140 protein-coding genes, 3 tRNA genes, 2 rRNA genes, 1 other RNA gene and 7 pseudogenes (1 of these 153 running past the window's edge) are annotated in these 182,903 nt (G+C 41.3%); 74 read left to right on the plus strand and 79 right to left on the minus strand.

The genetic code is table 11. The features are described from left to right. Positions 1-49 precede the first annotated feature (49 nt). Entirely contained in the window at positions 50-2,845 is a 2,796-nt protein-coding gene (locus ACFG4S_RS30365; RefSeq protein WP_392532599.1) for a COR domain-containing protein, read from the plus strand. A 235-nt stretch (positions 2,846-3,080) separates the two neighbouring features. On the opposite strand, the gene ACFG4S_RS30370 is transcribed toward ACFG4S_RS30365, so the two are convergent. The 4 genes from ACFG4S_RS30370 to holA form a co-directional block, all read right to left on the minus strand. Then, positions 3,081-3,650, minus strand: coding sequence for a Uma2 family endonuclease (locus ACFG4S_RS30370; RefSeq protein WP_392532600.1), 570 nt, complete (start codon positions 3,648-3,650; stop codon positions 3,081-3,083). A 49-nt stretch (positions 3,651-3,699) separates the two neighbouring features. Next, positions 3,700-4,743 carry an agmatinase SpeB gene (gene speB / locus ACFG4S_RS30375; protein ID WP_392532601.1) on the minus strand — a complete coding sequence of 348 codons (1,044 nt, stop codon included), beginning with the start codon at positions 4,741-4,743 and terminating at the stop codon, positions 3,700-3,702. A 266-nt stretch (positions 4,744-5,009) separates the two neighbouring features. Next, complete coding sequence (locus ACFG4S_RS30380) at positions 5,010-5,483, minus strand: DUF4168 domain-containing protein (protein ID WP_392532602.1); 474 nt, start codon at positions 5,481-5,483, stop codon at positions 5,010-5,012. Positions 5,484-5,585: 102 nt separating this feature from the next. Beyond that, the gene (gene holA, locus ACFG4S_RS30385) at positions 5,586-6,581 is read right to left on the minus strand and encodes a DNA polymerase III subunit delta (RefSeq protein ID WP_392532603.1); all 996 of its coding nucleotides are present in this window, start codon (positions 6,579-6,581) and stop codon (positions 5,586-5,588) included. Between the two features lie 351 nt (positions 6,582-6,932). Here holA and ACFG4S_RS30390 point away from each other — a divergent pair, with 351 nt between their 5' ends. The 7 genes from ACFG4S_RS30390 to ACFG4S_RS30420 all read left to right on the plus strand — a co-directional run bounded on the left by ACFG4S_RS30390 (position 6,933) and on the right by ACFG4S_RS30420 (position 16,770). After that, positions 6,933-7,718, plus strand: a complete 786-nt coding sequence (locus ACFG4S_RS30390) for a DUF1868 domain-containing protein (protein WP_392532604.1) — start codon at positions 6,933-6,935, stop codon at positions 7,716-7,718. A gap of 518 nt (positions 7,719-8,236) precedes the next feature. Beyond that, the gene (locus ACFG4S_RS30395; protein ID WP_392532605.1) at positions 8,237-8,959 is read left to right on the plus strand and encodes a cyclase family protein; all 723 of its coding nucleotides are present in this window, start codon (positions 8,237-8,239) and stop codon (positions 8,957-8,959) included. Positions 8,960-9,047: 88 nt separating this feature from the next. Continuing rightward, a complete protein-coding gene (locus ACFG4S_RS30400; protein WP_392532606.1) occupies positions 9,048-10,550 on the plus strand; it encodes an aldehyde dehydrogenase family protein in 1,503 nt (500 codons plus the stop codon). Between the two features lie 187 nt (positions 10,551-10,737). After that, a complete protein-coding gene (locus ACFG4S_RS30405) occupies positions 10,738-12,051 on the plus strand; it encodes an acetyl ornithine aminotransferase family protein (RefSeq protein WP_392532607.1) in 1,314 nt (437 codons plus the stop codon). 44 nt (positions 12,052-12,095) lie between these two features. After that, the gene (locus ACFG4S_RS30410) at positions 12,096-13,013 is read left to right on the plus strand and encodes a DUF1338 domain-containing protein (RefSeq protein WP_392532608.1); all 918 of its coding nucleotides are present in this window, start codon (positions 12,096-12,098) and stop codon (positions 13,011-13,013) included. 511 nt (positions 13,014-13,524) lie between these two features. Then, a complete protein-coding gene (locus ACFG4S_RS30415) occupies positions 13,525-15,837 on the plus strand; it encodes an NACHT domain-containing protein (RefSeq protein WP_392532609.1) in 2,313 nt (770 codons plus the stop codon). 489 nt (positions 15,838-16,326) lie between these two features. Continuing rightward, the gene (locus ACFG4S_RS30420) at positions 16,327-16,770 is read left to right on the plus strand and encodes a two-component system response regulator (protein ID WP_392532610.1); all 444 of its coding nucleotides are present in this window, start codon (positions 16,327-16,329) and stop codon (positions 16,768-16,770) included. A 414-nt stretch (positions 16,771-17,184) separates the two neighbouring features. Here the strand turns inward: ACFG4S_RS30420 and ACFG4S_RS30425 are convergent, their stop codons facing one another. Continuing rightward, positions 17,185-18,450, minus strand: a complete 1,266-nt coding sequence (locus ACFG4S_RS30425) for an HhoA/HhoB/HtrA family serine endopeptidase (RefSeq protein WP_392532611.1) — start codon at positions 18,448-18,450, stop codon at positions 17,185-17,187. 193 nt (positions 18,451-18,643) lie between these two features. On the opposite strand from ACFG4S_RS30425, the gene ACFG4S_RS30430 reads away from it, so the two are divergent. Then, positions 18,644-19,540 carry a phosphorylase gene (locus ACFG4S_RS30430; protein ID WP_392536114.1) on the plus strand — a complete coding sequence of 299 codons (897 nt, stop codon included), beginning with the start codon at positions 18,644-18,646 and terminating at the stop codon, positions 19,538-19,540. Between the two features lie 44 nt (positions 19,541-19,584). Here the strand turns inward: ACFG4S_RS30430 and ACFG4S_RS30435 are convergent, their stop codons facing one another. After that, positions 19,585-22,161 (minus strand): GAF domain-containing protein, encoded by a 2,577-nt coding sequence (locus ACFG4S_RS30435; protein ID WP_392532612.1) that lies wholly within the window; start codon positions 22,159-22,161, stop codon positions 19,585-19,587. Positions 22,162-22,624: 463 nt separating this feature from the next. Here ACFG4S_RS30435 and ACFG4S_RS30440 point away from each other — a divergent pair, with 463 nt between their 5' ends. Further along, positions 22,625-23,674 carry a universal stress protein gene (locus ACFG4S_RS30440; protein ID WP_392536115.1) on the plus strand — a complete coding sequence of 350 codons (1,050 nt, stop codon included), beginning with the start codon at positions 22,625-22,627 and terminating at the stop codon, positions 23,672-23,674. A 244-nt stretch (positions 23,675-23,918) separates the two neighbouring features. On the opposite strand, the gene ACFG4S_RS30445 is transcribed toward ACFG4S_RS30440, so the two are convergent. From ACFG4S_RS30445 to ACFG4S_RS30455, 3 genes are all read right to left on the minus strand, one after another. After that, positions 23,919-24,641: a 2OG-Fe(II) oxygenase gene (locus ACFG4S_RS30445; protein WP_392532613.1), complete on the minus strand. Its 723-nt coding sequence runs from the start codon at positions 24,639-24,641 to the stop codon at positions 23,919-23,921. Between the two features lie 362 nt (positions 24,642-25,003). Further along, entirely contained in the window at positions 25,004-25,630 is a 627-nt protein-coding gene (locus tag ACFG4S_RS30450) for a CDP-alcohol phosphatidyltransferase family protein (RefSeq protein ID WP_392532614.1), read from the minus strand. A 77-nt stretch (positions 25,631-25,707) separates the two neighbouring features. After that, positions 25,708-27,363, minus strand: coding sequence for a B12-binding domain-containing radical SAM protein (locus tag ACFG4S_RS30455; protein WP_392532615.1), 1,656 nt, complete (start codon positions 27,361-27,363; stop codon positions 25,708-25,710). A gap of 228 nt (positions 27,364-27,591) precedes the next feature. Here ACFG4S_RS30455 and ACFG4S_RS30460 point away from each other — a divergent pair, with 228 nt between their 5' ends. The 8 genes from ACFG4S_RS30460 to ACFG4S_RS30495 all read left to right on the plus strand — a co-directional run bounded on the left by ACFG4S_RS30460 (position 27,592) and on the right by ACFG4S_RS30495 (position 40,878). Continuing rightward, the gene (locus ACFG4S_RS30460; protein ID WP_392532616.1) at positions 27,592-29,211 is read left to right on the plus strand and encodes a cyclic peptide export ABC transporter; all 1,620 of its coding nucleotides are present in this window, start codon (positions 27,592-27,594) and stop codon (positions 29,209-29,211) included. Between the two features lie 275 nt (positions 29,212-29,486). Continuing rightward, positions 29,487-31,964, plus strand: a complete 2,478-nt coding sequence (gene ppsA, locus ACFG4S_RS30465; RefSeq protein ID WP_392532617.1) for a phosphoenolpyruvate synthase — start codon at positions 29,487-29,489, stop codon at positions 31,962-31,964. 331 nt (positions 31,965-32,295) lie between these two features. Next, positions 32,296-32,874, plus strand: a complete 579-nt coding sequence (locus ACFG4S_RS30470; RefSeq protein ID WP_392532618.1) for a GNAT family N-acetyltransferase — start codon at positions 32,296-32,298, stop codon at positions 32,872-32,874. Positions 32,875-32,947: 73 nt separating this feature from the next. Further along, a complete protein-coding gene (locus ACFG4S_RS30475; RefSeq protein ID WP_392532619.1) occupies positions 32,948-34,546 on the plus strand; it encodes a dolichyl-phosphate-mannose--protein mannosyltransferase in 1,599 nt (532 codons plus the stop codon). Between the two features lie 524 nt (positions 34,547-35,070). After that, the gene (locus ACFG4S_RS30480; RefSeq protein ID WP_392532620.1) at positions 35,071-35,796 is read left to right on the plus strand and encodes a transposase; all 726 of its coding nucleotides are present in this window, start codon (positions 35,071-35,073) and stop codon (positions 35,794-35,796) included. Beyond that, on the plus strand, positions 35,690-38,419 hold the full coding sequence (locus ACFG4S_RS30485; protein WP_392532621.1) for a peptidase domain-containing ABC transporter: 2,730 nt from the start codon (positions 35,690-35,692) through the stop codon (positions 38,417-38,419). The genes ACFG4S_RS30480 and ACFG4S_RS30485 overlap by 107 nt, the downstream gene beginning before the upstream one ends. Before the next feature lie 77 nt (positions 38,420-38,496). Further along, positions 38,497-40,023, plus strand: coding sequence for an HlyD family efflux transporter periplasmic adaptor subunit (locus tag ACFG4S_RS30490; RefSeq protein ID WP_392532622.1), 1,527 nt, complete (start codon positions 38,497-38,499; stop codon positions 40,021-40,023). 117 nt (positions 40,024-40,140) lie between these two features. Then, complete coding sequence (locus ACFG4S_RS30495; RefSeq protein WP_392532623.1) at positions 40,141-40,878, plus strand: peptidylprolyl isomerase; 738 nt, start codon at positions 40,141-40,143, stop codon at positions 40,876-40,878. A gap of 168 nt (positions 40,879-41,046) precedes the next feature. Here the strand turns inward: ACFG4S_RS30495 and ACFG4S_RS30500 are convergent, their stop codons facing one another. Then, positions 41,047-41,205, minus strand: a complete 159-nt coding sequence (locus tag ACFG4S_RS30500; protein ID WP_392532624.1) for a hypothetical protein — start codon at positions 41,203-41,205, stop codon at positions 41,047-41,049. Positions 41,206-41,798: 593 nt separating this feature from the next. Further along, positions 41,799-42,221, minus strand: coding sequence for a hypothetical protein (locus ACFG4S_RS30505; RefSeq protein WP_392532625.1), 423 nt, complete (start codon positions 42,219-42,221; stop codon positions 41,799-41,801). Between the two features lie 822 nt (positions 42,222-43,043). Here ACFG4S_RS30505 and ACFG4S_RS30510 point away from each other — a divergent pair. From ACFG4S_RS30510 to ACFG4S_RS30525, 4 genes are all read left to right on the plus strand, one after another. Then, positions 43,044-43,478 (plus strand): hypothetical protein, encoded by a 435-nt coding sequence (locus tag ACFG4S_RS30510; RefSeq protein WP_392532626.1) that lies wholly within the window; start codon positions 43,044-43,046, stop codon positions 43,476-43,478. Positions 43,479-43,739: 261 nt separating this feature from the next. Continuing rightward, positions 43,740-45,011 carry a sulfite exporter TauE/SafE family protein gene (locus tag ACFG4S_RS30515; RefSeq protein WP_392532627.1) on the plus strand — a complete coding sequence of 424 codons (1,272 nt, stop codon included), beginning with the start codon at positions 43,740-43,742 and terminating at the stop codon, positions 45,009-45,011. Continuing rightward, positions 44,986-45,666, plus strand: coding sequence for a hypothetical protein (locus tag ACFG4S_RS30520; protein ID WP_392532628.1), 681 nt, complete (start codon positions 44,986-44,988; stop codon positions 45,664-45,666). Before ACFG4S_RS30515 ends, ACFG4S_RS30520 begins: the two co-directional genes overlap by 26 nt. A 157-nt stretch (positions 45,667-45,823) precedes the next feature. Next, on the plus strand, positions 45,824-46,396 hold the full coding sequence (locus tag ACFG4S_RS30525) for a Uma2 family endonuclease (protein WP_392532629.1): 573 nt from the start codon (positions 45,824-45,826) through the stop codon (positions 46,394-46,396). Between the two features lie 72 nt (positions 46,397-46,468). Here the strand turns inward: ACFG4S_RS30525 and galE are convergent, their stop codons facing one another. Continuing rightward, on the minus strand, positions 46,469-47,467 hold the full coding sequence (galE, locus tag ACFG4S_RS30530; protein ID WP_392532630.1) for a UDP-glucose 4-epimerase GalE: 999 nt from the start codon (positions 47,465-47,467) through the stop codon (positions 46,469-46,471). Between the two features lie 247 nt (positions 47,468-47,714). Between galE and ACFG4S_RS30535 the strand changes: the two genes are divergently transcribed. The 3 genes from ACFG4S_RS30535 (at position 47,715) to ACFG4S_RS30545 (ending at position 51,540) form a co-directional block, all read left to right on the plus strand. Continuing rightward, the gene (locus tag ACFG4S_RS30535) at positions 47,715-48,371 is read left to right on the plus strand and encodes a hypothetical protein (RefSeq protein WP_392532631.1); all 657 of its coding nucleotides are present in this window, start codon (positions 47,715-47,717) and stop codon (positions 48,369-48,371) included. A gap of 454 nt (positions 48,372-48,825) precedes the next feature. Then, a complete protein-coding gene (locus ACFG4S_RS30540; RefSeq protein ID WP_392532632.1) occupies positions 48,826-50,577 on the plus strand; it encodes an ABC transporter ATP-binding protein in 1,752 nt (583 codons plus the stop codon). 210 nt (positions 50,578-50,787) lie between these two features. After that, positions 50,788-51,540, plus strand: a complete 753-nt coding sequence (locus ACFG4S_RS30545) for a DUF4886 domain-containing protein (RefSeq protein ID WP_392532633.1) — start codon at positions 50,788-50,790, stop codon at positions 51,538-51,540. On the opposite strand, the gene ACFG4S_RS30550 is transcribed toward ACFG4S_RS30545, so the two are convergent. Both ACFG4S_RS30550 and ACFG4S_RS30555 read right to left on the minus strand, forming a co-directional pair. After that, entirely contained in the window at positions 51,504-52,235 is a 732-nt protein-coding gene (locus tag ACFG4S_RS30550; protein ID WP_392532634.1) for an A/G-specific adenine glycosylase, read from the minus strand. The two genes, ACFG4S_RS30545 and ACFG4S_RS30550, sit on opposite strands and share 37 nt — an antisense overlap. Positions 52,236-52,245: 10 nt before the next feature. Further along, on the minus strand, positions 52,246-53,022 hold the full coding sequence (locus tag ACFG4S_RS30555) for a DUF416 family protein (RefSeq protein ID WP_392532635.1): 777 nt from the start codon (positions 53,020-53,022) through the stop codon (positions 52,246-52,248). 233 nt (positions 53,023-53,255) lie between these two features. Between ACFG4S_RS30555 and ACFG4S_RS30560 the strand changes: the two genes are divergently transcribed. Beyond that, on the plus strand, positions 53,256-53,930 hold the full coding sequence (locus ACFG4S_RS30560; RefSeq protein WP_392532636.1) for a HupE/UreJ family protein: 675 nt from the start codon (positions 53,256-53,258) through the stop codon (positions 53,928-53,930). A 683-nt stretch (positions 53,931-54,613) separates the two neighbouring features. Continuing rightward, on the plus strand, positions 54,614-54,913 hold the full coding sequence (locus ACFG4S_RS30565) for a hypothetical protein (RefSeq protein ID WP_392532637.1): 300 nt from the start codon (positions 54,614-54,616) through the stop codon (positions 54,911-54,913). Between the two features lie 135 nt (positions 54,914-55,048). Here the strand turns inward: ACFG4S_RS30565 and surE are convergent, their stop codons facing one another. Then, a complete protein-coding gene (gene surE / locus ACFG4S_RS30570) occupies positions 55,049-55,729 on the minus strand; it encodes a 5'/3'-nucleotidase SurE (RefSeq protein ID WP_392532638.1) in 681 nt (226 codons plus the stop codon). A gap of 434 nt (positions 55,730-56,163) precedes the next feature. Between surE and psb32 the strand changes: the two genes are divergently transcribed. Next, complete coding sequence (gene psb32, locus ACFG4S_RS30575; RefSeq protein WP_392532639.1) at positions 56,164-56,901, plus strand: photosystem II repair protein Psb32; 738 nt, start codon at positions 56,164-56,166, stop codon at positions 56,899-56,901. Positions 56,902-57,358: 457 nt separating this feature from the next. Here the strand turns inward: psb32 and ACFG4S_RS30580 are convergent, their stop codons facing one another. The 4 genes from ACFG4S_RS30580 to ACFG4S_RS30595 all read right to left on the minus strand — a co-directional run bounded on the left by ACFG4S_RS30580 (position 57,359) and on the right by ACFG4S_RS30595 (position 60,540). Further along, complete coding sequence (locus ACFG4S_RS30580; RefSeq protein WP_392536116.1) at positions 57,359-57,742, minus strand: DUF4346 domain-containing protein; 384 nt, start codon at positions 57,740-57,742, stop codon at positions 57,359-57,361. A 139-nt stretch (positions 57,743-57,881) separates the two neighbouring features. Next, positions 57,882-58,361 carry a pentapeptide repeat-containing protein gene (locus tag ACFG4S_RS30585; RefSeq protein ID WP_392532640.1) on the minus strand — a complete coding sequence of 160 codons (480 nt, stop codon included), beginning with the start codon at positions 58,359-58,361 and terminating at the stop codon, positions 57,882-57,884. A gap of 64 nt (positions 58,362-58,425) precedes the next feature. Beyond that, positions 58,426-59,607: a GNAT family N-acetyltransferase gene (locus ACFG4S_RS30590; RefSeq protein ID WP_392532641.1), complete on the minus strand. Its 1,182-nt coding sequence runs from the start codon at positions 59,605-59,607 to the stop codon at positions 58,426-58,428. Positions 59,608-59,694: 87 nt separating this feature from the next. After that, positions 59,695-60,540 (minus strand): RibD family protein, encoded by an 846-nt coding sequence (locus ACFG4S_RS30595; RefSeq protein ID WP_392532642.1) that lies wholly within the window; start codon positions 60,538-60,540, stop codon positions 59,695-59,697. A 293-nt stretch (positions 60,541-60,833) separates the two neighbouring features. Between ACFG4S_RS30595 and ACFG4S_RS30600 the strand changes: the two genes are divergently transcribed. Beyond that, complete coding sequence (locus ACFG4S_RS30600; RefSeq protein WP_392532643.1) at positions 60,834-62,963, plus strand: ATP-binding protein; 2,130 nt, start codon at positions 60,834-60,836, stop codon at positions 62,961-62,963. An 85-nt stretch (positions 62,964-63,048) separates the two neighbouring features. Here the strand turns inward: ACFG4S_RS30600 and ACFG4S_RS30605 are convergent, their stop codons facing one another. From ACFG4S_RS30605 to groL, 6 genes are all read right to left on the minus strand, one after another. Beyond that, positions 63,049-64,143, minus strand: a complete 1,095-nt coding sequence (locus ACFG4S_RS30605; protein ID WP_392532644.1) for a Gfo/Idh/MocA family protein — start codon at positions 64,141-64,143, stop codon at positions 63,049-63,051. A 115-nt stretch (positions 64,144-64,258) separates the two neighbouring features. Then, on the minus strand, positions 64,259-64,978 hold the full coding sequence (rnc, locus tag ACFG4S_RS30610; RefSeq protein WP_392532645.1) for a ribonuclease III: 720 nt from the start codon (positions 64,976-64,978) through the stop codon (positions 64,259-64,261). 433 nt (positions 64,979-65,411) lie between these two features. Continuing rightward, positions 65,412-65,840: RNase P RNA component class A (rnpB, locus tag ACFG4S_RS30615), an RNA gene on the minus strand. A 264-nt stretch (positions 65,841-66,104) separates the two neighbouring features. Continuing rightward, positions 66,105-66,800 carry a hypothetical protein gene (locus ACFG4S_RS30620; RefSeq protein ID WP_392532646.1) on the minus strand — a complete coding sequence of 232 codons (696 nt, stop codon included), beginning with the start codon at positions 66,798-66,800 and terminating at the stop codon, positions 66,105-66,107. Between the two features lie 77 nt (positions 66,801-66,877). Continuing rightward, positions 66,878-68,020 (minus strand): magnesium/cobalt transporter CorA, encoded by a 1,143-nt coding sequence (gene corA / locus ACFG4S_RS30625; RefSeq protein ID WP_392532647.1) that lies wholly within the window; start codon positions 68,018-68,020, stop codon positions 66,878-66,880. Between the two features lie 503 nt (positions 68,021-68,523). Continuing rightward, on the minus strand, positions 68,524-70,203 hold the full coding sequence (groL, locus tag ACFG4S_RS30630) for a chaperonin GroEL (RefSeq protein WP_392532648.1): 1,680 nt from the start codon (positions 70,201-70,203) through the stop codon (positions 68,524-68,526). Between the two features lie 156 nt (positions 70,204-70,359). Between groL and ACFG4S_RS30635 the strand changes: the two genes are divergently transcribed. From ACFG4S_RS30635 to ACFG4S_RS30645, 3 genes are all read left to right on the plus strand, one after another. After that, positions 70,360-71,442 carry an MraY family glycosyltransferase gene (locus tag ACFG4S_RS30635; RefSeq protein WP_392532649.1) on the plus strand — a complete coding sequence of 361 codons (1,083 nt, stop codon included), beginning with the start codon at positions 70,360-70,362 and terminating at the stop codon, positions 71,440-71,442. Positions 71,443-71,639: 197 nt separating this feature from the next. Next, complete coding sequence (locus ACFG4S_RS30640; RefSeq protein WP_392536117.1) at positions 71,640-72,605, plus strand: acetamidase/formamidase family protein; 966 nt, start codon at positions 71,640-71,642, stop codon at positions 72,603-72,605. A 396-nt stretch (positions 72,606-73,001) separates the two neighbouring features. Continuing rightward, positions 73,002-73,193, plus strand: a complete 192-nt coding sequence (locus ACFG4S_RS30645; protein ID WP_392532650.1) for a hypothetical protein — start codon at positions 73,002-73,004, stop codon at positions 73,191-73,193. A 48-nt stretch (positions 73,194-73,241) separates the two neighbouring features. Here ACFG4S_RS30645 and ACFG4S_RS30650 read toward each other — a convergent pair whose 3' ends face one another. The 13 genes and pseudogenes from ACFG4S_RS30650 to ACFG4S_RS30710 all read right to left on the minus strand — a co-directional run bounded on the left by ACFG4S_RS30650 (position 73,242) and on the right by ACFG4S_RS30710 (position 92,367). Next, a complete protein-coding gene (locus ACFG4S_RS30650) occupies positions 73,242-75,926 on the minus strand; it encodes a chloride channel protein (RefSeq protein ID WP_392532651.1) in 2,685 nt (894 codons plus the stop codon). A 1,012-nt stretch (positions 75,927-76,938) separates the two neighbouring features. Beyond that, positions 76,939-78,252: a TldD/PmbA family protein gene (locus ACFG4S_RS30655; protein ID WP_392532652.1), complete on the minus strand. Its 1,314-nt coding sequence runs from the start codon at positions 78,250-78,252 to the stop codon at positions 76,939-76,941. A 270-nt stretch (positions 78,253-78,522) separates the two neighbouring features. Next, a complete protein-coding gene (locus tag ACFG4S_RS30660; protein WP_392532653.1) occupies positions 78,523-79,383 on the minus strand; it encodes a Tab2/Atab2 family RNA-binding protein in 861 nt (286 codons plus the stop codon). Between the two features lie 224 nt (positions 79,384-79,607). Beyond that, on the minus strand, positions 79,608-80,753 hold the full coding sequence (locus ACFG4S_RS30665) for an alkaline phosphatase family protein (RefSeq protein WP_392532654.1): 1,146 nt from the start codon (positions 80,751-80,753) through the stop codon (positions 79,608-79,610). Positions 80,754-80,875: 122 nt separating this feature from the next. Continuing rightward, positions 80,876-81,523 (minus strand): HAD-IA family hydrolase, encoded by a 648-nt coding sequence (locus ACFG4S_RS30670; RefSeq protein ID WP_392532655.1) that lies wholly within the window; start codon positions 81,521-81,523, stop codon positions 80,876-80,878. A gap of 47 nt (positions 81,524-81,570) precedes the next feature. Continuing rightward, positions 81,571-81,678: pseudogene (locus tag ACFG4S_RS30675) on the minus strand (IS5/IS1182 family transposase); the annotation flags it as partial. A 202-nt stretch (positions 81,679-81,880) separates the two neighbouring features. Further along, on the minus strand, positions 81,881-83,074 hold the full coding sequence (locus tag ACFG4S_RS30680; RefSeq protein WP_392532656.1) for an NAD(P)/FAD-dependent oxidoreductase: 1,194 nt from the start codon (positions 83,072-83,074) through the stop codon (positions 81,881-81,883). A gap of 432 nt (positions 83,075-83,506) precedes the next feature. Then, entirely contained in the window at positions 83,507-84,688 is a 1,182-nt protein-coding gene (locus ACFG4S_RS30685; protein ID WP_392532657.1) for an aldo/keto reductase, read from the minus strand. Between the two features lie 303 nt (positions 84,689-84,991). Next, positions 84,992-86,068 carry a PstS family phosphate ABC transporter substrate-binding protein gene (locus ACFG4S_RS30690; protein WP_392532658.1) on the minus strand — a complete coding sequence of 359 codons (1,077 nt, stop codon included), beginning with the start codon at positions 86,066-86,068 and terminating at the stop codon, positions 84,992-84,994. Between the two features lie 321 nt (positions 86,069-86,389). Beyond that, positions 86,390-87,559 (minus strand): protein kinase, encoded by a 1,170-nt coding sequence (locus ACFG4S_RS30695; protein WP_392532659.1) that lies wholly within the window; start codon positions 87,557-87,559, stop codon positions 86,390-86,392. 1,032 nt (positions 87,560-88,591) lie between these two features. Then, entirely contained in the window at positions 88,592-89,218 is a 627-nt protein-coding gene (locus ACFG4S_RS30700; protein WP_392532660.1) for a heme-copper oxidase subunit III, read from the minus strand. A gap of 156 nt (positions 89,219-89,374) precedes the next feature. Beyond that, positions 89,375-91,111, minus strand: coding sequence for a cytochrome c oxidase subunit I (gene ctaD / locus ACFG4S_RS30705; RefSeq protein ID WP_392532661.1), 1,737 nt, complete (start codon positions 91,109-91,111; stop codon positions 89,375-89,377). A 167-nt stretch (positions 91,112-91,278) separates the two neighbouring features. Further along, a complete protein-coding gene (locus ACFG4S_RS30710; RefSeq protein WP_392532662.1) occupies positions 91,279-92,367 on the minus strand; it encodes a cytochrome c oxidase subunit II in 1,089 nt (362 codons plus the stop codon). Positions 92,368-92,859: 492 nt separating this feature from the next. Here ACFG4S_RS30710 and ACFG4S_RS30715 point away from each other — a divergent pair, with 492 nt between their 5' ends. The 4 genes from ACFG4S_RS30715 to ACFG4S_RS30730 all read left to right on the plus strand — a co-directional run bounded on the left by ACFG4S_RS30715 (position 92,860) and on the right by ACFG4S_RS30730 (position 95,638). Beyond that, positions 92,860-93,798, plus strand: a complete 939-nt coding sequence (locus ACFG4S_RS30715) for a heme A synthase (RefSeq protein WP_392532663.1) — start codon at positions 92,860-92,862, stop codon at positions 93,796-93,798. Between the two features lie 239 nt (positions 93,799-94,037). Further along, positions 94,038-94,991: a heme o synthase gene (locus ACFG4S_RS30720; protein WP_392532664.1), complete on the plus strand. Its 954-nt coding sequence runs from the start codon at positions 94,038-94,040 to the stop codon at positions 94,989-94,991. Positions 94,992-95,177: 186 nt separating this feature from the next. Next, on the plus strand, positions 95,178-95,420 hold the full coding sequence (locus ACFG4S_RS30725; RefSeq protein WP_392532665.1) for a type II toxin-antitoxin system HicB family antitoxin: 243 nt from the start codon (positions 95,178-95,180) through the stop codon (positions 95,418-95,420). Beyond that, positions 95,420-95,638 (plus strand): type II toxin-antitoxin system HicA family toxin, encoded by a 219-nt coding sequence (locus ACFG4S_RS30730; protein ID WP_392532666.1) that lies wholly within the window; start codon positions 95,420-95,422, stop codon positions 95,636-95,638. The genes ACFG4S_RS30725 and ACFG4S_RS30730 overlap by 1 nt, the downstream gene beginning before the upstream one ends. 16 nt (positions 95,639-95,654) lie before the next feature. Here ACFG4S_RS30730 and ACFG4S_RS30735 read toward each other — a convergent pair whose 3' ends face one another. Together ACFG4S_RS30735 and ACFG4S_RS30740 are read right to left on the minus strand one after the other, a co-directional pair. Beyond that, positions 95,655-95,789: a hypothetical protein gene (locus tag ACFG4S_RS30735; RefSeq protein ID WP_392532667.1), complete on the minus strand. Its 135-nt coding sequence runs from the start codon at positions 95,787-95,789 to the stop codon at positions 95,655-95,657. Positions 95,790-95,865: 76 nt separating this feature from the next. Then, positions 95,866-97,335, minus strand: coding sequence for a GUN4 domain-containing protein (locus tag ACFG4S_RS30740; RefSeq protein ID WP_392532668.1), 1,470 nt, complete (start codon positions 97,333-97,335; stop codon positions 95,866-95,868). Positions 97,336-97,478: 143 nt separating this feature from the next. On the opposite strand from ACFG4S_RS30740, the gene ACFG4S_RS30745 reads away from it, so the two are divergent. Further along, entirely contained in the window at positions 97,479-98,354 is an 876-nt protein-coding gene (locus ACFG4S_RS30745; RefSeq protein WP_392532669.1) for an MBL fold metallo-hydrolase, read from the plus strand. A 292-nt stretch (positions 98,355-98,646) separates the two neighbouring features. On the opposite strand, the gene ACFG4S_RS30750 is transcribed toward ACFG4S_RS30745, so the two are convergent. After that, positions 98,647-98,719, minus strand: a tRNA-Ala gene (locus ACFG4S_RS30750). A gap of 71 nt (positions 98,720-98,790) precedes the next feature. Between ACFG4S_RS30750 and ACFG4S_RS30755 the strand changes: the two genes are divergently transcribed. Further along, the gene (locus ACFG4S_RS30755) at positions 98,791-99,708 is read left to right on the plus strand and encodes a rhodanese-related sulfurtransferase (RefSeq protein ID WP_392532670.1); all 918 of its coding nucleotides are present in this window, start codon (positions 98,791-98,793) and stop codon (positions 99,706-99,708) included. A 15-nt stretch (positions 99,709-99,723) separates the two neighbouring features. Here the strand turns inward: ACFG4S_RS30755 and ACFG4S_RS30760 are convergent, their stop codons facing one another. From ACFG4S_RS30760 to ACFG4S_RS30770, 3 genes are all read right to left on the minus strand, one after another. After that, entirely contained in the window at positions 99,724-100,008 is a 285-nt protein-coding gene (locus tag ACFG4S_RS30760) for a hypothetical protein (protein ID WP_392532671.1), read from the minus strand. 219 nt (positions 100,009-100,227) lie between these two features. After that, on the minus strand, positions 100,228-100,740 hold the full coding sequence (locus ACFG4S_RS30765) for an outer membrane beta-barrel protein (protein ID WP_392532672.1): 513 nt from the start codon (positions 100,738-100,740) through the stop codon (positions 100,228-100,230). Positions 100,741-100,909: 169 nt separating this feature from the next. Further along, a complete protein-coding gene (locus tag ACFG4S_RS30770) occupies positions 100,910-101,944 on the minus strand; it encodes a 1-acyl-sn-glycerol-3-phosphate acyltransferase (protein ID WP_392532673.1) in 1,035 nt (344 codons plus the stop codon). A gap of 691 nt (positions 101,945-102,635) precedes the next feature. Here ACFG4S_RS30770 and ACFG4S_RS30775 point away from each other — a divergent pair. From ACFG4S_RS30775 to ACFG4S_RS30795, 5 genes and pseudogenes are all read left to right on the plus strand, one after another. Beyond that, entirely contained in the window at positions 102,636-102,890 is a 255-nt protein-coding gene (locus tag ACFG4S_RS30775; RefSeq protein WP_392532674.1) for a helix-turn-helix domain-containing protein, read from the plus strand. 1 nt (position 102,891) lies between these two features. After that, a complete protein-coding gene (locus ACFG4S_RS30780) occupies positions 102,892-107,478 on the plus strand; it encodes a PAS domain S-box protein (protein WP_392532675.1) in 4,587 nt (1,528 codons plus the stop codon). A gap of 79 nt (positions 107,479-107,557) precedes the next feature. Continuing rightward, positions 107,558-108,047 (plus strand): annotated as a pseudogene (locus tag ACFG4S_RS30785) (DEAD/DEAH box helicase family protein); the annotation flags it as partial. Positions 108,048-108,402: 355 nt separating this feature from the next. Continuing rightward, complete coding sequence (locus ACFG4S_RS30790; protein ID WP_392532676.1) at positions 108,403-108,564, plus strand: hypothetical protein; 162 nt, start codon at positions 108,403-108,405, stop codon at positions 108,562-108,564. A 334-nt stretch (positions 108,565-108,898) separates the two neighbouring features. Then, positions 108,899-109,651: a PEP-CTERM sorting domain-containing protein gene (locus ACFG4S_RS30795; protein WP_392532677.1), complete on the plus strand. Its 753-nt coding sequence runs from the start codon at positions 108,899-108,901 to the stop codon at positions 109,649-109,651. 266 nt (positions 109,652-109,917) lie between these two features. Here the strand turns inward: ACFG4S_RS30795 and ACFG4S_RS30800 are convergent, their stop codons facing one another. The 3 genes from ACFG4S_RS30800 to ACFG4S_RS30810 form a co-directional block, all read right to left on the minus strand. Beyond that, positions 109,918-110,937: an aldo/keto reductase gene (locus tag ACFG4S_RS30800; protein WP_392532678.1), complete on the minus strand. Its 1,020-nt coding sequence runs from the start codon at positions 110,935-110,937 to the stop codon at positions 109,918-109,920. 152 nt (positions 110,938-111,089) lie between these two features. Further along, positions 111,090-111,425 carry a cytochrome c6 PetJ gene (petJ, locus tag ACFG4S_RS30805; RefSeq protein ID WP_392532679.1) on the minus strand — a complete coding sequence of 112 codons (336 nt, stop codon included), beginning with the start codon at positions 111,423-111,425 and terminating at the stop codon, positions 111,090-111,092. A 55-nt stretch (positions 111,426-111,480) separates the two neighbouring features. Beyond that, positions 111,481-111,705, minus strand: coding sequence for a hypothetical protein (locus ACFG4S_RS30810; protein WP_392532680.1), 225 nt, complete (start codon positions 111,703-111,705; stop codon positions 111,481-111,483). A 193-nt stretch (positions 111,706-111,898) separates the two neighbouring features. Between ACFG4S_RS30810 and ACFG4S_RS30815 the strand changes: the two genes are divergently transcribed. After that, a complete protein-coding gene (locus ACFG4S_RS30815) occupies positions 111,899-112,699 on the plus strand; it encodes a histidine kinase (RefSeq protein WP_392532681.1) in 801 nt (266 codons plus the stop codon). A 374-nt stretch (positions 112,700-113,073) separates the two neighbouring features. Here ACFG4S_RS30815 and ACFG4S_RS30820 read toward each other — a convergent pair whose 3' ends face one another. From ACFG4S_RS30820 to ACFG4S_RS30835, 4 genes are all read right to left on the minus strand, one after another. After that, the gene (locus ACFG4S_RS30820) at positions 113,074-113,265 is read right to left on the minus strand and encodes a YqaE/Pmp3 family membrane protein (protein ID WP_392532682.1); all 192 of its coding nucleotides are present in this window, start codon (positions 113,263-113,265) and stop codon (positions 113,074-113,076) included. A gap of 122 nt (positions 113,266-113,387) precedes the next feature. Beyond that, positions 113,388-113,786, minus strand: coding sequence for a phage holin family protein (locus tag ACFG4S_RS30825; RefSeq protein ID WP_392532683.1), 399 nt, complete (start codon positions 113,784-113,786; stop codon positions 113,388-113,390). A gap of 248 nt (positions 113,787-114,034) precedes the next feature. Beyond that, positions 114,035-114,376: a 2Fe-2S iron-sulfur cluster-binding protein gene (locus ACFG4S_RS30830; protein WP_392532684.1), complete on the minus strand. Its 342-nt coding sequence runs from the start codon at positions 114,374-114,376 to the stop codon at positions 114,035-114,037. A 13-nt stretch (positions 114,377-114,389) separates the two neighbouring features. Beyond that, entirely contained in the window at positions 114,390-116,549 is a 2,160-nt protein-coding gene (locus ACFG4S_RS30835) for a Tex family protein (RefSeq protein ID WP_392532685.1), read from the minus strand. A gap of 529 nt (positions 116,550-117,078) precedes the next feature. Between ACFG4S_RS30835 and ACFG4S_RS30840 the strand changes: the two genes are divergently transcribed. From ACFG4S_RS30840 to ACFG4S_RS30870, 7 genes are all read left to right on the plus strand, one after another. Further along, on the plus strand, positions 117,079-117,333 hold the full coding sequence (locus ACFG4S_RS30840) for a hypothetical protein (RefSeq protein ID WP_392532686.1): 255 nt from the start codon (positions 117,079-117,081) through the stop codon (positions 117,331-117,333). Between the two features lie 1,526 nt (positions 117,334-118,859). Continuing rightward, positions 118,860-119,243 carry an EamA family transporter gene (locus ACFG4S_RS30845; protein ID WP_392532687.1) on the plus strand — a complete coding sequence of 128 codons (384 nt, stop codon included), beginning with the start codon at positions 118,860-118,862 and terminating at the stop codon, positions 119,241-119,243. 42 nt (positions 119,244-119,285) lie between these two features. After that, positions 119,286-119,642, plus strand: a complete 357-nt coding sequence (locus ACFG4S_RS30850; RefSeq protein ID WP_392532688.1) for an EamA family transporter — start codon at positions 119,286-119,288, stop codon at positions 119,640-119,642. A gap of 89 nt (positions 119,643-119,731) precedes the next feature. Further along, on the plus strand, positions 119,732-121,036 hold the full coding sequence (locus ACFG4S_RS30855; RefSeq protein ID WP_392532689.1) for an NAD(P)/FAD-dependent oxidoreductase: 1,305 nt from the start codon (positions 119,732-119,734) through the stop codon (positions 121,034-121,036). Between the two features lie 40 nt (positions 121,037-121,076). Beyond that, positions 121,077-121,901, plus strand: a complete 825-nt coding sequence (locus ACFG4S_RS30860; RefSeq protein ID WP_392532690.1) for a glycosyltransferase family 2 protein — start codon at positions 121,077-121,079, stop codon at positions 121,899-121,901. A 736-nt stretch (positions 121,902-122,637) separates the two neighbouring features. Further along, a complete protein-coding gene (rlmN, locus tag ACFG4S_RS30865; RefSeq protein WP_392532691.1) occupies positions 122,638-123,732 on the plus strand; it encodes a 23S rRNA (adenine(2503)-C(2))-methyltransferase RlmN in 1,095 nt (364 codons plus the stop codon). Positions 123,733-123,775: 43 nt separating this feature from the next. Next, positions 123,776-124,231 carry a hypothetical protein gene (locus ACFG4S_RS30870; RefSeq protein WP_392532692.1) on the plus strand — a complete coding sequence of 152 codons (456 nt, stop codon included), beginning with the start codon at positions 123,776-123,778 and terminating at the stop codon, positions 124,229-124,231. A gap of 82 nt (positions 124,232-124,313) precedes the next feature. Here ACFG4S_RS30870 and ACFG4S_RS30875 read toward each other — a convergent pair whose 3' ends face one another. Next, positions 124,314-124,493, minus strand: a complete 180-nt coding sequence (locus tag ACFG4S_RS30875) for a replication restart DNA helicase PriA (protein ID WP_392532693.1) — start codon at positions 124,491-124,493, stop codon at positions 124,314-124,316. Positions 124,494-125,147: 654 nt separating this feature from the next. Here ACFG4S_RS30875 and ACFG4S_RS30880 point away from each other — a divergent pair. Then, positions 125,148-126,166: pseudogene (locus ACFG4S_RS30880) on the plus strand (IS630 family transposase). A gap of 172 nt (positions 126,167-126,338) precedes the next feature. On the opposite strand, the gene ACFG4S_RS30885 reads toward ACFG4S_RS30880, so the two are convergent. After that, complete coding sequence (locus tag ACFG4S_RS30885) at positions 126,339-127,172, minus strand: CPBP family intramembrane glutamic endopeptidase (RefSeq protein WP_392532694.1); 834 nt, start codon at positions 127,170-127,172, stop codon at positions 126,339-126,341. 58 nt (positions 127,173-127,230) lie between these two features. Continuing rightward, positions 127,231-127,497, minus strand: coding sequence for an ATP-dependent Clp protease adapter ClpS (clpS, locus tag ACFG4S_RS30890; RefSeq protein WP_392536118.1), 267 nt, complete (start codon positions 127,495-127,497; stop codon positions 127,231-127,233). Between clpS and ACFG4S_RS30895 the strand changes: the two genes are divergently transcribed. Both ACFG4S_RS30895 and ACFG4S_RS30900 read left to right on the plus strand, forming a co-directional pair. After that, complete coding sequence (locus ACFG4S_RS30895) at positions 127,401-127,619, plus strand: hypothetical protein (protein ID WP_392536154.1); 219 nt, start codon at positions 127,401-127,403, stop codon at positions 127,617-127,619. The genes clpS and ACFG4S_RS30895 overlap by 97 nt on opposite strands. A 188-nt stretch (positions 127,620-127,807) precedes the next feature. Next, positions 127,808-128,203, plus strand: coding sequence for a hypothetical protein (locus ACFG4S_RS30900; RefSeq protein ID WP_392536119.1), 396 nt, complete (start codon positions 127,808-127,810; stop codon positions 128,201-128,203). A 38-nt stretch (positions 128,204-128,241) separates the two neighbouring features. Here ACFG4S_RS30900 and ACFG4S_RS30905 read toward each other — a convergent pair. Further along, positions 128,242-128,637: pseudogene (locus ACFG4S_RS30905) on the minus strand (aminotransferase class I/II-fold pyridoxal phosphate-dependent enzyme); the annotation flags it as partial. Between the two features lie 315 nt (positions 128,638-128,952). After that, positions 128,953-129,153, minus strand: a complete 201-nt coding sequence (locus ACFG4S_RS30910; protein WP_392532695.1) for a hypothetical protein — start codon at positions 129,151-129,153, stop codon at positions 128,953-128,955. Between the two features lie 467 nt (positions 129,154-129,620). On the opposite strand from ACFG4S_RS30910, the gene ACFG4S_RS30915 reads away from it, so the two are divergent. The 4 genes from ACFG4S_RS30915 (at position 129,621) to ACFG4S_RS30930 (ending at position 137,248) form a co-directional block, all read left to right on the plus strand. Next, positions 129,621-129,950: an STAS domain-containing protein gene (locus ACFG4S_RS30915; protein ID WP_392532696.1), complete on the plus strand. Its 330-nt coding sequence runs from the start codon at positions 129,621-129,623 to the stop codon at positions 129,948-129,950. Between the two features lie 157 nt (positions 129,951-130,107). Then, entirely contained in the window at positions 130,108-132,837 is a 2,730-nt protein-coding gene (locus ACFG4S_RS30920) for a TIGR03936 family radical SAM-associated protein (protein WP_392532697.1), read from the plus strand. A 1,640-nt stretch (positions 132,838-134,477) separates the two neighbouring features. Beyond that, entirely contained in the window at positions 134,478-136,577 is a 2,100-nt protein-coding gene (locus ACFG4S_RS30925) for an Rne/Rng family ribonuclease (RefSeq protein ID WP_392532698.1), read from the plus strand. A gap of 8 nt (positions 136,578-136,585) precedes the next feature. Beyond that, positions 136,586-137,248, plus strand: coding sequence for a ribonuclease HII (locus tag ACFG4S_RS30930; RefSeq protein ID WP_392532699.1), 663 nt, complete (start codon positions 136,586-136,588; stop codon positions 137,246-137,248). A gap of 27 nt (positions 137,249-137,275) precedes the next feature. On the opposite strand, the gene ACFG4S_RS30935 is transcribed toward ACFG4S_RS30930, so the two are convergent. After that, positions 137,276-137,863: a DUF1997 domain-containing protein gene (locus ACFG4S_RS30935; protein WP_392532700.1), complete on the minus strand. Its 588-nt coding sequence runs from the start codon at positions 137,861-137,863 to the stop codon at positions 137,276-137,278. Positions 137,864-138,312: 449 nt separating this feature from the next. Between ACFG4S_RS30935 and pheA the strand changes: the two genes are divergently transcribed. Beyond that, a complete protein-coding gene (gene pheA, locus ACFG4S_RS30940; RefSeq protein ID WP_392532701.1) occupies positions 138,313-139,188 on the plus strand; it encodes a prephenate dehydratase in 876 nt (291 codons plus the stop codon). 81 nt (positions 139,189-139,269) lie between these two features. On the opposite strand, the gene ACFG4S_RS30945 is transcribed toward pheA, so the two are convergent. The 9 genes from ACFG4S_RS30945 to ACFG4S_RS30985 all read right to left on the minus strand — a co-directional run bounded on the left by ACFG4S_RS30945 (position 139,270) and on the right by ACFG4S_RS30985 (position 149,100). Beyond that, positions 139,270-139,917, minus strand: a complete 648-nt coding sequence (locus ACFG4S_RS30945) for an LON peptidase substrate-binding domain-containing protein (RefSeq protein WP_392532702.1) — start codon at positions 139,915-139,917, stop codon at positions 139,270-139,272. A 191-nt stretch (positions 139,918-140,108) separates the two neighbouring features. Beyond that, positions 140,109-140,426, minus strand: coding sequence for a 30S ribosomal protein S10 (gene rpsJ, locus ACFG4S_RS30950; RefSeq protein WP_008232935.1), 318 nt, complete (start codon positions 140,424-140,426; stop codon positions 140,109-140,111). A 229-nt stretch (positions 140,427-140,655) separates the two neighbouring features. Continuing rightward, positions 140,656-141,885 carry an elongation factor Tu gene (gene tuf, locus ACFG4S_RS30955; protein WP_392532703.1) on the minus strand — a complete coding sequence of 410 codons (1,230 nt, stop codon included), beginning with the start codon at positions 141,883-141,885 and terminating at the stop codon, positions 140,656-140,658. Between the two features lie 22 nt (positions 141,886-141,907). Continuing rightward, complete coding sequence (gene fusA, locus ACFG4S_RS30960) at positions 141,908-143,986, minus strand: elongation factor G (RefSeq protein WP_392532704.1); 2,079 nt, start codon at positions 143,984-143,986, stop codon at positions 141,908-141,910. A 137-nt stretch (positions 143,987-144,123) separates the two neighbouring features. Beyond that, complete coding sequence (gene rpsG / locus ACFG4S_RS30965; protein WP_012410237.1) at positions 144,124-144,594, minus strand: 30S ribosomal protein S7; 471 nt, start codon at positions 144,592-144,594, stop codon at positions 144,124-144,126. Positions 144,595-144,996: 402 nt separating this feature from the next. Then, entirely contained in the window at positions 144,997-145,380 is a 384-nt protein-coding gene (rpsL, locus tag ACFG4S_RS30970; RefSeq protein ID WP_012410236.1) for a 30S ribosomal protein S12, read from the minus strand. A gap of 125 nt (positions 145,381-145,505) precedes the next feature. Next, positions 145,506-145,832, minus strand: a complete 327-nt coding sequence (locus ACFG4S_RS30975) for a HesB/IscA family protein (RefSeq protein ID WP_392532705.1) — start codon at positions 145,830-145,832, stop codon at positions 145,506-145,508. A 535-nt stretch (positions 145,833-146,367) separates the two neighbouring features. After that, positions 146,368-146,787, minus strand: a complete 420-nt coding sequence (locus tag ACFG4S_RS30980; protein ID WP_392536120.1) for a phosphomannose isomerase type II C-terminal cupin domain — start codon at positions 146,785-146,787, stop codon at positions 146,368-146,370. A 270-nt stretch (positions 146,788-147,057) separates the two neighbouring features. Beyond that, the gene (locus ACFG4S_RS30985; protein WP_392532706.1) at positions 147,058-149,100 is read right to left on the minus strand and encodes a phosphodiester glycosidase family protein; all 2,043 of its coding nucleotides are present in this window, start codon (positions 149,098-149,100) and stop codon (positions 147,058-147,060) included. A 762-nt stretch (positions 149,101-149,862) separates the two neighbouring features. Here ACFG4S_RS30985 and gltB point away from each other — a divergent pair. Then, positions 149,863-154,545, plus strand: a complete 4,683-nt coding sequence (gene gltB / locus ACFG4S_RS30990; RefSeq protein WP_392532707.1) for a glutamate synthase large subunit — start codon at positions 149,863-149,865, stop codon at positions 154,543-154,545. A 376-nt stretch (positions 154,546-154,921) separates the two neighbouring features. On the opposite strand, the gene ACFG4S_RS30995 is transcribed toward gltB, so the two are convergent. Continuing rightward, complete coding sequence (locus ACFG4S_RS30995; protein WP_392532708.1) at positions 154,922-155,833, minus strand: polysaccharide deacetylase family protein; 912 nt, start codon at positions 155,831-155,833, stop codon at positions 154,922-154,924. A gap of 1,371 nt (positions 155,834-157,204) precedes the next feature. Between ACFG4S_RS30995 and lepB the strand changes: the two genes are divergently transcribed. Next, positions 157,205-157,777 (plus strand): signal peptidase I, encoded by a 573-nt coding sequence (gene lepB, locus ACFG4S_RS31000; RefSeq protein WP_392532709.1) that lies wholly within the window; start codon positions 157,205-157,207, stop codon positions 157,775-157,777. A 91-nt stretch (positions 157,778-157,868) separates the two neighbouring features. On the opposite strand, the gene ACFG4S_RS31005 is transcribed toward lepB, so the two are convergent. Both ACFG4S_RS31005 and ACFG4S_RS31010 read right to left on the minus strand, forming a co-directional pair. Further along, positions 157,869-158,402, minus strand: coding sequence for a helix-hairpin-helix domain-containing protein (locus ACFG4S_RS31005; RefSeq protein ID WP_392532710.1), 534 nt, complete (start codon positions 158,400-158,402; stop codon positions 157,869-157,871). A gap of 14 nt (positions 158,403-158,416) precedes the next feature. After that, positions 158,417-158,791 carry an NINE protein gene (locus ACFG4S_RS31010; RefSeq protein ID WP_392532711.1) on the minus strand — a complete coding sequence of 125 codons (375 nt, stop codon included), beginning with the start codon at positions 158,789-158,791 and terminating at the stop codon, positions 158,417-158,419. A gap of 394 nt (positions 158,792-159,185) precedes the next feature. On the opposite strand from ACFG4S_RS31010, the gene ACFG4S_RS31015 reads away from it, so the two are divergent. Next, positions 159,186-160,118, plus strand: a complete 933-nt coding sequence (locus ACFG4S_RS31015; RefSeq protein ID WP_392532712.1) for a DnaJ domain-containing protein — start codon at positions 159,186-159,188, stop codon at positions 160,116-160,118. A 126-nt stretch (positions 160,119-160,244) separates the two neighbouring features. Further along, a complete protein-coding gene (locus ACFG4S_RS31020; protein ID WP_392532713.1) occupies positions 160,245-160,568 on the plus strand; it encodes a DUF1825 family protein in 324 nt (107 codons plus the stop codon). Between the two features lie 73 nt (positions 160,569-160,641). On the opposite strand, the gene ACFG4S_RS31025 is transcribed toward ACFG4S_RS31020, so the two are convergent. Further along, positions 160,642-162,567 carry a transglycosylase domain-containing protein gene (locus ACFG4S_RS31025; RefSeq protein WP_392532714.1) on the minus strand — a complete coding sequence of 642 codons (1,926 nt, stop codon included), beginning with the start codon at positions 162,565-162,567 and terminating at the stop codon, positions 160,642-160,644. A gap of 173 nt (positions 162,568-162,740) precedes the next feature. Here ACFG4S_RS31025 and tyrS point away from each other — a divergent pair, with 173 nt between their 5' ends. The 5 genes from tyrS (at position 162,741) to ACFG4S_RS31050 (ending at position 165,958) form a co-directional block, all read left to right on the plus strand. Next, on the plus strand, positions 162,741-163,931 hold the full coding sequence (gene tyrS, locus ACFG4S_RS31030; protein ID WP_392536121.1) for a tyrosine--tRNA ligase: 1,191 nt from the start codon (positions 162,741-162,743) through the stop codon (positions 163,929-163,931). A 21-nt stretch (positions 163,932-163,952) separates the two neighbouring features. Then, on the plus strand, positions 163,953-164,684 hold the full coding sequence (gene pyrF / locus ACFG4S_RS31035) for an orotidine-5'-phosphate decarboxylase (RefSeq protein ID WP_392532715.1): 732 nt from the start codon (positions 163,953-163,955) through the stop codon (positions 164,682-164,684). Next, a complete protein-coding gene (locus ACFG4S_RS31040; protein ID WP_392532716.1) occupies positions 164,681-165,346 on the plus strand; it encodes a hypothetical protein in 666 nt (221 codons plus the stop codon). The genes pyrF and ACFG4S_RS31040 overlap by 4 nt, the downstream gene beginning before the upstream one ends. 23 nt (positions 165,347-165,369) lie before the next feature. After that, a complete protein-coding gene (locus tag ACFG4S_RS31045; protein ID WP_392532717.1) occupies positions 165,370-165,711 on the plus strand; it encodes a DUF29 domain-containing protein in 342 nt (113 codons plus the stop codon). A 106-nt stretch (positions 165,712-165,817) separates the two neighbouring features. After that, entirely contained in the window at positions 165,818-165,958 is a 141-nt protein-coding gene (locus ACFG4S_RS31050; RefSeq protein ID WP_392532718.1) for a DUF29 family protein, read from the plus strand. A gap of 483 nt (positions 165,959-166,441) precedes the next feature. On the opposite strand, the gene ACFG4S_RS31055 is transcribed toward ACFG4S_RS31050, so the two are convergent. Together ACFG4S_RS31055 and ACFG4S_RS31060 are read right to left on the minus strand one after the other, a co-directional pair. Beyond that, complete coding sequence (locus ACFG4S_RS31055; RefSeq protein WP_392532719.1) at positions 166,442-170,647, minus strand: AAA-like domain-containing protein; 4,206 nt, start codon at positions 170,645-170,647, stop codon at positions 166,442-166,444. Further along, positions 170,644-170,991, minus strand: coding sequence for a CU044_2847 family protein (locus ACFG4S_RS31060; RefSeq protein ID WP_392532720.1), 348 nt, complete (start codon positions 170,989-170,991; stop codon positions 170,644-170,646). The genes ACFG4S_RS31055 and ACFG4S_RS31060 overlap by 4 nt, the downstream gene beginning before the upstream one ends. Before the next feature lie 537 nt (positions 170,992-171,528). On the opposite strand from ACFG4S_RS31060, the gene ACFG4S_RS31065 reads away from it, so the two are divergent. Next, positions 171,529-171,828 carry a hypothetical protein gene (locus ACFG4S_RS31065; protein WP_392532721.1) on the plus strand — a complete coding sequence of 100 codons (300 nt, stop codon included), beginning with the start codon at positions 171,529-171,531 and terminating at the stop codon, positions 171,826-171,828. Between the two features lie 117 nt (positions 171,829-171,945). On the opposite strand, the pseudogene ACFG4S_RS31070 reads toward ACFG4S_RS31065, so the two are convergent. From ACFG4S_RS31070 to ACFG4S_RS31080, 3 pseudogenes are all read right to left on the minus strand, one after another. Further along, a pseudogene (locus ACFG4S_RS31070) lies at positions 171,946-172,347 on the minus strand (uracil-DNA glycosylase family protein); the annotation flags it as partial. 282 nt (positions 172,348-172,629) lie between these two features. Continuing rightward, positions 172,630-173,259, minus strand: a pseudogene (locus ACFG4S_RS31075) (hypothetical protein); the annotation flags it as partial. A 48-nt stretch (positions 173,260-173,307) separates the two neighbouring features. Continuing rightward, positions 173,308-173,697 (minus strand): annotated as a pseudogene (locus ACFG4S_RS31080) (uracil-DNA glycosylase family protein); the annotation flags it as partial. Positions 173,698-173,899: 202 nt separating this feature from the next. On the opposite strand from ACFG4S_RS31080, the gene ACFG4S_RS31085 reads away from it, so the two are divergent. Continuing rightward, positions 173,900-174,598, plus strand: coding sequence for a phosphoribosyltransferase (locus ACFG4S_RS31085; RefSeq protein ID WP_392532722.1), 699 nt, complete (start codon positions 173,900-173,902; stop codon positions 174,596-174,598). Positions 174,599-174,653: 55 nt separating this feature from the next. Here ACFG4S_RS31085 and ACFG4S_RS31090 read toward each other — a convergent pair whose 3' ends face one another. The 4 genes from ACFG4S_RS31090 to glyQ all read right to left on the minus strand — a co-directional run bounded on the left by ACFG4S_RS31090 (position 174,654) and on the right by glyQ (position 180,075). Then, positions 174,654-175,733 carry a tetratricopeptide repeat protein gene (locus tag ACFG4S_RS31090; protein ID WP_392532723.1) on the minus strand — a complete coding sequence of 360 codons (1,080 nt, stop codon included), beginning with the start codon at positions 175,731-175,733 and terminating at the stop codon, positions 174,654-174,656. 199 nt (positions 175,734-175,932) lie between these two features. Continuing rightward, positions 175,933-176,403 carry an NADAR family protein gene (locus ACFG4S_RS31095; RefSeq protein WP_392532724.1) on the minus strand — a complete coding sequence of 157 codons (471 nt, stop codon included), beginning with the start codon at positions 176,401-176,403 and terminating at the stop codon, positions 175,933-175,935. A 27-nt stretch (positions 176,404-176,430) separates the two neighbouring features. Beyond that, complete coding sequence (locus tag ACFG4S_RS31100; RefSeq protein WP_392532725.1) at positions 176,431-178,791, minus strand: ComEC/Rec2 family competence protein; 2,361 nt, start codon at positions 178,789-178,791, stop codon at positions 176,431-176,433. A gap of 390 nt (positions 178,792-179,181) precedes the next feature. After that, complete coding sequence (gene glyQ / locus ACFG4S_RS31105) at positions 179,182-180,075, minus strand: glycine--tRNA ligase subunit alpha (RefSeq protein WP_392532726.1); 894 nt, start codon at positions 180,073-180,075, stop codon at positions 179,182-179,184. 311 nt (positions 180,076-180,386) lie between these two features. Between glyQ and ACFG4S_RS31110 the strand changes: the two genes are divergently transcribed. The 4 genes from ACFG4S_RS31110 to ACFG4S_RS31125 all read left to right on the plus strand — a co-directional run. Further along, positions 180,387-181,876 (plus strand): 16S ribosomal RNA (locus ACFG4S_RS31110). Between the two features lie 122 nt (positions 181,877-181,998). Continuing rightward, positions 181,999-182,072 (plus strand) — tRNA-Ile (locus ACFG4S_RS31115). An 80-nt stretch (positions 182,073-182,152) separates the two neighbouring features. Next, positions 182,153-182,225 (plus strand) — tRNA-Ala (locus tag ACFG4S_RS31120). Positions 182,226-182,413: 188 nt separating this feature from the next. Then, positions 182,414-182,903 (plus strand): 23S ribosomal RNA (locus ACFG4S_RS31125) (it continues 2,336 nt past the right edge of the window). The 16S and 23S rRNA genes sit together here with 2 tRNA genes alongside, the layout of an rRNA operon.

Here is a 182,903-nt window from a genome sequence, read left to right on the forward strand (position 1 = left end):
GCGTCCAAGCAGCAACTCGTCGTCAGGCATCACCTCTGTAAAACCCGAAATGACTAACGAAGAACTGCTGCAAATTATTGAAAAAGCTGTCAGAAATAAGGTGACAACATTAGACCTTTTTAACGAAGGCTTAACAAGTCTGCCACCAGAATTTGGACAACTCACCAGGTTGCAAACCCTCGACCTCGGCAACAATCAACTGAGTAATCTGCCACCAGAATTTGGACAACTCACCAGGCTGCAAATCCTCAACCTCTTCAACAATCAATTGAGTAATCTGCCACCGGAATTTGGACAACTCACCAATCTGCAAACACTCTACCTCGGCAATAATCAACTGACTAATCTACCACCGGAATTTGGACAACTCACCAATCTGCAATCCCTCCACCTTGATTTTAATCAACTGAGTACTCTGCCGTCGAAATTTGGACAACTCACCAACCTGCAATCCCTCGACCTCTACAGTAATCAACTGAGCAGTCTGCCACCGGAAATTGTCCAACTCACCAACCTGCAAAAGCTCTACCTCGAAAACAATCAACTGAGCAGTCTGCCATCGGAAATCAGGCAACTATTAAACCTCGAAAAACTGGATCTTCGTAGAAATCCACTTCCTATTCCACCAGAGATTTTGGGGTCGAAGGATTTAAGTCAAGATCCGGGTGATGTGAATGAAATTCTCGATTTCTATTTCGGAGTTCAAGATCCAACCGAAACAGAACCCTTCTACGAAGCAAAATTCTTAATTATTGGCGAAGGAGGAGCTGGTAAAACCTCTTTAGCCAAGAAAATTAAAAACGAAAACTATAAACTCCAGCCAGAAGAAAAATCAACGGAAGGCATTGAAGTCATCCGGTGGGACTTTACACAGCCCAATGGCAAAGATTTTCGCGTCAACATCTGGGACTTTGGCGGTCAGGAAATCTACCATCAAACACATCAATTTTTCCTCAGCAAACGTTCCCTATATGTCTTAGTTGCCGACACTCGCAAAGAAAACACTGATTTTTACTGGTGGCTAAAGGTTGTCGAACTCTTGAGCGACAAAAGCCCAGTTTTCATCATCAAAAACGAAAAACAAGACCGTAAGTGCGAAGTCAATGAGGGGCAGTTACGAGGAGAATTTGACAACCTCAAAGAAATTCTGGCAACTAATTTAGATACTAATCGCGGTTTGGCAGAGATTAAAAAGGCTATTCAACTTTGCATCAGCAATCTTGACCACGTGGGTACACCTCTACCAAAACTCTGGGTAAGAGTTAGAGCCGCTCTAGAAAACAATTCCCGAAATTACATAAGCGTTGAAGAATACTTTACTCTTTGTCGAATCAATAATTTAACAGACCGTAAAGATATGCTGCGCTTAAGCAACTATCTACATGATCTCGGTGTTTGTCTCCACTTTCAAGAAGATTCTACACTCAAACACTACGTTATCCTCAAACCGGAATGGGGTACAGATGCCGTCTACAGAGTTTTAGATAGTCAAACTGTCAAACAAAATGTCGGTTGTTTTACCAAAGATGACCTCAAAAACATTTGGGAAAGCGGCGAATATGCTGATATGCGAGATGAACTCCTGCAATTAATGATGCGGTTCAAGCTTTGCTACGAAATTCCCGATCGCTGTAACATTTATATAGCCCCTCAATTGCTTTCCATTGAAAAAGCTGTTTATACCTGGAGCGACACCAATAACCTCATCCTCCGCTACACCTATACATTCATGCCCAAAGGCATCCTCACCCGCTTTATTGTCGAGACGCACCCTTGGATTGAACAGCAAAAACTCGTTTGGAAAAATGGTGTTGTTCTCAACAAAGACGAAACTCGTGCAGAAGTCATTGAAAACTACAATCAACGGGAAATTAAAATCCGTGTAGCCGGAAACCGCAAAAAAGAATTGATGGCAGTCATCACCCATGAACTCGAAAAAATCCACAACTCTTACGAACGTTTGCAATATCAAACTTTAGTTCCTTGTAACTGCGAGACTTGCAAAAATCTGCTCACACCTTATTCCTATTCTCTGGAAAAACTCAACAAACGTCTGAGCGATCGCCGTTACCAAATTGAGTGCGAAAATAGCTATGACATGGTAGATGTCCGCAAGTTAATTGATGATGTTATATTTCAAGCAATTAAAGCAGATGGTGAATTCAACCCCCAAGTTACAGAGTTGCAAAACGAACTAGAGCAAGAGAGAAATGAATCATTAACACATCGCTCACGAGATAGCAAACAAGAACAAAAACCCATCATGAATACTCAATCTGCGATGGAATTCGAGAAGGAAATTTTCATCTCTTATGCTTGGGGTGGAGAAAGTGAGCAATTTGTCAATCAACTGGATGAGACTTTACAGGCCAAAGGAATCAAAATCATCCGCGATAAACGCGATTTGGGCTACAAAGGACTGATTAAAGCCTTCATGGAACGGATTGGACGCGGTAAATGTGCGATCGCCATTATTAGTGATAAGTATTTAAAGTCGCTCAATTGCATGTTTGAGTTAGTCCAAATTGCAAAAAATGGTGAATTTTATCATCGAATTTTCCCCATTGTGTTAGCAGATGCCCAAATTTATAAACCTGTTGCCAGACTTAAATATATTAAGCATTGGGAAGAAGAAATTAAAGAATTAGATGAAGGGATGAAAGGGGTTAGTGCAGCTAATTTACAGGGATTTAGAGAAGAAATTGACCAATACACCGAGATTCGCAACACGATCGCCGAACTCACCAATTTGCTAAAAGACATGAACACGCTGACTGCTGATATTCACAGCGAATCAGGCTTTGAGGAGTTGTTAAAGGCGATCGCACAGCGTTTAGATGAGTAAAAATAGCCTACTGGTAACGCTTTGAGGGAGAGCAATATCTTGGAGGCGATCCTAATGACAGTAAATATTTTTGTCCGACTATTTAAAAGACGCAAGTTAGAGGATTAAAGGCTCAACTTTGAGGATTAAAGGTGCAACTTCGAGGATTAAAGGTCAAGCGATCGCCTTTTGAACTCGACAATTCGAGTAAAAAGGTACAACTTCCGAGTTGAGAACTCGACAGTTCGTCTTCTAATTACGAATTACGAATTGGTCTTAGCCACCCAAAAACCTGCTCAACAGTCAAATCTAGTTCTAAAAATTTTGGTGTGGGAAGGCGATTATTACCTATTAACTCAACAGGTTCCTGTCCGGGAATAAATGCTAAAATTAGTCGCTCCTCCGGGTCAATTAGCCACCCTAGCTGAGTACCATATTTAAGACAGTGCAAAATATTACTGATAACTTTAGTAGCTCTCTGTTCAGGTGAAAGAATTTCTATAGTCCAATCAGGATAAATTGCAAAAGCATTGGGTACTTCGCCATCAGCCTCAAAAGGAATTCGTTCCCAAATAAAGACAGCAGCATCAGGAACAATAGAACGTCCACCAAATGTGCAGCGCAATTCTGGAAAGGCGAGGGCAATTTGTGATGTTTCTGCAACTTGATTTACAGCATCACAAAACTTGAGTTGTAGGCGGGAATGTTTGCCAGCAGGCATAGGTTTTTGGTAAATTCGACCGTCAATAAACTCACTAGCAGGTTTAGTTTCTGGTAGTTTGAGAAATTCTTTGAGGGTTAGAGATGGAGGAATTGCTGTTGTCACTGCCTTAAGTTCCGTATCATTGCCACTCTGCCAACCAAAATTTTATCGTTTATGTTTTCTGCCCAGATAAATCCATCAAATTCGCTAGCTTATAAACAACCCGCGCTCCAACATTACCATCCCACTCAGCATCACCGACTTCGGAAATATCAAAGCCAATAATTTTTCTCCCACTATTTACCAATTCTCGAAATAGACAAAAAGTTTGCTCTAATTCTAACCCACCTGGAACAGGAGTACCTGTACTCGGACAAAGTTTTGGATCTAAACCATCGACATCAAAGCTAATATAAACATACTCAGGTAGATGATTGACAATTTCTCGACATAAATCAATCCAAGTTGTGCCAGAGTAAAGTTTTTGTTTAATAGCAGGATCGTAATAAGCAATAATCCGACTATTAGATTCATCAATCATTCGCACTTCATCATGAGAAATATCACGCAAACCCACTTGTACTAACTTGGAAATTTGCGGTATTTTCATCGCATTAAACATGATCGAAGCATGGGAAAATTCAAATCCCTCATAAGCGTCGCGTAAATCTGCATGTGCGTCAATATGCAAAATGCCATAGTTTGAGTATTTAGCCGCTAATGCTTGGAAATAACCTAAAGGTGAACTGTGATCTCCACCAATGACTGCGACTCGCTTACCATTATTAATTGCTTGCTGACAATTCTCAAATAGCCATTGATTAACTTGTTCACAAGCCTGATTAATTTCTGTCAGCACCGGTGTTAAATCTGGTGTATCTGAAAGTTCTCTACCTTCGGCTAACCTTTCAATAATTTTTGCTGCTAAGGCACGATAATATTTGTTCTTTTCTAAAATATCTTGGGGAATTTTGACCATAAAAATTCCCTGCTTCCAACCATCAGGGCGATCGAAATCGAACAAATCTATTTGGGTAGAAGCATCTAGAATTCTCTGTGGTGCGTTAGCCGTACCTGCACCATAAGAAACAGTGACTTCCCACGGTACACCAAAGACAATTAAGTTTGCAGAATCGTAAGCGAATGGTAAACCGAAAAGGTTGCCATTTATTTCACCTACGCCGCTGGGGTTGTAGTCTTGTAGTTGATTACTCATTGATTATTTACTGAATTTAGGTAGACAGGAGGGCGCTTAGTAAACATCTGCATTGTAATCCAAAAAACAATAGCAAAAATCCTCAACCCAAGCGTATTGATACTAATTTTAGATTAGACTTCTAGTATTTTCTGATGTAGGGTAAATTAATAAATTGCCCCTACAAGTATCATTGAGAGGTTAAAGCAAAAATAGTTTTTTCAACAGTGATTTTATTTGACGATATCTAATTTTTATCGAACTAAAGTTATGACATTGGTATGCCTTTACTTGTCAGGAGTTTGTTGTAGACGTAATAAAGTATTGTAAACCTCCCGTTTTAAATTAGTGTCATTTTGTAGTTCTATAGTAATTTTGTTGAAGCGATCGATGCCTAGACCATTATCTTGGACAATTTTTTGAGACTGGGTACAGTAATTGACTGCAATATCTTGAGCCTTGCGGGGAAGACCATTTATGCTGTTAGAGTCATTACAAACAATCTTGGGAATTTCTCCATTGCCAATAAGTTTTTTAATTTCTTCAAAGGCTTTTTGACGTGCTGGTTCCATTGCTAGCACGGCTTGAGCATAATTTTTAATTTCAGTATTATTAACTGGTGGAGCTTGAGCGTAAGTTTTTGAACTCGATGAAAAACTGTTGGAAATCAAACCCACAGTAGCTATTACACCGAAAAAGAATGATTGTGAAAGGATTCGCTTTCGGTTAGGTAGAGAAAAGAAATCGGAAACTTTCTTCATATGGTGTGTGACACAGAACTACATTCGGGATTTTATAATAACTTTGAATTATTTTCGGAGTTGGAAGTTCCAGTAAACGTTCAATACATCAAGCTTTTATATTTATTGTGAACTTCCTCTACATACTTGACAAAGTTGGATTACTTTAGTTTGGAGTGTTGACATTTCTGACGCTCCTTGTTTGAGACTCACTTCTAACTCTAGTAGTAGGGGTAAGCAAGAAATTAACTGCTGCACAGAAAGTAGCTTGATTTCTTGCTGTAAGAAGTAGATACGTTTGGGATTACCAATATCAGCAGCTTGAGCGATCGCCTGTTGATTTCGCTCACCACTTTCCATCATAATCTTTACCCATAGCCAGGTGCGAAATTGTCCAATTAGTGTGGCCACTATACGTAATCCCGGCTCGGAAGCATCGATCAGATCGGCTACGGTAATCAAAGCTTTTGCTGTGTCTCCTGTTCTAATTGCTGCTGCTAATTGTAAACTATTTTGGGTAGTATTTCTTACTAACTTTGTAACTGTATCTACGTCTAAAGGACGGTTACTACCTTGGGCATATAGACGCAATTTTTCCATCTCATTGTACAGTAACCGTGTATCATTTCCTACGGATTCAGCTAATAGCTCCGCAGTTTTGGCAGTCAATTTTACACCGATAATCTGAGCTGCTTGGTTAACAGATTGCACCAATAATTCTGTTTTCCAAGGGGGAATGAGTGGAAATTCTCGGAACTCGGTAGCAAATTGTTTTAACAATTTTGTGGATTTGAGGCGTTCATCTGGTTTGTTACGGCTGGTGAGCAATAAAAATGAATTTTCAGGAATCACTGATAGCGATCGCCCTAATTCCGCCAAAACATTCTCTGGACAGTGCTGACAAAGAGTTGTATTTATCAGCCATACCAAGCGCCCACCAGCGCCAAAAGTGGGCGTCATCACTTGATTTAACCCCTGAATCGCAGCATCAGCTTGATCTGGGGGAAATGAAGTGTAATTAAAACTAATCCATTGGGGATCAAGGACGCGATCGCGCAAAACAGCGATCGCTTTTTCCATCGCAAAATCATCTTCACCCCAGTAAACATAGACTGGCATAGGTTAACCTCTTAAATGGTCATGGGGCATTGGGCGTTACGAGTGCTGTTAGCGATAGCGGGGCGTTTAGCCCGTACTGAGTACTGAGTGCTAAGTTAGGAGTTAGGAGTTAAGAATTTTCTTTACCCCCTTGTCTCCCTTGTCCCCCTTGTCCCCTTGTCTCCCTTGTCCCCCTTGTCCCCTTGTCTCCCTTGTCCCCCTTGTCCCCTTGTCTCCCTTGTCCCCCTTGTCCCCCTTGTCCCCCCATCTCCCCATTCCCAATCATAAAAAACTAAATACTTTTAAAATCATTTTCTTAAACGGGATAATTTTCCCTAAAATCTATCAAGTGAGAGCGTGAGGCTATGAAGATTGGACGACAACTATCAAACTTACTTAAATCGTTTGGCACGGCTGACGCTGCCAGAAGCCTACAGATCCCAAGTCCAGCATATCCAGGAATCTTCTAAATTTCAGCCCAATTCTGGGTTGAGACAAGCGGCGTCCTTTCCTGGCTATACGTTAATTACTCCACCTGCTGAAGAATCAGAAAACTCTGCTTTCTATGCCCAATTACAGAGTTACCAACAGGAACTGTTGCAGCTACCTGTAAATGGTGATTTGATTGTATCTGTACCTCCTACTAGCTTCCATCTGACGTTAGCGGATTTAATTTGGGATAGTGCTTACCTTGACGCTTGCGAAAAAAATCCCAAATTTGACGAGGAGTTACACTCTTGTGTAGCGGAAATATTCCAGCAATATCAACAATTGATGACAAATAGGAATCATCCGATTCAATGGCAAATGCTGGGATTGATACTGATGCCAAGAGCTATAGCTGTTTGTTTAGTACCCCAGGATGAACGCTGTTATGAGGAAATTATTCAATTTCGCCGAACAATTTATCAAAACCCCAAGTTAATTGCTTTAGGTATTGAGCAGCATTATCACTTTACAGCGCATGTTACATTAGCGTATTTTGGGGAGATTTCATCTGACTTAGACCGCACAAATTTCGGTTCGATGCTTTCTGAATTGAATCAAGAATGGCGATTGAATCTGCCAGAATTTTTAATTCGTCGCGTCGAATTGCGGAAGTTTGAGGATATGACACGCTATTATCGTGAACCAAACTGGCCTATTTTAGAATTTTGACCTGAGACAAGTATTTTCCCAAAAAATCAACCTGTCTTAAAAATAGGGCATCGGGCATCGGACATTGGGTATTACAACAGAGACATTGTGAGTTTTTTAGCAGGTGCATTAGCCTTTGGCTAATGCACCGTTTTTTAACTTCTAGTAGTCTGCCAACCCAAAATTGCTAGGTTTAGACTGCGAAAAGGGGACTGGGGTTGGGGGAAGGAATTAAAACCTTTACCCTTTACCCTTTACCCTTTACCCTTTACCCTTTACCCCGCCAAATTTCCTTGGCAAACTACTAGTATTCAATGGTGGTGAACGAAGGCTAGCACTTTGACTGATTGAGAATTGCATCAACGTAGCTCGCATAGTGGGCGATCGCTAAATCATCTGCGGCGATCGCACTCGGCAATGCGATACTGTTTTAGTACTGACTTTATTGAAAAAAAGAATCCCATCTCAACTTGTAAAAAATCTAGACTAAACATTGCACTTTTGAGAGAAATCCTTTAAAAATCAAGTAAAAAGCTGGGATGGTACAACCAGAACGTCAAAATACTATCACCTACACACGTGTTATTCACTTAAGTCATGTCATTGATTTGGACATTCCCCAATGGCCTGGCGATCCCCCGGTAGAATTTGAAACTGTGGCTGAATTGAATAACGATGGTTATTACCTGCGGCGTTTTTCTTTAGGGGAACATAGTGCCACCCATATGAACGCCCCTAATAGTTTTTATAGTCATAGTATCGGAATTGACCAATACCCAGCCCAATCTTTAATCGTACCTGCGATAGTCATAGATATCCGTGAAGCTGTAAAAGTTAATTCTGATTATGCCCTGACAATTGCTGATGTTCTGGCTTGGGAACAAGAATACGGTGAAATTTCCGCTGGTTGTGTAGTTATTTTGAATACTGGTTGGCAAAAGAAGTGGTTTAATAAAAATGCATTCCTCAATTACGATCCTGAAGGAATTAGCCACTTTCCGGGGTTTGGTAGTGATGCTACCCAATTTCTACTTGAGCAACGGCAAATTGCTGGGGTAGGAATTGATACTCATGGTGTAGATCCAGGAAACGATAACAGTTTTGCTACTAACTACCTAGTATTAGAAAAACCGCGCATTGTCTTAGAGAATCTTACCAATTTGGATCAGTTACCACCAAAAGGTACTACTCTAGCGATCGCAGTTTTGAGATTGCGTGGTGGTTCTGGTTCCCCTGTGGGGGTTTTGGCATTCGTGCCTTAAGGCAAAGAATTCTGACTTGACGATAACGTAGAAAGCAAGCAAACTTAGTACACAAATTCCACTAGATTATCAGACGGAGATTTTCAAGATGATAACTCCGCTATCTTGCCGCAATTTCATCGAAGGTGAATGGTTGAGTGCTGTAGGGGAAGCAATTTTAGAAAGCCGTAACCCTGCTGACAAAACCGAACTCGTTGCGACATTTCCGCGTTCCCAAACTAAGGATGTAGATACAGCGGTAGCCTCTGCTCGCAAAGCCTACCAAAGTTGGCGCAAAGTCCCCGCCCCAGCTAGGGCAGAATACATCTTTCGCGTCGGTGAAATATTACTCCAGCACAAAGAAGAACTTGCTCAGTTAATCAGTCGAGAAATGGGTAAACCCCTGACAGAAGCTAGGGGAGATGTGCAAGAAGGTATTGACTGCGCCTTTTATACTGCTGGTGAAGGGCGGCGACTTTTTGGGCAAACCACACCCTCGGAAATGCCCAATAAATTTGCTATGACGGTGCGAATGCCCGTAGGTGTATGTGCCTTGATTACCCCGTGGAATTTTCCAGTGGCAATTCCTTGCTGGAAAGCAATGCCGGCATTGGTGTGTGGCAATACAGTTATCCTCAAACCTGCCGAAGATACTTCCGCCTGTGCCACTAAATTGATTGAAATTTTTCAACAAGCAGGTTTACCGCCAGGAGTAATTAACTTAGTGCATGGTGTCGGAGAAGAGGCGGGGAAAGCTTTAGTTGAACATCCCCATGTTGATTTAGTGTCCTTTACTGGTTCTTCCCAAACAGGCGCTTTTGTTGGTGCCACTTGCGGACGCACTCACAAGCGTGTCTGTTTGGAAATGGGTGGCAAAAACGCTCAAGTGGTAATGGAAGATGCCGATTTGGAACTAGCATTAGATGGCGCTGTGTGGGGTGCTTTTGGCACAACTGGTCAACGGTGTACGGCTACGAGTCGCCTGATTTTGCATCGTGACATCAAGGAAAAATTTACGGCGATGCTTTATGAGCGTGCCAGTAAGTTACGCTTGGGTGCTGGCTATGAAACTGATACAGATATCGGTCCGATAATCAATGAAAAGCAACTCCAGCAAGTAAGCAAGTATTTAGATATTGCCCGTGAAGAAGGAGCAAAGGTTTTAATTGGTGGGGAAATCGCCAGTGAAGGTAAACTCAAAAACGGTTACTTCTTTCAACCGACTATTTTGGATGAAGTAACTCCCAATATGCGCGTTGCCCGTGAAGAGATATTTGGGCCTGTAGTGGCATTAATTGAGGTTAGTTCTTTTGAAGAAGCGATCGCCATTCTCAATGATACCAATTACGGTCTTTCCTCTTCAGTTTACACCCGCGATATCAACCGCGCTTTTACTGCTATGCGCGACATCGAAGCCGGTATCACCTATATTAATGGTCCGACAATTGGCGCAGAAGTACATTTGCCTTTTGGTGGTGTGAAACAAACAGGTAACGGACACCGGGAAGCCGGAACCACTGCTTTAGATGTTTTCACCGAATGGAAAAGCGTTTATGTTGACTTTTCGGGAAATTTGCAACGCGCCCAAATAGATAACCGAAATAATTCGTAATTCGTAATGACGGTCGCGGACTCGCTACCGCTACGCTAACGTAATTCGTAATTAAGGAACAAAGCAATTGAATTCGTTTGTTATTTTCAGATACCCGATTGCTGGGTGGAGTAATAATTACGAGTTACGAATTAGTGTAAATAATTAGACTTGATAATTTAATCAGCAGTAGTAATCCTAAAAAACTATGTTAAGTATTCCTATTAACCTAAATTTACCTCGGACACCGCGCCTAATAACTTCGTTACCAGGGGTTTGCGCTCAAGCAATCATACAACGCGATCGCGCTGTAACTTCTCCTTCTTACACCCGCGATTATCCTTTGGTCGTGGCTCGTGGCGAAGGTTGTATGCTGGAAGATGTGGATGGCAATGTATTTCTCGATATGACCGCAGGTATCGCTGTTACCGCCACCGGACACGCCCACCCAGAAGTCGTTAAGGCAATTCAAGAACAGTCGGCGCGTTTGTTGCACATGTCAGGGACAGATTTTTATTATGAGCCGATGGTGGAATTAGCGGAAAAATTGGCGGTTCGCGCTCCTTTTCCCCAGCCAGAGAGTAACAACGGGTTTCCCGCCAAAGTATTTTTTACCAATTCTGGGGCAGAATCTAACGAAGGAGCGATTAAATTAGCTCGATATTACACCAAGCGATCGCTAATCGTGGCATTCCTCGGCGCATTTCACGGACGCACCTATGGAGCCATGTCTCTGACTGGTTCTAAAGCAGTGCAACGAGCCAATTTTGGCCCTTTACTTCCTGGGGTAACTCATATCCCTTACGGAACTCACGCTAGCTTAGATTACTTAGAAAAGCAGCTATTTAGCACAATTTTACCACCGCAAGAAGTAGCGGCGATCGTTGTTGAAGCGATTCAGGGAGAAGGCGGGTATATCGTACCAGAGGATGGTTTCTTAAACCGGATTCGCCAGATATGCGATCGCCACGGTATCTTGATGGTAGTGGATGAAGTACAAGCGGGAATGGGGCGGACAGGACGGCTATTTGCGATCGAGCATTGGGGTGTGATGCCTGATATAGTTACCACCGCTAAAGGCATCGCCAGTGGTTTGCCCTTAGGAGCAATACTTGCTAAACCAGAATTAATGACTTGGCCTCCTGGTTCACACGCCACCACATTCGGCGGTAATCCCGTAGCTTGTGCTGCTGGTATTGCGACTTTGCGACTGCTAGAAAGTGGTTTAATGACCAACGCTACCCAAATGGGAGAATTATTACAAACTGGGCTTACCCAGTTGCATCAAAAATTTCCCAGAGTATCGTTGCCACGGGGTAAAGGCTTAATGGTTGCGGTAGACTTATTAGATGAAGAAGGTAATCTGGATTATAAATTGCGCGATCGCATTATCCAAGAATCCTTCTTAAAAGGTTTATTATTACTAGGTTGTGGTAAAGCCGCAATTCGTTTTTGCCCACCTCTAGTTATCGACAGCGACCAAATTCAAATCGCTCTTCAAATTCTCTCAGAAATATTGTAACCCCACTCCAAAACTCTCTGCGCCTCTCTTGTCTCTGCGTGAAAATGAAACCTGAAATACCCCTGCATCTATGGAAATTACTTTGGCAAGAATACAGCGCCAGAGTAAATCACGCCCGCACCTACCAGCAAATGATTATTGCTGCGGGTGGAAATGTCGCCAACGATCACATCGCCTTTCGTTCCTTACGTCTATTAGTAGATAGCCCAGAGGGTCAAATTAACCTGGGGATTGATTACCTGGGACAAATTGCCGAAGCTTTGGGTTATGTAGTGGCTGGAGAGTATACTTTTGCTCAAACTCATCTCTATGCCCGTCATTATCGTCATCCTCAGCAAGAGGAGTTTAACTTACCTAAATTATTTATCAGCGAGTTGATTGTTGATGAATTGCCTAGCAATATTGCTCAAATAATTTCTGAAACAGTATCTTCAATTCAATACGAACTCACCTCACCTGTTACTTCTCTTCTAGAAAAAGAAGAGAACATTGAAACCATCGCCAAACAACTCCAGCAAATATTCACCCGTCCTTGGCTACCTCCCCAGCGTTCTGTTGTCGAAGAAGTGAATCAGGTTACTCAGTATGGGGCTTGGGTTTTACTGCACGGATATGCCGTCAACCACTTTACAGGCTACGTCAACGGCCAGAACACCTCAGAATATCCAGATGTAGACACTACCGCTAGTGGTTTAGCTGACCTGGGTGTACCAATGAAAGCAGAGATAGAGGGAAATGTTGCTTGTGGTTTACGGCAAACAGCAACTCAAGCAGTAACAGAAATGGTAACAGTGTTAGATGATAGCAGTGGCGCAGAAATTCAGATTCCTTGGACTTACGCCTATTATGAAATTGCCCAGCGCTATCTAGTGGAAATAGAACCTGGAAAGCAGGTACTTTTTGATGCTTTTTTAGGAACTAATGCCCAGCAATTGTTTGAAATGACTCGGTTATCTAAGTAGGAATGGCGCATTGGGCATTGGGCATTAGAGGTGTGGGGAGATGGGGTGGTGGGGTGAAATTCTCTTTTCATACTTCGGCTTTGCGGTAGTTGAATCTCGACTCACTTCGACGCCGCTCAGTGCAAGTCGCTCGATTTTTGCGTAGTCGAAACTCAGTACAAGTCTCCCCAGTCCCTTACCTCTACGAGTGATTCAGAAATCCAAGCAGAGTCTTATTATGTTATGCAACTATACTTACTTTTAGAGCAAGTAATTAACAACCAAGTAACCATTGAATATAAATTAAGCATTACAGATAATCGTTTGAATTTAGGTCTTACCAAAAGATAAAAATGTATAACATAATGTATAACGTTTGAATATGTTACAAGAGTTTAAAAATGTTCTAGCAGATTCTGTAGTTTTGTATAAGTTTAAATGAGTAGAATAGTGCTACAAGAGGAAAAACTATAGAATCGCAGATATTAATAAAATCTAAAGTTCGTAATTTCAGGAGCAAAGTTTTTGCCTTATGGTTAAGCGATCGCTCCAAGCATCACTCAATGGGATTCAACAGGCTAAAACAGCTTTTGCTCGCAAGGGGTGGACACAAGACAATCTAGCAACAGAAGTCAACCTCAAGACTAGACAACCAATTTGGCGCTTTTTCAGTGGTCGTCCGGTTGAGCGTCATACCTTTATTGAAATTTGTTTGATTTTAGAACTGAATTGGCGGGAGATTGCTGCTAATCCTCCAGCAGAATTTTTGGAACGAGAAGAATACATGTATTTTCCTGTCCAGGATATTGATGCATTGATACAAAAAGTGCGATCGCTGCGATTCGATAAAATTCAAGACCAGTGTGGTATTTTGCAGTTATTGGATATCAGTCGTCCAGTTGCGATCGATCACATATATATAGATGTGAACATTTTGGAGTCAATTGCCAGTCTTCAGTACTTAGAAATCACTGAACTGCAAAACATTGATCCCAAAGAATTTGACCGTTTTGGCTTAGGTGATATTGATGATAAACAGATACCTGGTACACAAGCTGTCGGAACATACTCCAAGCTCAGGGTGCTAGGCAAACCAGGAGTAGGTAAAACCACATTTTTACAACATCTCGCAATTCAGTGTAACCAAGGTGCATTTGCTGCAAATCAGATACCAATCTTTATCACACTGAGAAATTTTGCCCAAGAGTCTAAAATTACCAACGAATTCAGTCTATTAAACTACATTCGCCAGGAGTTTCTAACATCGGGAATTTCCGATCCCTCAGTCATCGAAACTTTACTGAACGCAGGTAGAGTGTTACTATTGCTTGATGGCATGGATGAAGTTCTTAACCAACAAAGCAATGCTGTCTTAGGTGAAATTCGCAGATTTTCCGATAAGTATTACAAAAATCAGTTCGTGGTCACCTGTAGAACAGCAGCTCAAAGACATAAACTCCGAGGCTTTACCGATGTTGAAATTGCCCCATTTACCTCAGAACAAATCATTGCCTTTGCTCAAAAATGGTTTGTGGTCTTTAGCAAAACCAACGCTGAAGATGGTCAAGCGCAGTCAGTTGAGTTTATTCAAAAGCTGGACTTAGCTGAAAACTGGCAATTTCGCCAACTCGTCGTCACACCTCTATTTCTACATCTTGCTTGCTGGGTATTTCACGGCCAAGAAAAATTCCCGACTAAGCGGACTGACTTTTATAAACAAGGTTTAGACCTTCTATTAGGCAAATGGGATGAAGCCAGAGGCATAGAACGGGATCAAGTTTACCGAGGATTTTTATTACCACAAAAACTCAAATTATTGAGTCAAATTGCCGCAGCGACATTTGAAGATGGTCAGTACTTTTTTGAGCAACGCATTGTCGAGCAATACATTGGTGACTATATTCAAAATCTAAATAACGTGCCAATGGATACAGAAGAACTGCAAATAGAAAGCGAAGCAGCTCTGAAGTCAATGGAGGCTCAACATGGATTATTGGCAGAACGGGCGCGGGGGATTTTTTCCTTCTCCTATTTAGCCTTTCAAGAATATTTTACAGCGAGGAAAATTGTTGCCAGCCATAACCTAGAGGCATTTGGGCAAGCGCTCGGAGGTCTTGTCAGTCATATCACCGACCCGCACTGGCGCGAAATCTTCTTGTTGACAGCTACTATGCTCAAGAGTGCAGACTCTTTGGTACAGTTGATGAAACAACAGATTGATGCACTGGTTGCCCAAGACGATTATTTACAAGAGTTTTTGACCTGGGCTAGCCAAAAATCTCGCGGTATTCCCACTCAATCAAAAGATGCCACAGTTCGAGCATTTTACCTAGCTTTGAGTCGGACTCCTCACATAGCTGCTCACTTTGCTTTAGCTAGCAGCCTCGACCAGGGAATGTTTCTGGATGCCGCATTAGATGACCTGTTGATGGAGTGTGCAATTGATGGGAGCCAGGACTTTGCCCACATCCATGCTTGCGGAGATGCGATGAGCAACATTTTGGGTATTGTTCTAGATGTTGGACTCTATAAATCTTTGAAACAACTCTCTGAGCAATTGCCAACTTCTCATCAAAGTCAAGAAAGGTTTGAGTTATGGTCGCAGACGAACTATTCAGCTTGGGCTGAACAGTTAAAGAAGACGGTGATTAGTTATCGCAATATTAACCACGAGTGGGAGTTTAGCTCTGAGCAACAGCAAGTACTGCAACGCTACTACGATGCTAATCAGTTACTACTCGATTGTCTGCATAGCAATTGTGAAGTAACAGCTGCTATCAGGCAGGAAATTGAAGCCACCTTATTATTGCCTCAGAAAGAACTTGAAGATAGGGAATGGCAATAGTTCCGTTCATTAATTCTTCAAATAAGTTTCTCTTTTAAAAATGATTTTGACTACATTTTGTGTCGTAGTTAATCAACTCATTTAGCAAATCAAACAACACCCGCTCATAATATAAGAATAGAAGCGAGTAATTGTAAACATCTAGTACAGCACGGCGTAAATAAACCTGACTTTTCACGTCATGTGGAAAAGCTAACGATTGACCTAACCCCCTAGCCCCCTTCCCGAAACAGGAAGGGGGAAAATTCAAAGTCTCTCTCCTTGTAGGAGAGGGATTTAGAGAGAGGTTTTCCACATACCGTGAAAAGTCAGGTAAATAAACCACCCATTCCAAATCAATGAAATACTTACGCTGTATTCATTTTGAATTCACGGCAGTACTAGTTGTTGTCTGCACTTTTTATTTGACCTATTCGGTTGTCTCGCCTCTTTAAGGCTACAGATTTTTTAGCCCACTTTGCACTTAAAGTCCTAATCGCAGGTCTGATTATGAATTTCGTTAATGGCTTTTGCTTGGGAGTTGGGATACTCAAAGGTGTACAAGTACTCGTTGTAGACAACGATCGCGATAGTAGAGATTTATACGCATTTTTACTCAAAGACCTAAGCGCAAATGTGGTCACTGCTGGTTCCGTAAACGAAGCATTAGAAATACTGAATTGCTTTACGCCGAACATTATAGTCTGTGAAATTAGATTCTTCGGTGAAACTATTTATACATTGCTAAATACATTGAGTGCTATGGAAGCCGATAGTGGCAATCATATTCCAATCATTGTGACTTCAACATCTACCACAGGTACTCATGACCAAATTCCAGACGTGGAGTTTGAACAATATTTACTTAAACCATTTGACCTTGACAAATTTGTTTGCATAATTAGGAATTTAGTACAGGAAGAACGGCGGAAAATCTTTGCCACAATGTATTAGTTGTACAGTAAGTAGTGGTCTGTACCATTAATTTTGATGGGTTTGTAGTAAGCGATTTATCGCTCAATTTTAAGCACTGAAGTGCTTACTACAAACTTTTATAACCCTTCAAAACTTTTGCGACAGACCAGTAGTAGTCTGTCAATAAATAATTGATGGATAAATTGCCTGTAGAGACGGCGATTTATCGCGTCTCTCTAACCGTCAAAATGAATTTGACAGACCAGTAGAGCAGCGTGAATCATTCAAGGTTTGTAGTGAACGCGAACAGCATCTCGTAGAGATGCTACATCAGGGTTTTGGGCTGAACTGAACTGTATTGTATATTGTGAAACTTGATTACCTGAAAAAAAAGGACGGGTATCGTACCCATCCTTTGCAGATTCGTCTTGACTTAAGGGACTAGCAAAACTTTTACTGTACTTGCGTCGTGGGGAAAGCACCAGGCTGAACAGCTACGGTAATATTCTGGCCATTGCGGCGTAACTCTAGGCGTAAATCTCCGCCAACTTGGCTATTTTCTACAACCTTTTGAACGCTATTGGCATCTGTAACTGTTTGACCACCGAGCTTTTGAATAACATCACCAGCACGTATCCCAGCTTTAGCAGCTGGGGAATTTGGCATAACTTTTACAACTAATACACCTTTATCTTCATTTACACTCAAACCGCTATTGGGATCTGAGTTAATATTTTGTTTTAGCTGAGGTGTTAACCCCACCATCTGAATTCCTAAATAAGGATGTTGAACTTTACCTGTAGCTATTAATTGACTAGAAATGCGTTGTGCTGTGTTGATGGGAATAGCAAAGCCTAATCCTTGCGCTCCTTGAATAATGGCTGTATTCATAGCAATTACCTCGCCACGGTAATTTAACAGGGGACCGCCAGAGTTACCAGGATTAATTGCGGCGTCGGTTTGAATATACTCTACTCGCTTATCGGGAGCGCCAATTTGATTGCTAGTGCGTCCAGTGGCACTAATGATTCCGGTAGTTACTGTATTATCTAGTCCAAGAGGGTTACCGATCGCGATCGCCCATTCTCCTGGTTGCAGTTTATCTGAGTTGCCCAAGGATACTGTAGGTAGATTATCTGCCTGAATCTTGACCACAGCAACATCGGTTAACTCATCTTTACCTAACACCTTACCTACCAAGGTGCGGCCATCCTTGAGCGTCACTGTCACCGTATCAGCCCCATCTACCACGTGAGCGTTTGTAAGAATCCGACCATCAGCACTGATGATAAAACCGGAACCAGTACCCCGTTCTACCCTTTCTTGTGATTCTGGTACTTGCGAACCAAAAAAGCGTTGAAACAAAGGATCGTTGAATTCATCTGGTATCTGGGTTTTTACGGTTCGGGAAGAATTAATTCGCACTACTGCTGGTCCGACCTTTTGCACCACCTGTATAACAAAGTTAGGATCTGTAGTGGCTAGTAATGGAGGAGCAGCATTCACTGGACTAACGGCCAGATTCGATGCAGTCTGAGACACCTGCTGAGAATGTCCAGCTAGATAGCCACCTGCTAATGTCATACCCGATCCCAGTATTACCAGCGATAGAGAGGCCGCAGCCTTTTTCCAGGGTGCTGGATGATGGTATTTGTTATCAGCAGTGTTGGATAAAATGCTATTTGATGAGTGTTCTCCATCCCGAGATTGGTTTTGCATTGCCGTTTGGAAGCATATTTAGATGTATTACTAATGTAGATATTATTTATGACAGTTTTGTTGCAGAGGTATTGCGTTGTTATGAAAGGTTTGGTATTTTACCTACTGCATCGCAGTTTAACTGAGGGAAGTGGGTATGGGGGGTAGCACAAAGGTGCTGCTACGTGTTCTATTTATGCCTAAAACAATAAAAATGGTACCAGGGAAAATATTACTTAAGTCGGGGACTTTATGCACAAGTGTCAAAGAGCGAACTAAATATGCTTTAGAATGTGGGGCGTTGCTATCGATACCGACGGAATTTGAGTTTGTAGAACAGGATGGCGTGCGCTTTTTAGTGCGGATTTTGACTAACTTAAATCGCAAAAAAGTAGCCAAGGAAAAACAAGAAAAACAATCTGCTACTTCTGGTCAAGAGTTTAATCCTTTCTTACCCTATGAACAAGATTTGTTTGTGGCGGATATCTCTGATACCCATGTATGTATTTTAAATAAATTCAATGTTGTTGACAATCATTTACTAATCATCACCCGTAGCTTCGAGGAACAGGAAAGTTTACTTACCTTGGAAGACTTTACGGCTACATGGGCATGTTTGGCTGATTTTGATGGTTTAGTATTCTATAACAGTGGTAAAACCGCAGGTGCCAGTCAGCGACACAAACACTTGCAATTAGTACCGCTACCACTTACACCTTCAGGGACGCAGATACCTATTGAACCTTTACTGAGTCCAGAAAAATTTCCGGGCTGCATCGCAACTTTATCAAAACTGCCTTTTTTACACGCTTTCGCACCTTTAGATCCCCATTGGGTGCAGTCTCCATTAACAGCAGGTGAAGTAACACTAGAACTTTATCGTAGTTTGTTAGAGGCTGTTGGTTTAGATGCAAAGCAATTGGGTGCTTATAATCTGCTGATGACGCGAGAGTGGATGTTAATTGTACCGCGATCGCAAGAGCATTTCCAAACCATCTCTGTGAATTCATTGGGTTTCGCTGGGGCGCTGCTAGTAAGGAATGCAGCAGAAATGCAGCTTCTCAAAGACCAAGGACCGATGACTATCTTGAAGAATGTTGCTGTATCCTAACAATAAGGGCGCACAACTATGTGCCCATACTCTCAACAAAGCGATTAAGCAGAAGCTTCAGCAGTTTCATAGGCTTGTAGGAGCCTAGCATGATCGAGAGTAAATCCTACCTGCATCGCTATCTGAGTAAATAAATCAATTTCGGGCTGTTGCCAATCACGGGGACTAGAACACTGATGTGCAATTAACAAACCAAATAGCTGGTCATCTTTGATAATAGGTGCTACTAAATTTGCCTTCACAGCGAAGGATTCGAGCAAACTAATGTGACAATCAGCTAAACCGGCTTTGTAAATATTATTTATAGCCACAACTCTACCAGATTGGTACTTTTCTACATAGCCTTCAGTGAAACATGGATCTTGGATTTTAGACCGCAAAACTTTGGGATAACCTGAAACCACTGATTCGGCAATGATAATTCCAAACCAATTAGCGTAAAAGCTATAAACTAGTACTCGGTCAGTACTCAGTGCTTTACGAACCTCTTCTACGGTGGTTTTAATGACATCCTCTTCGTTAAGTGATTCACGAATCTTGCGGATAATATCCACCATTAATTTACTTCGCATACTTTCAGCTTCGATTCGTTGCAGCAGCCTAGCATGGTCTAGAGCAAATCCTACTTGCATCGCTATTTGACCAAATAAATCAATTTCAGACTGTTGCCAATCACGCGGTCTAGAACACTGATGTGCAATTAACAAGCCAAATAATTGTTCATCTTTGAGAATGGGAGCTACTAAATTTGCTTTGACACCAAAGGATTCGAGTAGGCTAATGTGACAATCAGCTAAACCGACTTCATAAATGTTGTTTATAGCTAAAATGCGACCACACTGATACTGTTCTACATAGCCTTGACCAAAACATGGGTCCTGGATTTCAGACTGCAAAACTTTTGGGTAGGTGAGAACAACTGATTCGGCAATGATAATTCCAGACCAATTAGCGTCAAAGCTATAAACCATCACTCGATCGGTACTGAGTACTTTCCGAACCTCTTCTACAGTTGTTTTGAGGACATCCTCTTCGTTGAGCGATTGGCGAATGCTAGCGATAATATCCACCAGCAACCGATTTTGCAGACCTTCCGCATCGATTCGTTGCACGAGTCTAGCGTGGTCGAGAGCAAATCCCACTTGCATTGCTATTTGGGCAAATAAATCAATCTCAGGTTGTTGCCAATCACGGGGTCTAGAGCAGTGATGTGCAATTAATAAGCCAAATAGCTGTTCATCTTTGAGAATGGGGGCGACCAGATTGGCTTTGACAGCAAAAGATTCTAGCAGGTTAATGTGACAATCAGCCAAACTGGATTCATAAATGTTGTTTGTGGCGACAACGCGACCAGACTGATATTTTTCTACATAACCCTGACCGAAACACACATCTTGGATTTCCGACCGTAAAACTTTGGGATAACCTGGAACCACTGATTCGGCAATAATAATTCCAGACCAATTAGCGTCAAAGCTATAAACCAGCACTCGGTCAGTACCCAGTACTTTCCGAACCTCTTCCACAGTGGTTTTGAGGACATCCTCTTCGTTGAGCGATTGGCGAATGCTACGGGTAGTTTCTATAAATACCTGAGCTTTATCTGCCTTTGTATCTACCTGTTTTAGAAGTTTGGCGTAGTCGAGGGCAAATCCTACTTGTATGGCTATCTGAGCGAACAAATCAATTTCAGACTGTTGCCAAAAGCGAACTCTAGAACACTGATGTCCAATCAATAAACCGAATAGCTCTTTGCCTTTGAGAATCGGTGCTACTAAATTAGATTTAACAGCAAATTGTTGGAGCAATTCAATATCAGCATCACTGAGATCGGCTTGATGAATATCATCAATAGCACGGATAGAACCATTTTGGTATTTTTCCAGATATCCTGCCTCAAATCCTGGGTCAGAGACTGTAACCCCAAATATTTTTGGTAAACCTGGTGCTACTGATTCGGTGATAAAGGTTCCATTGGAGTTGGAGTTGAAGCAAAAGATGGTTACGCGATCGATGCTTAAAGCTTTACGAATTTCTTCTGAGGTAGTTTTGAGAACATCTTCTTCATTAAATGATTCTCGGACCCAGCGGGTAATTTTCATCAATAGCTGGGAATAATCGGCTTCAGCTTCTTTCTCCTGCATTAAAACCGAAAGTAACTCTGTAAATAAGCTGATGTTTCTTTCTAACATCACTAATTCATCTTTGCTACCGATGAAAACTTCAGTAAACTCACTGTCTGGACGTAGCTTATTTTTGATAATATTAGAAATTTTTGCAGCGTTGCTGACTCGACTCATAACTCGATTCGCCAACAAAACAGCGATCGCACCTGCCAAAATTGCTGTTATCCCAGTACCAGTTAACAAGAGGGACAATTGTCTTTGTAGAGCAAGTTCAGTTTCTGTTGAACTTCTAGCATTATCTTGTCTGATTTGTGGAATTTCTTTAGTAATTAAATTAGTGACACTGTAGTAAGTAGCTGTTCCAATTGCCACCACTGGAAAGACACTAATGCTTAGTGCCCAAACTATTGCTTTAGTCTTTAAACTCCATTTTTGTTGCCCCAGCTTTTGTTGACGATTTCGTCTTGCTTGGTTTTGAGAAAAAGACTGACTCATAGATGAAACATGGATGTGCTACAATCGGAAGTCAAGTAAATAACCCCACTATAAAATTCTACACAAACGTTATCCAATTAAAGACTAATTTTCAAGCACTAATTTTTTCTGTCATCTCCTATGCGGATATAAGGGTGCGGGGTATATTTTCTTTGTGCCTCTGGGTGAGAAATATCATTCCGCAAATATCTAAGGCCACTAAACTTAGGAATAAGAATTAAATAACATACAATTTATGTCCCTGACTTACCTCACCGTCAATCCTTGTCCTTATAAAGGAGAGGGAGGCTAGAGAGAAGATGAGGTTTTGCATTTTATTTAATCCACGTTCCTTAATATAATTAGTAAAACTGAAATATTAAATCATACTAATACTAGTTTGGTAAGCAATACATCTTCAATATCTGCAAATTACTCGCTTTATCCAGCACGACGGCGAGGCAAGCATAAAATCTTTATTGGTATGGCTCCTGGTGTAGGTAAAACCTACCGAATGCTAGAAGAAGGACACGCACTCAAACACGAAGGAATTGATGTCGTTGTTGGGCTTTTGGAAACCCACGGACGCAAAGATACAGCAGAAAAAGCAGAGGGACTGGAGATTATCGCCCGTAAGCAATATCCTCGCGGTGAATTGACGCTAACGGATATGGATACAGATGAAATTATCAGGCGATCGCCTCAATTAGTTTTAATCGATGAACTTGCCCATACCAATGTCCCTGGTTCGCCGCGGGAGAAACGCTACGAAGATGTAGAAATAGTTTTGGCCGCAGGTATCGATGTCTACTCAACAATGAATGTCCAACACTTAGAAAGTCTCAATGACTTAGTAGCCAGAATTACCGGAGTTGTAGTACGCGAGCGTGTTCCCGATCGAATTTTGGATGAAGCAGATGAAGTTGTGCTTGTGGATGTAACACCAGAAACACTGCAAGAAAGATTAGTAGAAGGCAAGATTTATGCACCGCAAAAAATCCAACAATCTCTCGATAACTTTTTCCAACGTCGCAACCTGATTGCTTTGCGGGAGTTGGCTTTACGCGAAGTAGCAGACAACGTAGAAGAAAACGCGATCGCCACTACTCCCAACGGTCAATTTTGTAATATTCACGAACGGGTTTTAGTATGTATATCTACTTATCCCAACTCAGTGCAACTGTTACGTCGGGGTGCAAGACTGGCTAACTACATGAATGCCCCACTGTATACTCTGTTTGTTGCCAATCCAGAACGTTTTTTGACCAAAGAAGAAAGTTTACATATTCATACTTGCGAGAAACTCTGCAAAGAATTTGAAGGTACTTTTCTTCGTGTTACCAACGGTAACGTAGCCAATGCAATCGCCGAAACAGCTGAGAAATATCGAATTACGCAAATTGTAATTGGTGAGAGTCAGCGATCGCGCTGGCAAATACTCCTCAAAGGATCTTTAACCCAAAAATTGGTGCGCTTACTGAAAAACATCGATTTGCATATTATTGCTAGCGAAAAAATGGTTTCACCTAAATAAGCTAATTGACTGATGACTGTTAACGGTTCAATACTTTTCGGTTAAACCCAATAATGTCTCTTTTGGTCTGGGGAAAGGTTAAAGGGTAATGGGGAAAGGGAAATTCAAACCCTTTCCCTTTCCCCTTTCCCCCAAAACCCGAAAAGTATTGGTTAACGGTTAACAGTCATCAGTCAACGATCATCAAGAGTGTTTATATACTTTAGACACGCATCAGCTTACTTCAATTCAGCAACGCCGATATTTATTTACCCCAAGGGCGAAAGACTTGGCGAAAACCAAAATAGGCGATCGCATCTTTCATATTTGAGACAAAACGTTTTAACATACCCATACGGATATCGGTGACATACTCCAAGGTCAAAACAATCCGCTGTTCATTCTCGCCTAAAGGAGTAACCCTGTGATAAAGTTTGTCACCGTTAAATAATACTAGAGTCCCAGGGGTTAAGGATAGCGATCGCATTTGTGTCTCCCGATTAGGAATATCCCTGTAGAGTTGATATTCCAACTTACTTGACGATGTATCAACCAAACCGAGTAGCACTGTGTAGCGTTTCCCGTGATAGTAAGATGTATCGTAGTGATATTGGATATGATCTCCAGGCTCAGTATAGTAATACAAAGCGTAAGTGTGGGGATCGGTGTCAGGACAGGGAAGGAGTTTTTCTGCCGTAATTTCGTTGAGAAACTCAAAAAAGGTACTTAAATGATAAAATTCTCCGAAAATTGGAGCCACGCTATCTAAGCTATAGCGGCTAATACTACCACCTTTTTTATGATTGGGAATATAGTTGCGATTGATCGCAGGTTGCAGGGATGGTAACAAACTCAAAAAGCGATCGAGGATGGAATTAGGAAGAAAGTTTTCTAGCACCAACAATTCATTCTGTGCTTGAAATTCAGCTTGAAGTTTGTGATAATCAACAGCTGCTATTGCTTGATAAATTTCAGTTTTAAGCTTCATCGATCGGCAAGTAAAAAGTCAAAACAATACAATTGAGTGCTAGTAAAAAACCTACTTATATTACAATACGATTCAGTTAGGAATGTGGATTAAATAAAATGCAAAACTTCATCCTGTCTCTAGCTTCCCTCTCCTTTATAGGCTACGGTGTACACATAAGTTACCAGTTTTACTCCAATACGCTTGGGAACAGCCAGAAAGCCCTCATGTAGAGACGCGATAAATCGCGTCTAAAAAACTGTGACGTTAGAGAGACGCGATAAATTGCTGTCTCTACAAGACGCGATAAATCGCCGTCTCTACAAGTGTTTTGGTCTGATCTGAACTGTATTGACTTATAGCAACCCTAATGTCCAATACCCTTAATTTACTTCCGACTCTGGGAGTGTGAAAAATTGCCAAATTACCCATAATGCAAAGATTGGCGCACCAATTGTAGCTGCAATTAGTAATGGCTCGAATCCATTCAGTAAGGTGACTATAGGAAACAAATACAGCACGTCTTCAATGTCGAAGCCGGCAAAATTTGGTTGATGGCTGGCGTCTTTACCTAAACGTTGTTCTATTTGGTTTCGCAAATGAAAGATACAAGCAACAGATACGCCAGATACTATTCCCATCAGCAACGCCCACCAACCAAATTTTCCTTCTCTAAGACCATATCCAATACAGACAAACAATAGAATGTGAATAATAGCGTCACTAACAAGGTCATATTGATGTCCCCATTTGCTGGTTTTCCCACTCAAACGGGCTAATTCCCCATCTGTGTGATCCAAAAAATTGGATAAAGCAAATAGCCATGTTCCAATGTTAGCCCAAATTGCATTGCCAACGGCGTAGGTGTTGCCCGTCGTAGACATCGCCACGACAGCCACTAACCCAGTCACAAGTCTGACTGTGGTGAGGTGATTGGGGTTTACCCAACTGTCTTTTAGAGGTCTAACTAGCCAGTAAGCAAGTTGAGCATCCCAAGGCTTTGTGGTCATAGATGAACTTGAATACATATTTTATTGATATCGCCGATGGTGAAGCGATCGCTCTACCTCCTCAAAAGTCTTGGCTGTTAGCTACGAACTTTGGTAAGGATTTTTTGGGAATAAAACGAAGCTGATTCTTGATTTTTGGCACAATCTTGGGCAAACTTAATCAAATGGTGTCCCACAAGTCCAGCGTGAATCAAGTTTTCAATCTTACCTGCTTTTAGTGCTGGCTTGGCCATTTTCCAGAAAGTTTGACGATAGTTACTAAATAGGCCTACTCGCAGCAAAATATTGGCTAAATAAGTTAAACCTTTGCGAATATTAGCCCCAGAAGTGCGAGATGGGCTGTTAGGAACTTCGATACGGTTTGGGTAGGTGTGTTCCATGTTGTAGGCGAATCGCTGATATAAAAATTCTGGCTCATAAGCTGTGGTAATGCAGCGCCGCCACATTTCCACAACTTGGTCGTAAGGCATCAAAAACTCAACATTTGATTCGCGGTTTTCATCAAATACAAGTCTCCCTTCTGTTTCTAACCTCCGCCATAAAGGAGTTCTCGGTAATGCATGAAGTAGGTTAATTGTCAACATAGGAATTTGAGACGCCCGAATAAATTCGATAATTCGGTCTGCTGTTTCTGGTGTATCTGTATCTAAACCGATGATGATTCCTGATACTACTTCCATGCCATAGCTATTTAAAACCTGAATTGCTTTTAAGATTGGCATACTCAGATTTTGGTCTTTGGAAATAGCATGGAGAGCGTTTGGTTCTGGTGTTTCGATGCCGCAAAAAATTGTGCAGAAATAGGCTTCGCGCATCATTTCCAGCAGCTTGGGACTTTGAGCGAGGTTGAGGGTTGCTTCACAAGCAAATTGGATCGGGTAGCCATTGCGTTTTTGCCAATCAATCAGGTGTGGAAGTAACTTCATAGCGGCGCGGCGATCGCCCACAAAGTTATCATCGACAAAATATACTGCTCCCAAATTGCCCGATCGCCTCATTGCATCTAACTCAGCGACAACTTGCTCTGGTGTTTTCATTCTGGGACTGTTGCCATAGAGTTCTGGGATATCACAAAACTCGCAACGATAAGGGCAACCACTAGAAAACTGCACGTTTGCCAGAAAATAATCGTTGATATTTAATAAATGATAGGCTGGGATGGGGAACTCAGTTAGAGGCAAACGTTCTTTAGTTTCAAAGCGAATTTGCGCTCGGGGGCGTTGTGAGTTTTGGTCTAGATACTCGATTGTGCGATCGGTTGCATCTCCCAATTCACCCAAATGTAAAATATCAAATTCTGGGTAATACTCTGGACAACCAGAGACAGAAGGACCGCCAATAACTGTGATTTTGCCCGCTTGATGGGCAAGTTGATTAATTTGATTAATCTGTGGTTTTTGGATATGCATTCCACTCACAATTACCACATCAGCCCATTGGTAATCAGCCCTAGTTGCTGATTTGACATTCTCATCAATAAACCGGACTTCCCATTCTTTTGGTAAGTAAGCAGCCACAATCAAAATACCTTGGGGTGGCATAAAAGCCCGGACATTACCCATGAGTGGGTAGGCGTAATGAAATGTACCAAATGAACGGCTGTACTTGGGAAAAATACAAAGGATACGTCGATGGTGCAAGGGAATGTAGCGGTTTTTTTGTGCGCTAGCAGCTGTTTTTGCGTCCGCCGCTAGATGAATTGTTTTCTCTAAAGAGTTCAGATTAACAGTCATCGCAAATTTCACCTGGAAAAACTGAGCAGCTAATTTGGCAATCTACGGGCACAATCAGCTGTAATTTCAACTAGCTTACCGCGATCTTTTCAAAGTTTTTAACTGTAAGATAAAAAACTTACCGTAAAAATGCAACCTAAATTGGTCTGCAAACAACTATCTTGAAAATAGGGATTGGGGATTGGGCATGGGCTATGGGGCATGGGGTATTGGGGATAGCAGTCTGTTATGAATTTGATTTATTTTCTTTTGCGTTCTTCTTGGGGTATGGTGGCGATCGCGATCGCTACTGGATTTTTGAGTGGTGGTAGTAGTGCTGGCTTGATTGCCTTAATTAGCCGTGCTGCTAGTAGCAGTGCGCCTTCGCGTCTAACATCCATAACTTGGGGTTTTGCGGGGTTAGCAATAGTTGCATTGATTACCAGTATTATTTCCCAAGTGATGCTGATTAGGCTTTCTCAGAATGCTGTTTTGCAATTACGAATGCGTTTGAGTCGTCAAATTCTCGCTTCTGAGTTGAGTCATTTAGAACGTTTGGGAAACCCACGATTATTGGCAACTTTAACAGAGGATATTCAGGCTGTTGCTAATGCTGTTTATCAGATGCCTTTCATTTTTATTAATTTAGCGATCGTCTTGGGTTGTATCGCATATATAACCTGGCTTTCTTGGTTGGTATTGCTAATAGTTTGTGTAATTTCTATAGTAGCGATCGCTAGTTGTCAGTGGCTATTGACCAAAGGCGGAAAATTGTTAGCCCTAGCTCGTGACGATGAAGATCATCTGTTCAAACATTTTCGCACGATTACCGAAGGAGTCAAAGAACTCAAGTTGAACTATGGGCGGCGTCAAGTTTTTTTAGAAGAAAAACTGCAATCAACTGCTAATGAATTCCGTCATCATAACGTTAACGGTTTAACCCTTTTTGCCACAACTTCTAGTTGGGGTCAACTCGTATTCTTTTTTGCCATTGGTTTTGTCTTGTTCGCCCTGCCTAATTTACTGACTATTGATGCCGAAACTCTCTCTGGCTACATTTTGACTTTTACTTACTTAGTGTTACCAATGGATAACATCATTAGTAAACTACCTCTATTAAGCCAAGCCAGTATTGCTTTACAAAAAATTGATTCTTTGGGTTTATCTTTAGCTAGCCGTTCTGAAGTATTGACGGTTCCACCTGCCATTAAATCTTCATGGCATAGCTTAAAATTTAAAAGTTTGATCCACACTTACTATACAAATCAAGAAGACAATAGTTTTATTTTTGGTCCCATAGAATTAACACTATATCCTCAAGAATTAGTCTTTATTGTTGGCGGTAATGGTAGCGGCAAATCTACCTTAGCCAAACTCATTACTGGACTTTATATACCGGAAGATGGGGAAATTTGGTTTGATAATGAATTAATTAACGAACAAAATCGAGAATGGTATCGCCAACATTTTTCCGTAGTATTCTCTGATTTTTATTTATTCGACGAACTTTTAGGATTAAAAAATTTAAACTTGGATGCTCAAGCGACAAAATATCTCAAAGAACTGCAACTAGACCATAAAGTAAAAGTTGAAAATGGACAACTTTCTACCACAGCTCTTTCTCAAGGACAACGTAAACGACTAGCTTTACTCACAGCCTACTTGGAAGATAGACCAATTTATCTATTCGATGAGTGGGCAGCGGATCAAGATCCAGTGTTCAAAGGAATATTCTACACTCAACTATTACCTGAACTGCGATCGCGTGGTAAAACAATCCTAGTAATTAGCCACGACGATCGCTATTTTCATTTAGCAGACCGAATTATCAAACTTGATTATGGACAAATAGAATATGACAAAACTTAACAATCTAACACTAAAGCTACAGAGCAACTATTTTGAAATATGGAAAAAGATTATATTTCGAGATATGTAGTACAAGTCCCTAAATTGTCCTCTTTTCAATCGTCTCATTTGCCTCTCTAGTAGTACTCAGCAGGGGTTAAACGCCGTGATGAAACTTAACAGCACCACTAAAGTCACTGCGATGGAACTGATAGAAAATATCAAATTGAATATGGGAAAAATATACTAGTAATTATGCACTGATAACCCGAACATCAACTTAAGAGGTAACACAGATGACGATAGTATCTACAAGCACTTTATCTCAATCTTCTAAAGAGCGATCGCTCATCCTCTGGTTTGATGAAGTTGGTATTAATGATATTTCCTTAGTTGGTGGCAAAAATGCATCATTAGGGGAAATGATTCAACAACTGACACCCAAAGGCATTAATGTGCCTACAGGATTTGCTACCACTGCTTATGCATATCGTTATTTCATCCAATCAGCAGGATTAGAACCAAAGCTACGCCATTTATTTGCTGACTTGGATGTTGAGGATGTAAAAAATTTACGAGAGCGGGGAAAAAAAGCGCGATCGCTATTAATACACACCCCATTTCCGATAGAATTGCGAGAGGCGATCGCCACAGCTTATCAAAGTCTCTCTGAACGATACAATACAGAGACAGATGTAGCAGTCCGTTCTAGCGCCACCGCCGAAGACCTTCCCGATGCGAGTTTTGCCGGACAGCAAGAAACTTACCTCAACGTTGTCGGTGCTGAAGGAGTTTTAGCAGCTTGTCATAAATGCTTTGCTTCTATATTTACCGATCGCGCCATTTCTTATCGCCACACCAAGGGATTTGACCACTTTAGCATTGCTCTTGCCGTTGGCGTGCAAAAAATGGTGCGCTCTGACTTGGCAACCTCTGGGGTGATGTTTTCCATTGACACAGAAACCGGCTTTAAAGATGCTGCGCTGATTACAGCCGCCTACGGTTTAGGTGAAAACGTTGTTCAAGGGTCAGTCAATCCAGATGAATATTATGTTTTTAAACCAACTTTAAAAGCAGGTTTTCGCCCAATCATCGATAAAAAATTGGGCAGCAAAGAACTGAAAATGATTTATGATGATGGCTCTAAATTTACCAAAAATGTCTCTGTTCCTTTCAGAGAAAGAGGTAAATTTGCCCTCACCGATGCAGAAATTTTACAACTAGCAACTTGGGCATGTTTAATTGAAGACCATTATTCCCAAGTTCACGACATTTATACACCAATGGATATAGAGTGGGCAAAAGATGGAATTACTAACCAACTTTTTATTGTCCAAGCGCGTCCCGAAACTGTGCAATCGCAGAAAAAAGGAAATGTATTGCGGAGTTATCGCTTGTTATTAGAGACTGGGGACTGGGGACTAGGAACTGGGGAAAAATCTTCTCAATCCCTACTTCCCATTGTTACAGGAAGCGCTATTGGAGAAGCAATTAGTCAAGGGAAAGTACGTCTAATTTTAGATGTTCAAAAACTCGAACAGTTTCAACCTGGGGAAGTTTTGGTGACAGAAAGAACTGACCCCGATTGGGAACCAATTATGAAACGCGCCAGTGCAATTGTGACTAACTCTGGTGGTCGAACATGCCATGCAGCAATCATTGCGCGAGAACTGGGTGTACCTGCCATCGTCGGATGTGGCAATGCCACGAATATCTTAAAAAATGGTCAAGAAGTGACGATTTCTTGTGCTGAAGGTGAAGAAGGAAAAGTTTACTCAGGATTATTACCTTTTGAAGTTGAAGAAGTCGCCCTAGAGAACTTACCCCGCACCCGTACCCAAATTTTAATGAATGTCGGTAATCCCCAAGAAGCATTAAGTTTATCATCAATTCCTAACGATGGAGTAGGTTTAGCACGGACAGAATTTATTATTGCTAACCAAATCCAAATTCATCCAATGGCATTGATTTATTATGATTTGTTAAAAGATGAATTTGTCAAATCTAAAATTGCTGATATCACCTCACTTTATGACGATAAAACTCAATATTTTGTCGATAAATTAGCCCAAGGTATTGGGAGAATTGCCGCAGCATTTTATCCCAAACCAGTGATTGTGCGAACGTCAGATTTTAAAAGTAATGAATATGCAAATCTGTTAGGCGGTCAACAATTTGAACCCGAAGAAGAAAACCCTATGCTGGGTTGGCGGGGGGCAGCACGTTACTATGATGAAGGCTACAGAGAAGCATTCGCCTTAGAATGTCATGCCCTGAAGCGGGTACGAGAAGAAATGGGTTTGACCAATGTTATCCCAATGATTCCTTTTTGCCGCACTCCCGATGAAGGGCGGTTGGTATTAGCAGAGATGGCAAAAAATGGTTTAAAGCAAGGTGTTAACGACTTACAAGTTTATGTGATGTGTGAATTGCCTAGTAATGTGATTATGGCTGAAGAGTTTGCTGAGGTATTTGATGGCTTTTCCATTGGTTCCAATGACCTAACTCAGTTAACACTAGGGTTAGATAGAGATTCAGCCTTAGTGGCGCGGTTGTTTGATGAGCGCAGTGAGGGTGTGAAGCGAATGGTCAAAATGGCCATACAAGCTGCGAAAAAATGCGATCGCAAAATCGGCATTTGTGGGCAAGCACCCAGCGATTATCCAGAATTTGCCCAGTTTTTGGTGGAACAGGGAATTGATTCTATTAGTTTAAATCCAGATTCTGTGTTAAAGACAATGCTGGAAGTGGCAAAAGTTGAAGGCACTTGCTAATTCGTAATTCGTAACCATGCTCCGCCCCGCTGCGCTAACAGAATTCAGAATACTAGACCTCTTGCAAAAGTCCCTAACACCCCACCCCCAACCCCTCCCCGATGCTTTGGGGAGGGGAGCGTTTGCTTTACTCAAATGCGGGGTGGGGTTTAAAGAGCTTTCTACAAAAGTGAGATGGTTGCGTGCGATCGCACTTATCCTCATCCAATGCTCAAACCCCAACCAGCAACTCGTATCCATGTGCCAAAATGACCGAAAATAACTTTTGACTACTCAACCATAATTATTTTAGGATCTTGCAGAATGGAAAGTTTGTTTAGTCAAAGATAAGATGACAACCCTGTTGGAAAGCGATCGCTTAATAATTCGCAATTGGATACCCGAACGCGATGCCGAACAAGCGTTTGCTATTTATAGTGACCCCGAAGTGACCTATTTTCTTGGTAATGGTTCTCGCGTTACCAGCATTGAGTCACAGCGTCAACGCTTGATTGAAAACATTGAGCGATCGCGCCGACGCAATAATGGTACTGGATCTTGGGCAATTGTAGAAAAGGAAACTACAACAATTGTGGGAACCATCCTGTTGAAGCAATTGCCCGACAAAGATGGCTTACCCACTGAAGATTATGAAGTAGGCTGGCATTTGCGGCGAGCTTATTGGGGTAAAGGGTATGCAACCGAAGCAGCACGAATTATCCTCAACTACGGATTTAGTGTCTTGAACTTGCCAGTGATTTATGCAGTAGTGAAGGCAGAAAATCATGCCTCAATCCGTGTTACCCAAAGACTAGAGATGAAGCGAGTAGGGCGGACAAACAAGTATTACGGTATCGAACTACTCCTGTTCCAACAAGATGCACCTGTAAGAATAGAGAGGGGCACAGGGGCAGAGGGGAATGACAAATGACCAATGACCAATGACAAATGACCAATGACCAATGACCAATGACAAATGACCAATGACAAATGACAAATGACCAATGACAAAAAAATGGTTCCGAATTGGACTAGCGGGTATATTTCTACTATCACTCGCCTTAAGGTTTTGGGGACTGGAGCGATTCAACACTCTAGTATTTGATGAAGTTTATTTTGCCAAATTTGGTAATAATTATCTCACGCATACTCCATTTTTTAATGCTCATCCGCCACTGAGTCAATATCTTATTGGTATCGGCATTTGGATTGGCAGTCACATTCCTTTTGGGCATGAGATAGTAAATGGGCTGACAGGTTCATTGCGATCGCCTTGGACTTATCGTTGGTTAAATGCCCTGACTGGCTCATTCGTTCCTTTAGTTGTGGCAGCGATCGCTTATCAATTAAGTCATCGTCGTAGTTTTGCAATCCTAGCAGGTTTATTTACGGCTTGTGATGGAATATTTCTCGTTGAATCTCGCTATGCCTTAAGTAATATTTATATTGTTATTTTTGGTCTCTTAGGGCAGTGGTTTTTATTATTGGCATTGGATAATCAAAATCAACAACGTTCTTTTTGGTTAGTTCTTGCTGGCATTAATTTTGGTGCCTCAGTCGGTACTAAGTGGAACGGTTTATGGTTTCTTTTAGGTGCTTATCTCATTTGGGTAACAGCATGGATAATTCAGGGAATGCATTCTTTTCCTAACTCCAAACTTCATTTTAGATCCTCGACAGAAGGCAGAAGGCAGGATAGCGCAGCGGTAGCGAGTCCGCGAGCGTCGGCAGAAAACAGGAGGGAAGAGGCAGAAAACAGGAGGGAAGAGGCAGGAGTTACTATTTATTCTCCCCCATTGCCAATTCCCGATTACCCATTCCCCTTATCTCAGACACCACTACAAAACCTGACTCAAGTAAATGTTTTCCAGATGTTATTTTATCTAGGAATAATTCCAGCTTTTATTTACAGTATTATCTGGATTCCCCATCTTCAACTAGATAAAAGGTACGGATTTATTGCAGTACATCAGGAAATTTTGAAGTTTCATTTGCATTTAGGTGGTAATAGTTCGGATGTGCATCCTTATTGTGCAGCCTGGTACAAATGGCCTTTGATGACTCGACCAATGGCATATTATTATCAAACGGCTGAAACTATCACCGAACCGCTACCTGTTATGGGGCCGCCTTTGCCTCCTGGTGCGGTGAAAATTATTTATGATGTTCATGCAATGGGCAATCCGTTTCTGTGGTGGTTTGGCCTTGCTGCCATATTATTTTTAGTTGGGATGCTGGTGGCGCAAGTCCTGATTCCTTTGGTGAAAGAAAAGCGTTTCTCTGTACCTGCAACTCTTAGTGTTGATACTTGGATTGGATTGTACTTAGTTTTAAATTACGCTGCTAACTTATTGCCTTGGGTAAAGGTGACGAGGTGCGTTTTTATCTACCATTATATGTGTGCATTGGTATTTGTATTTTTAGCGATCGCTTGGTTTGTCGATCAATGTCTTCGCAGCTATTATCAACAAATGCGAGCGGTAGGCGTCACCATTACTTTTATCATTGTGGTTGCTTTTATTTTCTGGATGCCGGTGTATTTAGGTTTACCCCTCTCCCCTGAAGATTATAAACTACGAATGTGGTTCAATTCTTGGATTTAGCTCTTCCCCTGCTTGCCTCAACCAAGAAATTTCAAAACTTAGGCAGTATTGACCGTCGCCCTTCCTTTACTAGAAGTTTAAGCGCTTACAGTAATTTTTACAGGCGGGGAATACACTTCATTGTTGGGGCACAGTATTTTGTGCCCTCGTTGCCAAAGAAATTTTCATCCGTGTTAACAGCGTTTTGCGATCGCTTCTTTTTTCTCTGTTCGTCATAAATTCATTTATCTTTACAAAAAGTTTATGAAAATAGAGTAACTATTTTCGGAATTGATAAATAGGATTTGTAGCCTAATCTATACCAATAAAAGCAACAGATAAGTCCTTAATGTAATAAATATTACTTATCGTAATTAACTTTCTTGCATAAAATAAATAATCAAAAGTGATAAGTATTACAGATATAAGGAAACACTAGCTTTTGTAAAATCTCTACTTATTTATACCTAAAGTAGAGAAATATCCTAAATTATGCATTCAGCATAAGACATTCGTGTGTCTATACATCGAGTAATTATACGTATATGTCCGACTGCGAAACGACAATTCAAACAAAATATACTAGTATAAATACTAGTAAGTATTTAACATCATTTCAGCGTAAATTACTGATAGTAAGTTTAGAAAAAAGTTTACCTGAATCTTACCGACAGCGCATTGAAATCATGTTGTTAGCAGATGAGGGAAAAACTCAAAGGTCAATTTGTCAAATTTTGGGGTGTTGTCCAGCAACAGCACGCCATTGGATGCACATAGCCCGGACGGGGATGGCGCATCAATGGCAAGATTGCCCCATTGGTCGCCCGAAGGCAGTAAATGACGAGTATTTAGAACGTTTGAAAGAGTTGATTGGGAGTAGTCCCCGCGATCATGGCTATTCTTTTCGCCGATGGACAGCAAACTGGCTGGGGAAACATCTAGCAAAAGAATTTGGGATTGAAGTAAGCGATCGCCATCTCAAACGACTACTCAAACAGATGGGATTATCCACACGCCCAAAAGCTAACAATCCTGAAGCCAACAGTATTAAACAGGCTACGAGTTCCAAAATCTTGATTAGTGACCTCAAATCGCCAACTATTCCCGATAATTCCGAAATATTACCTATTAACTTCGCCAAATTAGCAAAAAATTCAGAGATTCATGGTACACCATCTATCGAATCAGTTGGTTTCTCTACAACAACTCAACAATATTCTGGGGTATTCTATTCCAACAGAGGAATATCAACAATGTCTTCAAAAATTTAAAGAGAGCAATCCCAAAGTCGGTAAGTTTTGGGTTGCAAGTGATGCCGAACCAGGAATATATATTGCGATCGCTGGCAAGGTCAGATTGCTCGATAGCACCGATGAGTTAATCGCTACTTTAGAGACAGGAGACTCATTTGGGGAATGTACCTTGTTCCCAGATGCCCAATTTCAGCCTTATACTGCCAGAGCTTCAGTAAATTTGCAACTATGCTTTATTTCCAGTGAGGTGTTGTCATCATTGATGGCTAAATATCCTCAAATTCGGGAAAATTTGTGGGCTAGGGCGCTATCTCTCAATCCCCAACAGCTGGACTCAGATAACTCTGCTGTGAAGGAACTTGAGTCAAATACCTATTATGAAACAGATATTTCATCACAGCCAGCAGATTTGCCCCAGGGGAAGAAGATTAGCAAAGCTTATTTTCCCAATCCTACCCAGCAAGTTGGGCATTTATGGCAGCGAGTAACGCGGCGCTATCCGTTTTTTGCTCAACAGAGTGCATCCGATTGCGGTGCAGCTTGTTTAGTTATGGTATCTCGCTATTGGGGGAAACGCTTTAGTGTCAATCGCTTGCGGGATATCGCCAACGTTGACCGCAATGGTGCATCTTTGCGGGGATTATTGGTAGCGGCAGAAAGTCTCGGCTTTGCCACACGACCTGTAAAAGCTGGACTTATGCAGTTAGCCAAGCAAAGCTTACCAGCGATCGTGCATTGGGAAGGCAAGCATTACATTGTTGTCTACGAAATTACCCCTAAACACGTGATTGTAGCCGACCCAGCGATCGGTCAACGCACCCTCAGTCACGCCGAATTTAAAGCCAACTGGACTGGTTACACCTTGCTGTTGCAACCGACAGCCATGCTTAAAGAGACTCAAGAGAGTTCTACACCCTTTTGGCAGTTTTTTGAGTTGATGAAGCCTCACGCTTTGGTGATGGTGGAGGTGTTTATTGCGTCGGTATTTATCCAGATATTTGGGCTTGTAACTCCTTTATTCACCCAGTTAATTTTAGATCGGGTGGTAGTGCAGCGATCGGAACTCACCTTAACAGCTGTTGGCATCGGATTGCTAATGTTTAACCTGTTTCGGGTAGCCATGACAGGGTTGCGCCAATATCTCCTAGACCACACAGCCAATCGAATAGACCTAGCATTAATTATTGGGTTTATTCGCCATACCTTGCGGTTACCCTTGAGTTTCTTCGAGTCTCGTTATGTCGGCGATATTATCTCTCGCGTCCAAGAGAACCGGAAAATTCAACGCTTCCTTTCTGGCGAAGCATTATCAATTCTCCTAGATTTACTCACCGTCTTTATCTATGTGGGATTAATGTTTTGGTACAGCTGGAAAATGGCGTTGCTGGCATTGTTAATTATTCCACCTTTTGCTTTACTGGCATTGATTGCCACACCTTTTTTACAAAAAATTTCCAGAGAAATATTTAATGCTGTTTCCCAAGAAGGTAGTTACCTAATTGAAGCCCTAAGCGGTGTGCGGACAGTGAAAGCCACAGCAGTTGAACAAACAGTGCGTTGGCATTGGGAGGAATTACTAAATAAAGAAGTAAAAACTAATTTTGCTGGACAAGTTATTAGCAATCGTCTGCAAATATTCAGTAACACAATTCAAGCTCTCATGACTACTGCTTTGTTGTGGTTTGGGGCTTATCAAGTGATTCACGATCAATTAACTATTGGGCAACTAGTAGCATTTAATATGCTACTGGGTAATATTATTACCCCCTTTCAAAGGTTAAGTGTATTGTGGAATCAGTTGCAAGAAGTCGTGATTGCTATGGAACGTATCAATGATGTCTTAGATGCAAAACCAGAAGAAGATTTACACCACCAACCACGGCAAAACTTACCAGCAATTCAGGGTAATATTCGCTTTCAAAAAGTGACATTTCGCTATCATCCAGAAAGCGATATGAATATCTTAGAGAATCTGAGCTTTGAAGTAAAAGCAGGGCAAATGGTCGCTTTAGTTGGGCGTAGTGGTTCGGGAAAAACTACTATTTCTAAGTTAGTTTTAGGGTTGTATCCTGCCACAGATGGCAAAATTTTAATTGATGGACAAGATATTACTAGCATTTCCTTAAGTTCTTTACGTCAACAAGTCGGGGTAGTCGATCAAGATACTTTTTTGTTTGGCGGAACAATTCGAGATAATATTAGCTTAGGGCATCCTGGAGCAGCTTTAGAAGAGGTGATGCAGGCAGCAAAACTAGCAGGTGCTGATGAATTTATTAAAAAATTACCGATGGGGTATGAAACCCAAATTGGTGAAGGTGGGGGATTGTTATCTGGGGGACAAAGACAGAGGATAGCTATTGCCAGAGCTTTATTAGGTAATCCTCAGTTATTGGTTTTAGATGAAGCAACTTCCCATTTAGATACCGAATCAGAAAGAATTATCCAGCAGAATTTCAACACAATTCTTCGAGGAAGAACTACTTTGGTAATCGCCCATCGTCTTTCTACAATCCGAAGTGCTGATTTGATTTTGGTACTAGACAGAGGTGTATTAATTGAAAGTGGAAATCATGAAGAATTAATGGCGAAACGGGGACATTATTTCTATCTCAATCAACAGCAGTTACAGGTTACAGCATAAATTATGAAAACAGAAAAGTTATTCATCATTAATGATTAATAAAATATCCACCTTTAAAAATCTGTATCCAGAGAATTATGCCAAATACTGTAATAAATGGAAAGGTAACCAATCCACTATCAGAAGAAACATTTATCCAAGAAATGTTACCTTCGCCAATTCTCGCCAAATCCACTGATGATTGGTCTCAGATTACCAAAGAATCACTTGACAGTTTTCCTCAGGTTTGGACAAGAGGATTACTATATTTCCTAGTTGTATTTGTATCTATAATCTTACCTTGGGCAATGTTATCTAAGGTAGATGAAACTGGTACAGCGAGAGGTCGAACTGAGCCTAAAGAAAAAACAATTAAACTCGATTCTGCTGTGGCGGGAACTGTTGCCCAAATTCGAGTCAAAGAAGGTGATTATGTAAAAGCTGGGCAGACTTTATTGGTTTTAGAATCAGAATTAGTCAAGGCAGATTTTCAGCAGGCACAGGATAAATTAGAGGGACAATTAAATCGACTTGCTCAGTTAAATGCATCTAAAAATCAATTATTTGTATCTTTAGCGACTCAACAGCAACAAAATCAATCTCAACAATTAGAAAAGCAAACCCAAATCGATCAAGCACGCCAAAATTTAGATGCTCTGAAGAATGCTTATCAATTGCAAAAAGAAGAAAAATTAGCTCAAGTTAATCAAGCACAGCAAACTCTTGAACATAGTAAAACTACTAGTAAGTTAGCCGAAAGTAGTTTGATAAGTACTCAGCGAGAGGTTCAACGCTATAGCAAGCTAAATAAAGAAGGAGTAGTTCCAGAAATAAATGTTGTTGAAAAAGAAGATATAGCTAAAGAAAAACAAAAAGTATATGAGCAAACTCAATCTGATATTGAGCAAGCTAAATTAACTTTGTCAGAGCAAAAAAGTAGTTATGAGAGAAGTATTCAGCAAATTAATACTGATATTGAACAAGCTAGATTGCGACTAAAAGAACAAGAAAGAGGTTATGAAGCTTTGACTCGTTCTAATCAGCTAGCGGTGCTAAAAATTGCCGAGCAGCAGAAAAGTTTAGATACTGATATTACTTCATTACAATCAGAAATAGCTCAAAATAAAAGGCAAATTTTATCATTGAGGTTTCAGTTAGGACAACGAGAAATCAGAGCTACCAGTAGTGGTACATTATTTCACCTACCAATTGAAAAAGCTGGTTCTGTTGTCCAGCCAGGGACAATGGTGGCAGAGATTGCATCGCTGAATTCACCTTTAATAATTCGGGCACAAATGGCAACTACAGAAAGTGGTTCTTTGCGGACAGGACTACCAGTAAAAATAAAATTTGATGCTTATCCTTTTCAAGATTATGGGGTTGTAGCAGGTGAATTAATTAAAATTTCTCCTACTACTACAGAGATAGATACGCCTAATGGAAAAATGGCGGCTTATAACTTAGATATTTCGCTAAAACAGAGTTGCATTCCCTCTGCAAATAAGTGTATTCCCTTCCGTCCTGGGGATACAGCATCAGCTGAGGTGATTATACGCCAACGGCGAATTATTGATTTTCTACTCGATCCGTTTAAGAAGTTGCAGCAAGGAGGTGTGAAATTGTAAATATTTCCCGGTAATTGTACATTTTTCAACCTCCTAATCTATTCTTCTTTCCTTTCATTAACGGAAAAAAGGGTTATTCCGCTTTTAATTTGTTTACCTAATTACCAAAGTAAAATTATGTTAGAATCTATCACTATTACCAACGAAGATATTCTTAATCAAATCAAGCTATCCTGCAAAATTCCTGAGATAATCGAAGACATTATTAACCATAAGATGATTGAAAATGCCGCAGCTACAGTAGGCATCAAAGTAGAAACTGAAGAACTTCAGCAAGCCGCAGATAAATTCAGATTAATGTATCAACTGGAGAGTGCTGAAGATACCTGGGCATGGCTAAAAAAACATGGTTTATCTTTAGATGGTTTTGAAATAGTTGTCTACAACAGGCTTCTATCAACTAAGTTACTAGCTCATTTGTTTTTAGATAAAATTGAACCTTACTTTTTTGAAAATCAACTGGATTATATTGGTGTGGTAATGTATGAAGTTATCCTCGATGATGAAGACTTGGCAATAGAACTTTTTTATGCCATTCAGGAAGGTGAGATGAGTTTTTATGATGTTGCTCACAAATACATCCAGGATAAAGAATTACGCCGAAAAGGCGGATATCGGGGAATACTGTACCGCAAAGAATTAAAGCCGGAGATTTCTGCTGCTGTTTTTGCTGCTAAACCACCACAGCTTCTTAAACCCATAGTGACTTCTAAAGGAATACATTTGATTTTAGTTGAAGAAATTATTCAACCCCAACTGGATAACGTACTGCGCCATAAAATTGGCTTAGATTTATTTCAGCAATGGCTAAATCCACAAATTGCTCAAGTTGAAATTACAACAGTTTTGAATTGATTAGACTACAGTAGATAGTTTTTCCTTTGTAGGGTGAGCATTGCAATGCTTGCCCTATTGTTGTAAATAAACTCGTCAAAAATAAAAAACAGCCCAAGATTTATAACCTTGGGCTGCTATTTTCAAATAACTCTAATTATTAGAAGTTATAGAAAAATCAGGTATTTACTACCACTCTACGCATAATCCTGTCCATAAAAATTCAAATTTGAAACCACCTAAAACACCTGCAATTTCCTGCTCTGTCAACTCATGTAAAAAGGTTTCAGAATCTTGGAACAGATCAGAACCAGTAGGACGCAGATTAGAGATTGCAATGTTAGCCATAGTAAGTTTACTCCTAAGTCAATTTGTTTGAGTTTTTTGGAGGAGTTGTATTTCCTCTCTACATTTATATCATCGATGATTTTATTGATTATTTCAATACTTGATTCATTCTAATATGTGCCAAAAGTAATTCATTTAAATGTTAAAAATATAATAATTTGATTAGTGCTTATATAGATATTTTTCTGAAAAACAATAAATAATTTTGCCAATTTACTTTTTTATCTGGGATACTATTTATAGTAGAGATAAATCATTTGTCAGACTTTGAGTTTGTTGTGAAACCCTTCTAGTCTGCCCTTGGGAAGGTGGGAATAGAGGGGGGTGATTTTTTTGATAAATCATTTAGGAGTGCTATACATTCTATCTGCTAACATAGAATTTAGAAAAATCTAAAAACATTGAGATATTCCTGATTTTTATCTAGATAAATAAAACATTTAAGTCACTTTTGTTTGAATTTTGAATTTTGTTAGCGCAGCGTAAAGCCTTTGGCACAGCTTCGCTTAGAGTGAGTCCACGTACCCTTACAGGAAAACCGAATTTCTCACAACTGAGAAATTCGGGCTATTTATATATTTACCTTGAGAGTTTTAACGTTTAAAGCTGTCGATGGAAGAATAGTTTTGCCGTCCACTATTATCTGTAAATTCTGTGAAGTTCTGTAAAGAAAGTGCATTTCTGCCTTTGAGATCCAAAGTCAGAAGAGTTTGAGCAAATCCTGGATTGTAGCTAGCAGTCCCATAACGGGTGTTTGGGTTTTGTACATTACTGCTATAGGTTATGAGCCTGGTTTTCCCCCATTTACAATCAGTAGGATGGCATTTACCAAATGCTTCGATGTTTAATTTGTTGCCACCGGCTGATGTGATCACCAAACGAGTAATACCACTTGTATTTGAATTAGTATTCACCCAAGTACCAATAAAGTCAGCAGGTGCAGCTAGAGCCGGACTAACTAAAGCAGCAGCTAAAGATGCACTAGAAATAGCAAGCACCAAAGAATTTTTCAACATTTAATTAACAGTTTAAATTTGGTATTGGAACTATGTTCCTAAATTCAGCTACAGTGGTTTAGAGAGAAGTTACGGAAATTTTTAGTGGGATTTATTATTAAGTTTTTCTATTAATTGATTTTCAGCTAGGCTAAAAAATTTCCCGCTAACTGTTTGATTGCTTGATACTGATTTTCATACAGCAGTTTTCTTTTCGATGAAGTACAAAGCTATGGGTTTTGAGCCAGGATAGCCCAGCAGTAGCGAGTTCGCTTACTCATCCAAAGAAGCAAGCTAAAAGCTACGGGCAGCGTCTTGTAGAGAGCGTCAGTTCTCCAGCCATTTCATAACTGATTGAATTTGCTCTGGCTCTAGGCCGCGGCTTTGTTGTCCGTAGCATAGAATAATTGGCTGGGCCGGTTTGGGTTTGAGGAAGTTTAAGAATTTTATGAGACAGGTAAACGCAACTATATAACAGGGTTTCCATTTGATGAGGTACGTTGCTTCCTTATTTCCTGGTTTGTATTTTGCATCAGATGGCAGGGCGCGATCGCATCCCTTCTTAGAGTAAATATTTTATTCAGATAGAAGCTAGATTTATGCCATACTTTACTCAGTATATTATCGGTGAGTAATTAAACTATACTTACTACTTTTTATACATTAAAAAGACTTGTGTAAGTTGCGAGTACTTTGGCATAATTTTGATTTTAATAGCTGAAAAATTTATAATGTCTGCTTTTAGCAAATACCAAAGGCGGAATTTGGCTTGTATGACATTTGCTGGAATTTAAGGAACTATCTGTTCTAGACCAAATTATTTCTTAGTTTTAAATTTATCACATGAAATACATATATCTACTTGTGCTATTTTTTCCGTTGTTACTCGTCGGTTGCGATAAGTCAGGAAGAGAAAAAATTGAGTCTGTAGCATCTCCTAGTTTGCTTAAGTCTGAACTTGGGGATGAAGGGACGACATCTAAAAACCCAGTGTTAATAAGTGAACTGACAACTCCAGAAGCGACAGGATTTAGCGGTGCGATCGCCACAAATCCAGAAGTGACAGGGTTTAATGGTGCGATCGCGCCTCCAGTTGTCGCAACAAATGAAGTTATGGGGAGTGCTGGCTTGATAGTGTACACTTATATACAACCACCACTCGTCGTATTGCAACCGACTCCTGCAACAGTATCAATACCTGAACCGACTCCTGGGGGATTTACAGGGATAGGAAGTGGTTTAATCATGCTGTTAATAGTACGGAGACGATTCACCTGAAAAATCCCCCAGATGAAAAGCGTTGGGGATTTCCAACAAATAAATTATCCAATCTTGTGGATTGGGCAACATGAGCGCCTTTCACTACTAATAGATCGCTTACTTAAACATCAAGTTTGACAGATTGTCTTTTGACAGCGATCGCAACTTCACTTACAGTTCCGCACTAGAGGAGTGCTGAGTAAAGAAGAAAAGAATTTCTTATTACTTCTTCAAAATCTTTATTCTGACACTCAGGACTTATGGCTCAGAAGTTTGTTTATGGTAGATTTGTTGCTGATCGCAATCCTGGGGTTCCTGGGGAGTTTTGGACATTGCTTTGGGATGTGTGGTCCTCTAACAGTGGCGTTTTCCCTGTCTTATCAACCAAAAATTCCACACACACGTTCCTTAGGACAGACATCAACCTTAGAAAAGTGCGATACTTGGCAACAGCAATTAAAATTTCATATTCTGCTAAACCTGGGGCGGATGTTGAGCTATGCTCTAGTCGGTGCTGGCATTGGGGCGCTGGGTTCGGTATTGCTACAAGGTGGACAGCTGGCGGGTGTTGGCAGCGACTTCCGGCGCTGGATGGCAATTCTAACTGGTGTAATGCTTATTTGGTTTGCCTTAGGACAATTAAAACCCGATTTACTACCGCGCATTCCTGTGTTACATCCCTTACTACAAGGTAGTTTACACGATCGCCTCAGCAGCGGAATGGTTAAGCTTTCCTTAAAAACCAAATGGTGGACGCCCATGCTTTTGGGGATGACTTGGGGTTTAATGCCCTGTGGTTTCCTCTATGCTGCCCAAATTAAAGCGGCTGAAACTGGCAATTTATGGATGGGTGCAGCAACTATGCTGGCTTTTGGCTTGGGAACTCTGCCCACGATGTTAGGTGTAGGCGTCTCTACATCATTGGTGAGTAAAGACAGGCGCAGTCAGTTGTTTCGATTAGGCGGCTGGGTGACACTGACTATTGGCATCATCACCTTACTGCGGACTGGTGACACAATGGTAGATTACACCGGACACGCCGCCTTAATCTGTTTAATCTTGGCGCTGATTGCGCGTCCTCTTAGTGGCTTGTGGGCGTCACCACTGCGTTACCGCCGGGGTTTGGGAGTGGGAGCTTTTGTGCTTTCTGTGGTTCATACCGCCCACATGATAGAACACTCATTGGGATGGAATTTTGCCGCCTTTTCCTTCCTACCGCTAGAATTTCAGTGGGGTATGGCTGCGGGTGCTGTAGCATTGGTATTAATGTCCCCTGCCGCATTAACGAGTTGGGAATCATTGCAGAAATCTTGGGGTAAGCGCTGGCGACAGATTCATCTATTGGGTGTGCCAGCTTTGCTCTTGAGTGCCATTCATACTGTGTTGATTGGTTCCCATTACCTGGGTTCCTTACAATCAACTTGGGCAAATAAATTAGCGGCAGTACTGATGGGAATTATTACCCTCGGTGTTTTGATGGTGCGTTCTCGCTTTTTTTGGTCAAAGTTAGCCGTAGAAAAGTTTTATGTCCCTCCAACCAAATCGCGGTAAATCATTGTTATTTTCTGGCTCCATCCCAACAAGTCAAAAACAAAGACATTACCTAAACAAAGGAACAATCAAGTATTTATTATTCCTGAGTACTTTAGTTATCTCAATAACTAATCTTTACCCTGCGTCTGCTCATAAAGTGGAAGTAGCTGGAGATGTCGGCGGTACTCTCCACATTGAACCCGATGATACTCCTCGTGCAGGAGAACCCTCCCAAGCCTGGTTTGCTCTCACCCGCAGAGGTGGAAAAGTGATTCCCTTGGCACAGTGTAATTGTCAATTGGCTGTTTATGCCGAACCCCATGCAGAGGGAGAGCCACCACTCCTAGAACCACAATTAGAAGCTGTGGCGGCTGAACGCTATCAAGGCATCCCAGGTGCGGAAGTTGTCTTTCCCAAGCCAGGTATCTATGAGTTGGAACTCAATGGTAAGCCAGTTTCAGGGGCAAGATTCAAACCCTTTGAGTTAAAATTTGAAGTTACTGTGGCAGGTGGTTCTACCGAAAGTACACGAAACCGGCGAAATATCAATGGTGATGTAACACAGGATGAAAATAAGAGTTTACCACTTTGGGCGATCGCTCTGCCAATCTTCGGATTTATCGCTATCTTATTTGTTGCACTACGAGGAATGAGAGGGGGGAATGGGGAGTAGGGAGTAAGGGAGTAGGGGCTGAGTGCTGAGTGTTGAGTAAAAATCTCAGTCCCCAGTCCCCAGTCCCCAATCCCTAATCATTGACTTATGATACAGAGCAACTAAATTTATTTATAGTGATTGTTAATTTTGAATTTTGAATTCGGAGTGAAGCAACATGACCACTACAACACAAAAGCTCAACCTCGAGCAGTATCTAGCGTATGATGACGGCACAGATACCCGCTATGAGATGGTAGATGGAGAACTTGTGGCAATGTCTCCAGAAACGGATAGAAATAATTTAATTTCTTTGTATTTACTCTCAGAATTTTTGAAATTTGTGCCAATTCGCCTCATTCGTCACAAAGATACAGAAATTATAGTCACGGGAAATCGAGTGCGACTACCAGACTTGATAATATTGACTGAGGAGTTATTTACGGCAATCGGGGGTAAGCGAGCAACAATTACTGTAGATATGCCACCTCCGGCGCTAGTGGTTGAGGTTGTCTCCCCTGGTAAAGCGAATGAAGACCGAGACTACCGCTACAAGCGCTCTGAGTATGCAGCTAGGGGAATTCCTGAATACTGGATTGTTGATTTTGCTAAGCAACAGGTTATTGTACTGACCCTGATAGATGGACTATATGAAGAAGTTGTATTTCAGAATAGCGATCGCATTACATCATTATATTTTCCTGAGTTAGCACTGACAGGCGGGGAAGTCTTGACAGGCGGGGAAGTTTGATCGTACTTCCCCAGCAGCCATTAGCTGCTATATTCAGCGCCATTGAGGCATCTCGGCTCAATGTCATCAAATCTAATTGTGTCGCTTTTGATGCCACTGCCACGCATGAGCAACAATATCTTGGATCGATGTGTACTGAGGTTTCCAGCCTAAGATCGTTCTGGCTTGTTCGCTAGTGCCAATGAGAATAGGGGGATCGCCAGGACGGCGATCGCGTTCTTCAACTGGTATGCTAATTCCTGTTACCGCCTCGGCTGCTGCAATCACTTCTCTGACAGAAAAGCCGCTACCATTGCCCAAATTGAAAACTTCGCTATCGCCACCTTTTAATAAATATTCCAATCCCAAAATATGAGCATCTGCTAAGTCATTAACGTGAATGTAATCACGAATACAAGTACCATCGGGTGTGGGGTAATCAGTGCCGAAAATTGAAATAGATTCTCGTTTGCCTAAAGCAGTCATTAGCACCAAGGGAATCAAATGGGTTTCTGGGTTGTGATCTTCCCCAAGTAAGCCACTAGGATTAGCGCCAGCAGCATTAAAATACCGAAAACGCACCGATTGCAAACCGTAAGCCACATCAAAATCAGTCAGAATCCGCTCTACCATCAGCTTGGTAGCACCATAGGGATTAATCGGATTTTGGGGATGGGTTTCGGGAATTGGTACAAATTCAGGTACACCATAAGTAGCACAAGTGGAAGAAAAGACAAATTTCTTTACAGAAGCCGTCAGCATCGCTTCTAACAAAGTCAGAGTGCCAACGACGTTATTGCGGTAATATTTGGCTGGGTCGGTTACTGATTCTCCCACGTAGGCATAGGCGGAAAAGTGCATTACAGCAGTGATATCGTGGGTTTTGAATAGCTGATCGAGTAGAGGGCGATCGCCTGTGTCGCCGACTATCAGTTCTACTTCTAAAACCTTTTCTACTAGGTCACGATGCCCATAGACCAGATTATCAAGGATGACAACGTTATAACCCGCTTGCTTGAGAGCAAGCACCGTATGAGAACCAATATATCCAGCTCCCCCTGTTACCAAGATCGTAGGCTTTGCAGACGACATAGTTTTTCCTTTGAAGTTAACAACTACTCAATCAATTTAATTTACTGGTGCCACATTACTCTTCTGGAAAATTATAAATAATAGACACAGTGTCAAAAAATTGCACTAAAATCACTACGACGGTAGTCTTTGGGTGTGAGGTGTGAGCTATTTGAAGTTGAACGGTGCTATTACAATTTAACGAGCAAATAAATCCACTTTCCGAAACCTCTAGGCTGGCGGCATCAGAAAATTTGAGAGTTAATCTATGTTTCTATTGCTAAGCCGGGTACTGCTGTGGCTGTTGATTGGCACTATCGTATATTCTCTGTTCCAGCGATTTTATCCTTCAGGAAGTTTTGTCGGGCGATTAATTTTAGTCGTCATCTTGGTAATCGTAGCCCTATCGTTTCTCAACCCCACTGAACCAGCTGTGGCGTCGTTGTGGAAGATGCTGTCTTTTCCCCTTAAGCCTTTAGGAGCTTCTGTTTTATTGATGATTCTTGCAGCTCAGAAAATTAAAGGAGGCGGGATAGACAAACCAGGAGGATACTTAGTCGGTTGGGCAATAACGATTTTGCTGTTGGCAAGTACCCCAGCAGTGGCCTATTTTCTTTATAGAGCGCCTTTAGGAGCGATGGCAGGTGAAACCTATGTAGCAACTGCTGTCCCAACATCTGGGACATTAGTAGCATTAGGGCAACAAACCACCGGAGCAAACATTTCAGATGTGACTGGGGATAACATTCTTTCTTATAATCTGAGAGTTCCTCCGTACCTATTACAAGGAAGTCCTCAAGATATTCGCACACGCGGTTTACGACTTGAAGACTTTGTACCAAATGCGGAAACCTTGCAACTGACAACGAGAACTTGGGAAAGTTATCTTGCTGAAATTTACAGGTTTTTGCGTGTTCAGCGCTAAGAAAGCAAAAAACAAATCCTCAAAAGTCTTGACGCCCTAGTATTGCTAACCTCTAGGCAAGGCAGTACTAGTGGCTGAATTAATTTAGGCTGTGATTACCGCCATAGCATTACAAAGTTTGAGTACATACTAGGAGAAGGGTTTGAGCCAAAGGCAAAGCAAGAACTCAATTCAAAATTGAAAATTGTTCGCGCAGCGTCTCGTAAAAATGAAAGTTACATCAAGGAACTGTTACCCTGACTGTAACTTGCTTCCCGTAAGGTAACTGAACCGACTCAGAGCCACCCAGCCTTTAAGCTAAGTGTTAACGTTCGCAAACAGCGTATCTAAAAGTTGAGGTCTTAAACCCTTTAATCTAGGATAAAAGCTTAATTGATAAGCAATATTTGCTCTACATAGCTGACTTCTGGGACTAGCAGTTAATCTAGGATGATAAAGTTGCAAAATTGCTTTAATGGCAAAATCTCGACGACTCGCTAAACTTAGTGCTTACCTTCGACCCCATTGGCGGGAGGCGTCTTTAGGCATTCTCGCCTTGTTGTCTGTCAACGCATTAGGCGTTTATATCCCTTGGTTGATTCGTGCTGCTGTTAACAAACTATCAACAACCTTCAGTTGGAATCAAATACTACGTTATGTAGTTGTTATTGTCTTACTTAGTTCAGCAATGTGGCTAATGCGTATGGCGTCACGCATCTGGCTATTTGGGGTAGGGCGTCAGGTAGAATTTGACTTGAAGCAACGGATTTTTGAACACTTACTCAGCCTGGAGCCGTCTTATTTCGCTAGTAATACTGCTGGCGATTTAATTAATCGGGCTACCAGTGATGTGGATAATGTCAAGCGGTTGTTGGGTTTTGCCGTCTTGAGTTTGGCAAATATTATATTTGCCTACGCTCTAACACTGCCAGTCATGCTGGCCATTAGTGTGGATCTCACACTAGCTTCTCTGGCAGTGTATCCTTTTATGTTCTTGTTGGTGAGTTTGTTTAGCGATCGCTTACGCAAACAACAAGCAGTAGTCCAAGAGCAACTCTCTGACATCAGCGAACTCATCCAAGAAGATATCAGTGGCATTGCCTTGATTAAAATCTATGCCCAAGAAGCAAATGAGCTTCGAGCTTTCGCTAAGAAAAATCAGCAGTTATTGACTGCTAACTTGGATCTGGCAAAAAGCCGAAATATCCTGTTTCCTTTAATTGGTGGCCTAGCCAATGTCAGTTTGCTGGTAATTTTCTGGCTAGGGGCATCGCGGATGTCTTCTGGGACGCTTAATGTTGGCGACTTTTTAGTACTGTTGATTTATGTAGAGCGTCTCGTTTTCCCTACTGCCCTTTTAGGATTCACAATTAGCACCTATCAACGGGGCGAAGTTAGTATCGATCGCCTTGAGTCGATTCTCTCTGTCACACCAAAAATTAAAGACACCGCCGATGCCATACATTTACCAGTGGGCGAACTCAAAGGAGAACTAACAGCGAAAAATTTCAACTTCACTTATCCTGGTTCTAATACTCCAACTTTAGTAAATCTGAACTTTACCATTGCTCCCGGAGAAACCGTGGCAATTGTTGGGGCAATTGGCTCTGGGAAATCTACTTTGGCTAATGCTTTGCCGCGTTTGTTAGATATTGAACCAGAACAATTATTTTTAGATGGGCTGGATATTACTAAAATAGCGCTGGCAGATTTACGAGGGGCGATCGCCTACGTTCCTCAAGATAGTTTTCTATTCAGCACCACAATCAAAAATAATATCCGCTATGGTGACCCAGTTAGCGAACAAGAACAAGTAGAATATTTCGCTAAACTTGCTCAGATTGATTCCGAAATTCACAATTTTCCCCAGCAATACGAAACTCTTGTTGGTGAACGGGGTATTACTCTTTCTGGTGGCCAACGCCAACGCACTGCCCTAGCTAGAGCTATGCTGGTCAATGCGCCAGTATTAATTTTGGATGATGCCCTTTCTAGTGTAGATAATCAAACAGCTACACAAATTCTCAAAAATCTCTCCGGCGGCACTGAACGAAAAACAGTACTTTTTATCACCCATCAATTATCTGCTGCTGCTGGTGCTGACCGAATTTTTGTCATGGAAAAAGGAAGAATTGTCCAAATAGGAAATCATTTAGAACTTGTCCAGCAACAAGGTCTTTATAGAACTTTGTGGAGTCAGCATCAAGTTGAAGAATTATTGCATTAACATTTTGACATAGGAGGATAATTTATTGGCTGGAAATATTCAACTCAAAAATCAAACTTTTATCCGGAAAACTCCGTTTCATAATTAATAAATTATGGGCTAAAATTGACTGTTACAATGATTAATGCAAGGATAGTATATACATGTTTATTCCTATTTTTGATGATTGCCTTATTTACGATGACAGGTAGGCAATTTGAGAAAAATTCTGTGCAAGTGGCCGATCAAAAGTCAATGAGAGTTTTATTTATTGGCAACAGCTATACCTATTATAATGACCTCCCTTGGTTGATAAAACAGTTGGCTGAGTCGGCACAAGAAACCAGAACCCTCGAAACTGAAATGGTTGTGGTAGGTGGAGCTACGCTTAAAAATCACTGGAAACGTGGTGAAGCACTCAAGCTTTTAAAAGCGAAACCCTGGGATTACGTAGTACTGCAAGAACAGAGTACTTTACCTATTACTAATCCCCAGGAAATGTATAAGTATGCGAGTCTGTTTGATGCCCAGATTAAGCGAGTTAATTCCCAAACAGTATTTTACTTAACTTGGGCAAGGCAAAATCAACCAGAAAAGCAACAGATATTGAGTGATTCCTACATGAATATTGCAAAAGAACTGAAAGCTAAAGTTGCACCTGTGGGAATTGTTTGGCAAAAAATTCAGGAAGAGAATCTGAAATTAAACCTTTACACTTCAGATCAAAGTCATCCTAGTCCTATTGGCTCATATGTAGCAGCGTGTGTATTCTATACAACACTTTATGGGAATAGTCCCGTCGGCTTGAGTCGTCGGATATATAGTAGCGATTCTAGTACACCACAACAAAACAACAGAATTGAGTTGGAAAGTTTAAGTGAAACAAATGCCCAAATGATTCAAAATTTGGTTGATAGCATCGTGAAAAAAAATTCAGAAGTCAGTATTCAGGAGTCAGAATCAATTAACAATATTTTTTTATAATTATGTTGTGTTTGAGCATAATTGCACTTTGCTGAAAGAGGACAATCATTACAAAGAGGATTTTTTGCCCTGCAAACCATCGCTCCAAAGTCCAGCAAGGTTAGATTCCACTTGCCAACTTTTTTATTGGGAGCAATTATTTCTGCTGCATTCCAAAGAATTTTACAGCGCGATTTCACTCTTTCTCCTTGCAAGCCAAAGAAACGTTCGAGGATGCGAGCTACGTTAGTATCAAGTACGGCTAGCGGTTGATTGAAGGCTTGAGAACAGATAGCACGAGCCGTATACTTACCAATTCCAGGTAATTCAAGCAACTGCTTTTCTGAATCGGGGATTTTTCCTCCATACTGTTCTAAAATGATGCAAGCGCACTTTTGTAATCTTTCAGCGCGGAAGAAAAGACCTAAAGGCTCAAGCAATTCGCTCAATTCATTAATGCTTGCTTTTACTAATTGCTCAAGCGTTGGATATTTAAAGAGAAATGTATTGTAAATAGGAACAACCGTAGCTGCATCTGTTTTTTGTAGCAGATATTCTGCAACGAGAATTGCATAAGAATCGCAAGTCTGTCGCCAAGGAAAATCGCGTAAGTTTTGCATTCCCCATATAGAGAGATGCTGGCGAAACCATTTAATTTTTACAACATCCAAATTTGACACTGTGTTTTCTTGAGGTTCTTTTGTCGCACCCTTCACTATTGTTTTCTCAACTTAAATCTAGCAGACTTTTACCACCATTCTGAGAAGAAGTACGCAGCCATTGTAAAAACTCAGCAGTTAAGGTGGGAGTTTCTCGCAAGCGCCGCAAATCTTCGCTTTGTTTTGCCATTTCTCGTACTGTAAACGGATGGTTGGCAACTATTTCTACTAGTTCTTCGTGGGAAATGTCTTCCGAGTATTCGTCTTCAGACTCGCATCTTAAATAATCTATATACTCAAAAAGAGTTTCATGTATTTCTTTTGTTAGTGAAATAGTCTGTTGTACACTTGGATCTAAATGAATTTCTAATTGTAATAGTTGTTCATCTGAAATGTCTTGCGAATTTTCGTCTTCAGACTCGCATGTTAAATAATTTATATACATAAAAAGAGTTTCGTCTATTTCTTTTGCTACTAAAATAATTTGTTGGGGAATTTGTTCGAGACAGAGTTCTATAGTCTCAGACACAATCCACGCGCCTCTCTGCCCTTCTGGAATTTCTTCGTTTTCATAGTCGTAAGGATATTCTTCACAATTAGACAATAACTCACGGAATCTTGTCGTATCGATTTTTTTACCTGCCAAAAATTCCCAGATTTCGTCAAGTGCTTCTCGAATGGGATCTTTCTCATTCCAGCCTTGTTCTTTTATTTCTCGCAAGAAAATACCATAATTTGGAAACAATCTCTCACAACAAGCCGCAGCAAATGCCACTCGATGCATTGGTGGAAGCGCTTCTAATTCTTGCTCCAATATATCGAATTTACCGTACTTTAGATTCATTTTTATAATTTAGTTGTATTGTCAGCAGTTTTGGGCTGATTCTTGATTAGCGATCGCCCCTTCAATCTAAATGTTAGTAACTATTAATACAGCCATTTGTCAGCAGACTCTGACCACTACTCAGACTTTACATAACTTTATGAAGTTAGTACGAACTAGCCTAATTATCACGTTAGTTTTTTGGGGTAGATGGGCAGTATAAATTACCGAAAAAACTAATTTGGCACATAGTAATGTTCAAAACTAAATTATCACCATTCAGTGCCTCACGGCAATTTTATACCTCGAAGGTAGTTGATCGCCATATTGGGGCGATCGCAGCTCTCATTTTAATTAGCTTACTAAGTTCATTGAGTGGAACACCAGCCATTCGCGCCATCTCTAACTCTTGGGAAGGCTTTCTCTGGGGATTGGCAGATCCAGTCATTAGCTTGAATTGTTTAATTGGTATTGTTGCTATTGGCTTACTCTCAGCTATATTTGTTCGTGGCGCTTGGATAGTTGGATATTTTAGCCTAGCAACAGTTTTGGGGATTGTAATTCATTTATTTAAGCTAAATGTACCAGGCACAGAAATAGCGATCGCTATTTCTACCATTGTCTTAGCTACTATGCTAATGATGTCAAATCAAGTAAACTTTATGGTACTTGCTCTGGTGGGGCTTAGTGTTGGTTTATTTCAGGGTTACGCTCATGGTCAATCAATTATTGGAGCAGGAACATTTCCACTACTTGCCTATATACTAAGTATCACCTTGACTCAGTTTGCAGTTGCCATGAGTGCTAGAGAAATTGGTGCTGCCATAGGTATGGGTGAAATAAACCGAATTTCACCCTGGAAAATTAGCATTGCTGGTTGTTGTTTGGGTGCGATCGCCATCGTGTTTTTGAGCAATTCGATTATCTAAATCAAATATTTTAGTTCAATATAATACAGCCATTTGTAGGGATGCACAGTTGTGTGTCCCCATCGTATCTTCCTCCGATTAATAGAACTAATTGACAAGATTTGCAAATAGAAAAGGATCGATCAATTTTCAGAGCGATCGCCATTGGCATAAATAAAAGCAATAAAATTAATAGTCCTACTAAAGCTTCCCTTATACTGTACTGAAGGATAAAGAGTAAATTGCAATTCTCTATTTTGAGAAATGGCACTTAGGAAAATCCTGATTAATCGTCTTTGATCAATTGTTCAGCTAAATGTTAAGCAACAAGGATATAATTACTTAGACTTAATCAGATTATAAACTTAGCCTTATTAAAAGTATCTATTTGAAGTGTAGATTTATTTAATCTAACTCAACTTTATAAGGAGAATAAAATTGTATAAATTCAATCTACAAAAACGTAAGTAATTTTGTGTGTCGCTAATTATTTTCGATATGTAGTCAAAAAGATTGATTAAAAATTGCAATTCATTAAGTACCTGTAGGCATTTAAACATAACATTAGGTAGATGTATCAAAGAACGAGATCACACATAGTATCAGCATGAAAGTGTTATCTAATGTTTGTACTGAAATTAATTATTTCAATTGATATTAGGAGTTTGACTAAGATGCTCTCTCAAAATTAGGATGGTAAAGAAATGATTTCAGCAGGAGTCGAAGTAAAAATAAATCGCTTGGAATCTATTGTCGAGCAAATTGGGGAAGCAGTACTTTCTACAACCGAGACAATTGAACGTCTGGCCGAAAGATTGGAGACTGTCAGCCTACAACTCGAAGCACAGGGACAGCAAGTACAGCAACAAGGCTATCAAATTGTTGCTTTATGTGATGCAGTACAGACTCTTGCTCAATCTCAGCAGAATTCACTGCAAAAACTCAACGAATTGACACAAACTTTAGATCGATTTATGTATTTAATTCAACGGGCAGACGATTAATTTGTAATTACAGCAGTTTTCTTTTACATAAAGTAGAAAGCTACGGGTTTTGAGGCAGGAGATAGAAACTTTTTATATATCGAGCTTACTTGATTCGTACATTTTTTACCTCAGTTATCTGCAAACTGCTATATGTCAAACTCTTAACTTAGTTACAGCGATATTGCCAGAAAAACATACATCCACATCGCTACCAGAAATGCGATCGCGTTTGCCATACTCCCCAACATAATAAAAATCATTACCCTCAATCCGATAACTAACAGGTAAAGGTTTGATACAAGGTTGGCAAAACACCACCTCTGGATTTGGTTCTCCTGGTTGCAAATGTGGTAAGTTGACATTCCAAAAGCTTCCCGGTTCTAAGTGACGCTGGAGTAAGTCTTCTAAAACTTCAGTTGTCAATTTAGCAGCCCGATCCCAATCAAAATTCTGCTTAGCTTTGCGATAGTGAGAAATGGCAATTCCGGGAATACCGTGCATTGCAGCTTCTCGCACAGCTGCAACTGTGCCAGAAATGTAGGCATCCACTCCTAAGTTTCCCCCAGCGTTGATACCTGAAAGTACAAACTTGACATTCGTATTAATTTGTGTAATGGCAATCCTTATACAATCGGCAGGAGTGCCAGCGATCGCATACTCAGTCTCAGAACGTCGCTGGAGGTTGATGGGACGCGTCGTGGTGACTTGATGTCCACAGCCAGACTGATGATCGGCAGGAGCGACAATAATAGCATTTTTGCCATTTACAGCTTTGACCAGCGCTCGGATACCAGGTGCATCAATACCGTCGTCGTTAGTTACAATGATAGTCATAATTATATTGATATAGATTTAGCTTAAACAATTTACTTTAGTACCTAAAAGCTTGAAATTTACAAATTCAAGTCAGTGATTTGTCTAATTAAAACTAATGGGACAAAACATTACTAGCTGCACATATAAAAAATATGATTGATTGTGCTAAAAATACTGATGATACGATATCATTTCTAGATGGTTTGCAAATTCCGCCCTGACATTGGGATTAATTTCCAAAAAGGGCGGTATTTCTTGTAACTAGCAGACCTGTTAGCCTCAGGGTTAATACTTGCAGCCCCGCGGTGAAGAAGTTTGTGCAATCAAAATCCTATAGAATATCTATCTGCCGACAGTAGCAGAAATTTCCTCTTGCAAAAAACCGGAAACGAGGTGATTTTTACAGTAGTTCTGTAGTATTTTGGGTGCAAGTCTGTCTTAGAGTCAATACGATGAAACAGCTCCTCAAACAAGTCTTTAGCAATCAAAAACACCTCATCCGGCTAATTTTACCTTTGGTGACGGTTATTTTCGCAGCTTCGCTGTTTGCCACACCTGCTTTAGCCACAGGTGTATATCAAATACCCAACCTGACAGCAGAGAATAACACCTGGGTTCTGGATCAAGGTGAAGTTATCAGTCGTGTGAATGAAGGTAAGATTAGCAGTGCTTTCCAGGATTTGGCAAAGCAAACTGGAAATGAAGTCAGAATAGTTACGATTCGGCACTTCGACTACGGAGAAACCCCGGAAAGTTTTACTAAAGAACTCTTTGAAAAATGGTTTCCGACAAAAGAAGCCCAAGCTAAGCAAACCTTATTGGTTCTTGACACTGCTACCAACGGTACTGCCATCCTCACTGGGGATCGAGTCAAGGCTTTGCTCACAGACTCTATTGTAGAGAGTGTAGCTTCAGAAACCCTAAGTACACCATTAAGGGAAGGCAATAAATATAATCAAGCGTTTATAGATGCTAGCGATCGCCTCGTCGCTGTTCTCTCAGGTAACCCCGATCCCGGTCCACCTAAAATCACCAAGAATGATAATGTAGAAGGCACCTTTAAGAAAGCAGAAGAAACCGATCGAGGTAGCGCTACTGCTTGGGTAATAGGATTATTGATTGCCGCCACCGTTATTCCAATGGCAACTTACTACATCTATCAGATAAATCAGCCATCATCTAATGGGTGATGAATGAGTGCTGAGTGCTGAGTGTTGAGTGCTGAGTACAACCCCATAGTTAAAACTAGGGGATTGAAACAAGGACGTATTTTCTCTTGCACTACGTGTCTCGAAAAAAATATTTTATTTTTTTCATAAATAAATTTAGGGGCTTGTGACCCTATGTGCTGTTAGCGATAGCCGGGCGTTTAGTCTGTGCAATTAGTTTTACTTTTTACTCAGCACTCGTTACTCAGCACTCAGCACTGTTTTGGTCAGGAGTTATTCGATTTTAGATTGTAGACTTTTTCTTCAATCCCTTCGGGTGATGCTTCTACGTCGCTAAAACTTCGCTAGTAGCAGCCAATCATGGGGAAACCCCCTTGTCTACGAAACGCCCCGCGTTCGCATAGCGGCGCTAGCCTCTCCCTTTGGGAGAAGACGGCGCTACTTTACCAAAATCCAAAATTAAAAATCTAAAATTGGCTTAATCCTGAACATATTCTTGTTCTGTAACTAAAGCCACTTCAGCCCGAACAAATTCTCGACCCAAATAGGCTGCATGATTTAATTGAGTCACCGGACAGGGCTGAGTTTCCTCAAAGATTTTCACACAAAGTTCTTTCGCCGTCCTCCCACTAAAAACTGTGGTGTGGGTTCGTTCTACTTTTTCGCGTGCAGGAATTACCTTCCCAGTTTCTGGATCGACTGCTAAACCGCGATCGTCAATTACATTTGTAAAATGCTTGGCATAAATTAACCCTGCATCTCGATCCAAGTAAATAATAAAATATCCACCTGGATCGAGGTCAATATGACGCCCAGAAAGTTTATCATCAATTGCCGCTAAATCTTTAATCATTAAATCCATAAGCATTATAAAAAGAAATTTTCTTTCTTCAAGGTTTTTATACTCTATATCAAGTGTAATTCCTATCTTCCTTAGTCTTCTTGATATCTTTCAGATATTTTTGATTCCTTTTACTTAAAAGAAAATCAGAGAATTAGACTCAACTATTCCGAATAGTGCCATCTGGCATGATAGTTTTACGAAAAGCTGTGCGATGCAGACTAGATCCTTCCAAATTGGCTCCAGTCAAGTTAGCTTCCCAGAAGTCGCATCCCCCCAAATCAGTTCCGCTCAAGTTAGCCCCGATTAAATTAGCCTTATGGAACCTAGTGTTGTGAAATCTCGCTCCTCTAAGATCGGCATTAGTCAGGTTAGCAACATTGATACTGGCACGTCGCAAGTCTGCTCCTCTAAGATCGGCCTCGGTCAAATCGGCACTATTCAGACAGGCTTCAAACAACTTGGCATTAACCAAACTAACTGCCTTCAAAATAGCACGAGCAAGATAGAACTCCTCCATATTATTCCCAGTCAAGTCACCACCACTCAGGTCAATCCCCGACAAATCTACGTCCAAGTTGACTCCAGAAAAGTTTCTTTCCCCAGCAGCATATCTTCTAATCAACTCATCACGATTCATAAATATTTTCTTGAACTTATTTACAACATCAACGCTGTGTTGATTATCGATCAGTTCCTTTTCCTCAAGTATTTTTCTCACTAAATGGCAACTCTGCATTAATTGCCTCAATTTCCTGTTGTTCGAGTTGATTCACTTCCTTAATATAGGGGCGGACAATTTGTCCTAAACGATTATTGTAAAAGCGGTGCAGACTGTGATTAGGCATAGCGGGGAAACCGCGCCGTTTTTTATGGCGTCCACCAGCGCCAGGATCAAAAATTTTGATGCTGTTAGCGATCGCCCACTCAATGGGTGCATAATAGCAAGCATCAAAATGTAAGCAATCTATTTCTTGAAAACTACCCCAATAGCGTCCATAGAGTTTGTCACCTTTAAACAAACAAAAAGACATTCCTAAAGGATGAGAATTATCTTCCTCGCTATATGCCGCGAAAAACAAGACACGATGGCGGTAATCAGTCTCTAGCTGTTCAAAAAATCGTTGTGTGAGATAGTTGCTACCCCACCAGCCAAATTTATCGCACGTGTCAGTATAAAACTGATGCATCAACCGAAAGTAAGACTGAGGAATTTCCTCACCTGTTAGCGGTTGTAATCGTAAACCCGCCTTTTCTACAGCTTTACGTTCTCGTTTGATGTTGCGACGTTGATTGGCGTTAAATACTTGTAAATAGTCATCAAAAGTTTTAAAGCCAGCATTTTCCCAGACATAGCTATGGTGTAGCCAACTTGTAAAACCATGCCGTTCCACTAAAGGACGCCATTGCGGATCGACAAAGAGAAAATGACACCCAGAAATTTGATTCTTAGTGCAGAAAGTGTCAATTTCATGCACCATCATCGCTGTAATTTCATTTTCATCTTCTCCTGGGGCAATTAAAAACCGATAGCCCTCAGCAGGAGTAAATGGAGTCATTCCCAGCAGTTTGGGATAATATTGTATGCCAAGGCGATCGGCTAACTCTGCCCACTGGTGATCGAAGACAAATTCACCAGAACTATTTCCTTTCAGATAAAGCGGTGCAGCTGCAATCAGCGTTCTATCTCGCCACAATGTCAAGTGATTTGGCAACCAACCACTTTTAGGTATAGCACTTTGGGAAGTTTCGAGATTGTTTAGCCACTCCCACTCTAAAAACGGCGTTTTGAGTGGCATTGCCAAAGCATTCCAGGCACTTTGAGGTACTTCGGCGATTTTGTTCGTCCAAAGAACAGAATAGCGAGGCTTGAGTTGTTCCACCATTAGGGGGACTGGGGATTGGGGACTAGGGACTAGGGACTGGGGATTGGGGAGGACAAGGAGAACAACCTATGCCCTATGCTCAATCCCTTACTTAGGGTAATCTAATAAAGCTTGTCGTTGCAGACGATAGTGCAAAAACACTTCTTGCTCCACTGTCTGAACTTCTAGAAGTTCCAGTTTGGGAGCTAAATCGGATAAAAATCCTTTGCCATCTACGGATGTCGGAGCGCTACTACCACCTAAAATCAGGGGACAGACAGTCAGCCATAATTCATCGATTAAATCTAATTCCAACAACGAAGCGACTAATTTACCTCCACCTAAAACGACCAAGCGTGTTATATGTAGAGTGGCTAGATGCTTTAAAGCTGTGGAAATGTCAATTTCTCCTGTTGGTGTTTCAAAAACCATAATCTGCTCAAATTCTGGTGTACGCTCCTGTGCAGAGGTTTGAGAGGCAGTACTTTGCTCTGGTTCCGAGAGTTGTTGAAACTGCCATTCTTTTGAAAAGCCATCGCCGTGTTCGACTTTCCCCAGTTGAGGCGAGTGGCGTGGAAGTATATTTTCGCGTCTATTCCAGTAAACTGCTCCCGCAGTTGTCGTAAGTAACCACCGTTCAATCGGTTGCTTAAAAAACTTAATTTCCGGATTGAGGTTTGCAAAACGTGTAGTCACTATATGAATCGGCTGGGGAGGCTTGCCTCTTTGTACCCGATGTTGCACCAAAGCTGAATCTGATACTGTAAGTGTGGTTCCATAGGCGCCGAGAGTACCAGCACCGAATAAAACGGCATCAGAGGCAGCGATTTGTTTTTCTAAGTGTGCTTTATCAGCCTTGGAGCCAAACCTAGCAGGCGATCGCCTAAAATCTGCTATCTTGCCATCTGCACTCATTGCTAAAACAACTGTAGTATGAGGACGATGTTGCAGCATTAGATTAATTTGATAGTTTTGATGTTTTGCTTGTTAGTGTATAGATGTTAAAACATCTATGTCTGTAAGCTACTGATTAACAATTTAACCACTGTATTTATATGCAACACAAATCGTTTTTGCATCAACCATATATAAGTTTTGGTATACCACATTTCTTTTTGTTCTCTGAGAATTTGTTATTTTTAAACATTGAAAATAAAGTTATGATAAATTAATAAAATGTCTCATTTAGCTGGTCTAAGTTGCATATCTTTGCTGTTACGGTTTGCAGATGCGAAGTGAGACACTCGATGAACAATTCCCATCAATCATCCTTTCGGAGAATTTTAGTAACCAGAATATTGATTCTGTTCGTTCCGGTTTTACTAATAGGCGAGATTGTCGCTTTGAATAAGGCACGTTCTAGTTTATTGGCAACTGCCCGTCAAAATTTAACAGAAAGCGCTGTTAGTAAAGGTGAAAAAACTGTAGATGCGATCGCTCTTTTAAAAGCTAATTTGCTGAGTGTAAGTAAAACAACAGTAATTCCATCGCGTGTGCCTATAGAAGAGGGAGAAATTCTCAGCCAACTAAGGCAACAACTCCCATCAAGTATTGAGTGTATCCAATTAACGAATTTTAGCACTCAGAAGTTAATTGCTAGTGATTGTGGCGATCGCCCAATTGGAGAATTAAGATTGCCTTTGCCTAGTGATGGAATTAATGTTAAAGCCATCTTTCCACCAAAGGCAGGAATGACTGGTAAAAGAAACACACAAAATCAGCTGCAATTAGTCTTATCTGCACCAGTTTACGATGGTCAAGGTAATTTAGCTTACAGCTTAAGTATTAAGTCTGCACTATACCAAAAAACCATCAATAATCGACCGGGATCGCTCACAGGCGCGATGGTAGTGATTGCTGAAGATGGCACAATTCTGGCGCATCCCTTGACAGGTTGGGTGGGAACTAATATCGAACAGCACCCAAATGCTTCGCAACTCAAAACTATAATCAAAAACGCAATTACTGGGCAAACCGATTCGATAAATTTATCTTTTGAGGGAGAAGAATTAGTCGCTGGTTACACAGCGATCGCCAATCCACTTACTCAACAACAGCAGCAAAAATGGGTAGTTTTAGCTATTACTACTGTTGATAATGCGCTGTTTGGTTTAGAAGAAATCAAACTCATCCTGATTGTTTTGACAGTTGGTTTGATTGGTGCGAGTTTATTAGCATCACTATATCTAGCTCCTTTCCTGGCAAGTCCTGTAGAAGAATTGCGAGACTATGCTTTAAATATTCACTCTCACCACGCTGCACAACCAGTTCCCCGCAACTTTAAAATCCGAGAATTCAATCAACTAGCCCAAGCACTAGACCAAATGGTAGAACGCCTCAAAGCTGGTGCAGAAGAACTAGAAATAGCTTGGAAAGAAGCAAAAACCGCAAACCAAGTCAAAAGTCAGTTTTTGGCTACTACTTCTCATGAATTGAGAAATCCATTAAATATCATTATTAACTGCATTCGCCTAGTTGAAGAAGGCTTATGTGATAACCGAGAAGAAGAAATGGAGTTTCTCAAACGCGCCGATGAAACAACAATTCACTTGCTAGGCATTATTAATGAATTACTGGACATCTCCAAAATCGAAGCAGGTAAGCTTTCAGTAGTCATAGCACCAATTGACCTTCGACAAATATTACTAGAGGTAATTAATTTACAATCAGTTAACGTTCAACACAAAGGCTTGCAATTGAAATGCGAGTTAGATGCCCAAGCAATACCAATTAAGGCAGACGCGGCAAAACTGAAGCAAGTGCTAATTAATATTATTGGCAATGCGACTAAGTTCACCGATATAGGAAGCATTACTATTACTACAGAGATTCAATATAGTGATGGTAAATCTCAGGTAGTAGTCACTGTCAAAGATACAGGTATAGGCATTGATCCCGCTCAACAGCACAAACTATTTCGCCCCTTTGTCATGGTGAATGGTGCAAATACACGCCAGTTTGAAGGTACTGGACTGGGACTGGCAATTTCACGCAACTTAATCGAACTGATGGGAGGGACCATTACTCTTGAGAGTGTAGGACTGCATCAAGGTACCACAGTGAAGATTACCTTACCTTTGATTGATATCTCCCTGTTAAATATTCCAAACAAACAAGAAAATGTCGGAGAGCTTGGATTCTCCCCTGAAGATGAGGGGCTAAAGGTAAGCCGTTACCCTAACTTACTGGAGCCTGGGAGGAGTCTGGTTTTGGGGATCAATAAATCTGCCAAAGCAGGGGTAAATAAAAAGAACTCCCCCAATCTTCAGCAGCTACCAGGGAAAGAAATTTATCAAATTAGTCTTTCGCCCCAGCAAACTATCCTGCTAAGTCTTCCGAAAGGAGCGGCTTGTGTAAATGGGATATGTCAAAGGTGACACAATTTTGGATTGTGTACTTTTACGCAAAAGTAAGCTACATCTGGTGTCTGAGAAAGAAAAAGTTATCTGTTGCAATCATTTTTCAAATTTTGACTCCAAAACTATAATTCAAAAAAACAGGTTTGCCGCCTTGGCTAAGAGATAACGTTGAAGCAGCAAGAATCTCTACTAACTGTGTGCCTACCCAGCCAGACGAAATCTCTGAGGGAGTATTGTTGAGGATAGAGACAACAAAGGACGAGCAAACTCTCTGCAATGGCTCACCTGGTTCTAATTCCACCATTTCTTGCTTTTGATTTATAGGAATAAATTGATTGCCCTGCTGTTCAAACTCCCCATGTATTAGGGTTAGAGGCGACGATCGCCACATTTCATCAAAAATCAAACTGCCAAGGCTGCCTACAATTCCCAACCGTCGCTGCTTATCAGAATTCAGCCAGCATAAATGAATATAAGCTTGAAAGCCATCTGGGTATGTCAGTGTTAGCCATACTAGGTCAGCTAGTCCTTGAGATGACGAAGCCGAAAAATTAGTCCCGATGTCTTCTTTCCCTGCGTCTTTTCCAACTCCTCCCTGTAGCCACACCGTGCCTGTTGCCTGTACTTTCACGGGTAGCTGACCCAGCCATGTATTAAAAATAGCAATATCGTGAATGGCTAAGTCCCACAGAGCATCAACATCTTGCCGTACAGGACCTAAATGAGTGCGAGTGGCGTAACCATAGCGTAAATCACCTAATTTACCTGCTTTTACTACAGTTTGTCCTTGCTCAACTGCTGGATGAAATAAATAAGTGTGGTCAACCATGAGTATTAAATTATGCTGCTCTGCTAACTCGCAAAGTTGCCGACATTCTCTTGGGTCAAGAGTTAGGGGCTTTTCAGCTAAAACATGGTATCCCTGTTGGAGAGCGTCTTGAATTAAAGCATAATGGGTAGTGGCTGGAGTTGCGATCGCCACTGCTTTCAGCCCTGGTACTTGCTTTAAATCATCCCATTGAGTTGTTAATACTACATTTTCATCTAAATTAAACTGCTGTTTTACCGCTGCTAATCGTTCTGAATGGGGATCTACTACAGCGATAACACTTACCTGTGGATGTGCTAAAAAATTCCGGAGTAAATGCACTCCCCAACGCCCAACCCCGATAACAGCTATTTTAATTTGGTTTGTCATTTGTGTTATTTGTCATTGGTCATTGGTCATTGGTCATTGGTCAAATAACGAAGGACAAAGGACAAATGACCAAGGACAATCAACTGATTATCAGTTTATTTGTGTTCTTTTGAGTTCAGGGTTTTTCCTGATTAGTAATTGCTAAAAAAGCTACCTTAGCTGCGGCTTGTTCAGCGGTTTTAATCGAGCGTCCCTTACCTTGTCCGAGGATGTTTCCGTGGAGCCAGACTTCAGCAACGAAACGTTCTTGATTGCGGTGTGGTTGATTGACTTCCACAACCCGATACTCCGGTAAAACTTTAAATTGTGCTTGCGTCCATTCTTGGAGAGCAGCTTTGTAGTTTAGTCTAGCTGGATCGAGGCGAATTTCTGTTGCTAGTTGTAGAAAGTGAGGATCTAACCAAGAGCGGATTAGCTCTAGATTTTGAGTGCTTAAGTAAAGCGCACCCAGAACTGCTTCAAAAGCGTCTGCTAGTCGTGACTCTTGACCAACTTTATCAGCCGTAGCACTGCCAGCAACGAGTAAATATAGCTCTAAACCATATTCTCTAGCTAATTGGGCAAGAATGCGATCGCTCACCAAAACCGAACGAATTGCCGCAAAATCTCCTACTGGACAATCTGGGTAATGTTCCCACAACACAACAGCTGACACTAGGCGTACCACTGCATCACCGACAAACTCCAACTGTTCATAATTTGCCGACTCAGAAACAGTGGGATGAGTTAGCGCTAAGTCTAATAGTTGCCATTTGATTGGTGCTTCTATAGGCAAACCAAACTTTTTGACTAAGCTTTCAAGTTGTCGTTGACGGCGTGGATAAACTAGGGTCATCAGTTCTTAGTCAAGAGTTATTAGTGGTTAGTTATTGGTCATTCACAATTAAAAAGACCATCGGTAGTAAGTCAGGTAACCTACAGATTAAAGATATTACATATATTTCAGCTTACTATTTTTCAAAACGTACAACTTTTGTACAAATTAATCTTGACATACTCCCCGGCGATAACGCACGGGGATTCTAGTAGTCTGCCAACCCAAAATTGCTAGGTTTGGACTGGGAAAAGGGGACTGGGGTTGGGGGAAGGAATTAAAACCTTTTCCCTTTTCCCCTTACCCTTTACCCCGCCAAGTTTCCTTGGCGAACTACTAGGCTCAAACATTAATTGCAGTCTGGGTCTGGCGAAATGATGAATTAACGATCGCCCAAAATTAGTACAAAAAACAATGGAGTACAAACCGTGAAAGGTTCATACTCCTTTATAGAGGAAAGAGCAGGACATAAGCCGGGTTCTGTTCTCTTGCGAGGGCAGTTATCTATCTGGGACGCTTGTTACCAAACGCCTCTAGCGGCTCTTATTGAGCGGAACTGGTAAAAGACCAACCGTAGTTCCTATCGCCTTGCTCCCAACCGGGGTTTACCGAGCCAGCACCTCTCGATGCTGCTGGTGCGCTCTTACCGCACCTTTGCACCCTTACCAACTTGGGGATTGGGGATTGGGGATTGGGGATTAGGAAAATTCTTCCCAGTCCCCAATCCCTAGTCCCCAGTCCCTAGTCCTGGCGGTATCTTTCTGTGGCACTATCCTCACGATCGCTCGCACTGGACGTTATCCAGCAAGTCTGGTCTTTCGGGAGTCCGGACTTTCCTCAAATCAGTGACTATGACCGATCTGCAACCACCTGCGCCTACTCTCTCCCTAGATCCAGTGTAATACCAATTCAAAATTGAAAATTCAAAATTGAGAAATCCTGATTTAATCTGGGTTTCCAGTTTTATATCTGAAGACTACAGGAGGGTTACAACTATCTCAAATTCTGACGAATGATTAAAGATTGCTATAAGCTGATATCCATCTAAATTAAATAAACGCTATTTATAATCGTTGACGGTTATCGGTCATCAATCAGCCGTCAACCTTCATCAGGTAAATGTACAAGTTAAATATGTCACAGCTTATTACTTCTTTTTATTCCAAGGTAAAGCGTAAGTCCAAGGTAATTTCCTGACTGTGAAAGGACAATTGATAATACTAATGGGAGGGAAATTAATACCAGGAGCTAAACCTACACGCACCTCAGATATTCGTAATACTAATTGTAGTGAAAAGTCTAATTCCTTTCTTCTATTGATAAAGTCGTTGTACAATTTTTTTTGCCCTTTTTGCAGCCCATTGATATCAACTAGTGGTTTTTTAGCCGAGTAAGTTCCAGTTGCTTGATCGCGCTGCAAAACATCTTCTGCTGTTACTGTTTCGGAAAGCGTTTTCTTGGGGGCAATCAGGCTAGGACTTTGGGGTACAGCTAAGTCGCGGGTTAAGTCTGGTGATTTGCGAATTACGCGACGCGATTGTTTGGTATGTTCAACTACCAAAGAGCTATTGTCCCAGTCAACATATACGGCAATACTATCAGATTTATTTTCAATACTAATCGATAAATCTTTCAGATCGTCAATTGGATATGAAGATTTGAATTTAAAGGAGATTCCGATTTTATCGTCGAGATTTTGTTCTTTTAGCTGCTCCTCTACGATGGCTTTTTTAAATTCAAATTTAATTTGGTCGTCAATGGATTCAACCATCCGGTTAAAAACATAGGAGACACCAATAATATAAATTGTCAAAACTACTAAATTCTGGTCGCTACTCCTCATATATTAAAAATATTAACTCCCGCTGCTAATGAATGTTATTTGAGTTATTGCCTATCTGCAATCTTTATTAAATCACGCTAATCACGTTTAGTTGGGACAGAATTTTGTAGCCAGCCTCGCTGCCAAAAAAAGAAGAGTAAAGAAAGTGCGATCGCTCCCATCACTCCCCAGCAAAGTGGGTAGCCCCAATACCAATTCAATTCAGGCATATTGTATGGTGATTTCTCAGTATTGAAATTCATACCATATATTCCGGCAACAAAAGTCAGGGGAATAAAAATTGTGGAAACTATGGTTAGCACTTTCATGATCTCATTCATTTTGTTGCTCACTGCCGAAAGGTATACATCCATCAATCCAGATGATAATTCTCGGTAAGTTTCCACCATATCCATCACTTGTACTGTGTGGTCATAACAATCTCGCAGGTAGATTCGCACGTCTTCACTAATTAAATCACTACCATCTCTAATTAAGGAATTAATTGCATCTCGCTGAGGCCAGATAGCACGACGTAATTGCAGTAATTCTCGCCGAATTTGATAAATATTTTGTAGTGTTTGGGGAGTTGGTTTAACTATTACTTCTTCTTCTAACTCTTCGATTCGCTCACCATAAAGTTCCAGTACTGGGAAAAAGCCATCAATAATCGCATCTAACAGAGCATAAGCTAAGTAATCGGCTTTTTGAGAGCGAATAATGCCTTTGCCTTTTTCAATTCGCGATCGCACTGGTTCAAAGCAATCATGGTCTGGTTCTTCTTGTACAGTCAACAAGTAATTTTTTCCCAATATTAAACTTACTTGTTCGCTGTAAAAACCACATGTTCTTTCCTTTGCTACTACCATGCGGGCAATGAAAATTAATTGGTCTTCATAATCCTCTGTTTTGGGACGCTCCGGTACATTGACTACATCTTCTAAAACTAGAGGATGTAATTCAAAAACTTTACCTAATCGTTGTAACATGTCTTGAGAGCCTAAGCCTAGTACGTCTACCCAAGAAACAGATTCACTCTCTAGATATGGAACACATTTTTCTGGAGTCGTGATTTGTTCGCGGATAAAATTCGTTTGGTTATAGTCAATCAAGAAAATTATCGGTGGTGGAGCATCTTCATCAATGAAAATGGTTCCTGGTATAGTCCCTGGTTGGTGATGGAACTCATCTTCATATCGTTTAGATACTACTTTTGGAATACGGCGCTTTTTTTGTGCCATGAAATATTACCTAATAGTCATTTGTCATTAGTCATTTGTCATTGGTGAATAACAAAGGACAATTTACATGTCATTTTACAAAAATTAATAGAAAGACGGTATTTTCTAAATTACCCAATTATTTAGGTGGCTAATTTGGCTATCGGCATTTTGTTACTAGTCTGTTGTTCTTATAATGAATCACTTAAAACTTTCATAATTAAATTTATTTAGGTTTAGTTAGTTATACCAATTTTAAAAATGATTGCAACATATGGATGACCAATATGCACACAGAGAAAGCAATTGCTAATCGAAAATCGAAAATTCAGAATGGTATTACCAGCAATACAGATAACATATTGTTTCTGAATCAGCAATGGCGGATATAAAAAACAGTTTGCCTTAGTAAGACAAACTGCTTCAAAAATATTTATCTCAGAGGATAAGGTGATGGAAGAGGATCGGGGATAAGGGACAGACTTCTCCTTGTCCCCTTGTCTCTTTCTTCAACAGGGTAGAAGTTAGAACATACCCATGCCGCCCATGCCGCCCATGCCGCCCATACCGCCCATGCCGCCCATGCCGCCCATACCACCCATATCAGGGGCAGCAGCAGATTTCTTTTCAGGCTTTTCAACGACGATCGCTTCGGTGGTTAAGACTAAACCAGCGATGGAACCAGCGTTTTGTAAAGCTGAACGCACGACCTTAGCAGGGTCGATAATACCAGCAGCAATCAGGTCTTCAAATTCCCCGGTAGCCGCGTTGTAGCCAATGTTGAATTCGGAATCTTGGACTCTAGAGACGATCACAGAACCTTCAGCACCAGCATTCTCGGCTATTTGGCGTAAAGGAGCTTCTAGCGATCGCCTTACAATATCAGCCCCAATCTTTTCTTCTTCGTTTTGCAAGCTGTTTTTAATGGCTTCTACCTTCTTAGCCAAGTGAATGAGGGTCGTTCCACCACCGGGAACGATACCTTCTTCTACAGCGGCTTTAGTAGCATTAAGGGCGTCTTCAATCCGCAGTTTACGGTCTTTGAGTTCGGTTTCGGTTGCCGCACCCACTTTAATCACTGCGACGCCACCAGCGAGCTTAGCGATGCGTTCTTGGAGTTTTTCTTTATCGTAGTCAGAATCAGTTTCTTCCAACTGCCGACGAATTTGACCAATCCGCTTTTGTACTTCTGGCTTGGTGGAACTGCCAGCTACAATTGTGGTGTTTTCTTTATCAATGGTAATTTTGCGAGCAGTTCCCAGCGCCTCTAAAGAAGCGGTGTCTAGACTCAAGCCGATTTCTTCAGAAATCAATTGTCCATCGGTGAGAATAGCAATATCTTCTAACAAAGCTTTGCGGCGATCGCCAAACCCAGGTGCTTTGATTGCAGCTACGGCGAGTACACCCCGTGCTTTGTTCACTACTAAAGTTGCCAAAGCGTCTCCTTCGACATCTTCGGCAATGATTAGTAAGGGCTGACCAGAACGAGCGACTTTTTCCAGAATTGGCACTAAATCTTGAATGCTACTGATTTTTTTGTCAGTAACCAAGATCCGAGCGTTTTCAAATTCCACTATTTGCCGCTCATTGTTGGTGACGAAGTAAGGAGAAATATAACCCCTGTCAATCTGCATCCCTTCAACTACTTCTAGTTCAGTTGTCAGGGATTTGGATTCTTCAACGGTTATTACACCATCTTTGGTGACTTTTTCCATTGCTTGGGCTAGCATGTTCCCAACTTCTTCATCATTCCCAGCTGAGACAGTGGCAACTTGAGCGATCGCACTTCCTTCTACTGGCTTGGCTATCTTGGCAATTTCTTCTACCAGCGCCTCAATAGTTTTGTCGATCCCGCGCTTTAAGCTCACTGGGTTGCTACCAGCAGCAACGTTCTTTAGACCTTCTCTAATCAAGGCCTGTGCCAAAACTGTAGCAGTAGTAGTCCCATCCCCAGCGACATCTTTAGTTTTTGATGCCACTTCCTGGATGAGTCTTGCACCTGTATTTTCTAAAGGATCTTCTAATTCAATTTCCTTGGCAACAGTGATACCATCGTTGACAATTTGGGGGGCGCCAAATTTTTTCTCTAAAAGGACGTTGCGGCCTTTGGGTCCTAAGGTGATTTTTACGGCATCGGCAAGGGCGTTAACACCCCTTTCTAGAGCTCGCCGCGATTCCTCGTCAAATGCAATAATTTTCGCCATGTTTCATTTCTCAAGCGCTTCCATTAGACAATTTAGCACTCACAGGTCAAGAGTGCTAATCTTCCGAGCAAGTCCAGTTACAAATGGAAATAAAAAATTGATTAATATACAGGTGAAGCTCATATTAGATACTGGCAGTAATGCTTGAATTGGGAGATGAACCTAGACAACTCCCTTAAGTCCCTCGGTATTGCCGACCCTAGCGGCACCGGCTGGTTGGCAGTCGTATTTACGTTCCTTTTAGCTTGGCTTGTAACGTGGCGTTTAATTCCGACAGTACGCAAATTTGCCTTGCGGGTAGGTTGGGCTGACCAACCCAATGCCCGGCGACTCAATCGAGAACCTTTACCCAATGCAGGAGGGTTGGCTATCTACGCGGGTGTAATTGCCGCACTGGTATTAGCCAGTCTTTTACGACCTATCGAACTCCAAAACGTATTGGCTCAAGTTCTGACTATTTTGTTAGGAGGTTCAATATTAGTTCTTGTCGGCTTTATCGACGATCAATTTGGTTTACCGCCTTCTGTTCGTTTGTGGGCACAAATTGTTACGGCACTGTTGCTGGTAGCTAACGGTATCAGTGTCAAAGTCTTGTTTGGCACTCCCATCGACTCACTTCTGTCCATCTTCGTGACGGTAATATGGGTAGTAGGGATTACCAACGCGATCAACTTGATGGACGGTATGGATGGGTTGGCGGGAGGAATTAGCTTTATTACCGCTATGAGTTTGTTAGGGGTTTCAGCCCAGTTTGACAATCGCGCAGCAGCAACCTTAGTGCTGGCAGCATTGGGGGGTGGGGCACTGGGCTTTTTGCGCCATAACTTCCATCCGTCGCGGATTATTATGGGTGATGCTGGAGCATACTTTTTTGGCTATGTGCTAGCGGCAACTAGTATTTTAGGCAGACTGCAACAAAATACAGTTTATGCCCTCATACCCACAGTTTTATTTCTGTTGTTGCCAGTGCTAGATACTACTCAAGTATTTGTACGGCGGCTATTGGCAGGAAACAATCCCCTGAGTACTCCTGGTAAAGACCACCTGCACCATCGTTTGCTTGCTTGGGGACTCTCCCAGCGTCATGCGGCGTTCACGTTGTGGTCAATTACCTTGTTTTTTAACTTGCTAGCGATGAGAATACAAGGTATGAGTTTGGCTGTAATGATAGCTACCGCCAGTAGTATTATTCTGCTTTTGGCATTTACTGTGTGGCAAAGAATACGCCAACCACACTAATACCGCCGTCAGTTCAAAATTCAAACAGGTATACAGCGTAAGCGTTTCATTGATTGGGAATGGGTGATTTATTTACGTCGTGCTGCACGAGTTGGTTGTAGGGTGGGCGTTACAATGTCCACCCTTAGCCAAAGGTATAGAAGAAAAGTTGGATATTTTTTATTTGGAAGTTCTCAGGGTGAGAAGGAGGTAGGGCGATCGCTCAGCACATTTTAAAAGCTACCAAGGAAACTGTACATTTGGGTGGTTTCTCCCATCTGCTAAACCCAGCACTGACGATTGATTCTGGCGATACAGTTGACGTAGAAACTTACACTGGTTATTACGTTTATGAAAAAGCACCACCAGAGTTTCTCACACCAGAATTTCTCGATATTTGTCAAAATCTGCTACCAGAACGCAAAATTGCTGGGGGACCGCATTTACTTACAGGGCCAATTTATGTGCGAGATGCGGAACCAGGGGATGTTTTAGAAGTAAAATTAGAAGCGATCGCCCCTAGTTTACCAGTAGGTTTCAATGCCATTCGCACAGGTTGGGGAGCTTTACCACATCAGTTTCCTCAACCAGCCTTAAGATTCATTCCTCTGGATTTAGCAAATAATATCGCCAAATTTCCACCCGGTGCTGACATAAAAATTCCCCTCAAACCGTTTTTTGGGATTCTTGGTGTTGCTACCCCAGAAACGTCTCGAACTTCTGTCCCACCAGGTTCTTATGGCGGTAATATCGATAACCGCGAACTTCAAGCAGGTTCTCGTGTATTTTTGCCAATTTTTATCCCAGGTGCTTTATTTTCCATTGGCGATGGGCATTCCGCACAGGGAGACGGTGAAGTAAATGTCACCGCCATTGAAACTTCCATGAACGGTAGAATCACCCTCAAACTTCGCAAAGATTTACAACTGACAACACCAATTGCGGAAACTCCAACTGATATTATCACAATGGGTTTTGCTCAAACCTTAGATGAAGCCTTAGAACTGGCTTTAAAAAATATGATTGATTTTCTGGAACGCTTCATTAATTTGTCGCCAGAAGATGCTTATGTATTATGTAGTTTAGCTGTTAATTTTCGCATTACTCAAGTTGTGAACAGCCCCCAAAAAGGTGTACATGGAATGTTGCCAAAATCAATTTTATCTAAAACGGTCAACATATAACTTGCAATCTAGTGGTCTATCCCATTAATTTTGCAGAGTTGGATAAATCTTTGAAAGCTTAACTCTTGCATCTTCTGTAGGAAAATGTCAATCTACGCAAACCTGATTAATATTGCGCTCGTACTCCCAAATTGAAACCTCTTTTTGTGACATACTCCTACACTGACTGAGTACAGTACAGTTAATCACAATTTAGTATTACCCTTCAGAACTTATGGGATAGACTACTAGTTCTGAAAGGTTAAAGCTGACACGGAGACGCGGTGGCACAGATAATTTTTTGAAGCTTGCAAACTTAATGTGACTAACTACTACGTGTATTTCAAAAATCACATAGGCTCTAGATATTTCGTTACATTAGTTACAATTTAAGGAAATAATTCGGTTGCTTGAAAAATGGAAGATTCAGTGTTTATTATATTTCTTGTTTTTGGGTGTATTTGGATTTTGATGGGAGTTGTAGGTTGGATTGCCTTTTTAAAATCTGAGGGTGAGGAGATTAAGTTTGGTAAGTGGGGACTTGTGGTTGCTATTCCAATCTTAATACCAATAATTTTTACTTTGATTATTGGTATTTTTTACCACTAATTCAATGAATCAATAAGTATGTTCTAATGTTTAATTATTAGGTAGTTTTTAATTGTTAATCGCACCCCTCACCAGAATGACTGTACTTTCTACACCATTGGCGATCGCTTCTGGAATATTACCTTGAATCGCTTGCTGCAACAATCCCTCACGCGAAGCTCCCAAAACTACAACATCATAACCTTCGGTTTTCACTAGTTTAATCACACCTTCAGCAACAGAATCAGCTTGTACTGGGAGAGCAACTACAGTACTAGATAATTTCCGCCGTCCCATCAGCTGACGAATACCATGTTCTAAAACTGTCATATCTGGCTTGAGTTCAGATGGTTTAAACACCTGTGTTAGGCGAATTTGCGGTTCATTTCCCAAGGTTACTAAAGCCGGGAGCAATTTTATCGCCATTCGTGAATTTGGACCACCAGCCATTGGGACTAGCCAGCGGTTAAAGGAGTGCTGAGTGGTGTTAGCGGTAGCGGGGCGTTTAGCCTGTGGGGAGTTGGGAGTGAGGAGTGGGGTGTGGGTTGTCCTACCCAACTTTACTAAAACTACTTCGCAGCTGGCTTGGCGAATTATCGTATCTACTACATTGCCAAAAATCCTACCTGGGGTAGATGTGTTACCTTTCCATCCCATTAGAATCAGGTCGATGTGTTCTTCGTTGATTGTCTCTAAAATTGCCTGGGCGACATCGTGAGTAACTCGAATTTGTGTGTGCAGGGGAATTTGCCACTTTTTAGCTAAGACTTCCGCGTTTCGTAGTAAGCGGCGACTTTTCGCAGTTCTTACCTGTGTTTCCGAGGGGGAACTGTGCCGTGACACGAGCATTACTTGTACACACTCTATTTCATAGTGCCGATCGCGGGCAATGGCAGCAGCCATTTGTAACAAAATAGCCGCTGTTTCGGGATTAGCTACTGGTACTAATAATCTACCTCTGCCAGTGCTGGGCGATCGCGTTTGATAAACTATATAAGAAGGTTGTGGTCGCAGTTTTGGTGTTCTATCATCACAATTGAGATGGTCTGCTTCTGCCCGAATAATATCTGCACGAGTAATAATCCCAATCAGTTTTCGTCCATCCACCACTGGTAAGCGACTGATTTGATAGCGATCGAGTAAATACAGTACATTGCTTAGGGTATGGATTGGTGTTACTGTCACTGGAGCAGCGGTCATAATTTCCCCTAAGGGAGTATCATTTGCTAAGTTGCGATCGCGAATGTTGAGTAAATCTGATTGCGTCACAATTCCTACAAGCTTGTTCTCTTCCACCACTGGAAAACCACGATGGTGAGAACGGGCAAATGCTTGCATTACTTCATCTAAAGGCATCTCTGTATCGAGAGTTTCTACTTGTTGCTGCATAACATCTTTGGCTGTCAAATTTGTCATAATCCCCCCCGCCGGAGCAGCTTTTTCGATAGTAATGCCATTCCACGCCAAAAGTTTGTCGTATAGCGAGCCTGGGGCTAACTTTTCGGCCACTAGATACGATGTTACCGAGCCAATCATTAAGGGTAATACTAAGTTGAAATCTGTAGTCATTTCAAATACGATTACTATCCCCGTCATTGGCACTCTAGCAACCGCAGTAAAAAATGCGCCCATTCCTGCCAAAGCATAGGTAATAGGTAATCCAGTGGCGATGCCGAAAGGAACCAGCAGACTGTGTTCTCCCATACCCACCAAGTAACCAAGGGCAGCCCCAAGGGTCAAAGCGGGAGCAAATAATCCTCCTGGCACACCAGAGCCATAAGCTACAAGAGTCAGGATAAACTGAGAGAAAAAGGCGATCGCAGCTATTGACCAGCTAGCCTCACCTGTAATTAAAATTTCCCGCAGACCAGTATTATCTCGAAACGCTAGCGGAAGTAATGCGATAATTATCCCCGAGACGAATCCAGCCAACGCCACACGAGCAGGTAAGCCAAAACGTAGAGAGCGGCGGTAAAAAGTTAAGCTGGCAATAATCCCGCGATTGAACAGCGCCCCCATCAATCCAGCCACAACCCCCAACACCAAATAAAAGGGAATATCTTGAACAAAAAAGTCTGTCTTGGAAGCAGTTAATGCTAGATTGAGATCCAGGCTGCGACCACCCAATATGCGGGAGACCACAGCACCGATAAACGAAGCCAGAATCGCAGTACCCAAGGTAAATTCAGAGAAATCCTGTAATAGTTCTTCTACTACAAACAACACACCTGCGATCGGCGTATTGAAGGCAGCTGCTAATCCTGCTCCTGCACCAGCGGCAATCAACTGGCGTCGATGCTCTGGTGAAGTAGGAAACCACCGACTCAGTTGAGATGCTAAAGCTGCACTCACCTGAACTGTTGGTCCTTCCCGCCCTAAAGCTAGTCCCGAACCCAGTGCCAAAATACCACCAACTAACTTGACCAGAGCAACCCGCAAATCTAGAGCAATTGGTATGCGAGCTAGCACTGCTTTCACCTGAGGAATACCGCTCCCAGAAGTTTCCGGTGCTACACGTTCAACCAGCCATCCCGCTAGGAATCCAAAGGCGAGTCCGATACTTGGGAGTACGAACCAAGCTGGTAAGAGCAGCGATGTCTGCACTCGCCACGCCCCTAACAATCCCACCCCCGATTTCAGTAAGACTGCTGCAAGAGCGGAAACCAAACCAATCAGACAAGCTTCAAAAATTGCTAAACGACGCCGTGGTTGTAGCAGTTGCCGAAAGCGCTGGAAGATAAGTAAATACCACATGATGCCAAATTTATTGTGTTATGAGATAAGGTAGGAGGCAGGAGCAGGGGGCAGGAGCAAAGAAGTATTAGAACTTAATATCGTGTCCAGATTAAAGACTCATGGGACTTCAAACTAAAAAAATAATCAGTCGCTTTGGTGAGTAGGGGGGCATACTTCGACTCCTTTCGACTACGCGGTAGTTGAATCTCGACTTCTCCTAACGGAGACGCTACGCGAACGCTCGATTTTTGCGTAGTCGAAACTCAGTACAAGTCCTCAGGGCAAGTCGCTCAGTAACCGGGGGGCAGAGGGAGAAGAAATTTGATATTCGTATTGGATACAGGAATTGAGTAATTTAATTTTTGGAAGTCCCTATCATTAGACTTCTTGCAGAAGTCGGGAAAAGGGGAAGGTGGGGTCCCAAGAAGGGGATAAGGGGCGGGCGAAAGGTTTTGTATTTTCCCCTTCCCCTTTCAATACTTTTCGGGTTTTGGGGGAAAGGGGAAAGGGAAAGGGTTTGAATTTCCCTTTCCCCATTACCCTTTAACCTTTCCCCAGACCAAAAGAGAGATTATTGGGTTTAACCGAAAAGTATTGCTTCCCCTTTAACCTTTTCCCCAAACCCACCTCTTGCAAAAAGCACTTTTGCAAGAGGTCTATTAAGACCGCAAAGGGGCAGAGCAGCAGAAAAGAGGCGTTTTTGGGCTTTCTGCATAAATTCAGGAATTATAACTAATTAGGTGGACATGATATTACGCAAAAACTCTCTGCAACCCTCTTTCCTTCGTGTCCTTTGCGTTCTTTTCTAACCAGACGCGGCGCAAATGCGGTTCGTTTTTTCATAATTCTGTGTAAGTCCTGAGTATGATTGAAAACTTTATTTCTGGATATAAAACCCAATTTAAAAAGAAAAATTGTATTTTTAAGATGCATAGTGCATTAGCGTAACAGCACTCGGTGCAATACAGAGCTTTCACAGCCTAATTTCTATGTAGTTAGGCATAGCTTCCTCCTGCCTACGCTCCCTGTCTCAATTGCTTCTCCCCGTTGTAGATAGTCCTTCTAATATCAGAGATGGGGTGTAACAATAACCATTCCAATCAGCATCGTTGCCCAGTGTAACCAATTGTTTAAGAGCTGTGTAGACATTACCTGCAACCATCGTATCTTTAATGCGGCCGATTACATGACCATTTTGCACGCGGTAACCTAAATCAACGTTGATCGAAAAATCTCCAGAAATACTGCCACCATTACCTAGCATTTGATCCACAATCAAGCCATCATCCAGTTCTTGAATTAAGTCTTGTAACGATGCCGAACCTGGCTGGATCAGAAAATTAAATAAACCAGGGGTGGGATAGCTACCCAAACCAGGACGAAAACCATTTCCAGTGGTGTGAGTATTTAGTTGGCGTCCGGTGGTGCGATCGCCATAGAAATGCTTTAAAGTTCCGTTTTCGATAAATACTAAAAATTGCGTAGGTGTGCCTTCATCATCAAAAGGGCAGCTGTAAGGACCAGCTTCCGGATCTTGGTATAGGGTGAGACTAGATGACATTACTGAATTACCCAAGTGTTCTGCCCAAGGAGAAGCTGCTTCTAAAACTAGCTTGCCATTCAAAGCTGCTTGTACAGTACCCCAAAGCATATCAGCGGCTTTAGAAGTAAACAAAACCGGGACGCGACCATTAGGAGATGAAACATTTTCTCTTGCCCAAATTAACCGCTGTAAAATTTGGTTAGCTAATCTCTCTGGATCGAGTTCGCCCCGCTTGGTTAAACCATCAGAAACACTCAAAAAATCATCACCCCGTACCCATTCTGCTGACATATAGCAGCTAAGGGTAGTATCAGTGTAGTGACAATCTAAACCTTGAGTATTGACTAGTCTAGTGTTTTCAACATCACATTCCCAGTCACCATTGCAGACAACATCCGGGTAGGCATCGCGGATGAGGGCGATCGCTTCTTTGCCCCAATCCACCAAAACCTCTATCGGCACACTTTCTCCCAAATCTGGGTAGGATGGCTGAAAATTGGAGCCTAACTCTACAGGTTCCGATTGATTAAGTTTACTCAAAGCTAGAGCTTTTTCCACCATCACTTGGGCTGGGACAGAACCATAAGCTACAGCGAGTCCTGGACGCCCATTTCGCCAAAGCCGCAGTGCTGTACCTTCGGATTGACTGGTTTCTAGCTGCTTGAGTCGGTTGGCCTCAAAAAACACTGGGCGAGAAAGCGATCGCGACTGATACACCTCAGCTGCTTCTGCTCCAGATTTTATAGCTAGTTCCAGCAGTTCTTCTGCTAGTGTATCTTGTGACAAGTTTTCAGAACCCATGACCCTTAGTGAATTGTGGATTTTGAACCGCATATCAACGTCGATGGACGCAGATAACTATCCAAAAATCATCAGCGTGTCTTTGCAGTTGCGATTTTGAACCACAGATCAACGCTGATGGACGCAGTTAATTATCCCAAATCATTGTCATGTCTCAACGTATCTAGTCATTTGTCATTGGCAAAAGAGTGCTGAGTTAGGAGTTATTATTCTCCCTTGTCTCCCTTGTCTCCCTCATCTCCCGCATTCCCCAGTCTCCATTCCCAATTTTCAAAGATTAACCTCCTGCAACAGCCAAAAACCAGCAAATGATTCTGCTTTGGGATCTGACTGTACACCAATAAAATGAACTCCATTAGCTTTTTGCTTGGCTTCTTCAAAACCCTTGGCTTCTGCTAAGATTTGAGGTTTTTTGATATTTGCCACAATCCAGCTTTCAGTAACACCAGTTTCTAAAAGCAATCTCGCCTCTTCACTGGTGTCAACTTTCAAGAAAGCCAACTCCAAACCAGACATCCAGCCGGCCAAGGGTAACGCTCTCGGTGAGAAAATCAAAATACCAGGAATACGTGTTTCGGGTGAAACTTGCGCCAACTCTAGAGGAAAAGCTTCACCAAAGCCAATTTCCCACTCTGGCATCTGGGCTAAATCCGCAGCTGATAAGGTGACAAATACCCATTGCTGTCCTTCTAAAGCATCGGGTAAACGTTGCGGTAAAAGCTTCTCCAAGCGTACTGAGGGATTAGCCCCCCCTTGATACCCTGGTTCTTGAGGATATACTTCCTCCATGCGCTTTTCTAACCATTGGTTGAGAACCAAAGTGCGGCGGCTAGGTTGCGCGGGAATACCCACATCTTGGCAAGCTTTGGTAATCATATTGTTCATTTGGCGGCGGAAAAAGCGAATTTTTATTGGTGCCTTTCCAGCTTGGGTAATAGCCTCCTCCAATGCTGTCCGCAACCAGCCCGAATTTACCTGGGTACTTGGACAATATTGAGCATAGCGAAACAAAGAATCTGTTCTTGTGCTAATATCCAAGGGACTTTCGCAGACTAAAACTTCCCAAACTTTTTTTTGATTAGCGTCCAAAATTGGACGAGAGTAAAAATCGATTTCCCAAATACTGCCCATGTTTTACGGTAAAAAGCTGGCTGTTATGTTTTCCTGATATCTCGATCATACGAGTCTTAGTGCAGCATTTGTAGTTGGGACATTGGGCAAAAGAGTCCTGTTAGCGGATAGCTAAGGTTTAGCCCGTGCTGAGTTAGAAGTTAGAAGTTAGAAGTTTTGTTTATCTCCTTGTCCCCTTGTCCCCTTGTCTCCCTTCCATGCCCCATGCCCCATTCCCATATCTATTATTTTGCAAACAATAGCGTCATGGGCTTGACTCCTTTAGCTGTGTCCCCCGCTTGCTTTAGGTACTCGTAAATCCCGAAAGCGTCTTCAGTGGTTCGTAATAGTGAGTAATGATTGTAGGGTGTTTTATCTACTACACCTCGTGAACCGTGGTTAGTAATAACAATTGTCGCAATGTGACCACCGCCAAAGTTAGCATTGCTCTTGGGTTCAAAACCACAACAACCTTCAGTCCCAATTTTTTTACGCGGATTACTGTCTTCGTCCCAAGTAATAACGATCGCATTATTACTTGATGCAGCCCAAAGCTTTGATGTGGTGATTTCTTGGACAATTTTACCAATCATATTATCACCAGTTTTAATTAATGGTTGCAGGTTATGGCACTCTTGCAAACCGTGCATTTCATGACATTGATTAAGTATGATATGAGTGTAGTTAGGAACATTACCACTTTTTAAGTCAGTAGCCAGCTGGTCAAAACCCACAATCTTTCTTGGCAAATTCGGATCTTCCTGTACTTTTTTGAAGTTCATAAAACCGTTGTGCTTTGAAGCGTATAGCCCACGGGACAGGCTAGGAGCAACAACGGCCTTAGAACCTGGGGTAGGAATGTCTTCAAAGTAACCCTTCCAAGTTAGACCTTTCTCTTCTAATTGATCGGTTAAGCTTTTAGCGGTGATGGTATGGCTAACATAGTCAGGCTTATGAGAATTGTGACAAAACTGATCGGAACTACCAATCTGGCAATAAAAAGCGTCGTCATCATGAATACCAAAAGTGCTGCCACCCAACATAGCAATATAGTTGGCCTCACTAGGATGTACCTCGCCGTAGAAATGGGTAGCTAAACCGTAGGTTTTTCCCAGTCGATTAATGTTTGGGGCGTTGGGATTACCAATAATCTGATTGTAAGACTTGTTTTCCTCTACAATTACAAAAATATGCTCGTATTTAGGAATTGCCTTGTCTTCCTTTGTTGGTTCTGAGACTGTTATTGTTGTGTTTTCAGGAATGGTAGGCTGTTGTTTGGTTTCTATCTTGTTAGATACTTGAGATTTTGCTGAGCAAGCGATCGCACTGAAATTTAAGCTAAATAAACACAGAGCAAGAATAATCTTTTTAGATGTTTGGTGTGGTGACATAAATACCATAAACTGCTATGAAGATTAGCAGCTAAGTATAAACTGTCTCTTCTGTCAAATCAATTATGGGCGATCGCTCAAAGATAGCTATTTTAGACTTCAATTCCCTTTAGATATCTCCCTCATCTCTCACGGTTAATCCAAACACCTCTCAAGCCAGCGGCTTTCGCTGCATGGTAGTCTTCTATAATGCTATCGCCAACATGCCATGCTGACTCTGCCGAACATTTATGTTTGCTTAAAGCAATGGCGAAAATTTCCGGATCGGGTTTCGCTGCACGTACTTGGGTAGAAATAGTAATAGAGCTAAAAAAATCTCTCAATCCCAAACTTTGCAGTACTGAGTAAATCCGGGAATCAAAATTTGACAGCACCCCTAAAGTAACTCCCAAACGTCGCCAGTTGATTAAAGCTGGTAAAACATCGGGATAAACAAACCACGGTTCAGCAGTGCCAAAGTGAATGTAAAGTTCGCTAAAAAAAGCCGAGAAGTCAGAAAATTGCTTGAGAACACCTGCACTTTCAAAAGTGTTCAGGGCAATTATCCGCCACCAATCAAACTCACGCTGGGGAATATCTTGCAGTTCTGCATCTGGAAATATGGGCGGTGGCGCTGCTTTAAAACTTTGGATAAATGTTTTATTTAATGTTTCAGCCGAAACTGTAACGCCAAATTCCTGGGCTATCTGACTATAAACTTCACCGACACTCCCTTTAACGTCGAAGAGTGTACCTACAGCATCTAAAAAAATAACTTTCGGTTGTTCCATAATTGGGACTGGGGATTGGGGATTGGAGAGTAGGGCGTGTTTTCAAACTATAACCACAAGAGAATGAAGGCGATCGTAATCATAGCTGTATAATTTGTAGCAAGTTTCTCATATCGGGTAGCGATGCGGCGAAACTGATTTAATCCGTTGATTAGTAACCATTTGAATCTCTCCCACTGCTGGTTACTTAAGTCTCCTCGGTTGATCGTGACTATCTATTATAGATAGCGATCGCCTTTTTTCTAAGATATAACGACTTTGAAAACACGCCCTAGAAAGTAAGTAACAGTAAGTGTTTCCACTCTAACTCCATCCCCTCTGCCCCCTGCCTCTTCCCAATCCCCAGTCCCCAGTCCCCTATTTAGAAAGTGTTTCTATAATAGGACGGACTAGCCAATTAAAACCAACTTTGAGCTGATGGTCTAAAGTTGGCAATCTATATAAATAGGCAAGACGACGACCGACGTATGCTAAGGGTCCTTCTAGTTTGATTCCTAAACCCGTGAGGGTGGCGTTATTTTTCCCCAATGCCATCATTTCTCCTAACTGTTGATAGCGGAAGGCAAGTAAGGGGCGATTAGTAAGAGAAGCCCAGATATTCCAAGCAACATAATCAGCTTGTTGAAAAGCTGCTTGCGCGGTGGCGGGGATTTGTTGTCCCTCAGCGTCGTGAGAATCTGCTAAGTCTCCTAAAGCAAAGATTTCTGGATGATCGACGACTTGTAGATTGGATGTAGTGGTGATTTGACCGCGATCGTTTTGCTTGAGGAAAAGAGATTTGACTACGGGTGCAACTCGTGTTCCCACAGTCCAAATGACTAAATCTACCGGAATTATGTCTACCTGGTTTTTATATTCTAGGGAGATGGTATCTTGGGCGATTGATTCGACTTTGGTTTCTAAATCAAGAAATATGCCACGCGCGTCTAAAGCTTTCTTGGCTGCTTCACGGTTAAATTCTGGGGAAGTTCGCAAGATTTGATCGGCGATTTCAATCACCCGAAAGCGTCCTCTTTCGCCTAGTCTGTCGGCTAATTTACAAGCCAACTCTACACCACTGTAGCCAGCCCCAACGATCGCCACACGAATTTTCTCCGCATCGGATTCTTCTAAAAATCGCAGGCGTTCTTCTAAACGATAAGCGTCAGAGATTGTCCGGAATAAGTAGGCGTAGGGTGTGGCACCAGGTACTAAATCTAGTGGTGTCTCGCCTCCTAGCGCCAACACTAATCGGTCGTAAGGAATTTCCAGTCCTTCCTGTAAGTTTACCCGTTGCTCGTCGATGTCAATTCCAGATACAACTCCTTGATAAAAACGCACCCCTGTGCCTTGTAAAAGTTCTTCAAATGGTGGGGCAATTTCCCAGGTTTGCAGTTCGCCAGTGAGTAATTCGTAAAGAAAGGGAGAAAATAAAAAGCGATCGCTTTGATCTACCAAAACAATTTCGGGTTTTTCCGTAGATTCCCAAGATAACTGGCTTAAACGCAAGGCGGTATAGAGACCACCAAAGCCTCCACCAAGAATACAGATTCTAGAAGTTTGTTGAGTCATCGATTCTATGGGACGGTCAATGCTAGGAGGGCAACTAACTTAAGTGTAATGATTTCTTTTGCTCTGTTGCCATAACCCAACTATCCGAGTATTATCTTTCATACAATTTATTAATGTGTAAAAACTTAGTCAGTAAGTCGGTGGAAATAAACCCAATTATGTTAATAAACATAAATAGGCTGAAGACCTCTACCAATGAATAATGAGCAAGGACAAATAACATCCTTATACCAATTTAACGTGAAGTTGCACATATCTTGATCCCCCTAAATCTCCCTTAAAAAGGGGGACTTGAATAGATGTTTTTCTGGTTCCCCCCTTCTTAAGGGGGGCTAGGGGGGAGCGAATTATATGCAGCTTCATAAAAAATTGGTATTAGGCAGTTAGCTTTAATTGCACTGACTTACATCATTAAAACTAAGTTTGTCATCCTCAACTCTGAGACAACCGTTTTATCTCTTCACCAGCTAACACCTCATGTGCTTGTGCTAAGATTTTTGGAATTTTATCAGCGTGAGGACTCTGGGCAAGACATTGCCGCAAGTCTAATTCCTTTAGCCGATCGCCTTTATTACCTGGGAACCAGTGATCGCCATTACCAAGCAGGTTATAGCGCATTTTGCCATAGTCTACCAAATCATAGGCGATCGCTAAATTCCATAACCACAAAATCACCCGAATATTTACCTCACCAGGGGTTTGCTCGAATGTAGGTAAATTATCTTGCCAAGTTTTTAGCCAATTTTCTCCCAAAGTGGCGATCGCTTCTTGTTCCAACCGTGCCAAAATTGGTGGAAGAATTTCTGATGCTCGTTCCACTAATTCTAAAGTCTTCAGGTGTTCATCAAAATTTTCTGGTTTTGCTGCTCCAATACTCAAGGTATGCACCTCTGGATGACTTAAACAAAACAAGTCATTAAAGACCATTGGACTTAAAGGAGCGCAAAGATTGACTAACTTTTGCGGTGGTTGATATAACAAACCTCCTTTATTTGATGGGCTAATGATAAATACCCCCATATCATGGCGTTTAGCTGCTTCAATTGCCGTCCAATTCCATTGATTAATGTAGTACCAGTGCAGGTTGACATAATCAAATTGATTAGTATTAATTGTTTTGACAATTAGATCTGTTGATCCATGTGTAGAAAAGCCAACAAATCTAACTTTTCCCTCTTTTTGCAACTGGTGTACCACATCTAAACAGCCACCAGGACGGATGCTATAGTCTAACAACTTAGGAGTATTGATGCCGTGCAAACCTAAAAGGTCAACATAATCTAGCTGGAGATATTGTAATGATTGTTCAAAAGTCTTGCGGAATTTATTTGCATCTTCCTCTGGGCTGATTTTAGTCTGAACAATCAACTTTTCGCGGGGAAACTTGGGTAATATTCTTCCCAATTGCATTTCGGAAGTGCCATAACCGCGGGCAGTTTCAATATGATTAATACCAATCTCCATAGCCCTTCTGATAGTTGCTTCCAGATTTTCTTGGTTATCGGCAGCAATTTCTGACTCAGGAACATCTTGCCATTTGAACTGGTATCTCATGCCACCGCAGGAAAAGACTGGCATCTCTAATTCTGTGCGTCCAAATCGTCTGTATAGCATTAGTGGATTATGGATTACTTACCAACTTAAAATCTAACAACCAAAGTCAAAATAATTTATAATCTAATTCATAATTATTAGCGCAAGATTAAAAGAGTTTAGCATTGCTAAACCTTTACGCTGTTTGAAATAGCCCAAAGCCGAGCCAGCGCTGTAGACCAATTTTGGACTGAGAAATAAAAATACTCAACCACTTATTGTGGAGTGGGCATCTCGCTCCACTACACAAGTAAGTAGTAGTAATTTATTTCTTCGTAATTCCTAAAAATCCCAGAAGGGCGGTTTAATTGTCCTGCAAATCTATTAGCGAACTGCAACGAAACCAGCTTGCTCAATTGCTTTTTGTCCCTTGTCAGTTAATAAAAGTTTGGCGTAGGCATCCCCAATTTGCTGTTCTCGCCCCTTATTCTGCTTAATAATTACAAACAACTCAGCAGTAATTGGATAGCTACCATTTTTGATCGCCTCAGTATTCACTTGGTTGCGCTGACGTAGACAATTCTCAGGCGAAGCCATAGGTTCGCGGTAAGGTGCAATTAGATTATCAGAAGTGCGACCCAATGGTAAAGCCTTGACACTACACTGAGGTACTACTGAACGAGCAGAAGCGAAATATATACCACCAGGGGTTTTGCTCAGTTGGCGCACTGCCTCGGTACTTGAGTAGACATACTGTACATTGGAGCCAAGTTCTTGCCTTTTCAAGTTGTCATTGCTGGAAAATATAACTGTATCTGCGTTTTCTGGTCGTTGGGAGAAAGGTGTGATTGGTAGATTTGGCCCACCTACTTGTTCCCAGTTAGTAATTTGCCCAGAATAAATCTGCTGTAATTGGTCAACAGTTAAACCCGTTACTTTGAGTGATGGGTTGACTACCACTGCTATCCCATCAATGCCTACCTGACGTTGCTCAAGGGAAAAGCCTTGCTCTTTTGCAATGGCTTGTTCTTTATCTGTCAAGGGACGGGAAGACTGAGCAAAATCGAGTTGTCCATCAAGCAACATCCGAATACCTGAGCTAGAGCCAGGGCTACCATTAGCAGGGTCTACGTAGTTTAATTGTAGTTCAGGGCGATCGCTCTGAATCTGAGAATCTACCAATTGCCGGATAGATGCCCAAGCTGTACTACCACCGTAGTTAAATGAGCCAGTGGGGACATCAGCAATTGTCTGAAAAGTTGATGCGGTAGTAGAGAGAGTGTTTAAACTTTGATTGCTGGCAGTGTTAATACTGTTCCGAGATGATAAATTTGGTTTCAGTAACCACCAAAGCAATCCACCAATAACCATAAGTGTCAGTACTTTACCAATAATCAAACCTCTAAGAAAGAGAGCGATTTCGGCGTTAATTAAAGCTTTTCTTTGGTTTGTATTGTCCATATGTTTAAATTTTGTTTAGTTTATTGTATTTATCCTACAGTAATTTATAAGTATTTACTCTATAATACCTTCTAAGTATTTAAGCCATCAGTAAAGCTTTAGTAAAGTAGTTAAGAGCTATTAATTTAATTGCGAATTGCGAATTGGTTTTCTTCTCGCCTACTTACTTAAATGTTTCTTCTTATATAGTGAAATTTAATTTGTTCTTTGGTAAAGTTGGCAATAGTGTAAGCTGATGCGCGTCTAAAGTATATAAACACTCTTGATGATAGTTGACTGTTGACAGGTTTTCAGTCACCAGTCATCAGGTAAATGTACAAATTAAATGCGTAACAGCTTAGTTGCTTTTAGAGAATCGTTTTTGACTGCTAAAGTATTGATACTAGTTAACTGCGAATCATCAATAAATTTTCTGATGAGACTTTTTAATTGACTAGGCTGGTTGGGAATCGATGTATTTGTATTAATAAATGTATAGATTAAAATTAGTACTATCAAACTGGTAGCAGCACCAAGCCCTATTCCGAGAAACAAAATAAAGTTTCTATAACTTAGCCAACAGTTATCAACACTGTTTTGGTTGATCCCAGCAGATTTTGATGACTGTGACCACGCTATATCTGAATTAAGCGCTGCCAAAGCTTCTGCGGCAGACTGGTAACGTTGACTACAGCGATCGCAAACCATTGTGTCTAAAATATCTGCAAAAGCGTCACTTACTTCTGCCTGATGACGCCACATAACTTCTCCGGTTGTGGGGTCTTCTTGTAGTTGCTCAGGTATTAAGCCTGTAAGAGCTTGAATACCAATCATACCTAGTGCATAGATATCGCTAGAAAGTTTTGGCTTTCCCTTTGCCTGTTCGCTGGGCATATAACCAGGAGTTCCAACAATCACTGTTAAACTGGCTCCTAAAGCACCAATTTTCTTTATGCTGCCAAAGTCAATTAACACAATCTTGCCATCAGAGTACCGCCGCATTAAATTTTGGGGCTTAATATCTCGGTGAATAATATTGTGTTGATGAACGAAGACTAACACTTCCAAGATGTCTTTTAATAACTTCAAGACTGTATTTTCGGTCAGACGTTGACCTGGGATAATTTCTTGAGTTAAGGCATGACCATCAATATATTCTTGGACTAAGTAGAAATCCCCATCTTCATCAAAATGGGCAAACAATCTAGGAATTTGATCGTGGTCGTTACCCAGCTGGTATAAAACTTCTGCTTCCCGAGCAAATAGTTTTTTCGCGATCGCACCAACAGTAGGATTAGGATCTTTTGGGTGGAAATGTTTGACAACACAATGGGGACGTCCTGGTAAATCTAGGTCTATAGCTAAGTAGGTATCCCCAGATCCTCCGCTTCCTAATTGTTTGATCACCTCAAAGCGATTACGAAGTATTTTTCTGACAACAGACTGCTGATATCTATTACTTCTTGCAGTTGCTACCAAGTAGTTTCTACCAGGTTTTGCGCTTTCCAGCACTTTAACAGTCTCAAAGCTACTCCTGAATGTTTTTCTAATGAGAGGGTTCTGGCTCATGTGGCGTATACTACCTGCTATTTGCTGACCATTCAGAGGTGGGGTGAATTTGTGAATAACTACCCCTAGATTTCTTGGTATTTATAGACCAATACAGTTAAGTTAAGCATTTCTTACTTATGTTCGAGACACTTTGCGAAGGAGTCTTTCTCTGCGATACGCTGTGCGTGGCTTGCTTCTTTAGACGAGTACGCGGTTCGTTAAAAAAATAACTTTGACAAAAAGTTTTAACCTTTACTGAACCGTATTGATTTATAGACAGGGATTTTCCCACACTTCATATGCTTTAGAGCAGTTTTATGATTAACCGCTTAATTCGTTGATTACCTATTTTCGTAGGTATTTTAATTTTTTAAATTATGAATAATTTTAGCACTTAAGTAAATTTAACACTAGTCTAAAGTAGAGCAGTTTACAACTTAGTTGTCAAACATTAATAATTACTAGTGGTCTGTCCCATTAGTTACTAGAGGTGAACTCATGCTTAATTTTTCTTCCTTTGCCCTCTTTGCGTCGTTTATGGTTCGTTCTCTTAATCCTCAAAATTAATGGTACAGACTATTACTAGTAGTTCGCCAAGGAAACTTGGCGGGGTAAAGGGTAAGGGGAAAAGGGAAAAAGGGAAAAGGTTTTAATTCCTTCCCCCAACCCCAGTCCCCTTTTCCTAGTCCAAACCTAGCAATTTTGGGTTGGCAGACTACTAGTCTGTCGCAAAAGTTTTGAAGGGTTATAAAAGTTTATAGTAAGCACTTCAGTGCTTAAAATTGAGCGATACATCGCTCACTACAAACCCGTCAAAATTAATCGGACAGACCGACGCGATCGCCTAAACTATGAATCAGGCCTTCACTGGACCACCTGAAGCAACTTTAATAACGCTCTGAACAGTAAATTACGTAAAATACTATTAAAAAAGCCCCCCAAAGGGAGGCTTGTTAAGTTGTCCGCGTGGAGTGAACAACTAATAATTAATACTCACAGTAGATATATCAATCCGAACAAAATAATCCAAATTACATCAACAAAATGCCAGTAAATTTCCGCAGCTTCGATACCAAAGTGTTTTTCATTACTGTAGTGACCGGGTACGCGCGATCGCCACAACACAGCAAGAATCGCTATAACGCCGATAGTAACGTGCAATCCGTGGAAACCAGTCAAAACGTAAAATGCACTGGCAAATAAATTCGTAGTTAAACCAAATTCTAGATGAGTATATTCATATACTTGTCCTGCCAAGAAAATAGCACCCATTGCAGCAGTAATTGCTAACCAGATTCGCGCACCTCGCGCATCGTTCTTTTTAATAGCAGTGTCAGCATTGTGCATGACAAAACTACTAGAAATTAGATTGATGGTATTAACACCGGGTAACAATAATTCTAATTCTGGGGTGCCTGCTGGAGGCCACGCTGGTAAGGTAGCACGGAAAGCCAAGTAGGCTCCGAACAACCCCATAAAAATCATCCCTTCAGCAATTAGGAAGACAAACAGCCCAAACAAGCGATGATCTGGGTGTTCTTCATGATGACCAAGTGTTGCTTCCACTGCGTGGTGATGATTTAGTTCAGTTTTAGCTGGGTCAATTGTTTGACTTTGCATGAATTTTGATAATTGTAGAGTGGGGATTGGGGAGTGGGGACTGGGTATTGGGGACTGGGTATTGGGGACTGGGTATTGGGTATTGGGTATATTTGAATTTATTCCCTAGTCACCAGTCATCAGTTCCCAGTCCCTAATCCCTAGTCCCCAGTCCCATTATTTCCTGTCTTCGGGATTAGCAGCAACCGCTGGATCGGGTTCTGCTCTTAAAACGGAGTTTGGACCACCAGACAAGATTGGATTGGGATCGTATAAGGGTACACCTTCTTTAGCTTTTTCCAAGCCGTAATCGTAGGGGCCTGTAGCCAGTACTGGGGTTCCCTCAAAATTTTCGATCGCTGGTGGTGAGGTAGTCATCCACTCTAAGGTTAATGCTCTCCAGGGATTATTACCAGCTTTCTCTCCGTACAACCAACTCCAAATCGCATTGAAAATGAAGGGGAATGTCGAAATTGCCAGTATGTAAGAACCATACGTGCAGATTTCGTTCAGTGTCGTGAATTTGGGGTCATATTGAGCAATCCGGCGGTTCATGCCCATTAACCCTAGCTTATGCATGGGTAAGAAGGTCATGTTTAAACCAACAATTGTCAAGGCAAAATGAACCTTACCCCAAAATTCGTTCACCATCCGTCCCGTCATTTTCGGGAACCAGTGATAGATGGCAGCAAAAATCCCCAGAACACTACCACCAAACAGTACATAGTGCAAGTGTGCAACGACAAAATATGTGTCGTGGACGTGAATATCAAAAGGCACTGCTGCCAACATGACGCCACTGATCCCGCCAATTACAAAAGTGCCAACAAAGCCAATGGCGAATAACATCGCACTGTTGAGTTGGATTTTTCCACCCCACATGGTTGCTAACCAACTGAAAATTTTAATTCCTGTGGGTACGGCAATGATCATGGTGGTGATCATAAAAAACATCCGCAGCCAGCCGGGGATACCACTGGTAAACATGTGGTGTGCCCAGACGATTAGCCCTAAAAAGCTGATAGCCAGAGATGAGTAGGCGATCGCTTTATAACCAAAAATCGGCTTGCGGGAATGAATCGGAATAATTTCGGAAATTGCGCCAAAAAAGGGCAAAATCATGATGTATACCGCCGGATGGGAGTAAAACCAGAACATGTGCTGGTAAACTACCGGGTCGCCGCCACCAGTTGGGTTAAAAAATGTCGTCCCAGCAATTAAGTCAAAAGAAAGCAGAATCAGACCTGCTGCTAATACTGGGGTTGATACCAAAACTAGTGACGAAGTGGCGAACATCGCCCAGCAAAACAAAGGCATTTTGTGTATGTCCATGCTGGGAACACGCATCTTCAGCAATGTCACCAGGAAATTTATCGACCCCAAAATTGAGGACGTACCTAGCAGCAAGACACTCATAATCCAGATGCCTTCACCAACTTGACCTGTTACCAAACTCAGGGGAGGGTAAGAAGTCCAACCTGCATCCGGTGCATCACCCACCACTAAACTAGCGATGAGTAACACACCCGCAGGGGGAATCATCCAAAAAGCAACAGCATTCAGCCGAGGGAATGCCATATCTTTTGCCCCAATCATCAGGGGAATTAGATAATTAGCAAATCCGGCTCCGGCTGGCACGATCCACAAGAAAATCATGATTGTGGCGTGGAGCGTGAATAAACTGTTGTAAACTTCTGGCGTGACAAAATCGACTTCTGGGGTTCGCAGTTCTGTGCGAACCAAGTCAGCCATGACGCCGCCAATACAGTAGAAAATAAACGAAGTGACTAGGTATTGAATCCCAATCACCTTATGATCGGTCTGAAAACCAAAGAAGTCCTGCCATTTTCTGATCCCCGGTTCCTCAAGCAGGGCGGGGATATTGGCATTTTCTTGCAACTGAGCTTGTGTCATGAGAGTGCTGAGTGCCGAGTGCTGAGTTATTAGTTTTGAGGTAGACTCTTGACTAAGAATTTTAGATTTTAGATTTTAGATTTTTATTGCTTCATGCCGTACCCTTGGCGGAATAAATCTGAAATTGTCAATCTAAAATCGGCAATCCAAAATCCAAAATTGGTTGACTAATGGTGAACTTGATGGAGGATTTCTGGCTTAATTCCCATGTTCTTGGTGTAAGGGGCAAGAAATTCATTTGGGGAGAGATTGGCAGGGTTAACTGCAACGGCTCTATTTAGAGTTTCTTTGCTAGCAACTAACTGCTCTTGTTGCCATTTCTCAAATGCTTCTGGTGACTCAACTATTACAGATGCTCTCATCGCGCCGTGGTAGGGGCCACAAAGTTCAGCACAGATTAGAACATAATCACCTGCTGTTTTCGGCGTAAAGCGAATCTGACTTTGCCTACCGGGGATCGCATCTTGTTTCAGGCGGAACTCTGGCACCCAAAAGGCGTGGATGACATCATTGGCTGTCATGTTGATGTCCACTTCTCGCCCGATGGGGACGTGCATTTCACCTGTAGTTATCCCAGTTTCGGGATAGGTGAAAATCCAGGCATACTGTAGACCAGTGACGTTGACTCGCAATGCCGGGGGTTTTCCTGCTCTATCGGGACTTCCCCCAATGGTAGGAGCAACGATACCAACACCTGGAGCATTCTGCTTTTGGGGGATTTGGTCAGCATTGCGAACTGCTGCGGTAGCTGGGTCTTGCATCGCCTCATCAGATTTTTCTTGATTGAGGTTAGGTTCGGTGCTAGGAGGAGTATCGCTCAAAGTTGCCGCGATCGCACTTCCATGCCCATGCATTTTCATCGACTGCTGACTAATCGGGGCTTCATGAATGGCATGGGGATCGAAGCCACCGATTTCGTTGTACACATCAAAACTGTAAACAGAAATGCCGATAACGATAATTGCTGGGATCGCCGTCCAGAGGATTTCTAGAGGTATATTGCCCTCAACTGGTGGCCCGTCTTCATTGTCACCTGCGCGCCGACGGTATTTAAATGCAGAGTAAATTAAAACACCTTCGACTATCAGAAATATACCTGTAGAAACGATCATCATCGCATTGAAAAGACCATCGACTAAGACGGCTTCATCAGTTGCTGCTGCTGGCAACAGACCGTGATTTTGACCGTACCAAATGCTGGCTAGAGTTAGTACGATGCCAATGAGTAATGTCCAGATTGAATTTGGAATCTTCACGGCTTACTTAATTGAATTTACTACGTTATCTCAAACCTGCTCACTTACTAAGGTAGTCTAGGCTGTAAGACATGGAATCCAAAGGTCTGAAATTTTCATTAATTTTTTTAACTATTTTACTAATTTTGAGTACAAGGTGACTATTGGCAAGGAGCGGGAGAGCAGGGGAGGTAGGGGAGGTAGGGAAAGCAGGGGAGGAAAGAGGGTTATTTATTGTTCAGTAATTCTTTCTCCTTTTGCCTCCTGCCTCCTCCTAAAATCAGTGAAAAAATTTAAGGAAAAATTTAGGATGGTTAAATTAACTGCTAGTAATCAATTTCTGACATCTTGAAAAATAACTAAAGCTTCAGCAAAACCTAGCTGGAGTGATTCAAAGTATAAGTGAGTGCCAATCTATAAACCCTTAGCCTATACGCTAGGGTGAAGATAGGTGAGTATTGAAAATTAAGAATCTATTAGAGATCCACCAAGACCGGGCGGAAGGTACTGTTCATGAACGAAATTGTCCTACAACAACAAAATGAAGCGGCAGTTGAGCAGCAAAAGCCCAAAGAAATGATTCGTCGCTTGGTGTGGAAAATGTGCATAGCCACTTTGATTTTGATGGCAATCGGCTCTGCCACCCGCGTGATGAATGCTGGGCTTGCTTGCCCAGACTGGCCTTTGTGTTATGGCGAACTGGTGCCAGCCAAGCAAATGAACTTCCAGGTATTCTTAGAGTGGTTTCACAGATTAGATGCAGCTTTAATCGGTGTCAGCGCGATCGCCCTTTGTGGTTTATCCTGGTGGCGTCGCCAGTCTTTACCCACCTGGCTGCCTTGGGCATCTACATTCGCCCTGTTTTTAATCGTCTTTCAAGGCGTTTTAGGCGGACTCACCGTCACCGAACTGTTGCGGTTTGATATTGTTACCGCCCATTTGGGAACGGCGCTATTGTTTTTCACCACCCTCCTGATCATCGGCACAGCCCTCACACCCTATCAGGGAACTGGAACTGTTGGTAAGTTGCCTTGGATAGGTTTAACTGCTGCTGTTTTGGTTTATTTCCAAAGTATCTTGGGTGCTTTAGTCGGATCTCGCTGGGCGGTACACCAATGCTTCGGCGATTCTCAACTTTGTACTGTAATGTACAGTCATATTGCTGGTTTGGTGCCGCCAACCGTGGCAACCTTGGCAATGGTATTTATCAGTTGGCGGACACCAGCACTACATCCAGCCTTGCGGCGACTGGCAAATATGGCTGCTGCTTTGTTGACATTACAAATTTTGTTGGGACTCGCCACTTTCAAATTACATCTCCAAGTTGAGCCTCTCACCGTCTCTCACCAAGCTGTAGGAGCTGCTTTGCTCGGTACTTTAGTGGCTTTCACAGTTTTATCACTGCGTGATTCAGTGAGTGCTGAATCGCAAGTGCTGAGTCACGAGTGCTGAGTGCTGAGTAGGACATTGGGCATGGGGTAAAACAGTGCTGAGTGCTGTTAGCGGTAGCGGGGCGTTTAGCCTGTGCTGAGTTAAAACTTATTTCCCCCCTGCTTCCTCTGCCCCTCTGCCCCCCTCCCTGCTTCCTCTGCCCCTCTGCCCCCCTCCCTGCCCCCCTGCCCCTCTGCTCCTCTGCTCACTTGACCGGGGGCTGCATATAATTTGTTGAAAAATAAGGAACCAGAGCCAACATGATTGAGACTAATGTCTCTCGCCACCACGAAACTTTTCTCCAAGTAATTCAAAGTTACTACCAGCTAACTAAGCCTCGGATTATTCCGTTGCTTTTGATTACCACAGCTGGCAGTATGTGGATTGCCGCTAAGGGACAAGTAGATCCATTGCTGTTACTCGTAACTCTGACTGGTGGCACCTTGGCTGCTGCAAGTGCCCAGACAATTAACTGTATCTACGATCGCGATATTGATTATGACATGGAGCGGACGCGCCATCGTCCGATGCCTTCCGGTAAGGTGCAGCCACGCGATGCTCTCATTTTTGCGATCGCCCTAGCGACAATTTCCTTTACACTCTTAGCAGTATTTGCCAACCTATTAGCCGCTCTATTAGCCTTCTCTGGCATCGTCTTTTATATTTTGGTCTATACCCACTGGCTCAAACGCCACACCACCCAAAATATCGTTGTTGGTGGGGCGGCTGGAGCAATTCCGGCTTTGGTGGGTTGGGCTGCTGTCACAGGTACATTAAGCTGGTCAGCGTGGTTAATTTTTGCCATCGTCTTTTTGTGGACACCGCCCCATTTCTGGGCTTTAGCTCTCATGATTCGGGATGATTACGCAAAAGTGGGGATACCAATGCTACCTGTAATTGAAGGTGACACAGCAACAGTACGGCAGATTTGGTATTATACACTGGTGACAGTATTTGCAACCGTGTTATTGGTTTATCCTTTGGGCGCAAGTGGAATTCTTTATGGTGCGATCGCCCTAAGTCTGGGAGGATTATTTATCCACAAGTCTTGGCGGTTGTTGCGAAATCCAGAGGATCGCGCTGTAGCGAAAGAGTTGTTTCTCTATTCCATTTCCTACATGATGCTGTTGTGCCTGGGAATGGTAGTTGATAGTCTTCCCATCACCCATAATCTAATTAGTGCAGCGATCGGTAAACTGCATTTTATGAGTTAGGGGATGTACAATTTAGCGATCGCGTTGGTAGAATGGCGCGATCGCATTTTCAGAAATTTAAATTATACATAATTAGAGTTTCTCGTATTTGTTTGCGATGTCTACGACGGGCTACGCCTACGCAAGTAAAATTTTACTTATAACCAAATTAATTAAAAAGCTAAATAAAGTTGTAAAAAAAAATAAATGTTGATAAATTACATTCGTACAGCAATGCACAAAGCAACTTATGAGTTGCTTGAGGAAGGAACTTTTTATGGCGAAATTCCAGAATGTCAAGGAGTCTGGGCAAACGCTGCAACACTAGAAGCTTGCCGGGAGGAATTGCAAGATGCTCTTGAAGGATGGATTATTTTAGGATTGCGTTTGGGTCATACTCTACCCATACTCGATGGTGTTGACCTGAATTTCACCAAAGAGGTTGCCTAATGCCACCCTTTGGATCGATTAATCGGCGGGATCTGATTCGTTACCTGAAAGATCTAGGTTTTGATGGGCGTTACCCAGGTGGTAAGCATCAATACATGGTAAAAGGTGAATTAAAGCTGACAATTCCCAATCTCCATCAAGGAGACATCAGTCCAAACTTACTAAATAGAATATTACGTCAAGGTAATATAAGCAGAGATGAATGGGAGGCGTTATAAATTTATGCGTGATCGCTCATGAGACAATAATCTCTAGTGCGATCGCACTAGGAGCTAACTTAATTGATTCTGGCTGTAAATACAATTGAATTCCTTCTTTAATATTTTCCAAAGCTTCTTCTTCAGTTTCTCCTGCTAAAATATAGCCCAATCGCCTGTTTCTAGGTCTGATTCAAGAATCACGCGCCATTTCATAGCTAATCCTCTGGGATGTAAACTACTAAATTTTACTTAATATTACATTTTTCGAGTTGCGAAATTAGACAAGAAAATCTAGAAGTCCAATTACTAAACCCCTGACATAACATAAAAATTCCACTTGGTAGATGTCCTTTAGGTGCTGATAAAGTGAAGTCAAGGTCACTATAGTTTTTCCAATAACTTTTCATACACCATCCCACGCTATTACCAAAATCACACCAGATTTGATAGCTATTAGAAGATTTTCCCCCAATGCTATCCCAAATTAACCTCTGTACAGTGAATCCAAATTTTCCATAGCTGTAATCGACCCAGAGGTTGTTTGTTGTGTGTATTAGCTGATGGTGGAATCTGCTAATATATCCTAAGTCAAACCACTTATCTATTTCTCGACCATATACTTTGAGAAAGAGAGCCATAGTTTCTTCATCAGCATCTCTCCATCTTTGTTGTCTTAATAAGTTCTCCAGTTTTTTGTAATCTAACTGCGCGAGCATACGATAATTTTGTTGGTTAGATGTATTAGTTTTTATATATTTTCCATATCTGGATGTAGACGATGCATAAATTATCGGATTAAAATTTTTTATTACCTCATCAACAGATTGATAGCGTTCCTTCACATAATCCTGAATTAACTTATCTAAAATTTGCCCCAGTTGAGAAGTAATACTTATACCTTGTGGTAAGTATTTTCTCCAAATCCAGCAACCCCTGAACGCATCATAAAGTTCATTAGAAGCACCTGTTTTTGGAAAACACTGAGTCATTAGCCGAATACAAGTTACGCCCAAACTATAAAGGTCGCTTGCAGGGAAAACTTGACCGCGCATTTGTTCGATTGGTGCATATCCAGGTGTTCCAACTGTTGTTCCAACACCTAAAACAGTTACATTCATCTGTTTAGAAACACCAAAATCAATTAATATTAACTTGCCATCCTGCTGCCGACGCATAATATTTTCTGGTTTGATATCCCGGTGGATCACACCGCGTTCATGAATGAACTTCAGGATAGGCAATATATCAGCCAAAAGCTGTTTGATCTTTTCTTCACTAAAGGCTCCCTGCTGCTGTAATTCTTGTAATAAATTCTGCCCCTCAATCAACTCTTGCACCAAATACAGGCGCTTATCTTGTTCAAAATAAGCAATTAGGCGGGGAATTTGTGGATGTTCACCTAAGTCATATAGTCGCTTTGCTTCTTGCTTAAATAACTCTGTAGCTTTCTCAAGTGCAGTCGTTCCTTGAACTTGCGGGACAAATTGCTTAATTACACAAGGTTCATCTATTTTGTCTGCATCTCTGGCTTCATAAGTTCTACTAAATCCGCCATCACCCAAAAGTCGTATTACCCGGAAGCGATTTCTGAATAATAGTGTGAGTGTTTCCCCACACTTAATGCAAAACTTATTGTCATCAGGATTAAAGGGATTTGAGCAGTTGGGATTGGAACAGTAAAGCATATTTGGAAATTGATCGGTAGATAGTGCCATGTTAGTTTTCCCATTTTCTGCTTAGTGGATTTCATCACTCTCTGTTTTTGAGTAGATTTACTTCTAGTGGCGTCTACAGTTTCAATTTACTTTTGCTAACGTAGTCATATAGGGTTTAACACTCCCCAGAACGAGGTTTTAATATGGCTCATTTAAATCAGCGTCGCTCCCAAAATGTCAACGGCGATTTTTATGTAGATACTACTTGTATTGATTGTGATACCTGTCGCTGGATGACTCCGGAAGTGTTTTCTCGTGTTGATGAACAGTCGGCAGTTTATCATCAACCAACGAACGAGACTGAAAGATTAGCAGCACTAGAAGCACTTTTAGCTTGTCCTACTAGTTCTATTGGCACAGTTGAAAAACCAAAAGATATCAAAGTTGCTCAACAAAGTTTTCCAATATTAGTAGCCGAAAATATTTATCACTGCGGGTATCATTCTGAGAAATCTTACGGTGCTGCTAGCTATTTTATTCAACTTCCAGAAGGTAACATTTTGGTGGATTCTCCCCGATTTACGCCGCCTTTAGTGAAGCGTTTAGAAGAGATGGGGGGAATTCGTTATATGTATTTAACTCACAAGGATGATGTCGCAGATCATCAAAAGTTTGCCGAGCATTTTCAGTGCGATCGCATTCTCCACGCTGATGATGTTTCTGCGGATACTCGCAATGTGGAAATACAGCTAACTGGTTCCGAAACATTTACTTTGACTGAGGATTTATTAATTATCCCAGTTCCGGGTCATACCAAAGGACACACAGTTTTACTTTATAAAAACAAGTTTCTTTTCACTGGCGACCATCTCGCTTGGTCAGAAAGATTACACCAACTGGCTGCATTCCACGGTTTCTGCTGGTATTCTTGGTCAGAACAGACTAAATCAATGCATAATTTGGCTAATTACTCTTTTGAGTGGGTGCTACCAGGTCATGGCCGCAGGTTTCATGCTGATAGGGAAATCATCGGTCAACAAATGCAAAAGTGTATTGATTTGATGGAATCTTTGAAGTAGATTTGCTGCTGAGAGTTGCTGATTTGGGTGTCAGGTTAAAGTCTCGATAAAAAATGGGTAATCACTTGTCATTAAAATCTCTAGGTGTCAGCCCTGACGATCAGTCTTAAAGCGAACATGATGTGACTCCCTACCTGACCACACCCAATAGACTCGGAATTCTATAGATTGAAACTGGTAAGCTAAGAATCATTCTAATTCCATCCCCGCGTCTGCCATTCTCGGCGTCGCTGCGTCCTAGCATCATGTCTGCGTTGGAGGTGAAGTAAAATATTAGCTTTGGTCTAAGTAATGGAGGTTAGCGGACTCGAACCGCTGACATCCTGCTTGCAAAGCAGGCGCTCTACCAACTGAGCTAAACCCCCGTAAAATAAAAATAGCAAGTAACTTTGTTTCACCTCGTTATTATAACTTATATTTTTCGATTACTAAAGGGATGAAGCCAGAAAATATTCAAGTTGTCGCAGCACTGTATAAATTTGTTAAACTGCCAGATTTTGCCGAGAAACGAGATCCTCTGTTGTCTTACTGTCAAGCGCAAGGTGTCAAGGGAACAATTTTGCTGGCAGAAGAAGGAATTAACGGTACACTTGTCGGTTCGCGTCATGCCATCGATTCTGTACTCTGCTTTCTGCGTTCCGACCCTCGTCTAGCAGACCTAGAACATAAAGAATCCTATACCAAAACTCCACCTTTTGAGCGGATGAAGGTGCGCTTGAAGGCAGAAATTGTCACTTTAGGGTTGCCGGAAATTGACCCAAATGAACGAGTCGGCACTTATGTCACTCCTCAGGAATGGAATGATTTAATATCCGATCCAGAAGTAACTTTGATTGACACCCGTAATGATTATGAGGTGAATATTGGTACTTTCCAAGGGGCAGAAAATCCCCAAACTGAGTCATTCCGGGAATTTCCTGATTATGTGCGCCAGCACCTTGATCCAAGGAAACACAAAAAGGTTGCTCTGTTTTGTACAGGCGGCATTCGTTGTGAAAAAGCTTCATCCTTTATGCTTGCCCAAGGCTTTGCAGAAGTCTATCATCTCAAAGGTGGCATTCTCAAATATTTGGAAGAAGTTCCAGCACAAGAAAGTTTATGGGAAGGAGAATGTTTTGTTTTTGATGAACGGGTAGCTGTAAGTCATGGGTTGGAGAAAGGAAGCTCTGAGCGTTGCTTCAGTTGTGGGTGTCCCATTTCTGAAGAAGATAAAATCTCTCCCAAGTATGAGCTAGGTATCTCCTGTGTCTATTGTTTCGATAGCCTAACTGATGAGAAAAGAGCGCGTCAGCAGCAAAAATGGCGACATTATCAAACGCAACTTGCTAATTACAAAAATCGAGATGTTAGGTAATACATTGGGCATTTGTCATTGGTTATTTATTAATTTTTCTCCTTTGCCTGTCCATCCCTCTCCTTCACCAGGTATTCTCAGGTTGGCATAGTCGCCGGCTAGTTGAACTTGTGATGGTGGTAGGTGTAGAACTGCACAGCATCTTTGAACTGCGGCTTGGTACTCTCGCCATTGCTTACGGATGGCTCTACTGGCAGTATCGTTACCTAAGTCTGAAAATCTTAGTCCTGACCGAATTAGCCAAGATTCTACATCAGTTGTTTCACCAACTCCTTTCGGAATGGGATTAATCTTATCCATAAGTAGTCTCTAATACAAGCATTAAAAATTTATAGTTTCACTTTAAGAGAAACTATAAATAATAGCCAATACCATTTTTTCTCAAAACAATAAATAAAAATGATTAAAAAATGGGTCACATCCAAGTGTGTAAACTCAGATGTGACAGAATAAATCGTGGGCGGGTACGCGATCGCGGCTAGAATACATCATTATCAGCTGTTATCTAGCTTGTAATCATTAGAAGCGATAGCCCAATCCAGCTTGGAAGCTGACAGCATCAGCATCACTGTTTCTGTAGGCGTCAATACCCCATTTTGCATCACCATAGGCGATGACATTTTTGCTAACTTCTGATTCCAGTCCAAGGGTGACTACAGGTGCATTTCGATTACCTAATGGGCTGTTTTGACCTTCATCAGTTACAAAAGAATAACCACCACCGACATAAAGATTAGTGTCTTTGGCGATGGGTGCGTCGTAAGTGACTATGGGCATAATGGCAGCAGAATCACCATCGTATAGCACAGAACCCCGCACTGAAAAAGGTGTCTTAGGAACGGCGTAGCGTCCTTGAACATTTCCACCAAGTTGTGCTTCATCGTTTCCTTGTCCGCCACTGGTTGCACCAGCCGCAATACCAGCACCAATGTAATTACTGTTAGTACCTGCTGTTTGAGCAGAAGCAATACCACCTGAAAGGATAATAGAAGCAACGACAAATGCGGAAGCAGCTAATTTTGTAAGTTTCATAGAATTCTTCTCACTAGAATTAAGTAAAATCAATGTTCTCTAGTACTAGAATCTCTTTTTTTACAAAATGTAACCTCGTACAGCTGGCTCACCCAAGAGGCTGAATTATTATTCACCCACTTGGGTGTACTAACTCAAATATTCAAATATCGATAAATTTTAGCTTGTACTATTCAGATTTACGTAAAAACTGATTAATTTGAAGTTGCAGTTTCTCTCGTAATTGTTGCGCTTGTTGATAAGCTACTGCACGCTCTTTCTTGGAGTGAGTGTCTAATTCTGCTGGTTCTAGAGGCTGAATAAAGTAACGCAGACGAGTTCTCATTGCCCAAATTCCCATCGAGGGAAACAGAAGTAAGAGAAACATCAAAGGCGATAAAGGCAAGAATGGTAATTTGACTAGTCGTTGCAATTTGCTTAAATTAACAGCCCAAGGATGCAGAAATTCACTACCGATGCAAACTACTGGGAGAATGGGAACATGATAGCGATCGCTTAACTGAATAAAGCTGACATCAAACTTTTGCAGTTGATAGCGTTTTCTCCAACCTTTCTCAAGTCCACGTATACCTTCGGGTGCATATAAAAGAATTTTACCTTGAGCGATCGCCCCCTCAAAATCATTTAATTCTGCTCGGACACCACCTAAAACCTGTGACCATTTCGGTGGTAACCACCAAATCACCCAAGGATGCTCAAATAATGCTCGACTTGCTAAAGGTTGTAGTCGCCAACCTTTAGCTTCACTTAATAAATAACCCAAGGTCAAAAAGTCCCAAGGAAAACACATCCCTGCGTGATTCATTGCTACAATTAATGAGCCTGTTTGCGGCAAGTTTTCAATTTGCTGCAATTCTCCCCGAAAATAATATTTAACTATGGGGCTAAGAATTTCTTCCCGAAAAGCTTGTTGATAGTTAGGATCGAATTCACCAACTTCTTGGCGTGGTGAACGACAACCGAGACGCAACCAACGGCTCAGCATTGCTAGATAAAATCCGCCAGGAATTAAAAATAATCCATATTCTGGCCAATTCCAACCATCTGGATCGGTGTGATAGTTTTGCCAGTGGCGGTTGAATAAAATCAGCCAGCCTGGAGGATACCAAAGACAAAACCAATCAAACCAACTAAATCTGTACCCTTGACCTGGTAATTTTTCCAGTTGAGTATTTAGAAGATTTTCCGATTTTTGATTAATCAAAATAGCAGTAATAATAAGCCAACAATTTACTTAGCAATCTATTATAGCTTTAAAGCTTTGCTATTGGCATCTTACTCTAGAAGGAAGAATAACTACATAGAGCGTTTTTCAGGTAAATGAGGTACATAGGTAGGGACACAACAATGTTCATTGGTGTCAATTTCAGATTAAACAGCTGTTCAACAAACCTTCTACGCCTCCCGTTTCTAAGGCTATGGTGTACACAAAACTTGGGATCTAGCCAGAAAGCTCTCATGTAGAGACGCGATTTATCCCGTCTAACTGCGATGTTAGAGAGACGCGATAAATTGCCGTCTCTACAATAATTAATCTTCAAGGAAATCAAAACCGATTGCGATGTTTTACAACGTAATAGCACTGCATTTTTGGCGGTGGTTAATATCGTAAAATAAATTAAATAACCTTAAATAATACTATTGCAACATCACAAATCCCAGAAAAATTAATGTTTATTTTATAGAAACCTGCCACAGGCGTTTGCTTTCAATAAATTTTTCTGGCAATACTTGAAAACAGCGAACAATTAAATCAGTGAACTTGTAATAACTGATATTAGTTAGTGTTTGACCAAAAGACGGAATTAATAATTGATCGCTGATAACTAATGATTTTTCTAATTCTTCCTCAAGCTGGAGACAAATGACGCGACACGTGTCTTAATCTGCTGACTATGGAACTAGGAAAGCCGCTAAAGATTGCCGATTTAATCCGCGCACTTCGCCAGCAACTGCATCTGTCTCAGGAAAAGTTTGCAGCGAGGTTAGGAGTCTCCCTGCGGACAGTCAATCGCTGGGAAAACGGATCTACAGTGCCTTCGCAGATGGCACTAAAGCTAATTGAAGAAATGTTACAGAAGATGGGTGAATCAGGGAAAAGACAACTAAGCGAGTATCTCTCAAAAGGTGAGCAGAGGGAGGACTCTTAAAATGATGGTGAAAATATCCGAAAAATTTTTGATGATGCGATCGCGTTTACGAAATTATGGTGTGATGATTTTAGCAGTAGTAGCGGCTTTGCTACTGGCGCGATCGCTACTGCCAGTATTCGATCCCAGTGTGTTTACCTTTTTTTATGCCGCCGTGGCAGTTAGTGCCTGGTGTGGTGGGATGGAGGTGGGTGTGGTGGCCATCGCTTTATCTGCTATAGTTGCCTTCTACTTTTTAATTGAGCCAGTCTACACCTTCGAGATGGTTAGTCTGAGAATTTTGATCCGATTAAGCACCTTCTCACTAGTGTCTTTATTAATTACTGCACTCTTCTCAGAATTACAAACTGCTAGACGCAAAGCAGAGTCAAGCTTGAAGTTGTTGCAAAATAGCGAAATGCGCTTTAGCCAACTCACAGAATCAAATATCATCGGAGTGATTGTGAGCGATCTCAAAGGCTGTATCATCGAAGCCAATGATGCCTTTCTCAAGATGGTTGGCTACACGCGAGAAGATTTGTCCGCTAAACGAATAGACTGGCGAGAGATTACTGCACCTGAGTATCTTGTTGTAAGTGAGCGTTCAGTGAAGGAACTTAGAACTACGGGAGTTTGTAAACCTTTTGAGAAAGAATACATCTGCAAAGATGGTTCTCGCGTTCCTGTTGTGCTTGGTTCTGTCCTCCTAGAAGAGACTGAAGAAACAGTTATTGGCTTTGTTGTTGACTTGAGCGAACGGAAACAGACAGAAGCGGCATTACAGCAAGCCAATGAACGGATTACACGCACCCTAGAAAACATGAGTGATGCATTTGTCAGTTTAGACCAAGACTGGCGAATCATTTACCAAAATGCCGAAGCAGAGCGAATTAATGGTAAATCCCGCACAGAAGTCATTGGGAAGTCCCAGTGGGAAGAATGGCCGGCATCAGTAGGTACAAATGTAGAGTATCAATACCGACGGGCGATGAGAGAACAAATTCCCGTCTACTTTGAGCATCACTACTACTTACCACTCCAGTATGATGTGTGGCTAGAGATTCACGCTTATCCTTGTGCAGATGGGCTTGACATTTTCTTTCGTGATATCAGCGATCGCAAACAAGTAGAACAAACCTTGCGAGATCAAGAAGAACGCCTGAAGTTAGCTAACGAGCGTTTCGAGTTAGCTGCTGCTGCTGTCAATTGTCTGATCTATGACTGGGATATCAAGCAGGATATCGTGGAAAGAACCGAAGGGTTAACCCGAATTTTAGGCTATCCCCTCGATATTGCCGAGAAAAATGGTAATTGGTGGCGTGAGCTTGTTCATCCAGAAGATTTGCAACGTGTAGAAGATGATGGCCGAGTTGCCTGGGCAAATGGCGATCGCTATACTGCTGAGTATCGAGTTCGCAAGCAGGATAATCAGTACATCTATGTTCTAGATCAAGGGATAGTCGTGCAGCGAGACGCCGATGGTAATCCCCTCCGGGTAGTTGGCAGCACTACAGATATCAGCGAACGTAAACAGATCGAAGAAGCATTACAAGAACAGGAAAGGAAGTACCGTTATATCTTTGAAGCCACAGGGGTGTCGATTTTTGAACAAGATTTTTCCCTTGTTAAAGTAGTACTTGATGATTTAAAAGCGCAAGGAATCGAAAATTTTCGCACCTTTTTTGCCGAACACCCAGACTTTATTCAACAGGCAGTTGGCATGGTGAAAATTGTCAATGTGAATAATGCGGCTGTAAGAATGTTTGGCGCTCAAGAAAAAAATCAGCTTCTGACTTCCCTTGAACAAATATTTGTGCCAGAAAGTTTAGAGATGTTTGTGGAAAAACTCCTGGCAATTACTGATGGGGAAACCTACTTGGAATCGGAAACAATTCTCAAAACTCTTCAGGGAGAGCATCTCAACATTTTGTTTACAATTACGTTTCCACCCTCAAATGCTAAATTTGACAGCGTATTAGTGAGCATGATGAATATCACCGCTCGCAAGCAAGCAGAAGCCGCAGTTCAAGCTAGTGAAGAGCGGTTGAGGAGTTTTGTTGAAGCAAATGTAGTTGGCATTCTCTTTGGGGATGTGGAAGGTGGCATTAGTGAAGCCAATGACGAGTTTCTGCGAATTGTCGGCTACACCCAAGAAGATGTCCAAACAGGTGGACTCCGCTGGAGTGATATCACGCCACCAGAGTATCTTTATTTAGATGAATTGGCTATTGCCGAGGCTAAAGCCAAGGGAGCCTGTATTCCTTATGAGAAAGAATATATTCGCAAAGACGATTCTCGCGTGCCAATTGTAGTTGGCTACTCTTTGTTAGGAGAATCTCGGCACAAATTAGTCGCATTTATTCTTGATATTAGCGAACAGCAAGCTGCACTCCGCGATCGCCAGCAAATAGAAAAAGCGTTGCACCAAAGTGAAGAGCGCTTCCAGACTTTTATGCACAACAGTCCGGCCGCAGCATGGATTACAGATGTGACGGGGCGTGTGCTTTATCTCAGTCCAACTTATTTCCGCACATTTGATTTAACCACAAACAACGCCATTAATAAAAATATTTTTGAGCTATACCCGCGGGAAATTGCTCAGCGATTCCTCGATAATATTGAAATGGTAGCAAAGACGAATCAAGTCGTAGAAGCGATCGAGTCTGCACCACGCACAGATGGCACCCTTGGCGAATTTTTGGTATACAACTTTCCGATCGCAGATGCGTCTGGGGAATGCCTAGTGGGAGGAGTTGCAGTTGATATTACCGAACGCGAACGCGCTCTCCGGGAACGTCAGCAAGCAGAAAAAGCTTTGCAAGAACGCAGCGAACGACTCAAGTTACTTTCGGAAACAGCTAGCGATTTGCTCTCAACCGAGCGCCCGTTGGATTTAATGAACAGTTTGTTTCATAAACTCTCGGCGCAGATGGATTTGCATTTTTACTTCCAATATCTCATCGAGACACACGAAAATAAACAGAAACTTCGCTTAGTCGGTTGGAATGGCATCACCGAAGAAGTATTTGAAGCAATTGAATATCTAGAATTGAATCAAGGAATGTGCGGACAGGTGGCACAAGAACGACATCAAATTGTTGTTAACGATGTGGCGCACTCAACCCATCCAAATGCCCATATTCTCAGTGCTTTGAACATTACAGCCTATGCCGGTCAACCCTTAATTGCTCAAGGAAAACTGTTAGGTGTACTAGCCTTTGGCAGCCGCACCCGTACCCACTTCACTCCAGAGGAAACTGCTCTTTTACAAGCAACCTCAGATCAGGTAGCGGTTGCTCTGGAACGAACCCAGTTAATGGCTTCGTTACAGCGACGGAAAGAAGAATTGATTCAAGCTAACCGGATCAAAGATGAATTTTTGGCGGTTCTTTCCCACGAACTTCGCACGCCCTTAAATCCGATTTTGGGATGGTCGAAGTTACTGCAAACTAAAAAGTATGACGAAGCAACCACTACTCGCGCTCTCGAAACAATTGAGCGTAATGCCAAACTCCAAACCCAATTAATTGAAGATTTGCTGGATGTCTCTCGGATTTTACAAGGTAAACTGAGCCTGAATATTGGGCCTGTGAATTTAGTAACTGCGATCGCCACAGCCACAGAAACCGTGCGTTTAGCCGCCCAAGCTAAATCTATCAATTTGGAATTGGCGATTTTAGATAATTTAGAATCGGACAATCTAAAATTCCCAATCTCTAAAGTTCCACTCCCGGCAAGCCTTAGCTCAGAGTTCTGTCAAAATCCCAAATTCCTAGTAGCAGGTGATTTAGTCCGCTTACAACAAGTTATCTGGAATCTGCTTTCTAATGCCATTAAGTTTACACCCCAAGGTGGAGAAGTAGAAATCAGTTTAAAGTCTGTTGATTCTCAGGTTCACCTGCAAGTACGTGATACAGGTAAGGGAATTAATTCCGACTTTTTACCGTATGTTTTTGACTACTTCCGACAAGCTGACGGCGCAACTACCAGAAAATTTGGTGGGCTGGGGTTAGGATTAGCGATTGTTCGCCATATCATAGAGCTACATGGCGGCACAGTGAAAGCCGAAAGTTTGGGCGAAGAACAAGGAGCAACGTTTACAGTCAAGCTACCGCTGATGAAGATCGATTTAAATAGCCACCGGGTTGACAGACAATCTGATGATTCGCCTGATTTCAATGGCTTGAAAGTTCTGCTGGTAGATGATGAGCGTGATACACGAGAGTTGATTGCTTTTATTTTGGAGCAATCCGGCGCAGTCGTAACCCAGGTAGCATCGGCTGTAGAAGCACTAAAAGTTATGCCTCATTTCCAGCCAAATCTGCTGTTAAGTGACATTGGAATGCCAGAAGTAGACGGCTATATGTTGATGCGTCAAATCAGAGCTATGTCACCAGAACAGGGAGGGGAAATTCCGGCCATCGCCTTAACCGCGTATGCTGGTGAAGTTGATTATCAACAAGCAATTGCTGCTGGATTTGGGCAGCATGTCACCAAACCAGTAGAGCCAGCGAAATTAATTCGAGCGATCGCGAACCTCATATCATATCCGGTTGAAGACTTATCATTAGGGCTAACGCAGGGACACGGAGACGCACAGAGATTTTAATGACAAGGATTACCCGATTATGATATCTTTTATAGATGTAGGTCTACTGCTAGGTCGTTTTAGACCTCATTAATAAAAGAGCGTTAAGCACTTCCTAGAAGCAATTTGCCTAAGACAAGACCGGATTTTGTTAACAATGGCAACTGGCACAGATAAAACCTTCATCGCCTTTCAACTCGGCCGGAAACTATTTCAAAGCCGTTGGAACCTCAGCCAACTACCCGTCGTCCGCGAATTTTGTTTTTAAGCGATCGCAATATCTTAGCCAACCAAGCCTATAACTCTTTCTCAGCCTTCCACGACGATGCCCTCGTCCGCATCAACCCCGAAGCCATCAAAAAACGGGGTAGAGTCCCCAAAAATAGCAGTATCTTTTTTACAATTTTCCAGACTTTTATGACCTGACAGGACGACACTGGCAATCCTACGCCCAAATTCAGCGACTATCCCCCGACTTCTTTGACTTCATCATCATTGATGAATGTCACCGAGGCGGAGCCAATGACGAAAGCACCTGGCGGAACATTTTAGAATACTTCTCTCCAACAGTACAAGTAGGACTTACTGCAATACTGCTCGGGTTTTGCATTTTTAACTCGGCATCGGGTTTGGGGTAAAGCTTAAAGGGTAAAGGTTAAAGGTTTTTTCTTTTCCCTTCCCCCGCCCCCTATCCCCAGAGGGGACCCCACCTTCCCCTTTTCCCCAAAACCCGACAAGTATTGGGACTTACTGCTACCCCCAAACGTGCCAACAACGCAGATACCTACGCCTAGTTCGGTGAGCCAGCTTTGATTTACTTACCAAATATCTCTTCAATGATGAGAAATCATAGTAGCACCACACTTAATGTATTCATAGCTAAAAACCCATAAAAAACGCGAAAGCCTTGTTACACAAGCAGAACAAGCCAAAGCGGAAGAATCAGTGAAGACAGCCGATGAAATTGAACAAGCCGAACGCAACAAACGTCTATCATCAATGATCGCTGCGGAACGAGAAGCCCAAAAACGGAGTCCCTGTATTGTAGAGATTGATTCTTTTCGCCACTGTCAAGCAGAAATTACCCAAGAAGGAGCAGAATTATAAGTAGGAGCAATTCTACCCTAGTAGTAACCAATGGGGATTAGGTAGATAATGTCTGTAGTCTTCATCTGTGCTTAAAGAGAGCAAGAGCAAAAATATAATTTCTTGATGTAGAGGGTGTTATCTTACGAAAATTTTATAATTTCTTGAAAATTAAAGATATTAACTTCATTTTGATGTCAGTGTAAGTAACTTTTTAAGTCTAATACCTGTTCAAAAAGCTACTCAACTATAAATTTGAGGATGAGACATAAATCTAGTGATTATGCCCTATTATTTCGTATTGAGTAAATCACATAATTGATGCATAACGAAAAAAAACAGGAACTAGATAATCATGTCTTTAAAGAAAATTGCTTGTATTGCTGCTCTCTCTACAATAACTTCTATTAGTTATGCTGGTTCAGCACATGCTTTAGGATTTACATATGAAGCTGGAGCTTATCGCCAGGCTACACAAACAAGTGAAGGTGTTTTCTCTGACAATGTTAATAGCGCAGGTTATACAACAATTGATTTTAATAGTGGCACAATCCCAGGCAATGACCTAGTAAAATATTCTTTTTCTAAAGGTAGCTATTCTACCACGGCTTATTCTGGTCAAACTGGTATTTACTCTGACGTTTGGGCACCTTCTGGCGCTCACGCAGAAGTTAATAAAAGTGATTATTTAGCAGTTTTCTCTGATAGCGATACCATTATTGAAGCTCAGGGTAATAATACTTTTAGTTATTTCGGTTTTGATGCAGGCGCTCTGAGTGTAGGTAACACTTTGAAATTCTTTAACGGAACCACTTTAATAAGAGAGTTAACATACGACATATTAAATGGAGCAGCTACTGTTGAAGCCTCCCAACATGGTGGTCAAAAGAATGGCTTCTTTCAGTTTTTCTCAGAAGGTGCAAATGACACCTTTAATAAAATTGTAATTTCTCAGACAGAAGGTGGCGGGTTTGAAAGTGACAACCATACATTCCGTGTTGAAGCTGTGCCTGAACCCAGTGTTAGTTTAGGTTTGCTAGCTGTAGGTGGATTATTTTTATACAAACGTAAGAATCAAAAATTGCAAAGTGCAAATAAATCTGCCTAAACTATTGTTTAGATTGGGTAGTTTCATCTAAATTTTGTGTAAAACCGTTTCCATATAAAGCGAAGGATTTATAAATCCTTCGCTTTGCTTTGATAGATATAGTTTGACTGGAGGCTTTTTTCGCTATTTTTGATTGAGCAAATAAACTCCGAATATATTGCTCCATGTAGTCATAAATCATTGATGAAAATTTAGATCTTCAACTTATTCAAAAAGTTTGGCATCTGGACACCACAAATTTTCATCAATCAGATAAGATTGCTTTATCATCGCCGATATTCGTCACCACAATCGCCAATTAGCTGATATAAATCTCGTGACTGGTGAGATACAGCATTAATGCGATCGCCATCGTCAGTATCTAAACTAAAACTAAATACTTTGGCGTTATCTTCTATATGTTCAGAGACGCCAAGTCGCGCACCAACTATCACACCCCCCACAGTTGGCTGATCTAAAATATAACGCACTGCTACGTTGGAAATGCTTACGCCATGCTTGTTCGCAATTTCCTTCAGGATAGCAAGCAACTCTTGAAATAATTGCCAACCACCCCAAGCATCGATCATATTTTTGTATTTTTTCAAGCTAGAAGTAGCTAGATCAAATCCTCGTGGTTCCGGTTTTCCCAAATACTTTTCTGATAACAAACTACCGCAAAGTGTCCCGTAAGTTAAAAGTTTTATGTCATGCTGTTGACAAAATTCAATCATTTGAACTTCGGGACGGCGATCGACCAGTGAAAACTGTACTTGGTTAGAAACAACTTTGATACCTGCTTCGGTAATACATTTTAAATGTTCCGTGTCAAAATTAGTCAAAGCCAAATGCTTAATTTTGCCCTCAGTTTGAAGTTCTGCCATATATTTGAGGGCATCTAGATAATTTTTATCCTGATATTCCCACCAGTGGAATTGCATCAAATCTAATGATTCCACATTCATCCTTCTAAGAGAAATATCAATATTTTCCTCAACCAATTTTTTGGTCATTTTTCCAGGACGAGGTACCCATTTTGTAAAAGCCTGTACATGGGATAAAGCATCTTTACCACGGGTATCAATTAATTGACAGCGAAACTCACCAATAAAGTCTTCTGCGGGACCATAATGATCTGCTAAATCCCAAGTAGTAAAGCCTGCATCCAAATATTTGAACATAGTCTCAATGGCATCTTTGGGATTAATACGTCCGTGTGCGCCAGAAACTTGCCACATTCCATTTAATATGCGACAGATGTTTAAATCAGAGCTAAATTGGAGACGACTAGCTGCGGGTAAGTTCATTTTCAAGTTAGGAGTTAGGAGTGAGAAGAGTTAATATAGTGAGTTGACAGCAGATTTTTACAGTCTGTTTAACTTTTCTACTTTATTATGAATTATTTTAGGACCGCTAGACTTCATAATTCCTAAAGTCTGAACTCCTAACTCCCAACTTTTTAACGCCAGTCTTTTTCAGCTTGTTCAATAACATAAGTAGCAACATGTTGAATTTGCTGTTCGCTCAGTCGGTCTTTGTAGGCTGACATATTACTTTTACCATTAGTAACTATCGATATAACTGCCTCTATTGAATTCATCCCATATTTATTGAGCGCTTGTTTTTGGAGATTTTTACCTCGCCTGACTATGTTACCACCGTTCATATGACAGCCAGCACAATAATTGCTAAATATTTGTTCGCCATTAACTGTGTCTGATGCAATAGCAGGTAAGGTAAAAGTACTTATCAATAATACAAAAGTTACTAATACCAATGTTAGTATTTTTTCCACTCAGCTTCTCCCGATCTTAAAATACTGGTTATAAAAATAAGTACCACAACAAACATTACAGAGATTCAAATTCCGATGTAAATCCCAGAAAATTTGCACAATCGTCCTGAAAAGCTTCTGCATCGCTAACATCGTCAATTTTATATGACATAATGCGTGTGCCATCTGGCATTTTTTTAGAACCAATTAATTCACCCTGATATTTTTCGGCGATCGCCTTAAATTCAGTTCCATAAAGCTTCCAAGCATCACTAGAACAAGTAATATTTACTCGCCACATATTTGATTCTCAATTACTAGCAGCAAATATTTATCATCTCACAAATAGGCAATATGTTACACATCACTTCTTTGGGTTTGCCATTTTCTATCTTCAGGAAGTGCCTAGCCAAACTAAGACTACGCCATAATGTGTATGTAAATCATCTCTCTAGAAAATTTTATCCCAATTAGTAAAATCCCCAAAGTTGAAAATGCCTAACAATATCAAACAACAAATACAAGCAGACTTGCAACAAGCTAAAGAAACCGGACAATTAAGAACTGAACGGATTCGAGAAATTGTCAAATCCGCAGTTTCTCAAGTAGCTTCTGAGTTCAAACAAGGTTCTAGCGAACTTCGTGGTCTTGTTAAAGATGCGGTTTCTGCTGTCATTGAGAATTTCCAAGAGAAAGGTAGTGAACTGAAAGATGAAGTAACAGCTTCTATTGAAGGAGCGCTCGAAGGAATTAATAGTCAAAGACACGAGGCTATTGTTAAAACTCAGACAGATATTAAGAGACTACAGGCTCAACTGGATGGTGAAGAAGAACAACTCCAGCAAGAAGTTGATGTAATTTTGGCAGAGATTGAAGAGACAGGTAAGGAAAAATCCGCTAGTACCAAAACTGCAATTGATTCTGCTGTCAATGCGATTAAAGATAGTGACGAAGTAGCACTGTTAAAGAAACGTTACGCGCAACTGCAAGCACAGCTAGCCATTGTCCGAGCTAATATGGCTGCACGCTACGGCGGACGTTCTATGGAAGTTAAAGACTATCTAGACGAAGCTCAACACTGGTATGATAAAGCTCGCCCTCAAGCAGAATCTTTAGCTGCACAGGTAGGACAAAAGCGATCGCAGTTAGAAGATAAACTAGGTGAAGCAGGTACATCCTTAGCGAGAAAAGAGCATCAAATCAAACAAACCTTGAGGGAGTTACTCTTAACCGCGGCTGACTTATTCAAAGATAAAGAGCCCGCTGATAAAGAACGGGAAACTATTAATAAATAGACACCTTGTTATACAATTAACTCAATAAAGTAGGGTGGGTAATTACCACCTTATTTTTTTAGTAAGCAGCAAAGATAAATAGTTTTTATTTAATGCAGACGCGCAGTGAGCTAGAAATCTGAAATTTATCATACTCCCATACAGTTCAGATAATACCAAAACACTTGTAGAGATGGTGACTTATCGCGTCTCCAAAACCCAAAACTTTTGTCAGTAGCCCTTAAATCAACCCTATTATACTCTCAAATTACCCCTCTTTCCTTTCCCTGTGCCTTAGTATAAACGAAATTAATTAGCAAAGACCTAATTATAAATAATTACAAAGGAGGTAATTGCTTATAACAATTACCCCTTTATCAAATTAATATTTGATATTAGTAAATACGTCCTTCCCGATTAAGTTGTTCATTATGCTTAGCAATTACCCAAATTGCATGAATACTACCAGGAAGCCAGCCGAGAAGCGTGAGCAAAATGTTAATAATCAAAGTTGGACCAACTCCAACTGTCAAGAAAACGCCTAAAGGAGGCACTACCAAACCTAAAAGATAACGAACTAATTGCATGACGTTTTTACAACTTTGTGATTTTGTTTAATGGCATCCTTTACAAGACACCGAATTAGGAAACTTACATTTCCTTTGGAGTAGAGACGCGAGAAAATTAGCGTTTCTACTCCGGTTGATACTTATCTAGATGGTAATTCACTTTGGCTCTTAACAGTTCCACTGCTGCTTAGAAGGTTTCTTTCCACAAAATAGTTGTTAATCAATGTGTTACCAAAAGATAGAATCACCGGACCAAGAATAAAACCGAGAATTCCATGAACTGAGAAACCAGGAACTAGTGCTGCTGCTAGCCAGAAGCAAAAACCGTTGATGACTAGAGAAAATGCTCCAAATGATAAAAAGTTGATTGGTAAAGAAAGAGTAGAAATAATCGGCTTAAGTGAACCATTAATTAGGCCAATTACGAAAGCAGCAATTAAAGCTGCGGGAAAATTAGCAATGTCAACGTCTGGAACAACTAAATCAACAATTAACAAGCTTAAAGCTGTAGCTAGCGCAGTTAAAAATGGTGTTAACATTGTTTTTTACCTAATAAAGAGTTTCTGTTTGCAACTTCTTACTTTCATCTTTAACTAAGTGCTAGATTTTAACCTCTCTTGGAAGATAGAATTTAGTTCTCTCGTTAGGTCTATTATTAGATAGATGTAATGCACAGTTGGGTAGGAAAGTTGTGCAACCCTACTGTGATGAAATCTTTTTAAGGGAGGGTTAAATAAATGTGGCCCTCCTATAAATTTAAGATTAATTTAATGTCACAAGTTCACAATCACCCAGATTTTCCGGATTCAGGCTTATAGTAAAGGGCTGATTTATATAAGACTTGTTCTTGATGGGTTTCTAAAGTGCAATCAGATAAAGGATAAGTTACACAAGTAACAACATAACCAGCCTGTATTTCACTTGGACGCAGAAATTTTTGCTCGCTTTGATTAACTTCACCCCTGACAAGTTTGGCGATACATGCAGAACATTCACCTTGTTTGCACCCAGATGGTAGGCGGATATGAGCATCTTCCGCCATATCCAGAATGTATTGATCGTCTGGTACTTCAATCGTGCAATCTAATCCCAGACTAGCATTGATGAATCGAACTTGATAAACTGCCATCTGCTGTTTTTAATTACTGCTTAACTGCTTTCATCGATAAACTAATCCGCTTTAATTTCTCGTTGACTTCTAGTACCCGCACTTTGACTACTTGTCCCACCTTCACAACTTTATTGGGATCGTCTACAAATCTATCAGCAAGTTGGGAAATATGTACCAAACCATCTTGATGTACGCCGATATCAACGAACGCACCGAAGTTGGCGACATTGGTGATGATTCCCTCTAATTCCATTCCCTCCTTTAAGTCCCTAATTTCCTTAATTCCTTCTTTGAAGGTGGCATACTTAAACTCAGCACGGGGGTCTCTACCTGGTTTTTCCAGTTCGCTGAGGATGTCGCGAAGTGTGGGTTCGCCAACGGTATCGGTGACGTATTTCTTCAGGTTGGTCTTTTTGAGTTTTTCAGCAATTTGTGTGACCTGATTTAATGGCACATTTAAATCAGATGCGATCGCCTCTACTACAGAATAACTCTCTGGATGCACTGCTGTATTATCTAATGGGTTGTCACCACCACGAATTCGCAAAAAACCCGCAGCTTGCTCAAAGGCCTTTGGCCCTAATTTGGGAACTTTCAACAGTTGGCGGCGATTTTTAAAGGCTCCGTGCTGATTGCGATGGGCGACAATATTATTGGCGACTGTTGAAGTAATCCCAGAGACAGAAGTAAGAAGTTCTTTAGAGGCAGTGTTTAAGTCTACCCCTACATAGTTAACGCAGCTTTCTATGGTTTCATCCAATTTCTTTTTCAATAACTTCTGATCGACATCGTGCTGATATTGTCCCACACCAATGGATTTGGGATCGATTTTCACGAGTTCTGCCAATGGGTCTTGCAAACGACGACCGATACTAATTGCCCCGCGCACGGTAATATCTAAATCGGGAAATTCTTCTAGCGCCACTTTACTCGCAGAATATATAGATGCACCAGACTCATTCACCATCACTTTAACAGGTTTGCGTTCTATGCTTTGTAAGACTTGTGAGACAAACTCCTCTGTCTCGCGGGAGGCTGTACCGTTACCAATAGCAATTAACTCAATTTTGTACTTTTCAATCAGATTTTTGATTGTTTGTGCAGCTTTGAGTCGTTGTTCCGCAGCTTGGTGGGGAAATACCGCTTGGTATTCCAAAAATTTCCCCGTTTGGTCAAGGACAGCAACTTTACACCCAGTTCTAAATCCAGGGTCTACCGCTAGAGTTGGTTTCATTCCGGCTGGTGCAGACAACAGCAACTCCCGCAGATTAGTTTCAAATGTTTTGATTGATTCAATATCTGCATAGATTTTTTTCTCAGAAATCACCTCTCCCATAAGAGAGATTTTCATCAAGCGGTTGAATGCATCTTTTAACATCGCCTGATAAAAATCTCGAATTGTCCGGACTTTGGTTTTAATTTCTTTCGACTCAAGATAGTAAAGTACGGTATCTTCATCAAAAGCGATTTCAAAGCTCAATACTTTCTCAGTTTCACCCCGACACAACGCCAGCATATTGTGAGGTGCAATATTTTTGACACGAATTTGATAGTTACGGTACATCTCAAATTTGGTTGTACCTTCGGGATAATCATCTTTGATGCGGGAGACAAATACCCCTTCTTCTAGAAGATAATCACGGATATATGCTCTTAACTCAGCTTTTTCAGCTACCTCTTCCGCTAAGATGTCAGCAGCACCTTTAAGTGCTTCTTCTGCTGTTTTAACTCCCATACTTTCAGAAATATACTTAGCTGCTGCATCTTCGAGTGAAGCGGTTGCAGCATTTTTGAGATTTAGGGACTTAATAAAGTGTGCTAGGGGTTCTAGTCTTTTTTCCCTGGCGATGGTGGCGCGGGTGCGTCGCTTTGGTCGATAGGGTAAGTATAAATCCTCAAGTTCAGTTTTTTGTAAACAGGATACGATTTTTATTTTGAGTTCATCTGTGAGTTTACCTTGTTCGGCGATCGCACTTAAAATCACCGACTTTCGCTCTTCTAATTCTGTTAAATAAGTATATCTGTCAGCCAGATCGCGAAGTTGCACTTCATTCATCTCATTGGTGCGCTCTTTACGGTAACGTGCAATGAAAGGAATGGTTGCACCTTCCCCTAAAAGCTCTAGCGCGTTTTGCACTTGATGGTCTTTGAGGTCTAGTTCACTTGCCAGTAATTGAGGAATGTTTAACATTGAGTCTCTCAGGTGAAAATGCTACTCCTAAAGGTAATATGCTAAATCGTTTTTCCGACCCCAGTTGGAAGTTTTAAGCTAATTTACCAGATGATTGTTGAATTTTTGTAATTAAGGAATGGAATTTTGCTGCTACATCAGACTTTACACTTGCTTACAAATTCTTTAAATTCACATAGACGAACAAGAGTTTGTATAGCCAAGCTAATAGTTTCAGGAACGAGTAGAACTTTCGGATTTTGAAGAAACACAGGTCTAGGGGTGCAAGGGTGTGGAGAAATAAAAGGTGTTTCTTTCCTTTTCAGCGGGTGGTGTACCGCCAGTAGGTCAGCTTCTTAGCTACCTATAACTTTTACTCATAGGCTCAAGATGTAAAACACAAGATTGCGTCATCTTGACTTTAGATAAGATTTATATCTATTGGTTGTTGTAGCTAAAATCTTCTTAGATGTAAAATGAAGTGCAATTCCAAAAACCATTTCAATCTTTTTTATCAACATCAGAATTTTTAGTCCATAGGTGAGTAACAATGGCTTTGTTTTTCTTGATACCACTGTGTACTGCTTTAGCTACTGGCTACTTCTTGAAAAAGAGTACTGATGAAATTGCATATATTGCAGCTGTATTTGCAGCTATTAGCTTGATTTTAAGTTTAGTATTAGCACCCTGGCAAATTCAGTTTGGATTCTTAATTATTGTATTTATCATTACTAACAGACTTTTGCAGGAAAATGACTCTAAACAAACAGAACTTACAGGAAAAGAACCCAGAGAAACTAAATAATCTCAACCACCATCAACTAATTTTCCTCGATTTTTAAGTACTGTAAATTATGAAACATCTAATCGAGTAATCAAGTCAGAAAGGCGTTTTTTGGTTGTGGTCATGGCATTAATTGGTTGAGACTTACTTTTTTAATATAATCTTTCTTAATAAGAGTAGCTTGACTTTCTCCTCAAGGAGATGGGATTTCTAGTAGGTATTGTTAAGCTTTTCCATCAGTAAGCCTCACCAATTGTTAATTCTATAGTTATCATAAATATGAGTATAAAATAACCTTTTACTCTTGAATTAGAGATATGATTTTCACGTTTATTTTGTATCTGAAGTAACTGTCAAATCAGTTATTTCTCAAATATGGGAATTATAAAATTATTACCGATAAATAAAAAAGTATTTAAACTCTCGGACTTCACCTGTAATTGTTAGTTTAATGTAGTATATTTTTTTGCCAAATTACCTGTTAGTCGATCTGGTGTTCAAGTTCCACTTCTACTTTATCAAATTAAACTTTTGGATTTACACTTTGTTTCGAGTCTGAACCTAAGGTGTATTTCTGTAGGCTTTGTTCACATAAAGTCCTGTATAAATATAGAAATTTTCAGACATAAAAGTGTATGTAGTATGTAGATCTAGTTTATGAAGTTTTTGTTTAAGTAATTTTTCAGTAAATAAATTTTTGATGTTGAATTGCAGCTTGTAACCCTTCAGTACCCAAAACTCAATAAATATACAAATTTTTAGAAATAAAAATTTATATAAAACTAAGTGGCTAGTTTATGAAGTTTTCGTTTAACTAGATTTTCGGCAAATAAATTTTTGATGAAGTGTGACGATAAATTTGCAACATGCTTTTCTCGTGGTATTCTAGTAGGTAATTACATGTAACAATAGAATTTAGAAAAGAACTCTAGTTAAAAATACATGTGAGGATCAAAAATTAGCTAAGTGTAATACCAGGGGAAATTATTAATCTAGGTAAGTTCTGATATATGAGTTAGTGGCTTGACAGTTCAGTAGTGTGTTCAAAAAGATTTCTACAGCAGGATACATACAACTGATGAAGCCTCATTAATGGATTAATAAAAATTTTGGCAATCCATTTTTACTCGCTTAAATATTAAGAATGAGCATTCTCTCAAAACTCAGTAATTGCAAATTACTAATCATTTATGTATATCAGAGTTTTGGCGAAGCTATCAAACTCTCCAATGTCTGTATAGCTTTCATCTAGAATTATCTAATCCAGAATTATAACTAGCTGGCTACAAAAACATGGAACATTGCCATGATTTAGAAACGATTCTAGAACCTACATAAAATTTAGTTGTGACCTCTAGGACATGGGATTAGATGATCATTTTTATCTCTGTTGCTTCAAGGTTAACCTTTCTAATTTTGTTGTCTATTGACTGAAGTGCGAGGTCGAATTGTTGAGAAAGTGTGACCGAGGGAATTTTGAAATCTTCAAAACGACAGATGATCGCTGTCCGGTTCATAGCTACAATTTCCATTGAGGTAAATCTACTATGAAATCTATTTTGCAAATTTCGCACTTTCAAATAACTTCTTATCTGATCTTGCTTATCAGCATTTTATTTAGTATTTGTGGACAATTGCTGATGAAGCACACCATGAGCAATACTCATGACGGACTATTTACTTGGGAATTTATTCAACAATTGGCATTATCTATTACTGTTTATTGTTTAGGAATAGTAACTTGGATCTTCGCTCTGCGAACGGTGAAACTAAGTATTGCTTATCCAGTAACTAGTTTAAATTATGTAGGTATACTTTTTGGTTCATACTATTTTTTTAATGAGGTGATAACACCAACTCGAATACTAGGAGTACTCACCATTTTCCTTGGTGTTCTTTTAGTGGTTATTCCACTTAAAAAATCTAAGTAAATAAATTAATGCTTATTTAACCTAATAATATAGTACTAAAAAATGAACATAATTAATTGGCTAGATTTAATGTTTGTAGTTTTGTTTGGAACCGTAGCCCAACTATCACTAAAGTATGGACTTTATATTTCTAAACCTACTGAAGAAGCAAGTGCATCTATCCAAAAACTTTTATTTTCTCGCTATTTTATAATTTGGTTTATCTGCTATGTATTTATGACTTTATTGTGGCTTTATATATTAAGGACAGTTCCTTTGAGTCAAGCATTTCCAGTTCTCGGATTAATGTATGCACTTGTACCAATTGCTTCTCACTATCTTCTGAAAGAGAAGGTTGTATTTAGCCAGTGGTTAGGAATTTCAATTATCATTGGCGGAGTAATTCTTGTTGTACATTAAATACCCAAAGGAGAGATTTCTTAGGGAATACAATGTCAATAAAGTTGAAATAAAAATTTGAAAAATATTCCTAGAAAAGTCTAAATTATATGAAGATAGGCATTATTGGCGGAGGAATAACTGGGGTAGTATTAGCCCAACGTCTTTCACATCAAGGACATACAGTAAGTATTTTCGATAATAATAAGCAACTTGGTGGACTCACTACTTATCATGATTATGGATTATTTACCTGGGATCGCTTTTATCACGTTATCCTACCTTCTGATACTCACTTAATAAATTTTATTAGAGATATTGGTCTTGCAGATAAGCTACGCTGGCATCGAAGTTTAACAGGGTTTTATGACAATCAAAAATTTTATTCTATCAGTAATGCTATAGAATTTTTGCGCTTTCCTCTATTTGGACTTATAAGTAAAATCAGATTAGCTTTTACTCTTTTATATGGTTCACGCTTAAATAATTGGCGGCGCTTGGAAAAGATTTTAGTTGAAGATTGGCTACTGAAACTCAGTGGTAAAAATACATATGAAAAGCTCTGGAAACCTTTGCTTCTATCCAAACTAGGAGAGAACTATAAGCGAATATCAGCAGTTTTTATCTGGGCTTATATTAAAAGACTATTTTCAGCTCGGGATTCTTCACTAAGTAAAGAACAACTTGGTTATGTCTCTGGTGGTTACAAAACTGTTTTTGACCATATAGAAAAATTAATTTCCGCAGCTGGTGGTCATATCCACACAGGTGTTGCGGTAGAATATATAGCACCTCATCCAGGAGGTGGAATGTGGGTAGAATATCAGGACAAAAAAGAACATTTTGATAAAGTTATTTTTACAGGTCCAGTTAATATTCTGGAACAGGTTGCTGCCAATGAACTGGTAAAAGTTTCAGACACCGGTAAAACAGTAGAGTACCTGGGTGTAATCTGTATGGTACTTATTACTCGCAAGGCTTTAGTTCCTTACTACGTAGTCAATATTGCTGATAAAAATATTCCTTTTACCGGAGTTATTGGTATGAGTAACCTAGTTTCTTTGCAAGAAACTGCGGGATATCACATGACATTCCTACCAAAATACATACTTTCTACTGACCCACTGCTAAAACAGCCAGATGATGAATTGCGCCAACTGTTTTTTCAGGGTATACGTTTGATGTTCCCAGAACTCAAACAAGATGACATTGTTGCAGTACACATTAGTCGAGCAATGAAAGTACAGCCACTACAAGTTTTAGATTATTCAAGTCTTGTTCCTAATGTAAGTACTGAAAATGATGATTTTTTCGTTGTCAATACCTCACAGTTTGTCAATGATAGCGTCAACAACAACGCAGTGGTGAGACACGTTGATGAATTTCTCAAGAAATCAACATTATTGAATTCTTGAAATTTGAGTAATTGTATTTTAAAAATAATACGAGGCATTTATGAGTCTTTTTGTTCTTTTACCGGCATACAATGAGGAAGAATCAATTCCCCCCTTGTTCAAAAAGTTTCAAGCATTGCAGCAAATCTCTAATAGGGACATCCAACTAATTCTAGTTGATGATGGCAGTAGTGATAGAACTGCTCAGACTGCTATAGATCACTCTCAATCCCTGGGTATATTGCTGAAATTAGTACAACATCCCAAAAATGCTGGTTTAGGTCAAGCGATTAAAACAGGCTTCAGAACTTTCTTGGAAGTTTCTCAAGAAGGTGATTTTTTAGCCGCTATGGATTGCGACAATACTCAACCACCAGAACTTTTAATTAAAATGTATGACACGATGATAGCTGGTAGCTATGATATTGCGATCGCATCCAGATATCGAAAAGGCTCTAAAGTTATAGGCTTATCAAAATTCCGAGAGATGATGAGCTATGGAGCCAGTTGGCTATTTAGAATTGCAGCACGCATACCAGGTGTAAGAGACTACACTTGTGGTTACAGACTGTATAACCGTACCTTCCTGAATAAACTGGATATCTATTATGGGGACAATCTATTTACAGAAAGTGGATTTGCTTGCATGATAGATTTACTTCTGAAAGCTAAAGTATTAAAACCAAGAATTGTAGAAGTTCCAATGGTTTTGAGATACGATCAAAAGCCAAGTGCTAGCAAAATGAAAATTATTAAAACTATTGTTAGAACACTGAAACTACTTTTGAAGAATTTATTATCCTCAAGACCAATTTCTAGTTTAAATCAGACATTCAACGAAGAAGAAACAAGAAAAGTTCCGCTGAAAATGGGAAATCGTAAATAAACCTGAGAACGATAGTCTGGATTAAATTAAGCTAATCAGCAAAAGGCCGCCTTTTCATTTATTTGAACCACAATCTCCTCTAGGGTAGGATAGCTAACTGTCTTACCCTACATACTTATTTATCTAAACCAAATCGTAGTGATGAGTTTGTCATATTCGGTTGAATACTTGTCATTATATTAACATGAGTTCGACAAGTCTTATTTGACCTCTCCCCCAGCCCCTCTCCGACACTGAGCTACGGTGTACACACAAGTCAGAAATAGTAGTCTGTCAAGGAATAATTGACGAGTGTATTGTCTGTATTGACGGCGATTTATCGCGTCTCTCTAACACCTCAATCTTTTAGACGCGATAAACTCGTCTCTACATGAGGGCTTTCTGGCTGTTCCCAAGCGTATTGGAGTAAAACTGGTAACTTGTGTGTACACAGTAGACACCGTAGGGAGGGGAGAAAAGTTCATTTAACTCAGTTATATTAGCGCTAATATGAGGAAGTGGAGAGATTTTAATAATTAACTGATTACATGAAACTTGATATCAGGATTTTTGTCAGCACATTAACTAAACTCTAGGTCTGCCTCAAAATCCAGTTTATATAGAGTTTGTAGGCGCTAAGGGTTTAATATAGTACAGCTCCAGCGCTACTTTGATTAATTTCCTCTCTTTTTTTATCAACACAAACCCGATCTGGCAAGTGTAGGATAGAGATTCAGCATCAATTTAATGATTTTTTATGTCTGCTACGCCTCTTGTATCTCAGGTTAACTCACACAACCCAATCAAATCAGAATTACTTCCTCCCATATTAGGTGCCACTGTTGCAGAGTTAACAACTTGGGTGCAGCAGCAGGGACAACCTGCCTACCGAGGAAAGCAACTGCATGAATGGATATATCACAAGGGAGTGCGATCGCTATCTGATATTTCTGTTTTTCCCAAGCAATGGCGTGCAGAAGTAGCAGAAATTCCTGTTGGGCGCTCAATTTTACATTACCGCTCTGCGGCACCCGATGGCACGGTCAAATATCTTCTACAATTAGCAGACGGACAAATTATTGAAACTGTTGGTATCCCCACCTTAGGAGAAAAGGGAGATGGACCAAAAGCCCGTCTCACAGTTTGTGTTTCTACTCAGGTAGGTTGTCCAATGGCGTGTGATTTCTGCGCTACTGGTAAAGGAGGCTACAAGCGCAATTTAGCACGACACGAAATTGTCGATCAGGTCTTAACTGTGCAAGAAGATTTTCAGCAAAGGGTTAGCAATGTCGTGTTTATGGGACTTGGTGAACCCTTGTTGAATACTGAAAATGTCCTCGCAGCTTTGAAATGTCTGAATCAAGATGTTGGTATAGGAGCGCGATCGCTTACTGTTTCTACAGTTGGGATTCGCGATCGCATCCGTCAGTTCGCACAAAACCATTTGCAAATTACTCTCGCTGTCAGTCTCCACGCGCCTAACCAAACATTACGCGAAAAACTAGTCCCCAGCGCCCGCGCCTATCCTCTAGAAGATTTGCTGGCTGAATGTCGGGAATACGTGGAAATCACTAGACGGCGTATTACTTTTGAATATATTCTCCTCGCTGGTGTCAATGATTTGCCAGAACATGCATTGGAACTTTCAAAATGTCTGCGAGGATTTCAAAGTCATGTGAATTTGATTCCCTACAATCCGATCGAGGAAGTAGACTACAAACGCCCTAACCGCGATCGCATTCAAACATTTGTAAACGTCCTCAAGCAGCAAAATATTGCTGTTAGTGTCCGCTATTCTCGTGGTTTAGAAGCCGATGCTGCTTGTGGACAATTAAGAGCAAGTAATAATTAAACTTGTTGGATTCAGTAAATATAACAATTGAGGAAATAACCATATGTTAAATCGCTCATGTATGTTTCAACTATGGCTATTAATAATTGTTTTTGCAAAAACTTTACTGATAAATTCTCCTACCTATGCACAAACAATTCAAGCTAATCCCCAGCAACCCGAATCCTTTCAAGAAAGAATGAGACAACAACAAGAGCAGCGAACTCAGCAAACACAAGAGCAACTTAAAGAAACATGGCTGCGTCTATACAATCAAGAACCACAACTGAAAATACAACAGCAAGAATTTACACGACAACGCCAAGAATTGATACGCCAACAACAATTTAGAGTGCAACAGGAAGAAACGAGACTACAACAGCAAGAATTTACACAACAGCAACAACTTAGACTACAACAACAAAAACTTAGACAAGATCAACAAATTAGACAACAGCAAGAGTTGAGATTACAACAACCCAGACAACAACAATTCATCCAAAAGCAAGATAAGCTGTGAAGTATTCAAAATTTCTGAAAAATAACTTCGCTTTATTGTTAAAAATTAGAGAATATATTCTCTAATTTTTAATTTTTATTCTCTATCGCTGTGCAAGAATTCCTGGGGCATAAGCCTCAATCACTTTGCCAGTGCGAGTACAACTAATCATTAAGTAGTCACAACTAGGGCATTGTGTCCGAGTTAATTGACTATCAGAAATATAATAACGCTCGGCATTGCTACCACAATTTGGGCAATAAATTTTTTGTACTGTCTGCATTTTAAAACTCCTGGTTCTAATTATTTTTTATTTAGTAAAACTGCTAGTTAAACCAGGAAAAATTCTGGTTCGACCCAACTTAACAAACTGCTGTGATATTAGCCGACTATTTTAAACAAAATTTCAGGTTTGAAAAAATTCTGATATTTTGATATATTATCCTAGAATTTAGATTATTTTAACCTCCTACCTTAGATACATAAATTAATTTTTCCATAAATTCTATTTAGAGATTTCGTGATCCCTAAGGTTAATGCCTTGAGAGAGCCTTATTTATAGTCATTTTTGACGAAATATAAAAAAGCTGTTCTTGTATTCAAAAATTAAACACAAGAAATTACTGTATCTTTAGTTACATAATCTCTATCTTAAGATTTAGTTAATATTTACTGATAAGATTTATTAGGATTAAATTCTGGTGAGATAATTTAATCAAAACTAGAAAACTTCCGAGCAGTGGCTTTTTTACTAGAAACTTCGGAAGCAACTTAATTTTTCTCCAATGCTAGTAATTAATAGGAATTCTGCTAGAAAGATAAGTTTTGTGATGAAGACATAAGAAAGAAATATAGCAATCCTATTTGATACGTGAGAAAACACTGACGAAATGTTAAAGTATTAATTGTAACAGTATTTTGGGTTGTAGCGATGTGGATGCAATCATTAGATGATTTTATCAAACAAAGCTTGGATCAACGTGAAATTACACGAGCAATGGCAGTTAAAATGCTGCTGTGTGGATATAAACATAAAGAAATAATGCCAATATTGGGGGTTTCATCAGGCTTTATAAGTACGTGGAAAAAAGCATTTTTTCAAAACGGAGTTGAGGGTTTAAAGTTAGCACATAAGGGTAGTAAGGGATTTTTGGATGCACAGCAACATCGGTCTGTCATTGAATGGTTGCAAACCAAGGAGCAATGGACTCTCAATGAGTTGGAGTATCAACTGGCATCTAAGTATGGAGTGATATTTGAGTCCAAACAAAGCTACTATGATTTGTTTAAATAAGCACGTATTAGTTGGAAAAAAGCTCAAGCTAATAATCCAAAGCATAATCCTGAATTAGTTACCTTAAAAAAAAAGAAATTAGTGAATTGTTGGAGAGGCGACGAGCCGAAATTGAGTCGGGAGAACTAGTTGTATTCATGGTTGATGAATGCCATTTACTCTGGGGAGACATCATAGGATATATCTGGGGTAAAATGAGTGAGCGCATTTCAATTCCAGTTGTCAATGCTCGTGATAAACAAACATACTTTGGTGCATTAGACTATAAAACAAAGGAATTTCTCACCTATTCTGCCAAGACAGGTAACTCGGAAAACACAATTAATTTTTTGGAGTATCTCCGCTCACAACGTCCAGATGCACAACTTTTAATTATTTGGGATGGTGCTAGTTATCATCGCTCTCAAAAAATCAAAGATTATTTAGATTCTTTGAATGCCAACTTAGAAAAAGAACAATGGTTGATATCTTGTGAAAGATTTGCCCCAAATGCACCTCAACAAAACCCAGTAGAAGATATTTGGTTACAAGGAAAAAGACTGATTCGAGAGTTTTATTTTTTCTGTCATTCCTTCTCTGTTGTCAAAGCTTTATTTGAGTTGTCGCTTAACTGTCAAATTTTTGACTTCCCTAAGCTCCATGAATCTGGTGTTTTCTCATGAATCATTTAGGATTGCTATAACAAGAAGACAACGAAGGAGTTAAAAAATTATTAGTATATTTTTGGTGATTCAGATTATCAACTTCAGCGATTGTTAGTTAGTGTTGTTGGGTACTCACGAGACAGTCGGTCTAACAATAGTTATTAGTATTTATCAAAACGTTATGTAGGCTTTACAATTTTGGATTTTTCACTGTTCGCCCTCGTATCCACAAAGCTAATATACTCATCAACAACACCCCCATCACTCCTTGCAGTGGATTATTATTCACACCAGTTACCCAATCAGGAACTTGACCAGAATATTTCACTAATTTACCCACATTAATAATGTAGTAACCCCAAACTAAACCACCATGCAAACCGATTGGTAAACCCAAGCGTCCCCTCCGCCAACGCTTTCCCCATACTTGCGTTAATCCCAGCAGGACTAAAGCTGGAAGTTGCGGTAGTGTATGAATAATTGCTTCCAAGGGTTTAATAAAGTGCAATGTACCAAACGCAGTTGCATCTGTCCACATAGCCACACCCAGACTGTAATCGCGTTGTAATTCATCTAGTAACCAGCCTCGGAATAACAATTCTTCAGCAAATCCAATACCTAAGCCAACAAGTAAACCCTCTAAAATTACTTGCAGCAAAAAAACTTTCGGTTGTTGCCAAACCAACCAACCTAATAAACTTTCTACTCCAAAAAGTATCAGAATATTAATTATGCCCAGAGCCAAGCCACGCACTAAATCCACACCGTTTTGCCGTGTGAATTCTAAACCATAATGCCGCAGAATTGGGGACTGCTGGTAGACATATTTACCCCATAATCTCAACAGAAAAATAAATATTGTATATAACAATACTAATGACAATATACTTTCTAAATTTGAATCATGCACTAGTAAGTACATTGGTGTAGCCAATGGCAACCATAGCAACAATAAAATCAAAATAAAAGCACCCAGCCTAATAGGGACAGGGCGTTCAGCAAAACGGACAAGCTTTTCTTTCATAACAATGTAAGTCACTAGTCAATACTCTATACTTCCACTAATGACCAATGACTAATGACTATTCATCAGGTTCAATCGTGCTACTTAAACCATGACTTTTTAATGTTTCGCAATAAAACTCAGCGTGTTCTAGAGCGCAAGTAATGACTAAAGCGAGCCCGTTAGTATGGGCTTCCATCATGATGCTCACAGCTTGGGGTTGGGTAAGGCTTGGTACAGTGGCTATTAGTGACTGTACAACATGCTCCATCGAGTTGTAGTCGTCGTTATGGAGCAAAACGCGATACCGAGGCGCGAGCTTGCGGGATGTGGAACGCTTTTCAATGGTTTCAACTGACACGGCTCTTTGCTCTTTTCTCGTTACTTCAAACAACAAAAACTCTGTCGAGCGATCGCTTAACAGTTATTTACTTATTCTATAGTATTTCTGTCCATATACTATGGTAAAAACCCTTTCCTGTTAGCGATTGGTCGTACTAGTTTTATGCAGCTACTTATGAGGTACATATCTAGGACATCGCTGCTGTGAGGTGCTACCCTAATCTTACAGAACCCTTCCTTAAAGGTAGCGCATTCTCACTTTTAAGATTAAACATAAGATTAAACATCGTTGCCCCTGCCCAAACCGCATAATGATGGACATGAGCCTAGATTTTCTTCAACCGGGACAAATTGTGTCTTTAGAGTATGGTGATAGCAACCTATATGCAGAAGTCATTCAATTTATAGTTTCCCGCCACTTGTGCTGGGTACGTCCTTTATTAATGGTTACTTTGATTCAAGAATCGCCATTAATTACCGATTTGCGAGATGCGTCTGACCTGCTTTGGCCTGCCAATTTGTTTCGGCCAGCTTTAGACACAGAAATAATTGCCTCCTTGAGCCAACTTTTAGCAAAAGAACCAAAAACTGAGCTTGATTCAGATGCCAAACAGCAACTTAATCAGTTTATTCACCAACTTTGGCAAGCATATCAAGAGGAATTGGGGAAGGTGGAGTCCCCTCTGGGGATAAGAGGTAATGGGGATTAGGACATGGGGCATTTGTTTTTCTCCCTCATTTCCCTTTATTAACTGTAGCGAATACCAGCATCTTTCATTCGTTCAATTCCTTCTTGTAACCGTTCATCACTAATAGTTAAAGCAATCCGGAAAAAGCCTTCTCCAGATGCACCGTAACCACTACCAGGAGCGACAATAATGCCACATTTGTCAAGTAGCAACGTAACAAATTCTGCTGAAGAATATCCTGGGGGAACATGTGTCCAGACGTAAAGAGTAGCTTTCGGAAGCTGAATCGGCCAACCTAAAGATTGTAATCCATTAACAATAATATCACGAAAATTTTGGTAAACCGACATAATAGCTTGGAGTTCTGCATCTGTGGTAGTAGAATAAGCAGCGATCGCTGCTTGTTGAATTGCCTTAAACACCCCAGAATCGATGTTAGTTTTTACCTGTGCTAGGAGTAAACAATCTGGATGGTTATTAGCACAGTTTACGCCAGATTAGGGATCTAAATAGTCAATCTCATTGAAAAATACAAGTAATGATATCGTGTTTGTTATAAGCACTACTTTTAATAAACTTCTTTTAACTATATTAAAGTTTGATTGCTCCAGTTTTAATAAAATTTACTTACTGGATATCGCTAGTAAGACTCTATGTCAAGTAATTCAGATGAACTAATTCTAGGGGATTTAAGTTAAGAAGCTGTTGTCATTAGTTAAGTTTTGTGGGTCTTTCTAAATCCCCATTACAAAACTTTATTACGAATTACATTAGAATCCCAAGCTAGAAACCAACTGAATTCGACCAGCATCCATTTCTGCCATTAATAATTCTAAGGCTTCGTAGTCAACGTCAGAGATGTAACCTAATTCTGTGAGTTCTGAGTTGATTTCATTTTCTATCTCAGGAGTTAGTTTTCTAATATCAAGAGCTTTTTCTACCAATTTACGAATAGCGTATTGAGTTCTCATAAGTATAATCCAACTCTATATAATATTAATTATTCCAGATTAATCTAAGTATAAAAAGCGATCTCATCATTATTAACTAGTGATATAGATCACAATTTAAGTTAGTTAGATAAATAATTTGCTGTGACTTTGCCAATTTGATCGGTAACGCTAAAGTCAGAGATTTAACTTACCGTTAAGAATTGACTAAATTAGCTTAAGTTATAGACTAGGCAACTTTCCTCGGGATACTTACGGATAATCTGTCTGCTTTTGGGCTGTCTATGTTGATTGTTTTTGAAGTGAGATAAAAAAAAAGTATATATAAACACATTTTAAACTGGACTTATAACAATCTTTAAATAGACATACTAAAGAAATAAAGATTCAGCAAAGAAAGCTCAGACATATGGCCGATGCAACCAAAAAAAGTTTATGTTCAAATAAATCTTATCTTGACGCTTCAATAACTCTCATAGGATGTAACTATGCAAGCAGTGCTTCAGTATCCCAAGATTGCAGTTATTCAACCCAAAGGCTGTTTAAATGCTGCAAACGCCTTGGAATTTGAACGAGATCTGACCACAGGGCTAGCAACAAATGATATTTCTATCTTGGTAGTAGATCTAGCGGCAGTAGAATCCTTAGACAGCGCAGGGTTAATGGCATTGTTATCTGCACACAAGTTGGCTCTTAGTCTAGGAAGGAGCTTTAGACTTTGTAGTGTTGCTCCCTCAATTAAAATTATTTTTGAACTAACCCAACTCGATAGAGTTTTTGAAATTTTGGAAAATGAAATTGACTTCTCTACAATATAAATTTATGTAAAAAGTATGTAAAAGAAGCAAAGTTAAGGTATAAGTATAATTTATGTAAAGGAGTTGTAAGTTACAATAATAAACTTTGTTGTAAGAGTCAATTCAATGCTAAGGTTGGTCTTGATTAGCTGTAATTAATGTAGCTAGAAGTAGCATAGTGGCTGTTGCAGTTGAAAAATTAATAACATCGGATATTCTCAAACCAGCGCGTTACCTGGGTAACGAGCGCTTAGCAGTACATAAACCTTGGGATACGACAGCAATACACTGGGTTTTAACTTACCCAGAGGTGTATGAAGTCGGTGCATCTAATTTAGGGCACATTATCCTGTATAACATTTTGAATGGCCAGCCTCGCCAATTGTGCGATCGCGCTTATCTACCAGGACAAGATCTATCAGCAAAACTACGGGAAACTAATACCCCATTATTTGCAGTCGAGTCCAAGCGATCGCTCACAGAATTCGACATTCTTGGTTTTAGCCTCAGTTACGAACTTGGTGCAACTAATATCCTAGAAATGTTGGATCTAGCTGGAATTCCCTTGACTTGGCAAAAGAGAAGAGACACTGAGACACTAAGAAATGGAGACACAGAAAATCAAGAAAATATCAGCCCATCCCCCCATCCTCGCGTCCCCGCTTCTTCCTCTTACCCATTGATTTTTGCCGGGGGACAGACAGCGACATCAAATCCTGAGCCTTACGCGGACTTCTTTGACTTTTTCGCCCTTGGAGATGGAGAAGAATTACTACCAGAAATTGGTTTGGTATTAGAAGAGGGCAAAAAAACTGGATTGAATCGGGAAAATCTGTTATTAGATTTAGCACAGATACCAGGCGTATATGTCCCACAGTTTTATGATATAGCAGAAGATGGCTCAGTTCATCCTCTTCGCCCAGACGTCCCAAAACGAATTCTCCGACGAGTTGCAACCCCCATACCAGCATATTCCATTGGGCTAGTTCCCTACGTAGAAACAGTACATGACCGCTTGACTATTGAGATTCGGCGGGGTTGCACTCGTGGCTGTCGCTTCTGTCAACCAGGAATGCTAACTCGACCAGCACGAGATGTCGAACCAGAGAAAGTAGTAGAAGCTATTGAACAGGGTATGCGAGAAACTGGTTACAATGAGTTTTCCTTGCTATCCCTGAGTTGTTCTGATTATTTATCCCTACCAGCAGTAGGGATGGAAATCAAAAATCGCTTAAAAAATGACAACATTTCTCTGACTCTACCCAGCCAACGAGTAGATAGGTTTGATGAAAATATTGCCAATATCCTTGGAGGTACTCGCCAAGGTGGATTGACTTTTGCTCCCGAAGCTGGAACTCAGCGGATGCGAGACATTGTGAATAAAGGCTTGACCAATGAAGAACTGTTGCGAGGGGTGAAAACCGCCTGGGAACAAGGCTGGGATAAAATTAAGTTGTATTTTATGATTGGCTTGCCAGGTGAGACAGATGCCGATGTTTTTGGCATTGCAGAAACGGTAAGTTGGTTACAGCGCGAATGTCGGGGTCAGGGTAGAAAACCCCTAAACTTTAATTTGACAATTTCTAATTTTACACCTAAGCCCCATACCCCATTTCAGTGGCACTCAGTTTCTACCACAGAATTTAAGCGCAAACAAAATATGTTGCGGCAAGAATTCCGCCGATTCAAAGGAGTCAAGGTAAATTTTACCGATGTCAGAATTTCGGCAATGGAAGATTTTATTGGACGAGGCGATCGCACTTTAGGCAAAGTAGTGCGCCGTGCTTGGGAATTGGGTGCAGGAATGGATTCCTGGTATGACAATGTAGATAAAGCTTTTACAGCTTGGGGAATCGCGATCGCCCAAGCTGATTTAGATTGGAAATACCGTCAAATCGAAAACGGCGAATGGAATCTGTTTCATATACAAGAGCAGAGAGCCACAGAGGCAGAGGAAAATACCCAACTCCCCACTCCCCACTCCCCACTCAGCACTTCCCACTCCCTAGATATTCCTCTCCCTTGGGATCATATTGATACTGGGATTGATAAAAAATGGCTAAAAGAAGACCTGGAAAGCGCTCTAGCAGCCACAATCCTACCTGACTGCTCTTTTGAAGGTTGTTCTCACTGTGGCGTTTGTGGCACCGATTTTGGGCACAATATCGTCATTGAACCACCTATTATCCCAAAATTCGCTGGCGAATTTGTACCCAACACAACTAAGGTGCAACGATTCCGAGTCTGGTTTGGAAAACAGGGTAATATGGCTTTAGTCAGTCACCTGGATTTAATCCGTCTGTTTGACCGAGTTGTGCGGCGAGCAAGCTTGCCAATTGCTTACACTGGTGGATTTCATCCAATGCCGCGAATTTCTCTAGCAACTGCTTTGGCTCTAGGAGCTACTAGTAGTGGTGAAATTGCGGATTTTGAATTAGCAACCCCAGTATCACTTGATGCTTTTCAAGAACAACTAGTTCGAGAAATGCCCACAGATATACCCGTATATCATGTGGACGAGATTGATTTAAAAGCTAAAGCAGCTAGCCAACTGCTGGAAGCAGCAGAGTATTTGATGACTTTAGCAACAATTCAGGAAGCATCGCCTACACAATGGCAAAACTGGATTGATACAATCAAAGCCAAAGACGAACTCTGGTATGAACAAACAACTAAATCAGGCAAAAGCCAGTTAATAAATCTGCGCGATCGCTTATTTGAACTGGAATTGGTAGAAACCCACAATAGCACAGCAGAATCCATCTCTGTCATCCGTTATGTAGGTAGCTATCGCCAAGATGGTTGCCTGTTGCGTCCCGAACAAATCGTGTTTATGCTAGAGGCAGTGGCTAATGTAGAATTTCAACTCCTGCACATCCACCGCAATCGCCTAGTTTTAGGGGTATAATCCCTGTATGACAACTTGCTAGTAGTTGTCATAATATGAAAAATCATCCGAATTGATTTTTAGCAAGGTTGCGTTAGAATAGGGTGAAGAGAAATTTTCTGGCGCTGCATTGAATTAGCTGGTTCACCCCTCGGATTCAGAGGGCGAAAGCAAAGATATTAGAGTGCAACTTCTAGGATTTTATCCCAGACCAACTGAGGCAGATTAAAGAACACACACTCTCTCTATAGCTACCTTGTGAATCAGTAACGAACAGCAGGCTCGGTTAGATTCTCTAACTCCATCCTTTTTAAACAACTGCTGAATGTCTAATCCAGAGTAGTGTCCAACAGCCAGTGGGTTACTCTTGTAAAGTTGTACTCCTTATGGAGATCTTGCTATGGAAGCAACTGTTCTCGGCCATGCCGACTTCTAGCTGCCCATAGACACGTCAAGCCAAAGCACAGCTTGTCGTAGGCTAAAGCAACTTTAGGCAGAGTAGCAACTGGTGTTGCTGAATATAACCCTAAGGATAAATCTGGGGAATGGAAAATAGAAGTAGTTTCTTTTTGTTAACAACTTCAGTAGGTTACTCTCAAATAAACCATTCTGAGTTAAAAACTCACTCAGGATTTAGTACTTTCAACTCACAACTCTCTTTCTTGAGGGTATTGCATCACAAATCAACCACGGACGCATGATTTAACAGCTTCCGCGGAATTTCCCAATTTATTGACAGTAACCGATCCACCAAGATATTAAGCCGAGTGCTGGAAACAAAAATCAATAACTGCTTGCCGAAGGCAAACGGTTGCCTGTGGAAGCAAAATAAGACCATCACCGACTTTAGTGTCGGACACCCTTGTGGTTTACCTAACGTGGCATTTGCTTGTGAGACACGAAAATCCGTTCGCGTCGCGTCTCCCCTTGAGAGAAGATGAATAAAACCGTCCTTGTGCTAGCTGTTGTTGGAGAGCAACAACTTCAGCCGTTCGCGCAGTGTGTGACAGACAAAGTAAGTTGGGATACTTCACTTGCTTAAACAATATGAATATGCAGCCGTTCTGGAATAATCAAACGTGTGAACGCTCTTAAGACTGCTAATAGCCTTTTAGCTTAGAAGCTTAGGTTGAGTTGCAACTTTAGATTTTGTGAAAGTCAGAAGACCATTTGCTGACAATCTCTTAGCGTTAGAGGAGTATCACTTTCCAACAGAGATTTTGGATTGTTTTTTTTAGTTTATGTACCGCCCTTGGGGTAGAACAAATCTCAAATAGTCAATGTAAGATCCTCAAGCCTCATACTTTTGTGGTCTTTTTCAATCCAAAAGACCTTCGGAGACTCGCTAACGCTACGAAGAAAGCAAATCTAAAATTGGTTGACGATTGTTATTACCAGTAGCGTCTTTTAAGGCTTACAGGAAAAAAGGTATATATGATATCGAACTCGATTAACACTGGTAATGAAGACTGACGCAAATACCCAAAGAGAAGTTTGAGCGGTGGCTACCCGATGGGGAAACTGAGAGAAGCCAAAAGATAAAACTTTCTGAGAATCAGAACTTTAGGGAAGGTAAGAAGTTTTCAATTACAAGTAATTAAGCGAACTTGAGACAAAAAACCTCTAAACCTGTTAGTGCTGCCAATTTTTGAGGAAATTGAATGCCAAAACAAATTATTATCGCGGAGCAGCACCAAATTGCTGCCGTTTTTTCGGAAGATCAGATACAAGAACTCGTTGTTGCTACGGGACATCATCAAATAGGTGATATCTACTTAGGAGTAGTAGAAAATGTATTACCTGGGATCGATGCAGCTTTTGTCAACATTGGCGACCCAGAGCGGAATGGCTTTATTCATGTCACCGACTTGGGGCCATTAAAGCTAAAGCGAACTGCTGCGGCAATTACGGAACTATTAGCACCACAGCAGAAAGTTTTGGTGCAAGTAATGAAAGAGCCAACGGGAACAAAAGGCCCGAGGCTTACAGGTAATATCACCTTACCTGGACGTTATGTAGTACTGATGCCCTATGGTAGAGGGGTCAATTTATCACGACGGATTAAAAGTGAAAGTGAGCGCAACCGCTTGCGGGCACTAGCAATTTTGGTCAAACCAGCGGGAATGGGTTTACTTGTGCGTACAGAAGCAGAAGGCAAACCAGAAGAAGCGATTATGGAAGATTTGGAAGTGCTGCAAAAGCAATGGGAGGCAATCCAGCAGGAAGCCCATTCTACCCGTGCCCCAGCACTGCTCAACCGAGATGATGACTTTATTCAGCGCGTATTACGAGATATGTACGGCGCAGATGTGAATCGGATCGTCGTTGATTCTAGTACTGGTTTGAAGCGAGTTAAGCAGTACTTACAGAACTGGAGTGGAGGTCAAACACCACAGGGATTATTGATTGACCATCATCGCGATCGCTCGCCAATTTTAGAATACTTCCGGATTAATGCCGCCGTTCGAGAAGCCCTCAAACCAAGAGTAGATCTACCTTCCGGGGGTTACATCATCATTCAGCCCACCGAGGCATTAACAGTGATTGATGTTAACTCAGGTTCCTTTACGCGATCGGCAACAGCTAGAGAAACAGTTTTATGGACAAACTGCGAAGCTGCAACAGAAATTGCTCGCCAGTTACGTTTAAGAAATATCGCTGGGGTGATTGTCGTTGACTTTATTGATATGGAATCACGACGTGACCAACTGCAAGTCCTTGAACACTTTAATAAAGCACTTAAAGCAGACAAAGCTCGTCCTCAGATTGCCCAACTAACTGAACTTGGTTTAGTAGAACTGACCCGTAAACGTCAGGGTCAAAATATTTACGAATTGTTTGGTGAAACTTGTCCCACCTGTGGCGGCTTAGGACATACTGTGCGTCTGCCTGGAGAAAACGAAAACCGATTACCGATACCAGCAGAAATACCAGAGCGTGAGCGTTTTGTATCCCCTCTGCCTCGAGAAAGAGAACCACGTCAGCCAGCCACCCGCATTCCAGAACTACGAGAAACCTATGATGGATTTGGGGAACCATTCGATGGTGACTCAGAATCAAATCATCTGAATCTAATCAATCATCCTAGTTATCAAGAACTTAACGATAATAAACGTCGTACCCGAACTCGCCGCAGTCGTATTGGTGGTATCAATGGATTAAATGGCAAAGATGAAACTCGGACTGGAGTGAATCCATTGGCTTTTGTCAATGAGCCAGACTTAGACCTTGATGTTGAACCAGAACTAGGAGTAACACCAGAAATTCCCTCGCCTACTCTTGGTAAACCAGCTTGGACTGAGAGAATAGAGCGGACTAAAATTACCAAAGCAGAGCCAGTCAAACCAGTGGTAGAACCGCCGGAAATTAGGACTGTAGAAATGACGCTTCAAGAACAGGATATGTTTGCCTTGATGGGAATCTCTCCATTGGTAAAGTTGGAACAAGAGGTTAAAAATCCCAAGGCGGTGATTATTAATGTGATTCAGCCTGGTCAACTGCCAACAACATCAATTGAACCAACCCCAGAACCAACTACTAACCAAAGAGCGACATCTGAAGTTATCCCAAGCAGAATACCTATACCAAAGGTTATTGAGCCAGAACAAAAATCTTTGATACAAGAGACAACTGAATTATCGGGATTTACTGACAATCCTTCGGAAAGCTTGACGAATGTAGATGAAAGTGATGCTAATAGCAGCACTGCCAATGCCAACCGTCGCCGCCGCCGTCGCTCTTCAGCGATCGAAGACAATTAATTTGCTCTATGGTAGAAACACAGCAAACTGCTGCTGCTATTTATTCGCCAGCATCTTTGGAAAAATCTAGTTGGCTGGAGTTTTCTACCTTGTTAGGGATTCCAGGGTTGGTTGCAGGTGTGGATGAAGTAGGGCGAGGCGCTCTATTTGGTCCTGTAGTAGCAGCAGCCGTGATCTTGCCAGATGATGCTTTGCCAAAACTAATAGCAGCTAAAATTAAAGACAGTAAAAAGTTGTCTAGTTCTCGTAGAACTGAGCTAGCGCAGCACATTTGTGGGCTGGCTGTAGATTGGAAAATTGGGTTTGCTTCCACTACCGAAATTGACAAGATAAATATTTTGCAAGCGACGCTGTTAGCAATGAAGCGGGCTGTACTGAAGTTAAAGGTACAGCCTTCACTCTGCTTAGTTGATGGCAATCAGTCAATCAAAGACCTGCTACTGCCTCAACAAACAATAGTCAAAGGGGATGAGCGATCGCTTGCTATTGCCTCTGCTAGTATTGTTGCCAAGGTTTGGCGTGACGATCTGGTACTGCGTTTAGCATTAAAATACCCTATGTACAACTTAGAATGTAACAAGGGTTATGGTAGCCAGAAGCACTTGCTGGCTCTGCAACAATATGGTCCCTCACCCCTACATCGCAAATCATTTCGTCCTTGCCAAATATAAAGTACTGAATCCTAAGTAATTATTTAATTACTTAGGATTCAGCATTGGCAATTCAGCACTGTCACCGTCAAGTCCTGTATCCTTCATTTGTGATATTACCCAATAGCGATAATCTGCCAACAGTTGATGCAATAACCGTTGCTTGACCGTTAACAGGACGCTTTTTAGCAAACCATTGCCGGTGGCTTCTAAAATTGGTTTAGGAGTAAAGGAAAATGGCGGTGGCAGATCCACCTCAACTTCTAAATTAGCCCTTCCTTGCAGGTAAGTGCCAGTGGTTAACTCTTTCGGAGATAAATACCCTTTTAAATTGAGAGCAAACCGCTGGTTAATATACTCGAAACCTAGAATTTCACAGCCTAGCGATCGCAAATGAATTATTCCATTTGCTTCTGCCCAAACTCTCATGTCTACAGTCGGTTGAATACTCAATGACATAAAAGTCAGCGGACGCATTTTCAAGCGAAATACCTCTTCAGAAAGTTGTTGAATCCGGCTATTATCAACCAAAGCCTTAACCAGACGTTGAGGCTGACGCAAGTAGTGCTGAATGGGAATAGGCTCCTCTGGAACAGCGATTTCAACTGATTGAGAGGCAGTAAACCGGGTAGCCATGAGTTAGGTAAAAGTATCTGTTGTTTAATTTTAATATTTTTTAATAATTTAGATCTAGTTAGAAGAAAGTAGAAAGTTTATCGATCATAAAAATTATCTTTCCTTATCAGATATACATTTTCCCAAAACGTTGATACGCTCATTACTATCTTGAATTCAAGAAATATAAATTATAAATTCAGTATTGACATATCAACAATGATGTATACTTGTTGTTTTATCATAAACTAATATAATTTATGTTGAATCTTCAGATGGATTTAGCTAAAAAGCTACCAGGAATTATTCTGATATAAAAATCGTGTTTATAACTTGTTTTCTTAAATTCATATTTTGTTTATTTCTGTATAAATAAAAATCTCTGGGATAAAATCATTTTTGATAAATACTTTCCAGATCCCAGTACTTAGTCTCCAATCTCCAGCCCCATTGAACTCACAACTCAAAGTATGACTTTATCGATCGCACATTTAGGACCGCCCGGCACTTACTCCGAACAAGCAGCTGTTTTTTATCTCAACTGGCTCAGTAAAAGTACGGGAGATGCAGCTATTTTATCCCCCTATCCCAGCATCTCACAATCACTACAGGCCGTTGCTGATGGTCAAGCCCAGTTAGCTGTTGTGCCAGTGGAAAATTCTATTGAAGGGAGTGTAACTATGACATTAGATACACTGTGGCAGTTGGACAGTTTGCAAATTCAGTTAGCCTTAGTATTACCGATTGTCCATACGTTAATTTCCTGTGCGACTAGCTTAGATAGCATTAAAACTGTTTACTCTCACCCCCAAGCTTTGGCACAATGTCAGGGATGGTTAGAGCGATTTCTGCCAACGGTACAGATTATTGCAAATAATTCTACAACCGAAGCGCTACAGCAATTGGAGCAAGATCCGACAACAGCAGCGATCGCCTCTAGTAGAGCAGCTCAACTATACAATTTGCCAATACTTGCCAATGCTATTAACGACTATCCAGAAAACTTTACTCGTTTTTTGGTAATAAGTCAGCGTGAAACAAATACTGGACACTATACATCAAAAGCAGGTGCTAGTCATACATCTCTGGCTTTCAGTACACCTGCAAATATACCAGGAGCCTTGGTCAAACCTTTGCAAATATTTGCTCAACTAGGAATTAATCTCAGTCGGATTGAATCTCGTCCAACAAAGCGATCGCTAGGTGAATATTTATTTTTCATCGATGTTGAGGCAGATGCCAACGAAGCACAGATGAAATCTGCTTTAGCAGAATTAGGTATTTACACAGAGATTTTAAAAATTCTTGGCGCTTACAATGTTTTACCTGTTAGCGTTCTTGATTAGAAAATTACAAGTGAGCAGTTATTAATTATAAATTATGAGTCATCAATTTTCTTCTGTTATTTCTTCCTAACTCCTCATTCTTCACTTTTCATTAAATGTGTCTTTCAGAACAGACCGAGCTGCCAAGTGATTACGAGTAGAAGTTAAAATTTCTGCTTCCCGCTCTAAACGAGTTACAGTATCTTGCATTTCTAGCAATAACTGCTGTTCTGCGGCTACACCATAAAGGTTACTTGCTACCCAATAAGATAACTCTATTGGTAAATCAGGTAAATCTTCTGGCAGTTCAATATTTTGTTCGGTTAATTTGGCTGACAGCCGCACCACATCTCGCAGTAGTTGTTCTACTTCAGTTGACAAAGGTCGCAAATCTTTAGTTGGTGGGTGGTCTTCAATCCACTCTACTAAGCCAACGCGGTATGGCTTTTCCCGAACATATTCCAATACACGAAATCTTTGTTGCCCTAAAGTCAACATCTTGATCCGATCGTCTGGGAGTCGCTGGTGATGAACGATTTCCGCACAGCAGCCAGTGTTTGCGATTGTACCTTTGACTGGATCGAACATCAAAACACCGAACCTGCGATCGCTCTCCAAAATCGTGTTCATCATGATTCGGTAGCGAAACTCAAAGATGTGCAGGGGCAACGGTCTAGTAGGAAACAGAACTACTTCGGGTAACGGGAACAGAGGTAGTTCACGAACTGCAATTTTAGAAGATGATGTCATTGTTACTTTGGTATAAACTTAATCTTTAAAATTTATTTTTCTCTGCTTTCCCGTACTTTCTTTACATTCTATCATTTGTTTTACGGCTAAATAAAATGCCCTGAGATATATTTCTTCAGGGCAAAGTAAATATTCATACTAATGTCATTTGTCCTTTGCCAGAGTAGTAATGACTAATGACCAATGACTAATTAAAGTTTCACTTCAATATCAACACCTGATGGTAGATCTAATTTCATCAGGGCATCAATAGTTTTAGAAGATGGCTGGTAAATATCAATAATCCGGCGATGAGTACGGGTTTCAAAGTGTTCCCGTGAATCTTTATCTACGTGAGGCGATCGCAGCACACAATAGATTCGACGTTTTGTTGGTAAAGGAATAGGACCTATAGCTGTAGCATTGGTGCGGTTAGCGGTGTCTACAATCTTCTCGCAAGATGTATCTAATAAGCGTCGGTCAAAAGCTTGTAAGCGAATTCTAATTTTCTGCTGCTGTAGAGTAGCCATCTTTAATTGTCCAGGTTCTGCGTAATTGGGGGAGTAGTGAGTGAGGAGTGGGGAATAGGGACTAAGGACTAGGGATTGGGGACTAGGACATAGAATTATGTATTTCTAATTCCTAAATAGTCCTAAGCCAATTTCTAATCCCAAATCACCAGTAATTATAATTAAAGGAAGAGAAAGGAGCAGAGTGGAATTATACCATCTCTGCTCCTTTTTTCTCAGGAAAAAGATGCTATTTGAGAATTTTAGAGACGACACCAGCGCCGATGGTGCGGCCACCTTCACGGATAGCGAAACGCATTCCTTGTTCAATAGCGATCGCGTTGATTAATTCAACTGTCATCTTAATGCGATCGCCTGGCATCACCATTTCTACATCTTTGCCTTCATCGGAAGTGTAAGCTTTGATAGTACCAGTTACATCCGTTGTCCGCACGTAGAACTGGGGACGGTAGCCCGCGAAAAATGGTGTCTTACGACCACCTTCTTTTTCAGTTAGGATGTACACTTCGCCTTCAAATTCCATGTGAGGTTTAATCGAACCAGGTTTGGCGATGACCATACCCCGTTCAATATCAGCCTTCTGGATACCGCGAAGAAGTACGCCAGCGTTGTCCCCAGCCATACCTTGATCGAGACTCTTCTTGAACATCTCAATCCCAGTTACGGTGGTGGCGCGAGTATCTCTGATACCCACTAGTTCAACGTTATCGCCAACTTTGACTACACCACGCTCAATCCGACCAGTGGCGACAGTACCACGACCTGTAATTGAGAACACATCTTCTACAGCCATCAGGAAGGGTTTATCAACATCCCGCTCAGGAGTGGGGATGTAAGAATCTACAGCATCCATCAGTTCATAGATTTTGTCTACCCAGGGATTTTCTCCTCGTTGGGTTTTAGGATTCTTGGTCATTGCTTCTAAAGCTTGCAGACCAGAGCCTTTGATAATAGGGATGTCGTCACCAGGAAAATCGTAGCTAGAGAGCAATTCTCGCAGTTCTAGTTCTACCAGTTCCAGGAGTTCTGGGTCATCCATCAAGTCTTCTTTATTCAAGAAAACAACCAGACTGGGAACACCAACCTGTTTTGCTAGGAGAATGTGTTCGCGGGTTTGGGGCATGGGACCATCAGTAGCAGCAACTACCAGGATGCCTCCATCCATCTGAGCAGCACCAGTGATCATGTTCTTCACATAGTCAGCGTGTCCTGGACAGTCTACGTGAGCATAGTGACGACTTGCCGTTTCATACTCTACGTGAGCAGTATTGATGGTAATACCCCGTGCCTTTTCTTCTGGGGCATTATCAATTTGGTCGTAGCCCTTAGCTACAGCCTGACCCATCGCTGCCAAAGTCATGGTGATGGCTGCTGTCAAGGTAGTTTTACCGTGGTCAACGTGGCCAACTGTACCGATGTTTATGTGGGGTTTATTCCTTTCAAATTTTGCGCGTGCCATGAATCCTCGTTTCCTTTTTTAATTAAGCGTTCCCTTTGCTTTTTGCAATGATAGTTTCAGCTACGCTGCGAGGCACCTCTTCGTAGTGGCTGAATTCCATCGTAAAGATACCCCGACCTTGGGTTTTTGACCGGATATCAGTGGCGTAGCCGAACATGGTTGCTAGTGGAACTTTGGATGCCACTTTAGCGAGTCCCTGTTCAGTGCTTTGGCTTTCAATCTGCCCCCGGCGAGCGATGAGGTCGCCAATGACGTTCCCAATATAGTCTTCAGGAACTTCCACTTCAACTTTCATCATAGGCTCTAATAGTACTGGTGAAGCTTTGATCACAGCTTCTTTCATCGCCATTGAGCCAGCAATTTTGAAAGCCATTTCCGAAGAGTCTACATCGTGGTATGACCCATCAATTAGCGTCGCTTTGACATCAATCAACGGATATCCAGCTAGAACACCGGATTCGCAGCTTTCTTTCATTCCTTGCTCCGCTGGGCTGATGTACTCTTTAGGTACTGTACCGCCGACAATTTTGGAGACGAATTCAAAGCCAGTACCGGGTTCTCCAGGTTCCAAATTGATCACTACGTGACCGTATTGACCTTTACCACCACTTTGGCGGATGAATTTGCCCTCAATTTTGCTCACAGCTTTCCGAATTGTTTCTCGGTAAGCTACTTGCGGCGCACCAACGTTTGCTTCCACCTTAAATTCTCGTAACATCCGGTCTACTAGAATTTCTAGGTGTAGCTCTCCCATACCGGCGATCACGGTTTGGTTTGTTTCGGGATCGACTCGGACGCGGAAGGTGGGGTCTTCTTCTGAGAGAGATTGCAGAGCTTTGGATAGTTTATCCATGTCGTTCTTGGTTTTGGGTTCAACCGCTACCGAGATTACAGGCTCAGGAATGAATAGAGATTCCAGAATGACTGGCGATCCATCGTCACAGAGCGTGTCACCTGTCAAGGTGTCTTTCAATCCAAGAGCTGCTCCCAAATCACCTGCTCGCAGTTCATCGACATCTTGGCGATCGTCTGCCTTCATGAGAACTAAGCGGGAAATCCGTTCTTTTTTATTCTTACTAGCGTTGAGAACGTAGCTGCCCTTTTTCAGGACACCAGAATAAACGCGAACAAATGTCAGGCGACCGTAAGGGTCAGCCATAATCTTGAATGCCAGAGCTGCTAGGGGTTCGTTGTCATCAGCCCGCCGCTCAACAGCATCACCATTCGGCAGTAAGCCTTGAATTGGCGGTACTTCACTTGGCGCTGGCAGGTAATCGACAACGGCATCCAGCATCAATTGCACGCCTTTGTTTTTGAATGCCGAGCCACAAAGTACCGGGACGATTGTGCCAGCAATTGTTCCTTTACGCAGGCCAAGAGCGATTTCGTCATCTGTCAGTTCTTCGCCATCGAAGTACTTAGTCATCAGAGCGTCATCGGTTTCTGCCACTGCTTCCACTAGCTTGACGCGGTATTCATCTACCTGCGGTTGCAATTCAGCAGGGATATCAGTTTCCTGGATATCGGTTCCTTGGTCATTAGCGTAAATATACGCACGCTGTTTCACGAGGTCAACGATACCGAGGAAGTCGTTTTCACTACCAATTGGCAGTTGAATGGCGATCGCATTTGCCCGCAGGCGATCGCGCATTTGCTCGTGAACTTTATAAAAGTTCGCTCCTGTGCGATCCATCTTGTTGATGAAGGCGATGCGAGGAACTTTGTAGCGGTCTGCTTGTCGCCACACTGTCTCAGACTGCGGTTGCACGCCACCCACAGAACAAAATACTGCGATGACACCATCCAACACGCGCATTGAACGCTCAACTTCAATCGTGAAGTCTACGTGACCGGGAGTATCGATAATGTTTATTTGATGATCTTTCCAGCTGGTACTGATAGCAGCAGCAGTAATGGTAATTCCCCGCTCCCGCTCCTGCTCCATCCAGTCTGTTACAGCAGTTCCTTCATGAACTTCGCCAATTTTATGAATTATCCCAGAGTAAAACAATATTCTCTCTGTTGTTGTTGTTTTGCCCGCATCTATATGCGCCGCAATACCGATGTTGCGTACTTTCTCTAGCGGGATCGTGCGTGCCACAATTACCTCCTATAGTTTTTGCCTCATGATATCTTGTATATTACTCTTTGTTAAGATTCTATACTTTTACGGAAAACCGTCTTTTTCGGTAAATCCACGATATACCGCTTCCGTAAGACGATATATCGCTTTTCTACTTAGTAACGATAGTGTGCAAATGCTTTGTTAGCTTCTGCCATCCGGTGCGTTTCTTCACGTTTCCGAATTGCATTTCCAGTTTCATTGGCAGCATCCATTAACTCATTTGCCAATTTGCTTGCCATTGTCCGGCCTGGTCTAGACCGGGAATATTGCACTAGCCAACGCAGTGCTAGGGTAGTACCCCGCTCTGAACGCACTTCCATTGGTACTTGGTAAGTTGCACCGCCCACCCGCCGAGCCTTTACTTCTACTAAAGGCGTAGCATTCCGCACTGCTCTTTCAAAAGTTTCTAAGGCACCATTGCCAGTGCGTTCTTCAATGGTTTTTAATGCTTCATAAACAATCCGTGCGGCAAGCGATTTCTTGCCATGACGCATGATCCGCCTGATAATCATGCTCACAAGGCGACTGTTATATACGGAGTCAGACGGAACTGGGCGCCTTTGAATAACACCACGACGAGACATACTTCACCTTTAATTCGGATTTGGCAACGAAATTATATGCTATCAGACACCGGAAACTAAAAGCGGTGGAACCCAACCCTCAGACTTCCTCATTTTTTCGAGCGTTGCAGCGAGGCTGACCTATTGACTTGCGACCTGCAACTAAAATACTCAAGGCGACAAGATTATAAACCTTAATGTCTAGAGTTAAGTTAAAACGAGAATTCATGCTGTCGTTACAGGATTCTCTCCAGAGATTCTACACTTGCTCGCTTAGTGTAGAGTGTAGCTTGCTTGATTGCTTCAAACAAATACAACAGTCTTCATGACTGCTGTTAGAACACAGGTGTCGATCGCCTTTTATCCGTGAGCGTTTCTAAGTTAGACGATTAATCGTAATTTAGTGCGATTAATCGCCTAATCTTATTTTTTCGCTTCTTTTGGACGCTTGGTTCCATATTTGGAACGACCTTGCTTGCGGTCTTTGACTCCGGCTGTATCTAAGGTTCCACGGATGATGTGGTATCTCACGCCTGGTAAGTCCTTAACCCGACCGCCACGAATCATTACAACTGAGTGTTCTTGTAAGTTGTGACCAATACCTGGAATATAAGCTGTGACTTCAAATCCAGAGGTCAGTCTGACTCTTGCTACTTTGCGTAGGGCTGAGTTAGGCTTTTTTGGTGTGGTCGTGTAGACTCTGGTACAAACTCCCCGGCGTTGGGGGCATTGTTTCAGAGCTGGGGACTTGGTTTTCTGACGCGCTTGTTCGCGTTCATTACGTATTAGCTGCTGTATTGTTGGCATGAGTTACAGCGCGTAAAGCTGCTTAGGGTCTAAGTTTTAACAAATCCTGATTATATCGTTTTTTACGGTTTTATGTCAAATGCCATTTGTCCTTTATCTAAGAACTAATGACCAATAACTGATGACTAATGATTAATGGAGAAGGAATTGCCACAAGTACATGTAGCGATCGCCTGGGGGTTGTGAAAGCGAAAACCACCACCCATCAGGTCTTCTGAATAATCCACTATCAGCCCTTTGAGGTTATTTAAACTTTCGCCGTCAATAATGACTTGAATCTCTTCCAGGTCAAAAACCTGGTCGCCAACTTTTATTGCTTCATCAAAAGACATATCATAAAATAACCCGGAACAGCCGCCTGATTTCACTGCTAATCGAAATAAGACATTTGGTTGCTGCTTGGACTTGATTCGGACGATCTCACTTGCGGCTGCTTGACTCAGATGAATCATGAAATTCGTTTTTGCAATTAAATACCCCATCTTAATTCTACAGATGGGTTGACCAATGCCTCTGTATTTAGATGCTACTTATATTTTTAGTTAATATGTATGTAGGCTTTGTTTTACTTAGCTTCTACCTGTATTAACCCAGCAGAGCGATCGCTATTACTATATTTATAGCACTAATATGTTTCAGTCCCCACCTTGACTAGGTAGGGACTTGTGTTGTGCAATAGTTACTAAAGAATTTTGCACAAAGTATGTATTTAAGTTTTTGGATTAGAGCTTTAACAAGAAAGAATTCAGGAGTGAAGAGTCAGAATTCAGCATTCAGTATGAATTGGAGTTCAAGTGTCGGATAGTGCAGCGTCTCGGAGAGATCCTCTGAATATATGATTTCAGTCTCCGACTGAATCTTCCTTTATGCTTTGGGTAGGAAAGATGTAACTATTTTTAATTAGTGGGTTGTCCAAATACCCCACTAATTTATTCTGAATTTCTGAATTTGAATTCTGCGTTCTTCTTTAATAGCGTTCTTTTAGTTTTAATCCTTGGTACGAGCATAATCGTCTTGGTAGCGAATAATATCGTCTTCACCCAAGTATTCGCCATTTTGCACTTCAATTAACACCAAGGGGATTACACCAGGATTTTCTAAACGATGGGCTGTACATTGGGGTACGTAGGTTGACTCATTATTGCTCAGTAACACTTCTCGCTCACCACAAATTACCTTAGCTGTACCAGAAACAACAATCCAGTGTTCGCTGCGGTGATGATGCATTTGTAAACTAAGGCGGTGTCCAGGCTTAACTTCGATACGCTTGATTTTGTATCCACGTCCTTCTTCTAATACTGTAAAAGCACCCCAAGGACGTAACTCAGTTGCAGCGAGGCCTTTGGAAGTAATAGCTGGAGGTAGGTGTAGAGTCTCAGTCTGTGTAGTTTCTTGATATCGAGCCATAGTTACCTCATTTGAAGACATAACAAACCGTTGGTACTCTTAACTATTGACAAAAAAAATTGGCGCTATCTTGCAACTTTGAAAATCAAGAATTTTGTTGCACCTTGCTAAAGATAACAAAATCAAACGTTATGGTGTAAACCATCACTATTAAAAGCTTTATGTCTACACTAATTCTTCATCAAGCAAAATGATAGCTTGTTCTAAACTTTAAAAAAGAATTGGACATGGGGCTTTGACTATTAAGAGATTTCCCTATTCCCCATTTCCTTATTTTCCTGGTTGTAGGAAAATACCAATTCCATTGTGAACACGAGCAGCAGTACTAGGAGAACGGTCAAGCAGCTGCCCCCCTAAGTAAAGACTGGTAGAACTACCACCGTCCAAATTTAGGGCATCCACACACCCCATTTGTTGCATCAGTTGGGCATGTTCTGCCAATGTGGGGCCATAACCGCCTACACGATTATGGACGGCAGTAATCATGACTGTGCCTGTTGGTGTTGTGCAAATACCGCTACGAATAGCTTTTTCTGCAATAAAGGCATTGCTGAATTTTTCGGCTTTGGCATCAAGGACAATTTGACGATTCTGGATTAATAGGGGTCCTGCTCCGATAATGTAGGGATAACGACTAAAATCAGCGGGAGCAGTGGCACTAGATATAGTTATTGCTGTGCCAACAGGTAATTGTGACGCATTACTAGTAGCGCTGGCGCGCAAGGTCAGTAGATAGCCATTTTGGGGAATCGGAATTGTCTTTTCACCAACTTTGCCGCCTGGTAATTGATTTGTAATTTGGTCTTTCTGAACCACTAGGATAATTTCGTTATCCGTCAGGGGTGTGTAAGTCGATCCCCAAGCAGGAGTGTAACGGGCAATGCCACTCTGGACATAAGCACTATTAAGATAAAGAATTGGTAAGCGTTGGTTATTTGCAGTAATTAAAGCTTCTTCTAAGGTGAGGCGACCAAAGTAAAATTCTCCAGAATCATTCCAGGCGATCGCTCCTCGATTGAGAATAGGCCCTGATAACCACTGGCCATCGCGGCGAATCGCACCTAAGGGCAATCTGTTATTGCGGTTAAAGTAACCACCGTTAATGGCAGCTACGGCTAAGTAGCGTTGTGCTGTTTCAAGTAACGGAGCAGTACCCATAACCGTATTAGGATTAACCCACATAGGTTTCAAGGTTAGCCCAACTTTGCGGGGATTAACTTCTAACCAAACCACTGGAAAGCGTTCTGTGCCTAAGCTAATATAATGCTGCCGCCAAACCAATCCCGATGCCCAACTAATATCCCGCTCTTCTAGAGGATCTGGTTGAATATCAATAATCAGGCGATCGGGGTCTGCTACAGTGCTAACTTGAGGTAATAGACCAAAGGGAACACTCAGGTGAATAATGGTTTGGTTGTTCACCACTTCCACTTTTTCAATTATTGTTTCCGGGGCTGCTACTGGTGGTGTAGCTGGCGATAATTGTTTGAGTAATTCTGGCAGTGATGTTGGTGGTGCTACTGGTGGTGGCTGAGGGGTATAGCGTTCTATTAAGGTGCGATCGGCTATTCCATCCAAGGTAACTGTCCACTCCCGATTCGGTGGTGTAGTAGATTTGGGTGTTGGTGTGTCTGGATCGGCGGATAGAATTGGAGTTGTTTTAATAACCGAGCCTTGTGCAACTTGCCAGGGAGTTGGACGATCTAAATTGACAAGAATCTGAGTGTGTTGCAAAGGGGCACTCGCATATACAGGTTCCTGGCTCTGAATAATATTTGTGATTTGTGCTTTTGGGGTCGCAATCACCAAGATGTTCCCATTGGCTTGGATTTGCCATCCAGATGTTTGAGCAAAATTAGTAATATCCAGATAGCGATATCCTCCTAGTTGCCTGGTGGCTAAAACCTGCGGCGTTTTCACCGAGGAAAACCACTGTATTGGTTGCCTAGTCCAGTTACTGCTGTTTAAGAAATTTACTCCGATTAATTGCCTGAATACACCGTCACTGAGATGAGTTGTGATTTGACCCGATCTTCCAGTCTGCTGTAACCAAGTACCTGGTAGAGTCCGGCCATTAAGGGAAATTTGATTACCAGCCAAAGGCGATCGCACCCCAGGTTTAGCAGATGCAGGTAACTGTGAAGTCAACCTTGGTATTGATTTAAGATTTTTCGGGGACTCTTGGGCGTTAGCATAGGTAGTACCTAAGCACAGTGCTGTTAAAAGTATTGGTGAAAAAGTCGCTCGGATAAACTTGCTATTCCCAATCAGCGAAATAGCACTACGGTATTGTTGTTGGCAACAATTCGGCATTTTTACCATAATTTACTAGGTAGTTTTGAAAAGTATCACCCAAGGTATAAACTAACTAAATTATTGGCAAATCTAAAAAACATCAGTTTATTTGGCAAAAAACATGATATTCTATATATTGGCTTGTTATCTCTTTTAAGAATAAACAATCATGTAGCCACTTAACTGACTGTAACTAAATGTTGTAACTGGCACTAATGTTAATTGCACTATATACGGTAGTCTTATTTATCCAAACTGGATTAATATATTGAGTCCTCAGTTTTGGTTGCAAGTCTTGATACTTCAGCGAGCTGCAATTGCTAGTAAGACAGGTAGCAACTGGTCAAAGAGAAATATTTGGGAATTGTCAAATGGGTATATATTGTAATACGCTGATTTTATTACTTGCTCGGGATAGCTTTGAGTTTAAAACCTAGTGCAGCGTTCAATTTTAGTTGTGTTTCAGGTGAGCTGAAATAAGCTCTAACATTAGCTGGTGTGCATCTGGAAAAAAGCAATTGAAAAAATACTTAACTTCAAAATATAAAAAACAAACTGTCAGGGCAATAAGAATGTCTTGGCTAAACTAGTTTGTCTAATCACCGCATAAATACATAAAAACACGCAATTATTTTAACACAGGTAGACTAAAAAGTAAAACCGAAGTTAAAATTTTTTTTCCCTAAATTTCGGTGCTGATGCATTTCTCCATCGCTGAATTGAAAATTTTTTCTCTTAAGCAGTGGCAAAATTGATAACTCAACAGTTCAGGTACAGGGTATGAATAATAAACCGATGAATCAAGACCAGAAAATCACAGCAGATATTGACTTAAGAAATACCTGCCAGGGACCAAGGTGGTTAGTAGAAGAACGGGATGCCTGTGGTGTAGGTTTTATAACTCATCGTCAAAATCATGCCAGCCACGAAATTGTCGAAAAAGCTTTAGCTGCTTTAACCTGCTTAGAACATCGGGGGGGTTGTAGTGCGGATCGAGACTCTGGTGATGGTGCAGGAGTGTTGACAGCAATTCCTTGGGAATTGTTTCAACAAGACTTTGCTCACAGGGGAAAGGAATTTTCATCTACCAACAATACTGCTGTGGGGATGATCTTCTTACCACAAGACCAAGAAGCAGCACAAAAAGCTAGGGCAGCAGTTGAGCAAATAGCCGCTGAGGAGCAATTGATTGTACTAGGTTGGCGAGTAGTGCCAGTGCAATCTGATTTGCTGGGGATACAAGCAAGAGAAAATCAACCCCAGATTGAACAAGTCTTGTTAACTTCCGTTGACAAAATCGGCGATGAATTGGAACGCCAGTTGTATATTACCCGCCGCCGAATTAGTAAAGTTGCCAATAAAATCTCAGAAGAATTTTATATCTGCTCCTTATCAAGCCGGACAATTGTCTACAAAGGTATGGTACGTTCTGCTGTATTGGGAGAATTTTATCAAGATTTAAAAAATCCGGTTTACAAAAGTGCTTTTGCTGTGTATCACCGTCGCTTTAGCACCAACACGATGCCCAAATGGCCGCTAGCGCAGCCAATGCGGCTTTTGGGTCACAATGGCGAAATTAACACCTTGTTGGGTAACATCAATTGGATGATGGCACGAGAAGCTAGCCTCAATCATCCAGTATGGGGCGATCGCATCAAGGAACTGAAGCCATTAGTTCATATTGATAACAGCGACTCAGCTACCCTAGACAACGTAGTGGAATTGTTGGTTTGCTCTGGACGCAGCCCCTTGGAAGCCTTAATGATTATGGTTCCAGAGGCTTACCAAAATCAGCCTTCTTTACGTGAGTCTCCAGAAATTGTTGATTTCTACGAATATTACAGTGGTCTCCAAGAAGCGTGGGACGGGCCAGCACTTTTAGTATTCAGCGATGGCAAAAAAGTTGGTGCAACTCTAGATCGGAATGGTTTAAGACCAGCTCGCTACGTCATCACCAAAGATGACTACATTGTTGTAGCTTCCGAAGCTGGTGTTGTGGACTTCCCAGAAGCCAATATTGTCGAGAAAGGTAGACTTGGCCCAGGGCAAATGATTGCCGTAGATTTAGAAAATCATGAAGTGCTGAAAAATTGGGATATTAAACAGCGCATCGCTCAGCAGGAGCCTTATGGAGAATGGCTGCAACAATATCGTCAAGAATTAAAGTCATTAGTTATTAGTCATACGTCATCGGCAAATGGCAATGGACATACGACAAGTGACCAAGGACAATTGACAACTGACAAACAAACCTTACTTCAGCGTCAAACTGCCTTTGGTTACACCACAGAAGATGTAGAAATGGTGATTCACCCAATGGCGATCGCCGGTTCTGAACCGACTTTCTGTATGGGGGATGATATTCCTTTAGCTGTGTTGTCGGAAAAGCCCCACCTGCTTTATGACTATTTCAAACAGCGCTTTGCTCAAGTAACGAACCCAGCGATCGATCCCCTACGGGAAAAGCTGGTGATGTCTTTAAAAGTCGAACTAGGCGAACGGGGTAACTTATTAGAACCAAAGCCAGAATATGCCCGGAGATTAAAACTTGAGTCGCCGATGTTGACTGAGGCAGAATTAGAAGCAATTAAGCTGTCAGGATTTGCCACAGCGGAGTTGTCAACTTTGTTTGCGATCGCCACTGGTCCAGAAGGATTAAAAGCCGCAGTGGAATCTTTACAAGCACAAGCAGCAGAGTCAGTACGCGCAGGGGCAAAGATTTTAATCTTGAGCGATCGCGTCAATGACACCATCAGCACAGAATACACTTACATTCCTCCCCTGTTAGCCGTGGGTGTCGTCCATCACCACCTGATTCGAGAAGGGCTGCGAATGAAAACATCCCTGATTGTCAATACTGCCCAATGCTGGAGTACTCATCACTTTGCTTGTTTGATTGGCTACGGCGCTGGTGCAGTTTGCCCGTACATGGCATTAGACACAGTGCGCGATTGGTGGTCCGATCCCAAAACTCAGAAGTTAATGGAAGTAAAAAAACTTCCAACCCTAACTCTAGAACAAGCTTTAAAAAATTATCGTAAAGCAGTAGAGTCAGGTTTGCTGAAAATTCTCTCCAAAATGGGAATTTCTTTACTCTCCAGCTATCAAGCAGCGCAAATTTTTGAAGCGATCGGTATTGGCAGAGATTTAATTGAACTGGGATTTTGTGGTACGACTTCCCGTATTGGTGGTTTGAGCATTACCGAATTAGCCTTGGAAGTGCTTTCTTTCCACAGCAAAGCTTTCCCGGAACTGACAACCAACAAATTAGAAAACTTGGGCTTTGTGCAGTACCGTCCGAAAGGCGAGTACCACATGAATAGCCCAGAAATGGTGAAGGCGCTGCATAAGGCTTTAGATAGCAAAAACTACGATCACTACGAAGTTTACAAAAAGCACCTCCAAGGTAGACCAATAACCGCCTTGCGGGACTTGTTAGATTTTCAGGGCGATCGCCCATCCATATCGATAGAAGAAGTAGAGTCGGTAACAGAAATTGTCCAGCGCTTTTGTACTGGTGGCATGTCTTTAGGCGCCCTGTCCAGAGAAGCTCATGAAACTTTAGCGATCGCCATGAACCGCATTGGCGGCAAATCTAACTCTGGGGAAGGCGGCGAAGACCCAGTACGTTATACAGTCCTAGACGATGTAGATGAATCTGGACACTCGCCAACCCTACCTCATTTAAAAGGATTGCAAAATGGCGATGTGGCTCATAGTGCCATTAAGCAAGTTGCATCGGGACGCTTTGGGGTCACGCCAGAATATTTAGTCAACGCCAAACAAATTGAAATCAAAATTGCCCAAGGTGCCAAGCCTGGAGAAGGTGGACAGCTACCAGGTCCCAAGGTGAGCCAATATATTGCCATGTTAAGGCGCTCCAAACCAGGTGTAACGCTGATTTCGCCACCACCGCACCACGATATTTACTCCATTGAAGACTTAGCACAATTGATTTTTGACTTACACCAAATTAATCCCAAGGCAAAAGTCTCGGTAAAGCTAGTTTCAGAAGTTGGTATTGGAACGATCGCTGCTGGTGTAGCCAAGGCAAACGCTGATATTATCCAAATTTCTGGACATGATGGTGGTACTGGTGCATCGCCACTCAGTTCTATTAAACATGCGGGTTCGCCTTGGGAACTTGGTTTAAGTGAAGTCCATCGCGTTTTGATGGAAAATAGCTTGCGCGATCGCGTGATTTTACGAGTTGATGGTGGTCTGAAAAGTGGCTGGGATGTGGTAATAGGTGCATTGATGGGCGCTGAAGAATTTGGTTTCGGCTCCATTGCTATGATTGCCGAAGGTTGCATTATGGCGCGGATCTGTCATACGAATAACTGCCCTGTGGGTGTTGCTTCCCAGAAAGAAGAACTCCGCAAACGGTTTACAGGCATCCCGGAACAAGTTGTCAACTTCTTCTACTTCATCGCCGAAGAAGTGCGTAGTTTGCTAGCACGACTTGGCTACCGTTCTTTGTCAGAAATCATTGGACGTGCAGATTTGTTGACAGTGCGCCCAGAAGTAAAACTTACCAAAACGCGATCGCTAAATCTTGACTGTTTAGTTCAACTACCAGATAGCAAAGAAAATCGTGACTGGTTAGTGCATGAAGAAGTCCACAGCAACGGCGTGGTTTTGGATGACAAATTCCTTGCCGATGCCGACATTCAAGCTGCCATTAAGAATCAATCTACTGTTAGCAAGACCTTCCCCATAGTCAATACTGATAGAACAGTAGGCACAAGATTAGCAGGAGCGATCGCTTCCCAATACGGTGACAGTGGCTTTGAAGGACAAATTCATCTGAACTTTACAGGTAGTGTTGGCCAAAGCTTTGGCGCTTTCAATCTCCCCGGCATCATTCTGACTCTGGAAGGAGAGGCAAACGACTATGTAGGTAAAGGGATGCACGGCGGTGAAATCATCATCAAACCCCCAACTGATTCGACCTACAACGCATCACAAAACGTCATCGTTGGCAATACCTGTCTCTATGGCGCTACTGGCGGCACATTATTTGCCAACGGCTTAGCAGGAGAGCGCTTTGCTGTGAGAAACTCCAAAGGTATAGCAGTGATTGAAGGTGCTGGAGATCACTGTTGTGAGTACATGACTGGTGGCGCGATCGTCGTTCTTGGCAAAGTAGGACGTAACGTAGCTGCAGGAATGACTGGTGGACTGGCATACTTTTTAGATGAAGACGGTTCGTTTCCTGAGTTAGTCAACCCAGAAATTGTCAAAATGCAACGAGTGATTACGCAAGCAGGTGCAAACCAATTGCAAGAGTTAATCAAAACTCATGCAGAACGCACTGCTTCACCAAAGGCGAAGAAGATTCTCCAAAACTGGCAAGAATTTTTGCCGAAATTCTGGCAGTTAGTTCCGCCTTCTGAGGCTGATAGTCTAGAAGCTGATCCTGAAAAAAAAACAACTGAGTTCAATTTAGTAACTAGTCATTAGTAATTCTGAGTTATTCCTCAGAAGCAAAAATCCCCGACTTATCAAATAAGTTGGGGATCTGCCAATACGGTTCTGTTAATGGTGAAAGAGAAAAGGTTTTGAATACATCCTTTACCCCTTAACCTTTTCCCAGACTACAAGGAAAGTGAAAAATGCTTATCCGAACTGTATTCGGGAATATGCAGTTGGCAACTTCCACAAATACAATTCCTATGTAGGATTTTAAGCAAAAATATAAATTTTAGTTGTTACCTGATTAATATATAATACCAAGTCTACATAATCACTTATTATTAAAATCTTTCGGTCTTCCTTCTCAGCCTCAATAATAAGTTTTTAAGCAGATATGATATAATTAAAAACTGATCATTAATAATTATGACTTTTTATTAGCAAGTAACTTTATCTGCGTATCTTCGATTTCTAAAAGTTCGGGGACTGTGACAAACCGATAACCTTGCTTTCTAAAGTTGCTAATAATCTCTGGCAAAGCTTGTATAGTTCTAGAACGGTTACCACCGCCATCATGCATCAGCACAATACCACCAGGTTGTGAATCTTTCATGACGTTATCGATCAACTTTGGTACAGCTGGTAATTTATAGTCCGTGGAGTCAGCTGACCACATAACCACAGCATATTTTTCTCCTTTGGCATAAGCAACTAGTCCATTGTGCATCACACCACCAGGGGGACGAAATAGAGTTGTTTTAACACCTGTAATTTGATAAATTAAATCAGCTGTGCGGTCAATTTCAAAAGCAGCTGCCTGTTGATTAAAGAAGTGATACCAGTGATGCCAAGTATGGTTAGCAATAATGTGACCTTGACCGACAATTTCCTTGGCTAATTCCGGATAATTTTTCACGTTCTGCCCAACGACAAAAAATGTCCCTTTGATGTTATTAGATTTCAAAATATCGAGGACTTGCTTCGTTGTCTCAGGCCAAGGGCCATCGTCAAAGGTGAGAGCAATTACTTTTTCACCTTGAGTCAGTTTTGCTGATTCAATTATTGCCCCTTGAAACCGTGATGGTACAGGATAAGATAATCCTTTTACTTGAGCTTGTTGCTGCCAACTCGTAAGCATCACTGCCTTGAATTTCTCAATTCGCTGCTGAGTTCCTATGTTTGCAGCTACATCGTTGACGTTAATAGTTGGTCTACTCTGAGCCTCCGAAGTATTTGGCCTTAGAAGCATCATAAAACCAACGCCAAAAACACCACTTAAGGCAAGCAGAGCAATTAATATTCCTTCTGGCCAGAGAAACGACTTATTGTTTTCCATTTTATAGCTCCTTCAACGATCAAACCATCAGCCACAATTATGACGGTACTTTATAACACATAATTTTTTATAAATTTTAGAGCCTAGTTTCTTTGTCTAATCCCAAAAATTAGAATTCAGAATATACAGCTTTAACTAAAATCTAGATGCTCTAAATTTGCACGATCGCTGAACATACAATAATTGCTATTGTTTAATCTCAAGTTACTGATAAAATGCGAAGTCTGCATTTCCAGGTTCTGACCGCTAGCTCTAACAAAGAACAAAATTAGATAATTAATCACACCTCAAAATCCTCTTAAATATAATTGTCAACTAACTACTATCAGATACCTGACTGCTAAGTTACATAGTATCCTTTGAAATTCGGTAATTTTGCAAATAAATAAGCTAAGCTGTCATACCTATAAATTACGCTTTTTGACTACTAGATTTTTGATAGTAAAGCTTTCTGATATTAAAGTTTGATATCGGCAGCTTCGTCAAGTATTTGATTAACGTACAAAACTACATGACAAGGAAAGAGGTGTCTGCAAAAAAGAGTGTAATAAACTATTAGTTTTATAACTTATAAGATATATTCTACTGCCTACTGCTATCGCTTCCTTTTTAAGAAAAAGTTAAATTTTTAACTGAGGCAATGTTGTTTTGTAATTTCTCTCAAAAAGATAGACGGAAATTAATTCAATATAGTTTCTCATTGCCAATAGGCACTTAATCGTTAATCTAGATATTTTTCACCCAATTAGGAAAAATAATTTTGTTGGCAGCTTAACTCTATTTTTGATAGTCAAATTTTAGCCAAAATTGCTAATGGCTTTTTATCTGCTAATGCTCTTCTCCATAATTCAATAGATTTATACATTATTAATAATACAATTTAAAATCCTCCGTTACCGTACAATTACTTAAATTAATTTAATTGTCATAAACAAATTTGTAAAATTTTAATAATACACCACACAAAGATTAAAACACTAAGTATACATTTAAATCAAATTTTTATTAACTAATGACACTCGACTCAGCTGGATTTTCTCTGTTCCCAGAAAAACCGACTATTTATTATATGGGTATGAAGTGGGCAACTAGCTTTTTTAGTAGCAAAATGTAAAACTAAAAATTAGCTAGTAACTTGCCTTATAATTGCAGCAATTAGAATTAGGATTTTTTATTTTTAATTATTTATCTAGGAATCCTAATCATCAAGTTATGCTCTTTTAAACACTGCTTGGCTTTATGCTAAACAATAGCTGTATTATTTAATCTATGTATAAGTTGATGTAAAAATTAGCTTGTCTATCAGTATACCTTTAGAGTCAAAATAATCAAGGTATTTATCCCACTTCATTAAATTGGCTAGAAATTTTTATGACCCCTCACGAAAGTGATGCAAAAGAAGAACGTACCTCATTAAAAGTATGGCGTAGTTGGCAAGAAAATCTGATTTTAGTTGCGATCGCTTTATGTTTGGCACTCGTAATCCGGACTTTTATCGCCGAACCTCGGTACATACCTTCTGACTCAATGTTACCCACCTTACATACTGGCGATCGCTTGGTAGTCGAAAAAATCTCCTATCACTTTCACCCCCCCATAACTGGGGATATTGTTGTCTTTCAGCCACCGACAGAACTACAGCGTCGGGGATATCCTAAAGACCAAGCCTTCATCAAGCGAGTAATTGGTCAGCCTGGTGAGATAATTAGTGTTTCTAACGGCAAAGTCTACCTGAATGGTCAGCCCTTAGCAGAAGACTACATTGCTGAACCACCAAATCAGCCGTATCAACCAGTGAAAGTTCCCGAAGACCAATTTTTTGTTATGGGAGATAACCGCAACGATAGTAACGACTCTCGCTATTGGGGCTTTTTACCCCAAAAAAATATCATCGGACGAGCGGCATTTCGATTTTGGCCTCTCGATCGCATTGGGTTTATTTAATTAATTGGTGGTCAGTTGTTTTTTGGCAACTGACTATTTCTCAAAGTTAAATATCAATTTATAAACTTAGCTTGAGCATTATATAGAAAGTTTAAAAACGGAGAAAATACATCAGCTGAGCGATCGTATCACCAGGTAGCTTTAACCGCTGCTGGAAATCAGCCAGGTTATGATAAAGACCAGCAGATTGGCGATTTTGCACTACTGCTTCTGCTAAAGATAAATCCATAAATGGAATTTCTGCTAATTTTTCGACTGTTGCTGTGTTCGGATTAACTAAGTGCGTCAGACGATCTAAAGATTCGTGGTCATAGTAACTAAAATTTAATAGAGGTTTTAATGGTTCTAGTCGCGGCGCTGGCATACCCAAAGCCGCAGCGATATCTTCAATACAGTAAAATTTAACGCCGGAACGCGAAAGTTCCACAAGCGATCGCGCTTGGTGAATAGACAAACCTGGTAGACGTAACCAGTCATCTACAGTTGCTTGATTAGCATCAATGCGGATACCTAATTTTGCCGCTATCTGAATTTCTTCCCCAGATTGTAGGCGATAGTAGGGATCGTTGAGAAGCTTGGTGCGGAGTTTTTGCAGCTTGGGGTTTAAAGGTAGCCAGTTACTCATGATTGTTGCTTACCTCAAGAAATCTGGTCTAGCAATTGGCGGCGTTTTTGCTCAAATTCATATTCGGAAATTAGTCCATCTTGGCGTAGAGCATCTAATTCTCGCATTGCATCAGCGATCGCTCCTACCTGATTACTCACCCGATCTAAATTCCTTGGGGCTGACTTCCCTAGATTAAAATTGCGATCGAAAGCTTCTTCGTCTTGGGCTAAATACCAAACTCCCTCAATCGCACTAGCTACTTTGGGGATAGGCGTCCAGGAAAGCAACACATACAAAACACCCCACAACGGCTGTCCCAGGTAAAATTTATGTAATCCTGAAATTGTCAACGTACCAGAAAAAGCTAGAACAGCAGCAACACTTCGGCTTTTGCGCTTAGTCAACATATTCCTAATAAATCTACCAACACCATAGTTTCTAGAATAAGACAGCCTAAATACAACATTTTCTCAATCTGTAGTCAATTTTCTGCGTCTCTGTGGGCTTACCTGTACACCCTTTGCGTTAAAATTTCAACCCTCAATTCGCCATGACTTTACCTCAAGCTGTACTAAGCAATTGGAAATCTCAAATGAATAATACACGTATGGTAATTATCCTAGCTATTTGACTAATGCTCAGATAAATTCATTTTAGTCAACTATCCTATATTTCCCTGGTGACTTTTGGGTGGAAAGTCCCACGATTTAGTTGTTTGAGAATAAACTTGAGTAAGTTTCACATAACTGTGCATTCAGCTTTGATGCTAATTTTAATTTTTTAGGGGATCGGATTACTACGATGTCACAGACTTTCCTACCGCCAAAATGGCTTGAACAGCTTTGCGATCCTTATGCTGTGCTAGGAATTTCTGTGACTGCTGAAGATCGTCAGATTCTCAAACGCTACCACACTTTAGCAAAACTGCTGCATCCCGATCGCCACACCAAAAGCAGCAATCCAGATGAAGAATTAGCCACGGCTATATTTAGTCATTTAATCAACCCAGCTTATGAACAGCTGAAACATCAACACAAGCGCTATGCCGCCATCGCCACACTCCTCTCAGAAGCAAGAGTTTTGCAGCAGCAAGCTTTGTCTTCTGAAAGTGCCATAGCTCAGGAAATGAGGGAAATGTCTACACCCGAAGCAGAATTATTTTACGAAGAAGCGATCGCCTGCTATGCAGAAGCTCAATACAAATCACTCCATCAGTTTTATCAAGTAACGCAACAAATTAGTACACTTAACTTAGTTTACTTAGACTTGCATAAACCTCACCTGTTTCTACCTCAAAAACCTCTCACTATCATTCCTGAGGTAGAAGTCAAAACTGTTGAACCGACATTATGTGAAAACACTAATGTCAAACCAGTTTTGAAAAACTATGCTCAACGTCACTATGAGCGAGCTATTGAATATACGAGACTAACCAAATGGACCTTAGCTGTGCAAGAACTGCGCGATGCCATCAAGCTAGAGCCAAATAACAGTGATTATTATGCCTTATTAGGTTTTGTGCATCTGCAACAGAAATTATTAGGAATGGCCAGAGTTTACATAACTCAAGCATTAAAACTTAATCCGCAAGATTCACTAGCGTTGAAATGTGCTTCCAAATTGAAAATTCAACCAGGTGAAAAGGCTAATCCTAAATCAATTGCGAAAGCTTTGAGTATAGCAGCTTTATTAAGTGCATTTAAAGACGGTAAACGTTCTCAAGTCAAGTGTTGAAATTTCGGTAACAAACCGTACTAAAACCGAAGTTTGCTTACTAAATTACTCTCCTAGACTAAAATAAAGCATAGAAGTAAAACTGTTAAGCTACTGAGTCTGGGCACTCAGTTTAATATAAGCAACATGGGATTCTTCGATTCTGAGATAGTTCAGCAAGAAGCAAAACAGCTGTTTGATGATTATCAAGCACTGATCAAGCTTGGCAATAGCTACGGTAAATTTGACCGTGAGGGGAAAAAGCTGTTTATTGAGCAAATGGAAGCCATGATGGATCGGTATCGCATCTTTATGAAGCGCTTCGAGCTATCAGAAGATTTCATGGCGCAAATGACAGTAGAGCAACTAAAAACCCAGTTAGGTCAATTCGGTGTCACCCCACAACAAATGTTTGACCAAATGAACCTCACTTTAGAACGGATGAAAGCTGAGTTAGAAAAACAGGTCTAACATAAGTTAGGAGTTGAGAGTTAAGAGTTCTCAATAAACTAAACTCATAACTCATAATCGATCGCTCCTAACTTTAATTGGACTTGGGTCGAGGAAACTGGGAAGGCGATTTGAAATTTTCTACTGGTACATTTTTAAGTGCCTTCTCCATAAAATCTTTCCAAATGGGAGCTACCATCACACCCCCTGTTGCATGGTCAGCTAATTGTCTGTTGTCATCCCTTCCCACCCAGACAGCAGTAGTCAACTGTGGTACAGTGCCAACAAACCAAATATCTTTTTCTGATGATGTAGTTCCTGTCTTTCCTGCTGCCGGACGACCAATAGCAGCACTTTTACCTGTACCCTCAGTAATTACCGATCGCATCACATCAATAATAGCTGCTGATGCCCAAGGATCTAGAACTAGCTGGGGTTTAGGGGTGTTATCTAGTAATATATTACCACTACTGTCTGTAACACGGGCAATTACAGTCGGTGGTGATTGCCAACCATAGTTAGCAAATGTCGCATAGGCGCTAGCCATTTCTAAGGGTGTAACACCAATTGCACCTAGAGGTAGGGAAGTAACAGGCTCCATTGGACTCATAATGCCCAAGGTTCGGCAAGTTTCGATGACTCTATTCATACCTATAGCCTTACCAACTTTGATCACAGGAATATTGCGTGACTGGGCTAAAGCTGTGCGAATTGGCATAGATCCCCTAAAACTGCCATCATAATTTCTGGGAAAGTACCAACCATTGCCATCTCGATAACTGACTGGAGAATCGTCCACCGTTGAGTCTGGGGTGTACTTCCCACTAGCAAAAGCTGTATAGTAGACAAACGGTTTAAAAGAAGATCCGGGCTGGCGCTGAGCTTGAGTTGCACGATTGAATTCACTGGTCTTAGGATCTATCCCGCCCACGAGTGCTTTGATAAAATGCGTGCGCGGATCAATTGACACCAAGGCCATTTGATTCTTTGATAATCCCTGGTCTAAGAGTGATTTATGCCACTTACTGACAGTTTCTTCTGCCATCCTTTGGAAGTTAGCATCAACTGTAGTTTGTACCCGCATCCCACCTTTGAGTAGTGCGTCACGCCCAAACTTCTTAGCCAACTCCTGGGCTACAGTATTTGTTACATAAGGTAGGGCACTACCTTGAAAGGATTTGATCTTACCAAGTTTGATTTCTTCTTTCAGGGCATCATCGTACTCTTGCTGGCTGATCCAATTCAATTCCAGCATTCGTCCCAGAACTTCTTTTTCTTTCTGTTTTGCCAGTTTCATACTCACAAACGGGCTGAATTCTTCAGGTGCTTGGATTAAACCCGCCATCATTGCTGACTCGCCCAAGTTTAAATATTCCGCTGACTTATTAAAGTAACTGCGTGCTGCCGTTTGTACACCATAGTTGTTATGACCCCAATAAACTTGATTGAGGTACATTTCTAAAATTTGGTCTTTGGTGAGGATTTGCTCTAAGCGAATTGCTAGCACTCCCTCGGCTAATTTCCGGGTAAAAGCACGTTTGTGAGTCAAAAATAGGTTTTTTACCAACTGCATAGTAACAGTAGAGCCACCCTCTCGGACTCCACCTGCTACAGCATTAACTACTACAGCTCGGCCAACACCAGTGGGGTTGATCCCGTGGTGATCGTAAAAGTGACTATCTTCACTGGCCAATACTGCCCGTTTGAGATTCGGGGAAATCCTGTCTAAGGGAACTACTTCCCGGTTAGCTTCTCCGTGAACACTGGCTAACAGTTTACCCTTAATGTCATAGATGTAAGTCGTTTCTGAGGGAAAGAAGTTACGTAGCTGTCTCACATCTGGCAAATTACGGAAACTAATGGCTAAACCAACCAGTCCTCCGGCTACAATGGAACTTGCCAACATGGTCATTGAGAGGAGAGTACCGCCAGTTACCTGACCGACTCCTTTCAAAAACTCAAAACCTGATGAAGCCTGACGTTGTGGCTGCTTATTTTCAAAAGTCCTAGACGACGACACGGCGATTTCACTTCCTCATTTGTAAATTTAACTGTAATTGATTGGGCGAAGCAAGGCGGTTAATTTTTTGCAATTATAGTAGTTTGGCAGATGAGAAAGTGGATAAATTGCAAGTGTTTATAACCAACTTAACTTCTAGTGTGCAAAGCATAGCTAACAGTGCATTTTCTACTATGATGCAAGATTTTTCTTGGCTGCGTCGTGGTGTAGTAGAAGTTTTCCCACAACCAGTTGATGTTAACAGCGAAAGTCTAGAAAAGCGCTTATTGACTACCAACCAACCTTTGAGGATCAAATTGGGGATTGACCCTACAGGTACTGATATTCATCTAGGTCATAGCATACCAGTACGAAAACTGCGAGCTTTTCAAGATGCAGGTCATACAGCAGTCCTAATTATTGGCGATTTTACAGCACGGATCGGCGATCCAACTGGTAAATCTGAGGTGCGTCGTCAGCTTACGGAAGCAGACGTAGCCCAAAATGCTCAGACTTATCTTGACCAAGTACGTCCTATCTTGGATTTTGACACACCGGGAAGATTAGAAGTGCGCTATAACTCTGAATGGCTCTCTAAGCTCAACTTAGAGAAAATTTTAGAGTTACTCTCGACGATGACGGTGGGGCAAATGTTGGCTAAAGAAGGATTTGCCGATCGCTATAAAAAAGAGAATCCGATTTTTATCCATGAGTTCCTCTACCCCTTGATGCAAGGTTTTGATTCCGTTGCTGTTGAGGCAGATGTGGAATTAGGAGGAACCGATCAAAAATTTAACATTGCTGTAGGTAGAGATTTACAGCGCCATTTTGGTCAAAATCCTCAGTTTGGGATGCTGTTACCGATTTTGATTGGTACAGATGGCGTACAAAAAATGTCCAAGTCCTTAGGTAATTATATTGGGTTATCAGAACATCCAGGACAAAAGTATCAGAAGTTACAAGGAGTCCCAGATCATCTGCTGGAACAGTATTTTGAATTGTTGACGGATTTACCTTTAGACAAACTGCCAGAAAATCCCCGCGATCGCCAAACACTTTTAGCATGGGAAGTTGTTAAACAGTATCACGGCGAAACAGCAGCCCAAGAAGCTCAAGAAGCTGCTCAAAGCGGCGGTAAGGAAGGTGCAGTTCCAGAATTCTCTCTAGCTGGAGTGTCCCAATTTCCCGTAAAGTTAGCCTATCTGCTCAATGCCACTGGCTTGTGTAAAAGTACAGGAGAAGGCAAGCGGAAAATTCAAGAAGGTGGAGTGCGCTTAGATGGCGATCGCATTTCTGATGTCGATACTACTTTCGCTAGTGTTGCTGAGCTACAAGGTAAAGTTTTACAAGTTGGAAAAAACAAGTTTGTTCGTTTAGTGCCTTAAATGGCTGAGTGGGAGTAGAGAATGAGGATAAGGGAACAGGCAAAACAACGAGTTATTGTAGCTTTGGATGTGCCAGATTTAGAAAGTGCGATCGCCCTTGTGGATCGACTTGAGGATGTTACTTTCTGGAAAGTAGGCTTGGAGTTGTTTACCAGCAGTGGGCCAAAAATTCTAGAAATATTAAAATCCAAACAAAAGCGCATTTTTCTCGATTTAAAGTTTCACGATATTCCCAACACCGTAGCTGGAGCTTGCCGAGTTGCCGCTCGTTATGGGGTAGATTTATTGACAATTCATTCTACTTGTGGTATGGAAGCCCTCAAATCTGCAACTGAGGCAGCACACCAGGGAGCTGCCCTAGCGGGTGTAAAACCACCGAAGTTAATTGCCATTAGTTTGTTGACGAGCATTTCTGCTAGACAACTAGCCTTTGATTTAAAGATTCCTCTAGAATTGCCAGAATACGCCTTAGAAATGGCATTGATGGCTCAAGAGGCGGGGTTGGATGGAGCAGTTTGTTCGCCTCAGGAAGTGGCACAGCTACGACAAACTTGTGGAGATGATTTTTTGCTAGTTTGTCCGGGGGTTAGACCGACTTGGGCGGATAAAGGCGATCAAAAGCGATCGCTCACTCCAGCACAAGCAATTATCGCTGGTGCAGATTATCTAGTGATTGGGCGTCCGATTACTACTGCTGCTGAGCCTGAGTTAGCTTGGAAGAGGATTTATGAAGATTTGAGTGCGATCGCATGAAGGCAGAAGTCAGCAAGAGGACAAGGGGACAAGGAGATAGGAAGACAAGGGGAAATCTTATAAATAAAAATCTACTGAGCCGTGTAAATTTATTTACGCTGATTATCTTTTTATTTTTTACTTTTTACTTTTTACTTTTTGAATCTAATCGCTCTTTGCAGGCACAGACGGCAGACATCAACACTGAGGCAAAGTCTTTGTGTTCTGAACAAGATTTAGAAACACTAACAACACAGTTATTACAAGATTTACCTAGTTACGCCAACCGTGCGAACCAACGCGCTCGTCGTCGCAGTCGCAGTGCTGACTTATATAGTTATATGCTGGTAGCAGGAAGACCTGAGTTTACTGCGCTACCCCTTAACATTGAAGAATATAGTACAGCTACTCCTGAAAGTTCTGCTTCAGGAGTCGAGCAAGTTTTTTTTACCACCTTAGAGCGTCAATATATAGGTAAGACAGCGGTAGAATTGCAAGAATTTCACTGGCTGTTGTTAACTAAAACTAATAGTGGTTGGCGTCTAGTGATGATGTTTTCTCAAACAGGTGCTTATCCAAAAAAGCAGCCACCGTCACCGCCACGCGATAGCAGTAATGGTGCGATCGCTCAAGGAGTTCAAGTTTGGTTACGCGATTGTCAGGCTGGAAGTGTGCGTAAATAAACGAATTATGAGAACATTAAATAATGTCTAAAATACCCACTCAAATTCTCTACGAACAAGATTATCAATTGTGGTTAGAAACTACATTGAAACAATTGCAAGAACGAGATTTAGATCGTCTTGATTGGGAGCATTTGATTGAGGAGATTGCAGCATTCGGTAACGAACAGAAACACAAGCTTGAAAGTTATCTACTACAACTTCTCAAACATCTGCTTTTGTATCAACATTGGAGTCTGCCTGATTGTAAAAATCATTGGGAGGTGGAAATTGATAATTTTCGGGTGGAACTGAGAAAATTAACTAAATCTAAAAACCTCTATAATTATTTGCTCACAGTACTTGATGCAATACTGCTCGGTTAAGCATTTTTAACTCGGAATTGGGTTTGGGGAAAAGGTTAAAGGGTAAAGGTTAAAGGTTTTTTCTTTCCCCTTTCCCTTTCCCCTTTTCCCCAAAACCCGACAAGTATTGGTACTTGATGAAGTTTACATTGATGCATTACGACAAGCAAAAAAGAAAAGTGGGTTAAATTGTTTCCCACAAAGTTGTCCTTATACCGTTGAGCAAATTTTAGATGTGGATTATTTGCCACTATTTATGTATTTGTGAGAGTCTGTTAATACCGTTCCATTGTCAAGCTGCGCCAAATATTTACTTATCTGCGTGATAGGCTTTGCCTCGCCAAGGGCGATCGCGTATCGCTTTCATTCTCAATTGATGCGTGAAAATATTGTGCCTAACTAACCAAAAATGCCTATGCCTGTGGCGGGCTACGCCTACGCTAAGATTGATTGAGAATCGAGAAATAAAATCAAAAAAAACGCCGAGATTAAAAATATCTAAGAGGTTGTTTGAAAAGTTTTTCGCTGTGATTTTAGGCACGTTTAGATCCCCCCTAACCCCCCTTTTTAAGGGGGGAACCGGAATCAAAGTCCCCCTTTTGAAGGGGGATTTAGGGGGATCTAAGACTTTTGATACCAAAAAAAGGACTTTTCAAACATCCTCTAACAAAATGAGAATACGATCGCACTAACTATCCCGCAGATATGTAAATATTTGGCAGTAATTTTCAAATCCTTCTATGGATTTTCGCTAATTCACAAAACTTTCCTGTAGATTAGTCAATTTTTCTTCAGTATCATTTTGCATATTTTGTACCCAATCTTTGTTTATATTTGGTATGCCTAATTCACTGCCTTTTCTCAAATCTTCTTGAGCGTTTTTATAACTGTTTATAGCGTCTTTAATATTTCCTTCTGATTTAGAATTATCGCCTATTTTAATATAAGTTTCTGCTCTTTTAAAGAAGTTCCAAGAGTTATTACGATTTAGTTCAATAGCTTGTTTAAAATAGCTCAAGGCATTATCATAATTACTGTATATTAATTCATTGAGAGCATTTGTAGTAGAAATTTGGGCTTGAAGTTCTTGTTGAGCCTGTTTAAGTTTGTCTTGAGTCTCTTGAAGTTTTTGTTGAGCCTGTTTAAGTTTGTCTTGAGTCTCTTGAAGTTGGCCTTGAGCCGGTTGAAGTTGCTTTTGAGTCTCTTGAAGTTTGTCTTGAGTGTCTTGAAGTTGGCCTTGAGCCTGTTTCAATTTATGTTCAGCCTCTTGAGTTGTCTTGCTTGCCCACCAACTTATTCCCGCAGCTACAACGCAAATCACAAACAGTCCAACAAAGCCACCTCTAATGATGAGGCGCGCTTTCTTTTGTGCTTTTTCTAAAACCTGTTTCTCACGTTCAGCTTCTCGACTATCAAATTTCTGACTATCACTTAAAAAACGATAATCCAGATCGCTCAAGCCTTTATCTGTTGACCACTCCCAAGCATCTTGCAACGCCTGTCCACGCAACAGGTAAGATTTCTCCTGATAACCGGAAACTTCCCAGATGTTAAAAGCTTCGGCATAAGGACGCAGTTTAGCTAGTTCCTTCTTTACCCAGTCGAGTGCGAACACAGACTGGTAAATGCGGTTATAAACTCGTAATTTACTCATCTGTTGAACCACCAAGCCTGTTAGCCGGAGATCTATTTGTTCAGCACTATTATCAGTAGCAATTTCACCCTGTTGCAAAATTTGCTGATATAGTCCCAGTAGACGGCTCACCCGTTGCTCATTCCTCCAGATGCGATCGCGTATTGTCCGCAAATGCGCCTGTTCGTCCTGAGCTTCCCAGTTTTCGATAATGCGCGATTTCACCAGTTTATCAACACTCAACCGCTGATTATCTGTTTGAAGAAGTTGGCAAATTCTCTGGGTAAGAAACGGTTGTCCACCAGTCCATTGCAAAATTTCTTGCAGCGCCTCTTTGGGATTTTTAAACTTGCCTGCCAATCCCATAGCTAACGGTTTGGCTTCTTCCAACTGAAAGCCTTTAAGTTCAATTCCCTTACCAATATTAAATGGCGTGCGCTTTTTGTCTTCAATAAAATCAGAAGGAGTCGCCACGCCCAATAGTGTGAAGGTGATACGTTGATATTTTAGATAATCGGCACGCTGGTTATAAAAATTGCGGATCAAAGCAAAAAAATCGTCAGTGGGAAACTTCAGACTAAGAACGCTATCAATTTCATCAATAAAGATGACAATGTTTTGTGAAATTTCTACTAACAGCACCTCATCGATAAATTCACCCAAACGCTGAACTGGAGAAATATGAGAGCGATCGCTCCACCAACTGCTAAAGTTAAACTTCCCTGAAAGCTGGAAACTTCGCTCCAAACGCCTAACTATACCTGCATACCACTGCTCTGCTGAAAGTTCTTGACTGCCAATTTCTGTTAAATCAATTACAGCACAGGCAATTCCCTCTGCTTGCAATTTTTGCATGGTTCGTACTCGCAAGCTAGATTTACCCATCTGCCGAGAGTTCAATACATAACAGAAATTGCCAGCTTTTAATTCATCATATAAATCTTTATCTGCCTGTCGTTCTACATAAGTGGCAGCATTGGCTGGCAGACTTCCCCCGACTTGATATTCATAAACCAAGTTTGGTGCTGGGTTTGCTGGCTGTACTGGAGGCAATTGTTGTGATGGGTTTGGTGCTGGGTTGGTTGGTTGATTCTCAACGGATTGTTGTGCAGTAACACTGTGGGTTAGCTGGTGGAAATATTCACGATACAAATTACAGCGAAGAATCACACGATTGTTTTCCCAAGCTATCAACCCCATACTCTTTAATTTGAATGCCAATATTGGCTCTAATTGCACTGGCTGAGTTGTGCTAACAATTTGTGCGATCGCATCCATTAGTTCTGGATGCTGTTTTAAATTCCACCAATGTCGTCTTAAATGGTCACTAAATATTCCAGCATCCGTGGGAGCAATTTTGAGTAGCTGCTCCAATGTAGTTTGTTGTCGAGAAATATGATAAAGTCCCACCCTTAACAAATATGGGTGTCCTCCCAACATTGCTGTTAACTGCTCAACCTGGGTAATATTCCAATTGAGACCGTATCGCCTTGCCAAATCCAACACTTGCTGGCGGTTAAATTCTGGCAGTTCAATGGGTAAACCGACATTAAACGGCGATTGATTTACATCCATACTGATGTAGGGTTCAGTAGAATGGACTACTACTAATCGCAGTTTTTTCCAAATATCCCGACTTTTTGCATCTTCGTGCCAAGCCCGTAATAGCCCAAAAAAGTCACTAGCAATTTTGGGTTGTTGAAAAACGCAATCCACCTCATCTAATGCCAATACCAATGGTTGGTTGATGGAAGATAACAAATACTGCTCGAAGTAAGATGTGCAGTTCTCTTTGCTACCAAACATCTTGTCCCAGTGTTCAGCTAAACGATTTGGTAATCCCAATCTACGACCGACGCTAGCACAAAACCAACGTAAAAATTCATCTAGGTCAGTAAATACTTTACTATCTGCTAGTTGAAAGCTTAATGAAGCAGTGCTATAGCCTTGCTGTCGTGCATAATGTAGAATCCTTGCCATGATTGAAGTTTTACCCATCTGCCTTGCTGCTTTGATGCGAATTAAAGCACCCAGTTTCAAAATTTCTTTATAGCAGTCAGATTCGATGGGAGGACGTTCCACATAAAATGTAGAAGCCAAATCCACCTGTCCTTCAGGTAATTCTGGTTCTGCTGCTGGCAGGGGGGGACGTTGTAAGTTTTCTATTTCAGGTAATATAGTTGGCAATTCTGCCTCTACAGGCTCATCAAACGTTTCGCTTTCATTGACGTTGGCTAAAAGTTTGCATAAATCTTGCAAAATCAGCCGAGTATCTGCATCTGACTTCCATTCTCGCTGTTGAATCTCATTTAAGTAGCCACGTAACTCATAATTAAGCGGGGCACTTAAAGGGAAGTTAACGCGGATTGGCAAAATCCCCGGCTTACGATTAGAACGTAAATCCCGCAATCGTTTCACCTGCTGTACTTCCCGTGTCACCATCTCACTGTTTGCTGATTTCTCAGACAACAGCAGCAAAAAATAATCGCAACGCTGTAGTTCTCTATCGATACGTTGCGACCATTGTTCTCCCCATTGAATGCTTTCTTTTGCCATGAATGGGTCATGTCCGGCATTTTTGAGAGTATCGTAAAATTGCTTTGCTAAACTTATGTCTGGTTCTTGGCTGTGATAGCTGATAAAAATCCTGGCGCTTTGAGTAGCTGGTTTCATTTCATAGAGATTTACTTGTTGCTTAATCCATTGAGGTAAGGCTTCTAACAGCACTTTTGTAGGAATAATAAAAGCAGCTTTGACATCTTGGCGCTGTGTTTCTGCCGCTACAGCCATTCCGGCCACACGCTGTAAATTCTGATCCCAAACTGGTGTACCACTAAAACCTGCTTCTAGACGATAGCTATTTTCACTCTTAACTTCAATCTGCACCCAACCTTTAGCATTTGCCCCCTGTAATACACCCTCAGTCCAAACACCATAGGATCTACCTGTCGGAAACCCAAAAGCTAGAAACTCATGTTTCCATACGTTCTCAGACGGAAGTAATTCCACTGGTTTAGCTTGGTTGGGGCAAGGGTTCTCCAATCGTAAGACAGCTATATCTTCTTGAGATTCAGACGGATTGGAGTTGAGAGGTAGCCAAAAAACAACTTTGGCTGTTAGTTTTTGTTTATAATCTACTGTAGGAAAATCACAGCTAACTGTACCCGTTGGCATTTCAGAAGTACCAGCAGGAATTTGCAAAGCTGAAGCCACAACATGAGAGCAAGTAAAGATATATTTATCGGAAATTAAGAAGCCTGAGCCAATAACGTTGCCACTATTGGAATAAATTCTGATAACGGATAATTCTAATTGTTGGCTCATTTTACGATCTCTCGCTTCCACTTGAGGATAATTTCGTAGTTGACTTCGCCAGTGCCAGAAGCTACAACAGCTTTAAATTCAGAGGTAATTTTGACACCAAACTTGATTTCTATTTCATCCGCAGGCTGATCGAGGCTACCGACTTTGGTGAGTATGGCGTTAGCTACAGGCTTAATTGTTTCCAAGGCGGATTCAAAAGACTTTGTAGACCTTTGAATTATCTGCTCGCGAATACCGATGCGATCGTCAGTAATGCCAAAGTGAGAGTCAGCGAATCCTGGCTCATTCACTTCCACAAGAATCGAGTCGCCGTTTTCTGAAGGAAATTCAACAATGCGTTTCACGTATGACCTCTGTTATTCTTTGGACAGGAAACAACTTAATTGAGATATTTAAAAGAAACAGATCCTTACCAGAAATTTTCGGATATGAAATCAAAAATCTTACTTAAGTAAACGTGAGTTCGACAAAGCTAAAAAATGGCAGGAGGTAAAGCAGACAAGTCTTTTGGATAAGTATCAATAAGATGGTTTTTTAGGCAAATAAGCATAAGCAGCGGAATAAGCCATCAAATTAACCAAAAAGTTAAATGGACTATGATGGCGAGAGTGTTCTATTTGACATATATTTTTGAAGCCATAATTAATATTGCATAATACATACCTTCAAAACAAGTTATTTAAAGTACATTGAATATCATCGATTTCTCATCAATCATTTAGGGTTGCTATAGTACAAGAGTGATACTTAATCTGTCAGGAAATAGCCAAAGCGATCGAAGAATGGGCTAAATCCGAAAATCGAACTGTCAGTAACCTGACCGCAACAATACTGCTTAATGCTCTATAAGTTAAGCAGCAAAACAAACAGGACTCAGCAGCATGAGCGAAGCCACCCCAAACCGCCTAGATCGCATCGAAGCCGCTTTAGACAGGCAAGTTGCCGTTAACGCCGACCTCCGTACATCAGTAGTAGAATTAAAGGCGACCACAGAAGATCTGCGAGCTACCACAGAAGCAATTCTGCAAATAATCCAAATCCATCAACAAAACTTTGAAGTCCTGACCACTCGGCAACTACAAACCGAAGCACGGCTTGAAGAGTACCAACGTACTACTAGCGCTGCACTAGACAGAATTGGCACAGTATTAGAATACCTCACCAGACAGCAAGACCGATAAGGGTATTGGGGATGGGGCAAGCAGGGAGTGTGGGAGGTATGGGAGGTTTGGCAAAGGTGAGAAGCTTTTTTATAATCTCCCCACACTTCTCCATCTCCCAGTCTCTAGTGCTTTCATCTATATTTTCTGAATTTCATCAAGTTTGGCACGCACTGCTTGAATATCTTGCCACATTAGCCATTTCGGACTACCTCTTTCTTTGGAGGGGTTACGCAGCAAATAAGAAGGATGAAAAATTGGCATACACAAACGTCCTTCCCACTCTAGCCACTGTCCGCGAATTTTCGTAATTGCCTGCTTCTCGCCAGTTAAACTTTTGAGCGCAGTTGCACCTGTTAACAGAATGATTTTCGGGTCAACTAGGCGAATTTGTTCTAGTAAATAGGGTTTGCAAGCCGTCACTTCTTGTGTAGTAGGTACACGATTCTCTGGTGGGCGGCAATTATGTACAACACCTGCGGGTGTCACAAAATTGGCTGTGTCTTCAACATCAATACAGTAAACTACGTCAAAATCTGGCTTTGGTGGTAATAGTTTTTTAATAACTGGTTTCCAGTAGGTGACAACTGCTTCTTCTTGATAAACTTCTATGTTAAATGGAATACTATGCAGTTCCTCTGGCAATTTATATCGCATAGACGCAGGAATGTATTCAGCAATATTTTCTAAAAAGCGAATGCCTTCACCATATCTAAAAAATAGTCTCCAAGTAGACTTAAAAACTGCGTATGTTCTGTAGCCTTGAGTCTCAAAATATTTAACAACTTTTTGAGCCGTTTCTGGTGTGATGTTTCCTAAAGCAATTTCAACATCAATACTTTTTCTTATTTGCCCATCTTTGGTTTTTCTTCGCCAATAACCATCATCCATGTACCAAATAGCTAACCCAAAATTGTCTAGTTTTTCTAGTGCTGTTATGGGAAAATCTTTTTTATTATTGGGATACCATTCCTCGCGTAGGTCGTGCAAATAATAGGTTTTTGCCAGTCCCATGCTCAGAGATTGATAAGTTTTGCCATTTTGTGACTTGGCTAGATATTCTTTTAACTGTGGTCGAAAACCATTTAATACTCTTGCTTTGAGTTTTAAATAAGCTGCTTGTTGAATACTATGATTTTCCAAAAACTGACCACTGGAACTAATACAAGCATCACCTAGTAAAGACCCTAGTAATACTTGCAACCCTCTGCTTCCAGGAGCAGGTGTACCAGTTGCAACTAAGTCATCGTCTTGTAATTCTTCAACGGTAATCCAGCCTCTACGGGTAAGTACTTGATGATCTGCTGTAGCAATATAGCCAACTTCACCTTTGTTGTTACATTTACCATCTGGAAAAAAGACTTTGTAAAGCTGCCTTCCTGCAAGCCCAGACCGATACCAACCAGTTACTTGTTTCCAAACTAGGCTGCCATTACTATCAACACTCAACACTTTACCTGACCACTGATGTTTGACAATCCAGTTAAGTCGTTTAGAACCTTCTTCTGTGATGATTCTGGTATAACCACCGAGACATTTATTAATATTGGCAATGTATACATCTTGCTCAGTACTCAAATTTACAGATGCTAGAATTTTTTCCAGCAACTGTCCTGATTTGCCGACAAATGGTAAACCAGTTTCATCTTCATTTTGACCAGGCGCTTCCCCCACAACCATGATTGGTGCTTGGAGATTGCCACGTCCGACAACAGTATGAGTACGAGTGTCTCCTAGTACACAACGGTGACAGCGATCGCAATGCTCAGTCAACTCAGTGATAGTGGAATAAGTTCCAGGAGGGATAGGAATTTTAGAATCAGTAGGTATCAGATCTCGTTGGTTAAAGCTTGAATCGTCGAAGAGGCTGAGTTGGGTTTCGCTGCTCATGAAAATTAGGATTTTGGTATTAGCACCAGCTGTCTTATATGACTTAAGTATGTCTTTGTTTAGAGACTTATCAGAAATAGACTTCAAAAATAGACTTTTACTGAATACTTATTATTTATACAAATCTTATTTTATCAGTTAATTTGAGACATAATTCAGTCATGATAAAAGTAGTGCCGTCGTAATATGCTGGGGGAAACTTATGTCACATACCCCACTTTTTGCCGATCGCACCCATGCGGGTGAAGAATTGGCGCGAGTGATTCATAATGTTTTGACTCAGCAAACTATTGATTCTGGGGTAAAGCCTGTACCAATTGTTTACGCTTTGCCAAGAGGTGGTGTACCAGTAGCAGCACCAATAGCACGTCTTTTGGGTTGTCCGTTGACGATAATTGTAGCGAAAAAAATTAGCCATCCAGAAAACCCAGAGTTGGCAATTGGTGCAGTGACTACTTGTGGAAATGTTATCTGGAGTGAGCAAAAGCTATTTCGCTTTAAAGATGATGTGCGCTGGCGAGAAATAGCTTTAAATAAAGCCATCAAGCAAGCTCAGTTTCTGGAGAGGCAATTAATTTCTGCTTGTCCCCAGGTGAATGCAGAGGATGCTACGCTCATTTTAGTTGATGATGGCATTGCCACAGGTATGACTATAGCGGTAGCAGCAATTGCCGTCAAAGCCCTTTCTCCGGCAGCTGTTTGGCTGTGTACTCCAGTCGCGCCACCAAAATTGCTACCCTGGTTAAATCAATGGGGCGATCGCATAATTGTCTTGAAGACACCAGAAGCTTTCTCAAGTGTTAGTAATTTTTACGCACAATTCCCCCAAGTAGAGACATTAGAAGTTCTCGTATATCTCCAGCAACAAAAAACAATGGGCGAAACGGATGTGTGCGAGTAATTTGGAATTTGGAATTGTTTCCCTGTCTTGCTTTTTAACTATTTGGAAATGTTGTTTACTGGTATTGCATGGCTTTAGCATAATCACCCAAGGCGTAGCAAGCAGCTTTCAGATGAGCAAGAGCATCTTCTTCACTGCGTCGATCTTTGATATTCCTAGCTAACAGCAAACGTTCTTCATGATATGTAATTGCTTTGTTATAATCACCCAAAGCTTCGCAAGCAACTCCTAAACTACCTAAAGACTGTTCCTCACTACGCTTGTCTTGAATTTCTTTGGCTAATTGCAACCGCTCTTCATAATACTTAATGGCTTTGACATAATCACCTAAGGCATAGCAAGCATAACCCAGATTTTTTAGCACTTGAGAAGCACTGCGAACATTTTTTAAAGACCGTGCTAATACTACACACTGTTCATAATAGGCGATCGCTTTGGGATAATTGTTCAAAGCATACCAAGCATTACCCAAATTTTTAAGTACCTGCTCTTCGCCCCAGTTATCTTTGAGTTCGCGCACAATTTCTAGGCTTTGTTCCTGATACTCAATAGCTTGTGTAAAATTACTTAAAGATTTATATACCAATCCCAAATTATTTAGTGCTGCTACTTGACTTCGTTTATCTTGTAGCTGCTGGGTTATTTTCAAACACTTTTCCAGAAACTCAATAGCCTTGTTATAGTCATTTAAATGACGGTATGCATTGCCCAAATGGGAAAGTGCTTGCATCTGCAATGCTAAATCTGAGGTCTGCTGGCTCAAAGACATACACTGTTGAGAGTAGGATATGGCAGTCTTGTAGTCCCCTGCGCTATAAGTTACCAATCCTAAAAAAGAAAGTACCTGTGCTTGTTTTTGAACATCCCCAATTGCCTGAAATAGTCCCAACGATTGTTGTAACGACTTCATCGCGGCGATTAATTCACCAGCTTGCTGCTGTTGAATACCTTGTCGTAGTAACCGAGACGCTTCGGATAAACGATCGTCACTTTCCTGTGGAAGTAGTATTTCTGCATGTGAACCAGGGTCAAAGTTATGGGTAATTGTATTGCGCTTCACTGGTTTTAGGTATGTTATGGGTAGTTGCAGGGGAACTGTATTTTTCGATCTATTATTCCATCTGTCTTTAGACATCAACCCCTTCCTGTTAAGTCTGGTGGTAAATCTAGTGTTCCCAAAACCGGAATGTATCTTTCATGATCCTGGTTGACCACAGCATGAATACTAAACTACTTCTCTTGTGAAGATTGCCACTTTAATTATCGATTACTTTGAATAGTCTGCTTTTTGTTTTAAGACTCTAGTATTGGAGTAAGTCTTCATCGTAACAATATTATTTTACAGTACTATTATCAACATCTCTACTGTCGATATGATGTAGAATTTCTCGCACCTCCATTAAAATTTTTCCTAACATATTTTTACCACTACCATCGGCTCCGCAACCCCAGTAAAAATCGATGGGAGAATTTTCAACAATTTCTTCATTACCTGTGGAAAGTAGAATATCCCTAATATCTAAATGAGTTTTAAATTTACATAGTACGGCTTGGCGCATAATTTCGTCTTTGACTTGTTCCCAATCTTGACGAAGTGGACGGGTTCTCTCACGACCCATTCTTGCAGCATCTTTAGGCATTTTAACCAGGCGGATTTGTTCGTAATGAGGCGTACCCACAAACTTTTGTGCTTGAAAGTAGTGTTCGCTAGTTGGCCAATATAACCCATCTAACTCAAAGCCGTGGGGTGAAAAGTTAGAGAAACAGCCATATTGTTCACGAGTGCTATAAAAGTATATTGTCATGGGATTTAACACCGATTTATAAATTTTTTATAAGACAGAAGAATTATTTTCTGATGCTTCAATAAACGGTTCAAACTGACCATTAGGTGACCATTGAATAGCCCCATCTCGTCCTGTAAAAAAAAGTTTTGTTTTGGTTTGATTCAACTGAGATAACGTTTTGTCATCAAGATTAGCAGCAGAAGAAGCGATCGCCACTTCTGGTTTCAAAGCAAGAACTAAATCTTTCAATGATTGAGGCGCACACCAGAGTACTTGTGGTGGAGGCAAACTGCCATTTTTAACCAGCTGTTGTACTTCTTGAGACTTGATATTACCTACGAATAGCCAGTTACGATCTAAAATTTGCAATTGTAAAATAGGTAATTCGTCGTTGATTAATTGTGCAACTATGGAACCAGCTTGTACAGCTTGACCGACTGCTAAAGATTGATAAGAACCTTGATGTTTTTGTAGTTCCTCTTGAATTGCATCAGTTGCAATGGAATTATCTGGTTTTGGGGAATATTCATAAAAATTTTTGATTGGTAAACGTTCCAATAATTCTAACCAAGCATTACTTTCATTGCTTTGAAAGTCAGTAGCGATCGCCCAATTAATTTGATTTACCCCCTGCTGTTGCAAAAACGGTAAAATTGTGAAGCGTCCTGTACCTTGATCGCCACTATTAATTACAGTTACAGTTCCTTTATCTTGAACAACCACAATCGGTTCCGTACCAGATTCTAATATCGTTATTCTAAATAATGTATTCGCAGAATGCCAAAGGGGGATGAGTACTAAAGCAACTGCAATTATACCAGCAAACCACCAACGCCGTTGCCACCAACCCACTAGCCAAACTAAAATAATTAGTCCATAAATTGCCAACATCTGCCAATTTGAGATGCTGCCCACAGCAACAGAGTTTCCTGGCAAATTACTAAAAAGTTCCACTAACTTAATTAGCCAATCAGTAGGATAATGCAAAACCCCAGCTAAAAGGCTTCCTGCCGGAGTCCAAATTAATGCTGCTATGGCACTGATGATCCCACCTATACTAAGAATAGAAATAAATGGAGTACTAAGCACATTCAGCAACAAACTGTAGGTTGGTACAACTCCAAATACAAAAAGTTGCACAGGTAAAGTCCAAATTGTAGCAGCTACAGGAACGGCAATCAAAGAAGCGATCGCCGGTGGTAACCAAGCCAAACCATCAATAATTGTCGGTACTGTTACAATTAATCCCAGTGTTGCCAAAAAACTTAACTGAAAACCTAAATCCCAAATCCATAGCGGATTAAATAGTAATAACAGTGTTGCAGCTAATAGCAGCGATCCAAACTGTTTTACCTTCCTTTTTAGTAATAGACCAACTAATGCAGCAAAACCCATAATTACGGCTCTAAGAACCGCAGGCTGAAAACCTGTTAAGCTGAGAAAAATGATTAAACCCAAAAGCCCAAGGATAAATTGCGTTCCTTTTTTTGCCCGCTTCGTTAACTGTAATATCACACTCAAAATCAACGAAGTTTGAAACCCCGAAGCAGCTAAAGCATGAGCTAATCCTGCTTTTACAAATAAATCGCGGATATCGTAGGGTAAATCCACAGCTTTGCTACCTAAAACCATTGCACTAACAAGTGGACCTTCAGGGATACCTAAGCTACTAACTTGCGATCGTACAATTCGCTCCCGAATTTGCCACCATCCCCATTTACGTTCTTGTTCCAAAACACTAATTTGTCGCCCAATCAAACCAGCAAACGTTCCTTCTTGCTTGAGAAACTTCTGAAAATCGAAACCACCAGGATTAGAAGCCACCTTTGGTTTGTACAAAATCCCAGTCACAGCGATTTGTTGACTAGGATATAAACCAGTAGCCTGAAGTATCGGAACTGTCACATACAATTTGCCTGTCACCCCTTTTGGGACACCGACTGAGCCTTTTTCATTTTTCACCTCATCTATCTGGCTTGCTTCCAACCAAAATTGTCCTCGCTGACTGCGAGTTAAGCGCGGATTACTAGCGACTTCGCCGCGAACAATCACAAGTTGTTCTTGATTACTGCTATTACCAGGTGGAACAAACTGACTGATATCTTTTGCACCAGGTTGCGGTACTCGCCATTGAAAATACAGACTTGCCAATAATCCAACCAAAGCAGCGGCTAGCCATATTCGAGGATGGGCAGTACTTTGCCAAGTGTTAACCGCTGTCTTAGTTTTGCCTCCAACATTTTCTGGTTTCTGAGCAAATTTCCGTGAAATGATGCTGCGTCTTCTAAAAAAAATTGCTCCCACTATCCCCAGAAGCAAAACCCATACACCACCCCAAGGAACAGCTGTAAACAGCAACCCAAGAATATAGCCAAGACAAATAATTACACCACTGGTTTGAATCATAAAGTTTTATGTAAAGCACCTGGCACAAAATTTGCAGATCGCTCAAAAACAACTAGAGCAGCAATAGAGAAAAATTGGCATTTCTGAATTTGGATATCAAAACTCTTACTCTCTGTGCCGATCACTGAGCGTTGGTCATTGAGCGTAGCCGAAATGAGCCGAAGTGCTGTGTCTCCTCGTGAGTCAATTTCATATTTTCAATTAGCAACGCTGAAAAATCTAGATGCTTGTGCTGAACTATAATCGATCAATTTTATACAAACAAAGCCCGCTTTTGCGGGCTTTATCCTTGTAGCCTTAATATTGACTCAACATTTAACAGTATTTCTGACCTTTAGCAATAGCTAAATTATAGAGGTATGCCTAGCCTGGAATAAAAGGTCAAACCAATTACGGCAAAACTGGTTGCGAAACAGCCTTATTCAGCAGCGGAAAACCCAACTTCTCCCTTTGCTCAACATATAAATGAGCAATCTTCCTCGCCAAATTACGAATCCTAGCAATGTAACGAGTTCTTTCCGTCACCGAAATCACACCTCTAGCATCCAGCAGATTGAAAGTATGCGAACACTTCATTACATAATCTAAGCTAGGCAAGACCAATCCTCGCTCCGTCAATTGGGTAGCTTCCTGCTCATATAAATTAAACAGTGTCAGTAACAGTTCAGGGTTCGACGCTTCAAAATTGTAGGTACACTGCTCAATCTCCGCCTGTAGATAAACATCACCATAAGTAATGTTGTCCGTCCAATGAATCTTAGTAATCGCCTCTACTTCCTGAAGGTACATCACCAATCGCTCTAACCCATATGTAATCTCAATTGACACAGGGCGACAATCGATTCCCCCACATTGTTGGAAGTAGGTAAATTGAGTAATTTCCATCCCATCTAACCAGACTTCCCACCCAGTACCCCAAGCACCCACCGTCGCATCTTCCCAGTTATCCTCTACAAACCGAATATCGTGATCTTCAGGACGAATACCTAAAGCCCTTAAGGAATCGAGATAAATCTCCTGAATATTATCTGGGGAAGGCTTAATTAGGACTTGATACTGATAATAGTGTTGGAAGCGGTTGGGGTTTTCGCCGTAGCGTCCATCTGTCGGGCGGCGGCAAGGTTCAACATACGCCACAGCCCACGGTTCCGGTCCCAATGCTCTTAAAAACGTCTGAGGATTTTTAGTACCAGCTCCCTTCTCAATGTCGTAGGGCTGGGCTATGAGACAACCGCGATCGCCCCAAAACTCATGTAATAAAGCTATTACCGACTGAAAATTCACGCTTCACCCTTCCTTACTCAACACAGTGCATAAACTATTGTTGCCTACAACCAAGCACTGTGGGCAGTTTCAGAGAACACAAAAAGCTTCCAAAAAATATTTTGGAAAAGTAGTTGACAGGTTAAAGGAGGTTCGCTATATTGAATAAGTGCCTGAAGCCGAGCGAAAAGAAGCGACGCTGCAAGGAACACCGAACCTTGAAAATATTATAGTTTGAAAGCCATTATACAACAAGTGGTTAGCGTCAAGAAAATAAGATAACTAAGCTGAAGTTAAAAAAGAGCAGCTATAGAGCTAAAAACAAACAAACCAAAACGGAGAGTTTGATCCTGGCTCAGGATGAACGCTGGCGGTATGCTTAACACATGCAAGTCGAACGGGCTCTTCGGAGCTAGTGGCGGACGGGTGAGTAACGCGTGAGAATCTGGCTTCAGGTCTGGGACAACCACTGGAAACGGTGGCTAATACCGGATGTGCCGAGAGGTGAAAGGCTTGCTGCCTGAAGATGAGCTCGCGTCTGATTAGCTAGTAGGTGTGGTAAGAGCGCACCTAGGCGACGATCAGTAGCTGGTCTGAGAGGATGATCAGCCACACTGGGACTGAGACACGGCCCAGACTCCTACGGGAGGCAGCAGTGGGGAATTTTCCGCAATGGGCGAAAGCCTGACGGAGCAATACCGCGTGAGGGAGGAAGGCTCTTGGGTTGTAAACCTCTTTTCTCAGGGAAGAACACAATGACGGTACCTGAGGAATAAGCATCGGCTAACTCCGTGCCAGCAGCCGCGGTAATACGGAGGATGCAAGCGTTATCCGGAATGATTGGGCGTAAAGCGTCCGCAGGTGGCTGTGTAAGTCTGCTGTTAAAGAGCAAGGCTCAACCTTGTAAAGGCAGTGGAAACTACACGGCTAGAGTGCGTTCGGGGCAGAGGGAATTCCTGGTGTAGCGGTGAAATGCGTAGAGATCAGGAAGAACACCGGTGGCGAAGGCGCTCTGCTAGGCCGCAACTGACACTGAGGGACGAAAGCTAGGGGAGCGAATGGGATTAGATACCCCAGTAGTCCTAGCCGTAAACGATGGATACTAGGCGTGGCTTGTATCGACCCGAGCCGTGCCGTAGCTAACGCGTTAAGTATCCCGCCTGGGGAGTACGCACGCAAGTGTGAAACTCAAAGGAATTGACGGGGGCCCGCACAAGCGGTGGAGTATGTGGTTTAATTCGATGCAACGCGAAGAACCTTACCAAGGCTTGACATGTCGCGAATCTTGATGAAAGTTAAGAGTGCCTTCGGGAGCGCGAACACAGGTGGTGCATGGCTGTCGTCAGCTCGTGTCGTGAGATGTTGGGTTAAGTCCCGCAACGAGCGCAACCCTCGTTTTTAGTTGCCAGCACTTCGGGTGGGCACTCTAGAGAGACTGCCGGTGACAAACCGGAGGAAGGTGGGGATGACGTCAAGTCAGCATGCCCCTTACGCCTTGGGCTACACACGTACTACAATGCTACGGACAGAGGGCAGCAAGCATGCGAATGCAAGCTAATCCCGTAAACCGTAGCTCAGTTCAGATCGCAGGCTGCAACTCGCCTGCGTGAAGGAGGAATCGCTAGTAATTGCAGGTCAGCATACTGCAGTGAATTCGTTCCCGGGCCTTGTACACACCGCCCGTCACACCATGGAAGCTGGTAGTGCCCGAAGTCATTACTCCAACCTTTCGGGGGGGAGGATGCCTAAGGCAGGACTGGTGACTGGGGTGAAGTCGTAACAAGGTAGCCGTACCGGAAGGTGTGGCTGGATCACCTCCTTTTTAGGGAGACCTACACCCCTCAAATATCGAAAACAAACAGTGAATAGATATTGAGATGGTCTAACCTAGGTCGGTCGCTTCTTACTTGTTGAAAACTTTCAAACTATGATTTGGTTCGATATGGGCTATTAGCTCAGGTGGTTAGAGCGCACCCCTGATAAGGGTGAGGTCCCTGGTTCGAGTCCAGGATGGCCCACCTGAAAGTAATTAGTAATTTCTAATTTGTAATTCGTAATTAACTACGAATTAAGAACTAAGAATTACAAATTATGATTTGGGGGTTTAGCTCAGTTGGTAGAGCGCCTGCTTTGCAAGCAGGATGTCAGCGGTTCGAGTCCGCTAACCTCCACCTGTGGCAACTGCCAAAAAAGTCTAAAACAGAGAATAAAATTCAGCAACATGACTAATTAGTAGTCAGACTGCTGGGTTAGAACTCAGCCAGAACCTTGAAAACTGCATAGTAACGCGAAAAAAGCAGGCAGACACAGGCATTCTTTATGGATGTTGAGTGAATGCAAATGTAGCAAAAGAGAAAGTGGTCAAGCTAATAAGGGCTTACGGTGGATACCTAGGCACACAGAGGCGACGAAGGACGTGGTTACCGACGAAATGCTCCGGGGAGTTGGAAGCAAACAGAGATCCGGAGATGTCCGAATGGGGCAACCCTATGTACTACCTGCTGAATATATAGGCAGGAAAGAGCCAACCCAGCGAATTGAAACATCTTAGTAGCTGGAGGAAGAGAAATCAAACAGAGATTCCCTAAGTAGTGGTGAGCGAACGGGGAAGAGCCTAAACCAAGAGGTTTACTTCTTGGGGTAGTGGGACAGCAATATCGAATCTAGCGGTTAGATGAAGCAGCTAAATACTGCACCAGAGAAGGTGAAAGTCCTGTAATCGAAAACTTAAGGATAGTAGCTGAATCCCGAGTAGCATGGGGCACGAGGAATCCCATGTGAATCAGCGAGGACCATCTCGTAAGGCTAAATACTACTGTGTGACCGATAGTGAACCAGTACCGCGAGGG

Source organism: Nostoc sp. C117, assembly GCF_043099735.1.
In the GTDB taxonomy this organism is placed as follows: domain Bacteria; phylum Cyanobacteriota; class Cyanobacteriia; order Cyanobacteriales; family Nostocaceae; genus Nostoc.

What these genes read in the sequence shown, in the direction of transcription:
- holA (WP_392532603.1), bottom strand. Translation starts at nt 6,581, where the DNA reads ATGCCAGTCTATGTTTACTGGGGTGAAGATGATTTTGCGATGGAAAAA.
- ACFG4S_RS30380 (WP_392532602.1), bottom strand. Translation starts at nt 5,483, where the DNA reads ATGAAGAAAGTTTCCGATTTCTTTTCTCTACCTAACCGAAAGCGAATC.
- ACFG4S_RS30780 (WP_392532675.1), top strand. Translation starts at nt 102,892, where the DNA reads ATGATGGTGAAAATATCCGAAAAATTTTTGATGATGCGATCGCGTTTA.
- ACFG4S_RS30485 (WP_392532621.1), top strand. Translation starts at nt 35,690, where the DNA reads ATGGTACACCATCTATCGAATCAGTTGGTTTCTCTACAACAACTCAAC.
- tuf (WP_392532703.1), bottom strand. Translation starts at nt 141,885, where the DNA reads ATGGCACGCGCAAAATTTGAAAGGAATAAACCCCACATAAACATCGGT.
- ACFG4S_RS31020 (WP_392532713.1), top strand. Translation starts at nt 160,245, where the DNA reads ATGGGATTCTTCGATTCTGAGATAGTTCAGCAAGAAGCAAAACAGCTG.
- ACFG4S_RS30580 (WP_392536116.1), bottom strand. Translation starts at nt 57,742, where the DNA reads ATGGATTTAATGATTAAAGATTTAGCGGCAATTGATGATAAACTTTCT.
- ACFG4S_RS30755 (WP_392532670.1), top strand. Translation starts at nt 98,791, where the DNA reads ATGAAGCCAGAAAATATTCAAGTTGTCGCAGCACTGTATAAATTTGTT.
- ACFG4S_RS30410 (WP_392532608.1), top strand. Translation starts at nt 12,096, where the DNA reads ATGAAACCTGAAATACCCCTGCATCTATGGAAATTACTTTGGCAAGAA.
- ACFG4S_RS30435 (WP_392532612.1), bottom strand. Translation starts at nt 22,161, where the DNA reads ATGAGTCAGTCTTTTTCTCAAAACCAAGCAAGACGAAATCGTCAACAA.
- ACFG4S_RS30870 (WP_392532692.1), top strand. Translation starts at nt 123,776, where the DNA reads ATGTTAAATCGCTCATGTATGTTTCAACTATGGCTATTAATAATTGTT.
- ACFG4S_RS30460 (WP_392532616.1), top strand. Translation starts at nt 27,592, where the DNA reads ATGAATTTGATTTATTTTCTTTTGCGTTCTTCTTGGGGTATGGTGGCG.
- ACFG4S_RS30810 (WP_392532680.1), bottom strand. Translation starts at nt 111,705, where the DNA reads ATGTGGCGAGTAAATATTACTTGTTCTAGTGATGCTTGGAAGCTTTAT.
- gltB (WP_392532707.1), top strand. Translation starts at nt 149,863, where the DNA reads ATGAATAATAAACCGATGAATCAAGACCAGAAAATCACAGCAGATATT.
- ACFG4S_RS30395 (WP_392532605.1), top strand. Translation starts at nt 8,237, where the DNA reads ATGGTACAACCAGAACGTCAAAATACTATCACCTACACACGTGTTATT.
- ACFG4S_RS30800 (WP_392532678.1), bottom strand. Translation starts at nt 110,937, where the DNA reads ATGAACTTACCCGCAGCTAGTCGTCTCCAATTTAGCTCTGATTTAAAC.
- ACFG4S_RS30875 (WP_392532693.1), bottom strand. Translation starts at nt 124,493, where the DNA reads ATGCAGACAGTACAAAAAATTTATTGCCCAAATTGTGGTAGCAATGCC.
- ACFG4S_RS30930 (WP_392532699.1), top strand. Translation starts at nt 136,586, where the DNA reads ATGGTAGAAACACAGCAAACTGCTGCTGCTATTTATTCGCCAGCATCT.
- rlmN (WP_392532691.1), top strand. Translation starts at nt 122,638, where the DNA reads ATGTCTGCTACGCCTCTTGTATCTCAGGTTAACTCACACAACCCAATC.
- ACFG4S_RS30595 (WP_392532642.1), bottom strand. Translation starts at nt 60,540, where the DNA reads ATGCTGCAACATCGTCCTCATACTACAGTTGTTTTAGCAATGAGTGCA.
- ACFG4S_RS30715 (WP_392532663.1), top strand. Translation starts at nt 92,860, where the DNA reads ATGAACGAAATTGTCCTACAACAACAAAATGAAGCGGCAGTTGAGCAG.
- ACFG4S_RS30925 (WP_392532698.1), top strand. Translation starts at nt 134,478, where the DNA reads ATGCCAAAACAAATTATTATCGCGGAGCAGCACCAAATTGCTGCCGTT.
- ACFG4S_RS31095 (WP_392532724.1), bottom strand. Translation starts at nt 176,403, where the DNA reads ATGACAATATACTTTTATAGCACTCGTGAACAATATGGCTGTTTCTCT.
- rpsG (WP_012410237.1), bottom strand. Translation starts at nt 144,594, where the DNA reads ATGTCTCGTCGTGGTGTTATTCAAAGGCGCCCAGTTCCGTCTGACTCC.
- ACFG4S_RS30730 (WP_392532666.1), top strand. Translation starts at nt 95,420, where the DNA reads ATGCCACCCTTTGGATCGATTAATCGGCGGGATCTGATTCGTTACCTG.
- ACFG4S_RS30835 (WP_392532685.1), bottom strand. Translation starts at nt 116,549, where the DNA reads ATGTTAAACATTCCTCAATTACTGGCAAGTGAACTAGACCTCAAAGAC.
- ACFG4S_RS30690 (WP_392532658.1), bottom strand. Translation starts at nt 86,068, where the DNA reads ATGGACAATACAAACCAAAGAAAAGCTTTAATTAACGCCGAAATCGCT.
- ACFG4S_RS30745 (WP_392532669.1), top strand. Translation starts at nt 97,479, where the DNA reads ATGGCTCATTTAAATCAGCGTCGCTCCCAAAATGTCAACGGCGATTTT.
- ACFG4S_RS30700 (WP_392532660.1), bottom strand. Translation starts at nt 89,218, where the DNA reads ATGCAAAGTCAAACAATTGACCCAGCTAAAACTGAACTAAATCATCAC.
- corA (WP_392532647.1), bottom strand. Translation starts at nt 68,020, where the DNA reads ATGGCACAAAAAAAGCGCCGTATTCCAAAAGTAGTATCTAAACGATAT.
- ACFG4S_RS30645 (WP_392532650.1), top strand. Translation starts at nt 73,002, where the DNA reads ATGGAAGATTCAGTGTTTATTATATTTCTTGTTTTTGGGTGTATTTGG.
- ACFG4S_RS30365 (WP_392532599.1), top strand. Translation starts at nt 50, where the DNA reads ATGACTAACGAAGAACTGCTGCAAATTATTGAAAAAGCTGTCAGAAAT.
- ACFG4S_RS30455 (WP_392532615.1), bottom strand. Translation starts at nt 27,363, where the DNA reads ATGACTGTTAATCTGAACTCTTTAGAGAAAACAATTCATCTAGCGGCG.
- ACFG4S_RS30845 (WP_392532687.1), top strand. Translation starts at nt 118,860, where the DNA reads ATGAAATCTATTTTGCAAATTTCGCACTTTCAAATAACTTCTTATCTG.
- ACFG4S_RS31005 (WP_392532710.1), bottom strand. Translation starts at nt 158,402, where the DNA reads ATGAGTAACTGGCTACCTTTAAACCCCAAGCTGCAAAAACTCCGCACC.
- ACFG4S_RS30860 (WP_392532690.1), top strand. Translation starts at nt 121,077, where the DNA reads ATGAGTCTTTTTGTTCTTTTACCGGCATACAATGAGGAAGAATCAATT.
- speB (WP_392532601.1), bottom strand. Translation starts at nt 4,743, where the DNA reads ATGAGTAATCAACTACAAGACTACAACCCCAGCGGCGTAGGTGAAATA.
- rpsL (WP_012410236.1), bottom strand. Translation starts at nt 145,380, where the DNA reads ATGCCAACAATACAGCAGCTAATACGTAATGAACGCGAACAAGCGCGT.
- ACFG4S_RS30685 (WP_392532657.1), bottom strand. Translation starts at nt 84,688, where the DNA reads ATGCTATACAGACGATTTGGACGCACAGAATTAGAGATGCCAGTCTTT.
- ACFG4S_RS30505 (WP_392532625.1), bottom strand. Translation starts at nt 42,221, where the DNA reads ATGTTGAAAAATTCTTTGGTGCTTGCTATTTCTAGTGCATCTTTAGCT.
- ACFG4S_RS30740 (WP_392532668.1), bottom strand. Translation starts at nt 97,335, where the DNA reads ATGGCACTATCTACCGATCAATTTCCAAATATGCTTTACTGTTCCAAT.
- ACFG4S_RS30760 (WP_392532671.1), bottom strand. Translation starts at nt 100,008, where the DNA reads ATGGATAAGATTAATCCCATTCCGAAAGGAGTTGGTGAAACAACTGAT.
- ACFG4S_RS31065 (WP_392532721.1), top strand. Translation starts at nt 171,529, where the DNA reads ATGAGCGAAGCCACCCCAAACCGCCTAGATCGCATCGAAGCCGCTTTA.
- galE (WP_392532630.1), bottom strand. Translation starts at nt 47,467, where the DNA reads ATGTCGTCTGCAAAGCCTACGATCTTGGTAACAGGGGGAGCTGGATAT.
- ACFG4S_RS30495 (WP_392532623.1), top strand. Translation starts at nt 40,141, where the DNA reads ATGTTAGAATCTATCACTATTACCAACGAAGATATTCTTAATCAAATC.
- ACFG4S_RS30725 (WP_392532665.1), top strand. Translation starts at nt 95,178, where the DNA reads ATGTTGATAAATTACATTCGTACAGCAATGCACAAAGCAACTTATGAG.
- ACFG4S_RS31090 (WP_392532723.1), bottom strand. Translation starts at nt 175,733, where the DNA reads ATGTCTAAAGACAGATGGAATAATAGATCGAAAAATACAGTTCCCCTG.
- ACFG4S_RS30605 (WP_392532644.1), bottom strand. Translation starts at nt 64,143, where the DNA reads ATGACAAACCAAATTAAAATAGCTGTTATCGGGGTTGGGCGTTGGGGA.
- ACFG4S_RS30440 (WP_392536115.1), top strand. Translation starts at nt 22,625, where the DNA reads ATGGCTCCTGGTGTAGGTAAAACCTACCGAATGCTAGAAGAAGGACAC.
- ctaD (WP_392532661.1), bottom strand. Translation starts at nt 91,111, where the DNA reads ATGACACAAGCTCAGTTGCAAGAAAATGCCAATATCCCCGCCCTGCTT.
- ACFG4S_RS30885 (WP_392532694.1), bottom strand. Translation starts at nt 127,172, where the DNA reads ATGAAAGAAAAGCTTGTCCGTTTTGCTGAACGCCCTGTCCCTATTAGG.
- ACFG4S_RS30635 (WP_392532649.1), top strand. Translation starts at nt 70,360, where the DNA reads ATGAACCTAGACAACTCCCTTAAGTCCCTCGGTATTGCCGACCCTAGC.
- ACFG4S_RS30815 (WP_392532681.1), top strand. Translation starts at nt 111,899, where the DNA reads ATGCCTAACAATATCAAACAACAAATACAAGCAGACTTGCAACAAGCT.
- ACFG4S_RS30670 (WP_392532655.1), bottom strand. Translation starts at nt 81,523, where the DNA reads ATGGAACAACCGAAAGTTATTTTTTTAGATGCTGTAGGTACACTCTTC.
- tyrS (WP_392536121.1), top strand. Translation starts at nt 162,741, where the DNA reads ATGATGCAAGATTTTTCTTGGCTGCGTCGTGGTGTAGTAGAAGTTTTC.
- ACFG4S_RS30980 (WP_392536120.1), bottom strand. Translation starts at nt 146,787, where the DNA reads ATGGCTCGATATCAAGAAACTACACAGACTGAGACTCTACACCTACCT.
- ACFG4S_RS30400 (WP_392532606.1), top strand. Translation starts at nt 9,048, where the DNA reads ATGATAACTCCGCTATCTTGCCGCAATTTCATCGAAGGTGAATGGTTG.
- ACFG4S_RS30415 (WP_392532609.1), top strand. Translation starts at nt 13,525, where the DNA reads ATGGTTAAGCGATCGCTCCAAGCATCACTCAATGGGATTCAACAGGCT.
- ACFG4S_RS30655 (WP_392532652.1), bottom strand. Translation starts at nt 78,252, where the DNA reads ATGGGTTCTGAAAACTTGTCACAAGATACACTAGCAGAAGAACTGCTG.
- ACFG4S_RS30795 (WP_392532677.1), top strand. Translation starts at nt 108,899, where the DNA reads ATGTCTTTAAAGAAAATTGCTTGTATTGCTGCTCTCTCTACAATAACT.
- ACFG4S_RS31085 (WP_392532722.1), top strand. Translation starts at nt 173,900, where the DNA reads ATGTCACATACCCCACTTTTTGCCGATCGCACCCATGCGGGTGAAGAA.
- ACFG4S_RS30765 (WP_392532672.1), bottom strand. Translation starts at nt 100,740, where the DNA reads ATGAAACTTACAAAATTAGCTGCTTCCGCATTTGTCGTTGCTTCTATT.
- ACFG4S_RS30565 (WP_392532637.1), top strand. Translation starts at nt 54,614, where the DNA reads ATGATTTCAGCAGGAGTCGAAGTAAAAATAAATCGCTTGGAATCTATT.
- ACFG4S_RS31015 (WP_392532712.1), top strand. Translation starts at nt 159,186, where the DNA reads ATGTCACAGACTTTCCTACCGCCAAAATGGCTTGAACAGCTTTGCGAT.
- ACFG4S_RS30445 (WP_392532613.1), bottom strand. Translation starts at nt 24,641, where the DNA reads ATGAAGCTTAAAACTGAAATTTATCAAGCAATAGCAGCTGTTGATTAT.
- ACFG4S_RS30995 (WP_392532708.1), bottom strand. Translation starts at nt 155,833, where the DNA reads ATGGAAAACAATAAGTCGTTTCTCTGGCCAGAAGGAATATTAATTGCT.
- ACFG4S_RS30500 (WP_392532624.1), bottom strand. Translation starts at nt 41,205, where the DNA reads ATGGCTAACATTGCAATCTCTAATCTGCGTCCTACTGGTTCTGATCTG.
- ACFG4S_RS30515 (WP_392532627.1), top strand. Translation starts at nt 43,740, where the DNA reads ATGGTAGATTTGTTGCTGATCGCAATCCTGGGGTTCCTGGGGAGTTTT.
- ACFG4S_RS30600 (WP_392532643.1), top strand. Translation starts at nt 60,834, where the DNA reads ATGAACAATTCCCATCAATCATCCTTTCGGAGAATTTTAGTAACCAGA.
- ACFG4S_RS30425 (WP_392532611.1), bottom strand. Translation starts at nt 18,450, where the DNA reads ATGCAAAACCAATCTCGGGATGGAGAACACTCATCAAATAGCATTTTA.
- ACFG4S_RS30510 (WP_392532626.1), top strand. Translation starts at nt 43,044, where the DNA reads ATGAAATACATATATCTACTTGTGCTATTTTTTCCGTTGTTACTCGTC.
- ACFG4S_RS30915 (WP_392532696.1), top strand. Translation starts at nt 129,621, where the DNA reads ATGCAAGCAGTGCTTCAGTATCCCAAGATTGCAGTTATTCAACCCAAA.
- ACFG4S_RS30820 (WP_392532682.1), bottom strand. Translation starts at nt 113,265, where the DNA reads ATGCAATTAGTTCGTTATCTTTTAGGTTTGGTAGTGCCTCCTTTAGGC.
- ACFG4S_RS30475 (WP_392532619.1), top strand. Translation starts at nt 32,948, where the DNA reads ATGACAAAAAAATGGTTCCGAATTGGACTAGCGGGTATATTTCTACTA.
- groL (WP_392532648.1), bottom strand. Translation starts at nt 70,203, where the DNA reads ATGGCGAAAATTATTGCATTTGACGAGGAATCGCGGCGAGCTCTAGAA.
- ACFG4S_RS30935 (WP_392532700.1), bottom strand. Translation starts at nt 137,863, where the DNA reads ATGGCTACCCGGTTTACTGCCTCTCAATCAGTTGAAATCGCTGTTCCA.
- ACFG4S_RS30470 (WP_392532618.1), top strand. Translation starts at nt 32,296, where the DNA reads ATGACAACCCTGTTGGAAAGCGATCGCTTAATAATTCGCAATTGGATA.
- ACFG4S_RS30665 (WP_392532654.1), bottom strand. Translation starts at nt 80,753, where the DNA reads ATGTCACCACACCAAACATCTAAAAAGATTATTCTTGCTCTGTGTTTA.
- ACFG4S_RS31010 (WP_392532711.1), bottom strand. Translation starts at nt 158,791, where the DNA reads ATGTTGACTAAGCGCAAAAGCCGAAGTGTTGCTGCTGTTCTAGCTTTT.
- rpsJ (WP_008232935.1), bottom strand. Translation starts at nt 140,426, where the DNA reads ATGGCTACTCTACAGCAGCAGAAAATTAGAATTCGCTTACAAGCTTTT.
- lepB (WP_392532709.1), top strand. Translation starts at nt 157,205, where the DNA reads ATGACCCCTCACGAAAGTGATGCAAAAGAAGAACGTACCTCATTAAAA.
- ACFG4S_RS30590 (WP_392532641.1), bottom strand. Translation starts at nt 59,607, where the DNA reads ATGGTGGAACAACTCAAGCCTCGCTATTCTGTTCTTTGGACGAACAAA.
- ACFG4S_RS31100 (WP_392532725.1), bottom strand. Translation starts at nt 178,791, where the DNA reads ATGATTCAAACCAGTGGTGTAATTATTTGTCTTGGCTATATTCTTGGG.
- rnc (WP_392532645.1), bottom strand. Translation starts at nt 64,978, where the DNA reads ATGACCCTAGTTTATCCACGCCGTCAACGACAACTTGAAAGCTTAGTC.
- ACFG4S_RS30420 (WP_392532610.1), top strand. Translation starts at nt 16,327, where the DNA reads ATGAATTTCGTTAATGGCTTTTGCTTGGGAGTTGGGATACTCAAAGGT.
- pyrF (WP_392532715.1), top strand. Translation starts at nt 163,953, where the DNA reads ATGAGGATAAGGGAACAGGCAAAACAACGAGTTATTGTAGCTTTGGAT.
- ACFG4S_RS30540 (WP_392532632.1), top strand. Translation starts at nt 48,826, where the DNA reads ATGGCAAAATCTCGACGACTCGCTAAACTTAGTGCTTACCTTCGACCC.
- ACFG4S_RS30680 (WP_392532656.1), bottom strand. Translation starts at nt 83,074, where the DNA reads ATGACTCAACAAACTTCTAGAATCTGTATTCTTGGTGGAGGCTTTGGT.
- ACFG4S_RS30620 (WP_392532646.1), bottom strand. Translation starts at nt 66,800, where the DNA reads ATGAGGAGTAGCGACCAGAATTTAGTAGTTTTGACAATTTATATTATT.
- ACFG4S_RS30830 (WP_392532684.1), bottom strand. Translation starts at nt 114,376, where the DNA reads ATGGCAGTTTATCAAGTTCGATTCATCAATGCTAGTCTGGGATTAGAT.
- ACFG4S_RS30430 (WP_392536114.1), top strand. Translation starts at nt 18,644, where the DNA reads ATGGTACCAGGGAAAATATTACTTAAGTCGGGGACTTTATGCACAAGT.
- ACFG4S_RS30850 (WP_392532688.1), top strand. Translation starts at nt 119,286, where the DNA reads ATGAACATAATTAATTGGCTAGATTTAATGTTTGTAGTTTTGTTTGGA.
- ACFG4S_RS30910 (WP_392532695.1), bottom strand. Translation starts at nt 129,153, where the DNA reads ATGAGAACTCAATACGCTATTCGTAAATTGGTAGAAAAAGCTCTTGAT.
- ACFG4S_RS30900 (WP_392536119.1), top strand. Translation starts at nt 127,808, where the DNA reads ATGGACATGAGCCTAGATTTTCTTCAACCGGGACAAATTGTGTCTTTA.
- ACFG4S_RS31055 (WP_392532719.1), bottom strand. Translation starts at nt 170,647, where the DNA reads ATGAGCCAACAATTAGAATTATCCGTTATCAGAATTTATTCCAATAGT.
- ACFG4S_RS30525 (WP_392532629.1), top strand. Translation starts at nt 45,824, where the DNA reads ATGACCACTACAACACAAAAGCTCAACCTCGAGCAGTATCTAGCGTAT.
- ACFG4S_RS30985 (WP_392532706.1), bottom strand. Translation starts at nt 149,100, where the DNA reads ATGCCGAATTGTTGCCAACAACAATACCGTAGTGCTATTTCGCTGATT.
- ACFG4S_RS30775 (WP_392532674.1), top strand. Translation starts at nt 102,636, where the DNA reads ATGGAACTAGGAAAGCCGCTAAAGATTGCCGATTTAATCCGCGCACTT.
- ACFG4S_RS30405 (WP_392532607.1), top strand. Translation starts at nt 10,738, where the DNA reads ATGTTAAGTATTCCTATTAACCTAAATTTACCTCGGACACCGCGCCTA.
- ACFG4S_RS30855 (WP_392532689.1), top strand. Translation starts at nt 119,732, where the DNA reads ATGAAGATAGGCATTATTGGCGGAGGAATAACTGGGGTAGTATTAGCC.
- ACFG4S_RS30720 (WP_392532664.1), top strand. Translation starts at nt 94,038, where the DNA reads ATGATTGAGACTAATGTCTCTCGCCACCACGAAACTTTTCTCCAAGTA.
- ACFG4S_RS31040 (WP_392532716.1), top strand. Translation starts at nt 164,681, where the DNA reads ATGAAGGCAGAAGTCAGCAAGAGGACAAGGGGACAAGGAGATAGGAAG.
- ACFG4S_RS30490 (WP_392532622.1), top strand. Translation starts at nt 38,497, where the DNA reads ATGCCAAATACTGTAATAAATGGAAAGGTAACCAATCCACTATCAGAA.
- ACFG4S_RS31045 (WP_392532717.1), top strand. Translation starts at nt 165,370, where the DNA reads ATGTCTAAAATACCCACTCAAATTCTCTACGAACAAGATTATCAATTG.
- ACFG4S_RS30840 (WP_392532686.1), top strand. Translation starts at nt 117,079, where the DNA reads ATGGCTTTGTTTTTCTTGATACCACTGTGTACTGCTTTAGCTACTGGC.
- ACFG4S_RS30535 (WP_392532631.1), top strand. Translation starts at nt 47,715, where the DNA reads ATGTTTCTATTGCTAAGCCGGGTACTGCTGTGGCTGTTGATTGGCACT.
- ACFG4S_RS30560 (WP_392532636.1), top strand. Translation starts at nt 53,256, where the DNA reads ATGTTCAAAACTAAATTATCACCATTCAGTGCCTCACGGCAATTTTAT.
- pheA (WP_392532701.1), top strand. Translation starts at nt 138,313, where the DNA reads ATGACTTTATCGATCGCACATTTAGGACCGCCCGGCACTTACTCCGAA.
- ACFG4S_RS30650 (WP_392532651.1), bottom strand. Translation starts at nt 75,926, where the DNA reads ATGTGGTATTTACTTATCTTCCAGCGCTTTCGGCAACTGCTACAACCA.
- ACFG4S_RS30945 (WP_392532702.1), bottom strand. Translation starts at nt 139,917, where the DNA reads ATGACATCATCTTCTAAAATTGCAGTTCGTGAACTACCTCTGTTCCCG.
- ACFG4S_RS30450 (WP_392532614.1), bottom strand. Translation starts at nt 25,630, where the DNA reads ATGACCACAAAGCCTTGGGATGCTCAACTTGCTTACTGGCTAGTTAGA.
- ppsA (WP_392532617.1), top strand. Translation starts at nt 29,487, where the DNA reads ATGACGATAGTATCTACAAGCACTTTATCTCAATCTTCTAAAGAGCGA.
- ACFG4S_RS30520 (WP_392532628.1), top strand. Translation starts at nt 44,986, where the DNA reads ATGTCCCTCCAACCAAATCGCGGTAAATCATTGTTATTTTCTGGCTCC.
- ACFG4S_RS30825 (WP_392532683.1), bottom strand. Translation starts at nt 113,786, where the DNA reads ATGTTAACACCATTTTTAACTGCGCTAGCTACAGCTTTAAGCTTGTTA.
- ACFG4S_RS30660 (WP_392532653.1), bottom strand. Translation starts at nt 79,383, where the DNA reads ATGGGCAGTATTTGGGAAATCGATTTTTACTCTCGTCCAATTTTGGAC.
- ACFG4S_RS30585 (WP_392532640.1), bottom strand. Translation starts at nt 58,361, where the DNA reads ATGAATCGTGATGAGTTGATTAGAAGATATGCTGCTGGGGAAAGAAAC.
- ACFG4S_RS30555 (WP_392532635.1), bottom strand. Translation starts at nt 53,022, where the DNA reads ATGAATCTAAAGTACGGTAAATTCGATATATTGGAGCAAGAATTAGAA.
- ACFG4S_RS30480 (WP_392532620.1), top strand. Translation starts at nt 35,071, where the DNA reads ATGTCCGACTGCGAAACGACAATTCAAACAAAATATACTAGTATAAAT.
- psb32 (WP_392532639.1), top strand. Translation starts at nt 56,164, where the DNA reads ATGAAACAGCTCCTCAAACAAGTCTTTAGCAATCAAAAACACCTCATC.
- ACFG4S_RS30975 (WP_392532705.1), bottom strand. Translation starts at nt 145,832, where the DNA reads ATGATTCATCTGAGTCAAGCAGCCGCAAGTGAGATCGTCCGAATCAAG.
- surE (WP_392532638.1), bottom strand. Translation starts at nt 55,729, where the DNA reads ATGACTATCATTGTAACTAACGACGACGGTATTGATGCACCTGGTATC.